The 230,686-nt window shown below is 60.1% G+C and carries 214 protein-coding genes and 2 tRNA genes (2 of these 216 cut by a window edge); 71 read left to right on the top strand and 145 right to left on the bottom strand.

Annotated features, from left to right (window positions below; genetic code table 11):
- The 9 genes from P0111_02680 to P0111_02640 form a co-directional block, all read right to left on the bottom strand.
- Positions 1-629: the 5' portion of a PilW family protein gene (locus tag P0111_02680; GenBank protein MDF0642912.1), read on the bottom strand. 496 nt of this gene lie to the left of the window's left edge; the window shows 629 of its 1,125 coding nt (coding positions 1-629); it begins with the start codon at positions 627-629; its stop codon lies beyond the left edge, outside the window.
- A 19-nt stretch (positions 630-648) separates the two neighbouring features.
- The gene (locus tag P0111_02675; GenBank protein ID MDF0642911.1) at positions 649-1,152 is read right to left on the bottom strand and encodes a prepilin-type N-terminal cleavage/methylation domain-containing protein; all 504 of its coding nucleotides are present in this window, start codon (positions 1,150-1,152) and stop codon (positions 649-651) included.
- Positions 1,153-1,169: 17 nt separating this feature from the next.
- Positions 1,170-1,637 carry a prepilin-type N-terminal cleavage/methylation domain-containing protein gene (locus tag P0111_02670; protein MDF0642910.1) on the bottom strand — a complete coding sequence of 156 codons (468 nt, stop codon included), beginning with the start codon at positions 1,635-1,637 and terminating at the stop codon, positions 1,170-1,172.
- Positions 1,638-3,248: 1,611 nt separating this feature from the next.
- On the bottom strand, positions 3,249-4,994 hold the full coding sequence (locus P0111_02665; GenBank protein MDF0642909.1) for a GspE/PulE family protein: 1,746 nt from the start codon (positions 4,992-4,994) through the stop codon (positions 3,249-3,251).
- 112 nt (positions 4,995-5,106) lie between these two features.
- Entirely contained in the window at positions 5,107-6,579 is a 1,473-nt protein-coding gene (locus P0111_02660; protein ID MDF0642908.1) for a hypothetical protein, read from the bottom strand.
- A gap of 37 nt (positions 6,580-6,616) precedes the next feature.
- Positions 6,617-7,348 carry a hypothetical protein gene (locus P0111_02655; protein MDF0642907.1) on the bottom strand — a complete coding sequence of 244 codons (732 nt, stop codon included), beginning with the start codon at positions 7,346-7,348 and terminating at the stop codon, positions 6,617-6,619.
- Between the two features lie 28 nt (positions 7,349-7,376).
- A complete protein-coding gene (locus P0111_02650; GenBank protein MDF0642906.1) occupies positions 7,377-7,865 on the bottom strand; it encodes a hypothetical protein in 489 nt (162 codons plus the stop codon).
- Complete coding sequence (locus tag P0111_02645) at positions 7,862-8,257, bottom strand: GspH/FimT family protein (protein ID MDF0642905.1); 396 nt, start codon at positions 8,255-8,257, stop codon at positions 7,862-7,864. Before P0111_02645 ends, P0111_02650 begins: the two co-directional genes overlap by 4 nt.
- 280 nt (positions 8,258-8,537) lie before the next feature.
- Positions 8,538-9,314, bottom strand: coding sequence for an A24 family peptidase (locus tag P0111_02640; protein MDF0642904.1), 777 nt, complete (start codon positions 9,312-9,314; stop codon positions 8,538-8,540).
- 184 nt (positions 9,315-9,498) lie between these two features.
- On the opposite strand from P0111_02640, the gene P0111_02635 reads away from it, so the two are divergent.
- Positions 9,499-9,774 carry a LuxR C-terminal-related transcriptional regulator gene (locus P0111_02635; protein ID MDF0642903.1) on the top strand — a complete coding sequence of 92 codons (276 nt, stop codon included), beginning with the start codon at positions 9,499-9,501 and terminating at the stop codon, positions 9,772-9,774.
- On the opposite strand, the gene rlmB is transcribed toward P0111_02635, so the two are convergent.
- From rlmB to alaC, 13 genes are all read right to left on the bottom strand, one after another.
- Complete coding sequence (gene rlmB / locus P0111_02630) at positions 9,761-10,546, bottom strand: 23S rRNA (guanosine(2251)-2'-O)-methyltransferase RlmB (GenBank protein ID MDF0642902.1); 786 nt, start codon at positions 10,544-10,546, stop codon at positions 9,761-9,763. The genes P0111_02635 and rlmB overlap by 14 nt on opposite strands.
- Positions 10,521-11,939 carry a cysteine--tRNA ligase gene (cysS, locus tag P0111_02625; GenBank protein MDF0642901.1) on the bottom strand — a complete coding sequence of 473 codons (1,419 nt, stop codon included), beginning with the start codon at positions 11,937-11,939 and terminating at the stop codon, positions 10,521-10,523. Before cysS ends, rlmB begins: the two co-directional genes overlap by 26 nt.
- 6 nt (positions 11,940-11,945) lie before the next feature.
- The gene (locus tag P0111_02620; GenBank protein MDF0642900.1) at positions 11,946-12,584 is read right to left on the bottom strand and encodes a DedA family protein; all 639 of its coding nucleotides are present in this window, start codon (positions 12,582-12,584) and stop codon (positions 11,946-11,948) included.
- A 5-nt stretch (positions 12,585-12,589) separates the two neighbouring features.
- Positions 12,590-13,390, bottom strand: a complete 801-nt coding sequence (gene surE / locus P0111_02615) for a 5'/3'-nucleotidase SurE (protein MDF0642899.1) — start codon at positions 13,388-13,390, stop codon at positions 12,590-12,592.
- A 142-nt stretch (positions 13,391-13,532) separates the two neighbouring features.
- Positions 13,533-13,609: transfer RNA gene (locus P0111_02610), tRNA-Pro, on the bottom strand.
- 84 nt (positions 13,610-13,693) lie between these two features.
- Positions 13,694-14,038 carry a MerR family transcriptional regulator gene (locus P0111_02605; protein MDF0642898.1) on the bottom strand — a complete coding sequence of 115 codons (345 nt, stop codon included), beginning with the start codon at positions 14,036-14,038 and terminating at the stop codon, positions 13,694-13,696.
- 41 nt (positions 14,039-14,079) lie between these two features.
- Positions 14,080-14,355, bottom strand: coding sequence for an integration host factor subunit alpha (locus tag P0111_02600; GenBank protein MDF0642897.1), 276 nt, complete (start codon positions 14,353-14,355; stop codon positions 14,080-14,082).
- Positions 14,356-14,459: 104 nt separating this feature from the next.
- Entirely contained in the window at positions 14,460-16,127 is a 1,668-nt protein-coding gene (gene cimA, locus P0111_02595; GenBank protein ID MDF0642896.1) for a citramalate synthase, read from the bottom strand.
- 59 nt (positions 16,128-16,186) lie between these two features.
- Positions 16,187-17,428: an aspartate kinase gene (locus P0111_02590; GenBank protein MDF0642895.1), complete on the bottom strand. Its 1,242-nt coding sequence runs from the start codon at positions 17,426-17,428 to the stop codon at positions 16,187-16,189.
- A gap of 5 nt (positions 17,429-17,433) precedes the next feature.
- Positions 17,434-18,675, bottom strand: coding sequence for a hypothetical protein (locus P0111_02585; GenBank protein MDF0642894.1), 1,242 nt, complete (start codon positions 18,673-18,675; stop codon positions 17,434-17,436).
- 147 nt (positions 18,676-18,822) lie between these two features.
- Positions 18,823-19,881, bottom strand: coding sequence for a threonine synthase (gene thrC, locus P0111_02580; GenBank protein ID MDF0642893.1), 1,059 nt, complete (start codon positions 19,879-19,881; stop codon positions 18,823-18,825).
- A 4-nt stretch (positions 19,882-19,885) separates the two neighbouring features.
- A complete protein-coding gene (locus P0111_02575; protein ID MDF0642892.1) occupies positions 19,886-21,199 on the bottom strand; it encodes a homoserine dehydrogenase in 1,314 nt (437 codons plus the stop codon).
- The gene (gene alaC / locus P0111_02570; GenBank protein MDF0642891.1) at positions 21,196-22,392 is read right to left on the bottom strand and encodes an alanine transaminase; all 1,197 of its coding nucleotides are present in this window, start codon (positions 22,390-22,392) and stop codon (positions 21,196-21,198) included. Before alaC ends, P0111_02575 begins: the two co-directional genes overlap by 4 nt.
- A gap of 285 nt (positions 22,393-22,677) precedes the next feature.
- Between alaC and P0111_02565 the strand changes: the two genes are divergently transcribed.
- The 5 genes from P0111_02565 to mutS all read left to right on the top strand — a co-directional run bounded on the left by P0111_02565 (position 22,678) and on the right by mutS (position 28,588).
- A complete protein-coding gene (locus P0111_02565) occupies positions 22,678-23,391 on the top strand; it encodes a pyridoxine 5'-phosphate synthase (protein MDF0642890.1) in 714 nt (237 codons plus the stop codon).
- Positions 23,392-23,457: 66 nt separating this feature from the next.
- Positions 23,458-25,008, top strand: coding sequence for an NAD(P)H-hydrate dehydratase (locus P0111_02560; protein ID MDF0642889.1), 1,551 nt, complete (start codon positions 23,458-23,460; stop codon positions 25,006-25,008).
- 10 nt (positions 25,009-25,018) lie between these two features.
- Positions 25,019-25,573: a tRNA (adenosine(37)-N6)-threonylcarbamoyltransferase complex ATPase subunit type 1 TsaE gene (gene tsaE / locus P0111_02555; protein ID MDF0642888.1), complete on the top strand. Its 555-nt coding sequence runs from the start codon at positions 25,019-25,021 to the stop codon at positions 25,571-25,573.
- Entirely contained in the window at positions 25,570-25,917 is a 348-nt protein-coding gene (locus P0111_02550; GenBank protein MDF0642887.1) for a LapA family protein, read from the top strand. The genes tsaE and P0111_02550 overlap by 4 nt, the downstream gene beginning before the upstream one ends.
- Positions 25,910-28,588 carry a DNA mismatch repair protein MutS gene (mutS, locus tag P0111_02545; GenBank protein MDF0642886.1) on the top strand — a complete coding sequence of 893 codons (2,679 nt, stop codon included), beginning with the start codon at positions 25,910-25,912 and terminating at the stop codon, positions 28,586-28,588. The genes P0111_02550 and mutS overlap by 8 nt, the downstream gene beginning before the upstream one ends.
- Before the next feature lie 36 nt (positions 28,589-28,624).
- On the opposite strand, the gene P0111_02540 is transcribed toward mutS, so the two are convergent.
- From P0111_02540 to P0111_02470, 15 genes are all read right to left on the bottom strand, one after another.
- Positions 28,625-29,299 (bottom strand): hypothetical protein, encoded by a 675-nt coding sequence (locus P0111_02540; protein ID MDF0642885.1) that lies wholly within the window; start codon positions 29,297-29,299, stop codon positions 28,625-28,627.
- A gap of 47 nt (positions 29,300-29,346) precedes the next feature.
- On the bottom strand, positions 29,347-29,865 hold the full coding sequence (locus tag P0111_02535) for a hypothetical protein (protein ID MDF0642884.1): 519 nt from the start codon (positions 29,863-29,865) through the stop codon (positions 29,347-29,349).
- Positions 29,866-30,210: 345 nt separating this feature from the next.
- Positions 30,211-31,470, bottom strand: coding sequence for a pitrilysin family protein (locus tag P0111_02530; protein ID MDF0642883.1), 1,260 nt, complete (start codon positions 31,468-31,470; stop codon positions 30,211-30,213).
- Between the two features lie 5 nt (positions 31,471-31,475).
- Positions 31,476-33,596, bottom strand: coding sequence for a polyribonucleotide nucleotidyltransferase (pnp, locus tag P0111_02525; GenBank protein MDF0642882.1), 2,121 nt, complete (start codon positions 33,594-33,596; stop codon positions 31,476-31,478).
- A gap of 194 nt (positions 33,597-33,790) precedes the next feature.
- Positions 33,791-34,060 (bottom strand): 30S ribosomal protein S15, encoded by a 270-nt coding sequence (gene rpsO / locus P0111_02520; protein ID MDF0642881.1) that lies wholly within the window; start codon positions 34,058-34,060, stop codon positions 33,791-33,793.
- 32 nt (positions 34,061-34,092) lie between these two features.
- Positions 34,093-35,031, bottom strand: a complete 939-nt coding sequence (truB, locus tag P0111_02515) for a tRNA pseudouridine(55) synthase TruB (protein ID MDF0642880.1) — start codon at positions 35,029-35,031, stop codon at positions 34,093-34,095.
- Positions 35,032-35,043: 12 nt separating this feature from the next.
- On the bottom strand, positions 35,044-35,442 hold the full coding sequence (gene rbfA, locus P0111_02510; GenBank protein ID MDF0642879.1) for a 30S ribosome-binding factor RbfA: 399 nt from the start codon (positions 35,440-35,442) through the stop codon (positions 35,044-35,046).
- Between the two features lie 16 nt (positions 35,443-35,458).
- Positions 35,459-35,740 (bottom strand): DUF503 domain-containing protein, encoded by a 282-nt coding sequence (locus P0111_02505; GenBank protein ID MDF0642878.1) that lies wholly within the window; start codon positions 35,738-35,740, stop codon positions 35,459-35,461.
- 22 nt (positions 35,741-35,762) lie between these two features.
- Positions 35,763-38,273 carry a translation initiation factor IF-2 gene (gene infB, locus P0111_02500; protein ID MDF0642877.1) on the bottom strand — a complete coding sequence of 837 codons (2,511 nt, stop codon included), beginning with the start codon at positions 38,271-38,273 and terminating at the stop codon, positions 35,763-35,765.
- A gap of 44 nt (positions 38,274-38,317) precedes the next feature.
- Positions 38,318-39,469 (bottom strand): transcription termination factor NusA, encoded by a 1,152-nt coding sequence (gene nusA / locus P0111_02495; protein MDF0642876.1) that lies wholly within the window; start codon positions 39,467-39,469, stop codon positions 38,318-38,320.
- A 31-nt stretch (positions 39,470-39,500) separates the two neighbouring features.
- The gene (locus P0111_02490) at positions 39,501-39,977 is read right to left on the bottom strand and encodes a ribosome maturation factor RimP (protein ID MDF0642875.1); all 477 of its coding nucleotides are present in this window, start codon (positions 39,975-39,977) and stop codon (positions 39,501-39,503) included.
- A 121-nt stretch (positions 39,978-40,098) separates the two neighbouring features.
- A complete protein-coding gene (dat, locus tag P0111_02485; protein ID MDF0642874.1) occupies positions 40,099-40,938 on the bottom strand; it encodes a D-amino-acid transaminase in 840 nt (279 codons plus the stop codon).
- Positions 40,939-40,940: 2 nt separating this feature from the next.
- Positions 40,941-41,291 carry a protease inhibitor I42 family protein gene (locus tag P0111_02480; GenBank protein ID MDF0642873.1) on the bottom strand — a complete coding sequence of 117 codons (351 nt, stop codon included), beginning with the start codon at positions 41,289-41,291 and terminating at the stop codon, positions 40,941-40,943.
- A 52-nt stretch (positions 41,292-41,343) separates the two neighbouring features.
- Positions 41,344-41,661 carry a Rieske 2Fe-2S domain-containing protein gene (locus P0111_02475; protein ID MDF0642872.1) on the bottom strand — a complete coding sequence of 106 codons (318 nt, stop codon included), beginning with the start codon at positions 41,659-41,661 and terminating at the stop codon, positions 41,344-41,346.
- Positions 41,662-41,739: 78 nt separating this feature from the next.
- Positions 41,740-42,234, bottom strand: a complete 495-nt coding sequence (locus P0111_02470) for a DUF192 domain-containing protein (GenBank protein ID MDF0642871.1) — start codon at positions 42,232-42,234, stop codon at positions 41,740-41,742.
- A 225-nt stretch (positions 42,235-42,459) separates the two neighbouring features.
- Between P0111_02470 and P0111_02465 the strand changes: the two genes are divergently transcribed.
- Together P0111_02465 and P0111_02460 are read left to right on the top strand one after the other, a co-directional pair.
- Positions 42,460-42,807 (top strand): 4Fe-4S dicluster domain-containing protein, encoded by a 348-nt coding sequence (locus P0111_02465; protein ID MDF0642870.1) that lies wholly within the window; start codon positions 42,460-42,462, stop codon positions 42,805-42,807.
- Positions 42,808-43,007: 200 nt separating this feature from the next.
- Positions 43,008-43,340, top strand: coding sequence for a hypothetical protein (locus P0111_02460; protein ID MDF0642869.1), 333 nt, complete (start codon positions 43,008-43,010; stop codon positions 43,338-43,340).
- 87 nt (positions 43,341-43,427) lie between these two features.
- Here P0111_02460 and P0111_02455 read toward each other — a convergent pair whose 3' ends face one another.
- Both P0111_02455 and P0111_02450 read right to left on the bottom strand, forming a co-directional pair.
- Complete coding sequence (locus P0111_02455; GenBank protein ID MDF0642868.1) at positions 43,428-43,907, bottom strand: hypothetical protein; 480 nt, start codon at positions 43,905-43,907, stop codon at positions 43,428-43,430.
- 272 nt (positions 43,908-44,179) lie between these two features.
- On the bottom strand, positions 44,180-45,733 hold the full coding sequence (locus P0111_02450) for a fused MFS/spermidine synthase (protein MDF0642867.1): 1,554 nt from the start codon (positions 45,731-45,733) through the stop codon (positions 44,180-44,182).
- A 370-nt stretch (positions 45,734-46,103) separates the two neighbouring features.
- On the opposite strand from P0111_02450, the gene P0111_02445 reads away from it, so the two are divergent.
- Positions 46,104-47,438 (top strand): UDP-glucose/GDP-mannose dehydrogenase family protein, encoded by a 1,335-nt coding sequence (locus tag P0111_02445; protein MDF0642866.1) that lies wholly within the window; start codon positions 46,104-46,106, stop codon positions 47,436-47,438.
- Here P0111_02445 and P0111_02440 read toward each other — a convergent pair.
- The 7 genes from P0111_02440 to P0111_02410 all read right to left on the bottom strand — a co-directional run bounded on the left by P0111_02440 (position 47,435) and on the right by P0111_02410 (position 54,872).
- Positions 47,435-48,142 carry a HEAT repeat domain-containing protein gene (locus P0111_02440; GenBank protein ID MDF0642865.1) on the bottom strand — a complete coding sequence of 236 codons (708 nt, stop codon included), beginning with the start codon at positions 48,140-48,142 and terminating at the stop codon, positions 47,435-47,437. The two genes, P0111_02445 and P0111_02440, sit on opposite strands and share 4 nt — an antisense overlap.
- Positions 48,143-48,222: 80 nt before the next feature.
- Positions 48,223-48,987 (bottom strand): HEAT repeat domain-containing protein, encoded by a 765-nt coding sequence (locus P0111_02435; GenBank protein ID MDF0642864.1) that lies wholly within the window; start codon positions 48,985-48,987, stop codon positions 48,223-48,225.
- Positions 48,980-50,077 (bottom strand): HEAT repeat domain-containing protein, encoded by a 1,098-nt coding sequence (locus P0111_02430; GenBank protein MDF0642863.1) that lies wholly within the window; start codon positions 50,075-50,077, stop codon positions 48,980-48,982. Before P0111_02430 ends, P0111_02435 begins: the two co-directional genes overlap by 8 nt.
- A gap of 70 nt (positions 50,078-50,147) precedes the next feature.
- Positions 50,148-51,230 carry a HEAT repeat domain-containing protein gene (locus P0111_02425; GenBank protein ID MDF0642862.1) on the bottom strand — a complete coding sequence of 361 codons (1,083 nt, stop codon included), beginning with the start codon at positions 51,228-51,230 and terminating at the stop codon, positions 50,148-50,150.
- A gap of 767 nt (positions 51,231-51,997) precedes the next feature.
- Positions 51,998-53,365, bottom strand: a complete 1,368-nt coding sequence (locus P0111_02420) for a HEAT repeat domain-containing protein (GenBank protein MDF0642861.1) — start codon at positions 53,363-53,365, stop codon at positions 51,998-52,000.
- 39 nt (positions 53,366-53,404) lie between these two features.
- Positions 53,405-53,854, bottom strand: a complete 450-nt coding sequence (locus P0111_02415) for a hypothetical protein (protein ID MDF0642860.1) — start codon at positions 53,852-53,854, stop codon at positions 53,405-53,407.
- Between the two features lie 4 nt (positions 53,855-53,858).
- The gene (locus P0111_02410) at positions 53,859-54,872 is read right to left on the bottom strand and encodes an alkaline phosphatase family protein (protein MDF0642859.1); all 1,014 of its coding nucleotides are present in this window, start codon (positions 54,870-54,872) and stop codon (positions 53,859-53,861) included.
- A gap of 340 nt (positions 54,873-55,212) precedes the next feature.
- Between P0111_02410 and P0111_02405 the strand changes: the two genes are divergently transcribed.
- From P0111_02405 to P0111_02395, 3 genes are all read left to right on the top strand, one after another.
- Positions 55,213-55,842, top strand: coding sequence for a hypothetical protein (locus P0111_02405; protein ID MDF0642858.1), 630 nt, complete (start codon positions 55,213-55,215; stop codon positions 55,840-55,842).
- 56 nt (positions 55,843-55,898) lie between these two features.
- A complete protein-coding gene (locus P0111_02400; GenBank protein ID MDF0642857.1) occupies positions 55,899-57,170 on the top strand; it encodes a hypothetical protein in 1,272 nt (423 codons plus the stop codon).
- A gap of 351 nt (positions 57,171-57,521) precedes the next feature.
- Positions 57,522-57,935: a hypothetical protein gene (locus tag P0111_02395; protein MDF0642856.1), complete on the top strand. Its 414-nt coding sequence runs from the start codon at positions 57,522-57,524 to the stop codon at positions 57,933-57,935.
- A 145-nt stretch (positions 57,936-58,080) separates the two neighbouring features.
- Here P0111_02395 and P0111_02390 read toward each other — a convergent pair whose 3' ends face one another.
- The 3 genes from P0111_02390 to P0111_02380 form a co-directional block, all read right to left on the bottom strand.
- Positions 58,081-58,338: a hypothetical protein gene (locus tag P0111_02390; protein ID MDF0642855.1), complete on the bottom strand. Its 258-nt coding sequence runs from the start codon at positions 58,336-58,338 to the stop codon at positions 58,081-58,083.
- Positions 58,339-58,641: 303 nt separating this feature from the next.
- Positions 58,642-61,299: a DNA polymerase I gene (gene polA / locus P0111_02385; protein MDF0642854.1), complete on the bottom strand. Its 2,658-nt coding sequence runs from the start codon at positions 61,297-61,299 to the stop codon at positions 58,642-58,644.
- Positions 61,300-61,383: 84 nt separating this feature from the next.
- The gene (locus P0111_02380; GenBank protein MDF0642853.1) at positions 61,384-61,815 is read right to left on the bottom strand and encodes a PGPGW domain-containing protein; all 432 of its coding nucleotides are present in this window, start codon (positions 61,813-61,815) and stop codon (positions 61,384-61,386) included.
- A gap of 97 nt (positions 61,816-61,912) precedes the next feature.
- Here P0111_02380 and P0111_02375 point away from each other — a divergent pair, with 97 nt between their 5' ends.
- On the top strand, positions 61,913-62,269 hold the full coding sequence (locus P0111_02375) for a hypothetical protein (protein ID MDF0642852.1): 357 nt from the start codon (positions 61,913-61,915) through the stop codon (positions 62,267-62,269).
- Positions 62,270-62,279: 10 nt separating this feature from the next.
- A complete protein-coding gene (locus P0111_02370) occupies positions 62,280-62,693 on the top strand; it encodes a hypothetical protein (protein MDF0642851.1) in 414 nt (137 codons plus the stop codon).
- A gap of 78 nt (positions 62,694-62,771) precedes the next feature.
- Here P0111_02370 and P0111_02365 read toward each other — a convergent pair whose 3' ends face one another.
- From P0111_02365 to P0111_02345, 5 genes are all read right to left on the bottom strand, one after another.
- On the bottom strand, positions 62,772-63,359 hold the full coding sequence (locus P0111_02365; GenBank protein ID MDF0642850.1) for an endonuclease III: 588 nt from the start codon (positions 63,357-63,359) through the stop codon (positions 62,772-62,774).
- 128 nt (positions 63,360-63,487) lie between these two features.
- Positions 63,488-63,682 carry a 30S ribosomal protein S21 gene (gene rpsU, locus P0111_02360; GenBank protein ID MDF0642849.1) on the bottom strand — a complete coding sequence of 65 codons (195 nt, stop codon included), beginning with the start codon at positions 63,680-63,682 and terminating at the stop codon, positions 63,488-63,490.
- Positions 63,592-65,265 (bottom strand): glutamate formimidoyltransferase, encoded by a 1,674-nt coding sequence (gene ftcD, locus P0111_02355; GenBank protein MDF0642848.1) that lies wholly within the window; start codon positions 65,263-65,265, stop codon positions 63,592-63,594. The genes rpsU and ftcD overlap by 91 nt, the downstream gene beginning before the upstream one ends.
- Before the next feature lie 78 nt (positions 65,266-65,343).
- Positions 65,344-65,592, bottom strand: a complete 249-nt coding sequence (locus P0111_02350; protein ID MDF0642847.1) for a sulfurtransferase TusA family protein — start codon at positions 65,590-65,592, stop codon at positions 65,344-65,346.
- A gap of 62 nt (positions 65,593-65,654) precedes the next feature.
- On the bottom strand, positions 65,655-66,185 hold the full coding sequence (locus P0111_02345) for a DsrE/DsrF/DrsH-like family protein (protein ID MDF0642846.1): 531 nt from the start codon (positions 66,183-66,185) through the stop codon (positions 65,655-65,657).
- Between the two features lie 331 nt (positions 66,186-66,516).
- Here P0111_02345 and P0111_02340 point away from each other — a divergent pair, with 331 nt between their 5' ends.
- Together P0111_02340 and P0111_02335 are read left to right on the top strand one after the other, a co-directional pair.
- Positions 66,517-66,903: a hypothetical protein gene (locus P0111_02340; GenBank protein MDF0642845.1), complete on the top strand. Its 387-nt coding sequence runs from the start codon at positions 66,517-66,519 to the stop codon at positions 66,901-66,903.
- A 2-nt stretch (positions 66,904-66,905) separates the two neighbouring features.
- The gene (locus P0111_02335; GenBank protein ID MDF0642844.1) at positions 66,906-67,568 is read left to right on the top strand and encodes a hypothetical protein; all 663 of its coding nucleotides are present in this window, start codon (positions 66,906-66,908) and stop codon (positions 67,566-67,568) included.
- Positions 67,569-67,572: 4 nt separating this feature from the next.
- Here P0111_02335 and P0111_02330 read toward each other — a convergent pair whose 3' ends face one another.
- Positions 67,573-69,579, bottom strand: coding sequence for a cation:proton antiporter (locus P0111_02330; protein MDF0642843.1), 2,007 nt, complete (start codon positions 69,577-69,579; stop codon positions 67,573-67,575).
- Positions 69,580-69,680: 101 nt separating this feature from the next.
- Here P0111_02330 and P0111_02325 point away from each other — a divergent pair, with 101 nt between their 5' ends.
- Both P0111_02325 and P0111_02320 read left to right on the top strand, forming a co-directional pair.
- Positions 69,681-70,460, top strand: a complete 780-nt coding sequence (locus tag P0111_02325) for an HAD family phosphatase (GenBank protein MDF0642842.1) — start codon at positions 69,681-69,683, stop codon at positions 70,458-70,460.
- A gap of 111 nt (positions 70,461-70,571) precedes the next feature.
- Positions 70,572-71,153, top strand: a complete 582-nt coding sequence (locus tag P0111_02320) for a hypothetical protein (protein MDF0642841.1) — start codon at positions 70,572-70,574, stop codon at positions 71,151-71,153.
- Between the two features lie 239 nt (positions 71,154-71,392).
- Here the strand turns inward: P0111_02320 and P0111_02315 are convergent, their stop codons facing one another.
- The 3 genes from P0111_02315 to P0111_02305 form a co-directional block, all read right to left on the bottom strand.
- Positions 71,393-72,415 (bottom strand): NAD-dependent epimerase, encoded by a 1,023-nt coding sequence (locus P0111_02315; protein ID MDF0642840.1) that lies wholly within the window; start codon positions 72,413-72,415, stop codon positions 71,393-71,395.
- Positions 72,416-72,445: 30 nt separating this feature from the next.
- On the bottom strand, positions 72,446-74,077 hold the full coding sequence (locus P0111_02310) for an MBL fold metallo-hydrolase (protein ID MDF0642839.1): 1,632 nt from the start codon (positions 74,075-74,077) through the stop codon (positions 72,446-72,448).
- Positions 74,078-74,333: 256 nt separating this feature from the next.
- Complete coding sequence (locus P0111_02305) at positions 74,334-74,912, bottom strand: VOC family protein (protein ID MDF0642838.1); 579 nt, start codon at positions 74,910-74,912, stop codon at positions 74,334-74,336.
- Between P0111_02305 and P0111_02300 the strand changes: the two genes are divergently transcribed.
- Together P0111_02300 and P0111_02295 are read left to right on the top strand one after the other, a co-directional pair.
- Positions 74,911-75,729, top strand: coding sequence for an SUMF1/EgtB/PvdO family nonheme iron enzyme (locus P0111_02300; GenBank protein MDF0642837.1), 819 nt, complete (start codon positions 74,911-74,913; stop codon positions 75,727-75,729). The two genes, P0111_02305 and P0111_02300, sit on opposite strands and share 2 nt — an antisense overlap.
- 45 nt (positions 75,730-75,774) lie before the next feature.
- Positions 75,775-77,046, top strand: coding sequence for a uroporphyrinogen-III synthase (locus P0111_02295; GenBank protein ID MDF0642836.1), 1,272 nt, complete (start codon positions 75,775-75,777; stop codon positions 77,044-77,046).
- Positions 77,047-77,112: 66 nt separating this feature from the next.
- Here P0111_02295 and P0111_02290 read toward each other — a convergent pair whose 3' ends face one another.
- From P0111_02290 to P0111_02245, 10 genes are all read right to left on the bottom strand, one after another.
- Positions 77,113-81,957 carry a multicopper oxidase domain-containing protein gene (locus tag P0111_02290; protein MDF0642835.1) on the bottom strand — a complete coding sequence of 1,615 codons (4,845 nt, stop codon included), beginning with the start codon at positions 81,955-81,957 and terminating at the stop codon, positions 77,113-77,115.
- A 416-nt stretch (positions 81,958-82,373) separates the two neighbouring features.
- Positions 82,374-83,900: a sigma 54-interacting transcriptional regulator gene (locus tag P0111_02285; protein ID MDF0642834.1), complete on the bottom strand. Its 1,527-nt coding sequence runs from the start codon at positions 83,898-83,900 to the stop codon at positions 82,374-82,376.
- A gap of 228 nt (positions 83,901-84,128) precedes the next feature.
- A complete protein-coding gene (locus P0111_02280; GenBank protein MDF0642833.1) occupies positions 84,129-84,773 on the bottom strand; it encodes a CHASE3 domain-containing protein in 645 nt (214 codons plus the stop codon).
- A gap of 149 nt (positions 84,774-84,922) precedes the next feature.
- Positions 84,923-86,212: a nitrate oxidoreductase subunit beta gene (locus tag P0111_02275; GenBank protein MDF0642832.1), complete on the bottom strand. Its 1,290-nt coding sequence runs from the start codon at positions 86,210-86,212 to the stop codon at positions 84,923-84,925.
- A 199-nt stretch (positions 86,213-86,411) separates the two neighbouring features.
- The gene (locus tag P0111_02270) at positions 86,412-89,849 is read right to left on the bottom strand and encodes a molybdopterin-dependent oxidoreductase (GenBank protein MDF0642831.1); all 3,438 of its coding nucleotides are present in this window, start codon (positions 89,847-89,849) and stop codon (positions 86,412-86,414) included.
- Positions 89,850-90,653: 804 nt separating this feature from the next.
- On the bottom strand, positions 90,654-91,592 hold the full coding sequence (locus tag P0111_02265; GenBank protein ID MDF0642830.1) for an SUMF1/EgtB/PvdO family nonheme iron enzyme: 939 nt from the start codon (positions 91,590-91,592) through the stop codon (positions 90,654-90,656).
- A 41-nt stretch (positions 91,593-91,633) separates the two neighbouring features.
- Positions 91,634-92,215, bottom strand: a complete 582-nt coding sequence (locus tag P0111_02260) for a hypothetical protein (GenBank protein ID MDF0642829.1) — start codon at positions 92,213-92,215, stop codon at positions 91,634-91,636.
- Between the two features lie 59 nt (positions 92,216-92,274).
- A complete protein-coding gene (locus P0111_02255) occupies positions 92,275-93,276 on the bottom strand; it encodes a zinc-dependent alcohol dehydrogenase family protein (protein MDF0642828.1) in 1,002 nt (333 codons plus the stop codon).
- A gap of 48 nt (positions 93,277-93,324) precedes the next feature.
- On the bottom strand, positions 93,325-93,939 hold the full coding sequence (locus P0111_02250) for a YceI family protein (protein MDF0642827.1): 615 nt from the start codon (positions 93,937-93,939) through the stop codon (positions 93,325-93,327).
- Between the two features lie 32 nt (positions 93,940-93,971).
- Entirely contained in the window at positions 93,972-94,970 is a 999-nt protein-coding gene (locus P0111_02245; GenBank protein ID MDF0642826.1) for an energy transducer TonB, read from the bottom strand.
- A 92-nt stretch (positions 94,971-95,062) separates the two neighbouring features.
- Here P0111_02245 and tdh point away from each other — a divergent pair, with 92 nt between their 5' ends.
- Entirely contained in the window at positions 95,063-96,097 is a 1,035-nt protein-coding gene (tdh, locus tag P0111_02240; protein ID MDF0642825.1) for an L-threonine 3-dehydrogenase, read from the top strand.
- A gap of 62 nt (positions 96,098-96,159) precedes the next feature.
- Positions 96,160-97,350 carry a glycine C-acetyltransferase gene (locus P0111_02235; protein MDF0642824.1) on the top strand — a complete coding sequence of 397 codons (1,191 nt, stop codon included), beginning with the start codon at positions 96,160-96,162 and terminating at the stop codon, positions 97,348-97,350.
- 24 nt (positions 97,351-97,374) lie between these two features.
- On the opposite strand, the gene P0111_02230 is transcribed toward P0111_02235, so the two are convergent.
- From P0111_02230 to P0111_02180, 11 genes are all read right to left on the bottom strand, one after another.
- Positions 97,375-98,343: a VacJ family lipoprotein gene (locus P0111_02230; GenBank protein ID MDF0642823.1), complete on the bottom strand. Its 969-nt coding sequence runs from the start codon at positions 98,341-98,343 to the stop codon at positions 97,375-97,377.
- Between the two features lie 142 nt (positions 98,344-98,485).
- Positions 98,486-99,250, bottom strand: a complete 765-nt coding sequence (locus P0111_02225; GenBank protein ID MDF0642822.1) for an alpha/beta hydrolase — start codon at positions 99,248-99,250, stop codon at positions 98,486-98,488.
- Between the two features lie 38 nt (positions 99,251-99,288).
- Positions 99,289-99,930: an outer membrane beta-barrel protein gene (locus P0111_02220; protein MDF0642821.1), complete on the bottom strand. Its 642-nt coding sequence runs from the start codon at positions 99,928-99,930 to the stop codon at positions 99,289-99,291.
- 115 nt (positions 99,931-100,045) lie between these two features.
- Positions 100,046-100,375: a TRL-like family protein gene (locus P0111_02215; protein ID MDF0642820.1), complete on the bottom strand. Its 330-nt coding sequence runs from the start codon at positions 100,373-100,375 to the stop codon at positions 100,046-100,048.
- 159 nt (positions 100,376-100,534) lie between these two features.
- Positions 100,535-102,445 carry a DUF4105 domain-containing protein gene (locus tag P0111_02210; GenBank protein ID MDF0642819.1) on the bottom strand — a complete coding sequence of 637 codons (1,911 nt, stop codon included), beginning with the start codon at positions 102,443-102,445 and terminating at the stop codon, positions 100,535-100,537.
- A 61-nt stretch (positions 102,446-102,506) separates the two neighbouring features.
- The gene (locus P0111_02205; protein ID MDF0642818.1) at positions 102,507-103,025 is read right to left on the bottom strand and encodes a DUF3015 family protein; all 519 of its coding nucleotides are present in this window, start codon (positions 103,023-103,025) and stop codon (positions 102,507-102,509) included.
- Positions 103,022-103,630, bottom strand: coding sequence for a metallophosphoesterase family protein (locus tag P0111_02200; GenBank protein ID MDF0642817.1), 609 nt, complete (start codon positions 103,628-103,630; stop codon positions 103,022-103,024). The genes P0111_02205 and P0111_02200 overlap by 4 nt, the downstream gene beginning before the upstream one ends.
- Before the next feature lie 9 nt (positions 103,631-103,639).
- Positions 103,640-104,761, bottom strand: coding sequence for a M48 family metallopeptidase (locus P0111_02195; protein MDF0642816.1), 1,122 nt, complete (start codon positions 104,759-104,761; stop codon positions 103,640-103,642).
- Positions 104,762-104,800: 39 nt separating this feature from the next.
- Positions 104,801-105,484: a TIGR00266 family protein gene (locus P0111_02190; GenBank protein ID MDF0642815.1), complete on the bottom strand. Its 684-nt coding sequence runs from the start codon at positions 105,482-105,484 to the stop codon at positions 104,801-104,803.
- A gap of 81 nt (positions 105,485-105,565) precedes the next feature.
- Entirely contained in the window at positions 105,566-107,047 is a 1,482-nt protein-coding gene (locus P0111_02185; protein MDF0642814.1) for an amidohydrolase family protein, read from the bottom strand.
- 145 nt (positions 107,048-107,192) lie between these two features.
- The gene (locus tag P0111_02180; protein ID MDF0642813.1) at positions 107,193-111,104 is read right to left on the bottom strand and encodes a hypothetical protein; all 3,912 of its coding nucleotides are present in this window, start codon (positions 111,102-111,104) and stop codon (positions 107,193-107,195) included.
- Positions 111,105-111,526: 422 nt separating this feature from the next.
- On the opposite strand from P0111_02180, the gene P0111_02175 reads away from it, so the two are divergent.
- The 3 genes from P0111_02175 to P0111_02165 all read left to right on the top strand — a co-directional run bounded on the left by P0111_02175 (position 111,527) and on the right by P0111_02165 (position 116,467).
- Positions 111,527-113,125 carry a secretin N-terminal domain-containing protein gene (locus P0111_02175; protein ID MDF0642812.1) on the top strand — a complete coding sequence of 533 codons (1,599 nt, stop codon included), beginning with the start codon at positions 111,527-111,529 and terminating at the stop codon, positions 113,123-113,125.
- A gap of 23 nt (positions 113,126-113,148) precedes the next feature.
- Positions 113,149-114,231, top strand: coding sequence for a S1/P1 nuclease (locus tag P0111_02170; protein ID MDF0642811.1), 1,083 nt, complete (start codon positions 113,149-113,151; stop codon positions 114,229-114,231).
- Between the two features lie 691 nt (positions 114,232-114,922).
- Positions 114,923-116,467: a hypothetical protein gene (locus tag P0111_02165; protein ID MDF0642810.1), complete on the top strand. Its 1,545-nt coding sequence runs from the start codon at positions 114,923-114,925 to the stop codon at positions 116,465-116,467.
- A 113-nt stretch (positions 116,468-116,580) separates the two neighbouring features.
- Here the strand turns inward: P0111_02165 and P0111_02160 are convergent, their stop codons facing one another.
- From P0111_02160 to pyrF, 3 genes are all read right to left on the bottom strand, one after another.
- Positions 116,581-116,796, bottom strand: coding sequence for a hypothetical protein (locus tag P0111_02160; protein MDF0642809.1), 216 nt, complete (start codon positions 116,794-116,796; stop codon positions 116,581-116,583).
- A 210-nt stretch (positions 116,797-117,006) separates the two neighbouring features.
- A tRNA-His gene (locus P0111_02155) sits at positions 117,007-117,083 on the bottom strand.
- An 81-nt stretch (positions 117,084-117,164) separates the two neighbouring features.
- Positions 117,165-117,878, bottom strand: coding sequence for an orotidine-5'-phosphate decarboxylase (gene pyrF / locus P0111_02150; protein MDF0642808.1), 714 nt, complete (start codon positions 117,876-117,878; stop codon positions 117,165-117,167).
- 87 nt (positions 117,879-117,965) lie between these two features.
- On the opposite strand from pyrF, the gene rpsT reads away from it, so the two are divergent.
- Positions 117,966-118,244 (top strand): 30S ribosomal protein S20, encoded by a 279-nt coding sequence (gene rpsT / locus P0111_02145; protein MDF0642807.1) that lies wholly within the window; start codon positions 117,966-117,968, stop codon positions 118,242-118,244.
- Here rpsT and holA read toward each other — a convergent pair.
- From holA to P0111_02120, 5 genes are all read right to left on the bottom strand, one after another.
- A complete protein-coding gene (gene holA, locus P0111_02140) occupies positions 118,216-119,334 on the bottom strand; it encodes a DNA polymerase III subunit delta (protein MDF0642806.1) in 1,119 nt (372 codons plus the stop codon). The two genes, rpsT and holA, sit on opposite strands and share 29 nt — an antisense overlap.
- Before the next feature lie 12 nt (positions 119,335-119,346).
- Positions 119,347-120,012, bottom strand: coding sequence for an LptE family protein (locus P0111_02135; GenBank protein ID MDF0642805.1), 666 nt, complete (start codon positions 120,010-120,012; stop codon positions 119,347-119,349).
- Positions 120,009-122,447, bottom strand: a complete 2,439-nt coding sequence (gene leuS, locus P0111_02130) for a leucine--tRNA ligase (GenBank protein MDF0642804.1) — start codon at positions 122,445-122,447, stop codon at positions 120,009-120,011. The genes P0111_02135 and leuS overlap by 4 nt, the downstream gene beginning before the upstream one ends.
- A 125-nt stretch (positions 122,448-122,572) precedes the next feature.
- On the bottom strand, positions 122,573-122,839 hold the full coding sequence (locus P0111_02125) for an outer membrane beta-barrel protein (GenBank protein ID MDF0642803.1): 267 nt from the start codon (positions 122,837-122,839) through the stop codon (positions 122,573-122,575).
- Positions 122,840-123,295, bottom strand: a complete 456-nt coding sequence (locus tag P0111_02120) for a hypothetical protein (GenBank protein MDF0642802.1) — start codon at positions 123,293-123,295, stop codon at positions 122,840-122,842.
- 443 nt (positions 123,296-123,738) lie between these two features.
- On the opposite strand from P0111_02120, the gene P0111_02115 reads away from it, so the two are divergent.
- On the top strand, positions 123,739-124,428 hold the full coding sequence (locus tag P0111_02115) for a class I SAM-dependent methyltransferase (GenBank protein MDF0642801.1): 690 nt from the start codon (positions 123,739-123,741) through the stop codon (positions 124,426-124,428).
- Here P0111_02115 and P0111_02110 read toward each other — a convergent pair.
- Positions 124,366-125,070 (bottom strand): haloacid dehalogenase-like hydrolase, encoded by a 705-nt coding sequence (locus tag P0111_02110; GenBank protein MDF0642800.1) that lies wholly within the window; start codon positions 125,068-125,070, stop codon positions 124,366-124,368. The two genes, P0111_02115 and P0111_02110, sit on opposite strands and share 63 nt — an antisense overlap.
- A gap of 97 nt (positions 125,071-125,167) precedes the next feature.
- On the opposite strand from P0111_02110, the gene der reads away from it, so the two are divergent.
- The 7 genes from der to aat all read left to right on the top strand — a co-directional run bounded on the left by der (position 125,168) and on the right by aat (position 131,971).
- Entirely contained in the window at positions 125,168-126,520 is a 1,353-nt protein-coding gene (der, locus tag P0111_02105) for a ribosome biogenesis GTPase Der (protein MDF0642799.1), read from the top strand.
- 282 nt (positions 126,521-126,802) lie between these two features.
- Entirely contained in the window at positions 126,803-127,126 is a 324-nt protein-coding gene (locus P0111_02100; GenBank protein MDF0642798.1) for a hypothetical protein, read from the top strand.
- Positions 127,127-127,250: 124 nt separating this feature from the next.
- Positions 127,251-128,096 (top strand): hypothetical protein, encoded by an 846-nt coding sequence (locus tag P0111_02095; protein ID MDF0642797.1) that lies wholly within the window; start codon positions 127,251-127,253, stop codon positions 128,094-128,096.
- Positions 128,097-128,108: 12 nt separating this feature from the next.
- On the top strand, positions 128,109-128,741 hold the full coding sequence (locus P0111_02090) for a sigma-70 family RNA polymerase sigma factor (protein MDF0642796.1): 633 nt from the start codon (positions 128,109-128,111) through the stop codon (positions 128,739-128,741).
- A gap of 312 nt (positions 128,742-129,053) precedes the next feature.
- Complete coding sequence (locus tag P0111_02085; protein MDF0642795.1) at positions 129,054-129,434, top strand: c-type cytochrome; 381 nt, start codon at positions 129,054-129,056, stop codon at positions 129,432-129,434.
- 88 nt (positions 129,435-129,522) lie between these two features.
- On the top strand, positions 129,523-131,229 hold the full coding sequence (locus P0111_02080) for a hypothetical protein (protein MDF0642794.1): 1,707 nt from the start codon (positions 129,523-129,525) through the stop codon (positions 131,227-131,229).
- A 43-nt stretch (positions 131,230-131,272) separates the two neighbouring features.
- A complete protein-coding gene (gene aat / locus P0111_02075; protein ID MDF0642793.1) occupies positions 131,273-131,971 on the top strand; it encodes a leucyl/phenylalanyl-tRNA--protein transferase in 699 nt (232 codons plus the stop codon).
- Between the two features lie 293 nt (positions 131,972-132,264).
- Here aat and P0111_02070 read toward each other — a convergent pair whose 3' ends face one another.
- Positions 132,265-133,629 (bottom strand): M20/M25/M40 family metallo-hydrolase, encoded by a 1,365-nt coding sequence (locus P0111_02070; GenBank protein MDF0642792.1) that lies wholly within the window; start codon positions 133,627-133,629, stop codon positions 132,265-132,267.
- Positions 133,630-133,734: 105 nt separating this feature from the next.
- On the opposite strand from P0111_02070, the gene P0111_02065 reads away from it, so the two are divergent.
- Positions 133,735-134,199, top strand: coding sequence for a hypothetical protein (locus P0111_02065; protein ID MDF0642791.1), 465 nt, complete (start codon positions 133,735-133,737; stop codon positions 134,197-134,199).
- 3 nt (positions 134,200-134,202) lie between these two features.
- On the top strand, positions 134,203-134,994 hold the full coding sequence (locus tag P0111_02060) for a hypothetical protein (GenBank protein MDF0642790.1): 792 nt from the start codon (positions 134,203-134,205) through the stop codon (positions 134,992-134,994).
- On the opposite strand, the gene P0111_02055 is transcribed toward P0111_02060, so the two are convergent.
- Entirely contained in the window at positions 134,927-136,195 is a 1,269-nt protein-coding gene (locus P0111_02055; GenBank protein ID MDF0642789.1) for an outer membrane beta-barrel protein, read from the bottom strand. The two genes, P0111_02060 and P0111_02055, sit on opposite strands and share 68 nt — an antisense overlap.
- Before the next feature lie 159 nt (positions 136,196-136,354).
- Between P0111_02055 and P0111_02050 the strand changes: the two genes are divergently transcribed.
- Positions 136,355-137,566, top strand: coding sequence for an outer membrane beta-barrel protein (locus P0111_02050; protein ID MDF0642788.1), 1,212 nt, complete (start codon positions 136,355-136,357; stop codon positions 137,564-137,566).
- A gap of 4 nt (positions 137,567-137,570) precedes the next feature.
- Here the strand turns inward: P0111_02050 and P0111_02045 are convergent, their stop codons facing one another.
- The 15 genes from P0111_02045 to pyk form a co-directional block, all read right to left on the bottom strand.
- Positions 137,571-138,266: a response regulator gene (locus P0111_02045; protein MDF0642787.1), complete on the bottom strand. Its 696-nt coding sequence runs from the start codon at positions 138,264-138,266 to the stop codon at positions 137,571-137,573.
- A 41-nt stretch (positions 138,267-138,307) separates the two neighbouring features.
- Positions 138,308-141,010: a sensor histidine kinase KdpD gene (locus P0111_02040; protein MDF0642786.1), complete on the bottom strand. Its 2,703-nt coding sequence runs from the start codon at positions 141,008-141,010 to the stop codon at positions 138,308-138,310.
- A gap of 158 nt (positions 141,011-141,168) precedes the next feature.
- Complete coding sequence (gene kdpC, locus P0111_02035; GenBank protein ID MDF0642785.1) at positions 141,169-141,741, bottom strand: potassium-transporting ATPase subunit KdpC; 573 nt, start codon at positions 141,739-141,741, stop codon at positions 141,169-141,171.
- Between the two features lie 7 nt (positions 141,742-141,748).
- The gene (gene kdpB, locus P0111_02030) at positions 141,749-143,866 is read right to left on the bottom strand and encodes a potassium-transporting ATPase subunit KdpB (GenBank protein MDF0642784.1); all 2,118 of its coding nucleotides are present in this window, start codon (positions 143,864-143,866) and stop codon (positions 141,749-141,751) included.
- An 11-nt stretch (positions 143,867-143,877) separates the two neighbouring features.
- A complete protein-coding gene (gene kdpA, locus P0111_02025; protein MDF0642783.1) occupies positions 143,878-145,683 on the bottom strand; it encodes a potassium-transporting ATPase subunit KdpA in 1,806 nt (601 codons plus the stop codon).
- Positions 145,683-145,772, bottom strand: a complete 90-nt coding sequence (gene kdpF / locus P0111_02020; GenBank protein MDF0642782.1) for a K(+)-transporting ATPase subunit F — start codon at positions 145,770-145,772, stop codon at positions 145,683-145,685. The genes kdpA and kdpF overlap by 1 nt, the downstream gene beginning before the upstream one ends.
- A gap of 253 nt (positions 145,773-146,025) precedes the next feature.
- Entirely contained in the window at positions 146,026-146,505 is a 480-nt protein-coding gene (locus tag P0111_02015) for a DUF1566 domain-containing protein (protein MDF0642781.1), read from the bottom strand.
- Positions 146,506-147,089: 584 nt separating this feature from the next.
- Positions 147,090-147,923 carry a site-2 protease family protein gene (locus P0111_02010; protein ID MDF0642780.1) on the bottom strand — a complete coding sequence of 278 codons (834 nt, stop codon included), beginning with the start codon at positions 147,921-147,923 and terminating at the stop codon, positions 147,090-147,092.
- 152 nt (positions 147,924-148,075) lie between these two features.
- A complete protein-coding gene (locus P0111_02005) occupies positions 148,076-148,918 on the bottom strand; it encodes an MBL fold metallo-hydrolase (protein MDF0642779.1) in 843 nt (280 codons plus the stop codon).
- Positions 148,919-148,959: 41 nt separating this feature from the next.
- Positions 148,960-149,253, bottom strand: a complete 294-nt coding sequence (locus P0111_02000; GenBank protein MDF0642778.1) for a GYD domain-containing protein — start codon at positions 149,251-149,253, stop codon at positions 148,960-148,962.
- A gap of 19 nt (positions 149,254-149,272) precedes the next feature.
- Complete coding sequence (locus P0111_01995; GenBank protein MDF0642777.1) at positions 149,273-150,745, bottom strand: pitrilysin family protein; 1,473 nt, start codon at positions 150,743-150,745, stop codon at positions 149,273-149,275.
- Positions 150,742-152,364 carry a pitrilysin family protein gene (locus tag P0111_01990; GenBank protein ID MDF0642776.1) on the bottom strand — a complete coding sequence of 541 codons (1,623 nt, stop codon included), beginning with the start codon at positions 152,362-152,364 and terminating at the stop codon, positions 150,742-150,744. The genes P0111_01995 and P0111_01990 overlap by 4 nt, the downstream gene beginning before the upstream one ends.
- The gene (locus P0111_01985; protein MDF0642775.1) at positions 152,361-153,008 is read right to left on the bottom strand and encodes an HAD-IA family hydrolase; all 648 of its coding nucleotides are present in this window, start codon (positions 153,006-153,008) and stop codon (positions 152,361-152,363) included. Before P0111_01985 ends, P0111_01990 begins: the two co-directional genes overlap by 4 nt.
- A complete protein-coding gene (locus tag P0111_01980; protein ID MDF0642774.1) occupies positions 153,008-153,565 on the bottom strand; it encodes a hypothetical protein in 558 nt (185 codons plus the stop codon). The genes P0111_01985 and P0111_01980 overlap by 1 nt, the downstream gene beginning before the upstream one ends.
- The gene (gene pyk, locus P0111_01975; protein MDF0642773.1) at positions 153,562-155,046 is read right to left on the bottom strand and encodes a pyruvate kinase; all 1,485 of its coding nucleotides are present in this window, start codon (positions 155,044-155,046) and stop codon (positions 153,562-153,564) included. The genes P0111_01980 and pyk overlap by 4 nt, the downstream gene beginning before the upstream one ends.
- Positions 155,047-155,232: 186 nt before the next feature.
- Here pyk and P0111_01970 point away from each other — a divergent pair, with 186 nt between their 5' ends.
- From P0111_01970 to P0111_01960, 3 genes are all read left to right on the top strand, one after another.
- Positions 155,233-157,551, top strand: a complete 2,319-nt coding sequence (locus P0111_01970) for a 6-phosphofructokinase (protein ID MDF0642772.1) — start codon at positions 155,233-155,235, stop codon at positions 157,549-157,551.
- A gap of 77 nt (positions 157,552-157,628) precedes the next feature.
- On the top strand, positions 157,629-158,084 hold the full coding sequence (locus tag P0111_01965; protein MDF0642771.1) for a ribonuclease domain-containing protein: 456 nt from the start codon (positions 157,629-157,631) through the stop codon (positions 158,082-158,084).
- A gap of 5 nt (positions 158,085-158,089) precedes the next feature.
- The gene (locus tag P0111_01960; GenBank protein MDF0642770.1) at positions 158,090-158,635 is read left to right on the top strand and encodes a barstar family protein; all 546 of its coding nucleotides are present in this window, start codon (positions 158,090-158,092) and stop codon (positions 158,633-158,635) included.
- A gap of 115 nt (positions 158,636-158,750) precedes the next feature.
- Here the strand turns inward: P0111_01960 and P0111_01955 are convergent, their stop codons facing one another.
- The gene (locus tag P0111_01955; protein ID MDF0642769.1) at positions 158,751-158,966 is read right to left on the bottom strand and encodes a hypothetical protein; all 216 of its coding nucleotides are present in this window, start codon (positions 158,964-158,966) and stop codon (positions 158,751-158,753) included.
- A gap of 258 nt (positions 158,967-159,224) precedes the next feature.
- Between P0111_01955 and hemL the strand changes: the two genes are divergently transcribed.
- A complete protein-coding gene (hemL, locus tag P0111_01950; protein MDF0642768.1) occupies positions 159,225-160,508 on the top strand; it encodes a glutamate-1-semialdehyde 2,1-aminomutase in 1,284 nt (427 codons plus the stop codon).
- Positions 160,509-160,714: 206 nt separating this feature from the next.
- Here hemL and P0111_01945 read toward each other — a convergent pair whose 3' ends face one another.
- Positions 160,715-160,945, bottom strand: coding sequence for a hypothetical protein (locus P0111_01945; GenBank protein ID MDF0642767.1), 231 nt, complete (start codon positions 160,943-160,945; stop codon positions 160,715-160,717).
- Between the two features lie 1,018 nt (positions 160,946-161,963).
- Here P0111_01945 and P0111_01940 point away from each other — a divergent pair.
- Positions 161,964-162,794, top strand: coding sequence for an amidohydrolase family protein (locus P0111_01940; GenBank protein MDF0642766.1), 831 nt, complete (start codon positions 161,964-161,966; stop codon positions 162,792-162,794).
- A gap of 146 nt (positions 162,795-162,940) precedes the next feature.
- Here the strand turns inward: P0111_01940 and P0111_01935 are convergent, their stop codons facing one another.
- Entirely contained in the window at positions 162,941-163,342 is a 402-nt protein-coding gene (locus P0111_01935; GenBank protein ID MDF0642765.1) for a thioesterase family protein, read from the bottom strand.
- A 21-nt stretch (positions 163,343-163,363) separates the two neighbouring features.
- Positions 163,364-164,623, bottom strand: coding sequence for a TIGR02710 family CRISPR-associated CARF protein (locus P0111_01930; protein MDF0642764.1), 1,260 nt, complete (start codon positions 164,621-164,623; stop codon positions 163,364-163,366).
- A 151-nt stretch (positions 164,624-164,774) separates the two neighbouring features.
- Between P0111_01930 and P0111_01925 the strand changes: the two genes are divergently transcribed.
- The 10 genes from P0111_01925 to P0111_01880 all read left to right on the top strand — a co-directional run bounded on the left by P0111_01925 (position 164,775) and on the right by P0111_01880 (position 176,082).
- A complete protein-coding gene (locus P0111_01925; protein ID MDF0642763.1) occupies positions 164,775-165,212 on the top strand; it encodes an NfeD family protein in 438 nt (145 codons plus the stop codon).
- 42 nt (positions 165,213-165,254) lie between these two features.
- The gene (locus P0111_01920; GenBank protein MDF0642762.1) at positions 165,255-166,193 is read left to right on the top strand and encodes a paraslipin; all 939 of its coding nucleotides are present in this window, start codon (positions 165,255-165,257) and stop codon (positions 166,191-166,193) included.
- Between the two features lie 214 nt (positions 166,194-166,407).
- A complete protein-coding gene (locus P0111_01915) occupies positions 166,408-166,986 on the top strand; it encodes a D-sedoheptulose 7-phosphate isomerase (protein ID MDF0642761.1) in 579 nt (192 codons plus the stop codon).
- Positions 166,970-167,962: a hypothetical protein gene (locus P0111_01910; GenBank protein MDF0642760.1), complete on the top strand. Its 993-nt coding sequence runs from the start codon at positions 166,970-166,972 to the stop codon at positions 167,960-167,962. The genes P0111_01915 and P0111_01910 overlap by 17 nt, the downstream gene beginning before the upstream one ends.
- A 6-nt stretch (positions 167,963-167,968) precedes the next feature.
- Entirely contained in the window at positions 167,969-168,604 is a 636-nt protein-coding gene (locus P0111_01905) for a SprT-like domain-containing protein (GenBank protein ID MDF0642759.1), read from the top strand.
- 17 nt (positions 168,605-168,621) lie between these two features.
- Entirely contained in the window at positions 168,622-169,779 is a 1,158-nt protein-coding gene (dinB, locus tag P0111_01900; GenBank protein MDF0642758.1) for a DNA polymerase IV, read from the top strand.
- A 33-nt stretch (positions 169,780-169,812) separates the two neighbouring features.
- Entirely contained in the window at positions 169,813-170,304 is a 492-nt protein-coding gene (rfaE2, locus tag P0111_01895; GenBank protein MDF0642757.1) for a D-glycero-beta-D-manno-heptose 1-phosphate adenylyltransferase, read from the top strand.
- Positions 170,305-170,501: 197 nt separating this feature from the next.
- A complete protein-coding gene (gene mfd / locus P0111_01890) occupies positions 170,502-173,960 on the top strand; it encodes a transcription-repair coupling factor (protein MDF0642756.1) in 3,459 nt (1,152 codons plus the stop codon).
- A gap of 33 nt (positions 173,961-173,993) precedes the next feature.
- Positions 173,994-174,896 carry a peptidylprolyl isomerase gene (locus tag P0111_01885; GenBank protein ID MDF0642755.1) on the top strand — a complete coding sequence of 301 codons (903 nt, stop codon included), beginning with the start codon at positions 173,994-173,996 and terminating at the stop codon, positions 174,894-174,896.
- 166 nt (positions 174,897-175,062) lie between these two features.
- Positions 175,063-176,082, top strand: coding sequence for a peptidyl-prolyl cis-trans isomerase (locus P0111_01880; GenBank protein ID MDF0642754.1), 1,020 nt, complete (start codon positions 175,063-175,065; stop codon positions 176,080-176,082).
- Here the strand turns inward: P0111_01880 and yihA are convergent.
- Positions 176,006-176,626, bottom strand: coding sequence for a ribosome biogenesis GTP-binding protein YihA/YsxC (gene yihA / locus P0111_01875; protein ID MDF0642753.1), 621 nt, complete (start codon positions 176,624-176,626; stop codon positions 176,006-176,008). The genes P0111_01880 and yihA overlap by 77 nt on opposite strands.
- 39 nt (positions 176,627-176,665) lie before the next feature.
- Here yihA and mtgA point away from each other — a divergent pair, with 39 nt between their 5' ends.
- A complete protein-coding gene (gene mtgA / locus P0111_01870; protein MDF0642752.1) occupies positions 176,666-177,370 on the top strand; it encodes a monofunctional biosynthetic peptidoglycan transglycosylase in 705 nt (234 codons plus the stop codon).
- A 120-nt stretch (positions 177,371-177,490) separates the two neighbouring features.
- On the opposite strand, the gene P0111_01865 is transcribed toward mtgA, so the two are convergent.
- The 6 genes from P0111_01865 to murJ all read right to left on the bottom strand — a co-directional run bounded on the left by P0111_01865 (position 177,491) and on the right by murJ (position 182,141).
- Positions 177,491-177,928: a VOC family protein gene (locus P0111_01865; protein MDF0642751.1), complete on the bottom strand. Its 438-nt coding sequence runs from the start codon at positions 177,926-177,928 to the stop codon at positions 177,491-177,493.
- Positions 177,925-178,809, bottom strand: coding sequence for an isoaspartyl peptidase/L-asparaginase family protein (locus P0111_01860; GenBank protein MDF0642750.1), 885 nt, complete (start codon positions 178,807-178,809; stop codon positions 177,925-177,927). The genes P0111_01865 and P0111_01860 overlap by 4 nt, the downstream gene beginning before the upstream one ends.
- Positions 178,806-179,372: a hypothetical protein gene (locus tag P0111_01855; protein ID MDF0642749.1), complete on the bottom strand. Its 567-nt coding sequence runs from the start codon at positions 179,370-179,372 to the stop codon at positions 178,806-178,808. The genes P0111_01860 and P0111_01855 overlap by 4 nt, the downstream gene beginning before the upstream one ends.
- A gap of 113 nt (positions 179,373-179,485) precedes the next feature.
- On the bottom strand, positions 179,486-179,926 hold the full coding sequence (gene dtd / locus P0111_01850) for a D-aminoacyl-tRNA deacylase (protein MDF0642748.1): 441 nt from the start codon (positions 179,924-179,926) through the stop codon (positions 179,486-179,488).
- Positions 179,923-180,516, bottom strand: coding sequence for a methylated-DNA--[protein]-cysteine S-methyltransferase (locus P0111_01845; protein ID MDF0642747.1), 594 nt, complete (start codon positions 180,514-180,516; stop codon positions 179,923-179,925). The genes dtd and P0111_01845 overlap by 4 nt, the downstream gene beginning before the upstream one ends.
- Positions 180,517-180,524: 8 nt before the next feature.
- Positions 180,525-182,141, bottom strand: coding sequence for a murein biosynthesis integral membrane protein MurJ (gene murJ, locus P0111_01840; GenBank protein MDF0642746.1), 1,617 nt, complete (start codon positions 182,139-182,141; stop codon positions 180,525-180,527).
- 572 nt (positions 182,142-182,713) lie between these two features.
- Here murJ and P0111_01835 point away from each other — a divergent pair.
- The 3 genes from P0111_01835 (at position 182,714) to P0111_01825 (ending at position 185,337) form a co-directional block, all read left to right on the top strand.
- Positions 182,714-183,220 (top strand): ORF6N domain-containing protein, encoded by a 507-nt coding sequence (locus P0111_01835; GenBank protein ID MDF0642745.1) that lies wholly within the window; start codon positions 182,714-182,716, stop codon positions 183,218-183,220.
- Positions 183,221-183,543: 323 nt separating this feature from the next.
- Positions 183,544-184,905, top strand: a complete 1,362-nt coding sequence (locus P0111_01830; GenBank protein ID MDF0642744.1) for a site-specific DNA-methyltransferase — start codon at positions 183,544-183,546, stop codon at positions 184,903-184,905.
- A gap of 27 nt (positions 184,906-184,932) precedes the next feature.
- Entirely contained in the window at positions 184,933-185,337 is a 405-nt protein-coding gene (locus tag P0111_01825; GenBank protein MDF0642743.1) for a hypothetical protein, read from the top strand.
- A 15-nt stretch (positions 185,338-185,352) separates the two neighbouring features.
- Here P0111_01825 and P0111_01820 read toward each other — a convergent pair whose 3' ends face one another.
- Genes P0111_01820 through P0111_01810 form a run of 3 tightly spaced genes read right to left on the bottom strand, consistent with a single transcriptional unit; the run spans position 185,353 to position 187,522 of the window.
- The gene (locus P0111_01820; protein ID MDF0642742.1) at positions 185,353-186,015 is read right to left on the bottom strand and encodes a hypothetical protein; all 663 of its coding nucleotides are present in this window, start codon (positions 186,013-186,015) and stop codon (positions 185,353-185,355) included.
- On the bottom strand, positions 186,002-186,895 hold the full coding sequence (locus P0111_01815) for a TPM domain-containing protein (protein ID MDF0642741.1): 894 nt from the start codon (positions 186,893-186,895) through the stop codon (positions 186,002-186,004). Before P0111_01815 ends, P0111_01820 begins: the two co-directional genes overlap by 14 nt.
- A 33-nt stretch (positions 186,896-186,928) precedes the next feature.
- Complete coding sequence (locus tag P0111_01810; protein ID MDF0642740.1) at positions 186,929-187,522, bottom strand: LemA family protein; 594 nt, start codon at positions 187,520-187,522, stop codon at positions 186,929-186,931.
- Positions 187,523-187,606: 84 nt separating this feature from the next.
- On the opposite strand from P0111_01810, the gene P0111_01805 reads away from it, so the two are divergent.
- Positions 187,607-187,912 carry a hypothetical protein gene (locus tag P0111_01805; GenBank protein MDF0642739.1) on the top strand — a complete coding sequence of 102 codons (306 nt, stop codon included), beginning with the start codon at positions 187,607-187,609 and terminating at the stop codon, positions 187,910-187,912.
- A gap of 40 nt (positions 187,913-187,952) precedes the next feature.
- Here the strand turns inward: P0111_01805 and P0111_01800 are convergent, their stop codons facing one another.
- The 6 genes from P0111_01800 to P0111_01775 all read right to left on the bottom strand — a co-directional run bounded on the left by P0111_01800 (position 187,953) and on the right by P0111_01775 (position 194,816).
- Entirely contained in the window at positions 187,953-188,336 is a 384-nt protein-coding gene (locus P0111_01800; GenBank protein MDF0642738.1) for a PilZ domain-containing protein, read from the bottom strand.
- Positions 188,337-188,601: 265 nt separating this feature from the next.
- Positions 188,602-189,393, bottom strand: coding sequence for a succinate dehydrogenase/fumarate reductase iron-sulfur subunit (locus tag P0111_01795; GenBank protein MDF0642737.1), 792 nt, complete (start codon positions 189,391-189,393; stop codon positions 188,602-188,604).
- A 28-nt stretch (positions 189,394-189,421) separates the two neighbouring features.
- The gene (locus tag P0111_01790; protein MDF0642736.1) at positions 189,422-191,335 is read right to left on the bottom strand and encodes a fumarate reductase/succinate dehydrogenase flavoprotein subunit; all 1,914 of its coding nucleotides are present in this window, start codon (positions 191,333-191,335) and stop codon (positions 189,422-189,424) included.
- Positions 191,335-192,012, bottom strand: coding sequence for a succinate dehydrogenase cytochrome b subunit (locus P0111_01785; protein MDF0642735.1), 678 nt, complete (start codon positions 192,010-192,012; stop codon positions 191,335-191,337). Before P0111_01785 ends, P0111_01790 begins: the two co-directional genes overlap by 1 nt.
- Before the next feature lie 10 nt (positions 192,013-192,022).
- Entirely contained in the window at positions 192,023-193,474 is a 1,452-nt protein-coding gene (locus tag P0111_01780; GenBank protein MDF0642734.1) for a DUF4832 domain-containing protein, read from the bottom strand.
- A 67-nt stretch (positions 193,475-193,541) separates the two neighbouring features.
- The gene (locus P0111_01775; GenBank protein ID MDF0642733.1) at positions 193,542-194,816 is read right to left on the bottom strand and encodes an NAD(P)/FAD-dependent oxidoreductase; all 1,275 of its coding nucleotides are present in this window, start codon (positions 194,814-194,816) and stop codon (positions 193,542-193,544) included.
- Between the two features lie 291 nt (positions 194,817-195,107).
- On the opposite strand from P0111_01775, the gene P0111_01770 reads away from it, so the two are divergent.
- From P0111_01770 to P0111_01750, 5 genes are all read left to right on the top strand, one after another.
- On the top strand, positions 195,108-195,278 hold the full coding sequence (locus tag P0111_01770; protein ID MDF0642732.1) for a hypothetical protein: 171 nt from the start codon (positions 195,108-195,110) through the stop codon (positions 195,276-195,278).
- 327 nt (positions 195,279-195,605) lie between these two features.
- Positions 195,606-197,027, top strand: a complete 1,422-nt coding sequence (locus P0111_01765) for a sigma-54 dependent transcriptional regulator (GenBank protein MDF0642731.1) — start codon at positions 195,606-195,608, stop codon at positions 197,025-197,027.
- Positions 197,028-197,496: 469 nt separating this feature from the next.
- Positions 197,497-200,943 (top strand): molybdopterin-dependent oxidoreductase, encoded by a 3,447-nt coding sequence (locus tag P0111_01760; protein MDF0642730.1) that lies wholly within the window; start codon positions 197,497-197,499, stop codon positions 200,941-200,943.
- An 83-nt stretch (positions 200,944-201,026) separates the two neighbouring features.
- Complete coding sequence (locus P0111_01755; GenBank protein MDF0642729.1) at positions 201,027-202,316, top strand: nitrate oxidoreductase subunit beta; 1,290 nt, start codon at positions 201,027-201,029, stop codon at positions 202,314-202,316.
- Between the two features lie 145 nt (positions 202,317-202,461).
- Complete coding sequence (locus P0111_01750) at positions 202,462-203,106, top strand: CHASE3 domain-containing protein (GenBank protein ID MDF0642728.1); 645 nt, start codon at positions 202,462-202,464, stop codon at positions 203,104-203,106.
- A gap of 60 nt (positions 203,107-203,166) precedes the next feature.
- On the opposite strand, the gene xth is transcribed toward P0111_01750, so the two are convergent.
- The 6 genes from xth to P0111_01720 form a co-directional block, all read right to left on the bottom strand.
- Positions 203,167-203,943, bottom strand: coding sequence for an exodeoxyribonuclease III (gene xth / locus P0111_01745; protein MDF0642727.1), 777 nt, complete (start codon positions 203,941-203,943; stop codon positions 203,167-203,169).
- 68 nt (positions 203,944-204,011) lie between these two features.
- Complete coding sequence (locus tag P0111_01740; protein ID MDF0642726.1) at positions 204,012-204,857, bottom strand: mechanosensitive ion channel; 846 nt, start codon at positions 204,855-204,857, stop codon at positions 204,012-204,014.
- A 110-nt stretch (positions 204,858-204,967) separates the two neighbouring features.
- Positions 204,968-205,393, bottom strand: coding sequence for a hypothetical protein (locus tag P0111_01735; GenBank protein MDF0642725.1), 426 nt, complete (start codon positions 205,391-205,393; stop codon positions 204,968-204,970).
- The gene (locus P0111_01730) at positions 205,390-205,584 is read right to left on the bottom strand and encodes a hypothetical protein (protein MDF0642724.1); all 195 of its coding nucleotides are present in this window, start codon (positions 205,582-205,584) and stop codon (positions 205,390-205,392) included. The genes P0111_01735 and P0111_01730 overlap by 4 nt, the downstream gene beginning before the upstream one ends.
- Before the next feature lie 78 nt (positions 205,585-205,662).
- Positions 205,663-206,340, bottom strand: a complete 678-nt coding sequence (locus P0111_01725; GenBank protein ID MDF0642723.1) for a tetratricopeptide repeat protein — start codon at positions 206,338-206,340, stop codon at positions 205,663-205,665.
- Positions 206,337-207,722 (bottom strand): FAD-dependent oxidoreductase, encoded by a 1,386-nt coding sequence (locus P0111_01720; GenBank protein MDF0642722.1) that lies wholly within the window; start codon positions 207,720-207,722, stop codon positions 206,337-206,339. Before P0111_01720 ends, P0111_01725 begins: the two co-directional genes overlap by 4 nt.
- A 49-nt stretch (positions 207,723-207,771) precedes the next feature.
- Between P0111_01720 and P0111_01715 the strand changes: the two genes are divergently transcribed.
- Positions 207,772-207,984 carry a DUF1653 domain-containing protein gene (locus tag P0111_01715; protein MDF0642721.1) on the top strand — a complete coding sequence of 71 codons (213 nt, stop codon included), beginning with the start codon at positions 207,772-207,774 and terminating at the stop codon, positions 207,982-207,984.
- 190 nt (positions 207,985-208,174) lie between these two features.
- Here P0111_01715 and P0111_01710 read toward each other — a convergent pair whose 3' ends face one another.
- Positions 208,175-208,654 carry an MEKHLA domain-containing protein gene (locus P0111_01710; GenBank protein MDF0642720.1) on the bottom strand — a complete coding sequence of 160 codons (480 nt, stop codon included), beginning with the start codon at positions 208,652-208,654 and terminating at the stop codon, positions 208,175-208,177.
- 131 nt (positions 208,655-208,785) lie between these two features.
- Here P0111_01710 and leuC point away from each other — a divergent pair, with 131 nt between their 5' ends.
- From leuC to P0111_01695, 3 genes are read left to right on the top strand one after another with little or no spacing between them, the layout of a single operon-like run.
- The gene (leuC, locus tag P0111_01705; protein ID MDF0642719.1) at positions 208,786-210,189 is read left to right on the top strand and encodes a 3-isopropylmalate dehydratase large subunit; all 1,404 of its coding nucleotides are present in this window, start codon (positions 208,786-208,788) and stop codon (positions 210,187-210,189) included.
- A gap of 10 nt (positions 210,190-210,199) precedes the next feature.
- The gene (leuD, locus tag P0111_01700; GenBank protein MDF0642718.1) at positions 210,200-210,823 is read left to right on the top strand and encodes a 3-isopropylmalate dehydratase small subunit; all 624 of its coding nucleotides are present in this window, start codon (positions 210,200-210,202) and stop codon (positions 210,821-210,823) included.
- Positions 210,824-210,838: 15 nt separating this feature from the next.
- Positions 210,839-211,198, top strand: coding sequence for a hypothetical protein (locus P0111_01695; GenBank protein ID MDF0642717.1), 360 nt, complete (start codon positions 210,839-210,841; stop codon positions 211,196-211,198).
- A 6-nt stretch (positions 211,199-211,204) separates the two neighbouring features.
- Here P0111_01695 and corA read toward each other — a convergent pair whose 3' ends face one another.
- The gene (corA, locus tag P0111_01690; protein MDF0642716.1) at positions 211,205-212,260 is read right to left on the bottom strand and encodes a magnesium/cobalt transporter CorA; all 1,056 of its coding nucleotides are present in this window, start codon (positions 212,258-212,260) and stop codon (positions 211,205-211,207) included.
- 308 nt (positions 212,261-212,568) lie between these two features.
- On the opposite strand from corA, the gene P0111_01685 reads away from it, so the two are divergent.
- Together P0111_01685 and P0111_01680 are read left to right on the top strand one after the other, a co-directional pair.
- Complete coding sequence (locus P0111_01685) at positions 212,569-213,366, top strand: 3'(2'),5'-bisphosphate nucleotidase CysQ (protein MDF0642715.1); 798 nt, start codon at positions 212,569-212,571, stop codon at positions 213,364-213,366.
- Positions 213,367-213,731: 365 nt separating this feature from the next.
- Positions 213,732-215,495 (top strand): GspE/PulE family protein, encoded by a 1,764-nt coding sequence (locus tag P0111_01680; protein MDF0642714.1) that lies wholly within the window; start codon positions 213,732-213,734, stop codon positions 215,493-215,495.
- Positions 215,496-215,525: 30 nt separating this feature from the next.
- On the opposite strand, the gene P0111_01675 is transcribed toward P0111_01680, so the two are convergent.
- Genes P0111_01675 through P0111_01665 form a run of 3 tightly spaced genes read right to left on the bottom strand, consistent with a single transcriptional unit; the run spans position 215,526 to position 217,564 of the window.
- Positions 215,526-215,846, bottom strand: a complete 321-nt coding sequence (locus P0111_01675) for a PilZ domain-containing protein (protein ID MDF0642713.1) — start codon at positions 215,844-215,846, stop codon at positions 215,526-215,528.
- Between the two features lie 45 nt (positions 215,847-215,891).
- Positions 215,892-216,350, bottom strand: a complete 459-nt coding sequence (locus tag P0111_01670) for a hypothetical protein (GenBank protein MDF0642712.1) — start codon at positions 216,348-216,350, stop codon at positions 215,892-215,894.
- A gap of 53 nt (positions 216,351-216,403) precedes the next feature.
- On the bottom strand, positions 216,404-217,564 hold the full coding sequence (locus tag P0111_01665) for a pyridoxal phosphate-dependent aminotransferase (GenBank protein MDF0642711.1): 1,161 nt from the start codon (positions 217,562-217,564) through the stop codon (positions 216,404-216,406).
- 262 nt (positions 217,565-217,826) lie between these two features.
- Here P0111_01665 and P0111_01660 point away from each other — a divergent pair, with 262 nt between their 5' ends.
- The gene (locus tag P0111_01660; protein ID MDF0642710.1) at positions 217,827-218,153 is read left to right on the top strand and encodes a PilZ domain-containing protein; all 327 of its coding nucleotides are present in this window, start codon (positions 217,827-217,829) and stop codon (positions 218,151-218,153) included.
- A gap of 46 nt (positions 218,154-218,199) precedes the next feature.
- Here P0111_01660 and msrA read toward each other — a convergent pair whose 3' ends face one another.
- The 7 genes from msrA to P0111_01625 form a co-directional block, all read right to left on the bottom strand.
- Positions 218,200-218,820 carry a peptide-methionine (S)-S-oxide reductase MsrA gene (gene msrA, locus P0111_01655; protein ID MDF0642709.1) on the bottom strand — a complete coding sequence of 207 codons (621 nt, stop codon included), beginning with the start codon at positions 218,818-218,820 and terminating at the stop codon, positions 218,200-218,202.
- A gap of 81 nt (positions 218,821-218,901) precedes the next feature.
- On the bottom strand, positions 218,902-219,435 hold the full coding sequence (locus P0111_01650) for a hypothetical protein (GenBank protein ID MDF0642708.1): 534 nt from the start codon (positions 219,433-219,435) through the stop codon (positions 218,902-218,904).
- Positions 219,436-219,528: 93 nt separating this feature from the next.
- A complete protein-coding gene (locus P0111_01645) occupies positions 219,529-221,139 on the bottom strand; it encodes a tetratricopeptide repeat protein (protein MDF0642707.1) in 1,611 nt (536 codons plus the stop codon).
- Between the two features lie 75 nt (positions 221,140-221,214).
- On the bottom strand, positions 221,215-222,555 hold the full coding sequence (locus P0111_01640) for a TldD/PmbA family protein (GenBank protein MDF0642706.1): 1,341 nt from the start codon (positions 222,553-222,555) through the stop codon (positions 221,215-221,217).
- An 8-nt stretch (positions 222,556-222,563) separates the two neighbouring features.
- A complete protein-coding gene (locus tag P0111_01635) occupies positions 222,564-224,018 on the bottom strand; it encodes a TldD/PmbA family protein (GenBank protein MDF0642705.1) in 1,455 nt (484 codons plus the stop codon).
- 66 nt (positions 224,019-224,084) lie between these two features.
- Positions 224,085-225,623 carry a hopanoid C-3 methylase HpnR gene (gene hpnR, locus P0111_01630; protein ID MDF0642704.1) on the bottom strand — a complete coding sequence of 513 codons (1,539 nt, stop codon included), beginning with the start codon at positions 225,621-225,623 and terminating at the stop codon, positions 224,085-224,087.
- Between the two features lie 72 nt (positions 225,624-225,695).
- Positions 225,696-226,742: a glycerophosphodiester phosphodiesterase family protein gene (locus P0111_01625; protein ID MDF0642703.1), complete on the bottom strand. Its 1,047-nt coding sequence runs from the start codon at positions 226,740-226,742 to the stop codon at positions 225,696-225,698.
- Positions 226,743-227,268: 526 nt separating this feature from the next.
- On the opposite strand from P0111_01625, the gene P0111_01620 reads away from it, so the two are divergent.
- Positions 227,269-228,840 (top strand): SulP family inorganic anion transporter, encoded by a 1,572-nt coding sequence (locus P0111_01620; protein MDF0642702.1) that lies wholly within the window; start codon positions 227,269-227,271, stop codon positions 228,838-228,840.
- Between the two features lies 1 nt (position 228,841).
- Positions 228,842-229,090: a hypothetical protein gene (locus tag P0111_01615; protein ID MDF0642701.1), complete on the top strand. Its 249-nt coding sequence runs from the start codon at positions 228,842-228,844 to the stop codon at positions 229,088-229,090.
- On the opposite strand, the gene P0111_01610 is transcribed toward P0111_01615, so the two are convergent.
- Both P0111_01610 and P0111_01605 read right to left on the bottom strand, forming a co-directional pair.
- Positions 229,077-229,883 (bottom strand): DUF1295 domain-containing protein, encoded by an 807-nt coding sequence (locus tag P0111_01610; protein MDF0642700.1) that lies wholly within the window; start codon positions 229,881-229,883, stop codon positions 229,077-229,079. The genes P0111_01615 and P0111_01610 overlap by 14 nt on opposite strands.
- A gap of 53 nt (positions 229,884-229,936) precedes the next feature.
- Positions 229,937-230,686 carry the 3' portion of an SDR family oxidoreductase gene (locus P0111_01605; GenBank protein MDF0642699.1) on the bottom strand. The gene runs 123 nt beyond the window's last position, so the window shows 750 of its 873 coding nt (coding positions 124-873); its start codon lies off the right edge, out of view; it ends in the stop codon at positions 229,937-229,939.

The following is a 230,686-nucleotide window of genomic DNA, read 5'->3' as shown; positions in this document are numbered from 1 at the left end:
TGCAACAGATAGACTTGGGTTCCCACAGGAAATGTAACAGGCAGATTGAACCCATTGCTAAAGTTCACCGCGGATCCACTACTGGACGACACCTGTGCCGTCAGAACACCTCCGACAGTGACATAGGCATTCGAACCGTTCACCATGCCTTCGGCCTGCATCTCCGAAACGGCGACTGCATTAAGAGTAATGGCGGAGAAGGAACTCGCCGGTGCAACCGGCACAACCTGGGAAATGATCCATCCTGGATTGGTTCGAGGAACAACGAGGGAAAGAGTATCCGGGCCATCGTCATTCGGGAGGGCCGAGGGGGTCGAAACCTTATCAACAGGTCTGATCGCTGAACTTGTTGCCCCGGGAGCACAGTTTCCCGCAGTACCTCCGACAGGCGCATTGGGAGACAACGGCATTCGGAAACCAGCCAGCTTGACGTCGCGGGCGATCAGTTCCATAGCCAATCGGGCATTCTGCTGGGTACCTGCCGCTTGTTCATTTGCTTTAGTGGACTTATCGGTCGTTGTCAGCACCGTGAAACCTGCTGTCACAATTATGCCTGTCACGGCAAGTGCGATCATCAACTCCACCAACGTGATGCCATGTTGCGAGTGTCTTCGGTGTCGAGTACTCATGGCGACGATGTCCTTACCTTCACTCCGGGGCGATCACTGTCACCAGGGTGATGCTCTTTGGCATAAGAGAAGCGCTTCCAATGTTTGAGTTAGCCGTCCAGTCGAGCCTCACGGTGACGGTGCTGCGCGTGAGCCCCAGCGGATCCAATGTAGGAGGAGCCGGATTCAAGACCACTGTGCCTGTAATGTTGTTGAGACCTGAATTGAGCAGCAAGGTCCTCCACTGGACGCAATCGCCGTTAGCCATAACGTTCACAATTACCGTTGGACATGTCGTGACCGCGGAACTAACATTTACGTTGTGATAGGCAGTAACATTACGTCGGTTGAATTGAATTCGCTCGACTATATCGGCGGCAAGATTGCTTACCCGCGTCATCTCATTTCCGTTAATGTTTCTCTTCAGCGACATGGCTTGCATTCCGGATAGAGCAAGCAATCCGACGGCTAGTATCAAGGCCGCCACCATGCTCTCGATCAGTGTAAATCCACACTCGCTTTCGCTTACGATTCCCTTGGCCATGCGTGACTCCGATTCAGCTATGAACATGAAGTCTTTGCACACCAACTCACCTTCCCGGAGGGCAATACCAAGAGTGTGTAAATAAGTCCCCGCTCATTCTGTATCTGGATCGTTTGAGACGCTGCCGTTGTGCTCAATCCCATGGAAGAGAAGTTCACCGTAGCCGGTCCACCAGGAAGGGTCGTTACGCGGGGCATCAACGTGCGCGTGGGGAAAATCTGTTGGCCACCTGAAACACCGCTCACCTCGATCAGTGCTCCCGACGCTTGAATCGTAACGCTTGCCTGTCTATTCCTATTCATCGCCACTAACTTCGCCAGATTCAGGTCCCCCGTGATTTCACTCATGGCCTGGTTCAATTGGTAACGCGCTAGCCATTCGTTGATGGCAGGAACAGCGATGATTGAGGCAATACCGATGATCGCCACCACAATCATCAATTCGACCATCGTAAATCCGTTTTCTCTACCATTCTTATTGCTCATATCCGCTCACTACTTGTGCAAGTTCATCGAAAGGTCCCCACGAGGGTGAGCAAGCATTATGCCATTCGTCACGCGCAGCCAAACCCATTCAAGCATTGGATTAATCGGTCTTCTTCACTCTACGCTGCCTCAGAATCTCGGACGAGAGCAGACAAATTTCGTCATGGAAGTTCTGATTTTGCGCGCGATTTGAAATGTCGCAAGTTGCCACGGGACGCGTCACACCCCAGAGATGCTATCGTGCAATGGAGCCGCGCAAAGCTTCAAGAACTTCAGAAGCCCTAAGGTATGTATGTATGATTGACTCCTAGTTTGCCTCGAGGGGAGATGAGAAGCGGGTGGATGTCGTCGCCGCGACTGTCTGAACTGTAGGGATCACACACGTACTTCCAATGAACCGATGTGTATTCCCGCTCCATGAATGGCGATCAGGAATAGCTTCGACACCGACGAATCTGGGTTCAGCTCGATGCCGAAACCAAGGATGTGGACTTGGTCTGTCGGCGTTACGGCATCGGCAGTCCCACCTTACGGCTGTGGTTGGAAGAAATTGTATCGAACTGGGACGCAGAACTAGTCAGCCTGAACCGGACCCCGCATCCTTCACGCGCCGCCTCCTCGATCAGAAACGCATCGGCCTGATTTTAGTCATACAAGATGAGCGCTAGCCTGGGGCAAAAGGCATCCAAGCTGAATTACTACGCCATCATGAGCTTCGCCTGTCCACTGCCACAATCTGGAAGGTTCTTCATCCGCACGAGCAAGCCCCCCTGGCCCTCAGCCGACCACCGGAGAACCCACGATGCTATAGCCGTCCAGTGCCTGGAGACCGCGTTTAAGTCGATACGATGAAAGTCAGCGCCGACCGCTTCCAGTATGCTGCCACCGACGACTGCACACGCCTTCAGGTGCTCGGCCTGCATCCCTGGCGTACCGCCAACCATGCGGTTCGCTTCCTGGAGCGTCGCATGAGCGAACAGTCTCTGTTTCCGATCCAGCGAGTCAAGACAGATCGCGATGGGGACTTTTCGGCATGGTCTTCCAGGAGGCCTTGCAACGCTCTTGCTTCAAGTTCAGACCTAGCCGCTCACGAACTCTCCACCTCAAAGGGTAAGGTCGAGCGTTCTCAGCAATCCGATTGGGCCGAATTGTATTCCGCGATGGACGTAAGGATCCGTCGCTGCCTGACCTTCTCGCGGATTGGCAGTTCTTATGTTACTGGCATCATCCTCACAGCGCATCAGGCAGGAAGACTCCGATGGACCCTTGCTGTGAACTTTTGGAATCCACTCCCTTACAAGAAGAGGTGGAAGGTCAGTACCAGCTCAAACAGGAACGCGCCAGAGTCCCTCGATTTGCAACCGATCAGCAGCTAGCGGAATTGCAAGGATGTCGGTGAGCTTCACACCTGAAGCACGGTCTACTTACCTTGTCACAGAGTCGCAATCTGGCATCCTGCTGACAATCTCCACTCCTACTTGCAACTCGAACCCACTGGTTCAAATCCACGCCAGACTATGAGCGTTGGCCATAGACCTTCCATTTTGAGTCACACCATTGTCGACACCTATCAAGATAATTGGCTACAGAGAAGAGGGGAGGTGTGTGAATCTATTTCATTGCGACGGCCCGCACCTGAGCATAGACAGTCAAGCCTCGAAGAACTTTGGTGATGCCATTCTGAAGCAACGTTTCCATGCCTCCCTGCGTTGCCACGCCGAGCATCTCGCTCGCCGGCGCTTTCGACTGAATAAGCTTCTTTAGTTGATCAGACACGACCAGGAACTCATGGATCGCCACTCGTCCTCTAAATCCCGTCCGATTGCATGCTTGGCAGCCGCGACCGCGGTGTAGGGTCGCACGATTCTGGTCATCCCCATTAAGCTCAGCCAAGAATCGGCCTCCATAACCCTGCATCAGCTCGTCCCACTCTTGACGAGACGGTCGATATGCTTCCTTGCATTCGCCGCAAATCTTCTTACAGAGTCGTTGCGCGAGAATACCAAGGATGGAGTCCGCGAAGTTAAAGGAATCGCAGCCGAGATCAAGAAGTCTGATGACGGTCTCCACCGCGCTATTGGTATGCAGAGTGCTCAATACCAGGTGCCCGGTCAAAGAAGCCTCGATCGCGATATCGGCAGTCTCCTTGTCGCGCATTTCTCCGATCATGATTACATCCGGGTCGGCCCGCAGGAATGCGCGCATGGCCGTCGAGAACGTCAGGCCAATCTTCTGATGGACTTGGACTTGCCTGAGCCCATCTTGCGTAATTTCAATCGGGTCTTCCGCGGTCCAGATTTTCCGTTCATCGGTATTGATATGCCTAAGCAGGGCGTGCAGTGTGGTTGTCTTTCCCGATCCTGTAGGTCCTACGCACAGTAGAAGACCGTGAGGCTTTTCGGAGAGACCTTTGATCGCCTCCAGCGTCGCGCCAGAAAACTCCATCGCATTCAGGGACATCGGCTCTTTCGCCGTCAGCAGGCGGAGAACAACATCCTCCTCACCTCCTGCGGTAGGAAGCGTCGCGACGCGCAGCTCGATATTCCGGCTTGTGGACAGCTTAAATGCAATCTTTCCGTCCTGCGGCTTGCGTCGTTCAGCGATATCCAGATTGGCCATGATCTTCAGTCTCGATACGATGGCGCGACGATACGCCGCCGGAATCTTCATGTGTGTAAAGCACGACCCATCGACTCGATAGCGAACAGCGGTATCCTTTCGATCCGCGTAGGGTTCAATATGGAGGTCCGATGCGCTCAATCGATCCGCCTCCAGGATCATGTGATTCGCCAGCCGCACTATCGCCGAATCATTTTCGTCAACAGTGCTGGTGGGATTCTCGAGCGGTTGAACGACAGGAATGTCATGGACGAGTTCGCTCAGAATCTCTCCGAGCAGCGTGTTCTTTGCCGGTCTGGCGACGGCAGCCAAGAACTGCTCGACATCTCGCTTCAGCCCAACGCTGTAACGAATCGAGGCGCCCGAGAATGCTCTTCTGACATCCCAGTTCTTTTCAGGATCGTTGGGATCGGTGGTGAGGACGTCTATGAGGGTGCCATGTCGTGCAATCGGCAACCATAAATTTCTCTTGAGGTAGTCGATATTAAGCGTCTTGAATAGCTCGGCGTCGATGATCGTTCGCTCGTCATAGGGCAAGTAGGGACATTGGTAAAACTCGCTGAGCGCGGTCCCCACCGCCTCCTTCGGCACTTGATACGTATCAAGCAGAATTCCTTCTAGGTCTTCGCCTCCCTTAGCCTCCTCTATCGCGGCTTCTACATCTATCGGAGCAACGCACCCTCGAAGCACCAAAGCATCCAGCACATTCTGCTCGAGCACGTACCGAGGTCGAGACACAAGTCTCGTTACTGGTTGGCGAGTGAGTTCCGAATGACCTTCGCCGTCTTCCATTCATCGCCCTGATGCCCCAGACCAGGTTCGATCGTCAAGACTTCGCTCTCGGCTGAATTCACAAGACTCGCCAGCTCCGAGGAGCCTTGTATACGACGGGCAAACCACGAAAGAGTCCCTGCGCCAAGTCGGCGTCATACCAGATCTCGAGACTTGCTCCTCGGTTTGTACTCACGACGGTCCCTCCGGCCTTTGCTGCACCGAACAGTTTTACTGGTTGCTCGACGGTAATTGACCCACCTACCCAGAGGAGGCCACGCAAATGGATCCCTGAGAGTTGAACCGGTATTCTCGTTCCCAGAGCCCTTGTTCCGTTCTGGGCCGGGGTCAGAACAGGAAATGATCGGCCTGGACCTTGCGACCTTAGGACCACGTGACCGTGCACAATCAGCACGGACTCAAGATAGTCTGCATCTAACACCAGTGTCCCCATATTATTTGGACTTGGCGGCTCGCCATCGATAGTATCGATGAATACTAGGCCACGATTATCGCCGACTGTCTGAGAGGCAAGCAATTCGGAAGAGGAGAAACCCCGCTCCCCTTCTGATGCATCCTGATGATGAAGCAACCCTTCTCCATCGAGTCGATAGTAGACTCCGTAGCGTAGCGCCGTCTGTTTCATTGACTCATAGTCCCACTGGTCTAATCGGACGCCTGGCAGTGGGGACTGTTGAAGGTGGACGCTCTGCGGCGGAACCGGATTCACACTCTGGCCAGGAGGCGGGACAATCACTGTTAACTCACCACCGATCCAGTATTCAACCCAACGATCGACCGCTTGCTTGAGTAAATCATAGGGTTGCCCCGTCACCGGAGCGTCGCCAGTCTTCACCGCGATGTCCTCTAGTCTTCTCACGACCAGGTTACCTTCGACACGTTGATCTCCCCAATGAACCCGTACTGGGGATTCCCCGTCTGCCTGAGCGGTCCCGAGCCCTCCTCCAACCTGTATCGCCGCCCGTATGGGAGGAATAGACAGAGCACCAAGCTGAATCTGAACCGTTCTTGTCAAGGGCCTTGCCCCAATGGTTGAAGCCGTTATCTCCATCGTAGCCAGCAATCCGGGGCGAAGGGGACCATATAATTTGAATCGTGTGAGACGCCCGATGCCCCGTAGGGCTTCCACGAATCCGCTTGGCGGCCCGTTCAGGATGGTATTGTCTGCAGCGTTGGCCGCATCGAACAGGATATCCGGATGCTCCGCCGTTCCAACAAATTGCGAACGGAGTGCGGCATCGAAGAAGGAAGGACCGGTCGTGGGATCCCCCTGTCGTCTGGCCAACAATTCTCGCACAGTCGCCGGCGTGGTGCTCGGATCATGAAACCAGTTCATAGCCAAGTCCGTCGCTGAGTCAGCGAGCTGTTCTGCGATTGTTTCCTCCTTCATGGCCGAGATTCCTGGTCTGTCTTGACCGGCCAGATACAGCGATGACATCCCAAGCATGGAGAGAATCAGCATGAGCATGAGCGTGACCAAGAGCACATGGCCATCTTCTCGCTCCGACTTCATTATCATTTGATGGCACATGACCACCTCCTCAGTCCGACACAGCACGAGGCACGAGTCATGATTTCAGACCGATTTCCCGAATAACTCTAGCCACATGCCCACGCAGAGTTACTTCAACGACGACTCGCTTGAGATGCCTGGGTTGGCTCACCGTCCGTCCATCTTCGCCCCAATATGAGAACTTGGCTGCTTGAACGTCTCCGACCAGGACGCTGGCTCCTCCATCGACCATCCGTAACAACCTCTTGTTGCCCTGGTCGTCCTGCTTGATGTAGAAACGAATACGGTTGCGGACCGACACGGAGGCTCCCGTCGGAATCGGGGTTGCTACCGGCTGCGTGAGTGTCAGCAATGTCCGCTGTCCATCCCGTGCAAGCGTCATCACTTCGTTCTGATTATTCCAACTGATGACGATGGTCTTTCGTTCCGGCCATCCCCTGCCGTCATCGACACGCATCGAGGTTTGACCCGAGGCTACAGGCCCGCTAACGGTGGTGACCAAACCGTTGACATTCGCCCAGAACTCGAACTCCTCCTGTCCCATGACCGAGACGGATTCGGCCTCAGCCTGGTGAATCTCTTGCTCCAGCACCTCAAGACCGAGGCGCAGGTCTTGCTGCCGTGCGAGGGAAGACTGTTGGAGAGAGAACTGCCGATGAAAGAAGGACAAGGTCTGCCAGGCGGCTGACAAGATGATAAGCCCGGCCGCAGTGGCGATCAACAACTCCAGGAGAGTCGTCCCGAACTCACTCTGTTCAGAACGAAGGACGCGGATGCGCGAATACATCGGCAACATATTTGACCCATGGGAATGCTTACTCGCCAACATACACAGGATTCGCTCTCACTGCGACCAGCTTCACTTCTCGCTGCCCTTGGTCGGTTTCATATGAGGCTCGGCTCTCGATGACCACATACCCTGCCCCAGACAGGTGTCCTGTTCGACTCGGTGTCACCGTCCATGTGAGGGACACACCATCCCTTTGAGCAGTCGCTGAGTAGACTCCATCTCCTCCGACCAAGTCCCCAGCTTGCCCATCATCGTGCATAAGGCTCTCCGGAATGCCGTCGTAATTGAGATCGTCTATGAGGAGCCGTTCCCATCGAACGGATCGCTTCGCTTCAATACGCGACTGAGCCATTGCCAATGCCCGGCTGGATAACGTTCCCAACGTAATAATTCTCTCGGCTATGTGGAAGGCTCCTATGGTTCCCATGAGCACCAACGGCAAGATTGCCGTCGCGACCAAGACCTCCGCGAAGCTGGCTCCGGCACAATCGGTCATGATCGGACGCTTCGTCATGATAGGGAGACGCGTCCGGTGATGCTCACGGTCAATGTGATTTTTCTCCCCACGCTGTCGACTATGGCAATGGTCGATGCCGTAGCCGAGCGCCCGCTCGGGTAAAATAGTACGTTCGGTCCGGCGCTCGGCACCTCGAGTACGACTCCCTTGTCGGCATAGTGATATTCATTGAGCACATCTCCGGAATCCGCGCGCACGAATGTGAGAGAGCAGCGCGGTTGGTCGAACTGAACGAGTAATCGTTCGCGTCTGGCCATTGCCAGTTGCCTGGTCAGACGAAGCTCTGATGCGATCTCAGCGGCAACGGATCGTGCTTGTGCTCTTGCAATCGCCGCCTTGTAGCTCGGTCCCGCCAGTGCCGCCATTACGGCCAGGATTACCAAGACCATCAACACTTCAGGCAGACTTCCGCCATGTTCCTGTAAATTCGGTCTCAAGACGGATAGAGATAACATGGCAGCGTCGGTCCGATGAGAAATCGTAATTTCCAAGACTCATGCCGTCCTCGGGCAGACTGGTCGCTGCGACTTTGTCCACAGGAAGTGGCCAGAAAGCGCTGTGACTTGTTGACGCACAGGGTCGTTCTTGAGGATCGGAGAACTGAAGATGCCTGCAATCTGATCGGATACAACGGACTTCCGGTTCAGATACAGAACGAGCGGGGAGGACTTAGGACGGACTCAGCAGACGTTGATACCACTCAAGAATGGGTTGAGCAAAAAACATCGATACGAGGGCCCCAAAGGCAAGAAACGGTCCGAACGGAATATACTCATCGCGCCTGATCACGTGAAGGCCGATTAAGGAGACACCGATCAGGGACCCCATCAAGGAACCGACCATGATCGTCAATAGAGCCGGCTTCCATCCGAGAAAGGCCCCTATCATGGCCAATAACTTAATATCCCCCCCACCCATGCCTTCCTTGCCAAAGAGGTATGGACTGATCCACGCCAGTGCCCAAAGGATGCCTCCACCGATAAGAATTCCCAAAAGGGCATTTACCCACCCCACTGGCAGAACGGTAACGGCTCCGAAGAACCCCACGAAGAGACCCGGTAATGTGATGGTATCCGGAATGATCTGGTGTGAGAGGTCGGTGCCGACCACCACGAGCAAGGCGGAGAACAACACACCGTAGAGAACGGCCGGCCATCCAGGACCGAAAAACCACAGAATACCTACATACCCCACCGCGTTGGCAGCTTCCACAGCCGGATACCGCAAAGGAATCTTCACGCGGCAGGCTCGGCACCGTCCTCTCAACCAGAGATAACTGAACACAGGAATATTGTCGTAGAATTGAATCGGATTCCCGCAGGCTGGACAATGCGACCCGGGCCAAACTACGGATTCACCACGAGGCAGCCGAAAAATACACACGTTTAGAAAGCTCCCCACGAGGCAGCCCAGCACGGCCACCACGATATAAAGATGGATATTCATGGGCCAACCTCTAGCTGCCACGGACTGATGTACGTATTTGCACTAGGGCCATAGAGCTTCGATTTACACGGACCAAACCGACCTCCTATAATTTCACTCTGGGTACTAGGGTTTGTTCTCCGGTGTTTTCACCTGCAGTAAAATTACAACGGAATTTACTTTCATTCAAAGGAGAACGGCAAACATGACACGCGTGATCAAGGCGAAGCCTAGATCGCCCCTCGTCGACTTGACTCCACCGCCACGGAAAAAGCGCCCGGAATCCTTGACCAGTCGGGAACAAGAAATCCTTGAGTTGATCTGGGCCGGATTCAAGAACAAGGAAATCGGTCAGCGGCTCAAGATCAGCGTCAAGACCGTCGAGGCGCATCGTGCCAATATGATGAAAAAACTCCGCGTTTCCAATACGGCACAATTGCTGAAAACCTCAATCCAAGGCGGAATGATCAGGCTTCGGTAGAACCACACACTCGGTTTCGGCTTCGCTGCCGCACTGCTTCGAATAGCACAACCGAGACTGCGGCAGAGACATTCAACGATTCAATCTTCCCCATCATCGGGATACGCAACAGCTCGTCGCACTCCTTCCGTACACCCGGTCGAATACCCTCGCCTTCGCCGCCAACGACTATCGCAAACGGACCAGTCAAATCGGTTTGCGTGTAGAGCTTTGTCGCTGAGGGTTCCACCCCATACACCCAAATTCCCGCTTCTTTTAGACCTTCCATGAGCCTGGTGAGATTCGTGACGCGTGAAACCAGCATATGATCAATCGCCCCTGCGGAAACTTTTGCAACGACGGACGTCAGGCCTACCGCCCGCCGTTCCGGTATGCATACACCGTGAACACCCGCTGCCTCAGCGGTGCGCAGCACCGCACCTAGGTTGTGAGGATCTTCGACTCCGTCAAGGAGGAGAAGGAACGGAGGTTCTTTGCGCAAGCGAGCTGATTCTAGAATCTCACCAAGGCTGCTGTAGGATTTGGCTGCGACGAACGCAATGACCCCTTGATGCTTTCCGCCGGGGACGAGTCGATCGAACGCGGCAGACGGCCCAAGCTGTACGGGAACGCGGTGCTCTTTGGCCCGCTGGACCAAGTCGCCGAACTGGCGATCCAGTCTCAGAACCAGAAGACGCTGTATGGGTCGGGTACCAGCTCGGAGAGCCTCTCGAACCGCATGCAATCCGTAGAGGATCTCTGATGGCTCATCGCTTCCATCGGCTAGTGCCATCTGGTTTGTCCTCGATGGTGATGCCCTGAGCTGCAAGCTCGCGCCTAATGGCATCGGCGAGCTGAAAGTCTTTCTTTTTCTTGGCTTCGATCCGTTCCGCAATCTTCGCTTCAACGTCTGCATTGGTCGATCCGACCTTTTCGGGCTGATTGAATTGCCACTGGTTCGGTTCCAACTGAAACAGCCCTAGCACTTTCCCCAGCGTGCGAAACGTTTCCCGTGCCTCTCTTTTCTTGCCGCCCGGTAAGCCTTTCAATAGTTGTCTATTCGTTTCACCCCGCAGTTCCTGCAGTGCGGCCAAGGCCTGCGGAGTATTGAGATCGTCCTCCATCGCCCTTTCGAACCCCACTTGGTAAAAACCAATTGCAAAATCCAACTCCTCATCCTGTCCTGGCTCAGTCAACCGCAGGAACAGATCATAAAATCCATCCAACGCTCTCTTGGATTCCATCAGCGCCTGATCGGAAAAATCGAGCGGTCTACGATAGTGAGTTGAGAGCAGGAAGTATCGAATAGTCTCTCCCGTCACCTCCTCGGACCATTGCGACTTTTCAAAAATCTCTCTGATCGTAAAGAAGTTGCCCGAGGACTTCGACATCTTCTCGTGATTGATCTGGACGAACCCGTTGTGAATCCAATACCGTGCGAACTCTTTTCCTGTCGCACCGCTGGATTGAGCAATTTCGTTCTCGTGGTGCGGGAAAATGAGGTCCATGCCGCCGCCGTGAATATCGAACGTCTCCCCCAAATACTTGATTGACATGGCCGAACATTCAATGTGCCAGCCTGGTCGCCCCATACCCCAAGGACTCGGCCACGATGGTTCGCCGGGTTTGCTGCTCTTCCACAATGCAAAATCCATCGGATGACGCTTGCGCTCATCTACTTCCACACGTGCGCCAGCCTGGAGATCTTCGAGCTTGCGTTTGGACAATCGTCCGTACGCAGGGTCCCTATTCACCTGGAAATACACGTCGCCGCCAACGTGGTAGGCCAGATCATTCTTGATCAGCCTTTCCGCCATCGCAACGATATCGGCGATGTGCTCTGTAGCCCGCGGCTCTTTCGTTGCTCGCGCAACCCCCACTTTGCCCATGTCCTGATAGTAGGCCTCGATGAATTGTGTGGTGATGGCCTCGTACGGCACACTTCGCTCACGGGCGCGGTTGATGATCTTGTCGTCGACATCGGTGAAGTTCTTGACGAACTCAACCTGATATCCGATATGCTCCAGATACCGCCGAAGGACATCGAAGACGAGCGCGCTACGCGCATGACCGATGTGACAATAGTCGTAGACCGTAACCCCACAGACGTACATCCGAACCCTGTTGGGCTCCAAGGACTTGAAGGATTCTTGCTTCCCGGTGAGGGTGTTGAACAATGTCAGCATGTCGCACTATGAAGGACGGTCGTATTCACGCCGAGGCCAGTGTGACCAGAGAAAGTAACCGCCGGCCAGCACCAACAGGAGGCCGATGACCATATCGAACTGGTGAAAATAGTCATGCAGTTGATCCCACTGCTCCCCCATTTTGACACCGATGTAGGCCAAGAGATAGCACCAGGGCAACGCACCGAGGAACGTGAACAGGACGAAGCGGGGAAAATTCATCGCGGCGATCCCCGCCGGTAACGAAATGAAGGTTCGGACGACCGGCAGCATGCGGCTGAACAACACGGCCGCATCACCGTATTTCTGAAACCAGCGATCGGCAAGATCAAGGTCTTTATGCGAAACCAACATATACGGGCCATATCGCTCGACAAACGGCCGTCCGCCCCACACCCCGGCGTAATAGGCAACGATCGACCCGACGACGTTACCGATGGCGCCGGCCAAGGTGACGCCGATCAAGCTGAACTGGCCGGTGGTGACGAGATACCCAGAAAACGGCATGATAATTTCGCTGGGCAACGGAATGCAGGCGCTCTCAATCGCCATAGTCAGAACAATGCCGCTGTACCCGAGAGAGCTGATCGTATTCATCACGAAGCGACCTAACAATGTGACGATCGCCTCGATCAGCCCTCCCATGTACCTTACCCTCTCCTTTTCCTAATCGCACGCCGAGCCTGTGTCCAGCGATCGCTGCGTCTGAGCAGTGGTTCCCAGGCTCGGAAGCGGTCCATTGCGTCGTAGTGTGTGCTGTCGAGATGAATGGGCGTCAGCGACACCGCTCCCTCCGCGATCGCCTCATGATCCGAATCCTTGTTTCTACTCCACGACACCCGGGTACCTGCGATCCAGTAGTACGTTCGACCATGTGGATCGACTTTCTCTATGATCGGATTATCGAACCGTCGCCGACTGAGGCACGTCACGCGGACGTGAACTGTGCGTGCGAGGGGACGATCCGGAATGTTGACATTGAGGAGCGTTTCCTCCGGCAAGCCCTGCTCAAGGACCAAGCGCGCGATACGTATGGCATGATGGGCGCCCACCGAAAAGCGGAAGGTCTCGCGACCCTCTTGCGACACCGCGATCGAGGGTATGCCGAGAATAGTCCCTTCGACAGCAGCGGACACGGTACCCGAGTACAACACATCGTCACCAAGGTTCACGCCCTTGTTGATCCCCGAAACCAGGAGCTGTGGGGGCGCCGGAAGGATGTTCTGTAATGCGAGGTTGACGCAATCGACCGGCGTTCCATTGACGGTGAACATACGCTTTGCCTGCCGATGGACTCTCAGGGGCTTATGCAGTGTCACGGCGTGGGCGACCGCCGTCCGTTCGCGATCCGGCGCCACGACCCACACCTCGCCCAGCTTTCCCAGGGCCTCGGCGAGCACGGTTAGTCCTGCCGATGAAATTCCGTCGTCGTTTGTCACCAAAATGCGCATGTGGATACCGGGCACAAAAAAAGCTGCTCGTCGGCAGCTCAGTCGTTCAGAGAGGTCCGCATGTCCGGAGCAATCTGCTGGCACCTCCGGGGGGGCACACGTATCGTCGACACTCAGCAGTTCACTATGAATGTTGGCTATTTGGTCGGGGCGAGCCGATTTGAACGGCCGACCACTCGCACCCCAAGCGAGTACGCTACCGGGCTGCGCCACGCCCCGACAGAAGCCAACGTTGTCGCATTCTCTCCTCTGAGGACCTCCGATTGCAACTAGAACAGTCGGGTTCTCGAAGGAAGGGTCTGCTCATTGAGATTCCAGGAGTTTCAAAATGGCTTGGAGACTGCCCCGCAACTTCTGCGCCAATTCCTTTGGCTTCAGCCGCTGGGCGGAAACCCGGCCTCGTCTAGCCCAATACCGTTTCACTCCCTCAAGCGTGTGGCCTTCTTCATAGAGCATCCGCTTAATCTCCAGAACGATCTCAATATCACGCCTGACGTACAATCGCTGGTTTCCACGACTTTTTTTGGGCTTCAGAAAGGGAAACTGCGACTCCCAAAACCGCAGGACATATGCGGGCAGCTTCGTAACCTGGCTGACTTCCCCTATTTTATAGAAGACTTTGCTTCCCAGCCGGGGCTCATTCCCCATGACCGATCCTCGTGCCAGGATTTGCGACGTGAGTAACGGGGTTATGAATTGACGTACTTTTTGAATACCTGACTGGGACGGAAGGTCACGACACGACGGGGCGTAATCCCAATTTCTTCGCCTGTTCGAGGATTTCGACCTTTTCGTGCACCTTTGCTCCTGACAACAAAATTTCCGAAACCAGCAATCTTGACCGATTCTCCCTTTTGCAACACAGCCTTGAGCATGTTCAGCACGAGCTCTACAATGTCCGCCGCCTCATTCTTCGAAATTCCAACCTGCTTGTAGATTTCGTTCGCAATATCTGCCTTTCTCATGCTTCCCCCTACGCAACTCCTCGGGCTGCTCGACCATCTCCTTCGAGACAAAAGCTAGTTTCACCATAAGTTACGTGAGGTTATGTGAGCTGTCAAGGACAAATTCAGGAGGACGACTGGTCGGACGACCGGTCTCTGGCGAGCAATTTATACTCAATGCTATCGGCCAAGGCCTGCCAACTTGCCTCCATGATGTTCTCAGAGACCCCGACCGTTCCCCACTTATCCTTATGATCTCCTGATTCAATGAGGACACGCACCTTGGATTCCGTACCACGATTGGCGGAAAGGACCCTCACCTTATAGTCGAGTAACTTCACTTCACGGAGCTCCGGATAAAAGCGTTCCAATGACGTCCGCAGAGCATGATCCAGTGCGTTCACAGGTCCGGAGCCTGTTCCTCGGGCATGTGCGACGGTTTTACCCACCTTGACCGTGACCGTGGCTTCAGAGCTGGAGGTCCCGTCATCTTGCTTTCTCTCGACCACCACGCGAAATCCCAGCAGCTGAAACGAAGGAGAATGGGCCCCCATGACCTTTCGCATGAGCAACTCGAACGAACCTTCCGCCCCTTCAAACTGATAGCCCTGATTCTCCCGTTCTTTGAGCGTTTCAACGAGCTCCCCGACCTTGGAATGATCCTTCGCAATCTTCAGCCCGTACGACTCAATTTTTTCCAGGATGCCGCTCCGGCCGGCATAGTCGGAAACAAGCATGCGTTGTCGATTGCCGACCCTCGCGGGGTCGATATGCTCATAGGTTGCTGGGTTCTTGAGCACAGCATGGATGTGGACGCCGCCTTTATGGGCAAACGCCGCATCTCCCACATAGGGCTGATGCTTGTTGGGCATGAGGTTGGCGATTTCTGTGACAAAGCCCGACACGTCCTTCAGCCGGCTGAGTCGATCTCCTAGTGCCGGTCGCTTCATCTTCAACTGTAGATTCGGAACAATGGAGGTGAGGTTGGCGTTGCCGCAGCGTTCTCCGATCCCGTTGATCGTCCCCTGCACCTGCCTGACCCCAGCTTCGATCGCAATAAGGGAATTGGCGACCGCCATTTCACAGTCGTTGTGGGCATGGATTCCAAGAGGAATCGAGCATTCGGCTTGGACGGCACGACAGATTTCGCGGATTTCCCACGGCATTGATCCGCCGTTCGTATCGCACAGAATGATGCGCGCCGCACCGGCGGCCACAGCTGCACGGATCGTTTTCAGCGCGTATTCGGGGTCGGCCTTGTACCCGTCGAAAAAATGCTCCGCGTCATAAAAGACTCGGCGCCCTTTGGACTGCAAGTACTCGATCGAATCCTCAATAATCTCGATGTTCTTGCTCAGTGCGATGCCGAGGGCGTCGGTGACCTGGAAAGTCCAACTTTTCCCGAACAGAGTAATCGTCTGGGTGTCGGCAGAAAGCAGCGCTTGGATCGTCGGGTCTTTGTCCACTGGATTGCTGGCTTTGCGCGTGGAGCCAAACGCGATCACGCTCGCATGCTGCAGCGGAATGGTCTTGATGATACGAAAAAACTCGATATCCTTGGGATTGGCGCCAGGCCAACCGCCCTCGATGAAATGAACTCCCAGGTCGTCCAGCTTCTGCGCGATGCGAACCTTATCCTCAACGGAAAAACTGACGTCCTCGGCCTGCGCACCATCACGCAGCGTGGTGTCATAAATTTCAATCGTGGGAGCCTTAGGCAGAGCCGCTAGCGAGACATCGGAGCGATCGCTGGTCCGACGTTGAGGTTTGCGTGTTGAAGGACGTTTCGGCATGACGAGAGGGTACCAGGCGCGGGGCAATCCTGTCGAGACTCAAATCATGGCTGGCGAGGCTATTTCGACGTTCGGTCGTCGTTCCGAGGCTGGTCAAGGCCGAACGCCGAGTGCAGTGACCGCATGGCAAGTTCAAGATATTTTTCATCGATGACGCAGGAGATCTTGATTTCTGAGGTGCTGATCATGATGATGTTGACACCTTCCTGCGACAGGACCTCGAACATCTTGGCGGCCACCCCCGAGTGGGAACGCATCCCCACCCCTACCAGCGAAACTTTGGCAATCGCCTCCGTAACAGAGACGGTCTTGGCTCCGATGTTCTTGGCCACCTCCTGAATGAGCGGGACGGCCTTTTTCACATCCACTCGGGGAATCGTAAAAGAGATGTCGGTCAAGGCCGCCTGACTCATGTTCTGAATGATCACATCGACAAGGATATTCGCCTCGGCCACCGGCCCGAAGAGACCGGCTGCGATGCCCGGCTTGTCCGGCACCCCGACGATCGTGATCTTGGCCTGATTCCGGTCGCCCGTGACTCCGGAAACCGCGACGGCCTCCATGTCTCTGTCTTCGCGTGTCACAAGCGTCCCCTTTCCTTCCTTGAAACTCGAATTGACCTCCAGCGGCACGTTGAACTTCGCTGCAAATTCCACGGAGCGGCTCTGCAGCACCTTCGCCCCGAGACTGGCCATTTCCAACATTTCTTCATACGAGATCTTGTCGATGCGTCGAGCCGACGGCACGATATTAGGATCAGTGGTGTAGACGCCGTCGACGTCCGTAAAGATCACGCATCGATCGGCCTTGAGCGCCCCAGCCAATGCGACCGCCGTTAGATCGGAACCCCCGCGTCCCAATGTCGTAACGTCCGACTGCTGGTTGATCCCCTGGAAGCCGGCCACGACGGGGATGATACCCCTCGCCAAGGATTCACGGATGCGCTCGGCCGTCACCTTCGTGATACGGGCTCTGGTATGAGCACTGTCCGTCAAGATGCCGACCTGACGACCGGTGAATGATCGCGCATCGAGATTGCGGCCACGTAACGCCATCGCCAGAAGGGCGATGGTGACGCGCTCGCCGGTCGAAAGCAGCATGTCGAGTTCCCGTTCATCCGGCAGGGGAGTCATTTCGTGTGCGAGGCGCAACAAGCGATCCGTCTCGCCGCTCATGGCCGATAACACCACGACGACCTGATGCCCGTCCTTACACGCCCGCTCGACGTTGTCCGCAACGCGATGGATCCGCTCGACCGTACCGACAGAGGTTCCGCCGTATTTCTGAACAATCAAGGACATCGGCATCAGGAGGGCTTGGCGAACAGTCGCACGACGAATTTCGTGGCATCCCGAGGCGCGAGGGTCGCCGCTTGTGCATCCGCCTCGGTGAAACGCCGTGTGGTGCTTGCAGCCGGCTGTACTGAGCTATCCCGATACGCATAAAACCATTGCCCGTCGGCCGGTCTCTCCTGATGCACACTGCCGGGGTCACAGAGGACCATAAGGCGGTATGGGCCCAATCGTGCCATCCCTTGGAGAAGCGGCTGAACCAACTCCCGATCAATATCCTCAATCCCGGTCACTTTGGCTTTGACATCGGTGCTATAGACGACGGTATCGGGCAATTCGACATGCACATAGGCGAAATCCTTCTCTCTGAGTTCCTCCAGCGCAACAGCAGCTCTCCCGGCCAAATCCGTTCCGAACAACCGCTCAGGATCGACCGCCTCAAGTCCCGCGAGCAGGCCAAGTCCTCGATGGACATCGCTCGAGGACACCACCACTCCGGAAACGTGAAACCGCTCAGTCAGGCTCGGCCACGCAACGGCTCGCCCTTCGCCCCACAGCCAGAGGCAATTGGCCGGTGGGAGGCCTGCTCCTCGACGTTCGTCGTTCACCGGATGATCTCGCAAAATGGTCAAGGAGGCGTCCATGAGTTTCCGAAGCATGTCCGCTCCGTCTCCTGCGGGGAGTGCATCGCTGATGGGCTTCCCCACCAGAGACTGCGGATCGGTGCACATCGCCCTGGGCTTTCCGTTCACCCATACCATCAGGTGTCGATGTCCCGATCCCGGGTAAAACTGAATGATCTCAGACCCCAGCTGCTCATTGACAGCATCGATCAACTCCCGCGCTTCCATGCCCGTAATCAGGCCGGCTGTCGCGTCCTCCATGATCACGTGGGGGCCAAGTTTCTTGACCTCGGGTGCCCCGCTCTTGACGGCGGACTGCGGCTCAGTCCTGAGCGTAACCATGGTACATCGATAGACCACGTCATGTTCGCCGACAGCGACACCGAGGCTTGCCGCCTCCAGCGGACCGGGGCCTTGGTAGTACTTCCGCGGCTCGTAGCCGAGGATGCAGGTACCGGTCAACCCGCTGCCGTGTCGGGTATTTTCCGATGGAACCGTCAGGACCCCGAGTTCTCCGCTTTGCGCGAGGCGATCGAGGTGAGAAATTGAAGCGGCCTGAAGAGGGGTCTTGCCGCCCAGTTCAGTGCGGGGTTGGTCCGCTACCCCATCGACATGCAGAATCACATATTTCATTGAAACCACATCCACATCGCAAATGATGTGTCATTCCCCTTCGACACAAGACCCGTCTGCGCAGAGGCCCAGAACGGCATCTTGGTTCGCCGTGATGAAGCGGCCTTATGCGCCCCTGAGGGTCGGCACATCCGATAGCATGGCCGTCTAGACTTTGAGGAGCCGAACCACATCGTCCTTGGTGGCTTGGACGGTTTTCGGCTGAACCGACACACTAATGGCGGTATCGGCATCCTTCAAGCCGTGGCCGGTTAAGGTACACACGACGGTGTCTCCCTCGCGAAGCGCACCCTGCCGGCTCAGCTTAATTACCCCAGCAACGGAGGCCGCCGAAGCCGGCTCACAGAACACGCCCTCCGTTCCAGCCACCATGGTATAGGCCTGGAGGATCTCTTCGTCCAGAACCGAATCAATGGCTCCCGAGGAGTCCTTGATCACCTCCAAAGCGGCTTGCCAACTCGCGGGATTACCGATTCGGATGGCCGTCGCCACCGTCTGCGGGTTTTCAACGACACGGCCGAGTACCATCGGAGCCGCTCCCGCAGCCTGAAAGCCCATCATGCGCGGCGAGCGGGTCGTCTGGTTGGCTGCGCGGTATTCTTGATATCCCTTCCAATACGCGGTGATATTTCCCGCATTTCCAACCGGCAACACATGCAGAGTCGGGGCGTCACCCAATTGATCGCACACCTCCATGGCAGCCGTCTTCTGGCCTTCGATCCGATAGGGATTGAGCGAGTTGACGAGCTCGATGTGATGCAGCACCGACACCTCCTTGACGATCGAGAGCGCCTGATCGAAATTCCCGTCGATCTGAATCACCGTGGCCTGATGCATCATGGCTTGCGACAATTTGCCCATTGCGATCTTCCCCGCAGGGATCAGAACATAGACCGCCAGGCCTGCACGTGCGCCGTAAGCCGCCGCCGACGCGGAAGTGTTCCCGGTCGACGCACAGATGACCGCCTGCGCGCCGTTCTCCAGCGCTTTGGAAATCGCCATGGTCATGCCGCGATCCTTGAAGGATCCGGTCGGATTGGCCCCCTCGACTTTCAGGTAGAGATCGACGCCGGGCGCAATTGTTTTGGCGAGCTTGCCCGCTCGGATGAGAGGCGTGTTTCCTTCTCCTAAGGACACGACCGGCGTGTGTTCGCTCACGGGCAGGAACTTGCGGTATTCTTCGATCAACCCGCGCCAGGGATTCATGGCATCACTCGTCCTTACCCTCCACTCGAACCAAGGTGGTCGGCTCGGACATGAAGTCCATGCGGTTGATCTCTTGCAGCGCCATCTGAACGGCTCGCTCCTGCGCCGCGTGCGTCTTGATCACGATCGGCACCGTTTGTCCTGCTCGCCGTCCCTTTTGCAACATCGAAGAAATGCTGATTCCATAGCGGCCGAGTTCACCGGCTATTTGCGCCAACACACCAGGACGATCGAGCACCATGAATCGCAAATAGTACAACGAGCTGATCTCCTCCATCGGTCGCATGCGCAAGGGACGCCGCTGGTCCTGCTGGAATGAGGCGGGTGGGACACGGCCGGCGCCGCCCTTCAGCAGATGACGGGCGCTGGCAATGATATCGCTCACCACGGCGCTGCCCGCCGCCATGTCGCCGGCCCCTCGACCGACAAGGACTACGTCTCCCACCGCATCGCCGACCAACTGAATCGCGTTGTAGACACCTTCGATCTTGGCCAACGGGGAATCAGCCGGAAGCATCGTGGGGTGCACCCTCGCTTCCACCTCGCCGTCGACCAGCTTGGCGATACCCAACAATTTGATCGTGAATCCGAACTCCCGGGCATAGGCAATATCATGCTGCGTGATATGCGTGATGCCCTCCGTATAGAGATCCTTGAAGTTAATCGGCGAACCGAAGGCCAAGTTTGCCAGGATCGCCAACTTGTGCGCCGAGTCCGTCCCCGCCACGTCGAACGTCGGATTGGCTTCTGCATACCCCGCCCGCTGCGCTTCAGCCAGATTCTCTCCAAATCCCTGCCCTTCATTCGTCATGCGGGACAAAATGTAGTTGGAGGTCCCGTTGATGATGCCGTAAATCGATTGAATCGCATTGGCAGCCAGTCCTTCCGTCAAGACACGGATGACAGGAATCCCGCCGCCGACACTGGCTTCGAACCCGAGATCGACTCCCTTGCGGGCCGCCGCCGCAAACAATTCTTCGCCGTGAAGCGCGAGCAACGCCTTATTGGCCGTGACGACATGCTTTCCGGCATCGATCGCGTCGAGGAGGATTCGCTTGGCGAGGTCACAGCCACCGATCAGTTCGACGACAATGTCGACTTGGGGATCGGCCAAGACCTGCTTGGCATCGTTCACGAGGACACCCGACGCCAAATCGATCCCACGGCTGCGAGTGACGTCGAGATCGGCGATCCGGGCGAGCTCAAGCGGAGCCCCCACCCGTCGCCGGATGATCGCTGCATTGTCCAATAGAATTCTGGCGACCCCGGACCCGACGGTACCGAACCCGACAATCCCCACACCCACGCGCGATCTCATTCTTCCGTTCCCTCAAGCTTCAAGGCCTTGCGAATGCCCCTGACCGCCTGTCTCGTTCGATGTTCGTTCTCGACCAGGGCGAACCGGACGTATTCGTCACCGCCCTCGCCGAAGCCGATTCCGGGCGACACGGCGACTTTCGCCTCTCGTAAAAGCAGTTTGGAAAACTCCAGCGATCCCATATGGCGATATGGCAGCGGAATCCTGGCCCAGACGAACATCGTCGCCCGGGGCTTGGCGACGTTCCATCCAATGCGATTCAAGCCGCTCACCAGGACATCGCGCCGTTTCTGATAGCGCGACACGGTGTCCTTCACGCAATCCTGAGGCCCGTTCAGCGCTATGACGCTGGCGATTTGAAGCGGTTGGAAGATGCCGTAGTCCAGGTAGCTCTTGATCTTGGCCAATGCACCGACCACTTCACGGTTACCGACACAAAACCCCACCCGCCATCCCGGCATGTTGTAGGCCTTGGACAGCGTATAGAACTCGACTCCGACGTCCTTGGCGCCTTGCACCTGAAGAAAGCTTGGAGCCTTGTACCCGTCGAATACCAGGTCGGCATAGGCGAGATCGTGAATGACGATGACGTTGTGCTCCTTGGCAAAGGCCACGATTTTCTTGAAGAACTCCAGATCGGCGACGGCCGTGGTGGGATTGTGAGGAAAATTGATGACGAGAATCCTCGGCCGAGGAAATGTCTGCCGATAGACCCGTTGAAGATCGTCGAAAAAGTCGCTGTCGGGCCGCAATTCAATCCCGCGGACTTCTCCACCCGCGATGATGAAGCTGTACATATGGATCGGATAGGTCGGCGTCGGGGTCAACACCACATCGCCGGGGCCAATCATGGCGAGAGACAAATGCGCCAACCCTTCTTTCGAGCCGATCGTGACGATCGCTTCCGTTTCTGGATCCAAGTCGACGTCGTAGTTGCGGCGATACCAGGCGGCGATGGCATGGCGCAGCTTCGTGATGCCGCGGGAGGCGGAGTAGCGATGATTCCTCCCTTTCCGCGCTGCTTCGATCATCTTTTCGACGATGTGCGGAGGTGTCGGCTGGTCCGGGTTGCCCATCCCGAAATCGATGATATCTTCCCCGCGGTGGCGAGCGTCCAGTTTCAGGCTCTGCACCTGGGCAAACACATACGGAGGAAGCCGTTTCAACCGGTAGAAGTGATCAGCCAATCCCATAACGCGAGATGTTGTCGTATTCGATGAGTGGATGCAGGCTCGGGATGGATACACCCCCGTTAGCCGACAAGCGCGTATTCTAATTGCGGCGGGCCTGCAGAGTCAAATTGTCGCGTGTTTCTGTGGGGTTCGGCAGGACGACGTGAGGAACGCCGCGGGGGTCACTGGCGTGCTCCCCATTTCTTGCCCCGTTCCGAGGATTTCTGCTACAACAGCCGACGGCTCTCCTACCCATTGTCCGACTTCGGCTCTTTTCGTCGATCTGGCTTCAAGATGGAGGTGGCAGTGCCTAGATTGGGTGTCAACATTGATCACATCGCGACTCTCCGTCAAGCTCGCGGCGGGCCGGACCCCGACCCGATCGCCGCCGCGGTGTTGGTGGAACTGGCAGGGGCAGACGGAATTGTCGTCCATCTTCGAGAGGATCGACGTCACATTCAGGATCGTGACGTTCGGCTGCTTCGTGACATGATCCACACGAAGCTAGATCTTGAAATCGCCGCCGATGAAGACATGGCGAAGCTCGCGCTAGGGATCAGGCCGGACATGGTCACGCTCGTTCCCGAGCGACGGCAGGAATTGACGACCGAGGGCGGTCTTGATGCCGTCGGCCACAAGGACCGTCTCCATCAGATCGTGGACCTTCTGCACAACAGCGCCATTTCCGTCAGCCTGTTCATCGAACCGGATCTCTCGCAAGTCAAGGCAGCCCATAAACTCTCGGTGGATTTCGTCGAGCTTCATACAGGGCGCTATGCCAATGCCCAACGGGCCAAGGAGGCCGATGCCGCAGTAGAAGCCATCACCCAGTCGGCAAAACTGGCCTATAAGCTTGGCCTCGGTGTCAATGCCGGCCACGGTTTGAATTACCAGAACGTGAAACGCCTGACGCATGTTCCGGAAATCGTGGAGTACAACATCGGCCACGGTATCATGGCCCGGGCGATATTGGTCGGCCTCGATCGCGCCGTGAGGGAGATGAAGGCGCTCGTCAGTTGAGGTACCGGGCTGCAGGAGGGGCTCATTCTCGCAGCGCTGTAGAATCGTGATCAGGCGAGGTCTTCTATGAAGGTTGTCACCGCCGCCCAGATGCAGGCGCTGGACCGTCGGACGATCGTCGAAGGCCGTGTTCCCGGTATCGTGTTAATGGAACGTGCCGGCCAAGAGGTGGTCAAGCATCTGGAGGCACAATTCGGGTCTCCGCGCGCCAGAACGATCACTGTCATCTGTGGAAAGGGAAACAACGGAGGGGACGGACTGGTCGTCGCCCGGCTGCTGCATCGTTGTGGCGCCAAAGTCCGTGTGTTCTTGCTGACGCCGGTTTCAGCGCTCACCCGTGATGCCGCCGTCATGTACCGACGGTTCATTCGAACGGCCGGCAGGTCCTCGATCCTTCCTTTTCGTGTCGAGGATCGAACCAGGACACTCTTGGCTGCGAGCGATCTGGTGGTCGACGCCATCTTGGGCACCGGTTTATGCACTGACGTGATAGGGACCTACCGAGACGCGATCAATCTGTTGAACCAATGCGGGCGACCCACGGTGGCCGTCGATATTCCCTCGGGAATCCATGCGGACAGCGGTTCAGCGCTGGGAGCAGCCGTGGACGCCTCCCTGACGGTCACCTTCGGTCTTCCCAAACTAGGTTTGTACGTCGGCCAGGGGATCGATCACGCCGGAATCGTCCAGGTGGCGGATATCGGGATCCCTCCGTCCTTCGCCGCGGACGTAGACAGTCACGTAACCCTGCTCGACAAGAAAATCGTCCGGCACAGCCTTCCTCGTCGGCGGACCTCCGCGCACAAGGGCACCTTTGGTCATGTCGGCATCATTGCCGGTTCCGTGGGCAAGACCGGAGCTGCAGCGCTTGCCGCGCAGGCGGCGCTTCGGACGGGGGCGGGTTTGGTGACGGTTGCCGCACCAACCAGCGTGAACGATGTGCTGGAGGCCAAGCTCCTTGAGGCGATGACCGTGCCGTTTCCGGAAACCGAAGCGAGGACGCTCAGTCGTGACAGTCTCGACCCGCTCATCCGGTTCATTCGATCGAAGACCGCGGTAGCCGTCGGTCCGGGCCTATCGACTCATAACGAGACCGTCGAGTTGGTTCGGTCTCTCGTGAAACACCTGGACCGCCCCTCCGTCATGGACGCGGACGCACTCACTGCCCTGGCGGGGCAGAGCTATCTCTTGGCAGGATGCAGAGTCACGCCGATCCTTACTCCTCATCCAGGGGAAATGGCTCGGCTTGAATCAGGTGCGACCGCTCAGTCGGTGAATGCGGACCGGATCGGCACAGCCAGCCGATTCGCCCGCCAGGCAGGCGTGATTCTGGTATTGAAAGGCGCCCGCTCGGTGATCGCTCGACCGGACGGAGTGGTCGCCATCTGCCCCACCGGAAATCCCGGGATGGCAACGGCGGGGACAGGCGATGCCCTGACCGGCATGACGGTCGGCCTCCTGGCGCAAGGGCTTCCGCCGTGGGAAGCCGCCTGCGCGGCCGTATATATCCATGGGATGGCCGGTGATCTGGCCTCCAACCGACTTGGAGAGGCCGGCATGCTTGCTCGAGATGTGATTGAGCAGATTCCTTATGCCCTCCAAGTCATCTGTCACTAAACGTAAGTCCGTGGCGTCGCGGCCCATCCGGCAACGCCACGCCATAGCGCGATCGAAGCCGACGTGGCAGCTGACTTCTCGGTCGGCGAGCGGAACGGACCGGCTCGGTCAGGCTTTGGGTCACACGTTGCGCGGTGGAGAATTTCTGGCCCTCATCGGAACGTTAGGAGCGGGGAAAACGACCTTGGTACGGGGAATCGCCAAGGGTTTGAACGCCTGTCCGATGTCCGTGAGCAGCCCCACGTTCATTCTTGCTCATGAGTATCGCGGGAGGCTCGTCTTAGTGCACATGGATCTGTACCGGATCCGGTCGCCTCATGAACCGGAATCGATGGGACTGACGGAATATCTGTCAGGAACCACCGTTGCCGCCGTCGAATGGGCCGACAAGTCGCCCGGCTGGTGGCCGGACGACCGTCTTGAAATTGAGTTGCGCCACCTGACCATTGGGAGTAGAAGAATTCGATTGGCGGCCCAAGGACCGGTTTCAACCGGACTGCTGGCGCGGGCAAAGACGAAATTCCCCCAACTCGCGGCGGCGCGCAGGAAGGTATCGCCAGCATGATTCGGCTCATTCTCGTAGGAACCCTTCTTCTCTTGTGTCTGGCTTTCTTCCTGCAGAATCAGGAACAGGAAGTCACGCTTCGGTATTTCTTCGGACTCTTTTCCGCCTCCACACCCATTTACAAACCGATTCTGGCCGGATTTGCCGTCGGCCTGCTGGTCTCAGGAATCCTCTTGTTCCCACCGTGGGTCCGAGGCCGGATCGAACTTCGCCGGAAGACCAAAGCGTTGCAGGAGGCAGAGGTAGACCTCGAACGGCTGCGGAACTCCTTGGAGAAGTTGACGGCGAAAACGTCATCCATGGCGGCGGGAGACTCTTCGCTCCGAGCGCAAACCGATGAGTGACGCCGATGTCACGCCGCTCATGCGGCAATACCATGAGCTTAAGCGCGGCTATCCCGAGGCAATCCTCTTTTTTCGCGTCGGCGACTTCTATGAAATGTTCGGTGACGATGCCAGGGAAGCATCCGTTCTGCTGAGCATTGCGCTCACCTCGCGCGACAAGAGCAGTACAGACCCGATCCCGCTCTGTGGAGTGCCTCACCACGCAGCACAAACCTACATTGCCAAACTCTTGAAGGCCGGTCGCACGGTCGCCCTGTGCGAACAAGTCGAGGACCCGCGATTAGCTAAAGGACTCGTACGGCGCGAAGTCGTGCGCCTGTACACTCCCGGAACCCTCGTCGATACGGAATTTCTTCCGGCAGGCGAATCAAGCTTTCTGACGGCCGTTTTCTGCTCACCGCAGAGCGGAGCGAAGCGTGCGCCGTCGGTCGGCCTGGCCAACCTCGATGTGTCAACCGGTGAGTTTTGGGTGACGGAATTTCAGGGCGGTCGCCAAACCGTCGAATCCAGGTTGCTCGATGAACTGGCCAGAATTGAGCCGAAGGAATTGCTGTACTCCGAGTCAGATCAGTCCGTCGCGCCCCTATTGATTCGTTTCAACGAAGCACGATTGTGCGCCCAACCCGCTGCCGCCTTTTCCGAGCAGGAGGCGACGGCGCTCTTGAAGGCCCACTTCGGCGTGGAGTCGCTTGACGGATTCGGCTGCGTCGGTCTGACGGTCGGTCTCGCGGCCGCCGGCGCCGTGTGGCGATATTTTCGGGAGACCCAGCCGACGGCTTCCCTCGCACATATCCGGCGCTTGCAACGGCGGTGGCACGAAGAGTCCATGCATTTGGACGGAACCACGATTCGCAATCTTGAACTCGTTCGCCCGCTGACCGGAGGGGACGGGCGGACGGGCCCCCGCCACGCGACTTTGCTGTCGACGCTGGACCGGACCTCCACCTCCATGGGCAGTCGGCTGCTCAGAGAATGGCTGGTTCGTCCCCTTCTCAATCGCCGAACGATCCAATCCCGTCTGGACGCCGTTGGTGAGTTGAAGCGGTGCCTCTCTCAACGGGTTGCGCTCAGATCTATCCTACGGACGGTCCAGGACCTGGCCCGGTTGAGCAGCCGCATCACGCTGGGCCTGGCCGGCCCGCAAGAATGCCTTGCGCTGAAACACTCGCTCCGCACCCTGCCCGAGCTGCGATCCACCCTGGATGCCTTCACGGCGACCCTACTCGTCGATATCCGAAACAACTGGGACGATTGTCGAGACGTTCATGAGGTGATTGAGCGCGCGATCGCTCCCGACGCACCGATGTCCGTTCGAGACGGCCAGGTGATCCGTGAAGGTTTTCATCCTCAAGTTGATGCGCTTCGGAAACGGAGACACGAGGGAAAAGACTGGATCACCGCGTTGGAAAGCCAGGAGCGCACGCGAACCGGCATCGACTCACTGAAGGTCCGGTTCAACCAGGTGTTCGGCTATTACATTGAGGTAACCAAAGCCAACCTCTCGAAGGTGCCGCCGGATTACGTCCGAAAGCAGACCCTGGCCAACGTCGAACGTTACATGACCGCCGGACTGAAAGACTTGGAAGAACAAGTCACGGGGGCAGAATCCCAGCTGCATGCGTTGGAGGAAGAGCTGTTTGCGGAAGTGCGGGAACAAATCGCCAAGGAACTCCCGCGTTTACAATCGATGGCCCAGGCCCTGTCTCGTCTCGACGTGCTCGCGGGATTGGCGGAAACTGCCGCCTTGCACCGGTATGTCCAGCCGACCATTGATGACGCCGACGAAATCAGGATTGTCGAGGGTCGCCATCCCGTAGTCGAGCAGTTGAGCACGGACCTGCCGTTCGTTCCGAACGACACCCTTCTCGACGGCGAATCGAATCGGGTCATTCTTCTCACCGGCCCCAACATGGCGGGGAAGAGCACTTACTTGCGCCAGGTCGCCCTCATTGTCCTGCTCGCGCAGATCGGCAGCTTCGTACCCGCCGCCGAAGCCCATATTGGACTTGTCGACCGAATTTTTACCCGTGTCGGCGCTTCCGACAACCTCGCCGCCGGCCAGAGTACTTTCATGGTCGAGATGATCGAGAGCGCGCAGATTCTGAACTCTGCCACGAGCAAAAGCTTGATTTTGCTCGACGAGATCGGTCGAGGGACCAGCACCTATGACGGACTGAGCATCGCCTGGGCCATCACGGAATACGTCCACGACCGCCGCTCTCTGGGCGCGCGGACTCTCTTTGCGACGCACTATCATGAGATGACGCAGATGGAGAGCCTGCGCGACGGCATCCGCAACTATCGCGTCGTGGTTCAAGAACGCAACGGGGATGTCTTGTTTCTTCGGAAGATTCAGCCGGGGGGTGCAGATAAGAGCTACGGCATTCACGTCGCAAAGCTGGCTGGTCTTCCCTCGTCCGTCATCGATCGAGCACAGGAAGTCCTGTCACAATTAGAAGCACCCGCTTCCCAGGCAGACGCTGTTCGACTCGCCGAACGACCAGTCAACATGGGTACATCCGACCCTCGACCCCATCCCCTCATCGAAGAGGTCAGACAAATCGATCTCTTCTCCCTCACCCCGCTCGATGCTTTGAATCGGTTGGCAGACCTCCAGAAACGCGCAACTGATTCGCACTCATCAACAAAGCAAAAGGGCGGTAGCTCCTGAGGAGCTACCGCCCTTTACTTCGACCGAAACGATCGCTCAGTGGCCTCCGCCACCAGGCAGGTTATACTTCGCCGTCCAGGGAATCAAACCTCCGAGAGGCTTCTTGTCCGGAGTCAGTACATCGTACTGAAGAGGCAACGTGGCCCCATCCGGCGTCTTCGGCGAGGTATTCAATCCTTGCTTGGCCGCATAACAGGACGCGTCCGTTTCGTTCTTTCCCACACAATCCTTCAAACGAAGCGCCGAAATGCTGACCGGCTTCCCCGGTGCACCGGCGGTTTCCGGGAGTTTCTTGACCGAGGAAATCACGCGATGGTTCTGCTCGGTTTCGGTGACCGTAAATTCGATCAGATCGGTCGTGCTGCCAGGCGGGACTTCCTTGGCGGCAGCAGGACCCGCATGAGGCCTGCCCATCTTCTTGAGTTCTTCCCAGGCACCCTTGTCCGCATAGAACTTGAGATTCTTGCCCGGATGAATCTTCTGCCAGAACAAACCACTCTCCGCATTGCCTCCGAACACAGCCACATTGATCCAGACCGCTTCATCATAGGGATCGAGAATAATCACTCGACCCTGAAGCGTGGTTGGCTTGCTCATGTCCCCCCACTCGAACCGCTCCTGGAACGACTCAATGGCCAGGGCGGCGGAGGCCATTGAGACCACCAATGCAACTGCAGCCATGACGGCCCAGCCTTTCGCATGAAACTTCATAATCGCGTCCTCCTTAGCAAACGTAAAAGAATGATAGCTATTGAGGTCTATTCCTTAATGACTTTGAAGCCAGTGATCGTGCGGCCGTCAAGGCTCACTTCCATGGCCACCAGTTCCTGCGAAGCCTTGATGATCTGATCCATCAGCGCCTTGTCTTTCACTGCTAGGCGGACAGTCGTTGCCGCATGGTACCAGCCGGCGTAGGGGTTGTTTCTCTCGGCTCCTCCGACGAAGCCCCAGGCGCAACAGACGAACAAGGGATCGGGCGGCTTGACGTCAAGGTCTGTGGACGAACGACCGGCGGGGGTGCCGGAAGCCGGTTCGCCGGTATTCCAATATTGAATGCCGAACAGCAACTCTCCATCGGGATTATCAGCCCACTGAGACCAAACCCGACCCTTGAGAGTCTTGGTCGCTTCACCAGACTTCATGGGTTTCCCTCCGACAATATTGTCGGCAGGGCCAGTCGGCCCGCCAGGAGCATCAGCGGCGGCAGCGAATTCAGCCGTCAGCAAGCCGAGCACAGAGCACACTGCAACTGCGGCTAGAAGTACGACCCTTTTCATACCCAATCCCTCCTTCATAAAAAGTACAACTACAAGACTGATGAACGCTCGAGTTTAGAGTACGATAAAATGGAGCCGAAATTGAGAACCACGCGTTCACGAGAGCAGGATCGAGAGCCACCTCCTTTGCTTTCCCTCGTGGTGCATTTGCTTCAATTCTGAATGACGTGTTAAGCGGGGCTCATGGTACTGAAAACATACTATGGAGTCAAGGAAATGTTATCCGCTGTGGACAACGCAGGGGATCTGCAAGAAGTCTCATTGAAAACAAATACTTATGTAGACACATCGTCGGTGTTCGACCAGTCATTTTCCAGGAACGAAGCGCGATCTATTAGAGAGTTCTCATCTGTATGCCTGAAGGGCGCGCGGCGAAATGGGGCCCAGGCCCGTGATCGACAACCGATCAAATCCAAACAGCTCCCGACCGACTCGATGGACATGTTCTGGTTTGATCCGATCAATTTGGCGCAGGATTTCTTCAAGCGAGATGCGTGCACCGTGGATCAATTCATCCTTCGCCAATTTACTCATGCGGCTGTGGGAACTCTCCAGGCTGAGCATCAGACTGCCCTTCATCTGATTCTTTGCTCGTTGGAGTTCGTGCTTTTCGACACCTTTGTTTCGCAGACGTCTGATCTCACGACAAATCACATCGACAACACGAGTCGCCTCTTTGGCCTTGGTGCCGGCGTAGACCGTGATCATACCGCCATCGGAATAGCCGGAGAGAAATGAATAGATCGAATAAGCCAGCCCTCGGTTCTCCCGCACTTCTTGAAAGAGCCTGGAACTCACACTACCTCCCAAAATGCTGTTGAGAGCATATGCGGCATACCGATCCTGATGTCCGGCCGCCACACCGTTCAACCCCAGGCAGAGATGAACCTGTTCGAGCGCCTTCTGTCTGACCAGTATGCCACCCTTGACCTCCGGCGGCCGCCGAGCCGGATACTCCGACTCCGAGATGCCACCTGTGCGCGCACGGCGGAAATAGCGCGAAACGAGTCTCTCCAGCGAACGCTGCTCGAAATTCCCGGCGATCGCGATAACGATCTGAGCAGGATCATAGCGGGCTCCGATATACGCCATGATGTGCTCGCGCTTGAGTTGTCTGATGGTTTCTTCCCGACCCAGAATCGACTGCCCTAGCGGGTGATGCCCGAGAATCTGCATCATGTGGAGTTCTTGAACATAGTCCTCGGGATCATCCTGGACCATGCGGATCTCCTCGAGCACGACCTGTTTTTCTTTCTCAACCTCTTTGGCGTCGAACTGCGAGCGGTAAAACAAGTCGGAGAGGAGCTGGAGCGCACGCTCCAGCTGTTGATCCAGAACCTTCACGTAGAAGGTAGTCGTCTCGCGGGTCGTGAATGCGTTCATCTCGCCGCCCAGACCGTCAATCTCACGGGAGATCTCGGCGGCGGAACGTGAACGCGTCCCCTTGAAGAACATGTGCTCGATGAAGTGGGAATACCCGGCTTGCGACGGCTGTTCGTCACGGGACCCGGTGTTGACCCAGATCCCGACTGTGACCGATTTGAGCGTCGAGATCCGCTCGGTCACCACCCGCATGCCGTTGTCGAGGACGAGCTTGCGGTACAACGTGCTTACCCGGCAGATTGATCCTTCGCTCCCGCTCCGGTCGGAGCCGGCATCGTTTCTTTGCGACTCAGACGGATCTTCCCTTGGCGATCGACTTCCAATACCTTGACGAGGATTTGATCGCCTTCGGCTACTTCGTCCGCCACGGATTTCACCCGATGATGCGCGAGCTGTGAAATATGGACCAAGCCGTCCGTCCCGGGAAGGACCTCGACGAACGCTCCGAAGTCCATGATCTTTCGAACGGTCCCCAAGTAGGTTTTGCCGACCTCCACCTCTTCGACGATCCGACCGATCAGTTCCTTTGCCTTCTCCAATGATGCCTCGTCGACGGACGCAATTGTGACCACGCCGGTATCCTCAATATTGATCTTGACTCCGCAATCGGCTTGGATGCCGCGGATGGTCTTCCCGCCCGGGCCGATGACTTCCCGAATCTTGTCCTGCTTCACTTTCATCGTGAAGATGCGCGGGGCAAACGCGGACATGTTCTGTCGCGGGGCTCCGATCGCCTTGAGCATGCAGTTCAGGATGTGCAACCGTCCCGTCTTGGCCTGCTCCAATGCCTGGTGCATCAAGGAGGGTGTAATACCGCCGATCTTGATGTCCATCTGAAGCGCGGTCACGCCGTGCCTGGTACCGCACACCTTGAAATCCATATCGCCCAGGTGATCTTCCAGCCCGAGAATGTCGGACAGTATCATCACACGGTCGTCTTCCTTGATGAGTCCCATGGCGATACCGGCCACCGGCTCCTTGATCGGCACCCCGGCGTCCATCATGCCGAGCGTGCCGCCGCAGACGGTCGCCATAGAGGAGGATCCGTTCGATTCAAGAATGTCGGAGACAATACGTAAGGTATAGGGGAACACGTCTTTGCCGGGGATGACCGGCTTGAGAGCCCTTTCAGCGAGAGCTCCATGGCCGACTTCCCGCCGGCCTGGCGATCGCAACGGCCTCGCCTCCCCGACGCTGAATGGCGGGAAATTGTAATGGAGCATGAACGTCCTGGTATATTCGCCCTCGAGCGCGTCAATGCGCTGTTCATCGTCCGTGGTGCCCAGCGTGATGACGGCGAGGCTTTGGGTCTCGCCTCTGGTAAACAGCGCCGACCCATGGGTACGGGGCAGTACTCCCACTTCACATGTGATCGGGCGGATATCGCCGGGGCCGCGGCCATCGGCTCGTGACCCCTTCTCGAGAATCATGTTCCGCACTTCCGTGTATTCCAATCCATGGAATATGATCTTCACGTGTCGTTCGCGATTGGGGTCATCCGGGTTTTTCAGTTTCTCGATCGCGTCCTTTAGAATCAGATCCAACCGTTCCTGCCGCGCCGTCTTGTTCGGGATCATGATCGCGTCGCGAATTCCCTGCGCGACCAACGCCTTGACCTGTCCCGCGAGACCCGGATCGATCGTCTCCGTCACCACGGGACGCTTCGACTTGTCGCCCGACAGCACCCGAAGCTCGTTGATCTTCGCCACGATCTTCTTGATCTCGGCATGGGCCAGTTCGATCGCCGCCAACATCGTCGTTTCCGGCAATTCGTTGGCGCCGGCTTCGACCATCATCACGGCCTCGGCCGTGCCCGCGACGACCAGATGCAATTCGCTTTGCTCGAGCGTTTCCAGATCGGGATTGACCACGAACTGCCCGTTGACACGGCCGATTTTGACGCCGGCGACCGGCCCGAGGAAAGGGATGTTCGACACGGTCAATGCAGCGGAAGCCGCTGTGATGCCGATGACGTCGGATGAGCCGGTCTTATCCGCCGACAACACCGAGGCGATCACCTGGGTCTCAAAATAATACCCCTCTGGAAACAGCGGACGCAGCGGCCGATCGATCAATCGGCTCGTCAGAACTTCCTTCTCCGACGGCCGCCCCTCACGCTTGAAATAGCCCCCGGGGATCTTCCCGGCTGCATAGGCCTTTTCCTGATAGTCGACGGTGAGGGGGAGAAAATCCACCCCCGGCTTGGCGTTCTGCGACGCAACCGCCGTGGCCAAAACCACGGTGTCTCCGTACGACGCCCAGATCGAGCCATCAGCCTGCTTGGCGACCCGTCCGGTTTCGAGCCGCAACGTCCTGCCGGCAATGTCGAGTTCGACTGCATGTACCATCTATGGTCTCCTTATGGTTGTGCCCCACAGATGCCCACAGAGATGGACTCGGAATCGACGCGGAAAGTTCGAAGGCACATGATCCTGGAAAGTAGCGTTCCTACTCGCCGTTGAGCATGCATTTCCGAACACCGTCCGAGCGGAGCCCATGTCAGTGTTCACCTGTGCGACTGGTCTGAGGCTGGTGCGCGCGACTATTTTCTGATGCCCAGCCGGTCGATGACGGCCCGATACCGAGCCTCGTCCACGTCCCTGAGATAGTCCAGGAGCCGGCGACGGCGCCCGACGAGTTGAAGCAGGCCGCGCCGAGAATGATGGTCCTTCTTGTGCAGCTTGAAATGCTCCGTCAGATAACCGATCCGGTTTGTCAGCACAGCGATCTGCACCTCCGGCGAACCCGAATCCCCGTCATGCTGGCGATACTGCCTGATCAACTCGGTCTTGGCTTCCTTCAACAATGCCATGGATGAATCTCCTCTCTCTCCTTACGTCTTGCTTAGTTTTGGTCAATCAACAGTTTTTCGACGGCCAGCACCGTCTCACCCCGCACGAGATACTTCCCGATCGCTAGGAGCCGCCCCCCCACGTCATGGATACGAACCGGTCTGCTCAACGCCGCAACCTCGTGCCGACAATCCGGCAAATCCCGAATGTGCCTCAACAGAACCGGCGCCCCGTGCCGCACACGTTCAGCCGCCGGGCCGTCCACCACCACAGCCTGAAACTCTCTGAGCGCCTGATCAAGGGAAACGACGGTCTCTCCCAGATCGCCGAGCGCATAACGAGAAGCCACCTCGTCAACCGTCGAAGCCTGATCTAACGTGAGCGGTCCGACACGCCGGCGCTCCAGCGACAGCAGATGCCCGCCGGTTTCCAACGCCGCTCCGATATCCGCGCACAATGTCCTCACGTAGGTGCCCTTGGAACACACGACGCGAAGGGTCACATTCTGTCCGTCGATTTCGAGAACGTCGAGCGAGTGAATCGTGACGGTTCTCGCCTGCCTCGCAACCGTCCTTCCTGCACGGGCCGACTTGTACAACGGGACTCCTGCGACCTTGACGGCGGAATACATCGGAGGCACCTGTTGGATGGCGCCCCGAAACTGGACCACGACCTCTTCAATGGCGGTTGGCGTCACGTGATCCGTGCGCCCTCGAGTCACGAGGGTACCGGTCGCATCCTCTGTGTCGGTGGTTTCACCGAGGCGAAGCACCGCGCGATACTCTTTGTCCCACTCGACAAGATACTCGGCGATACGCGTTCCTCGACCGATCAGGACAGGCAACACCCCCGTCGCGGCGGGGTCCAGCGTCCCCGCATGCCCAACCTTGGCTCCCCCGAGAACGTGTCGGATCTTGGCCACCACGTCATGCGACGTCCAGCCGGCTTCCTTGTTGACGGTCAGGACACCGTCCAGGGTACTCTGCGCCACATTCGTCATCATCTAGGAATTGGTCGTGGTCGATGAATCGTGTTCCTGTGGATCTCGTCCGTGCAATTCGTCAAGCAATCGCAAGACGCGGTCGCCTCTGGGCCCGCTCACATCCTTCACAAAAATGATCTCCGGAAGATATCGAAGCGTCAGCCGGCGCCCCAATTCACCACGCACAAAGCCGGCCACGCTTGCCAGGCCGGTAAAAACCTCTCTGGTTTCTTCGTCGGACCCCAGCGCCGTCACGAAAACACGGGCGATGCGCAGGTCGCTTGTGAGTTCCACATCCGTCACGGTCACCGACTTCACACGCGGATCCTTGATCTTCCGCATTAGAATATCGGCCACCTCCATGCGGATCTGGTCGGCCACGCGGTCTGCCCGGCTGTATTCGCTCTTCGGCCTCGTCATCGTCTTTTACCCGTCTCTACAACAACTCCACCTTGGACTGAATGAGCTCCACCGCCGGATCGTTCTGGATCAAATTCAACGCCTGATCCAAGACCTGATTGGCGTGTCGTCCCTCGTTCGTCACACACGCCAAACCCAAGACGGTCTTCTGCCAGAGATCCTGTCCGTCGACCTCCGCCACGGATAGATTGAACTGCCCGTGCAGGCGATCCTTCAGGCGTAGAAGCACCCGACGCTTATCTTTCAAGGACCGGGAATCTGAAATGAACAGCTCAACCGTGCAAATCCCGACGATCATATCCGCGGCGGCGGCTTGCGGCTCAGAGTTTGACCGCGATCTTATCGATCGCGTAGGCCTCGATAATATCTCCGGCCTTGATATCGTTGAAATTCTCGACTCCGATACCGCACTCGTACCCCTGCTGCACTTCACGCACATCGTCCTTGAACCGGCGGAGCGATCCCAACTTTCCCTGATAAACCACCACATTGTCACGGATGACACGGACGCCGGCGCTGGCCCGCGTGATCGTGCCATCCACCACGTACGACCCGCCGATCGTTCCGGCTTTGGAAACTGTGAAGACCTGACGCACTTCGGCGCGCCCCAGGATGCGCTCCTTGAGTGTCGGCTCCAGCAGACCTTCCATCGCGGCCTTGATGTCGGCCAAGGCCTCGTAAATGATGGTATAGAGTCGGATGTCGACGCCTTCCTTTTCGGCCAACACGGACGCTTTGGTCTCCGGCCTAATGTTGAACCCGATGATGATGGCATTCGAAGCCGCGGCCAACAGGACGTCGGATTCGGTGATGCCGCCGACGCCGTTATGAATGACGCGCAGCTTCACGAGCTCGGTGGGGAGTTTTTCAATGGCCGCAGCCAGCGCTTCGGACGACCCTTGGACGTCCGCTTTGATAACCAAGGCCAATTCCTTGACCGATCCTTCCTGAATCTTGGCGAAGAGATCGTTGAGCGATACCTTCCCCGAGCCCGCCAATTCGGCGGCCCGCTGCTTGCGCGCACGATCCTCGGCGATCTCGCGCGCCACCCGTTCATCCTTAACGGCTTGAAAGACATCACCGGCGGAGGGAACCCCGGGCAACCCGATTACTTCGACAGGGATGGATGGACCTGCCTCCTCCACCTTGACGCCGGTATGGCTGATTAACGCCCGCACCTTGCCGCTGAAGGAGCCCACAACGAAAACATCGCCGACGTGCAACGTGCCGTTCTGTATCAGAACGGTGGCGACCGGCCCACGACCCCGCTCAAGCTTGGCCTCGACTACGGCGCCCTTCGCCAACACGTGCGGATCCGCCTTCAGTTCCAAGATCTCGGCCTGGAGCAGGATCATTTCCAACAGCTGATCGAGACCCGTCTTCTGCTTGGCAGACACTTCCACCATGATAGTGTCTCCGCCCCAGGCCTCGGAAATGAGGCCGTGCTCGGACAACGCGTTTCGTACACGATCCGGATTGGCGGTCGGCTTGTCGATCTTATTCATCGCGACAATGAGCGGGACACCCGCGGCCTTGGCATGGTGGATGGCCTCGATGGTTTGCGGCATAACCCCATCGTCGGCCGCCACCACGAGGATGACGATGTCGGTCACTTTGGCGCCACGCGCGCGCATGGCGGTAAACGCTTCGTGTCCGGGAGTGTCCAGAAAGGTCACCAGCCTCCCGCGCACGGTCACCGTGTAGGCCCCGATGTGCTGAGTGATCCCGCCGGCTTCACCCTCCGCCACCTTGGTTTCGCGAATCGCGTCAAGCAACGAGGTCTTCCCGTGATCCACATGACCCATGATGGTCACCACCGGCGGCCTCGGCTCCGGACGTCCCTCACCCTCGGTTGAAACGAGATCTTCCAGCAATTCTTCTCCCGCCTTTTCGACCGAAATATCCACCCTGATGCCGCTTTCCTCGGCGATCATGAGCGCGACGTCGGTATTCATGGGCTGATTGAAGGTCAGCATTTGCCCCATGTCCATGAGCTTGCGCACAATGTCCGCCGGTCGTTGTCCGATCAACTCGGCAAAGTCCTTGACCGTGGTCCCTGGCGAGAGTTTCACGCTCTTCTTGCGCGGCTTCGTAATCTCTCCAGGTGCGCTGTGGTGAACGTGACGAGCCCGATCCTCACGCCGCTGAACGGGAATGGCGCGAAGATCCTGCCACCGCGCGGCATCCTCCCGCACCCGCACGTCGTCTTCTTCTCTCGGGCGTCCCGGCTTCCTGGCCTTCTTCAACTTATCCTTGAGGCCTTCAGCCTGGAGTTCCTCCAACGCTTTCTTCTTGCCTGTGACCGCGTCGCCAACCGGGACCAGGGGCTTGGCCTGAACCGTCTGTCCCTGGAGAGACGCCGGGACCTGCGGGGCTGCTCCGCTCACAGGCTGCGGCTCGGGGAGGGATACAGGAGAACCTTCAAGATGGGAAGGCGTGGCGGGCGGCGGGAGCGTCGACTCCGATACCGTCCCGGAGGAAGGAACGGCGATGACCGGCACGAACGCTTCCTCGGCCGGCGCATCGTCAGTCTTTTTTCGCTTGATGAGAATGCGGCGCTTATCCGGCTTGGCCGCTTCCTCTACAGGCGCTCCGCCGGCCCTCCCGCTCACCGACTGATGATCGGTGTCGCGGTGGCGGTCGCCTCGGCCTCCCTCTGCTTCCTTCGTGGAGAACTTATGTTTGGGCCCCAGTTTCTCCAACGCCTTGTGGACGGCCTCGTCCTCCAACGCGCTGCTGTGCGAGGCCACCGCAATCCCCATTCGCTTGAGTTCAGGAATCAGGTCCCGATTCTCCATCCCAAGCTGTTTCGCCAATTCGTAGACGCGCATATCGATCTTACGCCCAGCTCATTCCCGGTCTCGGTACTACAGCCTTATTCTCCGGCCTCGGCCTGGGCTTTCTCCTGTTGTCGAGCCTCTTCCTGTTGCCGCTGCGCTTCAGCCTCCTCCGCCAGCGCCGCCTTGATTTCTCGATCCCGCTCCGCCTTTTCCTTCTCATACTCCGTGGCGCTGATGATGTCGATTTTCCAGCCGGTCAGCCGGGCGGCCAGACGGACGTTCTGTCCGTTCTTACCGATCGCCAGGGACAACTGGGAATCGGCCACGACGACCAGGGCGGATTTCTTCTCCTCATCCACACCGACCTTTTCGATGGTGGCCGGATTCAGCGCTTCGGCGATGAACACCCGCGGATCCATCGTCCAGGTGATGATGTCGATTTTCTCGCCCCGCAGTTCTCTGACCACGGCCTGGACCCGCGAGCCCTTGATGCCGACGCACGCGCCGACCGGATCAACCGCCTTCTCCCGTGACGTCACGGCGATCTTGGTCCGATCGCCCGGCTCGCGCACCACCGCCTTGATCTCCACGATCTTTTCCATGACCTCGGGTACTTCCAATTCGAACAGCTTCGAGACGAACTGCGGGTGGCTGCGGGTGAGGATGACCTGAACGTCTTTCGGGGTCCGCCGAACTTCCAGCAACATAGCTTTGACCCGATCACCCCGACGATAAGTTTCTCGGGGGATTTGCTCTTGGATCGGGAGCACCGCCTCGGTCTTGCCGAGATCGACCAGATAGTTGCGGCGCTCCATTCCGAGGATGATGCCGTTGACCAGATCGCCCTGTCTGGTCGAGTACTCCTTTTGGACTGCTTCCCATTCCGCCTCGCGGACCTTCTGGAATATGACCTGCTTCGCAGTCTGGGCAGCAATGCGTCCCAGTTCGTCCATTTCGATCAACGAACCGATCTCGTCCCCCACCTCCGCTTCGCTGTCGTACTGCCTCGCTTCCTTGAGCGAAATCTCGGCCTTGGGATTCGTCACTGCATCGACGATGATCTTCTTGGAGACGACTGAGATCTCGCCGGTTTTGGCATCGATCTCGACTTGAATATTCTCGGCCTGCCCGAATCGCTTTTTTGCTGCAGTCTGCAGTGCCGCTTCGATGGCGCCGATCACTTTCGTTTTGTCGATGCCCTTTTGACGCCCGATCTCGTCGATCACCGAAATGAGTTCTCGATTCATCGCTCGCTCTCCCCGCTGTATCCGCCAACGCTTACCACGTGACTACCAGTTTGGCCTCCACAATCGATTCGAGGTCAAGGTTCAGAATTCTCTCGGGAGGTGGATCGGCAACCGCGATCGTCACCACCTGCTCGGTCACATCGGTCAGTCGTCCGACGATGCGCCACTGTCCGGCACAAGGTTCCTTGAGCTTGAGACTGATCCCCTTCCCGATAGCCCGCCGATAGTCCTGGATCCGTTTGAATGGTCTGTCCAGGCCCGGAGAGGACACTTCGAGCGTATAGGCGTGGGGAAACGGATCCGCGACGTCCAGCGCCGGCCCGAGCACGACGTGAGCCCGCTCGCAATCGCTCAGGGTCACGCCCCCAGGCTTATCGATGAACACCCTGATCACCGACCGCGACCCCTGCCCCACACAGAGGACATCCACGAGTTCAAGCCCTAACGTCCAGAGGATGGGAGAGATCGCTTCTGTGATGCGTTCGACGACGGGTCGGGACTCTTTCACCAACTCCTTCAGCCCCGTTTCTCTCGCTGGTTTATCTACCAGATCAAACAAAAAAGTGGGCCTGAGCCCACTTTACGCGGCAGCACCTTACCATGTCACCCTGGCCAAAGCAAGGGGACGGTCAGGCGGTTTGCTCTGAAAACCACCCGGCGATTCGACCGGTCACAGGGCCCGGCCGGCCGGAGCCGATCGCCTGGCCGTCAATTTCGACGACTCCCAGAACCTCGACCGTGGTACCGGTCAGGAAGACCTCCTCCGCAGCGAACAGGTCCGCCTGAGCGGGATAGCGTTCATGGACGGAAATGCCACGGGCGCGAGCGAGTCGCAGCACCACTTCTCTGGTCACCCCCGAAAGGATTCGCGGTCCTTCCGGCGCCGTGACCAGCGATCCGTCGCGAACGAGAACAACATTGCTGACGGCCCCTTCCGTCACAAGGCCGTCTTTGAGCAGAATCGTTTCGAACATCCCTGCCTGCTTGGCCTGCTGGCGCGCGAGCACGTTGGCCAGGAGATTGAGGCTCTTGATATCACAGCGCCCCCAACGCAGATCGTCCATCGTCATCGCGGCCACGCCGCGACTCTTCACAGACTCGGCGAGCGGCTGCAACTCACGGACCGTCATCACGACGGTGGGAACGAGGTCGGCGGTGTAGCCGTGATCGCGCGGAGCCGCGCCTCGAGTAATCTGCAGATAAATCTTGCTGTCCCGATAGGCGGCCCGCTCGATTCCCTCCAGAATGAGTTGCGACCATCTGGCATGGGGATACGGCTGTTGCAGCTGAATCGCCTGGGCGCTCCGATCAAGGCGCGAGAGATGCGCCTCCGCTTCGAACGGCCGGCCGCGATAGGTGCGGATGACTTCATACACTCCGTCGCCGAACTGAAATCCTCGATCCTCGATCGGTACCACGGCGTCGGCAAGGGGGAGGAATCGTCCGTTCAGAAAGGCCACCTCCGGCACGGTCAGAAATCCCGCCGTGGCTCGGCACCGGCTATCATGACGGAAAACACCCGCCGGTCTTCCGCGGTGAATTTCCATCCCATGCGCTTTTCGAAGACGATTTGCACGTTGCCGGGCTTGATCGGTTGAAACTCGAACGTTCTTGTCCCGTTGTCCACTGCGTTGTTTCCGGCGATGCGGAGATAGTCATCCCCGAGCAACGCGAGCGCCGCGGCGTCGTAAGTGGGTACCCACTGCTCTCCACGCGTTCGATCTTCCCATAAATGAATGGTGATCGGCCGGCCGACGACGGCCAGAATCGCCTTGACACCCGCGTTCGCTTGGCCGCTCCCCTCATCTTGACTCGTCGTCATGCGCGATACTGCCCTCTCACATCCGTGAACGGAGACGGTTCTTCGGTCAGAGTCACGTCTTGCGACGGGGGCCGACGAAAATCTCTCCCTCCAGCACCCGGACTTCGTAGCTGCCGACGCAATAGCCGCCCCCGTCGGTTCCCTGCCCGTTTCGAATGTCGAAGGCCAGGTCATGCCAAGGACAGGATACGACAAATCCTTTCACGCGCCCTTCGTTCAACGGCCCACCTTCGTGCGGACAAATGTTATAGATGGCGAAGTACTGCCCTTCGACATTGAACAGGGCGATTGCACGATTGTTGATGTTCACGACCTTGGATCGCCCCGGCGGAATATCCTCGACGGAGCCGACCGGCTGAAATCCTTCCATGGTCACGGCCTCATCTCCCCGGCTGTGAAGCAGTCGCCCCGATCGGTCAGAGCAACGCCGCCCGCACATTTCCTAACATTACATGCGGAGTGTGTACTTCAACTCATCCCCAACCGCGACACCCTTCTCCTTGATGAAACCGGCTTCTGCTTGGATCAAATAGCGGACCGCCACAGGCGGAGGGCCGTACCAAGGGCAGGGATCCTTCCGACAGGGTTCGACCTTTTCCAGCAGTTGGACGACCTGATGCCGTTCATCGATCCAGATCAAATCGACGGAGAATCGGTACTCCTTTGTGGTCACCCGATGCGCTCCCGCTTGCTCAAAGATATAGATCATTCCTCCATTCGGGGGCAATGCCTCTTGGAAGGCCAAGCCGAAGAGCAGCTTTTCGGGTGTATCCGCCACCTCGGCCTCCAACTCTGTTCCGGTTGGAAAGGTCACGATGATCGTCTTCGTGTCCTCACGCTGCATCAGAAAGGTCGAGAGACTCATGAGCAGAATCGCCAACAGCGCGAGCGTGATGATCCGCGTTTTCCATTGTGCTCGGTCGATCGGCTGAGGTGCGGGCATGGTAACGCTGAGTGCCGTTGTCCTTTTGTCCTTTTCGAGGTAACTGGGCCCAAAGGCCCATCATATTACCGTATCTAGGCCTTCTAACCGACTCCGTTCTGTTGACTTGGAAAAGAGCGACAGAATAGAATGCGCCACAGCTGTCGTGCCACTATGTCGTGGTGTGGCGGGCTTGTCAATTGTGTTTGTTTGCTGTTTCACCGAGGCGAGAAGGAGGCGAGGGTCATGGCACTGTTGATTACTGATGAATGTATTTCCTGTGGAGCTTGCCTACCTGAGTGTCCGAACGAGGCAATCTTCGAAACCCGTAGCGATGCGGAAACGAAGGGAAACCATGTAGGAGACGGCCAGGGAGTCGGCGACAATATTTACGTGATCACCCACGACCGGTGCACCGAATGTGTCGGACATTTCGATGAACCCCAATGCGCCGCGGTCTGCCCAGTCGACAATTGCTGTATCTCCGATCCAGCCTATCCGGAAGGAACGGATGTGTTGCTCGAAAAGGCGAAGACGCTGAATCCGGACAAGACGATCGACCCGGCGAAGGTCTGGAGCGGAGTGCGCAACTAGTCATCTTTTGCTACCGATCACTGAATCCTGGGCCCCGTGGCTTACCGAGTCGCGGGGCCTTTCAATGCCTCTCCTAAACGACAACCCACCACAATTCGTGGACTTCCCTCGTGCCACGCAGTAAAATCCTGAGGAGAGAGGTTCACGTGCCCCTCCTGAGGAGGAGGCTTCATTCCCGCCCTATCCCATGGAGGTAAATCATGGGACGTCAATTGCTTGTGCTGATCGCGCTGCTCGGACTTCTCGCTCTGCCATCCCATTCCCAGGCGAGCACCGGTGATGTCGGAGTGATCATCGAGAAATTCGTCGCCCGTCAATTCCCCGAGGCGACAACTCACTATTGGGTCATTAACGAGACTCAGTGGGACGGAGATGAAATGATCGTGGACGTCCATACGATTGTGACGGAACGGCGCAGCATGGAGCCCCACTTGGATCATTTCCTGCTCCTGATCGTGGCGGGAGAACTCAAAGGCGTACAGAACATCCCCATTGAACCCGGCGCGGAATGTAAGGCTGAAGAAGAGGCTTGAACCGCGGAAGAGCAGCGTTGAAACACAACGTCCCCGCCGCTTTCCAGCGGCGGGGACGTTGTCATTTTACCGACGGTATGACGTGGACTACTTGATCATGACGAGCTTGCCACCGACGTGAGCCGGATGAAGGTGGCACCGATAGCCGAGGGTATTCCCCATCGTGGCATAAAACAGATCGCTGGTGGGGATGCCAATGTATTTCGTCTCCCCAGGCTTCAGGACGAGCTTGGCATTCACCGCGGTCGGCGCAGCCTGCGTCGTCGTATCGGTCAATTGGAACCCGTGCTCCGTGGTATCGTTGTTCGTGACCTTGAGCAGGACCGGACGTCCCGGCCGCACTTTGAAGTCGATCACGGTCGTCGGGGGATACCAGGTCTTCATGTTTCCGATTGCGACTGAATAGAGTTCTGCGTCCACGTCCAATTCTTTGAACGGCTGACCGACCACGGAACCGGTTTCCCAGTCACCGACTTCGACTCCGCCCGCCTGGTGCGCCAACGCCGCCGACGCCCCAGCAATAACCATCACGAGGCCGAAGAAGACCCCGAACATCGTCTTGCCCATGACCTACCTCCTTAAAAATAAGAAGAGATGTGATTAGGTTGGTAAATAACTACCGCTCGGATCAGGTAGCCTTGACCGGTCCGACGACCACTCAACTGCGTACTTTGATTGAATCTTATCGTCATATCGCTCTCAAGGAGGGCTCCTTATATCATAGGGGGGAAAAGGGAAGCAAGAACGTTAATCAAGTAGTCTGACGAGACCACGACCAGGGAGACCGAGTGGTGTATCAACAGGGCAACCGCCCTAGATTCAAGGTTTTAATTGGTTGTTCACTCAACGCGACTCTCTTGGACGTTCGAACCGATCAGGAGGTCATACGGCGCATAATCGTCCGTGAGGATTACTCCCGGCCCCCAGGGCTCGGAGCGACGGGTGCTCAGGAGAGCGACTGATTCCGTAGGGAGGCGTTGGTGCTCAACCATGGCTGCGACTTTGGCCGCCAAATTCTCCGCGGTCTGACTCTCGATAGGCAGACCGGCGAAAAAAATGAGATTCTCAGCCTTCTTCAGTGACGGCCATGGACCTTTGACCGCATAGGTCTGGATCGTTGGAAATGACTCTCTCATGGTCTGTACCACCGCGCTGGCTCTGAGAACATCCCCTCCCTCTCCTGAGGAGGCCAGATTCACTGCCAGTACCCCGTTGGGTTTCAGATGCGCGCGTAGCGCCGCGAAAAATTCCTTGGTGGTCAAGTGGAAGGGAATCATATGGCGGGCGAACGCATCCACCCAGATCAGATCGTAAACCTCCTTCGTGCCGTTCAGAAACACCCGAGCATCGCGGGCATAGACATGGTGCTGAGGCGGCGCCTGATACGCGAAAAACTCCTCGGCCATCCGCACCACGACGGGGTCGAACTCCACCACGTCCAGTTCCAATCCGGGCCATCGATGAGCCAGCCACTTGGCGATGGACCCGCCGCCATGGCCGAAAATCAAGCTTCGCTTCGGCTCGGGCACCCAGGCCAAGGAGGCCACCATCAACTGGCTATAGGGAAGAAATAGCGTGATCGGTTCGGCCTTCCACATGACGGCGTGAAACGTTCGATCCAGTATCAGGTAGCGAAACAAATCGTCATCCCGAATACGAACCTGTTGGTAGGGGCTGTCCTCCTGGTAGACCGGAGCCTTGAGCATCTCGACAGGATTGATCGCGCCGACTCCAAGTCCGACCATGGCCAACGCCAACGTCCCGACGGTGAGCGATCCCGTCGCCGTGCCCGTGAGCAACCACCAGAACCCGAGCCCGACTTGAATGGCGCCCAACCACCCGACAAGCGCATGACTCCCGATCCAGGACAGGAAAAAAAATGCGGTACCCCAGGTTCCCGCCAAACTTCCTACGGTCGACAATGCGATCATCCGGCCCGTGTGACGACCAAGATAGGTGAGATCGGACACTGCCAGTCGCAACATCGCCGGCAGCACCCCGCTCAGTCCGAATGCAGGAGGCGCAAGCAGGAGCCCGGCCGCAGCACAGGGTCCCCAGCGAGGATCCTCGATCGCTGCCGCCACTTTGAACAACACCGGCTGACTCAGCCAGGCAATCAGAAAAGTCCATGCGCCGGAAAACAACAGCAGGCAGGCCAGTACTCTCGCGCCGCGGTATCGGTCGGACATCCAGCCGCCGAAAGCATAGCCACTGCTCATGGCGGCGAGTATGACTCCGATCAGCGCTCCCCAGACAAAGAGCGAATTGCCGAACACCGGCGCCAGCAAACGGCTGCCGAGTATTTCCAGCGCCATGACGACGGCGCCGGTGATGAAGGCGGTAAGCAGCAGGAACCAGCGAGGGATATGAGAGGAGTTATGCGACGACTTCATGCCGAACATTCAACGGACGAGAGAAGAATGGCATCGGGCTTCTTGGCCTTGCGAATCGAGGGCGCTCATACTACGCAGAGCCGCCCAAAGCTGTCAATGAATCGCCTGCCTGTCGCCGGACGGCTGACTTTCCGTTCGTGGGTCTGGTTGCCATCAGCCGCACTGAAGTTTGTCCTTCCCGCGGTAGCGGGAATCCGGTCAAGGCCTTCTCCTCAGCATTGAGTCTGGATCGAGCAGCGGATGCCCGCCTTCCGGGGCATGACGCAACAGGAACCCACTCACTACCAACTTTCCGGCATACGTTGCCCGCTCGCAGGAAGAAAGTTATACTCCATTTCGTCTCGGAATCACCGCTGATGGAGGAGAGGACATGCAGATCAGTGTCATCGGAACGGGATACGTCGGGCTGGTCACGGGAGCCTGTTTTGCTGAATTCGGCGTCAATGTCCTATGCATGGACACGGACGCAAAACGGATCGCTCGGCTGGAGAAGGGCGACGTGCCGTTCTATGAGCCAGGCATCACCGAACTCGTCGCCAAGGGAATCGGTCAGAGCCGATTAAGTTTTACGAACGATCTGACACGAGCTGTTGATCATGGGCAGGTTATCTTCATCGCCGTAGGCACCCCCCCGAAACAGGACGGATCGGCCGATCTCTCTTATGTCGAGGAGGTCGGCCGAGGCATCGCTCGAACCATGACGTCTTACAAGGTCATCGTGACGAAATCGACCGTCCCCGTCGGCACGGGAGAGTTGCTCAAGAAGGTGATCAGCGCGAACCAGCCCAAAAAGGTCTTGTTCGATGTGGCCTCGAACCCGGAATTTCTCCGGGAAGGATCAGCCATCGAGGATTTCATGCGTCCCAACCGGGTCGTCATCGGCGCCGAGAGCGAGCAAGCGGCGAGCGTGATGAAGGATCTGTATCGGCCCCTCTATCTTATTGAGACGCCCTTCGTGGTCACCGATGTTCCGACCGCGGAAATGATCAAATACGCGTCGAACGCCTTCTTGGCGACAAAAATCTCGTTCATCAATGAAATCGCCACCCTGTGTGAGCGGGTCGGAGCTGATGTCCAGATGGTGTCGAAAGGAATGGGCTTGGATCACCGCATCGGGTCCAAGTTTCTGCACGCCGGCCCGGGATTCGGGGGATCCTGTTTTCCCAAAGACCTGGCCGCGTTGGTGCAGATGGGAGACCGAGCCGGCTATCCGATGCAGATTGCCAGTGCAGCCGCCACGGTCAACTCGCAGCAACGGGAACGCATGATCGAAAAAATCGCGGCTGCGCTCGGTATGACCAAGGGTTCGACGATCGCCATGCTTGGGCTTTCCTTCAAGCCGAACACCAACGACCTGCGCGAGGCGCCGGCGCTGGCCATCGCCCAGGCACTGATGCAATCGGGAGCCAGCCTGCGCGGCTACGACCCGGCCGCGCTCGAAGAAGCGGCGCACACGCTGCCGGGCCTGATTCCCTGCAAGGATCCTTATGACGCAGCGACCGGAGCGGATGCGCTGATTTTGATGACTGAATGGAATGAGTTCAGGAATCTCGACTTCGTGAAGCTGAAGACCATCATGCGGAAACCGGTGCTCATCGATCTCCGCAATGTCTATGAGTCGAGCCGGGTCACGAGCTTTGGATTCCACCACATTTCGGTGGGACGAGCACCCAAGGAGCCCGCCGGCCAGGCGAATAACGGCTAGGTGAGGCGGGGCACCTCGGCCTTCTCCTCTTCCTTCGCTTTCGGCTTGTATCCCATTCGATCCAACACCTTCAAGATGCGCGTTTTCAATCGATCGTCAGCCTCCACCAGAGCGGTGGCCAGCGGCTCGACCGCCGGTTTGCCGATTTTGCGGATGATCTCGGTCACGGACTGGCGCAGTTCATCTTCCTCGGAGACAAGCAGCGGCACAAGCGAAGAGACTGCCGCCCCTCCGAGCTTGATCAGCGAATCATAGGCACGCTGCCGGACATCCCCGACCTCGTCCGTCAATGCGTCCACCAGAGGCCTGACCGCCCGTGCCTCCTTCAGCTCTCCCAACACCTCCGCCGCATACTTTCTGTTGAGCCAGTGACTGTCCTTCAAATCGAGCAGCATGGCGTCAGCGCGGGCCGCGGTGGGATCTTTCGGGCGGATGCGAAAGCCCTTCGCGACACGCCGGCCGCCTTCTTCGATGACGCGGATCGTGGCGCCGTCTCCGACCTTCAGCTGCTTGAGTTCTTCCAGCGCCTCCTCGTCGACGTCCAGAAGCACGGTCTTGCCGTCATAGGCCAAGAGCTCCACTTCGACCTGTTTGGCCTCGGGATTGACCGCGACGACCCGTTCCGTGACGAGATTGAACCCGTCCTTCTTGGCCCCACCCTTGGGACCGATCTGAATCAATTTCACCGGAGCTTCATCCGCCATGATGTATATCCTTTGCTCGGGAGTGGAGGTTCACAGATTGTCCTGCGTATCTGCACCGTCGAGGGTGACCCGGTACGGGGCTAGGAGACCGATTTCCACCCCAGGCTTGCCAGTACCCCTTCCACGGTTTCTTGCACCATCGTATTTTCGTCTTCGAGCAGAGGAAGCAACGGGTCGATCGCCTGTTTCGCCCCCAGACGCGCAAGCGATTCGGCCGCATTCCTCCGCACCAACCAGTCCTCGTCCTTTAACGATTCGATCAGGGGGCCGACTCCGCGCTGATCACCGATTTTTCCCAGTGCCTCGGCCGCATGACGCCGTACCATCCAATTGTTGCCCAGCAACCCCTCGATGAGCGCGTCGACCGCCCTCGAATCCCCGATCTTCTTCAAGACACGCGCGACATCTTCCCGCAACGTGCTGTCCGTGAGCGCGTCCACCAAGCCCGGAACCGCGCGGGAATCGCCGATGCGCTCAAGCGCCCACACCGCAGCCGTCCGGACGGCGCCGTCTTTGTCCTTGAGCGCCTTCACCAAGGGTTCGACCCCGCGGGGATCTTTCAGCTTGCCCAGTCCCGAGGCCGCCTGCTCTCGAATCGCCCATTCGTCGTCTTCAACCGCATCGATCAGCCGCCCGACGGCGGCTGGCCCGATCCGAACCACCGCGGTCGTGGCGGCCTCCCGAATCAACACGTCCTCGTCGGCCATGAGTCCGATCAACGGACCGATCGCTTCCTCTCCCACCTGGCTCAAGCTCGCGATCGCATGGTCCCTCAGCGCTTCGTTGTCGTCCCGCAGCGCGCTGATCAATTGTTCGATCCGATCCGGCTGGTTCCCTTCAGTCATGGCTCTGTCCTTCCTGGCCTTCGGCAGGTGCGGCGGTCAGCGCTTCCAGCTTGTCGGAGATCAACCCGGCATTGTACGCCACCAGGCCGTCACGATCCGTCCGCAGTCGATCGAAGAGATCCTTGTGAGGCCGCAAGACTTCGACGTCTTTGATTTTCGCGAGCGCCTCCATCGCATAGACGCGCAGAGGCCTGATCGGAATGGCTTCCAGATACAGGGTTGTGGGACGCGCGTCACCGATGAGCCCGAGTGCCTTGATGGCCAGCTCCTTCACTCCCGTATCTTTGTCGTGCTGGAGTCGCCGCATCAGAGGCTCGACCGCCCGCACGTCCGCGATCTTTCCGAGCAAATCCGCCGCGGCTTCGCGTACCAGCCAATCCTCATCTTCGAGGTATTCGATCAGGATCTCCACCGCCGGGCGGCCGATCCCGAGCAGGTCCACCACCGTCGCCATCCGAGCCTCTTCCCGCTCACTGGCGCCCTCGACGTTCCGCAATACATTGAACGTCTCGTCGATCCGCTCCCGGATGGCGCCAAGCTTTCTCAGCGTGCCGGCCGCAATGTCGCGGACTGCAGGCTGGCCCATTGCATCGATGAACGCATCGACGGATCGAGGATCCAGCAAGTGATCCAGCATCAACGCGGCGGTCACCTGTGCTTCGGGATCGGAATGTTTCATCATCTGGCATAGGGGCACGACGGCGGTCGGAATCGCTCCAACCAGATGGGTGACGAGGCGCTTGGTTTCTCCTCCCTCGGTTTTTGGAAGTAGCGCAACCAACGCGGTCGCGGTCTCCGTATCGAGCACGCCGGCCATCTGTTCCAGCGCCGTGGCGCCCGACTTTCGCACGGCTTCCTCTCCGTCCTCCAGCAAGCCGACCAATGCCACACCGGCATGCGGGTCCTTGATCCGGGCCAACATCGCCGCTGCCTCCTGTTTCAACGCGGGAGGTCCAGAATGTAAGGCTTCGACGAGGGCCTGTACCGCCTTCGGACCTCCCGCCAAGCAGGCCGCCGTCGCCCGCATGCGCCGCCAATCTTCCTCGTGGATCAGTTCGGCGACGAGCGTTTCAATACTTTCCTTCGACATATCAAACCACGACCCTCGGCGGCCCGGTGCGTCGCTTCTCCGGGCATCCCTGCACGGACTTGACCATGTCCTACACGCGACCCGGCCTCCAGCCGACCTTCGTCAAGGTTTCGTTCACGTGAAAGCGGAGATTGTCATCCGTCTCCTGCGACAGGAACGTCAGCAGCGGAGCGATGACCTTGGCCCCGAAGCATGCCAATGAGCCGGCGGCCTCTGCTCTCGTCATCGTATGGCGCAAGGCCTTGATCAGCGAGGGAATGGCGGCATCGTTCCCCAGAGCGCCGAGCGCCCGCGCCGCAGCCCCCATCGTCACCATTTCCTCGTTCCAGTTGTCTCCGCAGCCGGCGATGACGCGTGAGTCTGCTGGCTGATCGGCGCCTTCCAACACTTTGATCAACACCGGCACCGCGCGCGGATCTCGGATCTGACCCAGAGCTTCCACGGCCAGCAGGCGCAGCCCCGATTCTTTCATGACCATCATCAGGAATTCGACCGCGCGGCCGTCCCCGATCTGACCCAGGGCCCGTACGATATCTTCCCGAACCGCCGCATCGCGATCATTGAACAGCGCCGACAACAACGGCTCGACCGCCGCCGGCGACTTCATCTTCCCCAGCGCTTCCACCGCATGGAGGCGGACCAACCAATCGGTGTCTCCCAGTGCCGCGAGCAGCGAAGGGATGGCCGCATCCCCGATGACGACCAGCGCCGCCGTCGTTTCTTCGCGAACCGCCTTTACCTTGTCCTGCAGCAGCGGGATCAACGGATCGATGGCCTCCGGATTCTTCATGCGGCCCACGGCCTTGGCCGCGTGCATCCGGACGATCCAATCCTTGTTACCGAGTGCGGCCAGCAGCGGGGCCAGGACCCGCTCATCGGCGATGCAAGCCAGCACGGCAGACGCGGCTTCCTGTACCGCCAGATGGGGATCCGAAAGACAGAGCCCGAGAGCCGGCACTGAAGGCGCCCCGATGGCGGTCAACGCCCCGATCGCCGCCTCGCGCACCGCGCGATCCGAGTCCCGCAACATCGACACCAACGGCACCACGGCGCGCGGATCTCGCAGCGTTCCCAGCATCGCGGCGGCTTCCTCGCGAATAGCCCAATCCCCGTCTTTGAGCGCCGCGATCTGCTCGGCAACCGCATCGGCCATTGTTGTTCCTCTTGCGAATCAGTGAGCCTAACACAGGCATTTTCGCAGGGTCAACGGAACCGCGCAGGAGGTAGTGGGTCGGTTTCCTCTTGCGTCATGCTCGCGAAGGCGGGCATCCAGTCCTCGATCACGACTAACTGCTGAAGAGAAGGTCTTGACTGGATTCCCGCTTCCGCGAGAATGACAGACTTCAGTGCGTCTGGATGGCAACCTGACCCACTGCCGGACCGGACGGTTCGAACAATCTCTGAAGCACGGCGGCCATCGGGGGCTACCTCCGGAGCGCGGGTCGTGCCGGCAACAATATTGAGATCATCGACACGCTGAGTAAAGTGTCGGTTTGGACGATCTGGTCTCCGAGGGGAACCACGACCAGGCTCCGGATCTGACGGATGTCGCTCCGGACAACCAATACGTCTTCTAGGTCTTTGTGGGACTGCGAGGCCCCAGTCCGTTGACCGGGAACGACAAGACCGCCGACAACGCCGAGGGAACGATCCCCGGCGTTACGGTGATCCACGTCGATGCGAGAGGAACGGTCGGTCCCTACGAGGGGACAAGCTACCATCACGAACATGAAGGACGGAAAGAAGACGCCCGACACAGACGGCATCGCCGTGAGGCAGCAGCATCAGGCTCGTATAGTCGGAGGTCCGAAGACGCCCACCCGGCGTGATTGCAGAGGGGACGAAAGCCTGCGACGTCCGTGCAATCTCGCGGCGTGAGCGTCGTTATGTCTGCGCCGAAGGAGTGGCGGGGAGCAGCGTTCAGCTGCTGCCTTTGGCAAAATCTCCCGACGGTCCGAACCTGCCGCCGACCCCAAGCGGGAGATCGACCCGCGCATTGTCCACGTTGCTGGAATCGACCGCCGAATCTTCCTGAGGCAAGGTCCACCCGAGCTTCTCCAGCGTCTCCATCACCAGTTGCCGCAACGCATCTTTGGCGCTGAGACGGACCGACGCATAAGACAGGACTCGTTCGCCCTCCGACGCGACCTCGGACGCCTTCGGGTCGTATAGGAAGGCGATCAAGGGTTCGATGGCGGTGTCGCCGATCGCGGCCAGTGCCGCGCTGGCCTTCTCGCGCAACACACCGTCCTTCAGCAACATGATCAAATCGGGGATGACCCGGGGATCGCGAAACTGTCCCAATGCCGTGGCGGCCGCTTCTTTAATGAACGCGTCCTCGCTGACGATGCACCCGGGAGTCGGCGTGCCGTCCTGTCGGATCCCCTTTCCTTTCAGCGCATCGAGCACAGGAGGGAGGGCTCGTGGGTCGCCGATCATGCCGAGCGACGCGATCGCATGCCGTTTGACCGCTCCATCCTTCATCGCCTCGATCAGCGCATCGATCGCGCGAGGATCGCCGATCATGCCGAGCGCGATAGTCGCATCCTCGCGCACGGCGCGGTCCGCATCCTTGAGGGCAGCGATGAGGGCCTCGACGACCTTGGGCTCCCTCACCCAGGTCCTGCCGATTTGGTAGTCGGTCGTCATACCGCCCAAGGCGCGCGCCGCGTGACAGCGGACGACAAAATCCTTATCGGCAAAACATGCGATGAGCGGATCCACGGACGGCGGCCCGATATAGACGAGCGCGGTTCCCGCTGTCTCTCGGACGATCTTGGACGTGTCGCGGAACAGCTTGATCAGGGCGGGGACGGCTTTCGGATCGCCGATCTTTCCCAGAGCCTCCGCTCCGGCACTCTTCACGGCTCCGTCGCGGTCACGGCAGGCGACCATCAAGGCGTCGACGGCTCTGGGATCCCGAATTTCACCGCACGTCTTGGCTGCATGCTCTCGGACACGCCACCGCTCGTCCTTCAACCCCGTAAGCATCCGATCCAGCACGGCGGCTCCCATGCGGGCGGCCGATTCCACGGCTTGGTTGCGCACTTCCATGATGGGATCGTCGAACAGAGTCACCAGCGCCTCGACGGCCTTTTGACCGCCGAGCTTCGCGATCCCGCAAGCGGCGTGGGCGCGAACGGACCAGTATTCGTCACTACAGGCGCCGATCAGCGCCTCCAAGCCCTTGGGATCGGCCAACTCCGCCAAGGCCTTCGCCGCTTCCTCGCGCGTGGCGTCGTCCACGTCTTCGAGCGCATCCAAGAGCAATTCTAATGTCTGAGCCATGACGATTCCTCTATCCCACGGGTGCGGAAAGGTGCTTCGTTAGTACTTGTAATCGGGCTCTCCCCCGTGCGGATACGTCCGTTTACAGCGTACAAGCAATGTTTGCGTACCACGCCCACCCACGCACTGGTCCAGGGATGCCGCGAACTCGATCTTCCCTTCCAGATTGACCGAGAACGGAAAATCAAACGTAAAACTCACGAACTTATACTTCCCCGGCTTCAGCGCCAGCGTCCGCTTGTCCGTCGTCTTGTACGCGTCCATCGATTCCGGATCCGAATTGTAGATCGACGGCGTAACGCCGGGGACCTGCCACCAGGACGGAGGATCCAACACGGTCGCGTCGATTGTGATCGGATGCTCGGTCGTGTACGCCGCCGGCGGTCCGGCCTCTCCCACGGCACACCATAGCACCACACCTCCCGTCAGGCTCGAGAGCCATCCTATGCCGAGACCACGCTTCGCGCTGATAGTCGCGGGGCACGTCATCGTGTTACTGAGGTACGCTCGAATTCGGCTCGGCCGGGATGAAGGCATATTGGAAAATTTCTTCTACCGAGCGGCTCTCCCATTCCGTATGGGTTTGCAACCCGAGGCTGCGCATCACCGTCGCCCCCGTATCGATGATCGACACGGGCTGATGAATGGCGTGCCCCTGCTTGATGCCAACTCCGGAGGCGATCCAGGGAACGACCGGGGTCACGCCGTCTGCTTCTTTCTGACTCGCGTCCCTGCCTTCCTCGCTCAACGACGTAACGAATATGGTCGTACGTTTCAAGAGCCCCTGCTCCTTGTACAGGTCGAGAACGGAGGCCATCGCTTTGTCCACCGTCCGCAGCGCTTCGCGATATTCCTTCGATTCCCAACCGCGGGCCGCGCCGACCCGACCGGCTTCCGGAAGATGCACGACCAAGAAATGCGGCAGCGACAGGATCGCATGACCGTACCCGTGGCCGCTGGTCGCCTTCTTAAAATACTGCTTGATATAGGACACCAGTCGATCCGGGTTACACTCCGGCTTCAGCGGTCCACACATCTGATAGTCGGTATACGGCTCCGGCCTGGCGAGCTGATAGAGGGCCTCGTCCATGAAAAAGATCGCGCTGTCGCGGCCGCCGCTCAGGTCGAGATAGTCGAAGACGCTGGGAGCCCGCGGGTAACCGCGACTGAACTCAAACACATTCCATGTAATGCCGTGTTTTTCGACGGGCATGCCGGTGATCAACGACGCCATGGTCGGCAGGCGCAGCGCCGGCTTGACCGAGGTCGCAGACCACGTCACCGAGCCTTCCTTAACCAGGCGGTTCAGGGTCGGCATCGTGCCGCCTGTGAGCGAATGGTGACTGAACCCTTCCAGCACGAACAGGATCACGTGTTCGGTGAGTGGGGCGGGTGGAGGCGTTCCCGGCACCAGGGATGCTCCTGAGGGCTTCGAGGTTGCGGAAGCCGTTTCAAGAACGAACAACGCTAGCGCGACACCGATCAAGAGGATTCGCGGGTAGGACATGATGCGAGTTTCGCCTCCTGAGACTCAAAAAATGAAAATCGTACCTTAGCATGCGAAATTTCAGGAAGGCAAGCCGCCGAGTCGGGCGCCGGGATTCCGGCGGCACGGCTTTCCTAACGGGCGTGCGGATGTTATGCTCAACACGTTCGGTGCCTCCTGACGCTTCCTCTCCCATGATCCGCAAGTCCGCATGATCGGGGTGACGCTATGACCGCTCGCCCAACGCGCTGGCCTCCTCGATTCTCCCTCTGCATGTTCTCCGTTCTCGCCGCCCCCATCATCATGCCCCCTCCGGCGCCGGGCGAAATCCGACTGGTCGTGTCACAAGGGGAACTTCGGATTGGAGACCGGGACACGAGGGACGCATTGGAATGGCTCGGTATTCGAACCGTCGCTCCGGCAGCTCGAAGCGGCGGCAACGGGAGGTAAGGCGGCGATGGGAAACAGGCCGGTATGCCTGGTCGGAATCTTCAGCCTCGTGGCCTGGGCCGTCCTATGGCCGGTAGAAGCTGCTGCGCTCGACCAGGACGAGGTCCGATCCCAAGCCGAACAATCGCTCAGTCGCCTCCCGCCGCCGACCGTCCCGGCCCCGCCACGCGGCAACCAGAAATCCACGTACCCTCCGGACCAGTACCTGATCGGCACCGGTCAAGGCGACATGGCCAAGGGACCGAGCGTGTGCCGGCGAGTATCGGAACTGTCGGCGCGGACTGAAATCGCCAAACAGATCCGCATCTTGGTAAAGGAACACATGGTGGACCGCTTGCGAGAACGGAGCGGCCATGAGGCCGATCAAGACATCGAGCTCACTCGCGAGGAAATCGCAGAGGAATACCTTCAAGGCGTGATGATCGTGGACCGGCAGATCGACGAAGCCTCCCACACCTGCACCGCCACCGCTGTCATGTCGAAAAAATATCTGCGGCCCCCTCCGACGCATTCTGAGTCCTCGCCGACCTTCTCCCGCTGAGAGGCGTGACCTTCGCACGTTGCACTTCGGTCTCCTCTTGGGGTAGATAGCTGCCCATGCCCATCGAGAACAATTTTCAGCACGACGAACTGTCGCGCAAGAGCCCCGGAACCAGACTGGCGACCGTCGACTTGACGACCGCGCCGGCACCGGAGACTCCGGCCTGGACGGAGACGATGGCCGAACAGGGTGCATACCTTGCCCAGGCAGGGGTGAGGGCCATTCTGTTCGTGCACGGCTCGATCCACGGAACGGACCTTTTTGGCATGCAGCGACTAGATCAGGTCGGCGGTCTCAAGCGAGGCTATTCGCGCGGCGTCTCCGGGCTCGATGCCTTGCTTGCCGCTATGCGCCCGGAAAGCAACGGTATCCCGCCTCTTCCTAATGGCCTCATTCTCCCACTCCGCGACGATGCTCCGACCCGGCACGTACTCGACCACCAGGTCAAAGACGCCGGAAATTTCACAGAAGCCGACGTCAATCTCTACGCCAAGGCCGTCAACCGGTCGGTCGCAGACTCCATCTCGTGCCACCGTCAACTGTGGGCCTCGGAACACCATCATCTAGGCCGCGCCATTGCCGCGGTCCGCCTGCTCGACTCGTTGCGAACACTCGCGATGCAACAGCGTCTGACCACTGGACACCGCGTGCTGATCCAGGCGCACGGACAGGCCGGATTGGTCCTCGCGCTGACATCGAATCTCCTTTGTCCGAGTCCCGTCACGGGACGGCCCGCATTGCTCGGGATTCTCTCCGGCTATGCCGCACAGGCCGGGCTAGCGGATGTTGCGGCCGCGATCACCCGAATAGGGCCGCACCTCGAATCAGGCTCCTTCTTGAACGGCGCGACGGTGGACGTCGTGACGTTCGGAACCCCGGTCCGGTACGGCTGGGACCCGTCAGGTCTAGGAGCCCTCCTGCACGTGGTGAATCACCGCAATCTGCGGACCGATGGCAAAGGCTGGCTTTCAAAAATGGAACTGCCCCAGATCACCATGGAAATGCCGATTGCATGGGGAGGCGATTATGTGCAAGCGCTCGCCGTCGCGGGCAGCGATGCGTTGCCGTCGACGGAATTGGCGACCGGCGCCAACAAGGCGATTTGGGAGTTGGTTGAGCCCTACGACGGGTTCGAGCGGTGGCTTGAATGTGCACGCCGGGCGGTGCGCTTTCCTGCCGAAGGGCGATGTCTGCTGGTTGATTACAAGGATTCCTCGGGCTCGACCAATCCGCGGGATCATTACTATGGCCACGCGGCCTATACGCATCGCGATGCGATGCTCTTCAACACCGCGCAGATTGTGAAGCTCCTGTACGGTTCGCCCTAGCTGCGTCAGCCGAACGACATTCTAGACATACCTTTGTCTCTCCCAGGATCGTCGCATCGTCCTTCCGACTTGAAACCCCCTGAACATTTTCGGGCTGTAAGTGTCGTTTTTCGAAGGTCTCGCCGGCCCGATCGCAACGCGTGACGACAGCCCCTCTGCAACCCGTTGAATTTATTTTTAACCTTACGGGACGCTACTGATCGTCCCGGGCCCGAAGTTTGCTCCTCTCGCGTCCGGCTTTTTTGCAGGCCGGAAGGGAGGGGGCATGACGGGATAGCCAGCGATCAACGGGCTCGAAGGACGTTCCGTTCACGTTTTTCTTTATCATTCATCATCTATGGAGGACAGGGAATGCGTGGTGTGAATACTGTTTCACGGTTCATCGGCTCAGCAATCACGTTGACGCTCTTGCTCGCATTCACCAACCCGGCGGCACAAGCTGCGCCGGCTCGAGCCGCAAAGGATGGGGGCGAACGCACCAAAGCAGTGGCTTTGGCGGCGCGCTATCTGCAAGGACCCGGGTTTGCCGACCCAATGCTGGCCGCCGAAACCGTACCGGATGCGTCATTGAGCGTCGAAGTGGATCACAAGGGTTGGGCCCGGATGGATCGGGAACAAAAGATGGACTTTCTCGATCGAATCAACGGTGGTGCGCTCCGCGCCAACGGCGGCGTCTCGATCGACATTCATGTCTCGATGAACGGCAGCAAAGTCGCGACATCGATGTTCTCTTCAGGTCAACAAGTCATGCGGTTGGTCGACTGACACAGTCCTCTGGCGGCCTGCGTGGAGTGGGGCCCGAGCCCCCCTCCGCGTGCCGGCCACCGGTCTGAGCACATTTCACGGATTAGAAGACGAGGAATTGCAGTCACGGCCCGACTTGTCGGCGAGCGTCGAGCGCGGCGCCCGGCTATTTCTTAAAGATCAGCTTCGGGGACGTGAGGTTCCCGGCGCTCACTGCGACCAACTCCCATCCTCCATTCCCGAACTCGTTCAAGGCTTGCTGCATGGAATCCGTGTCGTGCAACACCTCGACGATGCGATATTGGAATCGCTTTGTCTCCTGCGCCCTCACCGAAAACGGCTGCCACAGCACCTGCATTGTCAATGTGGCAAACAGGCTAGCTGCGACCGAAATCGCGACGATAGAAAGTCGATCCCGATTCATAGATCCTCCTATTTGTCGTTGGTTTCAGACAAGCACCATCCACCAGGCTTTCGCGTTCCGCTCACGCCCTCCCTCTGCCTCTTCGGGTACGGCAACCCCGATCTGCGTTGCGGCTTGCGTTGAGGATCGGACACCACTGGGGCCGAACAGACGCGACCAGCCACCAGGCTGGCGATGCCGATATTCGAAGCTCCATGCCAGCGCAGCTTGGAATGACGCAAGTATCGGCATCCGGCGGAGGAGCGCCTTAGCGTGGTCGAGCTGAAAGGCGGAGCGGAGTAGACAGGCTTGCTGTATTCCGCTTCACGGATGGGCCGCTCGCCAATTCCTGCCCGCCCCTAGATCAACTTTCAGCGGCACCGACAGGCCGAGTGCCCTCCCGACCCCTTCCATCTCGCTCTTGACCAGGCGCTTGGCTTCATCCACTGCTTGTTCCGGAACCTCAAAGATCAATTCATCGTGGACCTGAAGAATCATCTTGGTATGCGGCAGCTCCTTATGAACTCTCCGGTGCACGTTGATCATGGCGACCTTGATCAGGTCGGCGGCGGATCCTTGAATCGGGCTGTTCACGGCCATACGTTCGCCGAAGCTGCGCTGGATTGGATCACTGCTCTGAAGCTCAGGAATGGGCCGGCGGCGGCCGAGGATCGTCGTCGTGTAGCCCTTTTCCTTGCCCTCCGCGATGTTCCGGTCCATGAGCGCCCGCACCGCCGCGAACTTCTCAAAAAACGTTTCGATGTATTTCTTCGCCTCGGCCTGCGATACACCGATATTCTGCGACAGCCCGAAGGGGCTGATGCCGTAGACGATGCCGAAGACCACAGTCTTGGCGACACGCCGCATGTCGCGTGTGATCTGACCGGCCGGTAGATTGAAGATCTCCATGGCGGTCGCCATGTGGATATCTTCCCCCTTGGTGAATACGCTGATCAAGCGGGGATCCTGTGACAGGTGCGCGAGAATGCGCGGCTCGATCTGGCTGTAGTCGGCGCAGAGCAGTTCATGGCCCTTCGGTGCGATGAAGGCTTCGCGGATGCGAAGACCATAGTCGCCCTTGACCGGAATGTTTTGGAGGTTCGGATCCGTAGAGGACAGCCGGCCAGTTGCGGCGACCGTCTGGTTGAGCGAGGTGTGCAGCCGCTTGGTCTCCGGATTGACCAATTCGGGCAAGGCATCAACATACGTGGACTTCAGCTTGCTGAGGCTCCGATAGTTCAAGATCTGCTGGGGTAATTCGTGTTGTATCGCCAGTTGCGAGAGAGTATCTTCGTCCGTCGAGTAGCCTGTCTTGGTCTTGCGGATCGGTTTCAACCCGAGCTGTTCGAACAAGACGGTCGCCAATTGCTTGGGAGAGTTGATGTTGAACGCGCCGCCGGCCAGTCCGGCGATGGTCTCCATCATCCGGTCGAGTTCCCGTTCCAATTCCTTGCTCAACTCGTGCAGACCTTCGACGTCCAACAAGAATCCGTTCCGTTCGATTTCCACCAGCACCGGGACAAGCGGCATTTCAACGTCCTGAAACAGTTTGAAACTTCCCTGTTCCGACAGACGTTCGGTCAGGACAGGACCGAGACCCGCCAACGCCGACGCGGCTTCCGCCGTCTCTTCACGCGATCCCGTTTCGGCATCGAACAGACTCCGCGGGACCGCTTTCTGTTCCTTCCCCTGTCCGAGGCGATGATTCAACACTTCCAAGGCCACGGTTTCAAGTTGATGGTCGCGGCGGTTCGGGTTGAGAAGGTAATCCGCAACCATCGCGTCGAAATACGGCCCGGCAAGGGGTACTCCAATCCGGTGAAAGGCCAGCAGCGTCGCCTTCAGATCATGGACGATCTTGGTTCTCGCGCCGTCATGCAGCAGGGCTGTAATGGGTCTCATGTAGGCATGGACCTCGAGCGGAATGAACGCGGTCATCCCTCCTGCGGAAAGCGCCATCCCCTGCATCGAAGCGTTCACTCCTGTTCCGCGCGATAGGAGACAACGCACCCCGAGAGGGCTTTCCTTCGGCAGGTCCCTGACAAATTGTTCGGCAGCCTGCTCGTCCTCGATGACCTGAGTCTCCGCCGCCCTCGCGGCAACCGGTTCGGACGGCGACGGCAACGATTTCAACAGCGTCGTGAATTCCAGCTCGCGAAAGAGATCAGCGAGCCGGTCCGTCTGCGGCTCCTGCAACCGATAGGTGGTCGGATCAAATCGTACTGGGGAATCAATCTGGATGGTCGCAAGCCGACGGCTGAGGCGCGCATTCTCTGCCTGCTCGATAAGCATCGTCCTGGTCCGCGGCGGCGTCACTTCTTCAACCCGTCGCAGCAGATCCTCGATCGTCCCGAACTGCGCGATCAGTTTGATCGCCGTTTTCTCGCCGATTCCCTTCACGCCGGGAATGTTGTCCGTACTGTCTCCCATCAGTCCCATCACTTCGACGACGCGAGACGGCTCGACACCGAACCGCTCGAGGCACTCCGCTTCGCCGGACCATTTGTTCTTGACCGGGTCGAAGATGCGGGTGTGCGGAGTCAACAATTGAAACATGTCTTTGTCGCCCGTCACGATCACCACGTCGTAGCCGGCATGTTCGGCTTGGCGCGCCAGCGTCCCGATCAGGTCGTCGGCTTCATAGCCGGCCTCCCGGACGACGGGGATCGAGAACGCCTCGACAAGGCGGTGGATGTAGGGCACCTGGGTCTGCATTCCTTCCGGCATCGGCGGTCGCTGGGCCTTGTATGCCTTGAATTCCGCATGCCGAATCGTCGGACCCCTTTCATCGAATGCCACAGCGAGTCCGTCCGGTTTGTGCTCGCGGATGATCTTCGTCAGCGTCGTCGTGAAACCGTAGATCGCGTTCGTCTGGAAGCCTTTCGAATTGTTCAACGGAGGCAGGGCAAAGAACGCGCGATAGACGTAGGCGCTGCCGTCGATCAGATAGAGCACTCGGCGTCGTTGGTCCGTAGAAATCATGGCCGGCCAGGCTCCGCGTTCACTCCCGTGGCAGTTTCCCCTCCCGCCCCTGCCGGGCAGCTGCGGCAGCTGGGAGGGCTCACATTACGAGTCCGGAGCGAGCACAAGCGGAGGTTTCTCGAATTTCCGGCGCATCGCATTGATGGCCCCCAGAATGGTCGGTTGACCGATCAATTTGGCTTCCACCCTGCGCTTACCCGGAAAATCGAGCATGGAGATACCGATCAACATCGTGAGGATGCCCTGCCCCGGCAGGAACAACATCAAAAACCCCACGAAAACGAACACGGCACCCAGGACGTTCTTGACGAGATGGCCCGCCATGCGAAGCACGGGATGATGATTTTCCATCCAGGGTCGAGGCACCCGGACATCGAAATAGTCCGCCGGAAGGCGCACCAGGATGAACGGAATGGCGATGAGTGTACCGACAAAAAACACCAGCGAGAGGACCGTCAACGCGATCAATGTGTCCGTCGAGACGACCTGCCCCACCGTCGAAAGGAGCCAATCCATGGGGTCGGCATCCTAACACGCGACCTACGGGCACTCAAGCCGATGAGCCGCGCGGGCCCGTGTTTACTGCATGCGACACGGACGCTATAATTCCTGCATGCCGATCATCGCACTCGTGCAGAGCCAGCATTGGTCACGCCCGGCGGTGTTGCTATGTTTTCTGACCGCTTTCCTCGTTCCAACATATGCCTGCGCCGGGCCTGATGAACTCCAGATCGAGATCACGAAGAAGGGGCTCGGCAAGGAAGTCGTCATCACCCAGGGGACGCGCGAGTGGTACATGCTCGTGGAGGTGACGCCGGAAAATACGGTGGTCGTCAGGCAGGAAAAGGAGCAGGACCGTTATCTGGTGGATGAAAGCGAGACGCACGACCGGCCGCTCGCTCCGATCGAAGTGGAGGGCGCGATCACGGACTACATCAACAGTGTGAAAGCTCGCGCGCAGAAGAAATAGTCGTGCTGCGATGAAGCCCAAGTTCGTCCTCTTCGCCCATAGCGCCACGTACGACAAGCTGCATCAGGTCGCCACCCTCGGCCTGACCGCCGCGGCAATGGGAAAGGACGTCATCGTCATCCTGTTGTTCTGGACCATCAAGAAGCTGGCCGAAGGCCAGATCGACCGGCTGGATTTCCCTCCCGAATATGGCGCATCCGCCGGAGAGGTGGCTCGTCTCCTGGAAGCAAAGCAAGTCCCAAAAGTCTCTCAAATGTTTCAAGAAGCCAAGCTTGTGGGACAGTTCCGCCTGATCGCCTGCAGCGCCGGATTGGAATACATGGCCGTCGACGGAGCAGCGGTGGCGAAGCACGTCGACGAGGTCATGGGGCTTCCGGCACTCATCTCCCTCACGGCCGACGCGGAAACGAAGCTCTTCATCTGAACGCGTCGCTCGGATCACGCCGTTCGTATCTCGTAAAGTAACGGGTTCTTCCGTCGCTTCACGAGAGGGGCTTCAGGCTCAGCGACTTCTCGTCACTCCGGCCTGATCGCAACAGTCGATTAACTTGCAGCGGCTGCAGAAGGGCGACACCGGCTGGCAGAGGTTCTGCCCATAGGGAACCAGCAAATCGTTGAACGTCATCCAGTAGGGCTTCGGCAGCTTTCTTCGCAGTACCTGCTCGGTCTCATCGGGCATGCGCGTCTTCACATAGCCCCACCGATTGGTAATGCGGTGAACGTGAATGTCCACACAGATCCCAGGCTTTCGGTACCCCACCGTCACCACGAGATTGGCGGTCTTGCGGCCTACGCCAGACAGGGTCAGTAGCTCGTCGATGGAATCGGGAACGATTCCGCCGTAGACGTCGATGAGACGGCGACAGATGAGACGGATGGATTTGGCTTTCGTCCGATAGAACCCCACCGGGTAGATGGCTTTCTGAATCTCCGCCAGCGGCAGGGACAACATGGACGCAGGGGTATGGGCGAGGGTGAACAAGCGCCCACTGGCTTCGCTTGTGGTCTTATCCTTGGTGCGCAGGCTCAGGAGGCAGGAGATTAAAATGCGGAAAGGGTCACGATCCGATTCGCGCGCCACTACCCCCACGACCGGCTCCTGCCATCGGCGCACCTCACGCCTGACAATGGCCATTGCCGCATGGATTTGGTCCTGACGCATCCGAAACGGGGAGGAGCGGGACGGCAGGCCCGATCAAGACATGATAGGGAGAATGTCTATTCCGGCTTCCGCTTCGACAGCCACTTTTGCCGGCGCCGTTGCGCCTCGCGCTGCTTGGCTTTCTTCCGGACGCTCGGCTTCTCATAGTAACGCCGCCGCTTCAGTTCCCGGAAAAGCCCCTCGCCCGCGAGCTTTTTCTTGGCGACCTTGAGGGCCTTTTCAACGTTGTTATTGAAGACCTTGATTTCCATTCGCGTCGCTTCTGTGCTTTCTCAGGCCGTGCCTGTGCTGATTTTTCCCTAGTGACAGACCGATCAGACGGAGGAGTGTAGCATAGCCTCCGCAGTTCCTCAAGACGGATTGCAACCCGACGGATCCGGCTGTGGACCGATCGTAGAAGTTTATGATTTTGTTGATATCGTACGTTATCTCGAACAATACAGAGACCGGCTTCTCCGGCAGCCAGACATAACAGACCACCGACCGTCGCATCGGCCTGCACCCTCGCCTTGACGTATTTCCGGCCGATGTGAAGCCGCCTCCCCGCTAGTCCCGCCAGCTCGGCAATTTGCAAGGGGACCTCAGTCGCACGGTGCAGAGCGGCAGCCAGTCTGGCGGAACGTCGCGGATCGGATGCCGGGAGTCTCGAAGCCTGAAGGTACTTCCCGTAGGCGACCCCGTCGGCCTGCGCCAATCTCCCCAGCCGCTTGGCGAGGGAGTGGAGACGCGCCGCATCGCCGCGCCGACGGCTCAGTCTCGCCCCCATAATTCCCAGCGAGACGGCACAGGCCGCGACCAGAGCCGATACCGAGGCCCCGGCCGGACTGGGCGTGGCCGCCGCAATCGCGTCCAATAGTTGCGCGACGGAGAGGCGTCGAAGGTCCGTACCCGGCTGATGGTTCGTAGCCGCGGCCGAACTCGAGGATGCCCCGAAGGCCGACTCGACTTTCCTCTCTAGAATAAGCGAACGATCAAACGCTTCAAGACGGAGTGCATCGGCGGCGGTATCGACGAGCGCCTTCTCAGGGACCAGCCCCACGATTTCGCTGTCGGCCACGGGCACCGCATGCAGGGAAGCCAGGGCCTGCACGGCTTCGAATGCCACATGGATCGGCGTCACACGATAGTCGGTCAGATTCATGGCCACCTGCACCATGCGACGGCTGGGGAGGTCGACCCCAATCGCCTTGACGTGCGCCATGCCACCGTTCGACTGGCGGACCGTCCGGGCGATGGACCGGGCGACTTCAAGGTTCGACGATTGCAGATTGACGTTGAAGGCGATCAACGGAGGCCTGGCACCGATGGCGATCGCTCCCGCGGTCCGGTGGGGCGCGGCCGGCCCGAAGTCCGGGCGCCAGCCAGGATCGGATCGCATCCGACTCGCGAGCCCCTTCACGCCTCCCCGGCGTATCGATTCGAGCGGCGCGCGGTCCGGACTGGCAGCCGCCTGCTCATAGAGAAATACGGGGATCCCCAATTGTCGACCCACCAGCTCTCCGAGCCGCCGGGCCAGCTGCACGCAGTCCTGCGCCGAAACGCCCCTGGCCGGAACAAAGGGCACGACGTCCGTGGCACCGATCCGCGGATGCACGCCATCATGCTTGCGCAGGTCGATCAGATCGGTCGCCACCTGGATGACACGAAACGCCGCGTCGGCCGCCGCATCCGGTTCGCCCACAAACGTGAGGACCGACCGGTGGTGGTCCGGATCCATCGTCCAGTCCAACAGCGCCACACCCGGCACCGATTGCACCGCCCGGATCAAGGCGCGGACGGTCGTTCTGTTCCGTCCCTCGCTGAAGTTCGGCACACAGGTCACAAGGTGGTCCACAGCCCGCTCCTCTTCCAATAAAAAAAGCCGGAGGAATGACGAACATGCCTCCGGCTTCATGCGCCCGTGAGGGAGGTACTACTTAGTCTTCTTCACAAAGGCTTTGTAGACGCGCCCGGACTGAGCCTGCTCCTCTTCGAGGCCCAGCATCTGGTGACCGGTCGTGTCGCACCAAGCCGGCATATCCTTCTTGATACCCTCGTCGTCGGACAGGACCTCAAGGATTTGCCCCAAAGCCAATTCCTTGATCTTCTTCGAGGTCATGATGATCGGCATGGGACAAAAGTACCCCAGTGTGTCGAGCGTCACATCAGCAATCATCATCATTGTGCTCCCGCCGCGACGGCATGAAACATTCCCGGCTCCGGCACGTCCATCTCGATACAGGTCTAAATGAAGAGATTGACACTGCCCTGCTTCGCCTCGGCTAGATACGTGGTTACACCCGCGAACTGGTCGACGCCGTCGATCAGGGTTTCCTTCGTGATCCCCATGAGTCCCATCGTGGTCGTGCAGGCGATGAATCGGACGCCAAGATCCATCGCCGTGGCGATCAGTTCAGGCACCCCCGGCATTCGGTGTTGTTTCATCACCTTGTGCATCATTCTGGTGCCAAGCCCGCCGAAATGAAAGCGGGACAGCGGAAGGGTCTCGGCGCCTCCCTGGTTCAATAACCCGAACATGCGCCGGAGCCAATCTCTTGCGGAACTTGTCGCCCCCTTCCGGCGGATCGCGTTCAACCCCCAGAAGGTGAAGAACATCGTGACCTGCATGCCCATCGCCGCGGCTCCGGTCGCGATGATGAAGGCAGCCATCGCACGATCAAGGTCGCCGCTAAGCAGCACGATCGTCACCCGGTCGGGTTTGGAGACTTGCAGATCCGATAAGGCGACCGCGGGATCCAGTTGTGTGGCAGTCATGGAGTCCCCCTTCTCGGCACACGCGCAAAATGCCTAGGTTTCTGTGGGATTTTGACTATAGTCTCCGCAACTTTTTCTTGTCAAGAAACGGCCGCCCCCACGAAAACAGACACCGTTCCACTTGAGAGGACCCGCTTCCCTTCCAGCTTCCCTTCCAGGTCGCTAAGCGGCTACGGCGGCGCGGAATCGGGTCCTGCCGGATGTGATATGAGCGCGATGCGCTCGGAGCGGAGAGCCGTTCGAGCGTCGCTTGACCTTCGAAACCTCGCTCGTTATAGTCCTATTCAGCTCAAACAGAGCCTCGACCGCTGGACTCCTGCGAGGCGATTGCGTGGAGTGCGCCTACCGCGGATGGCAAATCGATCCGAAGGGTCGAGGCCGGACGATCCCCTCCCAGGTCCAAGATTCTCCCGTCCACCCGGACAAGATCGGGGTCGCAACCTACCCCTGCAGGGAACGGGACGGATATGTATGGGTGTTCATTTCCGATCCGTCGCGACCGGAGCAACCCATTCTCGAAGTCCCGCCCCTGCCGCTGCCGGCTTCCCCTTTCCGAATGATCCACATCTCCACCGTGCTCGACTGCACGATCGACGACGGGAACACTCCGGCCAAGTGGTACTATAGACTCAAAGCGGCCCATCTCGACTCGGTGCAAACTGGACGGCCGTTCGACCATCCGCTGAAGGACCGCGTAACGCTTCGCTGGAGGAGTTGAGCATGTCGAGCGGCTCCCGACGCGTGAGGCCATTCATCCTGGCATTGCTGCTCGTTCTCATCCCGTTCGCCAGCGCCCATGCATTCGACAATCCCCGTCTGGCTTCGGTACCGGCCTTGGCCGTTCTGAGCGACGGGCGGACGGGAGTCGTCCATTACATCGCCATTCAGATCTCTTCCGATCCCGGAGCAGACGGACCGGTGATTCAGTTCAGCGAGATCAATTTGGGGGGAGGTTCGCTAGTGGGTGACGACTGGAAAGCGGGCGTCAGGCAGGCCGTGCTGACCGCCCTACGACATCTCGGGACGGACGGGCGTGACTGGGTGGTCACCATCAAGAATCGATCCCACAACGCCATGACCGACGGCATGAGCGCGAGCGGTGCGATCGCGGTTGGTATCATGGCGGCCTGGCGAGGCGAGACCATACGGCCCGGTGTGGCGCTGACCGGACAAATCGCGCCGAACGGCGACATCCTTGCCGTCGGCAGCGTCCCCCAGAAAGTTGAAGCGGCGGCACGAGAACAGTTCAAAACGGTGCTCGTGCCACGAGGACAATCCAACACGGCGGAATGGGACTTCAGCAGCCGGTCTCCACGGGTGACCATCCTCGAGGTGGGCACGTTGGATGACGCCTATCAAGCGATGGCCGGCCTGCCACGCTAAGCCGTTACTCGCGCGACGGCTCAACCAGAAGACTCATCGCCCGCCTGATCTGTTCACGCGCCCCCAGCAGCACCACGATATCGCCTCCCTTGAGCTTGGTCTTCAGAGGCGGATTGGACTCGGTGACGCCGGCACGGGTCCACGCGATGACGGAGGCTCCCGTGCGGGGACGGATCGCCAGATCGTCCAATGTTTTTCCCACAGAGGGCGCGTCCTCCTCGATCCGGCACGTCTCAACCTCTGCATCGGTGAGGGTCCCGCCTCTCAGATGATGGGCCAGCTCGGGTAGTTCGCTGCGGCGCAACAGCGCATAGCCCTCCCGTCGGATCTGTTCGGCCTTCCGCGTCACGAACTCCTGCGGCATGTCGTAGGTGCGTAAGACAAGCGCGAAGATCTCGATGGACGTTTCGAATTCTTCAGGCACGACGTCGTCGGCTCCCAGCTGATGCAGCTCCTCGAGCTCGCGCAGGTATCGCGTGCGTACGACCACGTGCAGTTTCGAATTGAGTCCCTTGGCCACTTGAACGGTCCGACGGGTGACGAACGGATCCGAGATGGCGACGACCAGCACTTTGGCATCCTCGATCTTCACGTGACGCAGCACGTTCGCGTTCGTGGCGTCTCCGTAGTACACCGGCACGCCGTGCTGCGCCTCCCGTCTGACCGTATCGCCGTCGAGATCCAAAGCGACGTACGGAATTTCCGTTTCGCTCAAGACACGCGCAAGATTCCGCCCGTTGAGCCCGTATCCGACGATAATGACATGATCCTTGATTCGGATGTGCTTCCCTTCCGCTTGCAACGCATGCGCGGTGGTGCGGGTGGGAAACCAATGCCGCAGGCGTTGCATCGCTTCGACGCGCCGCGCCATCGCCGGCGACCACTCCATCAAGAACGGCGTGATGATCATGGAGAGAACCGAGACCGCCAAGAACACCTGATAGGGATCTCCCCGCAACAGACCGCTCTCCTGCCCCTGTTGGGCCAGAAGAAAGCTGAACTCGCCCACTTGCGCCAGCGCCACACCGACCATCAGCGCCGAACGGAGCGGAACCTTCACCGCAAGGGCGGCAACCGCTCCGGCGACAAATTTCACCAGGAGGATGGCCCCCAGCAGTCCGGTGACCAGAAAGGGATGCTCGATCAGCACGCGCCAGTTCATGAGAATGCCGATCGAGACGAAGAACAGACTGTTGAAACTGTCGCGGAATGGAAGCACCTCCGCCATCGCCTGGTGACTGTACTCGGACTCCGAAATGACCAGGCCGGCAATGAAGGCGCCGAGGGCCAGGGAAAGGCCGCCCAGAGACGTTAGCCAAGCGATGCCCAGACAGAGCACGATGATCGTCAGGAGAAACAGCTCCCGACTCCGGCTTCGGACGATATGTTCCAGCAGCTTCGGAACGGCATACCAGGCCGCGGCCACAACGAGCCCGACCACCAGCGCAGACTTGCCCAACGTCGCGAGAGTCGAGAGGCCGGCTCCCTCGGCTGGACGGGCGAGAATGGGCGTCAGCAGCATCATCGGAACGACGGCAAGATCCTGAAAGATCAGGATGCCGATCGTGGCGCGGCCGTGGATCGAATCGCTGTCGCCGCGGTTCGCCAGCGTCTTCAAGACGATGGCCGTGCTGCTGAGTGAAAGCATGAATCCCCAGAACATTCCCTCCTGCCACCCAAGCCCGGTCGGCAGGACGGCCAGACAGGCCACGAACAGGACACCGCCGACCTGAATGGGCGCCGCAACCAGAAGCAGCCGTCGAAGGGACGCGAGTTGCACCAGTGAAAACTCAATCCCGATCGTGAAGAGGAGCAGCACGACGCCGATCTCGGCCAAGATCTGGACCGTTCCCACATCGGAAATGAGGTTCAACCCGTGCGGTCCGATCAGCGCCCCTGCGACGAGAAATCCGGCGATCGAGGGGAGCCTGAACTGGTGAAAGACGAAGACGACGGCGATCGACACCGAGAAAATGACGAGCAAATTGCCGAGTACACCATAGTCCGTCATAGCGATCCCCGCCCCGAGAGTGAAGCGGAGAATACCGCAGCATGGCCCAATGGACAAGGCAAAGCTTGCTCGGCCTGCAACCCATTTTGTAGAGTGTGCGGATGATACCGGACCTGCTTCAGGCGATCGGCGCGATCATTTTCGACTTCAACGGGGTGCTGGCCGATGACGAGACGCCTCATGTCCTGTGCTTTCAGCAGGCCCTGTCCGAGTTCAGCCTACCGCTGACGGTGGAGGACTACTACGGCAGGTACCTCGGTATGGATGAGCGGACCTGCGCCGCATGGCTGCTGAGAGAGCGAGGCGAGGGCCACAACGACGGCCTGCTCGACCGCGTCATTGCCAGGAAGGCCGAACTCTTCGCGCTCCGAACCGCCGACGACAAGCCGCCGTTGTTCGCCGGCGCGGCCGCATTCGTGAAGGCCGCCCGTGCCACATACCGGCTGGCCATCGCGTCGGGAGGCCGGCGCCATCAGATCGACCGAGCCCTCCAAGGAACCCCGATCGAGCGAGACTTCGACGTCATCGTCGCAGCCGAGGATTGCTCGATCGGAAAGCCCGATCCCGCCATTTATCGCATGACGCTCGCGTGCCTCAACAATGGTGGACATCCACCTTTGTCCGCCTCGAACTGTCTGGTGATCGAGGATTCACTTGCCGGTATCCGAGCCGCCCGACAAGCCGGCATGAAGGTCCTCGCAGTGGCGACGACCTATCCCGCCGAAAAGCTGTGCGAAGCCGATGGGGTATTGCCCGGCCTCTTAGGTCTCACGCCGGAAGCGGCGGTCGGCATGCTGACCGGAATCGGCCGGGACAGCCGCCTCGCACATCCGGCACCCATCACCGTACCCGCCACAGCGACCCCCTCGAAAGGTGAATAGACGCTGCGCGAGCCGGTGGCATAGCTTGTCGGCACCGATGGTGGATCGTTCGAAGTGGACGATTTGCACGTGTCAACGCTGATTGTCTTACGAATTCAGGGGAGGTGCTTTATGCGGCCACGCGATGTGTACCGGGTCGTGGCGACCATGGCGATGATGTGGGCGGTGACGCCGGCGATGTCGAATGCCTTGGAGCAGACGGACGTCGATCTCGGCACCATGTGGAGTTGTCCGCTCCCGGACGGCACCGTCCTCTATACCAATAAGGTCAGCAAGAACCGAGTCGGCTGCACGCCGATGGAATTGAAGCCTCTGTCGGTCGTGCCATCTCTGGAGTCGATGCCGACCTACCGCGCTCCGGTCGCCGCAGCCCCGCAATACGACGTGCCTCCGGTGGATCGGGCCGTCGGTCCGTCGGGATCGCCGGCGACGCCTGATTGGGCCAAGGACTGGCACGCCAGCGTGGCCTCATCCGGAACGGTGCATGCAGAGGTCTGCTCCATGTACAGCGAATGGCTTCACCTGAACCAGAAGACGCGAGGCGGGATGTTCTTCGGATCAGACCCGTCCTATGGAGGAGATCTCTCCGCACAGAATCAGCGGGGCCCCAGTTATTCCTTCTATGACAACACCCGCTGGCTGGCATTGAGCCGGATGTTCGGCACGGGATTCGTTCCGGTCGGCTGTCTCTAAGGCCTGAGTGCTGCCCGCCCCATCCGGGCAGCACGTTCCCTTTTCCACTGTCGGCGTGCTAGCCCTGCCATAAGATCTTGGAATGTTGTCGAGGAAGGTGCCGGATACGACGGCATTGCGACGCTGCGGCGCTGTTTTGGAGTCGCGCCCGGCCGATAGCGAGCGGCACAGAAACATTCAATGTGCGACGCACTATGGCCCGGTCGAGCCGGCGTGCCGTTCGTCAGACGAGATGCGCCCTAGACTTTATAGAACCCGCGATACCATTCAACAAAGCGCGGAATACCCACTTCGATCGGCGTCGCAGGCTTGAATCCGACGTCTCTCGCGAGGTCGTCGATGTCCGCATAGGTCGCCGGCACATCCCCCGACTGCAACGGCAGCAGCCGCTTCTCCGCTTTCTTGCCGACGGCCTGTTCCAACACCTCGATGAACCGCAGCAGCGCCACCGGCTGATGATTGCCGATGTTGTAGACCCGGGCGGGGGCTGAACTGGTTCCGGGATCCGGAGAGTCACCCGTCCACTGGGGATTCGGCTCCGCCGGCCGATCCAGCGTGCGTACGACCCCTTCGACGATGTCGTCGATATAGGTGAAATCACGACTCATCTTTCCATGGTTGAAGACGTCGATCGGCTCCCCTTCCAGGATGGCCTTCGTGAAAATGAAGAGCGCCATGTCGGGCCGCCCCCAAGGACCATAGACGGTGAAAAATCGGAGCCCGGTACAGGGAATGCGGTACAGATGCGCGTAAGAATGAGCCATCAACTCGTTGGCCTTTTTGCTGGCCGCATAGAGGGAGACCGGATGGTCTACATTGTCGTGTATGGAAAAGGGCATCTGGGTGTTGCCCCCGTAGACGGAGCTCGACGAGGCATAGACCAGGTGTTCGATCCTGCTACGCCGGCACCCTTCGAGCACGTTCATGAAGCCTTCGATGTTGCTGTCGGTATACGCATGGGGGTTGACCAGGGAATACCGGACGCCGGCCTGCGCCGCCAGATGAACGACCCGCTTGATCGGATGTTCGGCGAACAGCTCCTTCATGCCCAGCCGATTGGCCAGGTCGAGCTTCACGAACTGGTACCGGTCCAACGAGGCCAACTGGGCTAAACGCGCTTGCTTGAGTCGAACGTCATAGTAGTCGTTGATGTTGTCGAGGCCGATCACGGAATCGCCTCGCGCGATCAACCGCTTGACGACGTGGAAGCCGATAAAACCGCCGGCTCCCGTGACGAGAATCACTCTATTGGAATCACCCATCCGCCATCCTCTCCCTCGGCATGCCTGCCGCTACGACCGCCGCCCCGTCTGCATGAAGACCGGTTCTCCGAACGCCGCCGTGTATAAGGTCATCGGCTCAAGCCTTCCACCCGCCGACCGGACGTCGATCGTCCCCTCCTGGGTCAGCCGATACCGGTCGAATGCCTGGGCATAATGATACCCGCAACCTAGAGGAGCGAGAAAGGCTTTCAGATTTTCCGGAGGCTCCCAATGCGCCGTGAGCAGCGCCGTTCTCGCGGGATTTCTCCGACTGAACATAAAGGACAAGTGATCGGGGTACCAATCGGCACCTCCGGTGGCGTACGAGACAAGCGCTTTTGCGCGGGCCGCCGCGCAGATCTCGGCCAGGTATGCGTTGGTGAGGTAGCCGTTCTCGCCGATGTCGAGCCACTTGCCCGGATGGGACAGGGCCGCATGCGCGGCATGACTCCGGAGTTCCAGCAATTGCTGCTGCGAGGCGAACACGAGGGGGATCGGCCCGTACTTGTCGACCAGCCGGGCGAGAATATTCTCCTTCAGGGCGGAACGTCCGTCGTTGGTCGGACCGCTGTCGGCATGCACTAGAACATTGTAGCCTCGGTCGCTGATCAGATAACAGTTTCGCGGCATCTCCAGGTCACAGGGATCTTCCCCGTAGAACGGAACCGAGACGACGGCTCCTCCTTCGAAAGACCAGGCCTCGCCGTGAGCCAGCTCAATCACGTGAGCGAATCCCAACTCCCGGAGCAGCGACAGATAGTCGTAGAACAATTGCTTGCGGTTGCGCCGGCTCGGCACGATGATGGGCGTCTCCTTGGGAAGATGCAGGAGTGTGCGCGGGTCCACATGGTCGTCATGATCGTGGGTCAGGAACACGGCGGCCGGCTTGGGCAACAGCGGACCCCAGGGAGACGGCACGGACGATTCGGCGTACCAGGGCAGCAGCCAGGGGTCGAAGAGCAGCGCCTGCTCCTGTTGCCGATACAGCAAGGCGGCATGGCCGAGATGGACTGTGTCCTGATCCTGCACGGCTTCGAACCACTGCTGCCGGACCGCGACCTGGGGCGAGCTGACGAGACACTCATATTGATGGAAGGCCTCCATCAGTCGAATGAGCACGACCTGCGACTCCCGCGACGACGTGGAGACGACCGTCTTGATTTCTTCCACCTGTCGCGTGCCGTTCAGCATGCCGAGGACTTTCCCGATCACGGGACCGAGCGGGCGCTGCTCGAAGGCGATCGGGATCGCCTGCCGCCTCACCGAATGAAAAATCCGCAGTCCTCCGTTCGTCACCGTAGACGACTTCGTCGGATCAGTCGGAAACTCCCAGTGAAAGCTGCCGTCGGGCTTGCGCCCGCAGGCGATATGTCGTTGCAGATATGGCCGTGCGGCGACGAGTTCCGAATAGGCGTCTTCCAATCGTCGGCGGCGGTCCGGATCATCCAGGGGCGCCCGCTTGGAGAAGACATCGCTGATAGCGGTGTCGATGGAACTGGCGAGCAGGCTGTGCGCTTCATGAAGGCTCGCGATGACGTCGGAGCCCGCACCGCCGATGAAGGGAAAGGGACCGGGCGGCTCGCCGCTTTCCAACTGGACCCAGACCCACGGCACGAGACTCAGATAATGCTGCCTCGGATAGTAATCCCAGATGCGGCTCATAGCGTCGAGTGCCGAGTGCTGAGTGCTGAGACGAGGAGACTCGCTGTCATGTCAAACCTGTTCCGCGCGGCGGCGTTGGACGGCTGATATTAGACCGCCGAGAATAGGAGAAACTTCCTGTGCAAGGCTCATCAGACTGTGCAACCTGCAGCGTCAACATACCGGGTGTCACGAGCGACGTACGAATGCGAGGGGTGATAAGATCCTCGAACGTGCTTGCTGTGCATCCTCCCGGCACAATCGCCTTTCTCGGCACTCATGTCTCAGCACTGAACCGCAGCCTGCTGATGGTCGGTTCGTACAGCGCTTGAATGACGTTGCCGTCGGGATCGGAGAAGTAAAACGAGTAGCTGCCGTCTCGATGCTGCTTCGGTTTCTTGGTGATCGCTCCTCCCAGTGAGGCGAGCTTCGGCTCAATCGCGGCATACATGCGATCGACCGCTTGGGGGCTCTCGACGATCACGCCCAGATGATCCAACAGCTGCCCGGTCGCCGCAGAATAGGCCTGCAGTTCGCCCGGGCTGATTTGATGCAACGCCAGATTGTCCGTCCCGGAGCTGAAATACACATTGTCGGCATCCGGTTCCCATACCACCGCCATTCCCAACAGCTGCTCATAAAAGGCCCGGGAGCGTGTCAAGTTGGTGACGCGGAGCGCCACATGCCGCAAGCCACGATGAGCGGGAACATCCATACCGGTCTCTCCGCCCGTTATAGTAGGTAACGCCCGCTCCGTCGTCAATTCGATTTTCCGGCGCGGCTGATCCGGCTGCGAACCGTCGGACGGCTGTGTTACGATGCCGTGTACCAGCCATCCCAACAAGGAGAATTGCATGATGTGGTGTTCGCTCTCGTCGCTGATCGTCGCCGTCGTCTTGTGCCTACCTCCTGCAGCTTGCGCGGTCGACGCGGTATCGTCCGGGGGCGACGAGGCTCCGATGGTGGAGGTGCCGGCCGGACCGTTCCCGATGGGCGTGCCACCCGGAGATCGGGACGGAGGTCGGGATGAATACCCCCGCCACGAAGTCTACCTGGATTCCTACGAGATCGACCTCTACGAAGTGACCAATGCTCGGTATCAGGCATTTGTCAAAGCCACGGGCCACCGCGTGCCCCAAAACCCAAAGAATCCGACTAGGAATCTCTGGCAAGGCGAGACGGTTTCCGAGATGCTTGCCAACCGGCCGGTCGTAAACGTGGATTGGGCCGATGCGGACGCCTACTGTCACTGGGCGGGCAAACGACTGCCGACGGAAGCCGAATGGGAAAAGGCCGCCAAGGGCAATACCGACCACCGCTTCCCGTGGGGGAACGTCGAACCCACCAACAAGCATCTGAACTTCAATCAAAAATGGATCGGAGAAAAGACCCTCATGCCGGTCGGGAGTTATGAGGCGGGAAAGAGCCCCTACGGTGCCTACGACATGGCGGGAAACGTCTGGGAGTGGGTGCACGACTGGTACGATCCGCGGTATTACGAAAAAAGCCCCAGTAAGAATCCCAGAGGGCCCGACGACGGAACCAAGCGGGTGCTTCGCGGGTCCGGATGGCAGAATGAAACCCCCACGGTCCGCATTTTCACCCGCGTGGAGAGCGATCCAACCGTCCGGAACGAATCGACCGGCTTTCGTTGCGCGCGGGATGCGAAATAATGGTTTGCGCTGAGGATCCCTCTTCCGTCATGGTACAAGAAGGTCATGACTCGATCCGATCAGGCCGAGCTGCTCAGGACCAAGAGCCGGCAATTGGCCGTGGGCGTGCTCAAGCTATTCGGCACACTTCCGAGAACCCCTGAAACTCTGGCGCTCGAACCCTCGGTCGTCAAGGCAGCCGCCTTGTTGGCCGCGAGTTGCCGTTCTCTTGCCCGGTCAGCCTCGAAGACAGAGGACCCGGCCAGACGGCGCGATGCGGCGAACGACGCCGACCACTGCCTGTTCTGGCTGGACTTGCTCGGGGCGACCGTGACGGAGCACGAGCCGGCCATCCACCCTCTCCTCGAAGAACTGGCGGACGTCGTGGCACTGCTCTCTATCGACGGTGATCCCGACGAGCCTCGCTCCGTCGAAGCTCCTCTTGTGAGCCAGGCGCCGGTCTCCGAAGCGGTCAAGCCTCAGCCGGCAGACGGCGAGACGACCGGACGAACGCTGCGCATGCTGTCGTTCGAGAGCCGCATGGCTAAGGAGATGGGCCGGCTGATCGAGCACGCCGGCGGCACGCCGCTGGTGACCCCGGCCCTTCGCGAAATTCCCATTCCGCTCCAGGATAACGGCGCCGTCCTTCGGTTCGGCGTGAAACTCATGCTCCGCCAGATCGATATTCTGATCCTGCTCACCGGCGTCGGCACCAGAGCGCTGCTCGAAACCCTACAAATCCGCTACCCGCTCGCGCAACTCATTGACGCCCTGAAGCACACCATGATCGTGACACGAGGGCCGAAACCGCTGGCCGCGCTGAAACATATCGGCGTGGAATCGAATCTGACCGTGCCGGAACCGAATACCTGGCAGGACGTTGTCGCGACGCTCGACTATTACAGGCCTGTGCAGGGGTTGCGGATCGCCGTGCAGGAATACGGCATGTCCAATCCAGACCTGATCAACGATCTCAAAACCAGGGGAGCGGACGTCTTCGCCGTGCCGGTTTACCGATGGGCTATGCCGGTCGACACGGCGCCGCTTGCAGGAGCGATCGAGGAAATCGTACAGGGCGCGATCGACGTGCTGTTGGTGACGAACGCGGCTCAGATTGATCACGTCATGCAGTTGGTCGAGCGCACGGGCCGAACCGAGACCTTTCGAGCTGCCTGCCAGCGGCTGGTGGTGGCTTCCATCGGGCCCACCGCCAGCGAGCGCCTCAGGCACTACGACATCCCGGTCGACGTCGAACCCTCCCATCCGAAGATGGGCATCCTGGTCAAGGAAGCCGCGACAGTGGCGCCGGCCCTGCTCAAGAGAAAACGAGGCGCATAGATAATCAGGCGGGGGGGGAAACCCGGGCCACGGGTTTCCCCCCGTCGATCGCGCCGGCAGATCCGATCAGCGCATCACGGAAGACACAGGACCGATCCGAGGCGGAGTCTCGGAGTCGGCCTGCTTGACCCCCGGACGAATGCTCGATAGGCCTTTGATGCGCTGGTCGCCTGCAGGGAGCACGCGCAGATAGCCCCATTGCCCGGACTGCGAATAGGGCAGCCGCTGGTTGCTCCAGACATAGTCGCCCGGCATTCGGAATGGGCCTCCGGCGCTAGGGAGGAAGGCATCCAGGGTCTCAGACCCTGAGAACTCCACCACGCTGATCATGTCGGCTCCGCGCATGAAGGGCTCGATCGGCCATTCATGACGTTCGACGCTGAACATGCCGTTCTGCTCGTTGCTGGCCCCAAACACGTGGATCCGCACCGGATCTCCGGCATGGGCCTCGATGATCGGGGTCGCAGGATCCTCAGGCTTGTCCACCACGCAGGGCTGGAACACCTTCCCCAGGCTGCACCCGGTGTCCTGGCGGAACCTATAGGGTTCCGCACGGTAGTTGACGGCGGTCAAACCCGCCGTGTTCTGCACGTAGGGCATGAAGCTCGTCCCGATGATATTGTCCTCGTCCTGGAAGAACAGCGCCACATCGCGGTAGTTGACGCGGTGCTCATACCCCTGAATGGTCCGGTCTACGATGACATCGGCCACCCAGCTGTTCTTGGTCGAGATATCTGCACCGGTCTTGGGATCCCGATACTGGGCGCCCTTCGGACCGATCACCACCGCTCCATAGAGTCCGCTCCGAGGATTGAGCATCACATTGCCCCAGTCCCATACCAGCGATGCGGTCTCTCCCAGGAATGGGTCCGCATAGTACGTGTAGGTGCGGCTCTCTCCCGGCGAAACCGTCTGATCGCCGGGATTGTTCCCGACGTTCGCCCCGAGCGAATCTTTGGGGTCGAATGCCAAACCGATGGCGGAGAACGAGGCTCGACCCTCCTTCATCCGGTTGGTCAGTTTGATTTTGAGACAGTCTCCGACATTGGCCCGCAACGTCAGTGGCATCGGCTGCAGCCCGCTGCCAACCCTGGCGACTTCCTCCTCCAACGCGTAGATCTTCGCGTTGGGGTTCACCATTTGGATCGTCCGTTCGAAGTCCACTTCGATCACATCAGGAGCCTTCAGATTCAGCTTCATCGAGGGATAATCCAACGCCGCCACGTTGAAGCTTTTCACCGGAGCGTCCGGCGGACAGACCGGAAGCGGCTGCGGGATGTTGTTCCTGCGGCTGTAGCCGGCCGGCAGCTTCTGCAGGTCCGGCGCTTCTTTATCCAGCACCCGCATGATGCTCCACGCACCTTCCGAGAGCTTGGAGGTGCGGCCGTTGAAGTGGATGTAGTCCCCAGGCTGAAGCCGCGGGCCTCCGGCTTGCGGAACCACGAGATCGTAGCGTTCGGCGATTCCGATATGAATCGAGTTCTTCCGGTTGGCGTCGCCCGCATAGCGTTCGGTCAGATACGTATGGCCGGACAGCGTCCAGACCATCGTTTCGTTCGCCATGGTCTGAAGCAGGCGGAACACCACCGTGTCGCCCAGATACGCGCGCACCATCGGCGTGTAGGGATCGCCGTGAACGGCGCTGCTGAACAGCTTGGACGCATCCGGATTCGACAGCAAGCGGCTGGAGATAGGTTCGGCCTTGAAATTCAAGCCGCCTCCTGTCGTATGAGTCCCGCCGTTGAGGAAGGGCATCGGCGTCATCGGAATATTCTCCGGCATCGGGAACGATACGGTTTTCCCGGCCTCGAGGGCCACCTCGATCGGCTGCCCAGGGGGATTCCCCGCCGTGACGATGTTCACCGTGTGCGGCACGGTGTCATTGAGCTGCACCAGCAACTCGCGGAAGCTGCCGTTGACTCCGTAGCCCACCGGTTCGGCGGTCCGGATGTCGGCCAACGGTCCGCTCCTAATCGGCTTGCCCGTCTTCGGATCGTGATACGTTGAACCGACCGGTTCGATGATGATCGTCCCGAACCCACCGTGCGGCCAGGTCACCCGACCCAACGCGTGATCGTGCCAGAAGACGGTGCCCACGTCGGAGTCCACCCAGAATCGCTGGCGGACGAACTCGACCGTCACGATATCGTTCACCGGATGGTCATTCCTCAAGGGTCGATACAACGTGATCTGGTTTCCCTTGATGGACTTCACGCGTCCGATTTCGTTGCCTCCGACATTGTCCGCACCGATCAGAAGCTCCACGTTCGGATGGTACTGAGCGGCATTCTTGACCGTGATCACCCGCTCGCCCTTCTTGGCGGCCTTGGTGAACGTCGTATTCATCGGCAACGGCAGCCCTTTGTTGACCTTTTTCTGTAACATCGTGAACGGACGCACCGACTGCTCGTACGAAAACCCGGTGATCACACCGTCTGACGATTGGTTGTCGAATTGCAGAAAATGCCAGTGCGTGTTGATCTTCGACGAATGGAAGTTGATATGGTCGTCGTCTTCCCACTCGCTGGTGAGCATCCAATCGATACAATCGTAGATATTCGCCCGCACGACGAGCGGATACTTGATCGCGCTTTTCCGAACCTGAGCCTCTTCCTCGTGCAACACATAAATCAGGCCGTCCTTGTCCTCGATCGCCGGCGTATCGCCCTGCTTGTCGGCGAGCGTCATCGGCGTCTGAATGAAATGCACGTTATACTTCTTGGAGCCTGCGTTCTCCGGACACATGCTCCAGCGCCCGTTCTCTCCCGGCTTTGCCGGATAGGAGCTGGGCGCTCCGTCTTCCTCCAAATGGATCATGTCGAGCCACGGAGACGGATTGTGGTTCTGGGAGAAGGGCACGCGTCGGCCGAAGTGCGGCTTCAGATGCGGCCAGGCGATCTTGCCGGTGGCGCTCTCGAACAGGATCGGCAGTCGCTTGCCGGGTGCCGTCGATTGATATCGCGGATTCTCCACCGTATTCTCCCGCTCAGTCATCGCACGGTCCCCCTGCCACGCCCAATCCAACACGCTGGCGTCGTACGAGTTGGTCTGGCCTCGTTCGTCGTCTTTGTGGCCCGGCTGCCCCTGCGGCGGCAGCTGCATGGCGACCCAATCCTTTACCTGGACCACGGCAGGCAAAGCCTTCCAATCCGTCTTCCCATCCTTGACGATGGTGAACGTCTTGCCGAACCAGTCCACTGTGCGACCGATGAGCTGATCCGATGTCACACCGGCTTGAATACGACCCGTCCGGTCTGGGAGTTCGCGAAGAGCCGGCATCGTATCATTGTGGACCTCCCCTTGCTGCAACGTGTTGTAGACCCGCCAATACCCCCACATGCCGGCGATGTAGTGGTGCGCGACGTGGCAATGGAACAGGAAGTCGCCGGCCAATTGCTGACAGAGGCCCGAGCCGCATTCCGTCTCCAGGTCCATCGTCTCGGACGGACCGATGACCTCGACGTCGACCCGGTCGGACTTGGTCCTGATCACCGGGTACTTGACCGGCCCGTTCTTGGCCGTATGCCACAAGGGCATTTCATCGATCGCGCGCGGGCTGCGCGGCCACCGGATCGACCCGCCATGAGGATGGTGGGAGTGAAAGACCTCCGATCCCCCGTGCACTAAGCGAAACTTGGCCGGATCTCCCAGATAGCTGCGCGGGACGGTGGTCGCCGGATCACCGAACGTATAGGCGCTGTAGGCCATGGATTCGTCTTCGAACCCGAAGTACTCGTGCTGCGTCTGCATGTTGTCGATGCCGAAGGGCTCGCTACGATAGTTGAGGGCGCGAGCCACCGGCCGGTAGACGTCGGTCAACGGATCGCGCTGTGGGAGAAAATCGCCCTTCTTGTTCAGCGGCCTGAAGGCCTCGTCGCCGACTTCGTGATACATCAGCACAAATTCACGAAAATCCGGACCGGTGCCGTTCTTGATGATCGCCTGCCATCCGCTGGCCATCGGCGTCGGATCGCCGCTGCCGATCGGATCCAGGTACTCGGATCCCTTCGGTTCGACGACGAAGGCCCCGAACAGGCCCATCACCGTCAACTCGCGATCATTGCTGTAGGAATGGAACTGGCGCCCGCCCTCCTGTTGCGTCGGCGGGATATACCATTCGAACTCCGCGGCCTTGCCTTGAGCCACCACACTGTCCGGGTTCGTCGTCGTCGCCGGCTGACCGGTCGACGCGACCACCATGCTGGATCCATGGATATTGAGACTGACTTCCTCCCCACCCTCGAGTTGATTGCGCAGCGTCATCTTGACGCAGTCTCCTTGATTGCCCCGGATCACCAGCGGCTGAATCCACTGACTCTGCAATCCGTTTTTGACGGCCCCGGGATCGTAGCCGTCCTTTTCGCGGGCCGCGCGATTCGCGGCTTCCTCTTCGCGCACATGCTCGATGTTCTCGGTCAACACGTACATGTAGCCTGGGTAATAGTCGAGCCACATGTTGAGCGAAATCTCGACGTTGATCGCCGAAACGTCGTACTTCCGGACCGGCGCGGCCGCTGGGCAGCGCCCGCCTCCCGTCTGCACGGGCTCGGCGCCTGAGTCGGATATCAGCAGCACGTCCTGGTTACCGGCGCCGTATTGGTGCATCATATTCACGTTGTTGAAATACCCGCTCGCCCGTTGCGCCTCGGCGTCGCGTTCCATCTGCTCCATGATGCGATGATGCTGGCGTTCGACCATCGCCGTGCGGTCCGGACGACCCTCCATCGTGTCCTCGACGATCGTCTGGCCTTTCAATCGTTCAGCCCACGCGGCCGTCGTCGGTGCACCCTCATTCTCATGATGGGTATCATGAGTGGTGGATTGAGCCTCCGCGTCGTTGCCCGCCAGAATCAGAGTCACCGCGCACAGAATTCCTGCCCACGAACGATACTGCGTACCACGCCTCTGCATGATAGTTTCCCCTCTCAAGAGTTTGGATCACACGTCTGGCCGAAACGGCCACAATTTTGCTCTACCGGTGGATGCCCTCGGCCAGGTCACGCCGCGATCCCGCGGCGCCGTCGGAGCCTCGAAACTGGTCTACGGAAGCGCGTACAGGTGGATGCCGTATTCGAGGTTCTTCGGATTACTGTCCCTCTCTGATGACGGCTCCGCCGTCCGAGCAGAGAACATGGCAATATCGTCGGCCTGCACAACGAATCGCAGGGAGCAACAGGCATGCCGAAGATGCGGCGGCGGGAGATCGACGAATTCCTCCGAGTATTCAAAGGAAGCAGGGCGCCCGCTTTCGCGAGAGCCGGAATGGACGGGGAGACGATCGCGAAATGTCACGGAGATCCGCGAGCAGTCGCGGATTGCTGGACCGCTTAGACCAAGGGAAGATTGACGGGTCGGCTGAGTCCGAGTTTCTTCATGCGGCTTCGGAGGGTGCTGGGATTCATCCCGAGCTGCGCCGCCGCTCCGTACGTCCCATAGATCCGCCAATGCACGGACTCCAGCACGCGCAGGATGTGACGTCGCTCGACGTCGACGAGGTTGGATGTCGATTCAGCCTCGCCGCCTCCCGTGGCCAGGGCCTGGGGTTCAATGGTGACGACGGGCGTGCGCGCCAAGATGACGGCCCGTTCGATCACATTCTGCAGCTCGCGCACATTGCCGGGCCAGGAATAGCCCGTGAGGCGCGACATCGACTCCGCGCTCAACTCCAACATCGGGCGTTTCAATTTTGCCCGATAGGCCTCAAGAAAATGTCGCGCGAGAAGCGGGATGTCTTCTCGCCGCTCCCGCAGCGGCGGTAAGGTGATGGGAAACACGTGCAGCCGATAGTACAAGTCCTGGCGAAACCGTCCTTCGTTGACGGCGGTGACCAGATCCGAATTCGTCGCGGCGACGATGCGGACGTCGACTGGAACAGGGTGCGTGCCGCCGACACGGTCCACCAACCCGTCCTCAAGGACGCGGAGCAGCTTGGCCTGGGCTTCGAGCGGCATCTCGCCGATTTCGTCCAAAAAGAGCGTGCCGCCGTTGGCCAGCTCAAAGCGACCCGCGCGCCGTTGGTCTGCGCCGGTAAACGCGCCTCGCTCGTGGCCGAACAGCTCGCTTTCGACCAAGCCCATCGGAAGCGCCGCGCAATTCACGCGAACGAACGGTTTGTCCCGGCGGACACTCAGCTCATGGATGGCCCGCGCCATGAGTTCCTTTCCCGTGCCGGTCTCCCCGGTGACCAGCACCGTGGTGCCGGTCGATCCTACGGCCTCCGCCTGCATCAGGGCGGTTCGGAACGGCGCGCTCAACCCCACCATCGCGCCGAAGTTGTGCGTGAGCTTCAGCTCCTCGACCAGGTATTCGTTTTCGCGGGCCAGCTGATGCCGCAGCCGATCGATCTGTTCGTACGCCTGGACATGGTCGATCGCGTATGCGATCTGAGTGGCCACGTGCTGAAGGAATTCCAGATCTGTGGGGTCAGGATCCCCGCATTCCACGCTGCCGATGTTCAACGTTCCGATACAGGCGTTGCCCACCATGAGCGGCGAGTTGATCATGCGGCCCAATCCCTCGCGCAGGTAGTAGTCGTCCTCAAGAAACAGCCGTTGACGCCGGAGGTCCGGGCGGACGTGGCTGGTCCGATTCTCGTGTACCCACCCCACGGCGCTACCGACCTTGGGAATGACCGCGTCACGCGGCAACTCCCGATGCGGCAATGTCGTTTCCACGGCGTAGAACCTGAACGAATCGCTGTCAGGATTGTACAGGGTGACGCCGGCCCGCTCCCACGGCAGAACCTTTCTGATCTGCTCGGTGATGGCGCGCCAGAGGCTGTCCGTGTCGCGCTGGGAATTCAGCACATTGGTGACGGCGAGCAATGCGCGATAGCTTTCATCGTGATTCCGCATCCGCGTCTCTCCGCGACTAGAAAGGCTCCCTTCGGAGCCTCGTTGAACAGGATACGTGAGCCCTTCGCCCGAGCGCAAGGCGGGAGCGCGTACGGTGTCGAATCGTGCGATCCGGCGCTTGACTTCCCGGACGTTGACCTTTGCTCGATTGCCGATTCTCTCACCGGAGTCGCAATCGAACCCCACGGCGATCGGCCCGCGACAGACCGGACCACGACTCGTCCCGCTTCACGTCTCCACTCGGCGGGGAACGGCAAAGACGACCGACAGCAGTTTCATGATGAGCAGGCCGACGACCACGGCGCCGGCCTGAGCCGCCACGAGCTGCCACATGACCTGCCTCCATGGTCCGGATTGAGATAGGTCCGCCTCGCCGAACTCCCGCTCGATCTTGGCATCCAAATCGTCGAACACGTGGGTAATCGTCTGGGCCAGCGCCACGCCCTCCCCGCTGCGAACATAGCTGAGGACTTCTTCCTGCTGACCCGATCCGATCATGAACGTCAGCCGGCGTTTCGTCTCGACCAATTCTTCCAAACGCCGCTTGAGCACCTGGACGCCCCCCTGAAGCGGCGGAGTCTTCTCCGTCAGCTCGGTCAACCGCTCCAACGCGCGCGAAATTTCCGCTTCGGCCGCCACCACCGGCACGAGGAACACGCTCTGCCGCATCAGCGCGTATCCGCGAAACCCGCTGTCGATATCGGTCGCCAGCCGCCGAAGCTGCAGAACTTGCACCGTGATCGCATTGCGGAGTTCCTGCGTGTCGGAAGCCTCGTGCCACTGCTTGAGCATATAGGCTTGCTCCGCTGCAAAAAACAGCAGAAGGAGGAGGCCCGTGCCAAGGTACGCCCAGACTGTGCTCCGTCGTTGCACCGCGCCCTTCCTTCCGATCCCAAGCTCCGCACCGTACGAGGTCATCCGGGGCGGGGCTGATAGACGAAGGGCAGAGTCTTGCGATGCAGACTCTGCCCTTCCGTGCTCGACCGCCCGCGGACCGGAGTCCGCGGGCTTGCCGGGCCGGCCTACAGCCAGTTCACCCGTTCGGCGGGTCTGACATAGATCGGCTCTTCGACCTGAATGCGCGCCACTTCCTTGCCCGACTTGTTGAAGCCCAGCACGGTATCGTTGTACATCTCGAACCGCTTGCCGTGAATCTGGGTCTCAAACACCTTCGGGCCCGGAATGACGTCATACCGGAAGACGATCTGCTGGCTGGCTCTCCAGAGCTGGAGGACCGCCAACAACTCCCGGCTCGGCACCAGATACTTCTCAATGGCATTGTCCACGCCCGGGCCGAACATCTGCCGGGCATAGCCCCGCGGGCTGTGCCGCGGCGGAATGTAGTAGCCATTGGGCTCCGTGCCCCACTGCGGATACAAGGGCAGCGCCACCTGCTCCACCCGAATGGTGTAGTACAGGGGGTGCCACCGATCCTCCGCCCACAGGCCGTCCTCGCCGATGCGCACCAGGCTCTGCATGCGGATCTTCCCCACGCAGGCCGCCATACAGCGCGTTTCCATCGGCTCGCCGCCCGTCAGCGGGTCCTTCCCCTCGATCCGGGGATAGCACGCAATGCACTTCTCCGACACCCGGGTCGTCCCCCGGTACATCGGCTTCTTGAACGGACACTGCTCCACGCACTTCTTGTACCCCCGGCACCGGTTCTGGTCGATCAACACGATGCCGTCCTCCGGCCGCTTATAGATCGCCTTGCGCGGGCAGGCGGCCAAACAGCCGGGGTAGGTGCAGTGATTGCAAATCCGCTGCAGGTAGAAGAAGAACGTCTCGTGCTCCGGCAGCGAACTGCCGGACAGCCGCCACGGCTCATCGCGCGAGAACCCCGACCGATCAATGCCCTCCACCAACGAGCGCATCGAGGTCGCCGTGTCCTCGTAGATGTTCACGAAGCGCCATTCCTGGTCCGTCGGAATGTACCCAATCGCCGCCTGGCCCACCTTGGCCCCCGCGTCAAAAATGGTCATCCCTTCGAACACCCCGTAGGGCGCATGGTGCTTGCGGCCCACCCGCACGTTCCACACCTGCCCCCCCGGGTTCACTTGCTCGATCAACTGCGTGATCTTCACGTCGTAGAACTGCGGATACCCCCCGTACGGCTTGGTCTCCACGTTGTTCCACCACATGTATTCCTGGCCCTTCGAAAACAGCCAGGTCGACTTGTCCGCCATCGAACACGTCTGACACGCCAAACACCGGTTGATATTGAACACAAAGGCAAACTGCCACTTCGGATGCCGCTCCTCATACGGATACAGCATCTTCCGTCCCAGTTGCCAGTTATAGACTTCTGGCATTGTGAATCCTCCTTGGGGGACTGGTTACAGGTTTGCTTTTGAACCTGTTGCCTCTCCCCATTCTCGTTCGTTCATTTCGGCTTACACGCCGACAGGCAGGCGAGCATGTCACTACGTCGATCCTTCTTAGCATGCTCACTTCATTGGGTACGGGGACGGGCTCCGTTTCGCGGACGAAACGGAGCCCGTCCCGTCAGCCTTACACCTTGATCTTGATGTGCTCACCTTTGAGCCACTTGATCATGAACTCGTTCTCCTGTCCCGGGGTGAAGCCGGTGCGAACCGGTTCCCACGGGCCCCGCGCGCCGATGCCGCCGTCTTCCGCCTTGGTGATGCGGATCAGACATTCCTTCGGCGTCGTATTGACCGCGTGGTGGTCGATCGCATAGCCCCACTTGAACTTCCAGGCAATCGCATGTTTGCCCGGGAGGGAGTCGGTCTGGTGCATCGGCATCAGCCACGACCGGGTAAAGGACTGTTGGGCCCCATACCGGAAGTTGGACTGATAGCCGGTGTCCACCGCGATGGCCCGACCGTCCGGCCGAGTCTCGTGGCCCTTCACCGACTTCGCCGTCGACACGTACGGGGCGTGCTTCGCCATCGTCACGTGGTACGGATAGGCCGGGTTGTACTTCGCCCGGATCATCAAGCGCGCGACCTTGTAGAACGGATCCGAGGGTTTCCAGCCGCGATAGGGCCGGTCCACCGGGTTGCCGTCCACATAGACGTAGTCGCCGTCGTTGATGCCGCGGTCTTTGGCCGCCTGCGGGTTGATGTGCAACTGGTGCTCGCCGACGCCCGGCGTCCGCTTGTCCATGCGGTACGGATCGCCGAAATTCGACTCGTAAATCTGCACCCAGTCGTTCACCGACCACTGGCTGTGCACCCGGTGCCGGGTCTTCGGGGTCACGCAGTAGAACTGGTAGCCCTTCTCCCACAACGGGTTGGCATGTTGCTTGATTTCCGACCAGGGCAGCTTGATGTTGCGCACCGTCTTGTCGTCATGGTGCTGCGCCGTGATCGGAATGCCGTAGTCGTCCGGTCGGACGTACGGGTTGGTTGTGAAGATCGAGTTCGGCAGATACGGGGTCGCCTCCGGGCCTTCCCGGTGCACGATGAAGTTTTCCCCGTACTCGATCGCCTCCGGCTCCACACGATAGGTCTCCAACCGTCCGGATCGCGTCCACTGCGGCTTGCTCTCGTTGACCTCTTCCCAGAGCGGATGGCGGGGATAGGTCCGCACCATGACCATCCAGCCCTTCTCCGACTTCAGCATCACGTCGGCGCTGTAGCCGTACAACGTGCTTGAGGCGTCGAGCACGCGCTGCGCGTAGACATCGACGCGGTTCTGATACACGAAGTGGAAGACATCCTTCATGCGCGTCTCACCGGTCATGTCCGACATCTTGGCCGCCACCCCGGCGAACGTATCCAGGTCATTGCGGGTGTCGTACAGCGGCCGGATGCCGCCCTTCCAGAGCTGAATCCACGGATTCGACACCGTCGCCGTCATTTCCGGATAGGTGAATTCCATCCAGGAGTTGCAGGCAAAGGCGATGTCGGCGTGGTTGACGTCCGAGGTCATCTCGATGTCCTGGGTCACGATCATCTCGATGTTCGGATCCACGTTGCGCACCATGTCATAGTGGTGTTTGGAATTGTTGAGAATGTTGACGTTGACGACCCACCGGACCTTGCTCGGGCTCGGCATGTGGGTCTTGCCCGTGAACACCTTGCGTCCGTACTTCGGCGTGTTGACGATCAGGGCGGTGTCGCCATGGTTCCAGTAGCCCGGCTCTTCGCCGTAGTAGTAGGACTTGTATTTGATTTCCTTCCCGTGCGCGTTCGGATCCAGATTCGAGTGCCACGGGTCTTCCGCCAAATGGACCCCGGATCCCGCTCCGGACCAAGGCGTGGCATTCCAAATCCCCACCTTGTAATTACCGGACCACGTGTGGCATCCGCTGCCGAATTTCCCGATGTTGCCGGTCAGAATGAGCACGAGCGCCGCCGCCCGTCCCATCGATGTCATGTGGAAATAGTGGCAGACGCCTTCGCCGTTGTGGATCGCGGCGGGCTTGATCGTGCCCGAGTCCCGTGCCCAGCGAACGATCAGGTCCTTGGGCGACCGGTTGATCTGATGCACGGTGTCGAGATCGTAGTCTTGGAAGTGCACCATGTAGAGTTGGTAAATCGGCGCGACGTCGACTTCGCGGCCATTAACCAGCTTCACGCGATACGTCCCTGTGAGCGCCGCGTCGATACCTGCCTCGTTGAAATGCCATCCCACCTGTTCGCGGTGGAGCGGCACCGCCTGCTTCTTGTTGAGATCCCAGACCATCATGCCGCCCAGCCGCTGGATGTACTCGGGCTTCAGACCCTGAATACGCCCCGAATACGACTTGCTGAAATCGGGGAGCGCATAGTCGGCGATGACGTCGCGCGGATCCAAGTACTGCAAGGTATCGGTCCGCACCAACAGCGGCATATCCGTGTACTGTTTCAGAAAATCGATGTCCTGCAGATTCTCCTCGACGATGATCCGGCTGGCGCCGAGGAACAAGGCGCCGTCCGTCTCGGGACGAACCGGAATCCAGTAGTCGGCCCGCTGGGCCGTCGGATTGTACTCCGGTGTGATGACCACAAGACGCGCGCCGCGCTCGATGGATTCGAGCTTCCAGTGCGCTTCCGGCATCTTGTTCTCGACGAAGTTCTTGCCCCAACTGGTGTTCAGCTTGGAGAAGCGCATGTCTGAGAGGTCGGTATCGCAGTTCTGGGTGCCGTTCCACCACGGTTGGGAGGGATCCTGGTCGCCGTGCCACGTATAGTTGTTCCAGTAGCGGCCGCCCTGCGCCTGCTCCGGGCTGACTTTTCTGATCCAGGCATCGAGCAACGCCAGAACGCTGTTGTTGAACCGGGTATTGCCGTGCTTGCCCAGCAAGCCGAGAATCGGCATGCCGGCGCGATGTTTGAAGCAGCGGGTACCAGCCCCTTTCATCATTTCGATCATTTCCGGCGCGTACCCCTGCTCGCGCAGGCGTCTGGCCCCGGCTTCGCCGCTGTACCGAGTCCCGATCAGAATCAGACCCTTGGCCGCGTAGGTGAAGGCCGTATCCCAGGAGACCCGGATCATGTCGTCGAGAAAACGACTGTCGAACTTGTACTTCCGTTTCGTCTCCGGCGTCAGTTCCGGTGAGCCGTCGTCCATCCACTGCTTCCAGCCCTTCCGCATCAAGGGCCCCTTCAACCGATAGGGGCCGTACACGCGACGATGGAACGTGAATCCCTTCAAGCACATGCGTGGATTGTGCGCAAAGGTGCCGCGGTTGCCGTAGAGATCTTCGTAGGTTTGATGGTCGTAGTTCTGCTCCACCCGCATGACCACGCCGTTCCGGACGAACGCCCGAATTCGACAGGCATGGGTATCGTTGGGAGAGCAGACCCAGGTAAACGAGGAATCGTAGCGGTATTGATCGTGATACACCCGCTCCCAGGAGCGGTCCGGATAGTCGCCCAGCGGATTCCCGACTTCGATGACCGGCTGCAACGCCGTCAACGCCAGGACCTTGTCCGCCACCGCGACCGCGGCGACGGTGCCCGCCGAGATCTTCAGAAACTGTCGACGTGAGAAAAACATGAGGACGTCCTCCTTGCTCAAGAAAATAAGAAGCCCGATGATATGCGTCCCTGCATGTCGAGATACTTCTCGAACTCCACCTCCTTTCTCTCCACCGATTGCGGACAGATCAAGCCTGTTGTCGGTGAAGCCGTCGATCCAGACTTGGCAACTCTCATACCACCGTCTGTGCGCGAGATTTCATTTCAAACCTGATGACAACCCTCGGTGAAAGCTGTGGATGCGCGCGATGTGCGGCAGCGCACCGGCCAGATACACAGCGACATTGCGTGATTCTCGTCACGACAACCGCGAGACTTCGCGGTCGTGTGTTATTGAGTCAGAGAGAAGAATCGGGATGCCCCGTCAGAAGGCCGAATGTCTTCCGGGGTGAGCCTGACCTCCCGCGCCAGTCAGCGTCAGGGAACATGACGCGGGAGCGAGTTGACGAGGATCGTCCCGACCATCATTGAGAAGATCCGTGCCGGCGAAATCACCTGCGACGGACCGTTGAAGTGTGAGGCGAGCGGCTAGTGTTGCGTCCCAGAAGTTCGTTCGTGGCGAGCCTGTCGAACCATGAACGAGACTCTTTGAAAGTGGGCGCCCTTCGACCGGCTCAGGGTGAACGGATTATTACAGGAACTTACGGGACACCACACTAGGCGGAGGGATCAGATAGGGATATGACTAACTCAGGGAGGTCTGCTTACGACTCTCAGAGGATGACCCCAATGCGCGCGGGCCGATGCTCGCGAAGTAGGCTTCGTGAAAATGGCCCGAGGGCCGTCCGTTCGTACCGAACGCCTGTGCCCGGAAGGGCCGCCGTCAGCGGAGGCCGGTCTGCTGGGGCTTGGCGTCGGACGGCTCCTGTGTCTCCTTGACATCGCGCGCGCAACGGAATCCGAGCCAATTCATCGCGGTCTTGGGCTCCGTGCCGTTGCGCTGCGACACCCTCACGCTGGGCGTGCTGTCAATCCAGCCGCCGCCTCGAAAGCCCCGTTGCGTCCCAGTGTCCGGCCCTTTGGGATTCCGGTCCGGAGCCGTCTTGTAGTAATCCTTGTCGTACCAATCGGCAACCCATTCGGCGACGTTTCCGACCATCTGGAAGGCTCCGTAAGGGCTGGTCGCGTTGTCGTACTTGTCGACCGAGATGATCGGCGGGTAGAGAATCAGCCGCTCGGGCCGGTCTCGGACCGGACCCGAAAGCCCGGTCCTGCCGAAATTGGCGCGAGAGAGCCCGGCCATCTCGTTGCCCCAAGGGTAAATCCTTCCGTCGTCCCCTCGGGCGGCCTTCTCCCACTCGGCCTCGGTCGGGAGCCGCTTGCCGGCCCAGCGGCAATACGCGTCGGCGTCGAACCAGGTCACGTGCATGACCGGATGGTTCGCCATGGTCTCCTGAAAGTTGCCTCCATCGTACTGCCAGTCGATCAAGGGATCTCGATTCATGACCAGCACGAACTTGAGGAATTGGACGGTGGTGACTTCGAATTTGTCGATGTCATACGCGTCAAGATAGACCTGCCGCTGAGGAAATTCGGGTTGATAGGCGTTCCGGTCGACTTTTTTGTTGCTCCCCATCAGAAACGGACCGGCTGGTATCCTGATCATCTCGTCATGAGCCGGCAACTTGATTCGTTCGGCGGCCAGCGCTTTCCCCTCCCGCGTCCATTCCCGCTTCACATCGGCCACGTCCAAGGCGAGCGAGACCCCCACGAACGCTCCCCAGATCGCGATTGCAGCACAGGACACGATTCCGGCCCTCACGATACGACCTCCATGTGTTCCGCCCCCACCGCGCGGTGCCCTCACGGGACTTGGCTCGGGAGCTCCTTCTGGAATTCTTCGAGCGGGTGAAAATTGAGCGGTAAATTGAATAGATAGTCCGAGACCGACCGCAGCTTGACGTGCTGGTACTCGACGATCCAGCTGCCGTCCTTCTTCGCCAGCTTCATGGGAAAGTGGATGTCCGTCGCGACCCACTGATAGTAGTTTTCGATTCGCTCTCCATGCTTGGTGGTCACTTCGTACAAGACCGTCGGATGGCCCTCACGGATTTCCGTGCCGATCTCCTGCCGGGAGATTTCTCCATCCAGTTTTTCCGTCACGCGCAGGTCCTGGTCCGGATCGTACGGCACCTCCTTGAAGTGCTTCATCCTGGACAACAGGAGCCAGACGACCTGCTTGTCTTTCCTAACGATGCTCACGTTGACCGGACCCATCGAATGATGTTCGATGCGCCACATCTGGTCGCGATAATAAATGAAGGATTTGTGGGTTCGGCCGTCGATTTTGGTCAGTTGATCGGCCGTGAACTCCAATGCCGCGGCGGGGTGCCCTGCCCCCGCCCAGATCCCTAGCGCCAAGCCGACTACCATTACTCGCCGCATCGCCTCATCCTAGCACAGCGCGTGACCGTTCAGCCTGTGCGGTCACCGAGTCGGTCGATTCATCGAACGGTCAAGACCCCTGCCCCCGCAATGGTCCCTGCCTTGAGCGCCTGCAGCGCGTGATTCGCCTCTTCCAAGCGGAATTGCCGGCTGCGCGGCCGGATCGGGATCGCGGCCGCCTCCCGCAGCAGTTCCATGGCATCCTGCCTCGTATTGGCCGTGACGCTTCTGATCACCCGTTCGCCGAAGAGGTCCCGGTCGTAGTCGAGTGGCGGAAACGGCGACATGTGAATCCCCGCCAGCGCCACTGTGCCGCCGCGCTCGAGCGCCCGCAACGCCGGCGGCACCAATTCACCGGCCGGAGCGAAGATGATCGAGCCGTGCAAGGCGACGGGTGGAGGCTCCGCCGCACCACCAACCCATCGGGCGCCCAGTTCACGGGCCAAGCGTCGGTGTTCCGGCTTCAATGAACACACGTAGACCTCACAACCCCAATGGAGGGCGATCTGAATGGCGATATGGGCGGATGCGCCGAATCCGTACAGCCCCAGGCGCTGCCCCGGTTGAATCCCGCTCAACCGCAGGGCACGGTAGCCGATAATTCCGGCGCACAAGAGGGGTGCCGCCTCCTCGTCGCTGAATGTCTCCGGAATCGGATAGCCGAAGGAGGACGGGACCACGGCATATTCGGCGTACCCACCCGGCACCTGATACCCCGTGAATCGGGCGCCGAGGCAGAGATTTTCACGTCCGCTTCGGCAGAAGTCGCAGGATCCGCAGATCCCCTGAAGCCAGGCGATGCCGACCCGCTCGCCGACCCGCCGTCCGTTGACGGTGGAACCCATCCGCTCCACGACGCCGACCGCCTGATGCCCCGGGATCAGCGGCAAGGCCGGGTCCGTCAGTTCTCCCTCGATGACGTGCAAATCGGTGCGACAGATCCCACAGCACCGGATCCGCACCAGGAGATCCTCGGGACCGGGTTCCGGCATGGGGACATCAAGACAGACGAGCGGACTACTCTCCACAGCCGCGGTCCTGTTCAGGATCATCGCTTTCATCGTCGTCGTCTTGGAAGGGGGTTCGGAGAGGTCAGACGCGAGACCGCCTCAGAGCTTCTCTTTAATGCACTCGATATCGAGCTTGATGAGGACCTCGTCTCCCACGACCAGACCGCCGCTGTCGAGGGTTTTGTTCCACACCATGCCGAAATCCTTTCGATTGACCTTTCCTTCACCGGTAAAGCCTGCGCGCTGGTTACCCCAGGGATCTTTGGTCGCCCCGTTGAAATTTCCGGTCAGTGTGATCTCCTTCGTCACGCCCCGCACGGTCAGATCTCCGACCGCCGTATACCCATCGCCCGCCTTCTTGGCGCTTTTCATCCGGTAGGTGACGAGGGGAAACTTCTCGACATCGAAGAAATCGGGGTTCCGCAAATGCGCATCGCGCTTTTCATGATTGGTATTCACGGAAGCGGCCTTGATCGTCGCTTCGATGGTCTTGATCGTACCGGCCTCTGCGTCCATCTCGATGAATCCCGTATAGTCCATGAATCGTCCGGTCGTCTTTGAAATCACCATGTGCGACACACGAAATTCGATCGTCGAATGCTCGGGATCCACGTTCCATCGTGCCGTCTCGGCATGGACGGACAACGGGACGCTGAGGAACAGCACCGTCATGAGAGCCGCGGAGCCGCGCGTCATCTTCTTCCCACTCACCATCGATTGATCCTTTCTGTAGATATGAGGACGGATTACTTCTTGACCCCTCCGCCTGGAGCGTCGGGGCGGCCGGCGGATGGATTCGTCACCGACTGGACCTCACGCTGTTTCGGCTTGGCTCCCGTCCGCATTCGAACGTGGACATCCACCGCCTCATCGCCTAATTCATCGGGAAAGGGCGGGAACGGCTGCGCATTGACGATGGCATAAATCCCCGCCTCGTCGATTTCACGGGCGCCGGAGCCCTTCTCGATCTCGATCAGCTGGGCACGGCCGTTCGGAAACAGTTGGAAATGCACCCTGACCGTTTCGCCGCTTGGCCCGCGCCTCATCTCACGAACCTGCCGGGCCCAACTGCGGCTCACCAGGTGGCTCACATGTTGCCAATAGGCCCGTCCTTGGCCGGGATCCGCAAGAGGCATCAGATCTTCTTCGGCCAAGGCTTCTCCGGTCACGCGAATCGCATCAGGCTGCACTTCGTCAGCGATCAGATCGACGACCAGCGGCTCCTCCGGCTTGATCGGCGGCGGATCGACGCTGTCCGGCGGCGCTTCCTGATGGTTCAGGGTTACATAGACGACCCGCCGCATGAATCGCTCGAATCTGTCTTGCCGAAAGCGCGCAAAGCTGACCTGAATCCGCGCGGCTTTGGGGCGAACCGACGTCCGGCTCATCGGCATCGGCTCCAGCGTGACGGTCGTCTTGAGGGTCATTGAGTCCCCCTCCGGATCGAGCGTCGCGGTTTGGGATTCAAAGAGGACCGACTCGCAGATGGCCACCACGGGGACGGAACTCTGGACGACTCCCCCGAGAGTGATGTCGAGAGTCAGCGGCTTGCCGGATTGCAGGTCGCCTCCTGAGCCGGACTGGCTGAGATCAAAACGGGTCCAGCGTTTGGCCGGACTGGCAGGGGCAGGTGACGGAGAGGTCGCAGCTGGAGCGGCTGAGTCGGCGGGCGTCGCGGTCGCGGGCAGCCCGCTTGCACACAATGCGGTCACGAGGACCAGGCCCCTGCGAAGCAACGCGGCCATGATCGCATCCTACCCATGGCGCAGAGTCGGGCGCAACCCGTTTTTTCCGGATCGGTTAGGCATCCTTGTTCGATTCGGAGTAAGATAGTCGCATGCGGGCCCTCCTCAAGCGTGAAGCGAAACCGGGCCTCGAGTTGACGACTTGTCCAGATCCCACCCCCGGGCCAACCGACGCCGTCGTCCGTGTGCGGGCGACCTCGCTGTGCGGGACCGACGCTCACATTTACAACTGGGATCCCTGGGCGCACAGCCGAATTCATCCTCCGCGCATCATCGGCCATGAAATGTGCGGTGAGGTCGTGGCGATCGGAGCCGACGTCACGCTGGTGGACGTCGGCGACTATGTGGCGGCCGAATCGCACCTGACCTGTGGCCGCTGCTTTCAGTGCCGGACGGGACAGGCGCACGTCTGCCGGAACTATCGGATTCTCGGCGTGGACCGGGACGGGTCGTTTGCGGAGTACGTGGTTCTCCCCGAGAACGTCCTGTGGAAAACCGCCTCCACCGTGCCCCCGGAGCTCGCGTCGGTTCAGGAACCCCTCGGCAATGCCGTCGATGCCGCCCTGGCCGAAGACCTCACGGGTCACACGGTGCTCATCACCGGATGCGGACCGACAGGATTGTTCGCGGCGGCTGTCGCGCGCACGGCAGGGGCGGCCACCATCATTGCATCGGACGTCAGTGAGTATCGTCTGGCTCTGGCCAAACAGGTCGGTGTCGATCATGTGCTGAATGCCGGGACCGAGGCCCCGAACAAGCTGGCCGCGAGCATCCAGGACATCACCGCCGGTGAAGGAGTCGATGCGTCGCTTGAAATGTCGGGAGATCCGAGCGCCCTGCATCTGGCATTCGGAGCGGTCAAGAACGGGGGACGCGTCACCCTCTTCGGGATCCCCACCGGGCCGATCACCTGCGATCTGGCGAACGAAATCATTTTCAAAGGGATCCGCGTGCACGGCATCACAGGCCGGCGTCTCTTCAGTACGTGGTATCGGCTCGCCGGACTGTTCAAGGCCGGTCTCAACATCAAGCCGGTCATCACCCATACGTTCCCCATGAGCGGATTCGCGCAGGGGTTCGAATTGATGCGTTCCGGCCGGTGCGGCAAGGTGGTGTTGCTGCTGTAGCAACCGCACAATTCCTTTCAGGCCGGCCTCGTCTCCGGCCGAGTCAGGTCCGTCGTCCCGTCATGGCCTATTCCTCTTTCAAAGATGTTCTCGACCGTGCGCTCGCGGAGATCCGTTCGCGCGGCACACACAAGTCCGAACGACTGCTCCTGAGTCCTCAAGGACCCGAGATTCTCGTCGCCCAGGGTCGGGTGCTGAACCTGTGTGCCAACAACTATCTCGGTCTCGCCAACCACCCGCAGATCATCGCAGCGGCGGCGGACGGACTTCAAACGCATGGATACGGATTGGCATCCGTCCGGTTCATCTGTGGAACCCAGGACCTCCACAAGCGGCTCGAGCGCGCCGTCAGCGCGTTTCTCGGCACCGACGACACCATCCTCTACGGATCCTGCTTCGACGCGAACGGAGGACTGTTCGAGGCGCTCCTGGATGAGCGCGACGCCGTCATCAGCGACGCCTTGAACCACGCGAGCCTCATCGACGGCATCAGGCTCTGCAAGGCCACACGGCTGCGGTACGCCCATTCCGACATGGAGGAACTCGAGTCACGGCTCGTGCAGGCTCAAGGCTGCCGCATGCGACTGATCGCCACCGACGGAGTGTTCTCCATGGATGGAGACTTGGCCAAGCTCGATCGCATCGTCGATCTCGCCGAGCGATATGATGCGGCCGTGGTCGTCGACGACAGTCACGCGACCGGCGTCGTGGGTCGCCAAGGAAAGGGAACGCCCGATCATTTCGGAGTGGCGGATCGCATTGAGATCGTGACGGGCACCCTGGGGAAGGCGCTCGGAGGCGCGGCGGGCGGATTCACGTCGGGCAAGGCCGAGATCGTGGAGCTGCTTCGTCAGCGATCGCGGCCATATCTGTTTTCCAATACATTGCCGCCGGCCGTCACGGCCGGCGCCCTGCGCGCGCTTGAACTCGTCGTGGCCGGCGACGACTTGCGCGCCGCGTTGCGCCATCACGCCGCGTTCTTTCGCGCCAGGATCGGCTCGCTGGGATTCCGGCTGATACCGGGCGACCATCCGATCATTCCGGTCATGGTCGGCGATGCCGCACTGGCCACAGCCCTCGCCGAGGGGTTGTTGGCGCAAGGAGTCTACGTGGTCGGCTTCAGCTATCCGGTCGTGCCGGAAGGCCAGGCCCGCATTCGCGTGCAAATGTCGGCCGCCCACACGACCGGGCAGTTGGAAACCGCCGTTCAAGCGTTTGCCAAGGTCGGACGGCAGTTGCAGGTGATTCCATAATCTGACCCGCCAGAAGCAGACCCTCTATTCCCTGATCTGCCTGGCGCGCTGCTGCAGGTAGGCATTCCGCACCGCGGTATAGAGATCGAACGTCGCTTCCTCCACTCCTTGAAACTTCTGAAGATTCCGGGAACGGTCGTTGACGATCTCCCCCACGCGCGCGCCGATTTGCACGACCGTGCTGGTATTGCGGTTGGCATGGGAGATGACGGAAGGCACACCGTCCACCTCGATGATCGGCGCGAACATCCAGTTGATGGGATTGAGGAAGATATCCCCGACATAGCCTATGAGATCTCTCACGGTATAGGGAGCCAGGAAGGGAATGATGAGGTACGGACCCGGTTTGACTCCGTAGAACCCGAGGGTCTGCCCCAGGTCTTCCTCCGGCGTCACGAGATTGACGTCCTGTGCCAGATCAAAAAAACCCCCGATACCGACCGTACTGTTCAGGATGAAGCGACCGACTTCGATGCTCGCGCCCTTCACCTTCCCTTGAAAGATGTTGTTGAGAAAACGGGGAACGAAGCGAAGATTGTAGAAGATATTGCCGACACCGATCTGAACCAGATCGGGAACAATAAAGTCGTACCCCTGGGCTACCGGTTTCAGCACATACTTGTCCATTTGACGGTTGAATTCAAAAATCTTGGTGTTGAGCGGCTCCCAGGGGTCGTACTCCTCTCCCGCGGCCTCGTCCGGCTTCGCAAACGGATCAAAGATCTCTTCAGCGGCTTCAGCGGGCTCTGGGTCACGGGGCGGTGGCGGCGAGGACGCGTCGGCGGCGAGGACGCGTCGCGAGCCGTCGGAGGCGGAGCCGTCTGCACCGCTCGACATGAGATCCGGCGACGTTGCGAGGCTCGCGGCATTCCAGACGCCGCCGTCACCGGTCAGCGGGCGAGTCGCAGTGCCTTCCAGTTCTGCACAGCCTGAAGCGACGATCAGCACGAGCCCGAGGACACAAGACGCACGCCCAGTGAGCACGAAATTCACCGGCCTCCTCGATGATCTGTTCGAGTGATTCGACCGGGCCCGTGAAGGGGGTCCGGACCATCGGCGGTTCGCACTCTATCAAAAGTCTCGCTGCTCGCCAATTACTTCTTGTATCCTGCCCCGGCGATCGAACATCGAACCGTCAAGCACGGACCGCGGCCAAGGCGAATTCGGTGAAACGGTTGAAATATACGCTCCCGCCGATCACGTAGGTATCGTTATGGCCGGCGCCGGCAATGACGTAGAGCGATTTTGGCGGCAGCGAGCCATCGAAGACTTGCCGGCCCAAGACCAGCGGAATGATGTCGTCCTGATCGCCGTGGATGATTAGCTTCGGCAACGACAAGGCGGGTAACCGGTCGATCAGGCGAAATTCAGCCCCCAGGAGCCAGTGAAGCGGAAGACCGCCGTAATGAGACTTGGCGACCGCCTCGATCGAGGGAAACGATGATTCCAGCACCAGGCCGGCGGCCGGTTTCTGAGCGGCGAGGTCGCCCGCCACCGCGGCGCCGAGTGACCGGCCGAACACAATCAGCCGCTCGGGGCGGATCATCCTCGTTCTGACCAGGTAGTCATAGGCGCCGACCGCGTCCAGATACAACCCCGCCTCGGACGGACGGCCTTGGCTGCGGCCATAGCCCCGATAGTCGAACAGAAAGACCGAGAACGACGACTTGAACAGCCGAACCAGATTGTCGAGGCGGTTGATCACGTTTCCGGCGTTGCCGTGGCACCAGAGGATCACCGGACGGTCCGCGGCCGCTTCTACGTACCACCCGAAGAGCTTGGTCCCGTCTGCCGAAGAAAACCAAACATCTTCCAACGGCAAACCGCTTCGCAGCGTCCAATCCTGGTCGTCCCATGCATCGGGGTGAAACACGAAGAATCGATCAAGCATGCCGCTCATCGGACTCCTATACCGTCAAGGCACCGCCTGATCCACGACTAGAAGCGCAGGCCGATTCCGGCCGCCGCATACTGGGAGCGATAGTCCAGAGCCAGCGCCTGCCAGTGATAGTTGGCCGACAAGTATTTGTATTCCCCGAAGATGAAGATCCGCTTCGTCACATTGCTCTGCAGTCCCCCGAAGACCTGATAGCCGAATGCCGCCGAACTCTCGAAATCCTGATCTGAACGGCCGGGAATATTGGCACTGCTGAGCACACCCTGCGAGAGCCCTCCGCCGACCCCGACGTAGGGAATGACGGGCAGCCCGGGATATCGAAGGATGAGATTCGCCATGGAGTTGAACACCCACAGATTGGTACGCCCCACCGTCCCCGCCCCCGGCCCGGTCGTGAGCGGAACAGAGAGGTTGCTGCTGTTGCCCATGGACTCAAGTTCAATGCCGAGAAATCCCTTTCCAATGACCGGGAACACCGCCACCTTCAGACCTGCCCCCGCTCCATTTCCCACACTGGTGCCGGGAGCAGGACCGGAAAGCACAAATGCATCGCGATTGTAGGGCCAGCTCCCCATGGCATAGAGGCTCAGGTAGACGTCCGTACGTGTTTCCGATTCCGCCCGTACGGTGAATGGAACGCCCAAAAGAGTCAGGAGGCCGAACGCCCAGATGGACAGTGCCATAACAGACGTCGGAGGTAGGGGCGGCCGCGAGACGGCCATCTCGGCAGCTCAGAAAAAGGAAGGGGCCCTTAGGAGAACTCTCCCAAAGGCCCCGACTCCGAATCAATCGGTCAAATCAGCTACCCTTCACGATCGTGCAGTAGTCGGCCACGATTCCGAGGATGTTCTTGGCCGTGTGGTCGACGTGCGAGACTGTGGTGATTCCTCCGGCTGCCTTGGCGGCCGTCAAGCTGGCATCACCGGTCGCGACCCATCCGAGAATGGTCTGGGCGCAGGCCTTTCCTTCCTTCGTGGCTGCCGTGGCCGTGGTCGCCATGAAGCCGTACTTGACTTCGGTGAAGATGATGCCGGTCACCGGCGACGCAACCGGCATGCAACCGGCCAAGCTCAGACCGAATGCCGTGACGAACGCGGCGGACAAGAGTACATATGCCTTCTTCTTCATGGGTCCTCCTTTGAAAAGGAAAAGTTGAGTAATGTGTGACGCCCCGAGGAAACCTCGTCGTGGAAATCACCGAAGGCGAGTATATTCGGTGTTGTCTCCGGTGTCAATTTTTCGAGACTCGGGGTGGCCCGCATCCCGACCTCCCTGCGGTCATGCCACTCAGAAAAATCCCTGAACCGAGAAGACCACGTCGTTATCCTGATCGCGATGGCGATATTCCAGGCGTAACGCCGCATTCTGAGACAGCGTGACCCGTTGCCCGACGAACCACCGCACGTCATCGGATTTGTCGCCCAGCGGGTATTTGAAATAGCTTCCTGAAGCCAGTATCTTCCAACGCTCGGTCAGATCCGCCAGAAACCCCGCCGTTCCACCTCCTCCAGCCCGATACCGATCCTCATATGCCACACTGTAGTCGGCTTCGACTTCCGCAAACGCAAAAAACACTTCCCGGCGGAGCCACTTGGACTCCAGGGCCCCTCCGACGCCTCCGCCGAGCACCCCGTTGCTGCAGAGTTGACACCCGTTGAACTTGATCGTGTTCATCCCAAGGTCGAACTTCCACGAAGGCGAATGAAAGACCGAATCGATCGGCGACAGCGAGACAATGTTCGCGAGCGTGACGCGCTCGATCCTTGCCTGATCGGCCCGGTTGTAATAACGGGCGGTGACCGACGCCAGCTCGATTTGCGCATCCGGAGTGTAACCCGGCTCCGGATCGAGCAAATCATGGTACCCCGCTCGCACGGCCAATTCCTCGAATGTGTCATTGTTGCGCCACCCGCCTCCGAGGGAGGCTCGAGAGGTCTTGTGGCCCAGCTCAGGCTGAGTGGCGAAGGGCGTGACGGGGAACTCCGGCGACGGAATGCGTAATCGGCTCCTGGCAGCCAAGACCTCCCGGTTTCGTTCTTTCACTTCGGGAAGAGGTTTGTCCGTCGTATCCATGCGATAGCGGAGATAGTCGGACGCGAGGTCGAGGAGGAACGCCTGTTGAGCGGCCGGGAGGCGTGCGAAGGCGGGATCGGTCACGGCGCTCGGATCGCCCGCGATGTGTTGCGCCAAGGCACGCTGGTCGGGCGAAAGCGACTCGCGTTTTCGCCTCACCACGTTGCTCCGCGAGGGCCGATACGTCACGCTGGTGACCCGACCGGGATCGACGGCAATCAACCGCACGGTATCGGCCGGAACCGTCCAAAGATAGAAGGAATCGGTCAGATGTAAGGACGGGTCAGCATACTCCATGAGCCACAAGAGCTGGTAGGAACAGTTTTCCTTCAAGAAGAAGTAATCGAAATAGGCATTGCCCATTTCCCACGCGTGCTCGAGCAGTCGACGGACCTGCCGCTCCGAGAAATTGAGGCGATATTCCCATATGTCGCGATTCTCGATATCCCGATACTCCCGTACCTTCAGATAGTAGGGCGGCGTCATGTAGTAGCCCTTGAACCCTCCGAACAGACCTTTGATGGGATACATCCATCCGGCGTCTCGTGGCACCTCGGCTGCATAGTTGATGGTATAGGCCAGAATTCTGGTTTGATCCGTCTGACCCCTCTGATCCACACGGAGAAAGGTGTGACCGAAAGACGAGGCGGGATTGTTGACGAACGAGGAGGCGAAAATGAGGGTGATGGATTGAGGGTTGAGTTCCGCGAGCCATTCTTCGAAACGGGTGCAGGTTTCAGGCGGCAGGCGCGCGGCGTCGAAGGCCAGCTTCTCCTTCAACCACTGATACCGGGCGATGAACGCACACTGCGCCGGCTGTTTCGACCGCCCCACGGCGTCCGCCGAGAAGAAACGGCGCAAGGTCGCCTCCAACTCGGCCTGCGGATCGGTTTTCCCGCCATCGGAAAGGAAGAATCCCGGGTCATCCTGCTCGCTGGTGAATCCACCGAAGAGCCTCGGTCTGTAGTGCAGAAGGAGATGCCATTCACGTTCCTCGAAGAGTTTCGCCGAGCGCGCCTGTGCGATAAGCTCGTCGATGTACGATAGATCTGATCGTTCCGTCGCAGCGATCGACCATGGCGAAAATGCGAGGAGAAGAGAGAGGGTCAGAGTGCAGCGAGACACTCGCGATGACAGGCGGGGCGGCCGCCCGGTAGCGGGCGGCCCGCAGCACCGAGCGATGTCGTTACTCGGACGCGACGGTGGTCGATGCCGGATACGATACGACGACGTCATTCAGAGCTTTTACCATGGCCACGGGAGAGGCTTCACCAGCATTCACAAGTGAGACATAACGTTCCTGTGTCATGGCGAAGAATTCGGGCTGCTTGCCCTCGGACACGCCCATCAAAGTCGCCATGGACGCGAGATGCTCGCCTCCTCCACGGGCCATGTCGTCCATCACATTCGCGTAGTTGATTTCGAGGAAGAGCCCGGCTTTCTGACTGTCCCAAATCGTTCCGTCATTGCTGCAGCCTGACGTACCGGAGGTGATCGCGAACGTATAGCTCCCGGTGACATTGGTGGACGCCATGAACAACTGGGGCGCGATCTGCTTCTTGCCCTTCCAATCCTCCCACAGCTGCCTTCCTAAACCGCATCCCGGACCGGTGTCGGGATTGGTAACGGCGGAATGCGCCATGGATGTCGGCCAGAAACTGGTGCTCACGAGAAGTGCGATCATACCGTTGAACAGATGGTTCACCGCTTGCCTCCTTTTGCTTTTATGCGACCAGCTCGGGCGGAATGTCCAACCGCGCAGTTGGACGACGGTCGAGTTCGATCGGACGATGCGCTCTGTCCGTCGGCGGGGCACAACCGCTCCGCCCGATCGGGCAACGGGATATGCACGGCCTGTCGATCATCGTCTTGGATCAAGAGCAGGCCGAGAGAGCGCGGCAAACTGAATCGTCTCGGCCCCGCCGACCCTGGATTGAACAACAAGAGGCGGCCGATCCACTCGATGCGCGGCTTGTGCGAGTGTCCAAAGATACAAATATCCGGCTGCGTGCGATCCAAGAAAAGCTGTGCGTCCCGCCGTATCTTTCCGCCCTCATAGACGATGTGCCGCACGGCGATCCGGTATCCGGCAAGCTCGATCACCGTTTCCGCCGGAAACCGTCCGGCCTGTCCGCTGTCCACGTTGCCCGATACCGCGATTATCGGCGCAATCCGCTGCAGCTGCTCGATCACGGCAACATCCCCGATATCGCCCGCATGAATGATGCGATCGACTCCCAGGAAATGTCTTCCAAGAGCCGGATCGAAAAGGCCATGGGTGTCGGCCACGACGCCCAATCGAACATCCATGCTGGCTCCTTATCGAGGGCTCTGCAGTGAGCCCTGCACGTGTTTCCAATCGAACGTAAAGGATTCGCCGGACAGCTTCGGCAAAGCTTTCGCCTCCTCCTTCAATCGCTCGACGCGTGCCGCGCTGATCGGATGCGTCGACAGTATGGCGATGGGCTCATGCTCTTGTTCAGCCATGCGCTCGAAGAACCGCACAAGACCGTTGGAATCGATCCTAGCCCGGTTGAGCAGTCGCAGGCCTGCCACATCCGCTTCGGTCTCCTGGGCACGGCCGAATTTGAGCGTGAGCAGCTCCCCGCCGATCTGTTTCGTCAGGCCGATCAGACCCTGCTGGTCGCCCAGAACGATCGACAACACGGTCATCAACCCGACCTGCTTCACGATCCGCTCCAATCCGTGGCGCTGAAGGACATGACTGAGTTCATGGCTTAGGACACCGGCAACCTCCTCCCCGGTCTCCGCTTTCTGAAGGAGGCCCGTGAACACCACCACGTAGCCGCCCGGCAACGCGAACGCGTTGACCACATCACTTCTGACGACAGTCACCTCGAAGCGGTACGGATCATCGGGGATCTGATCCGTCAAGCGACGGGTCATTTCCTGAACCGCGTCAACGGCCGGTCCCTCCTTGACCACAGTGTGGCGCGCGAGGAAATCGCGATAGGCCGCCTCACCGAGTTGCCGCTCCCACTCCACGGGGATACGATCGACCGCCACGTTCACCGCGAGATCGGAGCCGAACCAAAGGACCGATCCAAGGGACAGGACCAGCGCGATCGCGGCAACCCAGGAGATCCGCCGCGTTCGTCGGTTCTGCCGGACCATGGAAGCCGCCGCTTCCAGTTCTCCGGTCACGATGTTCGGCGCCGTCTCCCGGAACGCTCGAATCAGCGCATGGTCCTTTAGATAAAGCGTTCGCCTCCCTTGTTCCTCGCTCCATCTCACAACGAGTTGATCATGGTCCAGCCCGCCGGCTGACACGGACAGGTTGCTAAAGGGAACGACGTCCCCGTCCGGTCGTAGCGGCTGACCGTCAAATCGAAGCGTGATGCCGGAGGGAACGATTTCCACATGGCAGGGCAACCCGGTAGCGGGAAAATCGGCGCCGAAACAAAGAGCATTGGCATCCATAGGGATACGGAGGGATAGAGGGATTCCATTACCCCTTCGTCATTCAGAGACCGGGATAAACTGTCTGATCCAATGGCCGAACCCTCCCGGGTTTCGGCTTTGGATATAGACGACACCGGGGCCCTGGAATCGGCAGACGAACCCTTCTCCCGACGTGAAACTCGCGACCCACCCGGCGGCCGCCCGCTCGACATGGTAGGAAGTCGTCGCAGACCACGCGACCAGGTGGCTGTTGTCGACGATGTACTCCTGATCGGGCTTGAGATCGATTCGGTGAATCGCTCCGAAGCTGTTCAGAATCAGCGTCCCCTTGCCGCTGAGCTTAAGGATAAAGAACCCCTCGCCGCCAAGCAGGCCACGGCTGAGACTTTGCGTCTGACTGTCGATCTTCACCGTTTCTGCACCTGCGAGAAATCCGTCTTTCTGCACAAGATATTCATTGAGGCCGTCGAGCTCCATTACCACGATTTCACCCGGCACCGTGGGCGCCAGCAGGACTTCGCCCGGTCCTCGACTGGCCCGCAGCGTCTGGAAGAAGAACTTTTCGCCCGTCAGAAACTTGCGCGAGAGCGCCCCCAGGAATCCTCCCTCCATCTTGCTTTCGACGTCGATCGTGGGAGAGGAGGCCACCATTGCCCCGGATTCGGCCTTAACGGTTTCGCCAGTCGACAATTCAATACGGACCATCGGAAATGCCCCAGGATACAGAATCTCGCTTTTCATCTGTGCGCCTCTCTGTGCTCCCTGCACCGTTTGACGGGGCGACCGACCGGTAAGGACGTCGCCACGACCTCGCTCGTTCCGCTATCCCGCAACCCAGCCGTACAGCCTGTGGCTGGGCTCGGGGCCTTCCTCAAGGTAACTCATCCTCATCCGTCCCAGATAATCGCGAGGGACGTCGCGCCGGGTCGCCGTCACGTCGACGTCGAACACCCGCGCCGCATTCAATCCGAAGATCTTAGCTTTCACATCGCGGGTCAGAGGCTGATACCGATGCCGTTCGACGAATTCGTCGGGGATCTGAAATCGCCGGAACGCTTCGATCTGCCACTGAGGCGATCCGTACCAGATCGAATCCGTTCCCCACAGAACATGCTCGACTCCAAATGCCTCGATGATTTGTCCGATAAGATGCGCACACATCCCCGGCTGGGCCGTCACCAGCTGTGCGAAGGTCGATCCGAGTTCCATGTATATATTGGTCAACCCCGGCTCGCGTTTCTTCATTCTGCAAAATTCCGTCGTCCACAGAATCTCGCCCGATTGGGCGAAGACGTCGTCGATCCCCTCCACCGTCTTGAAACCAGAGTGGTAAACCAAGAAGGTGATGTCGGGAAAATCTTTGGCCGCTCTGATGAGATCCTTCGGATGGTTGTACTCCGGCACGGGACCGAGAGGCAGGCCTTTATGGACGCAGACCCGCTTGACACTCAGCTTCCGCGCCTGCTCGAGCATCGGATACGACACCGTCTCATCGTCCATCCACCACCCCCGGTCGAACCCCTTCGGACAGGATCCCGTGTAACACTTCCAGGCCTCGACGCCCAACGTTTCGGCCTGCATGGCCATGAAATCGAGGTCGGCCGAGCCCAATTGTGGAGTGGCCAGTCCATGGGCAAGCATCCGGCGCGATCCGGCCAGCCTGTTGATTTCGTCGCGGATATGCGCCATTTCCTTCGGAGGAACGACCGCGGCTTGGGGGTAGGGACCAGGAGGCGTGCTGATCAACCCGATCGATGTCTCACTGTCCAGAAATACTTCCTTCACAAAGTTCTGCCACGACAGGTCATCCATCGTTCCTCGATCTCCGGCCAAGGCGGGATTGACGCCGGCTTCCCGGATTCGCCGCCTCAGGGCGATCAATGCCTGTTTGGACACCGCGCCTTTCCGTCTGCGCTCCGCGTCCGTCGGATCGTAATCCGCGCTCACATAGTGAGTCTGCACGTCGAAGATGAAGTATGGATCGCCCTGCTGCTCAGCAAAGGCGGACGGCTCAAACAACTCCACCTCCCCGATTTCGAAGAAACGACCGAAGATTCCGTTCATTGTCAGCAAGGCGGCGGCGAGGCCGCCCGTGCTTCGGAGGAACTCCCGCCTCGATATGCCGAGGCGCCCGGCCGCCCGGTCGGCCAGATGCGCGGCCCGATATTCGACGCGACCTTGTTGGAGAGTCTGAGGAACGGGGATGAATTCCCCATTGGAAACGTTGCGGGTCGGGATCGGTGTGACGGACAGCGATCCCCTGCTGAACGGGCCGGATCCGCCGGTGCGCTGAGGCGGCATCATGTTCCTCATAAGCCGGGTGATTCTCAGATTCTGTGGAATACCGAGCGGGGTGTCAAGCAGACCGGAGCCGGTAGGGCGTAGTACGAGAGATTCCCGCAGATCTGAGCGATCGGCTCGGGAGTGGACCAAAGGTGGATAGGGGGTGTTACTTGGAAGCGCGCTTGGACTCGATCGCGCCGGATTGGAGAGATGCAATCGCGACAACCACGTCCTGTCCGGGATCCCCGCCTTGATCCCGTCCGTCTCGGCCGACGCTATAGAGCAGGCGCTTCTCCTGGTTGATCAACATGGGGAATCCGGTGAACGGGTCATAGTAGGCTTGCCCAGCCTTGGCAAGACGCGTAAGTACATCTCCTTCCTGGGGTCCACGACGAACCCAGATTTGCAAGCTGGCCAGTCGCAATTGCGCATCGGCTTCGACCATTCGTCCCACATACGGGTCCCAGGCGGGTAAGGGGTCCATGCCGATGACGTGCTCGAGGGGATTGGCCCAGTAGTCGATGACGCTCATGGCGGAGGTCCTGACAAACTGCGACCGTTTCGGAAGATTGACGTACCGCCCCTCTGCGACGGCCTTGTTGGCTGCTTCGTAGTATTCAGCGTAAGCGTTTGCGCGCCGTTGCACAGGCAATGGCATGGCGGCCGCCATCGACACGTAGAACGACTGTGCTTCTGTCCGGTATTTCTTCAGGTCGGTCGCGACGTTTCGTGTGGCCCAGGCAAACTGGCTCTGCATCGGCCATCGTACGGACAGTTCCAGTTGATCAAGCGGGCGCACGATCTTGGACAGGCGATTGATCACCGTCGCATCCGCATCGGAACGGGTCAAGACCGACGAAGCCAACCTCACATCATCTTGCACCGCGGCAACGGCCAGCATTTTCATCATGAGTGTCTTGGATTGCCCGAGCACTGCTCGCCACGACTCCATGTCTTTCTCCAGTCTCGTCACCCCTGAAACCAGATCCTGATTGAAGCCCTCCATGAGATACAATCGGTGGGTCAGGAGCAGATGTGCGCAATTCGGACTGAGCATCTGTCCGAATCCCCAATCATCAAAGGGCATTCCCAAGTACTGCTGATATCTGGAGAGCGATGTCGTTTCTTTGGCCAGAAGGGATCGGAGCGTGTCCGACCCCGCTTTCGCTTGCGCGATAGGCTCGGCGTGCTTGAACCAGCCGTCTACGATGCCGGACGCCGAACCCGTACCGGATGCCGGAGTCTTGATCTCGTGCTCCGACATACACCCTTGAGGTTGGGAGATGTCTTGCTCATCAGGCTTACGTTCATATCCAACCTTTAACGGATCGCCGCCTGATGGAGCGTCGAATCCCAGCAGCAGAAGGTAGCCATTACTCTTCGGATCGGTAATCGTCCGCTGCGGACCCGAGGTGAGAGCCTGATAACCCGGTGTCGGGATTTCTTCCATCGCGATCCACGAGACTGCAAGTAGTCCCACGCCGAGCGCGAGCACGACCAGGCTGAGAAACGCCAGACTGACACACAACAAAGCGAATGCCCTGGTCGTTGAAAAGCAGGAGCCGAGGAGGGACGTGACGGCAAAACGCAACCGCGCCAAGCGGGCAGACCATCGGAGGGCAGACCTCGGTGGTGGCGTACGTTCCGTCGTCTGAATGGCCCGACCTTGACCGCTCCCTCCAAAGAGCGCGTCGACGGCGGCCGCAACCGATGAGCGATTCGGCCCTTCGAACGATCCCAACGATTCGGACCGGAGAAGCGGCGTCGGAGGTGCCGGCGCCTCGGCTTGTTCAAGCACGATCGCATCACTCGCTTGTACCCATTCCGGCCTCGTATCCCGAGGTGCCGGGGCGGGTTCTTCCACGGCAGGTCCCGGAAGCACGGTTGCGACTGTTTCTTCCGCTCCACTCGTTCCCCACCCCTGCGACAACTGGGAGACCGATTCGATCGGTACGTCCGCGCTTGCCCCGGGTCTCGGAGGTTCGTGCATATCGACCGATTGAGCTTCCCCTTTCTTCATTTCGATGGTCGGACGGTAATGTTGCACCGCGACCTCCCCGGTGCTCCATCGAGCGTCTGTTTCGCTCGAGGAAGTCGCGGTCTCTGTCGCGACACCTGCGCCGGCAACGTCCGGCAAGGTGTCCTTCACGAGTGGTTCCGGGACAGGAACCGGCTCCGTGAGAGCGGCGGGAACGGTTTCCGTGTCCGTGGCAAGCCGGAACTCGGGAGAAGGCATCTGCAGAACGGCATCGTATTGGGATGGTTCCAGCGGAACGCTGCCCGCTGCCTGGTTTTCCACGGTCAGGCCCATCGGATCGCCAATCGCAGGGGAGGAGGCGACGAAGTCCGTGCCCGGCAATTCCAGAATCCGAGGCATCTCGACCGGACTAGGCTCCTGAAGTTCTGAACTCGATTGGAGGCTCGTAGCCTGAGCCGCGAGGGGCTCCGGAACCTCGCTTTGACATCGGGGATCACTCGACGACGGCGTGAAGGGCGTGGACGGTGCGATTGAGAATTTGAGCGCCAGCGAGGGCACAGGGGGTTCGACTTCTTGAACAGCGGCCGGTGGCGTTGACGGGGGCTCAGAACTCTCGACCAGCCTGTCCACCGACGCAAGCGGGATGTCCGACTGAGCCACCACCGTCGATTCTGGTGCTTTTGGCATGTCCGGAGTACCGGTGGCCGTCGTGCCGACTGCAATCTTCCAGGCGGAGTCGAAGATCGCGTTCCAGGAAAAGGACACGGATGACGCAGGAGGCGCAGAGGACTGGGATTCACCTGTGGATTCGGCTAGTTGAATGATCGGCTCGGCTCCGATCACGTCTCGTTGATGGGTAGAGACAGGATACTCACTGCATGCGGCAGGAGAGAGCGAAATGGATGAAGACTCCATGGATAGGGCTGGAGACGAGGTCGGCTCGGACTCGGGAATCACCGACTGGTCGGAGGACAACTCCGACACGACCGGTGGCGCCGCGACGACTGGAGTCTCCGGTTCGACAATCAAAAGACCCGGATCTGCCACATGTTCCCAAGGCATCCGAGACGGCAACGTCGCCGACTCGGTCAGGGGCTCCTCGGCCGAATTGCCCGAATGTGCGGAATCGGAAACGGACTCCGATATCAAGAGACTCGGCCGAACGGATGCGAGGGTCGGCTCATTGTGCGTGGAGACCCAGTCCGGTAGCTCTTCAGGCAACCGGTCCAACGGGGTTTGTGATTCCACCACGACAGCATCGCCTCCGGACTTCAAGTCGGAATCGGAAGAAGCGTCCGCGGACAGAGTCGGAACCGCGGGAGGCGCTGGTTCTTCCTTGGTGATAGATACATCCATCGCACCTATGGGAGGCACGGAGGCTGGGGCTGCCGGATGATCCTCCTCGTCCAAATGTTCCCAGGGCATGACCTCCATCACGGGATTCGCCCAGTTCAAGGACGTCGCAGCATCAACGCGCGAAGGGTCCTCTCCGTCGCGCGGCGGCTCGCTTTCACGAGGCGGCCGTCGAAATTCGCCCGTCTGGATATCAAACGAAGAGGCGAACTGAAACGCGACGGGACTGGCGGGGGCCAGCTCTCTGATTCTTCCATAGAGCTGAGAGGGTTTCTGAGGGTGGTCGGGATCGGGATCTTCCAACAAAATTTCGACGGCTTTCCCCAGTTCGGCAACGGCCGCCATCGCGTCCCCTTTTTCCTCGTACACATGAGCCAGGAGTTCGAGAAAGGGTATGCACCGAGGGCCCGCCGCGAGATACTCGCGCAGAAGAGATTCGGCCAGCCAGTAATCCTGCCTCCCGATCGCCTCGTTCGCCAATGATTCAAACGCTTCCCTCGCCGTCACGAGGCTGCCCAATCGAAGGTGCAGCGTGGCAAAGAGCCGGCGAGCCTCCATGTTTTGGGGATCGAGCGCCAGGAGTTCCTTGAGCGAGGCGGACGACCGGCCGTACTTGCCGGCGTTCATGTGGGTGATGGCTGCTTCGAGGAGAGCGCTCTTCTTGCTGTACCCTACGACGCCCTGCTTAGCCCCTTTGGCGGCAGGTTTCTTGTCGGGTTTGTGGGATACGCGTTTGTCGGTCCGCACGTTTCAACCTTAGCAGATGATGACTTGCACGCGGTGGTTCAGTTGCTTGCTCGAGCCTCTGCTCGATCGCGTGATTCGAATACGCTCGTGCGGAGTGTGGAACCGGACTGGCTTGTGCAATCCTGATGCCATTGTGGTGCAGATGTCCGCAAGGTTCAGCCTTTAATTCCAGCCGGTTAGCCCGTTCCTGTTCTCTCGGTTTCTAATTTTGCTTCCAAAAATGCACATCTCAGTCGAGAATGATCGGAGAGCATCAGGGTAAGGGCGGAGTCCACATCCCCTTGCAAGGCTTCTCTCAGAAACAGGTCCCGGAGAGGACACAGGTCCCTGAAGGTTGTGTCACGAGAACGCTTGTGGTAGCGTCGGATTATTTATCGTTCCATGAATGCCCATGATGGGATCGGGTCGATTGCGAGAGACCGATGCGATTTCACGCTTTTTCAGAGTTCATGGTTTTGCGAGGAGCCATCGCGCTCGCCTTGCTACTGGCGTGCGAGACCTCCCTGCCGCCTACCACTAACGGAGAAACCGCGCCGCCCTCCCCCGGTCGAGTCAGTCTCGACTTCAATGAAGTGGAATTGCCCGTCTTCGTGCGGTTTATCAGCGAACTGACGGGAAAGAACTTCGTTCTCGACGATAACGTCAAGAAGGCCGGAGGAAAGATCACCGTCTTTTCCCCAACCAAGGTCAACCAGGAGCAGGCCTACAACCTCTTTGTTTCGGCGTTGGAAGTGAGTCGGTTGGCGGTCGTTCCGAAAGGCTCCGTCTATCAGATCGTCCCGATGGGTGAATTGCCGCCGGAACGAGGGGTCTTCGTATACAAGTTGAAGCATGCGAACGCGACGGATCTTGCCGCCGTGTTGACCAATCTGGTGGCCCGTTCTCAGACGGTAGCCCAGATCACACCGGGCACCAGACCCCCCATCAGGCCTCTGACGGAGTTTGAGGCACCGGTGCAAGTCTTCGCGGACAAGGCGACCAACGCCATCATCATTAGTTCGACCAAGGCCGCCTATAGCAAATTGCAGTCTGTCATCCGCGATCTGGATACGCGCCGCAAGCAAGTCTTCGTCGAGGCGGTGATTCTCGAGGTCCAGGTGGACCGGCTTAGGCAAATCGGAACGGACCCTGTCCAGTTGATCGGCGTCGGGAAAAGCGGAAACGTTCAGGGTATCGTTGGAGTCAACACCGCCCCGGAGAACCTCTCCACAATTGCGCAAACGATCCTCGGCTTGGGCGCTGACGCATCGACCGGAGGTGCCTTGTCCGTTCTGAACACCGTCAATATTCGGGCGTTCCTGCAGATGCTCATGAACCTCACCGACACGAACATTCTTTCCACACCGCAGGTGCTGGCCGCGGATAATCAAAAGGCCAAGATTGTGGTCGGGGAAAATCGACCTTTTCCGACAGGACAGGCGCAAGGCATCACGGGGGGCACACTGGTCACCATCGAGCGCAAAGACGTCGGCGTCACGCTAGAGCTGACACCGCAGGTGCTGGAAGACAACATGATCCGCCTGGAGATCAAGCAGGAGATCACGGCCATCGCGGAGAACGTCGCCCAGACGATCGGAAGCGGCAACTCGAGCGTGCCCGTCGGGCCCACCACCACCAAACGCTCGATGGAGACGACGACGGTGGCGAAGGATCAACAGACCCTAGTGGTCGGAGGACTGGTGCGAGACAACATCGTGATCAGCGAACGCAAGATTCCGATGCTCGGCGATATTCCCTATCTAGGGTGGCTGTTCAAGTTTCAGAGTCGCGCTACCGAGAAACTCAATCTCCTGGTCTTTCTGACGCCGACACTCGTCAGGGACGACGTCGATGTGGTCGATCTGAATGCGCGGAAAGCGACCGAGCTCGGCACGTTCCAACGCGAAAACCGGATCGAAGAATCCACCAGGTTGAAACAGGAAGTCCTGGAGAAACTCGAGCGCCAAGGCATACCCACCCGGCCGCTCCCTCCCTCCTCCAGCTCTCACGAAGGCGCCCCATCGTCGGTAAGACCGGATTGAGCGGGAGCTTGAAGGAAGAAGCGATGAAGCTCTTTCTCTTCTGGATCGTAGCGATGCTCGTCTGGCCCCACGACACCCCAGCATGGGAAAGTCTCGGTCATGAAGCGATCGCCGATGCCGCACAAGCGCACCTCTCGCCTGAGGCGACGAAGGCCGTCGCGCAGATCCTCGGCCATGGCAGGACGCTGCCCCCACATGCCTTGGCAAAAGCCTCGACCTGGCCGGATCAGATCCGGAATCTCCAACGACACGGGTTCGCTGCATCCAAACTGGCCGAGCACGAGTTGAAAGAAGCTCAAGCGTTCAATACAGCGTTTCCTGACAATGCCCAGTGGCATTTCGTGAATCTGCCGCTGGGGAGTGCGCACTATCCCGACAGCGCGGATCTCGACGATCTCCTCACACCCTTTACGAATAATCATGATATCGTGCAGATGCTCAATGTATGCATAGAGACGCTTGAAACCGTCGGCAACCTGACCCCCTGGACAAAAGCCCAGGCACTTCGGTGGCTCATTCATCTCGTAGGGGACGTTCATCAGCCTCTGCATGTCACGACCGGCTACTATCGGACCATGCATCAGGATCTACCGAACCCGGTCCTGATTGAAAATCCTCACGACGCCAGGCAAGTCGGTGTGCTCAGCGATCGTGGCGGGAACGATTTGCTGTTCAGTGACTCAGCGAGGGACAACCTGCATGCGTTGTGGGATAGCTGTCTCGTCAAAGCCCTGGCCGGGATTAGGATCTGTGGAAGGACGTCCGTCCCGGAGGATATCGCGCGGCTCGCCCACCTCCTTGCCAAACGCATGACGTCCGCGTCCACAGCCGGCTATCATTCATCGGGTGAGCATGTCAGCTGGGGAGCACACTGGGCAACGGATTCACTCAAGACCGCACGCGCGACGAAGGCCTATGACTTTGTCCGACGAAATGGGATTGTGCGCGATAGTCATCGTGCGGACGCGTCGATTCGTATGACGATTGACGCTCCTCCCACGAAGGCCGAATACAGCGCCACTCATAAGCCCGTAGTCGCGGCACAATTGACGAAGGCAGCCGTTCGATTAGCCGACCTCTTGAATCACCTGGCCTGGAAACCATAGAAACCAACCATACCAACCTCTATACGGCAGAACCAGCAGCCACGGTCCACGGCCCGAGCTCATCGGGTGAGCTCGAATCTTCGGTGGTTATGCGGAGAAGGTTTGAGATGGATGACGGGTTTCGAAATCCATCGGACCCATCGACAGATCAACATGATCAAGCATTTCCAAGTGCAGATTGCGCCAGAATCGAGCAAGTCGCGCCGAAACCTGCAACCGGATGCAACCAAGCTCGCGACCAGACTGAGAGACCGGCTCAAGATAACTCGGATGAGACCGAAAAAGAATCATGAGCGCGGCTCGCGCTCTCCCCGCCCGCCAGATGAGCGTCGCACACAGCATGGACTGCCCGTCGAGAGATTCAGCAATCGCTGCCCTGAAGCCAAAGATCACTCTGAAAGAGCCGCAAACTAGGCACGGTTCAAAGGGAAAAGCATGAATGAAGAAGCAACCATTTCGACCAGTGTGAGATAAACCGATAACCGAGCAAGAGTGCGACGCTATCGCACCCTCGCCAAAGAATCACCTATGTGCTGAGCCCTGACGTGCTACCGATCATTCATCATCCTAAGCATCGGAACCGACAACCCCATCTCGCTGCAGTATCTCAATGTGTGGGATGGCAGTACGGCGATCATTGGTAGGGTACAGCACCGTGAGTATCATCATGAGTCTCGCTGATTTTGGCAAAATGCGAGTGTACTCTGCGGCTTACGCATTTCTCCTCATTGTCCAACTCTGTCCGATCTGGTTTACGACCTATCCGCCATTACACGACTACCCGAATCATCTCGCCAGAACCCAGATTCTCCATCAGTATGGGGAGAACGAATCCTATCGAGCCGTCTATGAGTTGGACTGGCGTCCCCTCCCGAATCTCGCGATGGACCTCATCGTTCCTCCGCTGCTGAACGTGTTCAGCATTGAAACCGCAAGTAAAGTGTTCCTCTCCCTCATGGTTGTGTTGTTCAATGTGGGCATACACGTCCTTGGCGCAACTGTACACGCGCGTCCCCATTGGAGCGCGCTGGCGGCGAGTTTCTTCACGTACAACTATGCGTTCGCCTATGGGTTCGTAAACTACATATTCGGGCTCGGGATGTTCCTGGTTACTCTCGCGCTGTGGTTGCGGATGCGCCCAGATTGGACTGTCGGCCGTCTGTTGCTTGTGAGCTTATTTGCCTTGCTCTCTTATTTTTCACATCTCTCCTCATTCGTCTTCCTGGCTGTTGGCATTGCCTGTGTGACGGTCCTTGATCTGACGAAAACTCGACGCTTCCTCCTTTCACAGTTCCTAGGACTTGTGCCGCTCGTGCCTCCGCTCGTCATGTATCTCATTTATAACCTAGGGCTCCAACATCGCGGGCAGATGGAATGGGGACCGCCGCCGCTGATCATGAAGAAATTGGCCGGCTTCATCATCTACCCCTTTCTGATCCATGACCCTTGGACCGACCTCGTGCTGAGCGCTGTCTTCTGCGGAGTCATCCTGGTACTGCTGGTAAGTCGAGTAGGCCGATTCGTCAACAAGGAGCTGCTCCTGGCCGCCTCCGTGTTCGTGTTCCTCTATTTGATATTCCCCACGAGCGCCGCCCTCACAAGCTACGTCGATCGCCGATTTATCATTCCCGCTGTCATCATGTTTGTTTTGGCGATACATGTCGATGCCTCCAAGACAATAGGCCGATACATGATTATCGCCTTGTTGACGTTATCGGCCGGACGGGCGGCCACGGTATGGAAGGTTTGGACTGGCGCCAGTGCTGCCATTGAATCCCAGGTGCATGCGCTTGATCTGCTTCCCGATGGAGCCAAGCTGTATTCCATGCTGATGTATGAACCTGGGTGGAACTCGTGGTTCCGTACAGCCCAGTTCTATTTTGTGCCCCACTATGCCACGATCTACCGGCACGCGTTCGTGCCAACCATCTATGCACAGAATGGGGTCCACTCTCTACGATTGCGCCGCTCCTTTCAAACCAATGACATTCAACCTCATCGAGGACCTCGGCTTGACGAGGAAAACTGGGACAACGACTATGCCTGGATTGCGCGAGGAGCCCCGCTCGAGCGAGTCAAATGGTCCGCGCTTTTTTCGAAATACGATTACGTGTGGGGTTATGGACTGTCGGAGGACTTCACTCGGCACCTACTGTCCCGAGGCCAGTTAGTCGCACGAACTGGCGAGGCCATATTGGTCTGCGTCAAAGCGAGTTGCTCGGATCAATCGGATTAAGCTGAGAACCGGTACGTGGGTCGATGGGGCTAAGTTCCTTCCTTTTCGATCTTCCTATTAGTCATTCCCCGTCAAGGCCTCATGAGCCGCCTCAAACTTGAGGGACAAGGGGTCTAGTTGCGACTCCCGACGATTATCTGAGACAGGGCCGGCAGCGCCCTGCAATCCTCTGCATAGTCCAATTCAGACTCCAACCAGCGGCCTACCAGGGTTTCCCGTTCTTCGTTGGTCATGCGTTCCCCATGCCTCTTGAGGGTGACAAACAAGCGCTTAGTCTGAGCCTCGAACTGAGCTGCCCGAACCAAGACCTCTTCCTTGTCGGCGGTCATCAAACTCCTCCAGACTTCTAACCCACCCTTGGAGTACTGCCGAACCTTTGCAGGACCATGAACACGCCGGTAGTAGATTTTGCGGGTGGGATGACGAAAAACCGTAGACATAGAACCTCCAAACACCGTAGCTCAGGTGAATAAGAGCTACGGTTCCCTGGAGGCTCTATCGCTGAATCACCGCTCTGGTAGCGGAGTTTCGAGATTTGGTGGGGTGGATGACGGGTTTCGAACCCGCGACCTCCGGATCCACAATCCGGCGCTCTAACCAACTGAGCTACATCCACCGTACGGGTCGGCACAGGCAAGAACGTCGACGGCGGCACGGGATCTTAGCAAAGACGGACAAAATCCCGCAACCGAGCCCTTTAGCTCCGCCGATCAAATGCGGCTTGCATCTCAGCCAAGATCGCGCTGGCCGCGCCGGCCGGATCCGCTGCGGCTCTGATCGGCCGACCGACCACCAGGTAGTCGGCCCCGGCATCAATAGCCTGGGACGGAGTGGTAGCGCGGGCATGGTCGTCGGTGTCTTTGCCCGCCGGACGGACGCCCGGCGTCACGATCAGAAAACGTGGCCCCACCTTTGGACGGAGCACGCCCGGTTCCTCTCCCGATGCGACGACTCCGTCGCAACCCATTTCGGAAGCCAGCAGCGCCCGGGCCGTCACCAGGTCCTGAAGCGAATGTTGAATCCCCATCTCTCTCAGATCATGACTGTCGAAATTGGTCAGCACCGTGACGGCCAGGAGTTTTAGACTCGAATCGCCCCGGCCTTTCACCGCGGCGGCCAGTGCCTTGCGGTTGGCGTGAATGGTCAAGAACTCGACCCCCATGGTGGCCACTCGTTCAGTCGCCCGACGGACCGTCTCTTCAATATCGAGGAACTTGAGATCGAGGAAGACCCGTTTGCCGCGCTCAATCAGCCGTTGCACCATGCTCGGGCCGGCCGCCGTATACAGCTCCAATCCGACTTTGACGAAGGTGATTTGGTGTTGAACCTGGTCCATGAGTCGCTCGGCTTCGGCCGCCGACGGTACGTCAAGCGCCAGGATCAGTCTGTCATGTGCATGGATTTTCGGCACAGCTCTCTCCTCTGCGATCAAGGCACGCCCTTGACGATGCCGCGAGTCCTATGGTACAAACGCCCTCTTTTAAAAGGAGTACACGTCATGCCCGTGATCCACAAGTCAACCATTCGCCGAGCCCGGCAAGCCGAAAAACGGCGGGCGCGGAACCACGCCGCTCTCAGCGTCGTGAAAGGACTCGTGAAGAAAGTCCAGACCGCCGTGGCCGAGAACAAGGCTGAAGACGCCAAAACCTCGTTGCGGGCAGCCGAGGCGGCCCTCAGCAAGGCGGTGACCAAAGGTATCTTGAAAGCGAATACCGCCTCCCGACGGATTTCACGCCTCACGATCCGCGTCAACGCCTTGGGTGCGATCCGCGCGTAACCGTTCGCACGTTCGGAAGCGGATTGGTCCGGCTTCTCTGTCCAGGTACGACTGGTTCTCGCCCCGAATCGGTCGGCTCCAGGTCCTGTTGCTCCCGGTCACAGAGCTCAAACATCAGCTGATCCAGGATCCGCTCCGGTCGACCTGCACTCCCACCTTTGAGCGCGTTGTCTGCTTGCTGGAATCGCCGAAACGCCTCCGTGAGATGCGGCTCGGAAAACCGGTCGAGAAGCCTGCGGACGGCCGACGGATCCATCCGGAACATCCTCGCCACCTCTACCTGGCGCCCTTTCTGCCGCATGAGATCTTTGGCTTTCCAGAGGCGCCGATACTGCCAGACCAACGCACCAAGAATCTTGAGCGGAGCCTCCCCAGACTCCAAGTTCCTCGCCATGATCGCCAACGCGCGCCCCAGATCTGCGGCACCGATTGCCGCGGTGAGATCAAACACCGATGCGCCCGGCTCTGTTCCCCGCATGACGGCCACATCCGCCGCGGTCACCGAACGGTTCGACGGGACATATGAAGCCAGCTTCTCCAATTCCCGGCGGGAGGCGTAAAGAGATCCCGCGCAGGACTCCTTGAGAAGCTCTGCCGCCCCATCGTCCAGCTTGACCCCGAGCCGCGCCGCTTCGGTCTTGAGCCATGGCATGCACTGTGACTCCTTGAGGGGCGAACAATCCACGACGACGGCGCTCTTCAGCAATGTCTGCGTGAATTTCAGCCGGCGGTCTAGCTTGGGCGCCGCAAAGACGAGGGTCGTGGAATCGTTCGGGCGTTCCAAATACGGAAGCAGGACTTCGGCCTCCCTGACCGGAAGCTTATCGGCGCCTTTCACGACGACGAAACGACGGGACGCGAACACTGCCGATTCGGACGCGCAGGCGACGATCTCCACCCCTTCCGTTTCGTCTCCATGAAACAGATCGCTGTTGAACGCGTCGCCTTGCGCTCCGACGACCGCCGCCTTCAGGCACGCGAGAGCCTCGTCCCTCAGCAAGTCGTCCTCTCCGACCACCGCGTAGATCGAAGCAGGCTCCGACTGCTGAAGATGCGACGGAAATTGTGTCGGCGAAAGCGATGGCGGCATGGCGGTGTACCCTTACGGCGCTTTCGATTCAAGTTTGGAATTCGGCTTTGCCAGGTGTCCCGATTCGAGCTGAAGCAAGAAGCGCGACGCCAAATCCTCGGCCACAAACTTGCCCGCCTGTTCGAGGGACCGGTTTTGAAGCACGCGATTAAACTGGAGGTCCGTGGTGATAAAGAATTCCGAAGCGCCCTTGGCGACTTGCATCCAGACGACGCGCTTTGTTCTCGTTTCTTCAACCTTGACGGCAAGTACGACCTCTGTTCGGCTTTCAAACGTGGTCGTCTGGTCGAAGCTCAGCGTCGGAACGACGACCGAGAGGATTTGTCCGGAGAGCACGAGGTCCGCGGCCTCCGAATCCGAAACGACCTGGGCCCCGCTCCCTGACGCAAACTCTTGCCTGAGGTAATTGGTAAACCGCGACTCCAAATTCGGCTCGAAGCTCTTGTTCTCCAAGGTCCGGATGACCATACGAGGCGGCGGGGTCGAGGATGCGGCCGCCGACGAACCGCCGATCGTGGGACCAGGCCCCTCCACCCGGAACTGGTATCCGCACGCAGCCGGCAGGACGGCCATCGATAGGGCCAGTCCGGTGCGCAGCACCAACGCTTCGGCGACGGAGAGGCGCACCGGATTGCGCCGTAAGGTGTCGGAGGGCGCTTGTGTGGAGATGGGGTTCATGAGACGACGAAATTGATCAACTTCTTCTCGACATACACGACCTTTTTCAGTTCCTTCCCGTTCAGCCATTCGGCCGCTCGGGCTTTGGCCAACCCTTCGACTTCATCGCGCGTGGAGCCGAGGGACACCTCGATCTTGCCGCGAAGCTTCCCGTTGATCTGAATCGGAATCGTCAGCCTGTCACTGACGATAACCGCAGGATCGAAGGTCGGCCATGCCTGTTGCGAGACGCTCGGCGGATGCCCGAGCAGCGCCCAGAGCTCTTCGGCCAGATGAGGGGCGAACGGAGAGAGCAATAAGATGAAGGGCTCGATCAGGGCGCGAGGCCGTCGATCGGCCTTCGTCATCTCATTGGTGAAGACCATCATCTGCGAGATCGCCGTATTGAATCGAAGCGCCTCGATATCCTCCGTAACCTTCTTGATCGTCTGATGCAACAGCCGCTGGTGATCGCTCCCGGGGAGCTCGTCGGTAATCGTCTCGGACACCCGCCCCCCCTCGCTGATCATGAGTCGCCAGACTCGTTCGAGAAAGCGTGTCACGCCTTCCACACCTCTGGTGCTCCAGGGCTTCATGGCTTCCAGCGGCCCCATGAACATCTCGTAGAGACGCACCGCATCGGCACCGAACTGGTCCATCATTTCATCCGGATTGACGACGTTGCCGCGAGATTTGGACATCTTCTGATTGTCTTCTCCGAGGACGATGCCCTGATGGACCAGTTTCTTGAACGGTTCCAGCGTGGCGACGACCCCGATGTCGTACAGGACCTTGTGCCAGAAGCGGGCATACAGGAGGTGGAGAACGGCATGCTCGCTGCCGCCGACATAAAGGTCGACGGGCATCCAATACCGTTCTTTGGCCGGATCCACGAGATGTTTCTCGTTGTCCGGATCGATGAACCGCAGGTAATACCAGCAGGAACCGGCCCACTGCGGCATGGTGTTGGTTTCACGCCTGGCCGGCTTGCCGCTTATCGGATCGGTTATTTCGAGCCAACTCTCCAAATTGGCCAGTGGACTCTCCCCGGTTCCCGACGGTTTAAAATTGCTCGTTTCAGGAAGTCGCAGGGGCAGTTGTTCTTCGGGAATCGGTTGCGGCGTTCCGTCTATCCATATGATCGGGAACGGTTCACCCCAGTAGCGCTGGCGAGCGAAGAGCCAGTCCCGCAGCTTGTAGTTCACCGCCTTCCGGCCTTGACCGCGTGATTCCAGCCATGCGGTGATCTTCGGGATGGCCTCGACCGGCGACAGTCCGTCGATCGAGAACGAACCGTCCGGCGCCGTCGAGTTGACGACCCGCCCGACCTCGGTATCGACATAGGCTGCTCGCTCCACGTCTCCACCCGCAATCACTTCGCGAATCGGGAGTGCATAAGTCTTGGCAAATCCCCAGTCGCGCGCGTCATGCCCCGGCACAGCCATGATGGCTCCCGTTCCGTAACTCATCAGGACATAGTCCGCAATCCAGATCGGCAGCGCTTCTCCGTTGACCGGATTGACGGCGTGACTTCCCGTGAACACACCGGTCTTGTCTTTCTGCAGATCCTGGCGTTGCAGATCGCTTTTCTTGGCCGCGGCCTCCCGATAGAGAGTGACCTCGTTCCGCTGTTCCGCAGTCGTCACCGCGCCGACCAGGGGATGTTCCGGCGACAGAACCAGGTAGGTGGCTCCGAACAGCGTATCAGGTCTGGTGGTGAACACGCGAAGAACGCCGTTCACCCTGGCCAGGCTGAATTCCACTTCCGCGCCGATCGAACGGCCGATCCAGTTCTTCTGCATTTCAAGCGTGCTGGCCGGCCATTCCACCAACCGAAGATCGTCGAGTAATCGATCGGCATAGGCGGTGATCTTCAGAACCCATTGACGCATGGGTCGCCGCACGACCTCGAATCCTCCGACCTCGCTCTTTCCGTCGACGATTTCCTCGTTCGCCAGGACCGTACCGAGGGCGGGACACCAATTGACCGGGACTTCCGCCACGTAAGCAAGTCCGCGCTTGAACAGTTGCAGGAAGATCCACTGTGTCCAACGGTAGTAGTCCGGGTCGGTTGTGCTGAGTTCGCGTTCCCAATCGTACGAAAGCCCGATCCGTTTCATCTGCCGCTTGAACGTCGCGATGTTCTCCGACGTCGTAATGGCGGGATGGATGTTCGTCTTGACGGCATATTGCTCTGCCGGCAAGCCGAACGCGTCCCATCCCATCGGATGCAGCACATTGAATCCCCGCATCCGCTTATAGCGCGAGACGATGTCGGTCGCGGTGTAACCTTCGAGATGACCGACGTGGAGACCTGATCCCGAGGGATAGGGGAACATATCCAAACAGTAGTATTTCGGCCTGGTCGGGTCGTCCGTGGCAAGGAATGGTCGATGCCTCTCCCAATAGGCCTGCCACTTAGCCTCAATCGCGTGATGATCGAACGTCTGGCTCATTAGGAGTTTGGGTAAAACGGCTGCTGGAGACCACAATCAAAGAGGAGGACTCTAACATAGACCAGCCGGAGCAACAAGAATCTTGGGAGCGCACGAGAACCGGACCGAGGGGCCCGGCGCGCCGTTTAGAAGTGATAGCCGACGCCGAAGATGACTTGATTCAACGTAGCCGCCGAATTGATGCCGTACTGATTGATGTCGGCCTGACCGGACAGATTGATCTTGGCATAATTGAACTTCCACTCCCCGAACAGAGCCCAATGCTCCGTCATGCGATAGCGCAGGCCCACCTGAGTGTTCAAGCCGAATCTCGTGTTGGATTGCGAGTAGTTGGTTCCGCTGCTTGTGAGCCGTTCCTGGCGTAGAAAGAAGACACCGGGCCCCGCCTCGATCTACGGTTCGAACGATCCGGCGCGATAGCGCACGAGCAGATTCGGCGAAACCACGATGACCCGGTTCGTCGCTCCCGGCTCCTGCACCGTGAAGCCGCCGCCACGGGGCACAGATAGCATGAGATCTTGTGCCGGACGCTGCGGAGTGGTCATGAAACTCTCGATCTCCACTCCCAGCCATGGCACGGAATTGAAATAGCGACCCAGCTTCATGCCGTACATGAGTGAATTGTTCAGGTTCACACCGGAGATTGGCGTGCCAGCCGGCAGTCCGACGTTCTGAGGATCTGTCACCGTACCCTGGGACGTATCCGATGCCACCGTGTATCCCACCATTCCCGCCACTAAGGTTTCGGTTGCCGCGTCATTCGTATAGATGACCGTGCTGCACCAGAGCAGGCCGATCAGCCAACCAGAAACCAGGGCGCCGCTGGACCGATATCGCAGGTGTGTCACGGGTCGAACCATCCTTCGCTTCGGGTGAGTTGCTCACCGACTCGTAACGACAGACTAGCAGGCTATTGACAAAGTCCGCCAGCGGCGTAATCGCGTCGCTCAGAGGCTCAACGTACGGCCCGGGAACACGCCTGTTCCGACAGGCGGTGGGCGGGCGGGTGAGAATGGTATACGCTTCGCCTTCAAGACACTGGGCGCTCACCAACTCGCGCCCGTCCGCAGACGTAACGCTCATTATGCTTCGCGTCGCGGACCTCGCTGCGGCCTTGCTGGACGGCCTTTCTGAACAGCCTGCGGGGCACGGTGGTGGCACCCGTAATCTCAGACACGACGCCATTTCCGAGGTCATCACATGGTTTGTCAACACACTGCTAGCCTCTCACCAAAGAAACGGGCTATTCTTCAAATCTTCAAACGGAGTGGAACTCCCTACGGAGGAAGGAATGGGCCTGTATTCGGCGTATGTCTTTCCACGCCTCATGGACTGGCTGATGCAGGGGAAGGAGTTTCAGCGCCTCCGAAGCGCGCTCTTGACCGTCGTCCGGGGGGACGTGCTGGAGATCGGGTTTGGTTCAGGCCTGAATCTGACTCACTATCCTCCAGGGATTCGACACCTGACGGCGGCAGACCCGGCTCGCTTTCTGCCTCTCGTCGTGGCTCGACGAAGGGCTGTAGTCTCCTTCCCCGTCGAGATCCATCAGCTGGCCGCGGAGGCATTGCCGTTTGACGATCATCGGTTCGACTGGGTGGTCAGCACTTGGACGCTGTGCAGTATCGCGGATCCGCTCAGGGCTCTGGCGGAGGTTCGGCGGGTGCTCACACCCGAGGGACGTTTCATTTTTCTGGAACATGGTCGATGCCAGGACGACCGCATCGCGGCCTGGCAAGATCGGCTCAACCCGATCCAGAACGTCCTTGGATGCGGCTGTCACCTGAACCGCCGGATCGACCGGCTCATCGAGCAAGCCAGCTTCCGGCTCATCCGATTGGACCGATTTCACATGACCGGAGCGCCGAGACTCGTCGGAGCGATGTACCAAGGTTGGGCCGAGCCGAGCCCGGCGAATCGGTCAGCCGAAGGAGGGCGCGGTTCCGTTGAGGAGAGACGAAAGATCCTCGACCGACCGAAATGAGGCTGAAAATGCCGGCGGCGATTTTGTGCTGGACTTCGCGCTATGGAGGAGATGGAGAATGCCGAACTGCCTGGCCGCCGCCAAACAGCGCTCGTCATCGTCGATGAAGAGGGCCCTGCTCGGATCAAACTTCACCAACGCCCTGCAGGCCGGCCAGTATTGTGGACGCATCTTCAAGTAGCCCACCTCGAACGCGTCGACGATGCGGTTCACCTGGCGCTCCAGGCCGGTCTTGGCCGTCTTGATCGCGACGCCCGCCGGATGGGCGTTCGTGAGAACGGTTACCCGTTTTCCTCTCTGTCCCATTGCGGACAGAAACGCCGTCGCCCCGGGCAGAAACCCGATCATGTGGTCCAGTTCTCGATGCATGGCCACCACGTCGATGCCGACGCGAGATGTCCAGTAATGAAGATCGGTCCAGGCCAGCTCTTCTTCGACCGAGCGATACATCGCCATCAACCGCTCCCGTGATTCGTCGAGCGACAGCTTCTCGCGTATGGCGTACCGGCGGGGTAATTCTGTTTCGAAAAAGAAATTGTCGAAGTGCCGGTCCAGCAGGGTGCCGTCCATGTCGACCAGGACGTCGTCGATCCGGTCCCAATCGAAGAAGGGGTGAGGCCTGGGTGCCGAGGGCTGAGACATTGACGGAAAGTATAGCGAACCGGATACGAGAAGACGAGCGGTTGTCTTTATGAAAAATCTTATGCTACGGTCCCAACTCGCAGTCGGCTCCAACCCTATGTCTGCACACTCGGCACTCAGCACCCTGCCCTCAGCACTTCCGCTCGTCGCCATCATCGGGCGGCCGAATGTCGGCAAGTCGACGCTGTTCAACCGCATCCTCGGGAGCCGAACCGCCATCGTCGACGATGTCCCCGGTGTGACCCGGGACCGAAACTATGCGGATACCAACTACCGGAACCGTCCTTTTCGGCTGATCGACACCGGCGGGCTCGAGCCGGCCGCTTCGGATGGGATGCTGGCCCTCATCAGACGACAATCCGAGTTGGCCATCGCCGAAGCCGACGTGCTGATCCTTCTGATGGACGGACGAGCCGGCTTGACCCCGCAGGACCAGGAAGTCGTCCGGCTCCTGCGCGGCACCACCAAGCCGTTGTTCGTGGCCATCAACAAGATCGACACACCGAAGACCGAAGTCCTCGTCGCGGATTTCTATCAGCTCGGGATCGAGTCGTTGTATCCGATCTCAGCCGAACACGGAATCGGCGTGGCCGATCTGCTGGACGCTCTGTATCCATTGCTGTCCGACCAGCAGGAGACCGAGGAACAGAACCCGGTGCCGCGCGTGGCGGTCGTCGGGCGGCCGAATGTCGGGAAATCCACGCTCGTCAACGCAGTATTGGGAGAGGAACGGGTCGTGGTGAGCGACGTTCCCGGAACGACTCGGGATGCCGTCGATTCACTGGCGACGTACGAGGGACGACGATACCTGTTCACGGATACTGCGGGCATCCGCCGTCGCGGGAAGGTGGATCGTGGGATCGAGGGATACAGCGTGGCCCGTTCGTTGCGGGCCATCGGCCGATCCGATGTCGCGGTCCTGTTGCTCGACGGCGAGGAGGGCATTACCGAACAGGACACCAAAATCGCAGGCCTCATCATCAGGCAGGGCCGCGCGTGCCTGCTATTGGTGAACAAGTGGGATTTGCGAGAAGGGGATGTGGAGGCCCGGCAACGGTTCGAGCGGGATCTCGAGCGGCGATTTCCTTTCCTCACCTGGGCGCCCGTGCTCTTCGGCGCCGCCGTCAAACCCGATTCGTTGCGACGTCTCTTCCCCGCTATCGACGGCGTCTATGCCTCGTTCACCCGGCGAATACCGACCGGCGAACTCAATCAACTGCTTCAGACCATTCTCGCCACCCATCCGCTGCCGACCCGCAAAGGGAAGCCGACGAAGATCACGAAATCGGCCTTCATGACGCAGGTCGCGACGAGACCTCCTGTTTTCGCCCTGTTTGTCGGGCATCCGGAAAACATCACGCCGGCATACCTGCGCTACCTGGAACACCGGCTCCGGGAAGCGTACGGCTTCTCAGGCACCCCCATTCGGCTTCTCGTCAGGAAAAAATAGCGGACAGTTCCGTCCACCGAACGACTGAGTTTGTGCGCAACGCCGATTCGGCATCGCATCCCTTTCGCATTGGCCGGGATTCCTGGTGACCTGACCGGTGCGCAGGCGGGTTTGACTCTTGCAGATCCCCGATGCCGTTCTTCAATCGGGGCCGCCGCCATGCCAGAGACCGTACCGCAGTCCTCACGATCCGCCTTCGGTCAAGCCAGCCATCCTGTCCACCGTTCCGCATCGACTCCTATACCTCCGCTGCCCGACCACTTCGATTCGTACGATTGCGGCGTGATTCTGCTGTCCGCCCCGACCCGCATCCTGCACATGAACGGACAAGCCCGCGTGCTGATGGCTATGTTCGGCGGGGCGCACGGCCTGTGGCCGAATCTGGCGCCTGAGTCCATGCCTACGATCCTCGTCGAATTCTGCCGCGAGATCGTGGTCGAATTGAATCGCCGCGCACAAGGAGGCGAGTGGGAACAGTTCGAAACGCACCGCGTCTGCCACATGACCACCCCGCCGCTCTTGCTCAGGGGATTCGGTATTCCCGTCTCGGCTGATCGCGAACCTCGCATGATCCTCCTGTTGCAGCCCTACGCCCCCCTCGGCTGAAGCCTGCGCGCCGACTGCGCGGCGGGTCTTTCATCTTGACTCCTCTGGATCAGCATGGTTTATTCCACAAGACTGTGGTTGATGCGAGTCCGGCCGACCGCTCGACGAATCACCCAAGAAATTTATGATCCTTCCTTCGATACGGGCCGCTCGTTTTCGGTGCGGTACCCTCGCGCTGTCGGTGACGCTGGGTTGGGCGGTCTTCGGCCCGGGCGTCCCCGCCTCCTCTCAGAGCACGGATCAGTCTTCTCCTGGTTCCCCGGACATAACGGAACCGGCCTCTCAGGATTCCGACGAGATCGCAGACCCGTCCATCAGGTTACGCGGCTCGGTCTGGCGGACGAAAGCGGGGATCGTGTTCCTCAGGACACCCATCGGCACGCTGACCTTGAGTTCGAAAACCACCTTAAAGGATTTGAGAGCCTCCCATGAGGTTCGCTTCTGGGTACACGAACACCACGCGGTCGTGGACATCCTGAAGAAAAGCGACGGCTCGAGAATTCACCGCTACCTGGCCGGCCCCATGACCCCGGGCTCGGACGCGCCGAACACGCTGCGATGGTGGACGCCGGACGGCGACGAAACGACTCACGTCGGGACACAGCAAACGCGCCTGGCGGCCTTTCATGAGGGAGATCCGTTGACGGTTGAGGTCGATGATTCCCATACCATCATCGGCGTCCATGACCTGCAATACGACCTCCAGATCAGTCAGACTCCGCCCACCGGCTCCGATGCGCGGGTCCTGTTGTCCGGAACCATTCTAAAACTCAAATCCAACTTTGTCTTCCTCCGCACGCCGGTCGGCGTCGTGATGGTCAACTCCAAGATCGGCGTTCCTCACGCCAAGGTCGGCCAGTCGCTGACCCTCAGAATCGATAGTCAGCGGGTCACAGTCGACCTTGAATCCGGCGCGCCGCCTTTGCGGGACTCTCACGCGCCCCCTTCGTCCACGGCTCCGAACCGGTGAGCGCCAGCTTTCATGCGTCGCACGCCATCTTCCAAATCATCCCGCACCTCACGGCAGCCGGATGATTTTGATAAACTGTACCGAGACCATGTGGATTTGGTGTATCGATACGCTCATCGACTCTGCGGCGAAATGGAGTCGGCCAAGGATCTCGTCCAAGAAACCTTTCTCAACGCCTACAGAGGCTTCAGTGGATTTCGCGGCGACGCACGGATCTCGACCTGGCTCTATACGATCGCATCGCGCGCCTGTATGCGCATGCGACGCAAGCGCAGAGGGCAACCGGAGCGCGAGCTGTCGCTCGACGAGTTCATTCCGACCTCCGAGGGCGAGTTTCATCTGCAGATTCCGGTCGACGGACTGACCCCCGAAGAAGCGCTCGAGAACAAGGAGTTGCGGGAAGCGTTGGATCAGGCCATTCAAAAGTTGCCGAGCAAGTACCGCGTGACCTTGGTACTGCGCGACATGGAAGGGCTGAGCGCGAAAGAGGTCGCCAGCATCATCGGTGCGAACGAACGGGCGGTCAAATCACGCCTGCACCGAGCGAGGCTGTTCGTTAGACGCGAATTGAGCGCGCGAGGGCTCACCGAATCGGCACGAGACTCAGACGCGGGATCACGCGAATCTGGAGGGTTCTCGGCATGAACAAATCCAAAACCAGGTCGCGCGGACCTGACCGGTCGACGCATCGTTCGTCTCACCACCCCGGTCGCTGCCTGCACATCCTCCGCCAGCTGTCGGCCTACATCGACGACGAGCTCCCCTCCCAGATCTGTCGAGAGCTGCGACGGCACCTCGGAACGTGCCCGAATTGCGAAGTGTTCGTCGCATCGCTGCGAGAAACCGTGAGGCTATGCTGTCATCGACCGACACCGCATCTCTCGTCCTCCGAACGAGCGGCGCTGCGTCGGGAGATTCTCCGGGCATTTCGCACAGGATCACGAGGATAGCGGATAGATGATACCGGTATGGGCAATCGTGTGGGCTTTCATTGGCCTGTTCTCGTGGTTGGAGGCCCGGTCCGCGACGCCGGAAGAGTTGGAGCAGGGGCGCGCGATTTATGAGCGCCATTGCGCCGATTGCCACGGAACGGAAGGCCGCGGCGACGGCAAACTCGCGCCCTCCCTCTCGCCGAGACCGGGCAACTTCGTCTCGGCCCTGACATCCGCGAAGACGGATCAGGACCTCCTGAAAATCATCGCCAACGGGCGGACGCGGACCGCCATGGAGGGCTGGAACAACCGCTTGTCTGAGGAAGAACAACGCGCCGCACTCGCGTACATCCGCTCGCTGGTCCGATTTTCACGCTCTTCGGCGACGCCGCCCCGGACCCCCTAGCCGACGTTCTGACCTCTTTCGGATCAAGAAATCCACATGGTACAGTATGCCCTTTATCACATGGTGCAACCGTAGGAGTCTTCACCACATGATTCGCTGGCACACGATCGCACGGAGTTGCGTCGCATTTTTCGGTTCGCTGGTTCTCTCGTGGATCTTCCTGGATGGACCCTCCGCGTCCTTCGCCGCCGCAAAGGCCACGAAGAAGTCGAGAGGCGATGCGACTTCTACCGCGGCAGCGGTCCAGTTTGCCGAGGCGGTGTCTCGCGGTGCGATCACCGACGCGGTCAAGCTCGACTTTACCTGCCAGTTTCACCAGGTGACGGCCAAGGGCGGTGCCGTGAAGTCCTATCCGATTCCGGCCGATCCCTCTTACGAGGCTTGCTGGAACCAGCTCAAGACCGCGCATGAACCGGCGCTCACGCGCTGGGACGTCGGTATGGACATCCTGTGGCCGAGCAACGGCGGGCTGGTATTTTTCCGCGAGGAATTCAGCCATTATCCGGCGTCCGCCTTCGTCATGGACACGATCGGTCTCTCGCCCCCCGGAAGCGGGTTACATGTGAAGGCCGTTTCGACCAAGGCCATGCCGAACGCTTCGTTCAGGCTTCGTGAAAACGCCGCGCTCGTCTCGGTACCGGCGAGTCTGGTGACGGTCGAGATCCGCTACCAGGATCCGATCACCTCGCCCGTGACCAAGGCGCCCGGCAGTTACAAGTGGACAAATACGGTGAAGCCGGCCAGACGTGCTCTGAAGAGCATCCATCTTCAATGGGTCGTGTTGTCGGGACTGAAGAAGCACGGCTTTCCTGGGGATGTCGCCGTCGTCAACCTCCTGGTGAAGGACGGCACTCCGGTCGACGGTATCGCTCAGGAAATCGTCCCCTTCGTGACGGTACGGAGCGGGCCGGTCCCGGGATCGCTCCAGTGGTGGGGCCCCGAGGACATGCCGGGATTGCTGGTGGCCTCGGCCGCCCGGGCAGCGTCATTTCCGAACTTGCGCGACCGAGTCGCGCTCCTGAACCGGGTGCTCATCATCGATCCCAACCAGCCCGATGCCCTCACCGTTCTGACCAGAGACCTCTACAGCGTCATCCTGCGCCAGGCGGTCGCGGAGCACAATCTGACCGTGAAAGATCCGGCGCTCGCCATGGTGGTCAACGAGCATTACTGGAACATCTACGCCCAGTCGACGCGCATGGACCTCTCATTGGGTATGGAGATGGGCGGATTCGACAAACCGACGACGGCCGACTATCTCTATCGACTTTTGCCGGCCCTCAAGACTTTGGCGCAGGTACGACCCGAGCAGCTCGACAATCGCTTTCGCTGGGGCGCGGCCCTCCGATGGAACAACGACCAGGATCTTTCCATTCAGGTGCTCGAGAAACTCGTCAAGGACGTTCCCACCGAGCGGAAGTCCGGCAAAGCCGAGGCGCTGCTGCAACTGGCTTGGGCGCGCGTGAACAAGGTGGCCTGGAATCGGAACCTGGACGACCCGGATGTGCGATCCGCCTATCTGGACGCGGACCAGGCGCTGGGCCTTGCCGAACTGCCGCTCGACAAGTTTATCGCCGAGTACACCAAAGCCTACAGCCTCCTGTTCAGCCCGACCAGAGACAACCGCGAGATGCTCGCGCTGCTCACGGAAGCGAAGAAATGGTTTGTCGAGGTGCCGGGCCAGAATCGGGAGATCTGGAATTTCTTCATCGGCGCGGAATCGCTCAAGTCCGTCCTCGATGCCGATCCGATCTTTCAACCGCTGCTGGCATCGGCAGAGCCAAAGCATGGGTGACGTACCATAGCCTTTTTGTCGATCATGGCGTAACTTCTCGGCCATGTTCCGGCTGAGTTCGGATCCACACGATCTGCAGTTTCCTTCTGTAGATTCGGCTTCGCCTGAGGGTCTGTTGGCCGTCGGAGGCGATCTGCGAGCGGAACGGTTGCTCGAAGCCTACCGCCACGGCATATTCCCCTGGTACAACGACGATCAGCCTATCTTATGGTGGTCCCCGGACCCCCGAGCGGTGGTCTTTCCAGATAAGCTTCACGTGCCCCGTAGCTTGGAACGCACGATTCGGCGCGGCGAGTTTCGCGTGACGCTTGATACCTGCTTCAGGGATGTCATGACTCAATGCGCCGGCCCTCGGCCGCAATATCCGGAGGGAGGCACCTGGATCACTCCGACGATGGTCGAGGCCTATTCGACGCTTCACGAGTTAGGCTACGCCCATTCAATCGAAACGTGGAAGGATGAGAAATTAGTCGGCGGACTTTACGGCGTGGCGCTCGGGGGAGCTTTTTTCGCCGAGTCAATGTTTACGAAGGTGGATGACGCATCGAAAGTGGCCCTGGTGCTGCTGATTCAGCAACTCCGCGCCTGGGGATTCCATATCATCGACTGTCAACAATCCTCTCCCCACGTCACGCGCTTCGGCGCGGAGAACATTCCCCGCCGCGAATTCACCACCCACTTGGCTTCAGCGCTCACAATCCCCAACCGCCTGGGGCGTTGGGAGTTTGACGCAATTGATTAATTCGAGGTTCCTGAGGAAAAGAAAGAAGGCGCGCATTCAATGCGGCTGCAAGAGCAATTGAAGTGTTCTGCTTGGTCGTTTAGGCGATCGCGTACCCTCGTGCGATATCGAGTTTCACCTCGGACCAAAGACTGCAACGGCGGTTTAGTTGCTCGGCATTATCGCGTCACTTAGCTGGTATTTTCTGGGCGGATGGCGCCGATCAGAGCGCCCGTTCGCCGCAGCGTAAGGGACCTGCTGGGGGATGGGTGGAGCAAGGACGGACGGGCCGGTCGGTGACAGGACCCGCACTACTACTTTCCCATTCGGGCCAGATCCGAAAAATAATGCGCGAACGCCTTCATCCCCCCCGAAGCCTGGCCCCAATCGAAGTACTCGTTGGGAGCGTGGTATCCATGTTCGGGCAGGCTGAGGCCTAAAAACAGAATCGGCACCTTCCAGATCTTCTGCATCGTCACGACGGCGCCGATCGAGCCGCCCTCACGAATGAAGGCCGGCTCTTTGCCGAATCCCGCCTTCGCCGCGCGCCTTACGCAGTCCACATAGGGGCCGTCGAAGCTGCCCTTGAAGGGATGCAGCATCCCTTCCGGCTCCACGCGGACGTTCGGATTGAGCTTCCGCACGTGCGCCTTCAGCAACGCGAAGATCTTTTCCGGAGTCTGATTCGGCACGAGCCTCATGCTGACTTTCAGCTCGCCGTGGCCGGGCACGATGGTTTTCACGCCGGGGCCGTGATAGCCACCCGTCAAGCCGTGAATCTCGAACGTCGGTGCGGCCCAGATCCGGCGGGTCACTTCCGCGGGAATCTCCGTCCGCAGCGAGTGGAATCCGTAGGCCGTTTTGAACCGCCTCACCTCGAACCCGGATCTCAAGAAACTTGCGATCTCCGCCTTGGTCGGAGCGATGACGTCCTTGTAGAATCCGGGAATCCTGACCTCTCCCGTCTTGGCATTCACGCAGGCCAGCGCCACGTCCATCAATTCGGCCAGAGGGTTTCTGGCCGCGCCTCCCGTTACACCGGAATGCGCGTCCTTTGAACCGGTGCGAAGAGTCAGTCTGGCTCCGATCAAGCCGCGCAATCCATAGGGCACGGCCGGCCGCCCCTTCGCAATCCAGATTGTGTCGGACACGATCACCGAATCGGGACGCGGAACCGCGTCGCGGTCCTTCAGTCCCGCGGCGAAATGGGGGCTTCCGATTTCTTCCTCCAGCTCCCAGAGGAACCGGATGTTGATCGGTACGCCCTGCTCTACCGCCAATCGGGCTCCAAAGAGGGCGGAGAGTGCCGGTCCTTTGTCGTCCGTGGCACCGCGACCTCGATAGATGCCGCTCTCGTTCGCGAAGGCGAACGGGTCTCTCGTCCACTCCGCCTCTTGCGCCGGCTGGACGTCCATGTGGTTGTAGATCGTCACGGTGGGATGATGTGAGCCGGTCATCCAGCCGCCAGATACGATCGGATAGCCGCCGGTTTCCACAATCCGAGCATCTGCATCCAATCCCCTCAGCACGTCGACGGCCATGGTCGCCATGCGTCGGATGTCGCCCGCGCGCGCCGGATCCATGCTGATCGACGGGATCTCGACCATCTGCCCGAGCAGGTCTTCAAACCGCGTGCGGCAATCCGGCACATATTTCTCGAGAGCGGCATTCAGGCTCATGATCAGGTCCTCCACAAGATCGTCGCGGATTATAGCGGCTGTCCGGCTCGGACGAAAGAGAACGTCCGCGGCTCCGGCGTTCGGGGCATGCTAGAATGACGCGCTATGACACGCATCTCTCAGGCCTTCGTGTTGCTGTTCCTTGCGGCATGCCTCTGCTTCTCTTTCCGGTTCCCCGCGACGGCCGAGGCGGATCCCCTCAGCGTGCGCGAGATTTTGGAACAACCGCGCGTCTTTCATCTCAAGCAAGTGGTGCTGCAGGGGACGGTCAGGAACGTGCAACCGCTTGATCCGTACAAACTCCCGGCCGGCACGACTTGCTATGGAGCCTACCTGTTCCACTTGGAGGACGACACGGCATCCATCGGCGTCGCGGTGTTCGGCCAGTGCGGCATGCCGATCGTGAAGGATCCGGACGTGGAGGACGGAGCACGGATCGAGCTTCGCGCGACGATCCAGGCTCCGAGCCACGGCGGATACTATCTCAGCTTCCAGGGCCTTCAGGTGGCGGCGGAACGTGAAGGCGTGGTGCAGGCCGTCGCCGACCAGATCACTCCCTTGAGCGAGTAACCGATGCTACGCCGACCCATCCTGTCCTACGTTCTCCTCGGCTTCCTTTGCTTCTTGGCGGCCTGCAGCAGCAGCCGAGGCCTCCCGGTCGAACCATTGCAAGAGATTCTTCGTGAAGAGGCCGGTCAATTCGAAACTCCATCAGGCACGTCGCCGGCGCCGTCGTCTTACCTCCGGACCGATCCTCCGACCCTGGGGCTATACCTTAAACGCGCGGGGATCCTTCCGCACGATTTCCAATGGACGGATCGGAATCGCGACCACGTATTGGCCTGGGCAAAGGTCTTGGTAGCACGCGGCGATCTGCAGGGCGCTCAGTACATCCCCCGTTCGTCGTTGAAAGGATTTCAGTTGTCCCGGCTCCGTGATTCGGCCGCACGGTACGGAGCCGATCTGTTGCTGGTGCTCGATGGGGCCGGGGCGGTTGATCGTTACAACAACTACAAGGCGTCGTGGCTGTATTGGACCATCCTGGGGGCCTACTTTGCCGATGGAACTCACAGTGACGCGCTGTGTCTGGTGCGCGGCTCTCTGTGGGACGTCAAGAGCGGCTCCTTCCTGTTCGAAGCGGAAGCGCAGGGCCGGGCCCATACGGTCGGGCCCGCCGCGTTATTGGACGATGAAGAGGCGGTCGAGCAAGCGAAAGCGAGAGCGCTGGAGGATTTGGAGCGCAAGATGACGGAAGGACTCAAGCGCATCCGGAAGTCCCCACAGGCCGACCGGCCCGTCATCGAGAATCAAAGCTCCAGAGCGCTGAAAAGAACAGGAGATTCTGAGATGGAGTCAGTCCGATGACACCGGGAGCGACCTGCCCCCCTGTGTAGAATCCTCCTTGTGGTCCTGTGGAATTGTCGAACCGGTATTCGAGACGAAAGATCGTGGTCGTCCAGGCGTATTCCCATTTGTACTCCAAGGTGGTCGTGACGGCCTTGATGAACTGTTTCGCGCCCGTTAATGTCCCGTTCGGGTCATAGTACAGCTCAGGTCGCACTGCGACCGCCCAGAGCCGCGCCAATTGCCAACGGGTCCAGATCGCGCCTCCCGTCCACAACTCCTGTTCTCCCCCCGCCTCCGGGATCGCGCGTTCGGTACCGATGTCGTAGGCCATCGCGATCGTGACATCGCCGCGTTTCCACTCCAGAATGCTGTCCGAGAAGAAGCGCCAATATTTGAGCTGAGTATTCGACTGATCCGGTCCGTAGTAGAGGTTTTGGGTGAAGGTCAGCTCCGGCGAAGCCGCCCAACTGACCTGTGTACCATAACCGGGAAGGTTGTTGGGGTCTGAGAGGAAGTTGTATCGGTTGATGATGTAGAACACGGTCTTGACCGTTTCGCTGAACCGGTACTGCGCGGACGCTCCGAACATGAAATAGGGCGCATAATCCGATATATACGCTCTCGTATAATTGAAGTTGTTCTTGGCATAGAACGATTCGTAGCCGATGAAGCTGTTGAACAACCCTGCCGTGAGCGTGAGACCTGTTCCGATCGGTGCGAGATAGGACACATTGGCACGGGAAAAGTGACTGAAGGTATCAGCCGACTCATAAGGGTCCCCGAACCGGTTGCTGGCATTAGGGACCTCTCCGTCCACATCGCGCCCGGTTTGAAGGGCAAACTCCATCCCCCAACGGGACGATTCATTGGCGTCCTTCCTGACATAAGCCAGCGCCATGTTGAGATTCGGATCGTTGACCCGCTGTGTCGTGACCTTGCTGCGCCACTGATGATTCTCGGGGAAGTTGAAGTCGACTGCGTAGCTCAGATCAAGATAGAGGCCATAGCGCCAGAGCGATCTCGGCTTTTCATCACTTCGAGCGGCGTCAGATTCTGTTTGCCTGACCGGAACAGCCGAACCCTGCTCCTGGTCTGCCGGCAAAGCTCCAGCCGGCCAGGCTGAAACGAACATCATGGCGGAAAGTGTGCCAAATCTCAGGAGATCGACGATCACTCCCGCCCGCACGATTGCAGTGGTTCCCTTGACGATCGAACTCATCCGTTACAAACGGATAGCTCTCTCCGGACTTGATGCGTTCCTCACGCGTTGACTTCATCTTTTTACCTCATTTTGACGGAGAATGCGCTATCGTGTTCGGTGGACTCGGCAGCAGGCGTCGTTGACACGAGCCGTACACGAAGAGGAGGAGCCGTTCGAGTGAACTGGAACCCATTGCGGAGGGGCGGTCTGGCCGTCTGGTTGATCGCCGCCATCATTCCAGTTCCGGCGTCGGCGGAAGAACAGACGTCTCGACCGTTCGCCGACGGCTCCTCCGTCTCGGGAGTTCCGGCAGAATCACCCGTTGAGTCGGCACACTTCGATAAGCTCCTCTGGCACTACGGAGGATTCATCGATCTCGGCTATTCGCTCGACTTCAATTTCCCAGCGAATCATGTGTTCCGTGATCGCAGCACGACACCGAAGGTCAACGAGCTGAATTTGAACATGGTAGGGGGTTACGTGCGTAAAGATGCGACTGAATCGTCTCGATGGGGGACGGAGTTGCTGGTGCAGGCCGGTGAGGACTCGAAGGCCTTCGGATTCGCGGTCGGACTACCCGAGGTGCCGGATTCCGATGTCTGGCGCCACTTCGGACGGGCAAATGTGTCCTATCTGGCTCCCGTCGGGAATGGGCTCACGGTTCAAGCGGGATTGTTCAACAGCTTTATCGGATACGAATCGCTGTATGCCAAAGACAACAGCAACTACACGCGCGCATGGATCGCCGACTATTCGCCCTACCTGATGTTTGGAGTCAATGCCGTCTACTCGTTCAACGACCGGTGGACCGGAGCCTTCTTCATCATCAATGACTACTTCCACCTGGAAAATTCGAACAGCGTCCCGAGCTACGGAGGGCAGGTGCAGTACAAGCCGGCTCCGACTTGGACCTTCAAAGAAACGGTCTATTACGGACCCGATCAGTCCGACACGGCGATAGAATTTTGGCGTTTCTTCTCGGACAGCATCATCGAATGGAAAAGAGACCGCGTCACTCTGGCCATCGACTATCAGGTCGGGACACAGAGAAATGCGTCCGTGGCCGGCAACCCTCGGGATTTCTACACGGGAGCCGCCCTGGAAACACAATGGCGCATCATCGGCCCCTGGGCGGTGTCGGTCAGGCCTGAGCTCTATTGGGACCGAAACGGGCTGATGACAGGATCCGAGCAATTCATCAAGGCCATCACGACCACGGGCGAGTACCGGATTCCCTACCAACGGACCAATACGATCTGCCGGCTGGAATACCGGTACGACGACTCCACCGGACCAGGCGGGGGATTCTTCAAGGGTACGAACAACGTGCTCACACCGGGGCAGCAGATGCTGATTTTTTCGATCGTCGGGACCCTCGACTCGCCGTAATGCCTCAGTCCGTCTTGAGTCGATACCCCACCCCCAACTCCGTGACCAGGTACCGTGGTTGCGCGGGATTGGTCTCGACCTTGTTCCGAAGTTGTCGCATGTAGACTCGCAGGTAATGAGATTCATCGACGTGCAACGGACCCCACACCTCCTTCAGCAATTGGCGATGGGTCAGGACCTTCCCGGCATGGCGGACGAGCGCCGTGAGCAGCTTGTATTCGATCGGAGTGAGATGGATTTCCTTGCCCGACACGAACACCTGTCGCCGTCCGAGATCAACACGCAATCCCTCGACCGAAAACACCGACTCGCCGGCGTCGGCGACACGAGCGACATGCCTCAAGGCGGTGCGCATCCGAGCCAGAAGCTCGTGAACCCCGAACGGCTTGGTCACGTAATCATCGGCACCCTGATCGAGCGCTCCGACTTTCATCTGCTCCTGCTCCCGGGCGGACAGCACGATGATCGGCGTGGCCGTCCATTCCCGCACCTGGCGAATCACCTCGGTTCCGTCAAGATCGGGCAGACCGAGATCGAGTAAGATCAGATCCGGGTTTCGCGCCCTGGCTTCAGTGAGGCCGTCCTGTCCCGTCGTCGCTTCTATCAATCGAAAGCCGTGTGCGGGCAATGTGGTGCGGAGAAATCGCCGGATCTCCGGTTCATCTTCTATGACAAGCACTGCGACTTCCTGTCCGGACATCACGGGGATTGCCTCTCGGTGACTATAGTGTTCGGAATCGATCAGACCGTCCTGACCTCGGCCTGTTCCGATTCCATGGACGGTTGCTGCTCCGGCAGGGGAATCGCGAAGCGGAAAATCGCCCCTCCTCCCCGGCGGTTCTCGGCCCAAATGCGTCCGCCGTGCGCCTCCACGACCCCGCGACATATCGTCAGTCCCAATCCGACACCTCCTCCGCGCGCCATCTTGCCTCGATAGAACTTGTCGAAGATGCGAGTCTCTTCCCCCTCCGGGAGACCAGGGCCTCGATCGGCGACCTCGACCACGATCTCACGATCGCCTGCCGATGCGGACAGATCAATCGTGCTCCCTGAGGGCGCATATTTCGCCGCATTCTCAAGCAGATTGATGAGGGCCTGTTCAAGCAGGACGCCGTCGACCAGCATGAGCGGCAGGTCGGGGGGAAACGCGGTGTGGACGGTGTGGGCGCGCAATCGCCCCTCCACCCGCGCAAGAGCCGCCCCGACGATTTCGTCCACCGGATGCCATTCCTTGCTCAGCTGCACCGCTCCGGCCTCGATACGCATCATGTCGAGCAGGTTCTTGAGCAGGCGGTCCAGGCGGTCGGCCTCCCGGCAGATCGATCGGGCGAGATCGAGACGAGCCGAAGAGTCCAGCTGCCCGTGCTCCTCGACCAGGCCGCTGGCGGCGCCGGTGATGGTGGCGAGCGGGGTCCGCAGATCATGCGACACCGAACTGAGAATCGCGTTCCGCATCCGCTCGGTCTCCGCCTGTACCTGCGCGTTGTGCGCCTCTTCGGAGAGGCGGGTGCGCTCGATCGCCAATGCAATCTGACTGACAAGCGATTCGAGCAAGTGCAACGCGTCGGAGTCAAGCAAGGGACCGGGAGCCTTCGGCCGTACGGCCACCACTCCGATCGGTCCCGTCGACGCCACCAAGGGTAGATAGAGTCCGTTGGCCCCGGGCAGCGTATCGGTTCCGAGGCCGGCAGGCTCGTTGTGGTCGAACACCCACTGAGCCACGCCGGATTCTTTGGGGTCGAACTCGAAATACAGGTGTTCACCCAGTTGAAGCCGGACCCGCTTGTCTGAGTCGGCCAGGAAGATCGCCACCTGACTGTCGAACACCTCACGCAGGTGTTGCACTGCGAGCCGCGTCAACACTCCCGTCCCTCGGTGGGTCGCGAGATCCCGACTCATCGCGTAGAGTACGCTCGTCCGCTGTTCCCTGGCCCTCGCCAACTCGGCTTGCTGTCGAATCCGGATGGCGAGATTGCTGATGACCAGCGCGACAACCAGCATCACGCCGAAGGTCAACAGGTATTGAATGTCCGAAACCGCGAAGGAGAAGTACGGCGGAACGAAAAAGACGTCGAACGCCCCGACGCTCAGAAAGGAAGCGAGCACCGACGGGCCGCGGCCGCAGCGGATCGCCACGACGACCACGGCGATGAGATACATCATGATGAGATTGGCGGATCCGAAATACGGAAACATCGCCCAGGCGATCGCGGTCGCGCCCAGCACTCCTAAGGATGCGTATCCGTATCCCGACAGATCGCTGGTTCGCTGAAAACTCCGCCGGGCCAGAGGCTGACCTTCCCCGGCTTCCCCCGTGATCACATAGATATCGATGTCCCCGCTCTGATGGACGAGGTCCGATACGACGGAGCCGAAGACCCACTCCTTCCACGACGACCGTACCGGCTTGCCTACGATGATCTTGGTGACGTTGCGGCGACGCGCGTAACTCAACAGTTCCTGCGCCACATTCTCGCCGGTCAAGGTCGCCGTTTCGGCGCCGAGCTGCTCCGCCAGTCGCATGGTCTGCGACAGACGTTCTCGTTCTCGCTGCGGCAAGCGAAGATGTCGGGGAATCTGAACGTACACGGCGATCCATTTGGCGTGCAGTCCGGCGGCCATCTGACGCGCGGATCTGATCAGTCGCGGGCCGCGGGGTTTCATGTTGACGCACACCATAATGGTTTCCGCCGCCGGCCAGGTTCGGATCACCGCGTGGTCGCGGCGATAGACTTCCATCTGCTGGTCGACGCGCTCGGCGGTGCGCCGCAAGGCAAGTTCCCTGAGTGCGATCAGGTTCCCTTTCGTGAAGAAATTCTGAATGGCATGCTGGATCTGTTCAGGAACATACACCTTGCCGTCCCTGAGTCGTTGCAACAGATCATCGGGAGGCAAATCGATGAGCTCTACGTCATCGGCCCGCTCCAACACGGAGTCCGGCACCGTCTCGCGCACGCGCACCCCGGTGATCTGCGCCACCACGTCGTTCAAGCTCTCGAGGTGCTGCACGTTCACCGTCGTGTAGACGGTGATGCCGGCCTTCAGGAGCTCCTGAACATCCCGCCATCGTTTCTCATGACGGAGTCCTGGGGCATTGGTGTGAGCCAGCTCATCGAGTAGGATCACGGTGGGACGTCGCGCCAGGGCTCCATCGAGATCGAACTCATGAAGTACGGTGCCGCGGTAATCGACCGCGCGGCGAGGCAAGACTTCAAGGCCGTTCACCAGCGCGTCGGTATCTGGACGCCCGTGCGTTTCCACGAGGCCGATGACCACGTCCGTGCCATCGCGCCGTTGCTCCTGGGCCGCTTCCAACATGGCATAGGTTTTCCCCACACCGGGATTGGCTCCGAAGAAGACTTTCAGTTTGCCTTCCGACCGTCTGGCTTCCTCGGCGCGAACCCGTTCAAGGAGTGCGTCGGGATTCGGTCGTTCCTGGCTCATGAGAGGAGCCTCCCGTCGCGAGACGTGGCGTGGAGCGGAAAGTCCGCTTGAATTCTAGGGGAGGGCGAACAGGCCGTCAATGAGACGTCGTACATCCGGTGCGGCCCGACGCCGGGAATCGCGCCGACCGGTATGATCAGCTGCTCACACACTCGAGATCAACGGATCTGATCAAGCGCCATATTCAACCTCAACAGGTTGACCCGCCGCTCTCCCAGCAATCCAAACTGGCGCTCTTCCCGATGCCGGATCACCAGGGCCTTCACCGACTGCTCTTCTATCCCTCGGACACGCGCGACCCGCTTCACTTGGTAGAGTGCTGCGGCCGGGCTGATGTGGGGATCGAGCCCGCTTCCGGACGCCGTGACCAAGTCGACTGGAATGGGCGCGTCGTTGCCGGGATCGGAGGCTCGGAGGGCGGCGATTCTCGCTTTCACCGCTTCGATCAGGACCGGATTGGTCGGACTCAGATTCGATCCGCTCGACGCCGCGGCATTGTAGGGAGCCGGCGAGGTCGCCGATGGACGGCTCCAAAAATATTCCGGTTTGTCGAAGTGCTGTCCGATCAACTCAGACCCGATGACTCGACCGTCACGAGCGATCAGGCTGCCATCGGCTTGGTGCGGATAGAACAGTTGCGCCAGACCGGTCACCGTCAGAGGGTAGACCAAGCCGGTCAGCACCGTCAGAATCAGCAACATCGTCAACGCCGGCCTGATGTGATCGTTCATAACGTCCTTACACGAGATGGAGCATGGTTAAGATCATGTCGATGAACTTGATTCCGACAAAGGGCACGACCACGCCGCCCAATCCGTAAATGCCCAAATGACGTCGGAGCAGCGGCCCGGCTCCGATCGACCGATAGGTGATGCCTTTCAAAGCCAACGGAATCAACGCGACGATGATCAAGGCGTTGAAGATGACCGCCGACAACACCGCGCTTTGGGGAGTGGCCAATCCCATCACGTTGAGCGCGTTGAGGGCTGGATAGGTCGTCGCAAAGGCGGCCGGAATAATCGCAAAGTACTTTGCCACGTCGTTCGCGATACTGAACGTCGTCAAGGCTCCGCGGGTCATGAGCAACTGCTTGCCGATTTCGACGATTTCGATGAGTTTCGTCGGGTTGGAATCCAGATCAACCAGGTTGCCCGCTTCCTTCGCAGCTTGGGTCCCGGTGTTCATCGCCACAGCCACGTCGGCCTGCGCCAATGCCGGCGCATCGTTGGTGCCGTCTCCCGTCATGGCGACGAGACGCCCTTCAGCTTGAAGGTCACGGATGAGCCTCAACTTGGCTTCGGGTGTGGCCTGCGCCAGGAAATCGTCGACCCCTGCCTCCGCCGCCACCGCGGCAGCCGTTTGAGGATTGTCGCCGGTGATCATGACGGTTTTGATGCCCATCCGTCGCAGCTCGCCGAACCGCTCCCTGATCCCGCCCTTGACGATATCTTGAAGTGCGATGACTCCGAGGACCTTGCCGCTCTCCGCTACCGTCAGGGGCGTCCCGCCCCGCTTGGCGATGGTTTCCACTTGAGCGCGCACGAATGGAGAGAATCGTCCTCCACGCGCCGCCACGTAGGATTCCATCGCCTCGGCCGATCCTTTACGGATTTCGCGACCCTGGAGATCCACTCCGCTCATGCGTGCCTGCGCGGTAAACGGAATAAAGGTGGCGCCCAGCTCATGAATGTCTCGCGCCCGCAGTCCGTACTTCTCTTTGGCCAGCACGACGATGCTGCGGCCCTCCGGCGTTTCGTCCGCCAAAGAGGCCAATTGACACGCATCGGCCAATGCCTGCTCGCTCACCCCTTCAGCCGGAACGAAGGCGGTCGCCTGACGATTGCCCAACGTGATGGTGCCGGTCTTGTCGAGCAGCAGCACATCGACATCGCCCGCCGCCTCCACGGCTTTTCCGGACATGGCGACGACGTTGGCCTGCACCATCCGATCCATCCCGGCAATCCCGATAGCCGAGAGGAGTGCCCCGATGGTCGTGGGAATCAAACAGACCAAGAGCGCCACGAGCACCGTGACCGTCACCGGAGATCCTTGTCCCGCTGCCGTCACGCTATAAAGAGAGAAGGGAAGGAGGGTGACCGTCGCCAGTAAAAACACGATCGTCAGCGCCGCGAGAAGGATATTGAGGGCGAGTTCATTGGGCGTTTTCTGACGTGCAGCCCCCTCGACCATGGCGATCATCCGGTCGAGAAAGCTTTCACCCGGATTGGTCGTGACCTGAACGATGAGCCAATCGGACAGGACCTTCGTCCCTCCGGTCACCGCGCATCGGTCACCGCCGCTTTCTCTGATCACGGGAGCGCTCTCGCCGGTAATGGCGCTCTCATCTACCGACGCCACACCGTCGATGACGTCACCGTCCAACGGAACATAATCTCCCGCCTCTACGAGCACCACATCGTCTTTCTTGAGAAGATTTGCCTGAACCGCGCTGAACGTATCGCACCGCTGGAATTTATGGCGCCATCCTGCATGGTGTTCGCGACCGGATTCGATGCTTCCGAGTTTTTTGGCTGTCAATTCCAGGCGGGAACGTCGGAGGGAGTCGGCTTGCGCTTTGCCCCTGCCTTCCGCCATGGCCTCGGCGAAATTCGCTAAGAACACGGTAATCCAGAGCCAGACTGTGATCGAGAAAATGAACCAAGTCGGCGCTTCTCCGGCGCCCCCGAGTGCCTGCACAAACAGGACGGTCGCGACGAGACAGCCGACCCAGACGACGAACATCACGGGATTCTTGATCTGATGACGAGGATAAAGTTTGAAGACGGCATCGAGCATCGCGTGACGCACGACCGGTGCATCGAACAGGGATCGCGGTGTATCGGACGTAGCCATCATGTGACTCCTCGTTACCGCCCTTGCATCAACAGGTGTTCGACCACGGGCCCCAGCGCCAGGGCCGGCAGAAATGTCAACGCCCCGACCATGATGACCACGCCGATAAGAAGGACGACAAACAAGGCGGTGTGGGTCGGCAACGTTCCGGGTCCGGCCGGTACCGGTCTTTTCCTGGCCAGGGCGCCTGCCAGCGCCAGAGTCGGAATGGCCAGCCAAAACCGGGAGATCAACATCGCAAAACTTCCCACGAGATTATAGAACGGTGTATTGACGTTCAGGCCGGCGAACGCACTGCCATTGTTGTTGGCCTGGGACGTAAAGGCGTACAACATCTCACTGAATCCATGGGCTCCGGGATTCAACACGGACGACGTGCCGGCGCTCGTGCTGACCGCGAGTGCCGTACAGCCAAGCACGATCAGCGGCATGATCAGAATGAGCAATGACGCCAGTTTCATTTCATAGGGTTCGATTTTCTTTCCAAGATATTCCGGTGTCCGCCCCACCATCAATCCGGCAACGAACACGGCGACGATGGCGAACACGATCATGCCGTACAGCCCTGACCCCGCCCCGCCGAAGACCACTTCACCGAATTGCATGAGGAACAGCGGGACCAATCCGCCCAGCGGAGTATAGGAATCATGCATCGAGTTCACCGACCCGTTGGACGCCGCGGTGGTCGCCGCAGACCAGAGGACCGAACCGGTGATACCGAAACGCAGTTCCTTGCCTTCCATGTTGCCCCCGGCCTGATCCTCGGATGCCTGCTGATCCATGCCGGCGCTCGTCAGCCAGGGATTCCCTCTCTGTTCAGCCCACAGCCCGACCGGGATGAAACAGAAAAGAAGGATCGCCATCGCGGCGAGGATGGCCCAGCCTTGGCGCGTATCTCCAATCATGACGCCGAAGGTGTGGCACAGCGAAGCGGGGATCAGGACGATCGCCAAGACCTCGAGAAAATTGGACCATGGCGTCGGATTCTCGAACGGATGCGCGCTATTCACGCTGAAAAATCCTCCGCCGTTGGTGCCGAGTTGTTTGATGGCGATCTGTGACGCCGCGGGTCCTACTGCAAGCACCTGTTCGCTGACCGTGACGGATTCTACTTTTGGTTTCCCCTGTTCATCGAGCACAGGCCGACCATTCGAATCCGTGACAGGCTTGTCGTAGCCGGCCGGCTGCACCAGCGTCGCCGTCCGAGAGGCATCGAATGTCTGCACGACGCCTTGAGACACCAAGAGAAGGGAGAGGAGCAGCGAGAGGGGAAGAAGAATGTACAGCGTGCTCCGGACCATATCGACCCAAAAATTCCCGATCGTCGTCGAACTGCGGCGCGACAAGCCACGAATCAAGGCGACGAGAATAGCCATGCCCGTCGCCGCCGACACGAAGTTTTGAACCGTCAGGCCCAACATCTGCGTCAGGTAACTCAATGTCGTTTCGCCTCCATAGGCCTGCCAATTCGTGTTCGTTGCGAAGCTCGCGGCGGTGTTGAACGCCAGATCCGGTGAGACGGCCCCGAGGCCGGCTGGGTTCAACGGCAGGAGATGCTGCAGCCGCTGCAGTCCGTACAGGAACAGGAGACCTGCGGCATTGAAGAACAACATGGCGATGCCGTAGGTTTTCCAATCCATTTCGTCGGTGGAACGAATCCCGCAGAGCCGATACATGGCCCGTTCAACAGGACCGAGCAACCGGTCCAATCCGCACGGCTTACCTTCATACACTCGCGCCATGAACCAGCCCAACGGCTTGGCCAATCCCAACAACACGACGAAATAGAGGGCAATTTGGGCAATCCCGTTGATCGTCATCAGAACTTCTCCGGCTTGAGCAATGCCACCAGGAGATAGATCAGGAGGCTCACGGAAAGCGCGGCGCCGAACCAGTACATCACGTTCATAGGCGTCTCCCCTACAGTCGATCCAGCGCCGTGACGAGCCAGACCGACAGGACGAAAAACCCGATCGTCAAACTGAGTATGAGCACATCCATCCGTCACCTCGTCTCATCCCACGCTCAAACGCTACCAAACACCGTATAAAAACGGTGTCAAAAATCCAGTGGGAGCGTGGGGGAAGAGTCAAAGGTGCCGAAGCCGGGCGATCAGCTTTCGGTCTGGGGGTGGGAAGGTCGGAAGAGCGAGGAACGGCGCGTCATTGATTCGGCTCGTCGAGGACGCACCACATGCGGCGGGTGCCGGACTTCTGGTCGGTCACCGGTTCGCCGCTGAAGAAACTGACTTGCCAGGCGACGATCTCGTCCTTGGGATCCGGCGTCGCCGTCCAGTAGATCTCTGATTTGATGTTCGAGAAGGGATGACCGGGCGGCAGCGCCGGATCATGCTGCGACGGGTCGATCAGGGTTTTCAGTTCGTCGACGGATGGGGCACGCCACGTCTTGCGACCCCCGACCTCCTTCGTCCTGCAGCGTTCGATCGATCGGCTCCAAACGTCATGTTCACGATCCGGTTCCTGCTCCCAGATCAAACCGGTCCCGCCATCCCGCACGCCAGCCCCGTCCATGACCAGGGTGAATCGAGGGCCGCCTGGCGGATCAGCCGCGATGGAGGCCGTCGCAAGACAGCAACAGGTTCCCGCTATCGCCAGAGCGGCACATCGTCGTCTCTTGGGCATCGAGTCCTCCCGGTCGTGTATGGAGGGCTCTATCGTAAAAGAGTCGCGACCGAGGAGCAAGTGAGACCGTCACAGGGAAAGGCATCGATGACGATGCCGCAGAAGCACCGCACCCCGGACGCAGGCGACGAGCAGCGCAACCACCCCCGGCGGTGCGTCATCCGGGCCGGATGATCATCGTACTCAAGCCACCCGAGCCTGTTTGATTGACAGGTCGAACAGGGACCGATGGCGCCGTCGGCGATTCCACCTCCCCGCCGGTCCCCGGCCCGGTGTCGCCCTAGCGGTGTGTTGACAACCTGTACGACCGTGCCTGAAGGAGAACGACATCTCAGATCACAGACGGAACCGGAATGCCCCGCAGGCTGTTCAGAAAGGCCGCAGCAAGGTCCGCGACGCGAAGCATAATGAGCGTTACGTCTGCGGACGGGCGCGAGTTGGTGAGCGCCCAGTGTCTTGAAGGCGAAGCGTATACCATTCTCACCCGCCCGCCCACCGCCTGTCGGAACAGGCGTGTTCCCGGGCCGTACGTTGAGCCTCTGAGCGACGCGATTACGCCGCTGGCGGACTTTGTCAACAGCCTGTTAGTGAAAGGAGAACGGGATCGGCGCGAAGGTGACGACAAATACCACAAGGGCCAGCCATCCCACGATCATTCTGGCGGTACCGAGCGGCATGTTCGGGTTCCGGACCGGAGGATGTCCGAGACCCCAAAGACCCGCCATGAAGGCCCAGACGAACCAACCAGGCCATCCGACGAATCCGAGAACGATCAACATCGGCACGATGGCGAATGCCATCGTGCGCTGACGCGAGCCCCACAGCGCATAGGCGACGTGACCGCCATCGAGTTGTCCGATGGGAATGAGATTCAAGGACGTCACGAAGAGACCGAACCACGCGGCGAAGGCCACGGGATGCAGGACCACATCGGCCTGCGGCGGGAGCGCCCCGATCACGATCCAGGAGAGAAACTGGAGCAGGAGCGGCTCTCCCAGTTGCAATCCGAACGTCGCGGTCCGGTCCACCACCGTGGACAAGTGTAGCCCGATGATCAACGCGATGACCGCGACGATGAAGCCCGCCAAGGGGCCCGCGACCCCGATGTCGAAGAGAGCCCGACGATTGAGGATCGGCCCCCGCATGCGGATGATGGCGCCGAACGTCCCGATGAAATGAGGCGGGCCCGGAATAAAGAGAGGCAGCGAGGCGGGCACCCGATGAATTTGTGACAGTACATAATGGCCGAGTTCGTGGGTGACGAGGATGAACAACAGCGTTCCCGCAAACGGCAGGCCCTTCCAGAGCCTGTCCGGATGCGCGAGGAGAAAATCGACCGGCCCCCTCACCGTACCGCCGTAGGCTTGATACGCGCCGGCCCACAAGGTCGTGAAGATCGTAAGACAGAACAGTCCCACGGGCAGGATCCACTTCGAAAACGCGGATGGTTCCTCTACATCGTCGAGGTCCGCCTCGGCGGGCGGCGCTGACGTACCCGCTCTCTGTCGCGCCTCTTCCTCGTCTACAGGCTGAGAACGATTTGTCTCGACAGGCTCCATAGCACAACTCTTCAGCCGAAGGAGACGAACGGGTTGTGCTCTCGTTCCTCCGCCACCGTCGTCGCCGGACCGTGTCCGGGCAGCAAGCGAATCTCGGCCGAGAGCGTGAGGAGACGGCGGCGGACCGAATCGAGGTGTGTCTCGTAGAGGGCGCCGGGATTCGAACGCCCGATCGAGCCGGCGAAGAGCGTATCACCCACGAAGCAGAGGGGCTGCTCTGGGTCTTCCACCCGGTAGCAGATTCCGCCCGGTGTGTGACCGGGTGTCGTCAGACACCGGACCGTCCTATCCCCGACCCTGATGGTCATACCATCTGGAGGCGACGTGAGGAGTCCGGTCTGCGGCTGCCAATCCAGCAGGGTGATGTCGGCCGTCCCAAGGAACACCGGCACCTCTCGATGAGCCAGCAACCGGTCGATCCCCCGGGCATGGTCGGAGTGCCCGTGGGTCAGGCAGATGCCGACCAGGCGCAGGCGCCGATTGATGAGTGCGGCGATCATGGCCGGCGCATTGTAGCCCGTATCGATCACCAGGGCCTCTCCACCGTCATGGAGCAGGTAGCCTTGCACGCCATAGCCGCCGACTGATCCGTAGATGGTCTCCACCCAGGGTGGCGTATGCCGTTCGGCCGGCTGCCAGTTCTCGATCACCATCCCGATCAACGGATCGGGCCTGAGCCCCAGAGCCTCGGCCAATGCTCGAACCGTCTGGCGATCGGGCGGCCGATTCCCCCGCTCAAGTCCGGCAATTTCTGCGTCGCTCACCCCCGACGCGCGCGCGACCGCTCGGATCGAGAGCCCAAGCCCCCCGCGTGCCTTCTTCAGGATGTCGCACAGGTCGTCTTCCAGCGGCATGGCATGCCTGATTCATCGTGCCGTCGGCCGATGTCCGCCTGCTAGGGGAGCGCGGCAAGGATGCGGCGGTAGTCCTCCTCGGGAAACGCTTTCAGCGTCGTCGAGCGCACGTTCCCCGACGAGCCGAGTTTGAGCGCAAAGGCGGCCTGCTTGTCGTTGTTCGGCATGTCGAGGATGAGGACCAGATCATACCCTCCGAGCGTCATGTAGAAGGACTTGACCTCGCCCCCCAACTCCTTTGCGAGCTTTTTCACGGCGTCCAAACGCTTCGGCGAATCTTTGACGTTTCGGATGCCCTGATCCGTCCAGTTGAGCAGCATGACATAGGTCACCATAGCGCCCTCCCCGGCAGCCCTAGCTTTCTGGCTCAAGCCTGATTTCCTTGACCTCCCCGAATCCAGACAACATCTTCGGCAATGCGCCACCCGGCCCGACGGCCACAATCGTCAACCGGTCGGGATGCAGGTGTTTCTGCGCCGCGGCAAGCAGCTCCTCCCGCTTGAGCGCGACGACGCGGGCGCGCAGTTGCTGTAAGAAGTCCTTCGGCAGCCCGTCATACTCAAGTTCGATCAACCGATTGACGACGGCGGCGGAATTCGGAAACGAAAAGACGAAGGAGTTCACATACGCTTCCTTGGCCTCCGCCAGTTCCTCCTCCGACACCACATCGGTGCGAATGCGCTCGAGGTTGGCCACAAACCGGGTGATCACTTCCTGTGTGGACGGCAGCTTCGTTTCAGCCCGCATCAGCCAGACGCCCTGATCGTGCACCCCCGCCGTGAGGCGGCTCCCGACCGAGTAGGCCAATCCCCGTTTGGTCCGGACATCGTTGAAGAGGCGGCTCCGGAACGAACTGCCTCCGAGAATGTCGTTGGCCAACGCGAGGGCCGGATAGTCTGGATCGGTCTCCTTGATGGACAAATGGCCGACCCGAAGATGCGTCTGGCTCGTTTCCTTGCCGACGAACCGGATCACCGGCGCCGAGGCCGCCGACCCCCTGGCATCGGGGATCTTCAGATCCGGCACCTCCCCCTTCTTCCAGTCCCCGAAGGCCTCCCGCAGCATCGCCAGCATCTCGTCCTTCCGAAAGTCGCCGGTCACCCCCAGGATCATGCCGTTCGGATACACGGTCTTCCCGTGGAAGGCCACCAGGTCCGCGCGCGTGATCCGCCGGATGGACTCGACCGTGCTCTCCCTGGCGCTCGGATGGTCGGAACCGTACAGCTGCTTCAGAAACTCGCGGCTGACGATGGAACCGGGATTGTCCTGTCGCCGCCGGATGCTCTCGATCGCCTGAAGCTTGGCGAGCTCCAGCCGAGCCGGCTCGAAGGAGGGGGAGCGGAGCAGTCCGGCGAAGATGTCGAGGCCGCGCTTGAAATCCTTGCTCAGGACGTCGAGCGAGGCGGAACCGGACAACCGCCCGATCGCGATGCCGACGTCGGCGGCGAACTGCTCGAGTTCCTGATCCACCTGCTCGGCCGAGCGTGTGCCGCCGCCGCCGGTGCGCATGGCCGTACCGGTGATCGCGGCCAGACCGACTTTCTCCGCCGGATCAAGCCAGGCTCCCGTGCGCAGGGTCGCGGACAGGGTGATCAAGGGCAGTTCGTGGTCCTCAAGAAGATAGACCACCATCCCGTTCTCGAGCACCACCCGGTCTGGTTCGGGCGGAGTGAATTCGACCGGATCGAACTTCATCGCCCTCGGATCGGCGGTCGTCGCGTCGTCGCCCGCGGCGACCATCAACGGAAACAGCAACGCGAAGGCGGCCATCCCTGAGGCCAAGCCGGTTCGCGGACTAGTCGATCGTACAAGGTTCACGACATTCATCGAGTCACCTCACCGGCCGGCGCCGCGGCCGCCTGTTTCACTGCGACCTTCTTGACCAACGTCGCCACGGTTCGATTTGATTTGGTGAAGTATTCCGAGGCCACGCGTTGAATGTCCGCCGGCGTGACCGCCGCAATTTTGTCTCGCGCATTGAGCATGTACCGCCAATCCCCGGCCACGGTCTGATAGAGGGCGAGCTGAGAGGCGAGCCCGCTGTTGGAACGCAGCGCCCGGACCAGATCCGCATCCAAATTATTGAGCACCTTCTCCAATTCCTTCGCGGTGACCGGCTCGCTCTTGAGCCGCTCCAACTCGGCCAGTATCGCGGCTTCGACCTCCGCCGTCGTATGAGGCGCCAGCGGCGTCGCCTGCAGCACGAACAGATTGGGGGCGCGCACGCCCGGATAGTTGGCGTCCGAGTTGACCGAGGAGGCGAGCCTGCCGCCCAGCACCAGTTTGGTATACAAACGCGACGTCAATCCATCCGTCAGGATCTCGTCGATCACGTCGAACACGTAATCGTCCGGATGTCCGAGGCCCGGCTTGTGGAAGCCGATGGCCAAGGAAGGCTCCGCGTCGAACTCGACTTCCACCCGGCGCTCCCCGCGCTGCGGGGGTTCGACCGTCACGATCTGCGGCGGGGGCGGCGCGGGCGGAATCTTCCCGAACGTCTTCTCGATCAAGGCGATCACGTCCTTCGGGTTGATGTCGCCCACGATGCCGATCGTGGCGCGGCCCGGGCCGTAATACGTCTTGAAAAACGCCTCCGTGGTAGCGGGCGTCAAGGACAGAATGTCGGATTCCCACCCGATCGTCGGGACCCCATAGGGATGGGCGCGGAAGGCGGCCGAGGTAAAGGTTTCGAAGAGCAGGCCGCTCGGGCTGTCGTCGTTGCGCAGTCGCCGCTCTTCCATGACCACGCCCCGCTCCTTATAAAATTCCCTGAGCACCGGGTTGGCCATACGGTCGGCCTCGATCGCCGCCCACAGCGGCAACCGGTTGGAGGGCAGGTTGATCATGTACCGGGTCAAATCCTTCCCGGTCGCCGCGTTCAGTCCCACCCCGCCATGACGCTGGTACAGCAGCGCCATCTCGTTGCCGGACACATACAGGGCGGCTTGTTCTTGCAGGTCTTTTACCCGCTGCTGCAGGGCGGCGATGGCGGCTTGCTCGTCCGGGTCTGCGGGCCGTTCCTGAGATCGCCGAGCCGCATCGCGCTGTCGCTGTTCGAGCTCCGTACCGGCGCGCGACAGCTCGTCGAGGAGCGGCTTCTCTTTCGCGTAGTCCTTGGTCCCGATCGTTCTTGTTCCCTTGAAGGCCATGTGCTCGTACAAGTGCGCAAGCCCGGTCTGTCCGGCCTGTTCGTTGACGCCGCCGACCGCGAAGGTCATGTTGATCGAGACGATGGGCGTTTGATGCCGCTCGACCATCAGCACCGTCAAGCCGTTGGCCAGTTTGTGCTCGATCACCCGCTCTGCCAAGCCCGGCGCGGCGGCATAAAGCAGATTGAGGTTCAGGTTCAGACTCAGGAGCAGCCCGCCGCCGAAGATCACCATCCCGAGAATTTTTGCGTTTGTACTCGCCCTGAACCTTAACCTCAATCTCAGCCTGTTGTTCATTCGAATATCTCCATCAGTTGTTCCGGTCGTTCAATGAACCAGTCTGGGCGGCAGGCGGTCATGCGCTCCCGGTTGCCCATGCCGTAGCCGACCGCGCAGACGCGGATTCCGGCGTTATGGCCGCCGTTGATGTCGTTGGTGCTGTCCCCCACCAACACAGTCCGGTCCGGCGCGGCCTGCAGGCGTTCCATGACGTGCAGCAACATGCCCGGTTCCGGTTTGAGGCCGAACCCGTTGTCGCCGCCGACGACGAACTGAAAATGCTGCGCGCCGAGGCCCTGCAGGATCACGTTGGTGAATTCGATGGACTTGTTGGTGGCCACCGCCTTGCTGGTGCGCCCAAAATGCTGCAACGCCCGCTCGATGCCCGGGTAAAAACGCGTGCGGTCGAGGCAATGCGCCAGGTAATGCCCTCGAAAGACCCGCAGCGCCTCGTCGAAACGGTCCGGATTGTTCTCTCCCACCGCCTGCCTCAGCAACTTCTTCACGCCATCTCCGACGAAACCGAAAATCTCCTCGAGACGGCGCTCCGGCAGCCCGAGCTCCGCCAGCGTCAAATTCACGGAGGCAGCGATGTCCCATTTCGATTCGATCAGCGTGCCGTCCAAATCGAATATCAGCAAGTCGACCGGCGTTTTTCCCATTACTTCACCTTCCGCAATTCATCTTCCAACCCGGCGAGTCGGTCCCGCTTGTCCGGTTCGCTTTCCTTTACCCAAGCCTCGCGCACGTAATTAAGCATCCGCTTCTGGCCGACATGCGGGGGCAGCACCGGCTCGATGATTCTCCAGCGATTCTTGACCGATTTGACTCGGACGCGGATTTCCTCCGTTCCTGCCTCGGGAACGAATCCCGCGGTTTCAAGATAGACGGATCCGATGATGTGGAACACCACCGGCACCACCACTTCCAGGCGATCGATGATGTCCCACTGGGTGTAGTGCTCCGCCACGCTGAAGCCGCGGATGACCACGATGCGCCCCCAGGTCGGCTCGTCCCGCCAGTCGGTAAACGGCGCAACCGCTTCGAACGACAGAGAGTCCAGGCGCGCGCCCTTTTGATCGAGCAGGAAATACTTTTTCACGATCTCGGCCGGCGAATGCTGAAGGGCGCCGGTTTGTCCGGCCGCCGTGCCGCTCAACAACAACAGCCCCAGCAGACTCAGGAGGGCCGGCACCGACCGACAAGGCCGACGCCTCATGGGACCTCGTGCAACTTCATGAGATTCGTGCCTCCCGGCTGTCCGATCTGCGTCCCGGACAGGATGACGATCCGTTCGCCCGGTTTCACGAACCCCTCCGCCTTCAAGCGACGTTCCGCTTCGTGAACCCGCTCGTCCGTTTGCGCAATCTGGTGCATGCAATGCGGGATCACGCCCCAATAGAGCGCCATCCGCTGACGAACGAGCTCGAACGGGGTGAAGGCGACGATCGGAGCCGCAGGCCGCTGCTTGGAGATCAACCGCGCCGTCGCGCCCAACTCGCTGAAGGCCACGATCGCGCTGGCCGTGATGGCCCAGGCGGCCGTGGATGCCGCGGTGCAGATCGCCTCCGAACAGGACCGCGCGTCGCCGTCGGCGTCACGCCGGCGCAGGGCTGAGGGCTCAATCCCTTCCTCCGCGGCTCGGATGATCCGATCCATGACCCGAACCGTTTCGACCGGGTAGCGTCCGATGGCGGTTTCCGCCGACAGCATCACGGCATCGGTGCCGTCGAACACCGCGTTGGCGACATCGGAGGCTTCGGCTCTGGTCGGACTGGCACGCTGGGTCATGGATTCCAACATCTGGGTCGCCGTAATGACCAGCCGTCGACGGCGGTTGGCCTCGGCAATAATACGCTTCTGTAGGACCGGCACGGCTTCGGCCCCCATCTCGACACCCAGGTCGCCGCGCGCGATCATGACGCCGTCCGCGGCGTCCAGAATGGCGGGCAAGGCGTTCACAGCCTCGACGCGTTCGATCTTGGCGATGATCGGCACGTCCCGCCCGCAGCCGGCGACCAACTGCTTCGCGGCCTCGATGTCCTCCGGTCCGCGGACAAACGACAGTGCAATATAATCCACACCCGCCGCGACTCCGAACCGGATGTCCTCGCGATCCTTCTCCGTCAGCGTGGGGGCACTGACGTTCGTCCCGGGCAGATTGATGCCTTTGTGCGAGAGGATGCGCCCGCCGGTGACGACCAAGCACTCGACGACGCCGCCGGCAATTCGAGTGACCGTCAGCTCGATCAGGCCGTCGTCGATGAGAATGCGGCCCCCCGGCCTGACGTCGCGAGCCAAGTGCTGGTAGGTCACGGGAACGTCGATCTGACCCCCGGACCTCGCCCCGGACGCGGCATCCATCTGAGCGTCCTGAGCGCCCGATTGGGCCAGTTGACCGCCCGACCTGGCCAGCGCCGTCCGCAGTCGCACTGATTGCCCTGCTGCGACCTCCAAACCCTGTTCGCTCATCTCGTCCACCCTGATGCGCGGTCCTTGAACGTCCTGAATGATGGCGACCGCGACCCGACGGCCGGCGGCGGCTTCGCGAACAGCCTGGATGGCGCGGCCGTGCGAGGCATGCGTGCCGTGGGAGAAATTCAGTCTCGCGGCATCCATCCCCTGCTCGATGAGGCGACCCAGCGCGGCCACGGACTCAGTGGCCGGACCGATCGTGCAGACGATCTTGGCTTTTCTCATACGACGCTCTTCGTGCTTGACAAGACAGGAACCGCCACCCAATATCTTTACTGGGCCAGCGCCGCAGGCATCCGGAAGGCAGCTGGACGGAGAAATGTTCCTCTCGCGTGATGACGGGCCATTCTAACAAACGAGAATTCCAGCCGCAAAGATTCTTCCAGCCTGGCGCATGTACCTGGAGGCCCCATGGAGCAGCCAACCCGACGACTTGATTTCGTAACGATCGACGGGCTGTTGACATACGGAGAGCTCCTGGCGCGGCGGCAAGCGCACGAGGATCTGCTGCTCCCTACCCCACCTCCGCCGGCGACCGATCGACGCCGGTCGGCCGAGGCCGCCGTCGAAGCGGTCCGTTCGTTCGTTCACCGAGCCAAAATAGGATTCGAAGACGCCGCCGCCTACCGGGAGGCCAGACGGGCGCTTCTCGCAGGCCCTTGCGCGGGCGATCCGCTGGTGTTCTTCGCCGCCTGGAACACCTGTCTGGCATTGGGCGAGCTCCAGCCGCTGTTGCACGCGCCGATCCGAACGGTGTCCAAACCGATGCATCGCCGCCCCGTGGCCATCGTGCCCCGGGTCGATCTCACCCCCCAATTGGCCGAGGGCCGGATCGTCCTAGACCTGGGCGACGATCGATTCTGGCTGTTGCCCCGTGACCTTGCAGACCGGACCCTCTTGTTCACGATGCGCCATGGCGTTTCCCGCATCGAGAGCAAAACCCATCGGGTCGGGTGCCGCCTGATGAACCGACTTGACCCGGAACGGGGATTTTCCCGCGCGGACTCGGTCGGGGCCGCGTTGGCCCGCATGGTCGGCGTGGTGGCTCAGCAACTCGATTTTCTTCACCTGTCCAACTATCTCAACCCGCACACCTTTCTGCACTTCATCAGCCGCAGCCCCAACACCAAACAACTCTTCCACCGCGTCGTCGCTGCCCTCGTGCCGGACTCGGGATCAAGACCGGAGCCGGCGCTGGAGCCGGCGCTGGAGTCATCGGATTTCGGGTGGGTCACCGGGATGGAGAAAACGTTGGAGGCCGAGGAAGCGGCCAGAGCATTCGGCGTCGACGTGAAGAGCGCGAAGTCTCTGCTCAAGGATCCCCTCTATTGCTACCCGGGCGGCAACTCGTTCTTCGACCTGTACGTAGACGTGATCGACGGTCTCCATGGCGTCGGAGCCGCACACCCGGGCAAGGTCGCCTGCCTGTATACGCACAGCTCGACGCTCCGCGCGCTGATGATCTATTTGGATGCTCGGCCGTTCCACGAAGCCTTTACGGAGTTCAGCGACTATAAAGAGAGCCAGGACAACGTCGTGCTCCTGACCTTTGAACACGGACGGCTCTCTGGCTACTCTACGGCGGTCGGCCTCTCCGAGCGGGAGCGGATCGCGCGGGAGGCCTGGCAGACGGTCGAGCGGGAACGCAGAGATCACGTCACCCTCAAGCCTCGGCAGGTGAAGCGGCTCATCGCTCTCGTTTCGGGAGGAGACTTCGCCGGCGCCGGCGCCGCGCTCAAGGAATTGCGCGTGACCGGCAACCGGTTCGGGCTGGAGGTGCGTTTTGTCCGTCACGGGTTTCTCGGTCTCGCGAACAATTGGATCGAAGCCGTCACCGAACACGACACGCGGGGGATGAGCAGCCTGGCCAGCAGTCCCATCGGCAGCAGCCGGTTCGAAGATTTCAAGGACGAGCGGGTCCAACAGGCGGCGATGCGACACCTCGCCCCCTACGCCAACGACAGCGTCGTCGTCGTGCTGGGAGGCGACGGCAGCCTGCGAGGCGCGCGGGCCATTTACGAAAACTTCGGCGTGCAGGTTATCGGACTTCCGGGCACCATCGACAACAACATCGACGGCACCACCTCGCTCGGATTTCATTCAGCCGTGGCGCTCGCCAACCAGTCCATCGAGTCGCTCAAGGCCACGAGTTCGGCCATGGGCAGCATTTTCTTCGTCGAAGTGATGGGCGCCGGATCAGGACATTTGGCTCTGGCATGCGCCTATCAGGCGCGGGCGGAGGGTCTGTTGGTCAACGAGCACCCGGATCCGGACGCCTACATCGACGAGATCATCCTGGGAACGCTGAAGCGCACGCTGGGCGTCCCCAATAAGAGTCATCTGTTCGTGGTGGCGGAGCGCACGCCTCACCGCCATCACCGGGAAGGAGGCGTGCACGGTCTGGTCGACCACATCGCCGACACGATCGCGCAATGGCCGCAGCGACAGATAAAAGCCGGTCAATATCCGCTGACGCTTGCCACCAAGGCCACCATTCTCGGCCACACGCTCAGAGGCGCGCCGCCCACGCCTGAAGACAAGACCATCGCCCAACACCTGGCCTACGAAACCGTCAGACGGGTGGTGGAGGCGCCCGACACGATCGTGGGCTGTATGGTCGCCTATCGCGATCAGGCGACCCTCGACACCATTCCGCTCCACGCCGTATCACCCAAACCGTTCAATTGGGCGCTCTTTGCCCGGATGCACGGCAGCGAAACGACGGAGTGACCCTACCCGCTTCCGCGCTTCGTTGACCTCGATTCGGAGTGCATGATAGCGTCGGGTCTCTGTCGGGACGTCGGACGATGATGCGTCCACTCACACGAACCATCTGGTCGGGGTTGATCGGGCTCGCGCTGCTGCTCAGCGCGACGCTCGGGATGACCGGCCCCGTCGATCCGCAGACCCACCCGCCTGGGCTGACTTCCTCCGAGCTTCAGCCACCCCCAAGCAACGGTCCGACCTCGGAGACGGACGAGGCGACCTCGGCCCTCAGTCAGAAGACCGAGATCCCTCAAAAGGCGAAAGACCTCCTCCAGACGATTCGGGACCGTCAGGGCGTCCCGCCGCCCGGCTACGTGGGAGGACGTGCATTTCAGAACCGCGAACGTCGGCTCCCGCTCGGTCTATACCGAGAGTACGATGTCAACCCCAAGCGACAAGGCCGGCCGCGCGACGCGGAGCGGATCGTGATCGAAGAGAAGACCGGCCGGGCTTACTACACGGCCGACCATTATCGAACGTTCGTTCCTTTCAGGTAAGGCCCATGTCGCACCAGACGCCCCTCTCCTCCGTCATCCAGTCGCTGAAGGCACCCTGGGTCATGCTGCTCGTGCTCAACCCGGGAGATCACGTCGAGAGAATCTTCCATATCCCGGACGGGTTCAGTCTGCAGGTGCTCCGCGGAGCCAAGTGCCGCACGGGCGCCGGGTTGTTCCAGGAATTCGCCCGCACGTTGAAGTTTCCCGACTATTTCGGACACAACTGGGATGCCTTGGAGGAGTGCCTCGCGGATCTGGAATGGTTGCCCGCCAAAGGCTACGTGCTGGCCGTCACGGAAGCGGAGCAGGTGCTCACGCAGGAGGAAGAAGACTACAGCACGTTTCTCGAGGTGTTGAGCGACGCGGGTGAGGCCTGGGCGACAGGCCAGGCCGGCTCCGGATCTCGGCGGCCCTTTCATGTGATCCTGACCGTGTCCGAACCGCAGCGGCTCAAACGAGCGCACTGGGCGATCCCTGAGGTCGAGTTGGGTGCGGATGTACGGCGACGCCTGCCGAAGACAGTTCGAAAGCGTCCTTCCGCCGGAACATGAATCCGGTACCGCCGCCGGCAGTACACGCGGCACCGGACGCTCTGCGTAAGGTCGGATCGATGAAGGGATAGCTGGGGCAAAAGAGTACGCTTGATGGGGCAGCGGTTCCGGTCATTCACCGCCGCTTCCACCGGAAGAGTCCACGAGACAGCGGCCCGTCGGCTGCCGCGTCTCCGTCACGGGCACGGGACGCCCGCCATCTGGCCTGGACTTCATCGCGGTGTATCACGCAAATACCGTGTGTTTCCCGCACATCGTCGAAGGGAGGCTTCTCCCCCACCACATCGTTGTTCTTTCCCTCGTACCGGCACCAGGAACACACGACCTTCATATGCAGCGCCTTCCTCAGATCCTGTCTGTGGATAACGCAAGATCCAGACCGACGCCCAGTGTGCCCGACGAGTGCGGTATTTCCTAAGTAAATCGCAACCCGCGTGTGGAGACCATCGAGACACGACTGAATCAAAAATGAATCGCCTGTGGATCGAAGTCGCCAATTCTTTGGCATCCCCGACCACATTCGAGCGGGATCGAGGTCGTCAGCTTCCTTGACCGGTTCTCGCCGACCATGATAGGTTGCGCCCCCGCCATGAAAACGACGCGCTCAGCCAAACTCTTCGAACGGGCCCAGCAGTTGATCCCAGGCGGCGTCAACAGCCCAGTACGGGCCTTTCGCTCGGTCGGAGGCCAACCCCGTTTCATCAGTCGAGCGAAGGGGTCACGTCTCTATGACGTCGACGGTAACGCCTACATCGACTACGTATTGTCCTGGGGTCCGATGATCCTCGGGCACGCGGCGCCTTCGGTGGTCACAGCCCTCAGGAAGGCGGCCGGACGCGGGACGAGTTTCGGCGCACCAACCGAGTTGGAGGTCACGCTGGCCGCGATGATTCGGGAGGCGTTCCCCTCCATGGAAAAGATCCGGTTGGTGAGTTCAGGCACCGAGGCGGTGATGAGCGCGATTCGGGTCGCGCGCGGATTCACCAAGCGCGACACGATCCTGAAATTCGAGGGTTGCTACCACGGCCACAGCGACTATCTGCTCGCGAAAGCAGGGTCCGGCCTCGCCACGTTGGGCATCCCGGATTCACCCGGCGTCCCGGAAGACTTTGCCAAGCACACCGTCACCGCCCCTTATAACGACATCGGCGCGGTTCGCCGTCTGGTCGAGGAACATCGCGGCCGCCTCGCCTGCATCATTCTGGAGCCGATCGCCGGTAACATGGGCGTGGTGCCTCCCGCTCCGGACTTCCTGGCTGATCTGCGGAAACTGACGCTCGAGCACGACATGCTGCTGATTTTCGACGAAGTGATCACGGGATTTCGGGTCGCCTACGGCGGCGCACAGAACCTCTATGGAGTGACGCCCGACTTGACGGTGCTGGGAAAGATCATCGGCGGAGGGCTGCCGGTGGGCGCCTACGGAGGAAGGCGGGACATCATGGATCTTATCGCGCCTTCTGGGCCGGTCTATCAAGCCGGGACATTGTCGGGAAATCCGCTGGCCGTGACGGCTGGGATCGTCACGCTCACGAAACTCAAGGGCCGGGGCGTCTATACGGGGCTTGAAGCCCGAGCTGAGGCGGTCGCGACGGGAATGGGCGCTGCGGCCAAAAAGGCGGGCATTCCGCTCACGCAGACGCGGGCGGGCTCCATGCTGACTGCGTTCTTCACCCCAGGCCCGGTGACCGATTGGACGACGGTCAAGCGATCTGATACGCAGCGATACGGTCGGTTCTTCCACAAGATGCTCGAACAGGGCATTTATCTTGCGCCATCCCAATTCGAAGCCGCGTTTCTTTCCACCGCTCACACGTCAGCCGACATCGAGAAGACTGTCCGTGCGGCACAGTCAGCCTTCAAGAGCTTATAGCTGACAGCTTATGGCAGAAGCCGGAAGCCTTCGGCTGTATCTTCATTCATATCCGATCGCATCGCTTCTGATACAGCGTTGCAGAATGTTCAAAGGGGCTGTCAGCAAGGCCGCAGTGAGCGAAAGGCTGAGTCGTACTCTTTGCCGTACGTCGAAGCCTTGAGCGAAACGAGAACGAAGCTGGCAGACGCTTTCAACATTCTGCTCTACTCGTCGTCCTCGTCATCCGCATCCATGGCTTCCTGACGCTTCTGCTCTTCCATGGCGTTGTGCAACAACATGCGGATAAACATCGAATACAATGAACCTTTTTCCAGAGTCCCGCCCGGAGGGATCGCAATCTTGCCCTCCTTGATCATCTTATCCATCCATACCTTCTGATCCGGTGCGATCAGAATGGGAATCTCGACGAGTCCGACCCGGCCGAACATTTCCATGACGTGCCTCCGCGATGCGAGATCAAGAGCTTATGGCTGATGGCGTATGGCAGAAACCAAAAATGCCGCAACCAAATTTTTACGAATCCGAAGTTCGTACCATAAAGCTATACGCGACATGCTCTTGAAACTGTTGTGCGCTATTCCAGCATGCGGTTTTCTCGATTGTCAACCGTAACGCTGTGGCATGGACTGTGCGTACCCGCCGGCATCATGACGTACGATCGAATCACGTTCGGCGCGCTTATTGCCATGGGATTGATCCTCGCCGTTCCTCACCAGGGACCGGCACAACCATCGACCGCGCCGCCTTCATCCCTCTCCACCACCGCACTGACTGCGGAGCCGACGGAATCGGACCTTCGCCCGTCTTGCGACCTCTGCAGAAAGCCGGAACGACGATCGGGGAGCGATCTGCGGCCGCACCGACTCAAGCGAGACAAGGGGCCACATCCTCGAAAGCAATCGAGCCGCAGACACTCGTCGCCGGAGCAGGCTATGAAATCGACCTTGCCGCGCCGGACGTTCACTCCGAATGACGGGGTGAGGGAAGAACCGGAAACGAGCAGTGTGTTGTGCTCAAGCCGAAAATAGTTCCTCAGTCGAGGGCCGTCGCAGCGAGTCCTCGCGCGGCGACAGCCCCACCGTGCCCCTCCGCCTATCCTCTCGTGGAGAACTCCTTCCGCTGCGCGCTTCGGGTAGAGACCGCGTCTTGACGCGGTCGGGGCGGCAGGTAAGTGGGTAAGATGGGCGCCCGATTGCCGCACCACCCGCTGCGGCGCACACCCAGGTCGATGATTTTAAGAATTGGGGTTGACAAACCCTCTGATGACCATGCCAATAATTCACTGCCTAACAGCAGGCTGGAGCAGACCGCCTGCGGTTGGAATACGACTGGCTCTTGTTCTTGTCCGTCGGTCCTTCCGAAAGGAGCGGCTGACCGAGGACGATAAGGCCGTTGCGGCGCCGGTCCTGGCCGACTAAATTCGGAGAAAGTGAAGACTGCAGGATCCACCCAATGAGCCGTTTTTTTCTAACTTTTCCGCTTGTCCTGCTGCTTTGTACCGATGCGTCCGCACTGGCGACTGAGCTTCCGCTCTTTGACGCCCACATCCACTACAATCACGACGTCTGGGGATCGATTCCGCCGAGAGAAGCGATCGCGCGATTGCGCAAGGCCGGAGTCAGGCGCGCGCTCGTTTCAAGTTCCAGCGACGAGGGCACGCAGAAATTGCTGGCGGAAGCGCGCGACCTGATCGTTCCGGAGCTAAGACCGTACCGTCGGAACGGCGAGACCGGCAGCTGGTTTTTCGATGAGTCGGTGGTTGAGTATCTCCGGAAGCGCCTGAGCCTGCACTCCTACGTTGCAATCGGGGAGTTTCACGTGAGCGGCGAGAATGCCGAGCTACCGGTTGTCCGAGCCATCGTGCAACTCGCGAAGGACCACCGCCTGATGTTGCACGCGCATTCCGATGCCGACGCCGTGGAACGTCTGTTCCGGCAGGATTCCGGCGCTCGGATTCTGTGGGCCCACGGTGGTTATGAGAAGGTTTCGAGGATACGGGAGATGCTGCACCGCCACAGGAACTTGTGGGTCGAACTCTCGTCCCGCGACGATCTCGTCCTGAACGGCCGGCTTTCGACAGACTGGCGGACCATCCTGCTGGAGTTTTCTGATCGCTTCATGGTCGGCACCGACACCCACAGCCCCGAGCGCTGGAATCACGTCCGTTCGAATGCGGAATCGGCGCGGGCCTGGCTGGCCGAGTTGCCTACGGAGGTCGCCGAGCGCATTGCCTTCAAGAACGGCGAAGCTTGGCTCACGGCCGGATTCTCCGATCGGCGCTGACGCGGATAGGTGTCTCCTGTCTTGATGAGCGTCCCGCGATTACTTTTTTTTCTTGTCGGATGGATTTTCTGAGAACAGCAGCCAGCCGAGCACGATGAAGCCGATCACCACACCTCCAATGGCCAGCCAGGTCCCGATTTTATCCATCAGCCGTTCCCTTTCGTACCGGACTGTAGCGCGGCGACGAGCGTCTTGTCGAGGCGTTTCACCTTGCCGTTCAGATCAACGGTGACGAGTTTGGCTGAACCCTCCACCACAATACGATGACTGGTCCGCTCACGGATCACGTGGGTGAATGTGAGCGAGGCGTTTCCGATCGCGGCTAGTTTGGTCGTGATCGTCAACGTCTCACCGTAGCGGGCCGGCGAGCGATAATCGAGTTCGGCGTGCACGGCGAGGAACTTCGTGCCTTCAGTCACCAACCCTGCTACCGACACTCCTCGTTCCTCAAGAAATTGCGTCCGCGCCCGTTCGAAATACTTGAGATAATTCGCGTAGTAGACGACGCCCCCGCAATCGGTGTCCTCATAGTAGATGCGGATGTCCATACGTATCTTGTGAGATATGCGTCACGGGAGATGTAGCTTTGGAAATTGAGGGAGCGATGACTCGGCCACACCCGCTAACTTGATCACAGCCTCGTACAGCTGCTGCACCCGCTCGGCCTTCACCGCTTCGAATCCGTGGCCGAGCACCGCATGGTTCGCTGCATCAAGCAGCGGCTTCATGGCCGGCCACTCTTTGAGGAACGCCTGTCCGGATTGATCGCCCAGTCCGGCGAGTGCGCGGAATTGTGCCTGCAGCGGCAGCTTGTACTTCCCGTCGATGTCCTCCAGGTAACAGGTCCGGCAGATGTGGCGAAGCGCCTCCGGCAACTGCTCCGGCTGAAGGTCCCAGGTTCTGATCCTGTACTGTTTGAAGAGTTGTCGCTGCGCGAAAGCTTCGAGGGCCCTCAGGAGCGACTGCATCGCCGCCTCAGGGTCCTGCGCCACGCGGAGCCTGCGACCTGCATGAGCCAGCAAGTCCAGAGCAAGGGCCTCTTTCACCTCAGCCGGGTCGAGCACGAGCTTCTCGAGAAACCCCGAATTGGCTTTGATCGCCGGCAGGCATGCCTTCACTTCGGCCGGGCCGCCGAACAGGGTCGCCATCTCCAGCGCCTTGATCGAGGCTTTCAGCTTCTCCCAGGCCTGACGATGCTGAAACCGCTCCCACAAATCATAGCCGTCGGCCAGGTCGACGAGCGCGCGATACAACGGTTTCAGCCCCCCGCTCACCCGATGCTCGATTTGACGAAAGATCACGGCAGCCGCAGTCATGGCGCCGCGATTGAACAGGGCACATCCTTCTCGCCTCATGCCCCTGGCAGCCTCGTCCCAGGGATTGGCCTGGACCCATTGCCGCTCGATCCCGTCGAGCGTGACCGTCTCCCCGTCCCGTCCCTCGTGCGCGCCGATGATGGAGACCACCCGGGACGCATGCGGCATGGCCGCCAGCGTCAAGCCCGCCGCCATCGCGGTCGTGGCGCCCGACAGGTCCACCACGAGCGTCCCCGGTTCGACCCCCCAGGTTTCGAGCAGTGTCGGCAGCGATCGGGCGATCGTTACGTAACAGGCCGGGAAACTCTCGACATCGGGCACGACGATCCAGTCCCAGCGTCGCGGGATCTGGGACAACCTGGGCTGCAGATCATGTTCGACCAACGGTTTCGCCGATTCGGGAAGGACGAAGCAGGCGGCGTCAGGTCGCAAACGGTTGAGAGAATAGACCGCGCTCGCAACCTCCTTCGTCAGGGCCACGACCAATGCTTGAACCGGCTGTTCTTGTGCCATCGCGCGCGGACTATAGCATCGGTCCGGACGGTGATCAATTGACACGAGCAGCGCCCCACTTCCGCTTGACGACATCCCGCAACACGCTTAGACTTCGCGGCGACGCGCAGCATCCTCTCTCCGCATCGCGTCCCCCTCGGAAGGCTTCCCGATGGTCTGGTGGTACTGGATGGTGTTGGGTTTGGCGCTGCTCGGAGCCGAAATGGCGACGCCGGGCGGATTCTACATTCTCTTTTTCGGCCTGGCCGCCTTGATCGTCGGCACCGCGGCCGGAACCGGGATCGTCCAGACCGACTGGATCCAATGGCTGCTGTTTTCCCTCGTGGCCGTGGGGTCTCTCTTGGGCTTCCGGGGCCCGCTCCTGGCGAAGTTGAGTCCTCACGGACCGCGCGGCGAGCCGGACATCGATTCGATGGTCGGAGAAACCGCCATTCCGCTCGAGCCGCTGGCGACCGGGGAGACAGGAAAAGCGGAACTGCGGGGGACGACATGGACGGCCAAGAACGTGGGCTCCGAGCCGCTCCGCAAAGGCCAGCGGGGCAAAGTGACCCGCGTCGAAGGATTGACGATCTGGATCACCAACGAATAGCCGCTCCACTTATTAATTATTACCTTGGGGTGAGGAGGTCGCATGGCATCGGGAACTCTCGTCGTGCTCATTCTGGCGTTGCTCGTCCTCTACGTGATCGCCAAGACGGCGGTGGTCGTGCCCCAGCAGAGCGCCTACGTGGTGGAGCGGCTGGGCAAGTATTCCGCCACTCTGAACGCCGGGTTTCACATCCTGCTCCCGTTCATCGACACCATCCGATACAGGCATTCGTTGAAGGAAGTCGCCATCGACATTCCCGAGCAGGTCTGCATCACCCGCGACAACGTGCAAGTCTCCGTGGACGGCGTGCTCTATCTCAAAGTGTTGAACCCGGAGCGGGCGTCCTACGGGATCAGCGATTATCACTTTGCGCTCTCGCAGCTCGCTCAGACGACGCTCCGCAGTGAAATCGGAAAGATCGAACTCGATCGTACGTTCGAAGAGCGGACGAATATCAACACCCAGGTCGTCAATGAACTGGACAAGGCCTCCGAGCCCTGGGGGGTGAAAGTGTTGCGCTACGAGATCAAGAACATCACGCCGCCCAAGGACGTGCTCAACGCGATGGAAAAGCAGATGCGCGCCGAGCGCGAGAAGCGCGCCCTGATTCTGACCTCCGAGGGCGAGCGCGACGCCGCCATCAACCAGGCCGAAGGGGGAAAGCAGCAAGTCATCAAGGCGTCGGAGGCGAGGAAGCAGCAGCAGATCAACGAAGCGGAAGGCGCGGCGGCTGCAATCCTCGCCATCGCGCAGGCGACCGCGGAGGGGCTGCACAAGGTCGCCGACACCATTCGCATTCCCGGAGGCCAGGAAGCGGTGCAACTGCGGGTCGCCGAACAGTACATAGCCAAGTTCGGCGAGTTGGCGAAAGCGGGCACGACGCTCGTGCTCCCAGCCAGCGTGTCCGACGTCGGCTCCATGATCGCCCTGGCGATGAGCGCCGTCCGCCAGACCCCGGGGCCGCCGCACGCCAAGTCGTAACGCCGGCGGTAGTGGGTCAGCTTCCTTGTGTCATGCTCGCGAAAGCGGGCATCCACTCCTCGATCAAGACGAACAGCTGGGGGAAAGTCCTCGACTGGATTCCCGCTTCCGCGGGAATGACTAACTTCAGTGCGTCTGGATGGCAAACTGACCCGCTACCCTGCCGCCGCGCGCGTTTGACAGGACGGTTGCCCGACCCCTAGAATCGCGCGCGATGAAAGATGTGGTACTCAACGCGTTCGCGGAAAGCGCGGCCGTCAAACAACAATTCGTGCGCGAGCAGGCCGACCGAATCGTGCGCGTGGCGGAACTGACGGCGTCCGCCCTCGCAAAGGGACATAAGGTATTGCTCTTCGGCAACGGAGGCAGCGCCACCGACGCGGCCCATATCGCCGCCGAATTCGTGGGCCGCTACCGGCGAGAGCGCGCCCCGCTGCCGGCGATCGCCTTGGCGACCGACATCGCCGCCATCACTTGCATCGCCAACGACTACGGATACGACGAGCTGTTCGCGCGCCAGATTCGCGCCCACGGCAGGCCGGGCGACATCGCGATTGCGATCAGCACCAGCGGCAACTCTCCCAATGTCCTGAAGGGTGCGGAGGCCGCCAAGGCGTGCGGGCTCACCACCATCGCCTGGACCGGCGGAAACGGCGGCAAGCTGGCCGGCGTCGTGGAATTTCCCTTCGTAGTCCCGTCAACCGTCACCGCCCGCATCCAGGAATGCCATATCACGATGGGCCACGTGATATGTGAATTGATCGAGGACCATCTCCTTGGCAAAGTCTCCTGACCGGAAGGTCCCGCTTCGCGCGGCTCGCGCGTTGATCCCGCCGATCAATGTATCGGACTTGAAGACGTATCCCCTGAAAAAGCGCCACAGCAAGGTGCGCGTGTCCGATTTCGCCAAACCGTGGCGTCGAGGAGACAGCTTCGCCCGATTCTACCGGTCCTTGCCGGACATCCTCGGCGTGAAGACACTTCGAGCCGTGGCTGCCTCGGTCGCCGCGGCCCATCGTAGGCGCAGGCCCGTGATCGTGGGTATCGGCGCCCACGTCGTCAAGGTTGGACTGACGCCCATCTTCGTGGACCTCATGAACCGCGGCATCGTGTCGGCCGTGGCCATGAACGGGGCCGGCATCATTCACGACTTCGAGCTGGCGCTCATGGGCCACACGTCGGAGGAGGTGGACGCCGAGATCGACCAAGGCCGTTTCGGCATGGCCGAAGAAACCGGCCGCATGCTCAACGAGGCGATCGTTCAGGGCGCGCAAGAGCGGCGCGGACTCGGCGAGGCCGTGGGACGGTATATCGATCGCTCCCGCGGCGTGTTTCAAAACCACGAGACGAGCATCCTGGCGGCCGGCGTGAGACTCGGTATCCCGGTGACCGTGCACGTCGCGGTCGGGACCGACATCATTCACATGCATCCATCGGCCGACGGCGCGGCGATCGGCGCCACGTCCCTGTTCGATTTTCGACGGCTGACGGCCGTGGTTTCGGGGATGGAAGGCGGGGTCTATCTCAACATGGGCTCGGCCGTGGTCCTACCGGAAGTCTTCCTCAAGACCGTGTCGCTCGCGCGGAACCTCGGCCATGCCCTAACGCAGATCACTACCGTCAACATGGACTTCCTGTCGCACTACCGTCCCTTGACCAACGTCGTGCGCCGACCCACGCAGAAGGGCGGCCGAGGCTATGCGCTCATCGGTCATCATGAAATCATGGTGCCGCTGCTCGCGGCGGCCATTTACGAAGAACTGGGGTAATTCATCATGGCTTCTTCCCCCACGCCTCCTCTGACGCGGGACGAGCTTGCCGCGATCTGGTTCGACCTCAATGTGCGATATTTCGACGGGGCCCTGCCTCCCATCGATTTGGTCTGGAGCCGGCGGCTCACCTCCTCGATCGGCATGTTCGTGAGCCGCGGCGGACCCAGATCGTCGTGGAGCGAGACGGCGGCCTCCAAGCAGCCACGCAGGGAAATCCGGCTGTCCCTGCCGCTCCTCACGCCGCTGCTGGCCCGATCGCCGCACGGCTTCAACGAGCTGCTGAGCACGGTAGCCCATGAGATGATCCATCAATGGCAATACGACATCCTCAAGCGACGCCCCAGTCATGGCCCCGACTTCCTGCGGAAGATGACCGAGTTGAACCGCGACGGCTCTCTCGCCATCACCCTGTACCATTCGCTGCAACAGGAGGTTCTCGCCTTGGCGCGCTTCGCCTGGCGCTGCCGGCAATGCGGTCGCATCTATCGCCGCCAACGGCGGACGATACAACCGCGCCGCCACCATTGCGGCAGTTGCCGGGGCGCGCTGCAGGAGCTGGGCACCGTACGCCGGGTCCGGGCCGCCAGCGGCGCGGCTCCCGCGTCCACGAAACGCGCGCAGCTCTCCTTGCCTTTCTAGCGGTAGCGGAGTCTCCCATGCGATGGCCGCGGCAGATTTTCTTCGGCGACGTGGACGCCATGTTCGCCTCCGCCGCGATCCTCAAGGACCCTGAGCTATCCGGCAAGCCGGTGGCTGTCGGCGGACCGGCCCCCAGAGGCATCATCGCCGCCGCCAGTTATGCGGCACGGGCATTCGGCGTCCGTTCCGCCATGCCGACAGTCACGGCGATCCGTCTCTGTCCCCATCTCGTTGTGGTGCCTCCCGATCGTCCGCTCTACCGTGAGCTCCACGACCGAATGCAGCGCGTCACCGAGCGCCTCTTTCCCACGGTGGAGTGGAGCAGCATCGACGAATTCTACGTCGACACGACGGACCTTCAACGCCTGCACCCCGATCCTGCGGCATTGGGCCGGCAGATCAAGCAGGTCATCTTCGATGACACCGGCCTCTGCTGCACGGTCGGAGCGGCCACCGGCAAGGTGACGGCCAAGATCGCGGCGGACTCGGCCAAACCCGACGGCCTTTTCATCGTCCTTCCGGGGTCCGAAGCGGGGTTTTTGGCAGATCGGCCGCTCCGAGCGCTGCCGGGCGTCGGTCCCAAGACCGAGGAGCGGCTGCAGGTCATCGGACTGCGCAGGATCGCCGATCTGCTGGATCCGCGATGGCACGCCTCGCTTCGCTCGCTGTTCGGCTCACGGTTCCATTGGGTGCAGGAACTCGCACAGGGCATCGATCACGAGCCGGTCATGCCGGACCGGGAGTCGAAGAGCCTGAGCCATGAGACGACGTTCGAGCAGGACACCGGGGACCGGGCCTATATCGAGCGCGTGCTGCGCGGTTTCCTGACCACCCTCGCGCGAGAACTGCGGCAGGAGGCCTTGGCGGCAGCCTCCGTGACCGTCAAGCTCAAGGACGCGCGGTTCGCCGTGACGACGAAGCACCGCCGGTTCCCCCGCCCGCTCAACTACGATCCCGACATGTGGCTCACCATCAGAGGCGCGCTGAACGAACTGATGAAACCCGGAGGCGTCTATCGTTTGGCCGGGCTGGCCGTGACCTCGCTGATTCCTGCGCCATCGGGCCTCTTCGACGGCCGCCGCAGTAGGGCCATCGAAGCGATGGATGCCATCATTGCCCGGCATGGAGCGGGCGTGATGGGACTGGGCGGGGTCACCCGATCCGACGATGAATAACCAAGCCGGTTCCATCCGGGAGACGGAGCCGGTATGATGGACTCCATGTCGCCCACGAAAGTGCTGACCGCACGCGAACTGGTTCCCATCCTGCAGCGCGCCCGCGCCGAGAACAAGCGTATCGTCTTCACGAACGGCTGCTTCGACCTCATGCACATCGGCCACACCCGCTATCTGGCGTCGGCCAAGCAGCTCGGGGACCTGTTGGTCGTCGGCGTCAACAGCGACGAGTCCGTGCGCGCGTTGAAGAAAGCACCCGGGCGTCCGGTGGTCCGGGACGCGCAACGGGCCGAAGTCCTGGCCGCCCTGGAGTCGGTCGACTATGTGGTCATCTTCAGCGAACCGGACCCGCTGAATCTGATCACGGCGGTGCAACCAGACATCCTGGTCAAAGGCGGTGACTGGGCGCTCGATCGCATCATCGGCCGCGACGTTGTGGAGCGACACGGCGGAGTGGTGAAAACCATTCCGCTGGTTCCCGGCGCCTCGACAACCTCACTCATTGAGCGGATCCGCTCCAGTTAACTAAACGGTCTGGACCACGAAACCGCCGAGCTGCATGATCTGCGAACGCCAAGCCGACTCATCATCGCGAGAGGACCGACCCATCAAATCTCGCCGATCTTGCCGGGTTCGCTCCGGTTCCACTCCGGCCCCCTACAGACCCAGGAACATGACCCCGCCGTTTCAGCAGCGGTCCTGACGATCGAGGAATCAGAACCTTGTCGAATCCGTCCATATCCTCAGCCGCTCAATGGATCACCCCGGTCGCGACGGCCTTAGCCGGTCTCCAGGGCCGCGCCTGCTTGACCGGTCTACACGGCTCGGCATCGGGGTTCGCCTTGACGGAGCTGTTGCAGTCCGGAGCCGGCTCGCTTTCCGGCAAGCCGTGGTTGATCGTCGCCGGCACCGATGAGGCCGCCGAGCGTCTCTACGACGATCTCCTGTTTTTTCACCGGCTGACCGGTCGTGCGACCGACTCGCTCACGCTCTTTCCCCGATGGGAAACCTTGCCCTATGAAGCGACCGCACCCCACGTCGGGTTGGTCGCTCGCCGTATGAACGCGCTTCACCGGATCCACGGCGCATCAGCCGCGCGGGTCGTGACCTCGGTCGCCGCATTGATTCAGCGTCTGATGCCGGTGGAGACCTTCGTCCACTCGCTGCTCCGGCTCGACGTCGGCGGGTCCATCGAACGCGACGCTCTGACGGGGGGATTGTTGCGGCTGGGCTACCGGCGGGTGTCCGTGGTGGAAATTCCCGGTGAATTCAGCATTCGCGGCGGCATCATCGACATCTTCTCCACCGCCTACGGCGATCCGTTGCGCGCGGAGTTCCTCGGCGAGACCATCGACTCGCTGCGCCTCTTCGATCCGTCCACCCAGAAATCGACCCGGAAGCTGGATCGTGCCGTCGTCCTGCCGGCGCGTGAATATGTGCGGCTTGATGCGGCAGCCGAGGCCCTCGCTCCGATTCAGGCCGATGCGGAGTGGCGTGCGCCGGATCTCTATCCCCGCATGGATACGCTCTCCGATTATTTTTCCGCATCGCCGCTGTTGGTCCTGGATCAGCCCGCCGTCCTGGCGCGTTCCGCCGCCGACCTCTGGGAGCGGATCGACGACGGATACCTGCGCAACAGCGAACGCGAAACCTCGTCCCCCTATCCCTCGCCGGAACGATTGTTCCTGACTTGGCAGGACGTGATCGCAGCCATGACGGACTGGTCCCAACTCGCGTTGGAACCGCTGGCGGCGGGCGATCCGTCGTGGGATCCGGTTCAGGCGTTTCCGGCACAACTCCCGGCCAGCGCCGGGCTCGGCGTGCGGGGCACCTCGTTCACCCAAACCCTGACCATCTTGGATCGCCTTCGCGAGGCTTGCCGGGTGGCGCTCGTCGCGAGGAGTCGCGGCCAAGTGGAACGTCTCCTAGCTCTGCTGCGCGAGCACGATGTCCCAGCCGTCGAATGGACCGCCGCACAGTGGAGAGGGGCCGGCCAGGCCAAAGCGCCGTTCTACGTCCTGCAAGGAGACCTCTCGGCCGGACTCCTCTCCCCGGAACTGCGACTGACCGTCTTGACGGAAGAGGAACTATTCGCCAAGGGAACGCGCCATAAGCCGCAGGCCAAGAGCAAAGCCGCAACCTTCCTTTCGTCGCTCGAAGATCTCAACGTGGGCGACTATGTCGTGCACGTCCAGCACGGTATCGCCAAGTACCATGGGCTCAAACGTCTGACGGTCACGGAGTTCGACAGTGATTATCTGATCCTGGAGTTTTTCGGCGGAGACAAGCTCTACGTGCCGCTCGACCGGCTCAATCAGGTGCAGCGCTACAGCGGCGCCGATGGACACGTGCCCCGGCTGGACCGCTTGGGCGGTGCGGCCTGGGCCAAGACCACGGCGCGCGTCAAGAAGGACATCGAGGAAATGGCTCAAGACCTGATCGACCTGTATGCCAATCGGGAGCTCGCCACGCGCCATGCCTACGGATCGGACAGCACGCTGTACCATGAATTCCAGGCGGCGTTCGAATTTGAAGAGACGCCCGATCAGCTCAAGGCGATCGAAGACATCACCCGCGATATGGAATCGAGCAGGCCGATGGATCGGCTGGTCTGCGGCGATGTCGGCTACGGCAAGACCGAGGTGGCCATGCGGGCGGCGTTCAAGGCCGTGGAGGACAATCGTCAGGTGGCCGTGTTGGTGCCGACGACGCTCTTGGCGCATCAGCACTATGACAATTTCGCGGAGCGATTCGCCCCCTTCCCGACCAAGGTGGCATTGCTGTCACGATTCCAGTCTCCCAAGGAATCCAAGACCATCTTGAAAGACGTGGCGGCGGGCATCGTCGACGTGGTCATCGGCACCCATCGCCTCTTGCAGAGGGATGTGACGTTCAGGAACCTCGGCTTGGTCATCATCGACGAAGAGCAATGGTTCGGCGTCAAACACAAGGAACGGCTCAAAACGCTGCGCACACAGGTGGACGTCCTGACGCTCACCGCCACGCCGATTCCTCGGACCCTGCAAATGGCCATGGCCAGCGTGCGCGACCTGTCGATCATCGACACGCCGCCGGCCGGCCGGCTGTCGATCCGCACGCAAGTCGTCCGCGGCAGCGACAAGCTGATCCGTGAAGCCATCCTCCGCGAGTTGGGACGCGGCGGGCAGGTCTATTTCGTCCACAATCGCGTCGAGACCATGGAGCGAACCGGAGCCTGGCTGCAACAGATCGTCCCGGAAGCGCGCATCGTCATGGCCCACGGTCAGATGGATGCCAAGCCGCTGGAAGCCGTGATGCTGAAGTTCTTCCACCGGGAGGCGGACGTACTGATCGCCTCAGCGATCATTCAATCGGGATTGGACGTGCCGAACGCCAATACCATCATCGTCAATCGGGCCGATACGTTCGGCCTGGCGCAACTCTATCAGCTGCGCGGACGAGTCGGGCGCGGCGGGGATCAGGCCTATGCCTATTTTTTGATTCCCGATGAAGGCACCTTGACCGGCGACGCCCAGAAGCGGTTGATCGCCATTCAGCAGTTCACAGAGCTGGGATCCGGTTTTCGCATCGCCGCGGCCGATCTCGAGATCAGAGGCGCTGGAAACCTGCTCGGCAAGCAACAGTCCGGCCATATCGCCGCCATCGGTCTCGACCTCTATATGCAGATGGTCGAGCAGGCGGTGCAGCGGCTCAAAGGCCTCGTCGTGGAAGAGGAGCCCGATCCCACGCTTCGCTTGAATGTGTCCGCCTACATTCCCGAAGAGTATATCGTGGATCCACACCAGCGCTTGTCGTTCTACAAGCGGCTCTCCTCCTGCCAGCAGGTGGGCGAGTTGGCCTTGCTTCATGGAGAGCTCCAGGATCGCTATGGACTTCCCGCTGATCCCGTCGAGCGGCTGTTCGAAGTCATGCAGATCCGCCTCCACGCCAAGCTGCTGCGCCTCGACTCGATCGAACTGAAGGCCCAGTCGGTCGTGGTGGTCTGGGGGGCGAAGAGCCGGATCAGCCCGCCGGCCGTCCGGCAGCTGATGGATCGGTACATGAACCGCGTCCGTTTTCTCTCGCCGACGTCCTTCGAACTCCAAATGTCGCACCAGGACTGGCCTTCCATCTTTCGAGAACTCGCCGCAATGTTGCAAAGCCTGGAAGTCTGTGATACCACCACTTCAACGAAGGTATGATTCTCAACGACGCAGCGAGGGGTTCATCCACGCATGGTTTCCCGATCCAATCGTTCCGCCGGTCCGTTCGTATCCCCGTTTGACCACCGATTGCGCCTGGCGTGCGGCGGCCTGTTGTTGCTGCTGGCGAGTTGCACTCCGCCGCCCTCTGAGGAGCGGATCGTGGCCTTCGTCAATGGAAGACCGATCTCGCAGATGGAGTTCGAAGCCGAATGGAGCGAACTCCCGGAGGCGACCCGCGCGCGATATGAGAAAGAAGGAGGCAAGTCGCGCCTACTCAGCGAAGTGATTACTCGGGAACTCTTGCTGCAAGAGGCACGCAGGCAGGGCCTGGATCAAAATGATCAGATCAGGGACCGGGCCCGCCGGTACAAGGAACGGTTGATGCTGGACGAGCTGCTGAAAGACCGCATCAAGACCAAGATCGAACTCACCAAGGAAGAATTGGACGCCTACTATGACAAGCACGCGCGCCAACTCCTGACCCCATTGAAAATGCGGGTGGCCGTGATGCTGCTCCCGAACTATCCCGCCGCGAAGGATCTCGAGAAGCAAGTGAATTTAGGCGGCGATTTCGGCAAGTTCGCTCAACGCTACTCAATCGACGCCAAGACCAAAGCCAACGGCGGGGACCTGGGGCCCTATCGCAAGGATCTGGTTTCGCCGGAAGTCGACGAAGTCATTCATCAGCTGAAACCGGGCATGACGAGCGCTCCGATCAAGACCGAAGCCGGCTATTATCTCGTCAGGATTACGGCGCTCGACCCCGAGATCATCCAGGCGGATTTGGCGACCAGGGAACGCCTCCGGCAAGAACTGTTGAACGAAAAACGCCAGAAGCGTTTTGACGATGTCATCGCCGACATTCGCGCCAAGGCGGTCGTCAAGATCGCCGATGTCTCCCGATTCGGCGCCGGCGATTTGGCCAACCGCTGACGTACGCCGATATCCTTCGCCGTCTCCGCGCCATTAGGAGGGCTTCCCGGTCTATCGGACCGCCCTTCCTCATTCAGGTCCGTCTCCTGTAGAATCGATGGATTATGGGTCGGGATCACCCGCCTCGTCGGCCGTATAAAACCAGACCATTGTCCTTTCCTACGTGATGACCCGTCCGACATCGTTGATCATCTGGCTCGTCGCAGGCGCCGCATGCGGCGCGCTGGCCTTGCTGCCTCATCGGCCTCCCGCGGAGGCGGCCCATGTCGAAGACCGCATCGTCGCCATCGTCAATTCCGACCTCATCATGCTGTCGGATATGAACCGCGAGCTCAAGCCGGAGAAAGAGCGTATCCAGAAGCAGTTCCGGGGAGCGGAGCTGATCCGGCAACTCTCGATCGCTGAATCCATGACGCTGACTGCCATGATCGAACGTCGCCTGCAACTGCAGGAGGCCAAAGCCCGTTCGGTCGAAGTCACCGACCAGGAAGTGAAACAGGCGGTCCATCAGCTCAAGCAGCAAGGCGAGAAACTGGACGATAAGGACCCCGCCAATATGAAGGCGGTTCGGGAGCAGTTGACGCTCCTCAAGGTGGTGGATCGGGAGGTCCGCAGCGGCGTGATGGTCGCGGATCCCGAAATGAGACGCTATTACAACGAACATCGCGACCGCTTTTCGCTCCCGGAAGAATATACGCTCAGCCAGATTCTCATCCGGCCCCGCTCATCCGGAGACCTGTCGGATGCGACCGAGAAGGCACAAGCCGTGGTGAATCTGCTGAAGCAAGGCGAGTCCTTTGAAGATCTCGCGCTCCGCTATTCGGACGGAGCCAACGCCTCCCGCGGCGGCCGGTTGGGTCTTGTGCGCCAGGGAGAGTTGCTGCCGGCGATCGAGCGAGGCGTCTCGAAGTTGGTGCCGGGCGGGATTTCCGAGGTGATTCAGTCTCCCGAGGGATTGCACATCGTCCGATTGGACGACAAGAAGCCCAAGCAGTTTCGCCCGTATGATGAAGTGCGGTTGGAAATTCAGTCCCTCGTGTATCAACAGAAGGGCGAGGACATGTTCCAGAGCTGGCTGGCGGACCTGAAAAACAAAGCCTATATCGAGATCAAATTCGAGTCTGCTCCCTCAGCACCGCCCAGAGGCGATCCCTCCCCTCGCCCGTTGTCGACGAATACGCGATGACCGGCGTGCGGTCATCGAGACCGAGTTCCGTCTCCAACCGCCGCAGACCGGCGACCCGCTCGCTCGGCTTGAGCTTATCCACCTTCGTTGCCACAACGATCGGACGATGGCCGGTGGACAGGAGCCATTCGATCGTCTGCCGATCCTGAGCGGCAGGAACTCGGCTCTCCACGAGGAGCACGACGATCCGCAACTCCTCCCGGCCGTTCAGGTACGCTTCAATCAACGGACCCCATTGTGCTCGGAGCGACTTCGAGACCTTGGCGTACCCATATCCCGGCAGGTCGACCACCAGAAATCGGGAGAGCTGCGCGTCGCCGGTGACTATGGAAAATACGTTGACGGCCCTGGTCTTGCCGGGCGTTCGGCTGACCCTCGCCAAGCTTTTCCGTTGAAGGAGGGAGTTGATCAGCGAGGACTTTCCGACGTTCGAGCGTCCGACGAAGGCGATCTCCGGCAGACCACCGCTCGGAAACTGTTCGGGTTGGACGCAACTTCTGATAAACTCGGCCGTTAGAATCTTCATCTTGTCCACCATCGTCATAGGCAGCCTCCGGTGCGGAAGTCAACACCACGTCGACGGATGCCGCTGATCGCGGGTCTGCTCCTGTGCGGCGCGATCGGCTTGGCGGCGTTCGGACTCTTTTTGCTGGCCGCCATGCCCGACGTGTCCGCCCTCCGCACGACGAATCCGACGCTCACCGCCCTGATTGAGGCTCGGCAAGCTCAGGCCAAGGAGGAGGGTCGTTCCGTCGGACGCCACTGGATCTGGGTACCCCTCTCTCGCATCTCGCCGTATCTCCGCCAAGCCGTCATCGCGGCGGAGGACGCGTCGTTCTTCTCGCACGAGGGATTCGATTGGGAAGGCCTGAAGGACGCCGCCCTGTACGATCTGGAGAAGGGCGAGCTGAAACGCGGGGGCAGTACGATCACCCAACAGCTGGCCAAGAACCTCTACCTCTCCTCCGAGCGTTCTCTCCTTCGGAAGGCTCACGAGGCATTGATCACGCGTTCCCTCGAACAACATCTCTCCAAAGACCGGATTCTCGAGCTGTATCTGAATGTGGCGGAATGGGGAAGGGGGGTCTACGGAGCCGAGGCCGCGGCCCGTCACCATTTCATGAAGACGGCGAGTGACCTGTCCGCCGACGAAGCGGCTTGGCTCGCCGCCATGCTGCCTGCGCCGCGTCGATACGATCCGCTCAGAAAGACCACAGTCCTGACCCGTCGTCATGAGCGCATCTTGCGGCGCATGACCAAGGTCTCGACTCGGCCGCTCACGCGATAGGGCCTCGACCAGCTGACACGCAGCTCTCAGCCGCCCCGCAGCCTCCACGGCACGATCAGCCGCATCGGTGAAGATCAGGTATGGCGCCGATGGAAACGCTAAGAAAAGGACTGCAGTGGGCTACCGAGGCTCGTGCGCATCCCCGACTTCCGGCACGTCCCGTTCGCCGAAGATGGCGGATTCATGCGTGTAGTACTTGAACTCCAGCAGATTGTCCGAGGGATCTTGGAGAAAATAGGTGTGGTGTTCGATCCTGGTTCCCGGAAATCGCACCCGGGGCTGCTGGTAGAACGAGAGTCCTCGGGACCTGGCTCGATCCGCAAATTCCTGCCACTGCGCCTTCGACAGAAAGACCAGGCCGAAATGCCGTGGATAGATACCCCGCTGCGGCTGTGGCGCATCCACCACATGAGCCACGAGCTGATGGCCGGCCAGCCCGAACGTCATGGCCCGCTCTGATTCGCGGCCCAGCGTACAGCCCAGCCCGTCGATATAGAACCGCTTCGCGGCCTGACGGTCGTGAACGGGAAAGGCCAGATGAAACAGGACTTGGTTCATGCCCATCGATCCTTCACAACCGGCCGGCTTGTGCCGCCCCACCACCCGGCGGCCATTCGAGGGGTGACATGGGCGATGGCCCACCGCCCGTCCGGCGCCACAATCAACATACCACCCGCTCCATGAATCCGCGAGACCAATTGGTCCAATATCCGGCGGGCGGCCGCCGTCGGACTTTCGCCCTCGGCCAGCCGCTCACAGACGGTCCCTGCCACGGCGAGACGGATGATGCCCTCGCCGATTCCCGTCATCGACACTCCACCGGACCGATTGTCGGCGTACACACCGCAACCGATTAACGGGGTATCACCTACCCGGCCAGGTAACATGCGCTCAATGCCGCCGGTCGAGGCTCCGGCTGACACCGTACCGGTTCGGTCCAACGCGACGGCCCCGACCGTCCCGTGTCGCTCGCCCGTCGCAAGTTCGCGGGCAAGCAGGCGACCATACGACAGCCGGGGATGCGCCCGCGTCCGGGGAAGCCGTTGCAGCTTGAAATGACGCGCGAACTTCGTGGCCGACGGACCGACCAACAATACATGATCCGTTTCCTCCATGACCAACCTGGCCGCGGTGACCGGGTGGACAATACCCTCGACGGACGCAACGGCGCCTGCCCGCAAGCTCTTTCCCTCCATGATGGATGCATCCATCCGGCGCACCCCGTCGAGCTGCCGATAGGCTCCCCGACCGGCGTTGAACGCACCGCTCTCCTCTAAGATGCCGATCGCACATTCCACGGCGACCATGGACGGTCCTCCCCGTTTGAGGATCTCATATCCCGATTTGAGGGCCAGCCTCAGACTGTCGGCTTGTTGAGGAGTCATCGGACGACGTCCCGCGCCGCCGTGGACGAGGAGAAGAGGACGAGGACGTGTCAATTGAGCAGCAGGTCCCGGGCGTGACAATAGGCGGGATCACGCAGTCGATCCAGATCGGAGCGCACGAACCCCAGTCCCGTCACGCAGAGCTCAAAGTTCTCGGAGAGCTTTCTGAACGGCGGCGGCTCGTCGGGACCTCGATCGCGAGCCATTTCTGCTACAATGCCATAGGAGCGCTTTCCCGCCTTAACGTAATCCACAAGGAAGTCCTGATGATAGATCAGACCAGCGGTTTTCAAGCGACGCAGGTACTCAGGAAAGAGTCCCGCCATGAACAGAGTGAAGTCCCCGATATGTTGATGGACGTCCCGTTCTCGCTCTAAGGACTGCGCCCCGTACAGCACCTCAGACTCATACAGGAGCTCGACCACGGTATCGAGGGGTTTGCCCTGCTGGTCGCGAACCTTGTACAGCTGATCCGTGCTTGCGAAATCGACCAGGAGGTTGGACAGGTAGGCGGTCACGTTCAGGTCGGGCCAGCCCAAGTGCTCCGTGAAGCTCTTCTCGGTCAACGCCCCGAAAAGCTGCCGAAGCGGATGTCGAGGAGGAACCTGTGTTCCCATCGCGCCCTCCCTGCTAAGGCCTTCTTGGCCTAGTATAACAGAGTGGGCCCCTATCGCACCCTGTTTGCTTCATGCGACGGGCGAAGTCATCCCGGGAAGGTGTCGTCACCCGGTCAACGAGTCTCCAACACGAAAGTCACAGGCCCGTCGTTGACCGAATCCACGGCCATATGGGCCGCGAACACCCCTGTCTCCACCGGTACCCCTCGCGCCCGCAGTTCGTCGATGACGTACTCATACAGACGCTTCGCTTCCGCGGGCGGCGCCGCCGCCTCGAAGCTCGGACGGCGGCCGTTTCTGGTGTTGCCCAACAGCGTGAATTGGGAGACGAGGAGTATCGAGCCTCCGGTATCCGTCAGGGATCGATTCATCTTCCCCTGATCGTCGGAAAATATCCGCAGCGTGCGTAGCTTCTCGGCCAGCGAGCGACCGTCGGCTTCCGTATCTCCATCTGCCACTCCCAGAAGGACCAACAGCCCATCGCGAATTCGTCCCTCGATCTGTCCGTTCACTTCCACCTGTGCTCGTACGACCCGTTGGACGACGGCTTTCATCGCGGCGCAGAGGAGAGGCTGGAGGCCGTGGGTGTGCTTCTATCCCCCCCGCCGCCAACCTTGTGCCTCGAACCTCCTGCCCGCGCAAGCTGTGACAACGACCCCTCGAGAGCCAGCAGCTTCCGTTTCGTCGGCAGCCCGCCTGAAAATCCCCCGATCGAACCGTCCTGCGCGACAATCCGATGGCACGGCACGACGATCGGCAAGGGATTGGAGCCGACGGCACCGCCGACCGCCCTGGCGTATTGCTTCCCACCGACTCGAGCCGCCAGGTTCTGATACGACGACAGCGTGCCGTACGGAACGGATTGCAGAGTCCGCCACACTCGTCGCTGGAACGCCGTTCCATCTGAAAGATCCAGCGGGAACGTAAAGGATGTCCGTTTGCCGGCCATATACTCGATCAACTGTTTCTTTGCAGCACGGAGTCGAGGAGACGAGGACTGCTCGCCTAGCTTGCTCGATCCCAAGGTCGATTGCACCGCGAGCTTCGACGGCTTCGACAACACGATCGAGGCGATCCCGGCCGGTGATTCCGCCAGCCCCATCCAGCCCCACCGAGACTTGAAGATCAATGTGCGGGTGTTCATAACTCCTCCTAACGTCCGAGAACGCGACCGAATTTTCTGCTGGCCATTCCCCAGACCATCGTCAACTCTTCCGACCCCAACAAGACATGCACCCCAAGATAGCCGCTCACGCTGAAACCGATCGCGACAAACAGCATGACCGACTTAGCTACCCATTCGTCCTGATGGCTCCAGACCTCCGCACTTGCTACCCAAAGACAAGCCAGTACCAACGGCAGGCAGGCGAGCAGCACGCGCAGCGATGACCGGCCGACCGCCCCCCACTCTACTCCACCTAATCGCCGGTTGAGAACCGCTACCAGAATGCCGCCGTTCACCATTGCGGCAAGCGCCGTCGCCAGCGCCAATCCGGAGACACCGAGCGGGGACATCAGCAGCAATGAGAACACGAGATTCCCCACCACGGCAATGGCGGCGGTGATGGCCGGGGTTTTCGTGTCCTGAAGCGAATAGAACGCCGCCACGATGATGCGGACCCCGGCAAAGGCCCAGAGGCCGACTGCATAGCAGAACACGGCAGTCGCCGTGGCCACCGTATCGGCATGCGTGAAAGACCCATGTTCGAAGAACAGATGCACGATCGGCTGCCGTAGCAAAATCAAACCGAGCATCGCCGGCAGAATGATGAAGAAGATCATCCGCAATCCGAAGGCCACGGTGCTGCGCAATTCCTCCAGCGCGCCCCTGGCTGCCTGTGCCGCCAGAGTCGGGAGGATCGCCGTCGCCAACGCTACCCCGAAGATGCCCAGCGGAAATTGGATCAACCGCATGCCATAAAACAAATACGTCGGTCCACCCGCGAAGAACGACGCCAGGATCGTGCTGACTGTGATGTTGATTTGGGTGACCGAGAGACCCAACAGCGAGGGGACCATCAGCCGCCCGATGCGCTTCACTCCTGGATGGCCCGGCTCGAATCGAAATCCAAACAGCATCCCGCGCAATTTGAGCCCGGGTAGCTGCATGGCGAATTGAGCCGCGCCGCCCGCCACGACGCCGATGGCCACGCCGAGGATCGGCTCCGGCAGGTACGGCGACAGAAAGAGGGCGCAGCCGATGATGAAAATATTGAAAAACACCGGCGAAAACGCCGGCGCGGCGAAGGCCCGCAGCGAGTTCAGAATGCCCATGGCCAGGGCCGCGAGACTGATGAACAGCAAATATGGAAACATGATTCTGGTCAGGAGCGTCGTCATCTCCAACTTCGACGGATCGTGGTGAAAACCGGGAGCCAAGAGCCAGACGATGCCGGACGCCAGGACGATGCCGAGAATCGTGATACCGGTGACGACGGTCAACAGGGTCGTAAACACCGCGCTCGCCAGTTCCCAGGCGTCGCGTTTGGATTTGAGAGTTTGGTACTCCGTGAAGACCGGGATGAAGGCCGACGACATCGAGCCTTCGGCGAAAAGTTCACGTAACAAGTTGGGCACCCGATAGGCGACGAAGAAGGCGTCGGCGGCCGGCGTCGCCCCGAACAGGCGGGCCAACACCATGTCGCGGATAAATCCGAGAATGCGGCTGGAAAAGGTCGCAACGCCGATCAGGCCTGCCGCCTTGACCACCGAATGGTTGTCGTCTTGGACTGTTGTTCGAACGGCGGACTCAGCGGTGGGCTCAGGCATGGAGGCCGATTCTAGCCGAACCCCGGTGGGCAGTCCATGAGCAGGGCTACTTCGTTAGCGCGTTTCTTTCTTGCTCTTGCTCTATCGTCTCCTTGCAGCATCTCGTCTTGTAGGCTACATTGCCGCCCCAAGCCCCACCTCCATCAGCAAATCTCAGCTCGTGTGGAAGTCTGGCGTGCAGATAGTTATGCTTTCCCAAAATATCACGCCATCGCCGAGATTTTGGATTGGGCGCACGTACCTGAGACAGGTCATTCACGGTTCCTCCGTCGGCCTCAACTTGGCTATTGCCATTCGAAAATGGAAGGCCTTGAATCCCGACCGCCTGCAATACCAGATGATCTTCATCGCTACGGACACGGTCACAGCGGACCAATTGAGAGAAACCAGGGCCTTCGTCGAAGGAGCAGAGACGCAAAGGCTATGAACTTCGTCATGGATTGTGACCACGTTGAGGTACCACATTGCGGCTTCACACTTGAAATCACAATCTGTGATTTCAAGGATCAATGGGACGTTTAAGGTCGCAAAATGCGACCTTAAAGAGAGGGGGAGAAACGAAGGTGAGCGGCATGGTTCCCGTTGAGCACGTTGAGAAGAAAATCTTTCTGCTTCGAGGACACAAGGTCATGCTGGACAGCGATCTTGCGGAACTGTATGGCGTTCAGACCAAGGAGCTGAACAGGGCCGTCAAACGGAACCTGGACCGATTTCCACAGGATTTCATGTTTCAACTGAGTCCTGACGAGATTGATGGTTTGAGGTTCCATTTTGGCACCTCAAAAGGCCGAGGCGGGCGACGGTATGTGCCCTATGTTTTCACGGAGCAAGGAGTGGCCATGCTGTCCAGCGTACTCAAGAGCAAACGAGCGGTGCAGGTCAATATCGAGATTATGAGGGCCTTCGTGCGGTTGCGGGAAATGGTCGCGTCCAACAAGGAGCTGGCAAGGCGCCTGAACGAACTGGAGAAAAAGTACGACCGGCAATTCAAAGTCGTCTTCGACGCCATCCGGGAACTCATGGCACCACCGAAGACTCCGATCAGACGCATTGGATTTCAGCGAGAGGCTGCCAAGTGAAGAGGACGGGGAAAAAGAAGGCGGCCAAACAGGTTTCAACCGTGAAGCCGGCTGCCACACCGGTTCAAAAGCCGGCCCCTGCGATGTACTGCCCCGACAAAGAAGACGGAAGTGAAAATCACCGCCGCCAAGGGACGCCCCATGCTGACCTGGGTAGGCAAACGGCCGCTGTCTCACGTCACCGCCTTTCCGGCCCAGCACGTGGAGACCTTCGATCCAGTTACCTCGCTTAGTAGTACGTGCCCCCCCCCGCTGACACCCGGAACGACTGGCCTACCATTTATCCCAAAGGCGGCCTCTTGTTTCATGGTGACAACAAAGAGGTGCTGGCCCATCTGCTCGCCAATGGCTTTCGTGGCAAGGTGAACCTGATCTACATCGACCCGCCGTTCGATTCAGGAGCCGATTATGTGCGGAAGGTGTCGCTCCGCGGCGCGAAGGGCACAGCCAAGCTCGACGGCGAGAGCTATACGTTGGGCGAGCAGATCCAGTACACCGACATCTGGGCGAACGACAATTATCTCCAGTTCATGTATGAGCGGCTGATGCTGCTCAAAGAATTGCTCGCAGAGGAAGGGAGTATTTGGCTTCATTGTGATGCGCATCGATCTCATTTTCTCCGCTGTTTGCTGGACGAGGTGTTTGGGTCCGACAATTTTCGCAACGAGGTCATTCGGGAAAAGCAGAGACGTGGTAAGCATCACGCTAACCTGGCAGTCGGCTCTATTCATGACACACTGTTGCACTTCTCAAAGGGTGAGAAGATTACATGGAATGAGGTTCGACGGGAGATACCCGAGCGAGTTCTTCTTGAACGATATCCGCTTGAAGACGAGATCGGTAGGTATGCTCTTGCGGATTGCACCAATTTCAAGGTTTCGAGGCCCAACCTGACCTATGAATTCTGCGGGTTCACCAGAACCTGGAAGTGGACCGAAGAAGAAATGCTTCGTAAGTACAAAGAAGGTGAGGTTGTCCAGATAGCTCCAGGAAATATCCCTCGCCGTAAGGTCCGCCCGAATCCAGAGGGCGACAAGCTTCAGAGCATCTGGTATGACGTGGCAGATACAGAAAAAGAAAGTGATTATCCAACGGAAAAGTCAGTGAGCCTCCTAGAGAGAATAATTGAAGTGGCGTCTGACTCTGGCGACCTCATCCTCGACTGCTTCATCGGCTCCGGTACGACAGGAGCAATCGCCCAAAAGCTCGGCCGCCGCTGGATCGGCTGCGATATCAACAAAGGCGCGATTCAGACTACGGCCAAGCGGCTGCAGACGATCACCCAGGAACAGATCGAGATGGACAAGCAACGCCCCCTTGCGCTTCCGCTAACGGGGACAGGCACCGGCTCCGCCGGAGCCAGTCCCCAAGACGCGGAGCCTGTCCCCGCGCAACTCGCCTTCACCGTCTGGCGCGTGAACGACTACGATTTGGCTATTCAGCACAATGAAGCGATCAATCTCGCTTGTGAGCATATCGGCATTCAGCGAACCCGTACGGATGCCTATTTCGACGGTACGCTCGGCAAGTCACTCGTCAAGATCGTGCCCTTCGGCCACCCGCTCACGCCGCTCGATCTGGAAGAACTGAAACGGGAGCTGGATGCCCGCCCGGATGAAGACCGGCCCACCACGCTGGTCTGCCTCGGCATGGAGCTGGCCGCGAAGGCCTGGATCGAAGACTGAAACCGCCTGCGCAAGGGCAAGGAGGCGGTGAATCGGATCGCCGTCATCGAACTGCGTACTGATCCCAAGTACGGCACGTTCATCAAGCACGAGGCGGCGCGCGCGAAGGTGACGGTTGCTCGCAAGAACGGGAAGCTCACCGTGCAGATCGAAGATTTCATTTCTCCGACGATCATAACCCGCTTGCAGCAGCAAGCGGGCCTGCTGTCACCTAAGATCGACGATTGGCGGGCGATGGTGGATTGCGTGATGATCGACCCGGTGTACGATGGGAAGGTCTTCAACGTGGCTTTGTCCGATGTACCGGAAAAGAAAACTGACCGCGTGGCAGACCGTTATGAACTCCCGGCACTGAACGGCAAGACGATCGTGGCTGTGAAAATCATCGACATGCTCGGTGAAGAAGTGCTTGTCACTCAGGATCTCGCCTGACAGATCGTCCGATATTCACGGCTCTTCGATCACCCGGTCGGAAATCTCGTTCGGATTGTCGCCCGGCTTGACTGGACAGACCCGCGCCAAGAGCGTTCCGCTTTGCTCGACGGCTGCGCAGAGTCCTCCCGCAATGTCGTCCTGCTTCAATCGCTCGACTGCCACTCGTACAGGCGCTATCCAGTCGTCAGGATGCACGCGCTGACCGAGATCTCGGTCAGGCAGCACATAGATCTGGCGTTCCAACAGCGAGAGCATGATGAGGACGCCGGTCCGGTCCCTCGTCTGGGAAACTCCATGCTGAGCAAAGGCCCGTTCGGCCTTCAACCGGACTTTCTGCTTCATCCGCTCCGCGGAGGTAACGGCCCGGATGACCGGGCCTAAGCGGCCGAGCCAGGCTCCGACCGCGTAAGCCGACAGGGTTGCGATGAGCAGCCAGGCTGCGTTCCCCGCGTGCCAACCCCAAGGCAGCCACGCCGGTTCGAGTGTCAGACCGCCGGCCAGCGCGACCAATGCCAGGATCAGGCCGGCTCGATGTTGCGCGTCACGATAGAGACCGGATCGTCCGACGACCATGGGGACGATCTCGGCCGCAGTCTGTCGTTCAGCCGTTTGGACCGCTTGGCTGATGCAAGTCCGATCCTGTTCGGTCAATCCGCCTGCCTTACCAATTGCCACTGGCCCCTCCGCCTCCGAAATCGCCCCCGCCGCCGCTGAACCCGCTGTCGGACGAGCCCCCGCTCCATCCATCGCCCCGGCTGCTGTACCAGGTCCAGTCGTCGTACGTCCTTCGGCTTCGACTTCCACGATTGGTCCAGAGCACCAGCCAGAGCAGAAGCGCTGTCATTCCGGCTGCAACGAATCCCAGGGTCATGCTCGCAGACTGCGCCACGAGATACGCCAGCAGGCTTCCGAAGAGGGCTCTGGTGCGGCGCAGTCCCTGGCTGAGCACGATACCGGCCAGAAACCCGACGACGACCCCGATGAAGACCAGTTGCAGAGCGTCTGACTCTGGACCTCGGCCCCTCTGAGCGACAGCCTGGTCCTTGGCTTCGTACGTCCCTTCGATGGTCTTGAGGATGGCTTCGATCCCCGCACGTACACCTCCCGGCATATCGCCGGCCCGGAATCGCGGTACGATCTCCTCGCGGATAATATGCGCGGAACGGAGATCGGTGAGCGTCCCTTCCAGACCGTAGCCGACTTCGATACGCAGCCGACGTTCCTTCACCGCAACCAGGAGCAACACGCCGTTGTCGGTGCCCCGCTGGCCCAGCTTCCAGGAAGTCGCGACGCGATGCGCATACTCCTCCAGCACCTCGCCCGCGAGCGTCGGTACGATGAGGACGGCGACCTGATTGCCGGTTGTATCTTCGTGAGCCTTGAGGGTCGCCGAGAGTGAGTCGGCTTCGTTTATGGATAGGACGCGCGCGAGATCGACGAGGCGGCCGGCGAGGGGAGGCACGTCGAGGGCCCATGTCGGAGAGGTTAAGACGAAGGCTACGCTTGAGACGACAAGGCACCGGCCGACAATCCCAAGAGATCTTCTTCGCTCCACCAGCTCAACCTCGACCTCAGCCTCAACCTGTCTTCAGAACTTGACCTCCGGCGGCTTGGCCGCGGCTTTCTCGTCGGCGACGGTGAAGTTCGGCTTCTCTTCCAAATGGAGGAGGAACTTGGCGGTCAGATTCGTCGGGAAGAAACGGACCATCTTGTTGAACTCCGCAACCCGGTCGATGTAGCGCTTGCGGGCGACGGCGATGCGATTCTCCGTGCCTTCCAACTGGCTCTGTAGATCTCGAAAATTCTGATCGGCTTTCAGATTAGGGTAGTTTTCGGCGATTGCGATTAATCTTCCCAGCGCCGACGTCAGGCCGGCCTGCGCTTGTTGAAATTTCTCGAAGGCGGCCGGGTCTTTCAACAGCTCCGCCGTGACGTGAATCCCCGTGGCTTGCGCCCGAGCCTTTACGACACCTTCAAGAGTATCCTTTTCATGGGCTGCGTACCCCTTCACGGTCGCCACCAGATTGGGAATCAAGTCGGCGCGGCGCTGGTACTGATTGACGACCTCGCTCCAGGCCGCCTTCGTATCCTCGTCCAGCCCTTGCAAGTCGTTATAGCCGCACCCGCCCAAACATGCGACCAGTATCATCCAACCGGCGATCCTCCGTACGGTGGTGCCCATGATCCTCCTCCTTCTGACGAGCCGCCCGCTCATGCTATCATGGCCTCCGTGTCTTGAATACAGAGCGCGCCTCGAGGAGCGGACATGTCACGTGACCACTCAACGCGTTCGCCCGGCGGATTCCAGGTGCGGCATCGATTGCTCGGCTTGTATCAAGGAAGCGCGATCGAACTGGCCTTCTGGCATCCATCCTCCGGGATGCCCGAGTATGGTCTCTATCGATTTGCCACCGAGTTGCAGGCGCAGTCCTTGATCGACTTTCTCGTCTCAGCCGCCTGTGCGGAGCCGCTTGTCAGGGAGGACTTGCAGATTGAACCGTTCGATCTGGCCGAGCACGAACGGCTCATTGCCGAATACCCGTTACCGTCCGCCTGGGAGCAGCCGCTTTGAATCGTGAAGCGTCCCTCGTGAAGAGGTCAGGCCGCTTGGCCTAACCGGCGTCCTGCAGCTTGGGAGGGAGGCGGTCGTGGTGTTCCATGGCGCGGGATTGTACGAACGCCAGTAAGCGTTTGTTCTCCTGGGCAGCCCGTAGAAACTTGAACGCAACGCCTCTCTGGCTGACCGAGCGGACCATGGCCGCCACTTCCAACGGCGGTTCGTCCTGGTCGGTCGTGATCTCCAGATAAAAGATATCGTCCACATGCACCTGCGTGTTGCTCTTGATGATGCACCCGCCGACCGAGAGGTCCATCACCGTGCCCTCTCCGCGCACTTTGCCTCCTGAAAACGACAGATAGAGGCGAACTGGAATTCGGAGATGCTGACGTCGCTCGACCTTCCGCGCGGGGAGAGCCAGGCCGATCCGTGAGGCCATGAATCGACAACTGCAATGCTGGCAATTGAAGGGGGACAACATCAACAGTGCCGCGACCCGCTCGCCGGCCGAAACCGGCCGCGCACGCAAGACGCGTTCTTGACGGCACTGCGGGCACTGGAGGGGACGGGCCATGGCGTCGTCGGATGTGGATCCACGTCCGGCTTGTTGATCGGGGACTGTCTTGAGACCATCGATAAGGCAACTCCCCGGTCCTGTCAACAAAACAGCGCTTTTCCTGGGAGACCGTCCGGCGAGACGGCGCCTAGCGAAACTCCGCGTGAGGGTCGGCCGGCGCACCGGTGAGGGGACCAGGTTCGGCGATCGTCGATCGGAGGAATTCGCGATTGAACGTGGCGATGAAATGCACACTGATCGATTTCGGACAGACGGCCTCGCACTCGTATTGGTTGCCGCAGGAACCGAATCCCTCCCGATCCATGGCCTTCATCATCGCATCGGCGCGCCTGACCCGTTCCGGTTCGCCCTGGGGCAGATGAGCCAAGTGGGATACCTTTGCCGCGACGAACAACATAGCTGATGCATTCCGACAGCCGGCCACGCAGGCGCCGCAACCGATGCAGGAGGCGGCATCCATCGCCGTTTCCGCCCGATCCTTGCCGATGAGAACGGTATTACCGTCGACTGCGCCTCCGGTGTTCGAAGAAATATAACCGCCCGCCTGCATGATGCGATCCAAAGCCCGACGATCCACGATCAGATCCCTGATCACGGGGAAAGCCTTGGCGCGCCAGGGTTCGATGGTGAGGACCGTCTCGTCGGCGAACCGGCGCATGTAGAGTTGGCAGGTGGCGACGCCCCGGTCGGGACCGTGAGGTATGCCGTTGATGACGAGAGAGCAGGCCCCACAGATGCCTTCGCGGCAATCCGATTCAAAGGCGATCGGCTCCTCGCCGTTCAGGATCAGCCGCTGATTGACCACGTCCAGCATTTCGAGGAACGACATCGCGGGACTGATATCAGCGGCCGGATACGTCATGAACGCACCCTTGTCGTCCGGACCCCGTTGCCGCCACACATTCAATGTAAAGTGCATGGTCTGCGCGTTCCTGCCTCGGGCTCCTCTATTGATAACTCCGCATGGCCGGTTGGACGAACTCAAAGCTCAGCGGCTCCTTGTGCAGGATCGGCGTCCCATTGGGCTGATATTCCCACGCGGCGACAAAGGCGAACCGTTCGTCGTCACGAATCGGCTCTCCGTCGGCGGTTTGGTGCTCCTCGCGGAAATGCGCGCCACAGGATTCCTCGCGGTGCAACGCGTCATGACACAGCAACTCCGCGAAGTCCAGGAAGTCCGCCACCCTGCCCGCATACTCCAATTGCTGATTGAACGTCTCGCCCGAACCGGGGACGGCCACCTGGCACCAGAAATCGTGCCGTAGCGGCGGGATGGTCTGCAGGGCGTGATGCAGCCCGGAGCGATGGCGTGCCATGCCGCACGCGTTCCACATGATGTGGCCGAGCGCGCGATGAAACGAGGCCGCCGTGCGCTTGCCGTTGCCCTCGAGCAGCTTCGTGGTACGGGCAACTACCCGATCCATCGCCGCGCGAGCGTCCGGATGGTCGGGTGCAATCGGCTCGTTCTTGGTCGTGGCCAGATAGTGTCCAATCGTATACGGCAGAATAAAGTAGCCGTCGGCCAACCCCTGCATCAATGAGCTGGCTCCCAATCGATTGGCTCCGTGATCGGCGAAGTTGGCCTCACCGACGACAAAGAGACCCGGAACGGTGCTCATGAGATTGTAATCCACCCACAGGCCCCCCATCGTGTAGTGCGGCGCGGGATAGATCCGCATCGGAGCTTTGTAGGCATCTTCTCCCGTGATGCGCTGATACATCTCGAACAGATTCCCGTAACGTTCCCGAACTAGTCCAAGGCCCTCCCGCTCGATCACCTCGGCAAAATCGAGATACACTCCATGACCGCCCGGCCCGACCCCGCATCCCTCGTCGCAGACGACCTTCACCGCGCGTGACGCTACGTCACGAGGCACGAGATTGCCGAACCGCGGGTAACGCCGCTCGAGAAAATAGTCCCGCTCGGACTCGGGAATGTCCTCCGGAGCACGCGCATCCCCCGCCCGTTTAGGCACCCAAATTCGGCCGTCGTTGCGAAGCGATTCGGACATCAGCGTCAGCTTGGCCTGGTGCTCCTCGCTCGGCGGAATGGCGGTCGGGTGGATCTGCGTAAAGCACGGATTGGCAAACGCGGCCCCTTGCCTCCAGGCCCGATAGGTCGCGGTGACGTTGCAGCCGGTGGCATTTGTCGAAAGATAGAAGATATTGCTGTAGCCTCCGGTCGCGAGGATGACAGCCTGTGCCACATGCACGCTGAGCCGGCCGGAGATGAGGTCGCGAACCACGATCCCTTGGGCGTGACCGTCGACGACGATCAGATCCAGCATTTCGGTTCGCGGGTGCATGACGACCTGGCCGCGTTCGATTTGCCAACAGAGCGCCGAATACGCACCCAGCAACAATTGCTGGCCCGTTTGCCCTCGACAGTAGAAGGTACGCGAGACCTGCACGCCCCCAAATGAGCGATTGGCCAACTGCCCTCCGTATTCGCGTGCGAAGGGGACGCCCAACGCCACGCATTGGTCGATGATCTGCGTGCTGACCTGCGCGAGCCGATACACGTTCGCTTCGCGGGAACGGAAGTCGCCGCCTTTGATGGTGTCGTAGAACAGGCGGGCGATGCTGTCACCGTCGTCCTGGTAATTCTTGGCCGCGTTGATGCCGCCCTGGGCGGCGATGCTGTGGGCGCGGCGCGGACTGTCGTGGAAGCAGAAACAGTCGACGTGGTAGCCGAGTTGGCCCAGTGTGGAGGCGGCGCTGGCACCCGCGAGCCCGGTTCCGACGACGATGACCTTGATGGCCTGCTTGTTGTTGGGACTGACCAGTTTTTCGGTAAACCGGTGCCGGTCCCATTTTGTTTCCAATGGGCCCGACGGCACCTTGGAGTCGAGACGGATCATCAACGCAGAACCCCCAGTGCGATCGCCAGGACGATCGCCGAATTGCCCAGCACTACGGTTCCGGCCACGAACGGACCGGCAACTCTGAAGACTCGATTGAGGATCGGATGCTCCAATCCCAATGTTTGCAGGCTGCTGGACACACCGTGACTCAGATGCACCGCCAGCACTCCCTGCGCGAGGAGATAGAGCAGCACGAACCACGGAATCTGAAAGGTGTGGATCATTCGGCCGTAGACGTCCCGGTGGCCCCTGGGATCGAGCCTATCCATGAACGAGGTGTCGACGACCCCGGCCGTGAAATGCAGCAGATGAAACACAATGAATACCAGTAGAAGGCTTCCGGTTAAGGCCATCGAGCGGGAGGAGATCGATGCCTGACGGTAGATCCGGCTTGCATAGGCTACGGGGCGAGCCCGACGGTTTCGTATCGCCAGTTGGATCGTCAATCCGATGTGCAACGCCGCGGCCGACAGCAATCCGATCCTGTAGGACCAGAGCAAGATGGGCATCTCCCGAAGAAAGGCCGCGTAGGTGTTGAGCGACTCCCGGCCTTCGAAAACCTGCAGATTGCCGAGCATATGGAACACGACAAATCCGGTGAGCGTCAGACCCGTCAGCGCCGCCACGACCTTACTGCCGAGCGAGGTGCAGAAGATGGTGAAGAACCGCGTCATCGTCGAGTCCTCACGGTGACGAGGCTCCCTGCCTCACCTCCTCGTTGCGGATCGTCAGCGTCGAGACCGGATACCAGCGGTCCGCGCGCTTCCCGGCAATCGCCAACTCCACGGCCGCCGTCTCTCCGTCCTCGCTCAAGATGGCCACGTCAAGATGATAACGCCCGGTCGGAAGGTCTTTCGCCAAAGTCTGCACGTCCTGGACCAGGATCGGTGAGCCGGGCAACCAGTTCATGAGACGGGCGCGGCTCAGCCATTGTGCCGCCACTTCGTCCTGCTCTGACCTCAAGCGATAGGCCAGCGGGCGGTCATGATACATCGGAGCCACTCCGACGTTGTCCCATCGTGATTCGACGGCCACGACGCCGCCTGGAATACTTTCGGCGGTATGCGTCAATTCGCGAAGCACGAGCCGATATCCGAGCCGCTTTTGAAACTCATCGATGCGCGGGCGCCAGGCCTCTGGAATCGGCGAGGACTTGGCGTTCAGTACCGTGACATGCCACTCCAATCCTTTCTGCAGAATCATGTCGAGATCGAAGCCTTTCTCGACCCAATCCTGCATGACGCCGCACACCTCGAATTGTACGGGGCCGCGCTTCCACGCCTCCGCGACGGCCGGATCCCGTAGTTTGCGGGCATAACCGTGCTCCATGTGGTTCCAATCGGGCCCGAAGTAGCCGTAATCTCCAAAACAGTCCCCGCGCCAACCTGCGCCTCGGGAGACGGCGTACTTGAGTTGACCGCCGGCCAGCATGACGAGAGGTCGGTCGGGAAAGTGGTCAAAATACCAGTCCGTGATCTTCAGCTGATTGGCCTCGGTCGGGAAATACTTCTTGCATTGCGCCTCTACTCCTTGACAGCAGGCCATATTCCATTCGCCCCAGCAACCGACTGAGCCAATGTCCACGTGATCGATATCGGGCGACCGCCCATAGCGAGCCCCGAAGGCGGCGAGCAGCCTCTCGTGATAGTCGAGAAAGACGGGATTGTTAAAATCCGGAAAAATTCCATCGCTCTCCTTGACGCTCTCGACGCCCTTATCCAGCAGCCATTGAGGCGATCCGCGTTCGAACTCTGTCATGATCCGAAACGCGAGGGTCTCCCCTTTGGCCTTAGCCTGCTCGATCACCTGATCGACGAACTCGAAGTTATAAACACCCTCGGCCGGCTCAAGGTCGGCCCAAGACCAACGGAAATAGGCCACGGTTGATCGAGGGTATTGACTCAACGAGGGAGGATGGTCAAAGCCGAAATGAAAATCGGCGAACCCCATGCCGGGATTGTAAAGAATGTCGTCGATCTCGGTCGGATGCACGGTAACCAACGACACGTGCGCGCTTTGAGTCTCCGCCCCGGATACAGGCTCACCCGCGGCAACGATACCGGTCGGGGTCGCTGGGGAAAGGACGAGACAACAGATCGTGAGGAGGGTCGGAAACGACTGCGACGTCTTCACCATCGCTCCGTTAAATTGGAGACTCACTTCCTTTTTCTCTCATTGTTGTAGTCGTTGCGTAAAATGTCAATCATGTCGGAGCAACCATTTGCCTGGCGATGGCACGGCCGGCCAGCGACCCGGTAGCCCAGGCCCATTGAAAATTAAACCCGCCGATCCGCCCGTCGCACTCGAGCATCTCACCGATCAGATAGAGCCCCGAAACCAGCTTGGATTCCATCGTGCGATAGTCGATCTCTTCCAACGGAATGCCGCCGGCCGTCACCTCGGCGTGGTTCCACCCGCGGTCTCGCACAATAGGCAGCCGAAATCTAATCAGCGCATCGACAAGCCGAAGCCGGTCTTGGCGGGAGCATCGGGACAACGGGTCCACTGGGTCGCACCCTACATACCGACTGATCTCCTCGACAAAACGTGCCGGCACGCGTTGAGACAGGGTCTTCACAATGCTCCTATGCGGCGACTGCACGGCCTGTTGCACGATCCATTGATCGACATCTTCCGGTGTCGAATCCGGCAGAAAATTGGCGAATACGTCCGCGCCTTTGCCCTGGTACCATGCCAGGGTCCAGAAGCGGCTCGCATCCAGCACGACCGGACCACTGACCCCGAAGTGGGTCCAGAGCAGACTCCCAGTCCGCTGATCGACCCTTTTCCGTTCAATGACCGTCGTTAAACGGACGATCTGAGAGAGACCAGTGAGGTGCCGATGAAACATGCCTTCTTCCAAGACCAGGGGAACCAGCGCCGGGCTCGTCGGCGAGATCCGATGTCCCAACCGTTCGGCCATGGCATAGCCCATTCCATCGCTGCCGGACTTCGGAAGTGAGCGTCCTCCCGTCGCCAACACCACCTTCTTGGCGACCAGGCTTCCATGCAGATGATGCACTGTGAATGCCTTTCCATCGTGCTGGCCAGGCACTTGATCTATTCGGCTCACGCGATGCCCGCATAGAATCTCCACGCCGTGAGCCTGACAGTCGCTGACTAGGGCGTTCAGGACCGTTCGAGCCTTGTTGGTGACGGGGAACAGCTTCCCTGTTTCTTCGCGTTTGAGCTCCACGCCCAGCGACGCGAACCATGCAACGGTGTCCGGAACCGGAAACCCCGCCAGAATATTCTTGATGATCCGCCGATTGCCAAAGAAGTCGGTCGGAGCAACCGAGTGATGAGTCACATTGCAGCGTCCGCCTCCCGATACGAGGATCTTGACCCCGACCGTTGCCGCTCCGTCGAGGAGCACGATGCGGTTGTCGTTCGCACGGGCTTGAGCCGCGAAGATGGCGGCCGTCAGGCCGGCCGCCCCGGCCCCGACGACGACGACGTCCGCCGTTTGGTTGCTCATGACCGCAGTCGCATGGGAAATGGAACGTGCTCTGGGGACGATCGGCGCATAACTATCAGTACAGTCCAGAAGGCGCAAGGGTAGAAAAGAATCGAGATGGTCGCCTGAAGGGAGGCGGGACATCCGATCGGATCTTGACCTGCCTGGCGAGGAGCAGAATTTCTCCTCTAAATCTACGATGATCGGATCCGCTGCTTCGCATTAGAGGGTTTTAACTAACCGTTAACACCCCGTTAATCTTTTGATGCTACTGTTGCCCTCGTACGCAAACCTGTTTCCGGGAGGTGGGCAATGACCTGTCAAAAATGTCACGGCTTGATGATCGAGGAGTGGCGGCCGGAGTATTCAACGGACGTCACCGTACACCGTTGCATCAATTGCGGTCTGGTACTTGATCCACTGATTACCCAGAATCGCTCGTTAAAAGGTCGCGGCAAGCAACCGATTCTCGATGCCGCGTAGGGTTCGTTCTGGTTCGGCCGGCTCGGACGACTTGCCGTGCCGGCTGAACAGGGCAGGCGTGGACGTCGCGCACACGACCGGATCGAAACCTCACAATGGTTCCGATCGGGACCAAAGGTTCTCGCTCGTCGAGGCCCGACGTCTACCTCTACCCTCATCTTCTCGCCCAGAAACCCCCTCTCTCTTACCATGATTCGGTCAAAGGCATGAACTGAGCACGCTGCTCATGGGTCGCGCGCCGACTTCCACTCGTTCCATGAGTGGTTGGAGGACGGCTCCTCTCCTGTGGTAGCCTAGCGGTGACGACGGCCAAAACTACGAGGAGCCATGAGCATCAAGCCGGCGACCGACAAGGTTTTCACCATCCTGCTGGTGGAGGACAATGGCGGGGACGTGGAAGTATTCCTGCGTACCGTCGAGGCGGAACTTCCCCGCGAGCAAGATGAGCAGGTCGACTTGGTGATTGCCGCACGCGCAGAGGGTGCGATGAAGATCCTCGAAGATAGGCGGGTTGACCTGGTGATCACGGAAGTCCGGTTGCCGGGAATGAGCGGCATCGAGCTGTTGCAGCGAATCCAGGCAAGAGACCGCAGGATTCCGGTCATCGTGATCAGTCGGGTGGCCGCAGTGGACACCGCCGTCGAAGCGATGCGGTGCGGAGCATTCGACTATGTCACGAAACCGTTCGAAAAGCTCGACCTGGCGGCCAGGATTCATCGAGCGATGCGAATTTCGGAGATCTTATTCCGCTACGAGCCGCCCCAAAAGGGAGAGCATCAGACGTTCAAAGAATTGATCGGCGTGAGCCCCGCCATCCGCAACGTGACGGCCATGATCGAAGCCGCAGCGCGCGTACAGTCCACCACGTTGATCATCGGAGAAACAGGCACGGGGAAGGAGTTGATCGCCAGAGCCATCCACGAACGGAGTGCCGAGCGTGACGGTCCATTTCAGGTCGTCGACTGCACGACCTTCTCGGAAGGAACGGTCGAAAGCGAACTCTTCGGCCACGTGCGCGGCGCCTTTACGGGCGCCGTGGGAGACAAACTCGGGTTGATCGAACGAGGCATTGGGGGCACGCTGTTCCTCGACGAAATCGGCGACCTGCCGCTTCCGTTACAGGCGAAGTTGCTCCGGGTCCTTGAGGAAGGAGAAATGCGGGCCGTGGGGAGCGTGCAGATGAAAAAAGTCAGCGCACGCTTCATTGCGGCGACGAACCAAGAACTCACCGAGAAGGTAAAACGGAATGAATTCCGCAAGGATCTCTTCTTCCGGCTCAATGTCATGGCCATCAGAGTGCCGCCCCTGCGCGACCGCACGCAGGATATTCCGCTCCTTGCCCGGCATTTTATCGCCCGATATGCGAAGGAATTCGACAAGTATGTGAATGAATTGCATCCTTCCGCCGTCACGGAACTCGTGGCCTATCCTTGGCCCGGAAACGTACGGGAACTCCGCAATGTCATGGAGAGAGCGGTGATGTTGGCCAAAGGGGATCGTATCAGCCAGGACGATGTCATCGGCCTGCTGCAGTTCACCGATCAAGCGAGAAGAGGCCAAGGGGACGACTACCTGTCTCTTCCCTACGCGAAAGCGAAAGAGAAGTTACTGGAGGACTTCAGCCGCCGCTACATCAAGTCCAAGCTGGACCACCACCAGGGCAATGTCACACATGCGGCTCAAGAGGCAGGACTCCCCCGCCCCTATTTCCACGAAATCATGCGGCGGTACTTTCGAGACGATAAGTAATTTCAGCTGTCACTGTTTCCTGACACTCAGCAGCACCTTTCCTTCTATCTTCAGCATTTTTCAAGCATTTCTGCTCATATTGCTATGCTGTCAGTCTTCGCTGACACATAAATACTTAAATAAATCAGTTACTTATGACATTCTCCGCTTCTCATCGTCAGGCTCTACTGACAAGACTTCTCTCTCGCTGGATTTTTCCCATCAGTCCGACTCCCACGTCACGGCAATAAGTTATTGATTTTACAGTGCGAACATCTCTCCTGTTTGTAACAGGCGCCTTCGTATTGATGCGAGCGAGCAGGCACAAGGCTTGTACAGGATACGTCTGAACTGAGCGACGAAGTGTCTTATTCGTGCGACTCGATTCTGGGAGAAGGGGGGTGAGAGGAAGGGTCGGTCGGCCTTTCAGAATTGACAGAGGTAACGACAGCGTTACGTAAGATTGTCTTTGAAGTAGGAGGTGTTCGCGATGCAGCAATCACTTGTCTCACGTCGGCAGTTCCTCAAAATTACAGCTGGAACGGTCGCGGCTGTGGCAGTAGCGGACAAGGTTCTGGCCTTGACGGCGCTGCAGCCAGTCATCGAAGTGGGTAACCCACTGGGTGACTATCCCGATCGATCCTGGGAGCGGGTCTATCACGACCAGTATCGATACGATTCGTCTTTCACGTGGTGTTGTTCTCCGAACGACACTCACGGATGCCGCGTTCGCGCCTTTGTTCGCAACGGCGTGGTGATGCGGGTCGAACAGAACTATGACCATCAGACCTACGAAGATCTCTACGGCAACCGCGGGACCTTCGCGCATAATCCCCGGATGTGCCTGAAAGGATTCACCTTTCATCGCCGCGTGTACGGCCCCTATCGCTTGAAGGGACCGTTGATGCGGAAGGGCTGGAAGGAATGGATGGATGCCGGTTCTCCGGAGCTCACTCCGGATGTGAAGCGGAAATATAAATTCGACGCGCGCTTCCTCGACGACATGATGCGCGTCTCCTGGGATACGGCGGCGACCTATGCGGCCAAAGGCTGCATCGTCATCGCGACCCGGTACAGCGGCGAAGCCGGAGCGCGACGCCTGCGCGAGCAGGGGTACGCGCCGGAAATGATCGAGATGATGAAGGGCGCCGGAGTTCGGTGCTTCAAGCATCGGGCCGGCATGCCTGTGCTCGGCATCATCGGCAAGATGATGAACACCCGCTTCAACGGCGGCGTGTTGCCGCTGCTGGATTCCTGGATCCGCAAAGTGGACGCGGACAGGGCCCAAGGTGGAAAGTATTATTCAAACTATACCTGGCACGGCGACCAGGATCCCTCGCACCCATGGTGGAACGGCACGCAGAACTGCGATATCGATCTCAGCGATATGCGGTTCAGCAAGCTGAATACCAGCTGGGGTAAGAACTTCGTCGAAAACAAGATGCCGGAAGCCCACTGGAAGCTCGAGTCCATCGAGCGAGGCGGCCGCATCGTGGTGATCACGCCCGAGTACAATCCGACGGCCTATCGGGCCGACTACTGGATTCCGGTTCGTCCGGAGACGGACTCGGCGCTGTTCTTGGGTGGTTGCAAAATCATCCTCGACGAGAATCTGCAGGACATCGACTATATCAAGCAGTTTACCGACCTTCCCATCCTGGTTCGGACGGACACGCTCCAGTATCTGGATCCGCGTGACGTCGTCGCGGATTTCAAGTTCCCGGATCACTCCAAGAGTTATTCGGGCCGGATTCAGGCGTTGAAGCCGGAGCAGATCGAGCGGTTGGGCGGATTCATGATGTATGATCTGGCGAAGAAACAGCCTGTGTATGTCAATCGTGAGCAGGTTGGTTTCCATTTCGTGCAGACCGGAATCGATCCGGCATTGACCGGCACTTTCCGCGTCAAGCTATTGAACGGCCGCGAAGTGGACGTATCGCCGATCTACCAGATGTACCTGGTCCATCTCCAGGACTACGATCTGGACACGGTCAATCAGATTACCCGGTCGCCCAAGGACTTGATCGTCCGCTGGGGTCGGGATTCAGGCACCGTGAAACCGGCGGCGATGCACAACGGCGAAGGCGTCTGTCACTACTTCCATATGACGGAAATGGGACGGGCGGCGGCGTTCGTCCTGACCTTGACCGGCAATATGGGGAAGTTCGGCACGGGATGTCATACCTGGTCCGGCAACTACAAGGCCGGTATCTGGAACGCCACTCCCTGGTCGGGCGCCGGCTTGGCGGTGCATACGGGTGAGGATCCGTTCAACCAGACCCTCGATCCGAATGCGCACGGCAAGGAAATCAAGACGAAGTCCTACTACTACGGCGAAGAGGTCGGGTATTGGAACCACGGGGACACCGCCCTGATCGTCAACACGCCGAAGTACGGACGCAAGGTGTTCACGGGCAAGACCCACATGCCGAGCCCGAGCAAGGTCCGGTGGGTGACCAACGTGAACATTCTGAACAACGCCAAGCACCACTATGACATGGTGCGCAACGTGGATCCGAACATCGAGATGATCGTGACCCAGGACATCGAGATGACCTCGGACGTCAACCACGCCGACATCGCCTTTGCCTGCAACTCCTGGATGGAATTCACCTATCCGGAAATGACGGCGACGGTGTCGAATCCGTGGGTGCAGATCTGGAAAGGCGGCATCCGGCCGCTGTACGACACCCGCAACGACGCCGATACTTTCGCGGCCGTGGCGGCAAGACTGACGGAAATGACGGGCGATGTCAGGATCCGTCAGGTGTTCCACTTCGTGTATCAGAACCGCGTGGACGTGTACGTCCAGCGCGCGCTCGACGCCAGCGCGACCTGTTACGGGTACAACGCTGACGTGATGCTGAAGTCGGAGAAGGGCTGGATGGTCATGGGACGCACCTATCCCCGCCATCCGCTCTGGGAAGAAACGAACGAGAGCAAGCCGCAGTGGACGCGATGCGGTCGTATTGAAACGTATCGCATCGAGCCGGAGGCGATCGAGTACGGGGAAAACTTCATCGTGCACCGGGAAGGCCCGGAGGCGACCCCGTATCTGCCGAACGCCATCTTCACGACCAACCCGTACGTCCGACCGGACGACTACGGCATTCCGATCACGGCGCAGCACCATGACGACAAGCATGTGCGCAACATCAAGCTGCCCTGGTCGGAAATCAAGCGGCATGCCAACCCGTTGTGGGAGAAGGGCTACCAGTTCTACTGCGTGACCCCGAAGACCCGGCACCGGGTGCACAGCCAGTGGTCGGTGAACGACTGGGTGCAGATTTACGAGTCGAATTTCGGCGATCCGTACCGCATGGACAAGCGGACGCCGGGCGTCGGCGAGCACCAGTTGCACATCAACCCGCAGGCGGCCAAAGACCGCGGCATCAACGACGGCGACTACGTCTATGTGGACGGCAACCCGGTGGACCGGCCCTATCGCGGCTGGAAACCCTCGGATCCGTTCTACAAGGTCGCGCGCTTGATGATCCGGGCGAAGTACAACCCGGCCTATCCGTACCACGTGACGATGGCGAAGCACGCCCCGTACGTGTCGACGGCGAAGTCGGTGAAGGGCCACGAGACTCGGCCGGACGGTCGGGCCATCGCGGTGGACACCGGCTATCAGTCCAACTTCCGGTATGGGGCCCAACAGTCCTTTACCCGGTCGTGGCTGATGCCGATGCACCAGACCGACTCCCTCCCGGGCAAACATGCGATTGCCTGGAAGTTCAAGTGGGGCTATGCGATCGACCACCACGCGGTCAATACGACGCCGAAGGAATGTCTGATCCGCATCACCAAGGCGGAAGACGGCGGCATCGGCGCGCGGGGCCCGTGGGAACCGGTTCGCACCGGCTTCACCCCGGGACAGGAGAACGAGTTCATGATCAAGTGGCTCAAAGGTGAGCACATCAAGATCAAGGTGTAAGGACAACGGACTTGCAGCTTGCGCTGCGATGACACCCATGAGACCACGTAACCAACTGATCATGACCAGAAGGAGGATTCACAATGCCAGAAGTCTATAACTGGCAACTGGGACGGAAGATGCTGTATCCGTATGAGGAGCGGCATCCGAAGTGGCAGTTTGCCTTTGTGTTCAATATCAACCGGTGTTTGGCGTGTCAGACGTGTTCGATGGCGGACAAGTCGACCTGGCTGTTTTCGAAGGGCCAGGAATACATGTGGTGGAACAACGTGGAGACCAAGCCGTACGGGGGGTATCCGCAGTTCTACGACGTGAAGATCACGCAGTTGATCGAGCAAGTGAACCCGGGGGGGCAGGTGTGGAACGTGCGGGTGGGCCGCAAGCACCATGCGCCCTACGGGGTGTTCGAAGGGATGACCATTTTTGACGCGGGGGCCAAGGTGGGCCAGGCGGCGATTGGGTACATTCCGACGGACCAGGAATGGCGCTTCGTGAACATCTACGAGGACACGGCGACCTCGATGCGCTCGTTGGTGGAGGGCATTGATCGGTCGGGGTTCTCGCGCGATGAGCCGTGGCGGCTGTCCGGCAGTTCGCTGCCGGAGCACGAGACGTTCTTCTTCTACCTGCAGCGGATTTGCAATCACTGCACCTACCCCGGCTGTTTGGCCGCCTGCCCGCGCAAGGCGATCTATAAGCGGCCGGAGGACGGCATCGTGTTGATCGACCAGAACCGGTGCCGGGGGTACAAGAAGTGCGTGGAGCAGTGTCCGTTCAAGAAGCCGATGTACCGGGGGACGACCCGGGTGTCGGAGAAGTGCATTGCGTGCTATCCCCGGATCGAGGGGAAGGACCCGCTGACGGGCGGCGAGCCGATGGAAACGCGCTGTATGGCGGCCTGCGTGGGGAAGATCCGCATGCAGAGCCTGGTGCGCATCGGCGAGGACGGCCTGTGGGCGGAGGATCGGTGGCACCCCCTGTACTACACCATTCGGGTGGAGCAGGTGGCGCTGCCCTTGTATCCGCAGTGGGGCACGGAGCCCAATGGCTACTACATTCCGCCGCGGCACAGCCCGCGGGGCTATGCCCGGCAGATGTTCGGCCCGGGCGTGGACAATGCCATTGAGAAGTATCTGGTGCCGAGCCGGGAGTTGTTGGCGGTCCTCCAGCTCTGGAGAGCCAGCCAGCAGATCGTCTTCCGGTATGACGTCATTCCGGGCCCGAAGGTGTTTGAGACCCAGATTCACGGCAAGCGGTTCGAGATGTACAACGATACCGTGCTGGGCTTCAACAAGTCGGGCAAGGAAGTGGCGCGCATTCAGGTCGAAGAGCCGATCTATGTCAGACCCGCCGAACGGGTGAACTGGCTGTAGGCCGGCCCGGCAAGCCCGCGGACTCCGGTCCGCGGGCGGTCGAGCACGGAAGGGCAGAGTCTGCATCGCAAGACTCTGCCCTTCGTCTATCAGCCCCCCACGCGCCGAGGCCTCGCCTCGGCATGACGGCCTCCACAAGGGACTCGTGGCACAAAAATCCAAACTGTGGGTCTACCTCGGTGCGGGAATTATCCTGATCGTGATTTTTTCCGTCGAGCAGATGTTGCTCCTCCGTCAGTGGCAGGACGGCCTGGTCTCGCAGCAGCAGCGCAGTGCGATCCGCGAAGAGGTGCTCATCCTGCGTCGTTGGACGGCGGATATCGACAACGGGTTTCGCGGGTACGTCTTAATGCGGCAACCATACTTCCTTGCGCCCATGGTCATGGCCGAGGAAGAAATCCCGATGGCGCTGGAGCGCTTGACACGACTGACCGGCAAGACCCCCGCGCTTCAGGGGAGCGTCCAGGTGCTCAAGCGACGGCTTGATGAGCTGATCACGACCAAACGGCGGCTTGCCACGAAGATTGCCAACGGGGAATCGGACGAAGTTCTGGCCTATGTCCGGACCGGAGAGGGATTGGCGCTGGCCAAAACCATCTCGGCGGTCTTCGATGATCTCGAAAGCAAGATTGCCAGGCAATTTCCGGAAGCCGACCTGGCTCCGCTCGAGCGACAGAAGAAAGCGCTGTGGCAGTTGGTGGCCGCCCAAGCCGGCGCCGTATTCGTCGGCGTGCTGGTGATGGAACTGTTGCTCGCCGCCTTCGCCGCCCCTCATCGTTCGGAAACGTAGTCCCCCTTTTGCCTCTCGGACGCGACGGAACCGGTCGGCGGGGAACATGTTCGCCCCCGGTCAGGGAATCGAGAACTCCGCCCAAAGAAAGGTATGGTCTGAGGGATCCTTGGCCCGACGAGGCTCGATATCGACGTCGGCGTTGATGCATTTTTCCGCCAGCGGCGCCGTCGCAAGAATGTGGTCGATGCGCCATCCTTTATTGTTTTCCAACGAACTCGGCGCCCGGTAATCCCAAAACGTATACTGTTGGCGGTCCGGATACAGCCGCACGAACACATCTTGGAATCCCCAGGCCAGAGCCGCCTGGTAAGCGTTCCTGGCATCCTCGTGATAGCAGACGTGCTTGAGATGCTTTTCGGGACTGTGGACGTCCATGGGTCTCGGCGCCACATTCATATCCCCACACCAAATAGCCGGCGTATCCGGGGAAAGATGCTTGTCAAAGTAGACTCGGAGTCGCCTGTACCACGCCAGCTTGTACGCGTATTTCGGCGAATCGATTTCAAACCCTTGCGGCACATAGGTATTGAGGATCGGAATCCCCTCAATCACCACATGCAGCAGCCGAGGCTCGTCCGGTTCTCCTCCGTCGTCCAACCCCGCCCGAACCGCGTCGGGTTTCTTTCGGCTCAGGATCGCGACGCCGTTGTAGGACTTCATTCCGCGAAACGTGATCTCATATCCGGAGGACGCCAGGGCAAGCAGGGGGAATTCGCTGTCTTGGACCTTCGTCTCCTGCAGGCAGAGTACATCGGGCTTCTGTTGCTCCAGCCAATCGAGCACGATCTGGAGACGTTTGCGCAGCGAATTGACGTTGAAGGTGGCGATCTTCACAGTGTCACATCCCGAAGGCAGCGCAATGCTACCAGATGCCTCTCCGAGGGGACAAGCGGAGCAGCTGCTTATGATAGGCGAGGTGGGAAAGACGGATCGGCAGCCAGAAATCGGCGGAGAATCGCCTGCTCGATTCTCGAACGGCCGCGGTCCGGAGCCGGAAACCGCAAGATCAAGTGGATACGTCCCGCTTCGACCAGCTGGATCGTGATGCGAGGCTCCGGAGAGGGAGCCTCGAGCAGGTTGGTCTGTTCCAGGAGCTTCATCTGGCGGCTCGCCTCGGCCATGAAGGGCGCGCATTCCGCCTTGGCTGCCTCGAGCAAGCGCTTTTCCCTCTCCTGCCAGTGCTCGTCCGGATGAAGAGGCACCGTCAGCGTATAGAGCCCGTACTCCTGGCCCGGATTTTCTTTGACCAGAGCGTTGGTGAAAAGGAGGCTATTGGGAAACACCGTCACACGACCGGTATAGAGATGGGACGCCTGGCCGGGACCGATCTCCAGGAGCTTGGTCGTAAAAATATCATGGTCCAATACCACCCCTCGATGTCCGGCGATCTGGATGCGGTCGCCGACTGAGTAGACCTTGCCGCCGACCCGCAGCGCCGACCCACTCCAGCAGAGCAAGAGTTCCTTGGTCGCCAGGACGAGTGCGGCGGCCAACGCGACGAGGGAGACGGCGAAGGCCTGGAGCTCGTGCGCCCAGATCACCACCAGGCCGATCAGAAACGCGAAGAGAATCGAGTTTCTGGTCGTCACAACCCAGCGCCGCTTCGCTTCCATCGACAACCCGGTGTTGTGCGAGATTCCTCGCACGACCAGGGCGCGAATGATCAGGAGCGACACCAGCAGAATCAGCGACTTGAGCCCATCCCAGCTCACCGAGCTATCGAAGCGGATCCATTCGAATTGGTTCACAACACTCCACGGTGGACGGCCGGTTCGAGGACGGCGTCGTCAGAATCCGCGTCGGAGTCACTCCGGGCGGGACCGGCTCAAGGGACTCTCGATATGGGGCAAGAAGAGATCTATTCGCTCTGCAGTAGGGCTTCGCGGGTACCCGGCACACATTCCTCTCGCTTCCATTGCTTGAGCACCTTCTGTTCATTGAACGTCAAGGTGTATCGATAGCAGTAGAGCACTTCCTTGGGACCCTCACCTGGTTTCCCCAGCAGCGACGTGGCCTGTTTAGTGGCGTTGGCCAACCCCGAAAAATGCAAAGGGCTCAGTTCTCGCTCGGCAAGGGGCACCCGATACGTCCAGATACTATCTCCACCGAGTGCGGGCGTTTTTGCGGTATGAGGCGGGCCCAGTTTCTCGGTTACCTCGTCCTGCGTGAGTCGATTCACACCCTTGTTGAAATACCCGTCGCGCCAGGGGCCGCCGCAGGCGGCCACAACCAGTGCGCTCACGAAGAGGAGAAGCACGCGACGAACGCGGTGAGGGCGCATCATGGTTTCGGCCGGTCGTGAAGCTCCTGCATCCGCTTGATCGAACAATACAGCGCATAACCCTGAGCCAACATGCCCGTGACCAAGAGGCCCAGCGCCGTCTGGAGCCATCGGGATCCCTGTTCATCCAGCCCGTAGATCCCCATGACGAACCCCAGCGCGATGGCTACGACGCCGACGAACCTAGCCGTCATGGCGTTCACTCGCCAATTCACGCGGACAGGAGGTGGGGAATCCATGCTCTGTACGCTACACTGGAAAGAGGCCCCGGTTCAACTCCGTGCAGCTCGGAGCTCGCGGGCCCGCACCTCCAGGGAGACGGCCTCCTCCCGCCGGCCTAATTTCCTCAAGACATTGGCCAGATCCTCCAAGGTCCGGGCGACCTCCGGGTGGAACGGGCCCAACGCTTTTTCGCGTATGCTCAATGCCCTGCGATATAAAGGCTCAGCCCGTTCAGGCTGGCCCTGAGAAACCCGCAGCTGGGCCAGATTCGCCACGCTGAGCGCGACATCCGGATGCTCCGCTCCCAGAAGCCGCTCTTTAATGAGCAGCGCTCGGGTCAGCAAAGGATCGGCCTCGGCATATTGCCCGTACATACGATGGAGCACTCCAAGATTGTTCAAGGTGGCCGCCACATCAGGGTGGTCCTCGCCGTGCACCTCCTGATAAATCTTGAGCGCCTGCAGATAGAGCGGCTCGGCCTCGACGTGTTTGCCCTGCCCGGCATAGACCTGGGCCAGCTGCGACAGACTGATGGCGACCCGACGATCGTGCAAGCCGAACTCTTCCGCCTTGCGCACCGCCACGAGGAAGAGACGCTCCGCCTCCGCATAATTTCCTTGCTGAACAGCCTGTTGCCCGGAGGCCATGGCAGCTTCCCACGTGGTCTGCTGGCACGCCGTTGGCCACCACATGAGGAACGAGACCAAGAGCATCAGTCTCATACTCATAGCAGCCCTATCCGCTCGGCAAGCGACTCGGCCGGATACGTGATGATTTCGGCCAGGGTCGGGTGGTAATGCGGCATACGGAGCAAGTCGGCAACAGTGCCGTGATAGTACATGACGGCAATGAGCTCGTGGATGAGCTCTCCGGCTTCCGGTCCGACGATCTGGGCCCCGAGCAGTGTCCCGCCGGCCGGGGACGCCACCAGCTTGACGAATCCGTGACGATCGCCGCGACACATGGCCTTCCCGTGATCGGCAAATGGATAGGAGGCTGCGAGATGCGGAATCCCTCCCGCGCGGCACGCCATTTCGCTCAATCCCACCGTCGCAACCTGTGGATCCGTGAAAATGACCTCCGTCACCAGGCGGCCATCGAACGATCGCAGCGGTCCCTCCGGTTGGAACGCATTGAAGCCGGCCAACTCCCCTTGCTGCACCGCGATGTGCACAATGTCATACAGGTTGGTCACGTCGCCGGCGGCAAAAATGTGCGGCTGGGACGTCCGCATGGTTTCATCCACCGCCACTCGACCGTCGATCACCGTGACCCCGGCCTTGTCCAGCCTCAACCCGTCGACGTGCGGTCGCCGTCCCAACGCTTGTAGAATGAGCGCTCCGTCGGCATGGGCCTCGCGGCCCTGGTGGCGGAAATGCACTCGTTTGCTCGACTCGGATCGCTCGACTCGTTGCAGGGTCGTGTCGGTGAACACCGCGACGCCGTCTTCCAGCAAGGCTTGCTCCAATGCCGCCCCAACATCCGCATCAAGATGCGAGAGCAGATGACCGCTCCGTTGAATGATCGTCACCGCGGTCCCGATCCGGGCAAAAAACTGGCCGAACTCCAAGGCGACTGGACCACCCCCCAAGACCACCATCGACGCGGGTCGGTCCCTCAGATCGAGCAAGGTATCGCTGGTCAGATATCCCGTTTCGCTCAATCCCGGCACCGGCACCTCGTTCGCCGCCGACCCGGTGGCGATGACGAAGGCCTTCGCGTTCACTTCCTGGGACCCGACCTGTATGCAGTGAGGAGAGAGAAAGGAGGCTGCGCCTTGGTGGAGCGTGAACCGCGGGTCTCTAAGCTGCTCAATGCGATAGTCGGCAAACTCCCGAACCAATCGATCCTTGCGGTCGACGATCTTTTCCAAATCAGCGGTCACCTCGACCGGTGAGAGACCAAATTCTTTGGCCCTCCGCATCAGTGAGGCGATCTCGGCCGTGCGCAGGATCGTCTTGGTCGGCATGCAGCCTCGCAGGATGCAGAGCCCTCCGAGCGGGCCCCGATCGACGATCGCCACCTGTGCGCCCAGCTCGGCCGCGGTCCTGGCCGCGGCATAGCCGGCAGACCCTCCGCCGAGGATCACGATGTCATGCGAGTTGGCCATGCTGCTCCATACTGGGATAACTCATCCGGTTGCCGTATAGTACTACAGGATGGTTGAGCCGGGACGCTATCGCCACTACAAGGGACACGAATACGAGGTCGTCGGGACGGCCCGTCATTCGGAGACCGAGGAGGAATTCGTGGTCTATCGGGCCCTGTACGGAGCGCGGGCCCTGTGGATCAGACCTCGGGCCATGTTTGAGCAGACGGTCGTGGTCGAAGGAAAGGAAGTGCCCCGTTTCCAGTTTCTAGCGGGATGCTGAAAAAGTCCGCCAGAGGCATTCTCACATCGCTCAGAGGCTCTACGTACAGATCTGAGTCCGCCTCGCCCCTTCACTCACTGCGACCTTGCTGGACGGCCTTTTTGAGCATCCTGCATAGCTGTCCGTTGTCGTCTGAGACCTTGATGTCCGTGACGACTTCAGGGGTCGAAAATGGTTTTCCCGCAGCCTGCTAGAGCATGGTCCATTGTGAGAAGCTGGCCGCTTGACCTACCCTGGCTCCCTGTACATCCATGATCGTCCACACACACGCATCCTCGACACGGAACCGGCGACCGGTCATGGAGATGCGCACTCCTCGATAGCCGCTGAAAAAGCCGCGCGATCGCGCGGCTTCCAACATCCGCTTCCGTTCGGCCTGATGAACCGGCTCGGCAGTCAGGCGGGACGGGGTCCTGACCAACTGCTCCCAGGTCGACTCCCACAAATCCAGGGCGCGACGATTGCCGTAGTTCAGAATCGGGTCCGCTTCAACTCCATGGGATACCACCACGAAAGGCGCATCGAACAGTATGCGTGCTTGGATCGCCGGCGACCCGGTCCGTTCGATGAGGTCCCGACCTATCCAATGCCGATAGCTGTCCAGCAGCCACCGACACCATTGCACCGTCGAAGGCCCCATCCAGTCTGCAGACTCCGCCGCTTCATTCATGCTCCACCAAGCAGGGCGGGATACCACGCCCATCCGGCCCGACACAAGCAGGAACGAAGCACCCTTGTCAATTCCTAGGTCGACCTCTGTATAATGGGCTCCCCTCGACTCAGTGTAACGGAGGAACGTGCATGTCCAACCGGACCCTATTTGACAAGATCTGGGACTCCCATGTCGTGCGGCAGGAGCCCGACGGCACAACCCTACTCTACATCGATCGCCAATTGGTCCATGAAGTGACCTCACCCCAAGCATTCGAGGGACTGAAGCTCGCCGGCCGTCGGCCTCGGCGACCCGGCGCCACGCTGGCGGTGCCGGACCACAATGTGCCGACGTCGGACCGTCGCCTGGGGATCGCCGATCCGATCAGCGCCAAGCAGATCCGGACGCTCGAGGACAACTGCCGCGAGTTCGGCATCACGCTGTTCGGCATGGATGACCCACGGCAAGGAATCGTCCACGTCATCGGCCCTGAACAGGGATTCACTTTACCAGGCACGACGATCGTGTGCGGCGATTCGCATACTTCGACCCACGGCGCGTTCGGCGCACTGGCCTTCGGCATCGGCACGAGCGAGGTCGAGCACGTCCTTGCGACGCAATGCCTCGTGCAGAAACGGCCCAAGACTATGGAAATCCGAGTCGACGGCCTGCTGTCTCCCCGCTGTTCGGCCAAAGACGTCATCCTGGCGATCATCGGGAAGATCGGGACGGCCGGCGGCACAGGCTATGTGGTGGAATACACCGGCTCGACGATCAACGGCCTCAGCATCGAAGGCCGGATGACGCTCTGCAACATGTCGATCGAGGGCGGTGCGCGGGCCGGCTTGGTCGCTCCCGACGACAAAACCTTCGCGTATCTCAAAGGACGGCCGCTCGCGCCGCAAGGAAACCTCTTTGAACAGGCGGTTGAGACCTGGCAGCGGCTCGGGACCGATCCCGGCGCCCGATACGATGCGACGGTCGCGTTGCAAGCCGAAACCATCCCGCCGCAAGTCAGTTGGGGAACGAGCCCCGGCATGGTGACCGGCGTGGACGGCCGCGTTCCGGATCCCCGGAGCCTGGCCGACGACAAAGCCCGGCAGGCGGTGGAGCGCGCGCTCGAGTACATGGGCTTGACGGCAAACATGCCGATCACCGAGATTACGATCGACAGGGTGTTCATCGGATCCTGCACCAATTCGCGCATCGAGGATCTTCGCCTCGCCGCAGGACTCGCTAAGGGGAAACGAGTCGCCAAGACCGTGCACGCCATGGTCGTTCCCGGCTCCGGATTGGTCAAGCAACAGGCCGAGGAAGAAGGGCTCGACAAAGTCTTTCTGGAGGCGGGATTCGAGTGGCGCGAAGCCGGCTGCAGCATGTGCCTGGCGATGAATGCCGACATCCTTCAACCGGGTGAACGTTGCGCCTCGACGAGCAACCGAAACTTTGAGGGGCGTCAGGGCGCGGGAGGCCGAACCCATCTGGTGTCACCCGCCATGGCGGTGGCCGCCGCGGTCGAAGGGCATTTTGTCGATATTCGACACTGGACATAGGCAGGGACTCATGCAAGCATTCACCCAGATGACCGGAATCGTGGCCCCGCTCGATCGTGTGAACGTCGACACCGATCAGATCATTCCGAAGCAATTTCTGAAGACCATCAAGCGGACCGGCCTCCGCGAGGGCCTTTTCTACGATTGGCGAAAACGGAAGGACGGATCGCCGGACCCTGGTTTCTTTCTCAATCAGCGCCGCTATCAGGATGCGACGATCCTGCTGACGCGCGATAATTTCGGTTGCGGGTCATCGCGGGAACATGCGCCCTGGGCTCTGCTGGACCAGGGTTTTCGTTGCGTGATCGCCTCCAGCTTCGCCGACATCTTCTACAACAACTGCTTTCAAAACGGCATTCTGCCGGTCGTCCTGACCTCCGACGAGGTCCAATCCATCATGAAGGACGCCTTGGCCACGGAAGGATACAGGCTCGCCGTAGATCTTGGTCGCCAAACCGTCACCCCCCCCACCGGAGCTTCCTATCGATTCGAGATCGATCCGTTCAGAAAAGATTGTCTGTATCGGGGTCTTGACGCCATCGGTCTCACACTGCAACACGCAGCGGCAATCTCCGCGTATGAAGCCAAGCGGAAGACCGAAGCACCCTGGCTTTTTCTCGATCTGCTGTCCTAGCCGAGGAGGTTTTCCGTGAGGTGGCTCTGGCGACCGGGATTGTGGTTTACCTTGCTGTTCTTTGTAGGCGCAGCCTATATGCTGGTTGCCCTGAACTACAGCTATTCGGACGGCAGTCGAGCCGGCTACATCCAAAAACTGTCGACCAAGGGCTGGGTCTGCAAGACCACGGAAGGCGAGCTGGCCATGACGACCGTGCCGGGCATCGCCCCTGTCCTCTGGGAATTCACCGTGTGGGATGAGGCGGTGGCGGCGCAATTGGCGCAGTTGATGGGAAAGCGCATCGTGTTGCACTACAAGGAATATCGCTATCTTCCCACCACCTGTTTCGGCGACACGCCGTACTTTGTGGATCGCGTCGAGGTCCAGGAATAGCGTCCGCTAGAGCCACCCTTTCTTCCTGAACAGCACGAGCATCGAAATCCCGACCGCGGCCATGACTCCCAAGACAAGCGGATAGCCCCATTGCGCCTGAAGCTCGGGCATGTGCTCGAAATTCATACCATAGATGCTCGCGATGAAGCTCAGCGGCATGAAAATCGTCGTGATCACGGTTAACATCCGCATGACGCTGTTCAGCCGGTAACTGACGCTGGACAGATAGATGTCGAGACTGGCCGAGACCATTTCGCGCAAGGTTTCGATCGTATCCACGATCTGCACCACGTGATCGTACACGTCGCGGAAGAACACCTTGGTCGGTTGCTGGAGGAAGGGGCAATCCGACCGCGACAGGTTATTCATCACGTCCCGCAACGGCCAGACGGCTCGGCGCAGAAGAAGCAATTGACGCTTGAGCGCGTGAATGTCACGGAGCGTCTCCGGTCGCGGATCGGCCACCACCATTTGCTGCAAGGACTCGATCTTTTCGCCGACCACCTCCAACACAGCAAAGTACTGGTCCACGATCGCGTCGATCAGCGCATGACAGAGAGAGTCCGCGCCGGCCTGTCGTAAGCGGCCTTTTCCACCGCGCAGCCTCTCGCGTACGGGCTGGAATACATCGGTTCCGTTTTCCTGAAACGACAGCACGAAGTTCCGCCCCAGGACCAGGCTGACCTGCTCGACCTGCACATCCTGGCGTTCCGTGAGCGTCAACATCTTCGTCACGAGAAAAAAGTATGTCTCGTAGTCGTCCAGCTTGGGACGCTGATCGGTGTTGGCAATATCTTCCAGCAAGAGCGCATGGAGACCGAACTGCCTGCCGAACGTTTCCAGCACGTCCATCCGATGTACCCCGCTGACGTTGATCCACACCACCGATTCGTCGGTCGGCGGCGCGAGAGTGGTCGCGTCTTCAACCTGTCGTTCTTCACAGTACCCGCCCGCATAGTGAAAGGCCGTGATAGTCACGGTCTCGGACTTCTTCTCGCCGATGTGAACGATGGTTCCCGGAGGAAGTCCGATTTTCTTCGAACGCTTCTGGACCAGTTTCATGGGTGACCTGACAAACCGTCGGATAAAGCCGCTCGCGCCTGTGCGGCAGAATCGCTGGGATAGCCCGCTGGTCCATCGCCCGCTCTCCATGCCGAGGTCGCGCGGCCTCCTCTCCGCCCGTCGCGACCGGGAGCTATGGATTAGAAACAATCGCTTGGAGACTCACGGCACATCCCGTGATTGCTTGTACGCAGGTTTTGGCGGTGGGTCAAGGGGCGCACCCTGCGAGTGCGAGGTCCGCGACATTCCCCTATGACGGCAGTTCGAGACCTGATAGGCTGAGATGCACGGTGTCGAGGATCTTGTGCATGGATCGAGAACTCCACCTTCTGGTCGAATCCGTCCGCGAAGCCGGTGCCCGAGCGCTCGAGTTGGCGCGCACCGGTTTTGACGTGCAGACCAAGAGCGATCGATCTCCGGTGACGACCGCCGATCTCGAAGTCAATCGGATCCTTCACGAGATGCAGCAGAAGCACTTCCCCGAGGACGGATGGCTGTCGGAGGAATCTCCCGACGACCCGGCGCGACTCGGTCGCGCCCGCGTCTGGATCGTCGATCCCATCGACGGAACCAGGGCCTTCATCAAGAAACTGCCGGAGTTCTGCATCTCCGCCGCGCTGGTCGAGAAAGGTAACCCCCTTGCGGCGGTCATTTTCAATCCATCGACCGACGAGCTCTTCACCGCCGTTCGAGGCCGCGGCCTCCAGGTCAACGGCAAGCCGGTCCCCAGGTCGACCAAGACGGATCCTCCGCTCGTGATGGTGAGTCCGGGAGAGTTTCGCGGAGGTCCTTGCACTGGATTGGGCGAACGCATCCGAACCAGTTCCTTCCATTCCATCGCCTATGCCCTGGCCCTCGTCGCGACCGACCGAGCCCAAGCCGCGGTCACGGCCGAGAAGGAAAACGAATGGGACCTCGCGGCCGGCGTGCTGCTGATCCAAGAGGCGGGCGGCATGGTCGAAGACGCCGACCGCAATCCCCTGACGTTCAATCAGCCCGTTCCTCGGTTCACCGGCTTGCTCGCTCTGGCAGGAACGATCGAGCCTGAACTTCGACCTCTCTTGCGCAGCCACGTCGCTCGCGCCGGCAAGCAGACACCCAACTGACGCGGCTCCAAGCGATCGCACGCCCAGGTACGGGCTTGCTGGGAGGCGCCATTGCCGGACGGTTGTGCCGCAACGGCCTCTCCATCGTGGCCTACAAGGGATTTCCGTCCCTTCGGTCGCCTTGCGGCCGATCTGCATCTTTGGTCTGAGTCCGCCGACGGAGTCCGAATCTTCCTAGGCGAGAGGTCTACGGGATTTCGATTACTCCGCGCTGTTCGAGGTCATCCACCCGTCCGCCGCGCGCAAGCTCCACTAAGGTCCGCCCGCCTCGCCTCGTCGGCTCTTCGCAAATTCCTTGTAGATCATCGGGAATCTTTTATACTGGGAATGGTCGAACTCAATAACAAAATCATAGCGATCGATACGTGCGTACCACTGTGCAAAAGACGGCCAGATCCCCCATCAACCCTGAGGCGTTCGACTCTCTGGTGAGCGACGGGTTCATTCGCCAGGCGGACTTGGTCAAGGCCTTTCAGGCTGCCCTGGCAGGCAGCGCCGAGTTGGAATCGCTCCTACTGGATAAGTATCGCGTTCCAAAGACCGAGCTCGGCAAAGCGCTCAGCACGTTTTTCGGCTGCCCGTACGTGTCGTTCGATGAGCGATCCGTCGCCGATCCGAGCCTGCTCAAGGACCTCAGCTACGACTACCTGAAGAAGTACCATTGGATCCCCTTCCGGCGCTATGAACAGGTCATCGATGTACTGATCGACAACCCCCACGACCTGGAAAAAGGCCACGACATTCGTCGCGCGTTCCCGGGCCTCACCATCCGGTTCTCGGTCAGTCTCCAGCGCGATATCGAGCGCTATCTCCAGCTGGCCAGCGGCGACGGGGATATGGGATCGATCAGCGATACCCTGGGAGAATTACGGTCAGAAGCCCGTTCGGAGCGGGGAGCCGATGAAGAGAGCGATTCCATCGACGAAAACAATTCCGCGATCGTCCGGCTCGCCAATCAGATCATCGTCGAGGCCTACCGTAAAGAAGCCTCCGACATTCACATCGAGCCCTATTCGGATCGCAAGGAGACGGTCGTCCGCTTTCGCGTCGACGGTACATGTTCCACCTACATGCGGGTGCCAGCCGCCTACCGACGGGCGTTGGTTTCACGCATGAAGATCATGGCCAGCCTCGACATCGCGGAGCGTCGGAAACCACAGGACGGCAAGATCCGCTTCAAGCTCGGCGACGATCGCCTGATTGAATTGCGGGTGGCGACGCTGCCCACGGCGGGCGGCAACGAGGACGTGGCCCTCCGCATTCTCAGCGCCAAAGAGCCGCTGCCGCTCGAAGCCATGGAATTTTCTCCCCGTGAACTGGCGAACCTGTTCGAACTGGCCGACAAGCCTCACGGACTCATTTTATGTGTCGGGCCGACCGGGTCCGGCAAGACCACCACCCTGCACGCCATACTCCGGCATCTCAATACGGATGAACGCAAGATCTGGACGGCCGAAGACCCGATCGAAATCACGCAGGAAGGGCTGCGGCAAGTCCAGGTCCACCCGCGCATCGGCTTCACGTTTGCATCGGCGATGCGGTCGTTCCTCCGGGCAGATCCGGACATCATCATGATCGGCGAGATGCGGGACAAGGAGACAGCCGAGGTTGCGATCGAGGCCTCGTTGACCGGGCATTTGGTGCTCAGCACGTTGCACACGAACAGCGCCGTCGAAACCGTGTCGCGGCTGCTGGACATGGGTTGCGATTCCTTTAATTTTGCCGACTCCATGCTGTGCGTGATCGCCAAACGCCTGTGCAAGCGGCTCTGCGCGACCTGCAAGCAGTCGTACCATCCGTCCCGGCAGGAATACGACGAACTCGTGGCTGCCTGCGGCGTGGAAGCCTGGGGACGATTGGGCATCCCGTATGACGAGGCGTTCCTGTTGAACAGGAACCAGGGATGCGAATCCTGCCATCACACGGGATTCAAGGGGAGAGTGCCGCTGCACGAAATGTTCTGCAACTCCGACGAGTTGAAGAACATGATTCAGGGTCGAGCCAGAACCTCGGACATGCAGCGCGCGGCCATGCAGGCGGGTATGACCACACTGATGCAGGATGGGATTCGAAAGGCTCTCGGCGGCCTGACGACGTTCAAGCAGGTCCGAGCCGTCGCGATGAAATGATTCGACCAGGCCGAGTGGCGGGAGGACCGGTCAGAACCCCGGCGACTGCTCCAGCATGTTCATGAAGTGTTTCAGCCGTTCCCGTTCCTCGGAACCGACTTTGATGTATTCCAATCCGAATTGATTCTTCGAAGACCAGCGAACTGCCGCGAGACTCACCTTGACCGGCGGCTCCCCTTCACGAAGGTGCATATCGAGACGCAGATACGTCGCCGTGTCCGGTGTTCGTCCGGCCGTGATCATGCAACCGTCGTGAGAGATATTCAGGATCGTCCCGCCGGCGTCAGCGGTGTCGTCGGTGAAACGAATAGGGAGTTGAACCGCGAAGCGCGGTGACTTCCTCTGTATCACTGGCATTTATCCTTTCACCACCGGAGGATTTGCAACAAGAACGGATCACCGAGGAACATCGCCGCGAGGGACCGACTCGTTTTTTCTGGTTACATGGAAGGTCCCTCCTTTCTGTGAGGGACTGTGGTCCTGGCCGATCCGCGTGTACCACCATCGTCCCTCCCCTTCCGAGAAATCGGACGAGAACTCCACTTGAAATCCGCCTTCCCGGTCATTTTCGCGCTGCGACCACAGGCCTTCCCAGATCCGTCCATTTAAGGCCATGGTGGTAAACCGTCCGTCCTTCCAGGCATAAGTGCCGTTCCCCTGCTCATCGAGCCGCAGCGTGACGACCGCGCCTTCCTCATACTCCCATTCGCCGGCCAAGACGCCGCGGTCCTCGAAGGAATCAGAAGGGGCGCTCGCGGGCTCGGGGACTTGTTCCTTGAGCACCGGTTTGGTGCATCCGAAACCTCCCCACAGCAGGAGGCACGCGAGCAGTGTTCGACCGATGGGCCATCGCATACGTATTGTTGGTTGTATCATCGCCTTGTGATCACGGCAAGTATGCATGACGATCATGCCAGCTCCGACAAGCGTCTGCAGGCTTCTTCAAGGTCGGTGTCCGTCTTGGCATAGCTGAACCGGATGAACCGACCGCCCATCGGGGCGGAGAAAAAGGCCTCGCCCGGCACTCCTGCTACGCCGACCTTCTCCAACACATGCAGGGCGCGCTCCTTTCCGTTTGTCCCCGGAAGCCGTGATGCGTCGGCCAACACGTAGTAGGCCCCCTGCGGTATGGAAGGCTGCAAGCCTGCCTGACTCAGCGCCCTGCAAAATCGATCCCGCTTGCTCTGATATTCCTTCGCGAGTTCAGCATAAAACGAAGGCGGCAGTTCACGGATCCCGGCCGCCACGCCGACTTGAAGCGGGGTTGGCGCACACACGTAGAGCAGATCGTTCATCGCGCCGATCGTTTTCGACCATTCAGGCGCCGCTACAGCATAGCCGATGCGCCAACCGGTGATGCTGAACGTCTTCGAATAGCCGCCGATCGTGATCGTTCTGTCGGCCATGCCCGGTAAAGATGCCATACTCACGTGCGCCTGTCCGTCGTACAGAAAGTATTCATAAATCTCATCGGTCAGGACGAGTAGGTCGTGTTCGCAGGCAAGGGCGGCGATGTCTTCGAGTTCGCGTCGGTCGAACACCTTGCCCGATGGATTTCCCGGTGAGTTCACGAGAATGGCCTTGGTGTGGGGCGTGATGGCCCGCTCGACGTCCTCGAGAGAAAGGCTCCATTCCGGCGGATGCATGGAGATGACCACAGGGACCGCCTCCACGGCGAGCAACGCGCTCAAGTGATACTGGTAATACGGCTCGAAGACGATGACTTCGTCCTTCGGGTTGAACAGGGCGAGGCACGCGCAATGAAACGCACCGGTCGCCCCCGCGCTGACCGTAACCTCAATCTCGGCATCAGACTGAACTCGGTTGTCCCTCGCCAACTTGTCGGCGATCGCCTGCCGCAGCTCGGCGAGCCCGTCGAAGCGGGAATATATGTTGTTCCCGCTCCGCATCGCCCGCTCCGCCGCCTGGATGACGACAGAAGGAACCGGGGTGTCACAGACACCCTGCGCCATATTCACTCCCCCAGCCTTTGCGCAGGCCTGGGTCATGGCCCGAATTTCAGAATGCCCGAGTCGGGCCAATCGCTCATTGATGACGGTCCGTCCCACCGGGATCCTCCTGGTGATGGTTTCGTCCCTTCTGGCAGAAGGCCACCGAAAAGGTCAAGGTTCCTCGACCGACCGGTGGCAGCTATCCGTTTTCGCTAGGCTGCAGGGGCGCCTGTGATACAGTGCGCTGAAAGAGGCCGTTTCGTCCTTCCTCGGAGGTACCACGCCTGGGGAAGGCTTTATGCGAACTCATTGGCTAGGCTCGATAGCAGCGGGTAGATGAACCGGAACCTCGTTCGGGCGAGAAAGGCGGCCGGCAGACATGAGCGGAAATGAAGGACAGGATCGGCGCGGACGACGCCTCAAAGTCAGTCATCGTCTGTTCTTCTTCGGGGAAGACGAGTTCGAGGGAGAGGCGACGATCCTGGACATCTCCACCGGAGGCTGCCAGGCCACATCCATGACGGAGGTGCAGTGCGGCATGGTATTCAAACTGTCGCTCTTTCTAGACGATCAGCCCTGGCCGCTCCGCATCGACGACAGCATCGTGCGCTGGGTCAAGGACCGGACATTCGGACTGGAGTTTCTGGGGATTCGACCGGCTCAGCGTGAACGGTTGCGGGCGATCCTGATGAAAGCCAAAGCCTAGCCCACCCCTCTCAGCCTATTGCCGGCGCTCCCTCGCCTCCCCTGATTCACGACGACGGACCCCACAAGGCTTCCAATCGCCGGACACGACCACACGTGGACTTGTAAAATTTGTACCGGATGGGATTCTTTCTGTAAAAATCCTGGTGGTACTCCTCCGCCGGATAGAACTCCGTTGCCTGCGCGATCTGAGTCACGATCGGCTCTTTGAATCGCTTCGACTGTTCGATCGCCCGCTTGGAATCCTCCGCCGCCCGTTTCTCTTCTTCGTTTCGATAGAAGATGGCCGCCCGGTACTGACTTCCGTGATCGCAAAACTGCGCATTCGCCGTGACAGGATCGATGTTCCTCCAAAACGCGTCCAGGAGCTGATTATACGAAACCTTTGCAGGATCATACTGGACTTCCACTGATTCAGCGTGGCCGGTCCGGCCGGACGACACGTCCTCGTAGCTCGGATCCTTCACCGTCCCCCCCATGAATCCGGAAATGACCGCCAGGACTCCGTCAACCTTCTCATAGGCCTCTTCCATGCACCAGAAGCACCCGCCGGCAAAGTAGGCTTTGGACGGAGGATGTGGATCAGCCGCCTGCCCGGACACCGGATATAAGAGCTCTGTTCCCGTGAAGATTATGCAGAAAGCGGCAACCCATCGTGATACGACCATGATAGGGTCCTCCTACAGATTCCGTCGGTTCACGCGAGCTGTTCTTACACGAACGTCACGGCCCTCATCCAGGAACAACCCTTAAAACCGCCCCCACGGTTGAGGTCCTCGCAAATCGTGACCATCCTGTCGTTCAAACCGTTTCAGGATTACATCAATGGCATCTTCGGGAGTCTGCGCACTGGAGATGAGCCGTCCCCCGAGCTTTTTAAAGAATTTTTCTTCGACGGGCGTGGCTCCAAGGAGCACAACCTCTTTGCCGGCTTTGAGGGCCAAGGCCACTTCGGACACGGTCCCTGATCCGCCGAGTCCACAGGCCACAATGACTTGACACGACAGCACGCAAATATTGTTTCGCGCACTGCCCATTTCAGTGATGATGGCCAGATCGACGTATTTGGAAACTCGATCCCGTGTCGACGGCAGCACCCCGACGGTCAAGCTCCTGGCCACCTTTTTCGCTCCTTGATTCGCCGCGTGCATCACTCCGACGTCACGACCACCCGTGAGGAGAACCCATTCACGACGTGCAATCAATTCGCCCAGGGCCCGAGCGTTCTCAATGTCTTTTCTCCTCGCTTTGGCCGGTCCCATGACACCAACAATGTACCGCACGCCAAGCCCCCTTCGCGCATACCAGCCCATCCCGCCCGGGCCGATTGTAGCCGGTTCCCCGATTCGTTCGCCAAAGAAATACCGAGGCGAGGCTCAAAATCGGGAGGCGGTCAAGGTCACGTCGGCATAACTCCATGCAGCCTGGAACCGACGTTCCACATCCACCGCCTCCTCGTCCTGCTGCTGCGCCCTCAAACTTTGTCCCAGTCCGAACAGGGCCCACCCGTTTTCCGGGAACCGTTTCAAATCCGCTCGGTAGACCTGCTCGGCTTCGCCGGGACGATGCGCCATCAGCAGAACGGCGCCGAGATACAGACGAGTCGACAAAGGCCAGAGCGGCGGCTCGGAATACTGCATGGCGTCCTCAAGCTTGACCGCCGCTTGGAGAGCACGGACCGCCTCGTCGTAACGTCCGTGACGGGTCGCAAGATCGCCCGCGAGCAGTCGTTCGGCGATCTTGAGCTGATCCCGTTCAATCTTTTCCTGCGGCAGGCGCGTCCGTCGAATCTGCTTCGTAAGCCCGGCCAAGGCATAGTGTTCCCCCGCTGCGCCGGGCAGCCTCCCGGTCGCAGCGAGCGCCAAACCGCGTCCGAGCCGCCAGACACCTTCCATGAGGCGGAACCCTCGAGGCGGAGGCGGCTCCTTGAGGAGATCCTCCCAGCGTCCGAACCGGATCCAAGCGAAGAGCTTGGAGGGCAAATATTGTTCTTTCGAGCGATCCTTGCGGACTTCCTCCTCGCTGATCGTGGCCGACAGCGAGCCGGAGATCTTGACCGCTTCCGCACTCCGGCCTTCCATCAACAGCGACGACCACAAGAAGTGAAGATTGTGGCTGTAATAACCATCGGCATAGTCACCGGCCAGGTGATGTGCGGCGAGATACGTCTCGTCGACATGCGCGGCTTGGGCGTTGTGCTCGGCCGATTCGTGATATTTTCCGACTCTCGCATAAATATGGGCGGGCATGTGGACGAGGTGGCCCGCGCCCGGCATGAGATCGGCCAATCGGTCGGCGCAGGCCAGCGCCCGCTCAGGCTGCGAGGAGGCTTCGACGGCATGAATGTAATAGTGGCAGGCGCCAGGATGGTCGGGATGCTGCGCCAGCACCGCCTCGAGCGTCGCGATGATCTCTTCCGTACCGGGCTTGGGCTTGCCGTCCGCGGTCCACAAATCCCACGGCCGGAGATTCATCAAGGCCTCGGCGAACAGGACACCCGCGTCGGGGTCGTCCTGATAGCGCCGCCAGACAAGCCTCATCGCATCGGCATAGGCCTTGGCGAACAAGCCCCGTCCGGCTCCTTTCGTGGCGCCGTACCGTTTGGTCAGGGCGTCGATATAGGCGCGCTCCCGTTCGCCGGCCTGGTCCATCCGACTCCGTGCTTGTCTGACAGCTTCGACCGCGCGCCGTTCGTGGTCCTTGGCCATGCCGGCATTAATATTGGGCCCCAGCGCCAGCGCGACGCCCCAATAGGGCATGGCCGCCCGTGGATCCTGTTTGGTCGCCTCTTCGAACGACCGGATCGCCTCCTCATGGTTGAACGCATAGACCAGCCGCAGCCCTTGATCGAAGTACCGCTGAGCCGATTCCGATGTGGTGGAGATCGGATGATGCAGTGTTCCGAGGTTCTCGAAAATCGGCGGAGCGGCCTGAACCTGTGCGCAGGTCAGCAGTAGAATGAGGGCGCCCAGCGTTGAACAGACCATCCGGCCGCGGCACTGCCGCGAATGCATGTTATCGGGCGACATGCAATGAGTTGCCCGGTGGAACGCTCATCCCGTTCAAAATCGTGTCACGCTCGAGAAGTTGAAATCCCGGATCAGCATCGCGGGGACGAGCGACTTGCTCGTCTCAGACGTGACGGCCTCGGCCGGCTCCGTGCAGGATTCCAGCTGCGTAAAGGCCCGAAGCGGACTCTCGTGAAACCGCAAGTTCTTGACCGGTGCGACGATTTGCCCGTCCTCCACGAGAAACGTTCCGTCCCTGGTCATCCCCGTCAGCGTCAGGTCCGAAGGATTCGCGACCCGAATATACCAGAAGTTGGTCACCAGGATGGCCCGGTCGGTCTGTTTGATGAGATCCTGAACTTTCGCCGCAGACGGTTTGGAATCCGACAGGAACGGAGCCTCCATCGTCGGAACGACTGCGATGCCATGGCGCAGAGCGGTGAACCGGTCGTATGACAGCTGTCTTAACGTCCCGTTCTCGACCCAGGTCGTCGCCTCGCTGGGCAGCCCTTCGGACGTGAATCCTACTCCAAGGAGATCGGCGTGATCGGGAAGATTGCGGAGCGTGAGCCGCTCGTTGAAGACCGGCCAGCCGAGCTTACCGCTAAACGGACTGGTCCCCTTGTCGTAGTCCTTGGCGTCCAAGGTCCAGAGCACCCACGACAACAATCCCGAAACGGCGGCAGGCTCAAGAATGACCGGATACCGGCCCGGCGGCAGTTCCCTGAGATCGCGACCCCGCTTGGCTTTCCCGATCGCCGTGAGTGTGCGCTCCTGAACCCTGAGATGATCCAGCGAACGGTGCGCCGCGGCGTTCCATCCCGTCGCCTCACCGGCCTGAACCGTGACGCCGAACCGCGCCTCAGTCCGTTCTTCGAAGGCGAATAGCCCGTTGCTGGCCGCAATGCCGACGGTGGAGAGGGACGAGGAGACGATGCCGGCTGCCAGGAGGTTTTCAATGCGGCATTGCCCGATCGCTTCATTGGCATATTCGAGCCGGCGCGCCGGCCCTGCGGCGCCGGTCTCCGACCGGGCGGTGGCACGACGCGGGAACGTGGTCTGCTCCGGGGGAGGCAGGTACTCCGGATCCTTCGGGGACAGTCTGGCGACCTGTTCGGCCCTGGCGACGAGGTTGTTGATCGCTCCGGCCGTGAAGTCGGTCGTGCTGGCCGTGCCTCGCCGGCCTTCAAGCGCGACCGTCACCGTCAAGGTTCCCCGTCTCGCATCCACGTTCTGGATGACCTGGCTGTTGGCGAACCTGGTCGTCCCGCCGTGGTGATCGTGAAGCGCCACGGTCGTCGCGTCCGCCGCCGACCGACGGAATACCAGATCGGCGAGAAAACGAAACTCCTCGCGACCGGTCATCCGGGGCCATGATCTAACCGTCACGTTCACGCGCGACTCTATCCCTTGATGACGTCGACCTGCCGGAACCGCGCAGGCGAGGCGGCGTGCGTCATCCAGCCGGACTGGCCCGGCTGGCCTTTGCCACAGGTAATGAAGCCGAATCGACGACGGTAGGTCCGGTCGGCGACGCCGTCGCATTGTCCCCAGAACTCCGGCGTGATCCCATGATAGATCACGTCGCGAAGCATGTGTGTGCGCTTGCCGTGCTCGATCAACCAAAAAGCATCGCCGCCGAATTGGAAGTTGTACCGCCGCTGGTCGATGCTGTACGACCCGTGTCCTTCGATGTAGATGCCCTTTTTGATGTCGCCGATCAGGTCGTCCAAGCCGGCCGTGCCGGGCTCGAGTCCGATGTTCGCAATCCGAACGATTGGTACGCTTCCCCACCCCTCGGCCCGATTGGAGCCGCGCGAGCGCGTCTCGCCGATTTTCGAAGCGGTTTCTCGATTTGTACAGTATCCGACGAACAGGCCATCCCGCACGATGTCCCATCTCTGACAGGCGACGCCGTCGTCGTCATAACCCGTCGCCGCTAAGGTCTCCGGCTCGGTATTGTCTGCGACCAGGGAGACGCAGGGCGAGCCGAAGCGGAAGCTCCCGCGCTTGTCGGGGGTGAGAAAGCTCGTACCGGCATAGTTCGCCTCGTAGCCCAAGGCGCGGTCCAGTTCGCTCGGATGCCCGCAGGACTCATGCATGGTCAACGAGAGGTGCTCGGCGTCCAGGACAAGATCGTAGCGCCCCGGCTCTACCGCCGGAGCGCGCACCTTCTCCGCCGCCTGAGCGGCGATGCGAGGGGCTTCCGCCAGCAGTCCGGCGTCTTCGATCAGCTCGTATCCGGTCCTCAGATGTGGCGTACTGAAACTGCGCGACGCAAACCTGCCGTCGTGCCGCGCGACGGCTGTAAACTCTCCCTGCACCGCCAGGAGATTGAAATCGAGTTGCGAGCCTTCGGTCGACAAGAACAGTTTCCGGTCCCGTCGAGCCCAGAGGGCGGCACGGCTTCGGACGACTTCGGCCTGGCGGTAAACGTACTCCATGATGTCGCACAACAGGGCGGTCTTGTGTTCGAGCGGGACGCCGAACGGATCGATGCGGAAGGGAGTCTCGACGCTGGCGCGATGCACCGGCTCTTCGACCAGGACCACCTTCTCCCGAGCCAGCGAGGAAGAGCCGCGGGCGATCTCCACCGCGAGCTCGGCCACGCGCGGGACTTCTTCCAGCGACAAGACGGAGCTCGCCGCGAAACCCCATCCGCCGTGATAGAGGACGCGGATGCCGAAGCCGGCATCCTCGATGTCCCGGATGGACGCAATCCGCCGATCCTCGCCCTCGAGGTGCTGGGTGAGGCTGTGCTGAACACGCACGTCGCCGTAGTCGGCCCCCGCGGCCCGGATACGGGCCAAGGCCAGTTCGGCAAGTTCAACCCAATTCGTCGTCATCGCCACGAACATGCCAGATCGTTCCGACGCCCAGTATACCAGGAGACGGGCCCGTTCGGCCGCGAGGAATGTGACGGATTAGATCCCGGTGCCGCTCCGTGTGGCTTCGACAAATTGCTCGGTCGATTCGTCGAGGGCGCGGCCCCTCCGACCTTTCGGCGGCAAGATATATAAGAGTTTCGAATTTCCCGGCGTGGACCCAGGCAGAGACATTTCGTAGGACACCGGACGCTGATGGTCGGCCATCTGCAGTCTGGGGTCGTACACGCTGTTGAACTTCCACAGCATCTTCACGAAATTCGTCTGTCCGCGCAACAGATGCCCGGCCGCGAGTTTCGCCGTGGATTTGAGCGCCGTCCACCCCAGATGCTTCTTGTTGAGCACCTGTTGGGTCTTAACCAGCTCCTCATAGAACTCCGGAAGCGGCAATTTGGTCGGCAGCACCGCATGCTGGATGTCGAAGAGGCGATAGTCGCGGGTCTTGAACTTGCGCGACTCGGTGTGCCAGCTCTCGGTGCCGGGATAAGGAGTATTGACGCTGATGTTCACGATCTCGGGGATCTCCAGACACCATTGCCGAATCACCTCGAATCGCCTCCGGTCCCAGTCGGGATCGGCGATCAGATTGATGGCGACGGTGATGCCGAGGGACCGGGCGAATTCCAACGCTTCGAAATTGCGTCCCAAGGAAATGCGTTTCCGATGCATCCGGAGGCCTTCCTCGTCGATCGCCTCCACACCCAGAAACATGTATTGCAGGCCCAGCGTCTTCCAAAACTTGAAGACATCCTTGTTGCGCAGTAACACGTCGCCGCGCGTTTCGAGATAATATTGCTTCTTGATGCCCCGCCGCGCGATGGCTTCGCCGATCTCGAATCCTTGCTTCGCCTGAATGAAGGCGACGTCGTCGACCAAAAAGATCCCCGGTTCCGCCACCATCGACAGGTCCTCCACGGCCTTCTCGGGACTGACCGTCCGGTAGCTGCGTCCGTAAAACGTCCAGGCGCTGCAGAAGGAACAATCCCAGGGACAGCCGCGCGCAAACTCGATCGAGGCGCAAGGATCCAGAACGCCGATAAAATACTTCCGCCGATGGCGGAGCAGATCCCGCGCCGGACGCAAATCATCCAGGCTGCCGACGAACTGCGGAGGCGGACCTTCGCCCTTGACCGTCACCGCCCCGGGCACAGTCACCACGGCATTCCGATCATGTTCTACAGCCTGCAACAACAGGGGAACCGAGACTTCACCCTCACCCTTGAGCACGCAATCGATCGAGCCCTCGGCATGCTGAAGGAGATCGTGGGCCACGAACGACGCGCTGTGTCCTCCGACGAACACAAATGTGTCCGGTGCCTGTCGCTTGGTCGCTTTGGCGAGATCCACGATCTCCGGCACGTTGGCCAAATAGTTGCACGAGAAGGCGACGGCATCCGGCTTCCAGGTTCGAATGAGCGCGGCGTAGTCTTTCCAGGTCTCCACCTGCAGGTCGATCAGCCGGACCTCGTGGCCCATCTGCCGAACGGCCTGGGCGACCAGCTCCAGCCCCAACGGCTCCAGGCGCAGGTAAATTTTGGTGTACATGAGCGGGCCGGGATGCACGGCGAGAAATTTCATAACGGAATCTTGACAGAGTCGAGGGAATCCGTTCAACCATGAAACGGCTCGATTTCACTACAAGGGTTTTTCCTAGTATCCAATTTTCTTCCAGAATGCTTCATGATCATCCGGCTCAGATCTTCGATAGATCGAGAGCGCCACGTCGGCTCGATCGGTGAAGAAGCCGTCCGCTCCGCTCAGCGTCACCATCCACATTTCCCACCGCTCGTTGATCGTCCAGGGATGGACGAATAATCCGGCCCGATGAGCCCGACCCGTGTGCCAGGGCCAGGTGGTGAGATATCGCCTGGGGGCGGCTGCAACCGACCACTTCGGGCTGAACGCCCACCTGACGCCCCACGTCCCGACGCCGGAGCCGACTTCCGACGCGGTCTTCATCAAGGCGTCGAGGCCCTCTCTGCCGGCCATGACTTCATCGAGCAGGAGCAGCCGCGGAACGTGGGGTGCCAGTGCCTTGAGTCGAGCCAGGCTGTTCGGCTCGAACGACTGAAAAATCACACGCCCGGACGGTGCTGCTCCGCCATCCTGGACCCACCCGTGTTTCCTCAGAACGCTCACCAGTTGCTCCTCGATGCCCGGGAACCGGCTGGCCGCCTTGGTCTCGATGTAGAGACCCGGGCGCCTGGACCCGGACTCGGCCACCGCGATCACCTCGTCCAGCCGGAGAATCCGAAGGCCCTTGAACGACTCACGCGCCCGATCGGGAAACGCCCGATTGAACCAAGTTCCCGCGTCGAGCTGCGCCAGTTCCTCAAAGGTGAACATGTCCACCGTGTGCTTCTCACGACCGGGAAAGACGTCCGCCACGTTGGTCGTACGGGACAAGTCGTCGTCGTGCACGACGACCAACATGCCGTCCCTGGTGCGTTGCAGATCGATCTCCAGGTAGTCCGCGCCGAGCTCACGGGCCATCAGGTAGGCGGGCAACGTGCTTTCCGGAGCCAGATAGGAAGCGCCGCGGTGGGCGATGACGGCGGGACGAGGAATGCTGAGGGCCCGGGCGACTCGTTTTCCCCTCGTCGTTCCACCGACAATCCCGCAGCCCAGCCACAGCCCCACGGCCAGCAGGACCGCGGCGGAAACCGCCGCGAGCGACACCTTTAAACCCGAGCCCATGGCCGACTAGGTAGTCCTCTCCCCTGCACCCTGTCAAGGATCCGCTTTCGCCGGGCGGCCGGCGGCATCTGTACGGGCTTGGCTTTCACGGAGGGAACCACTACTATGGGGCCCCACGATGCAGACCGCGAATCGGACCCTGCGGCAACACATTTCCCTGTTACTGGCTGGGACGTTCCGAACCACACGACACCTTGCCGAGGCGGCAAACATCGGCGAGCGACAGGTGGAAGAACATCTCGAGCATGTCGTCAGGTCTCTGGCGCGAGATCGTTCCCGCCGGTTTGTGCTCCGGCCTTCGGCTTGTCGAGACTGCGACTTCGTGTTCCGCGAGCGGACCCGCCTGACACGCCCAAGCCGCTGCCCCCGCTGTCGGAGTGAGGCGATTTCCGCGCCGGAGTACATGATCGAGTCGCGCGTCTGATCGGCAGCAGGCATCGACCTTTTTCTCAATGGTTCTGGCCGGATCAGCCGGACTCGCGTAGGGAAAGAACGCCGCGTCTCCTCGTTCCCGTGGTAGCAGCTCATGACGTCTCAGGCGCTTCGCCTTCAGTTCCGGTGGGAAACCTTCGGGCACGATCTGTTGGCCTCGATCGTGGTCTTTCTCGTCGCGTTGCCGCTGTGCATGGGCATTGCCGTCGCTTCAGGCGCCCCGCCGGCCACCGGCATCATCACCGGCATCGTGGGAGGTCTGGTCGCGGGTGCGCTGGCCGGTTGTCCTCTTCAAGTCAGCGGTCCGGCCGCCGGTCTTACCGTCATCGTCTACGAGATCATTCATGAGCAGGGGATGGAGCGACTGGCCCTGATCATCGTGCTGGCCGGCATCATTCAAATGAACTGGGCCTGGCTTCAACTGGGACAATGGTTCCGCGCGGTCTCCCCGGCCGTCGTCCACGGCATGCTGGCCGGGATCGGCGTGCTGATCTGCGCCAGCCAGTTCCACATCATGATCGACGACGTACCAAAAGGATCGGGGCTGGAGAATCTGGCGACTCTCCCTTCGGCCATCTGGAAAGGTTTGGTACAGGACGACAGTACGCCGATGAATCACCATCTCGCGGCGAGAATCGGCGTCTTGACCATCGCGGGAATCGTCATGTGGAATCTGTACGCCCCGAGGATGCTCAAGGCCTTGCCTTCCGTCCTGTTCGGCGTGTCGCTCGCCACCGTCACGACGGCGCTGCTGGGCCTCGACATCGCGCATATCAAGGTACGGGACAACCTCCTCACGATCATCAACCCTCCCACGCTCGATTCTATGCGCCACCTGTTGGATCCTTCGATTCTCGGGGAGGCCCTGACCCTGGCGCTGATCGCCAGCGTGGAAACGCTCTTGTCGGCGACCGCCATCGATCAGCTTCACCATGGTCCGCGTACCCGCTACAACAAAGAACTCTTTGCGCAAGGTACCGGCAACCTGTTGTGCGGGTTTTTGGGCGTCCTGCCCATGACCGGCGTCATCGTCCGCAGCGCCTCCAACGTCGAAGCCGGCGGGCGCTCCCGCGCATCCTCCATGATGCACGGCGGCTGGCTGCTCCTGTTCGTGTCGTTTCTTCCATTCATCCTGCGCTTGATTCCGACGGCCAGCCTGGGCGCCGTCCTCGTGTTCACCGGGTACAAGCTCATGAACCTCAAGGTGATTCAGGAACTCAGACGGCACGGCTCGAGCGAAGTCCTGATCTATGCCGCCACGCTCGGTACGATCGTCGTGACCAACTTGCTGACCGGCGTGCTCGTCGGGGTCGGCCTCGCCCTCGCCAAGCTGCTGTACACGACACAGAATCTCGACACCTCCCTTGAGCACGATCCGGCGACCGGCCGGCTGACGCTCAAACTGCAGGGGATCGCCACCTTCGTCAGCCTGCCCCGGCTGGCGACGGCGCTGGAGGACGTGCCGCCGGCCACGGACCTCGAGGTTCGGTTTTCATCGCTCCGTCACATCGATCACGCCTGCTTGCAACTCCTCGAGTCCTGGGCGAAACTTCACAACTCGGGAGGCGGCCGGGTGGACCTGGACTGGGGCAAGCTCAACGCGCTGTCGTATCACGCGAGAAAGGATGCGCGCACGGCCACCGGCGGGCGGAAATGGATTCACTGACGTGAGACCTGGAATCGGCGCCATAAACAGAGCAGCGGCAGTCGTGCTGGTCCTGATGTTCCTGACGTTCCTATTGACCGGCTGTACCGGCGACAAGCCGAAGGAACTACTGGAGACCGCGGAGTTTGAAGAACGGCAGATGAACCTGCCCCACGCGAAACAGTTGTACGAAGACCTCGTCAGACAGTACCCGACCACCCCTGAAGCGGACATCGCGCGTTCACGACTGGCCGCGCTCAATCGCGATTAGTCGGCCACGACCGAGGAAGCCAGGGCACGAAGGCGCTCGTCGTTTCCCGGTAGATCCGATACTCGTCACCTCGCCGTATCAAGGCCTGCCGCTCAGCCGGCGGGATCCCTGTCACTTTCCACAGCGCCCAGCCCATCCCCAACGGCGCAAGCCAGGTCAACGGCCAGCCGGGAGCGCCGATCCCCATGACGACGTAGGCCCACCAGTGGAGCCATTCAAAGAAATAGTTCGGATGCCGTGAGTAGCGCCAGAGTCCTTCTCGACACACACGGTCTTGGTTTGCGGGCTCCGAGCGGAACCGCGCGAGCCGGCGATCGGCCGCAGCCTCCCCTCCCACCGCGACGACCCAGATCACAATCCCGGCCAGCTCGACCAAACCGAAGGGCGGGCGCGGATTCTGGATGATGACGAGGAACGGCAAGGAAAACAGAGCGACTGCCGCAGCCTGAAGTTGGAAATAGCCGAACATCTTTAGGTGTTCTGCGCGCCCCCATTCGACCCGAAGGCGGCGATAGCGCGCGTCCTCGACTTTGCCGATGATTCGATCGAACAGCAGGTAGATCCCCAGGCGCCCTGCATAGACCGACACCATCACGAGCGCGACCGCCTTCCGCTCGACATCGCCCGACGCCTGAACGGCATACCAGCAGACTGCGGCGATCAGGCCGGCGCACCAACCGACGTCGGCGAGCGAGGCATTGCGATAGAGGAGCTGACACACCCAGAGACCGGCCATCACCGCGACCATCGCGGCATAGGCGTCCAGTATCAGCGTGATCGGATCGGGAGCCATTCATATCTCCGCCGAAGCGATCGCTCGGGGCGGCTCGTCGCCGGTTCGTCCGATCATGACGCGGGATAGTCCCATGGGTCTCCGTCCGACCCCCGCTGCCTCAGCCACTGTGCAAGGCCTGGTAGTTGAAACGACAAGAGCGTCTGGATCTTGTCGCAACGGAGCGACAGGTCCGCGGGCCTTGGCGCCCCGACATGATCGCGTCCTGAGCCTCGGATCAGACGCCCAGCCAGGACCGGATAGCGGGGAAGCAGCAGCTCGCCGATCTCCCAGCGTGACAAGCGCTCCGCACCGCCGAGATGGTAGAGACCGGGGCGCCCGGCGTGGAGCAGGTCCCACAAGGCCCGCGCAATGACGCCGGCCGGCAGCGGACAACGGAATTCGTCCGCGTAGAGCCTCAGATCCTTGCCGGCGCGGGCGGCCCGGCACATGTCTTCGACGAAGCTCCGATCCCCCGATACCGAGGTGCCGGCGGTCAGGACGATCCGGACGACCGAGTGCCTCGGATTGCGGAGCACGACCTGCTCAGCCTCGAGCTTGGTCCGGCCATAGACATTGATCGGGACCGGCTCATCCGATTCGTCGTACCAGCCCTTCCGGCCGTCGAACACTTCTCCGCTTGAGAGAAAGATGAAGGGAATGTCGCAAGCCAGCGCCGCCAGGTGCGCCGTGACCCGCACGTTCGCCAGCCGGGCCGCCGTCGGATCTTGCTCGCAGTCCTTGGTTCGGCTCAACGCGGCGCAGTGGATGACGGCACTCGGATTGAGCGTCCTCCACATCGCTTCCACAGCCGGAAACTCGGT

It is taken from the genome of Nitrospira sp., from assembly GCA_029194535.1.
Lineage (GTDB): Bacteria > Nitrospirota > Nitrospiria > Nitrospirales > Nitrospiraceae > Nitrospira_C.
This window is presented reverse-complemented; position numbering and strand designations above follow the sequence as displayed.

Excerpts from the sequence above, each read along its gene's own strand:
- P0111_02675 (MDF0642911.1), bottom strand. The coding sequence starts at position 1,152 with ATGGCCAAGGGAATCGTAAGCGAAAGCGAGTGTGGATTTACACTGATC.
- P0111_02670 (MDF0642910.1), bottom strand. The coding sequence starts at position 1,637 with ATGAGCAATAAGAATGGTAGAGAAAACGGATTTACGATGGTCGAATTG.
- P0111_02660 (MDF0642908.1), bottom strand. The coding sequence starts at position 6,579 with ATGTGCCATCAAATGATAATGAAGTCGGAGCGAGAAGATGGCCATGTG.
- P0111_02655 (MDF0642907.1), bottom strand. The coding sequence starts at position 7,348 with ATGTATTCGCGCATCCGCGTCCTTCGTTCTGAACAGAGTGAGTTCGGG.
- P0111_02650 (MDF0642906.1), bottom strand. The coding sequence starts at position 7,865 with ATGACGAAGCGTCCGATCATGACCGATTGTGCCGGAGCCAGCTTCGCG.
- P0111_02645 (MDF0642905.1), bottom strand. The coding sequence starts at position 8,257 with ATGGTCTTGGTAATCCTGGCCGTAATGGCGGCACTGGCGGGACCGAGC.
- P0111_02640 (MDF0642904.1), bottom strand. The coding sequence starts at position 9,314 with ATGAATATCCATCTTTATATCGTGGTGGCCGTGCTGGGCTGCCTCGTG.
- P0111_02635 (MDF0642903.1), top strand. The coding sequence starts at position 9,499 with ATGACACGCGTGATCAAGGCGAAGCCTAGATCGCCCCTCGTCGACTTG.
- rlmB (MDF0642902.1), bottom strand. The coding sequence starts at position 10,546 with ATGGCACTAGCCGATGGAAGCGATGAGCCATCAGAGATCCTCTACGGA.
- cysS (MDF0642901.1), bottom strand. The coding sequence starts at position 11,939 with ATGCTGACATTGTTCAACACCCTCACCGGGAAGCAAGAATCCTTCAAG.
- P0111_02620 (MDF0642900.1), bottom strand. The coding sequence starts at position 12,584 with ATGGGAGGGCTGATCGAGGCGATCGTCACATTGTTAGGTCGCTTCGTG.
- surE (MDF0642899.1), bottom strand. The coding sequence starts at position 13,390 with ATGCGCATTTTGGTGACAAACGACGACGGAATTTCATCGGCAGGACTA.
- P0111_02605 (MDF0642898.1), bottom strand. The coding sequence starts at position 14,038 with ATGGGGAATGAGCCCCGGCTGGGAAGCAAAGTCTTCTATAAAATAGGG.
- P0111_02600 (MDF0642897.1), bottom strand. The coding sequence starts at position 14,355 with ATGAGAAAGGCAGATATTGCGAACGAAATCTACAAGCAGGTTGGAATT.
- cimA (MDF0642896.1), bottom strand. The coding sequence starts at position 16,127 with ATGCCGAAACGTCCTTCAACACGCAAACCTCAACGTCGGACCAGCGAT.
- P0111_02590 (MDF0642895.1), bottom strand. The coding sequence starts at position 17,428 with ATGTCCTTGATTGTTCAGAAATACGGCGGAACCTCTGTCGGTACGGTC.
- P0111_02585 (MDF0642894.1), bottom strand. The coding sequence starts at position 18,675 with ATGAAATATGTGATTCTGCATGTCGATGGGGTAGCGGACCAACCCCGC.
- thrC (MDF0642893.1), bottom strand. The coding sequence starts at position 19,881 with ATGAATCCCTGGCGCGGGTTGATCGAAGAATACCGCAAGTTCCTGCCC.
- P0111_02575 (MDF0642892.1), bottom strand. The coding sequence starts at position 21,199 with ATGAGATCGCGCGTGGGTGTGGGGATTGTCGGGTTCGGTACCGTCGGG.
- alaC (MDF0642891.1), bottom strand. The coding sequence starts at position 22,392 with ATGGGATTGGCTGATCACTTCTACCGGTTGAAACGGCTTCCTCCGTAT.
- P0111_02560 (MDF0642889.1), top strand. The coding sequence starts at position 23,458 with ATGAAGGTTGTCACCGCCGCCCAGATGCAGGCGCTGGACCGTCGGACG.
- P0111_02550 (MDF0642887.1), top strand. The coding sequence starts at position 25,570 with ATGATTCGGCTCATTCTCGTAGGAACCCTTCTTCTCTTGTGTCTGGCT.
- mutS (MDF0642886.1), top strand. The coding sequence starts at position 25,910 with ATGAGTGACGCCGATGTCACGCCGCTCATGCGGCAATACCATGAGCTT.
- P0111_02540 (MDF0642885.1), bottom strand. The coding sequence starts at position 29,299 with ATGAAGTTTCATGCGAAAGGCTGGGCCGTCATGGCTGCAGTTGCATTG.
- P0111_02535 (MDF0642884.1), bottom strand. The coding sequence starts at position 29,865 with ATGAAAAGGGTCGTACTTCTAGCCGCAGTTGCAGTGTGCTCTGTGCTC.
- pnp (MDF0642882.1), bottom strand. The coding sequence starts at position 33,596 with ATGGTACATGCAGTCGAACTCGACATTGCCGGCAGGACGTTGCGGCTC.
- rpsO (MDF0642881.1), bottom strand. The coding sequence starts at position 34,060 with ATGGCATTGTTGAAGGAAGCCAAGACCGAGTTGATCAGGCAGTATCGC.
- rbfA (MDF0642879.1), bottom strand. The coding sequence starts at position 35,442 with ATGACGAGGCCGAAGAGCGAATACAGCCGGGCAGACCGCGTGGCCGAC.
- P0111_02505 (MDF0642878.1), bottom strand. The coding sequence starts at position 35,740 with ATGATCGTCGGGATTTGCACGGTTGAGCTGTTCATTTCAGATTCCCGG.
- infB (MDF0642877.1), bottom strand. The coding sequence starts at position 38,273 with ATGCGCGTCTACGAATTGGCGAAACAGCTTGGGATGGAGAATCGGGAC.
- nusA (MDF0642876.1), bottom strand. The coding sequence starts at position 39,469 with ATGAATCGAGAACTCATTTCGGTGATCGACGAGATCGGGCGTCAAAAG.
- P0111_02480 (MDF0642873.1), bottom strand. The coding sequence starts at position 41,291 with ATGACGACGAGTCAAGATGAGGGGAGCGGCCAAGCGAACGCGGGTGTC.
- P0111_02475 (MDF0642872.1), bottom strand. The coding sequence starts at position 41,661 with ATGGAAGGATTTCAGCCGGTCGGCTCCGTCGAGGATATTCCGCCGGGG.
- P0111_02470 (MDF0642871.1), bottom strand. The coding sequence starts at position 42,234 with ATGCCCGCACCTCAGCCGATCGACCGAGCACAATGGAAAACGCGGATC.
- P0111_02465 (MDF0642870.1), top strand. The coding sequence starts at position 42,460 with ATGGCACTGTTGATTACTGATGAATGTATTTCCTGTGGAGCTTGCCTA.
- P0111_02460 (MDF0642869.1), top strand. The coding sequence starts at position 43,008 with ATGGGACGTCAATTGCTTGTGCTGATCGCGCTGCTCGGACTTCTCGCT.
- P0111_02455 (MDF0642868.1), bottom strand. The coding sequence starts at position 43,907 with ATGGGCAAGACGATGTTCGGGGTCTTCTTCGGCCTCGTGATGGTTATT.
- P0111_02450 (MDF0642867.1), bottom strand. The coding sequence starts at position 45,733 with ATGAAGTCGTCGCATAACTCCTCTCATATCCCTCGCTGGTTCCTGCTG.
- P0111_02445 (MDF0642866.1), top strand. The coding sequence starts at position 46,104 with ATGCAGATCAGTGTCATCGGAACGGGATACGTCGGGCTGGTCACGGGA.
- P0111_02440 (MDF0642865.1), bottom strand. The coding sequence starts at position 48,142 with ATGGCGGATGAAGCTCCGGTGAAATTGATTCAGATCGGTCCCAAGGGT.
- P0111_02435 (MDF0642864.1), bottom strand. The coding sequence starts at position 48,987 with ATGACTGAAGGGAACCAGCCGGATCGGATCGAACAATTGATCAGCGCG.
- P0111_02430 (MDF0642863.1), bottom strand. The coding sequence starts at position 50,077 with ATGTCGAAGGAAAGTATTGAAACGCTCGTCGCCGAACTGATCCACGAG.
- P0111_02425 (MDF0642862.1), bottom strand. The coding sequence starts at position 51,230 with ATGGCCGATGCGGTTGCCGAGCAGATCGCGGCGCTCAAAGACGGGGAT.
- P0111_02420 (MDF0642861.1), bottom strand. The coding sequence starts at position 53,365 with ATGGCTCAGACATTAGAATTGCTCTTGGATGCGCTCGAAGACGTGGAC.
- P0111_02415 (MDF0642860.1), bottom strand. The coding sequence starts at position 53,854 with ATGACGTGCCCCGCGACTATCAGCGCGAAGCGTGGTCTCGGCATAGGA.
- P0111_02410 (MDF0642859.1), bottom strand. The coding sequence starts at position 54,872 with ATGTCCTACCCGCGAATCCTCTTGATCGGTGTCGCGCTAGCGTTGTTC.
- P0111_02400 (MDF0642857.1), top strand. The coding sequence starts at position 55,899 with ATGCCCATCGAGAACAATTTTCAGCACGACGAACTGTCGCGCAAGAGC.
- P0111_02395 (MDF0642856.1), top strand. The coding sequence starts at position 57,522 with ATGCGTGGTGTGAATACTGTTTCACGGTTCATCGGCTCAGCAATCACG.
- P0111_02390 (MDF0642855.1), bottom strand. The coding sequence starts at position 58,338 with ATGAATCGGGATCGACTTTCTATCGTCGCGATTTCGGTCGCAGCTAGC.
- polA (MDF0642854.1), bottom strand. The coding sequence starts at position 61,299 with ATGATTTCTACGGACCAACGACGCCGAGTGCTCTATCTGATCGACGGC.
- P0111_02380 (MDF0642853.1), bottom strand. The coding sequence starts at position 61,815 with ATGGATTGGCTCCTTTCGACGGTGGGGCAGGTCGTCTCGACGGACACA.
- P0111_02375 (MDF0642852.1), top strand. The coding sequence starts at position 61,913 with ATGCCGATCATCGCACTCGTGCAGAGCCAGCATTGGTCACGCCCGGCG.
- P0111_02370 (MDF0642851.1), top strand. The coding sequence starts at position 62,280 with ATGAAGCCCAAGTTCGTCCTCTTCGCCCATAGCGCCACGTACGACAAG.
- rpsU (MDF0642849.1), bottom strand. The coding sequence starts at position 63,682 with ATGGAAATCAAGGTCTTCAATAACAACGTTGAAAAGGCCCTCAAGGTC.
- P0111_02350 (MDF0642847.1), bottom strand. The coding sequence starts at position 65,592 with ATGATGATGATTGCTGATGTGACGCTCGACACACTGGGGTACTTTTGT.
- P0111_02345 (MDF0642846.1), bottom strand. The coding sequence starts at position 66,185 with ATGACTGCCACACAACTGGATCCCGCGGTCGCCTTATCGGATCTGCAA.
- P0111_02335 (MDF0642844.1), top strand. The coding sequence starts at position 66,906 with ATGTCGAGCGGCTCCCGACGCGTGAGGCCATTCATCCTGGCATTGCTG.
- P0111_02330 (MDF0642843.1), bottom strand. The coding sequence starts at position 69,579 with ATGACGGACTATGGTGTACTCGGCAATTTGCTCGTCATTTTCTCGGTG.
- P0111_02325 (MDF0642842.1), top strand. The coding sequence starts at position 69,681 with ATGATACCGGACCTGCTTCAGGCGATCGGCGCGATCATTTTCGACTTC.
- P0111_02320 (MDF0642841.1), top strand. The coding sequence starts at position 70,572 with ATGCGGCCACGCGATGTGTACCGGGTCGTGGCGACCATGGCGATGATG.
- P0111_02315 (MDF0642840.1), bottom strand. The coding sequence starts at position 72,415 with ATGGGTGATTCCAATAGAGTGATTCTCGTCACGGGAGCCGGCGGTTTT.
- P0111_02310 (MDF0642839.1), bottom strand. The coding sequence starts at position 74,077 with ATGAGCCGCATCTGGGATTACTATCCGAGGCAGCATTATCTGAGTCTC.
- P0111_02300 (MDF0642837.1), top strand. The coding sequence starts at position 74,911 with ATGATGTGGTGTTCGCTCTCGTCGCTGATCGTCGCCGTCGTCTTGTGC.
- P0111_02305 (MDF0642838.1), bottom strand. The coding sequence starts at position 74,912 with ATGCAATTCTCCTTGTTGGGATGGCTGGTACACGGCATCGTAACACAG.
- P0111_02295 (MDF0642836.1), top strand. The coding sequence starts at position 75,775 with ATGACTCGATCCGATCAGGCCGAGCTGCTCAGGACCAAGAGCCGGCAA.
- P0111_02290 (MDF0642835.1), bottom strand. The coding sequence starts at position 81,957 with ATGCAGAGGCGTGGTACGCAGTATCGTTCGTGGGCAGGAATTCTGTGC.
- P0111_02285 (MDF0642834.1), bottom strand. The coding sequence starts at position 83,900 with ATGCGGAATCACGATGAAAGCTATCGCGCATTGCTCGCCGTCACCAAT.
- P0111_02275 (MDF0642832.1), bottom strand. The coding sequence starts at position 86,212 with ATGCCAGAAGTCTATAACTGGCAACTGGGACGGAAGATGCTGTATCCG.
- P0111_02270 (MDF0642831.1), bottom strand. The coding sequence starts at position 89,849 with ATGTTTTTCTCACGTCGACAGTTTCTGAAGATCTCGGCGGGCACCGTC.
- P0111_02260 (MDF0642829.1), bottom strand. The coding sequence starts at position 92,215 with ATGCGGCGAGTAATGGTAGTCGGCTTGGCGCTAGGGATCTGGGCGGGG.
- P0111_02255 (MDF0642828.1), bottom strand. The coding sequence starts at position 93,276 with ATGAAAGCGATGATCCTGAACAGGACCGCGGCTGTGGAGAGTAGTCCG.
- P0111_02250 (MDF0642827.1), bottom strand. The coding sequence starts at position 93,939 with ATGGTGAGTGGGAAGAAGATGACGCGCGGCTCCGCGGCTCTCATGACG.
- P0111_02245 (MDF0642826.1), bottom strand. The coding sequence starts at position 94,970 with ATGGCCGCGTTGCTTCGCAGGGGCCTGGTCCTCGTGACCGCATTGTGT.
- tdh (MDF0642825.1), top strand. The coding sequence starts at position 95,063 with ATGCGGGCCCTCCTCAAGCGTGAAGCGAAACCGGGCCTCGAGTTGACG.
- P0111_02235 (MDF0642824.1), top strand. The coding sequence starts at position 96,160 with ATGGCCTATTCCTCTTTCAAAGATGTTCTCGACCGTGCGCTCGCGGAG.
- P0111_02225 (MDF0642822.1), bottom strand. The coding sequence starts at position 99,250 with ATGAGCGGCATGCTTGATCGATTCTTCGTGTTTCACCCCGATGCATGG.
- P0111_02220 (MDF0642821.1), bottom strand. The coding sequence starts at position 99,930 with ATGGCACTGTCCATCTGGGCGTTCGGCCTCCTGACTCTTTTGGGCGTT.
- P0111_02215 (MDF0642820.1), bottom strand. The coding sequence starts at position 100,375 with ATGAAGAAGAAGGCATATGTACTCTTGTCCGCCGCGTTCGTCACGGCA.
- P0111_02200 (MDF0642817.1), bottom strand. The coding sequence starts at position 103,630 with ATGGATGTTCGATTGGGCGTCGTGGCCGACACCCATGGCCTTTTCGAT.
- P0111_02195 (MDF0642816.1), bottom strand. The coding sequence starts at position 104,761 with ATGGATGCCAATGCTCTTTGTTTCGGCGCCGATTTTCCCGCTACCGGG.
- P0111_02190 (MDF0642815.1), bottom strand. The coding sequence starts at position 105,484 with ATGAAAAGCGAGATTCTGTATCCTGGGGCATTTCCGATGGTCCGTATT.
- P0111_02185 (MDF0642814.1), bottom strand. The coding sequence starts at position 107,047 with ATGATGCCGCCTCAGCGCACCGGCGGATCCGGCCCGTTCAGCAGGGGA.
- P0111_02175 (MDF0642812.1), top strand. The coding sequence starts at position 111,527 with ATGCGATTTCACGCTTTTTCAGAGTTCATGGTTTTGCGAGGAGCCATC.
- P0111_02170 (MDF0642811.1), top strand. The coding sequence starts at position 113,149 with ATGAAGCTCTTTCTCTTCTGGATCGTAGCGATGCTCGTCTGGCCCCAC.
- P0111_02165 (MDF0642810.1), top strand. The coding sequence starts at position 114,923 with ATGCGAGTGTACTCTGCGGCTTACGCATTTCTCCTCATTGTCCAACTC.
- P0111_02160 (MDF0642809.1), bottom strand. The coding sequence starts at position 116,796 with ATGACCGCCGACAAGGAAGAGGTCTTGGTTCGGGCAGCTCAGTTCGAG.
- rpsT (MDF0642807.1), top strand. The coding sequence starts at position 117,966 with ATGCCCGTGATCCACAAGTCAACCATTCGCCGAGCCCGGCAAGCCGAA.
- holA (MDF0642806.1), bottom strand. The coding sequence starts at position 119,334 with ATGCCGCCATCGCTTTCGCCGACACAATTTCCGTCGCATCTTCAGCAG.
- P0111_02135 (MDF0642805.1), bottom strand. The coding sequence starts at position 120,012 with ATGAACCCCATCTCCACACAAGCGCCCTCCGACACCTTACGGCGCAAT.
- leuS (MDF0642804.1), bottom strand. The coding sequence starts at position 122,447 with ATGAGCCAGACGTTCGATCATCACGCGATTGAGGCTAAGTGGCAGGCC.
- P0111_02115 (MDF0642801.1), top strand. The coding sequence starts at position 123,739 with ATGGGCCTGTATTCGGCGTATGTCTTTCCACGCCTCATGGACTGGCTG.
- P0111_02110 (MDF0642800.1), bottom strand. The coding sequence starts at position 125,070 with ATGTCTCAGCCCTCGGCACCCAGGCCTCACCCCTTCTTCGATTGGGAC.
- der (MDF0642799.1), top strand. The coding sequence starts at position 125,168 with ATGTCTGCACACTCGGCACTCAGCACCCTGCCCTCAGCACTTCCGCTC.
- P0111_02095 (MDF0642797.1), top strand. The coding sequence starts at position 127,251 with ATGATCCTTCCTTCGATACGGGCCGCTCGTTTTCGGTGCGGTACCCTC.
- P0111_02090 (MDF0642796.1), top strand. The coding sequence starts at position 128,109 with ATGCGTCGCACGCCATCTTCCAAATCATCCCGCACCTCACGGCAGCCG.
- P0111_02085 (MDF0642795.1), top strand. The coding sequence starts at position 129,054 with ATGATACCGGTATGGGCAATCGTGTGGGCTTTCATTGGCCTGTTCTCG.
- P0111_02080 (MDF0642794.1), top strand. The coding sequence starts at position 129,523 with ATGATTCGCTGGCACACGATCGCACGGAGTTGCGTCGCATTTTTCGGT.
- aat (MDF0642793.1), top strand. The coding sequence starts at position 131,273 with ATGTTCCGGCTGAGTTCGGATCCACACGATCTGCAGTTTCCTTCTGTA.
- P0111_02070 (MDF0642792.1), bottom strand. The coding sequence starts at position 133,629 with ATGAGCCTGAATGCCGCTCTCGAGAAATATGTGCCGGATTGCCGCACG.
- P0111_02065 (MDF0642791.1), top strand. The coding sequence starts at position 133,735 with ATGACACGCATCTCTCAGGCCTTCGTGTTGCTGTTCCTTGCGGCATGC.
- P0111_02060 (MDF0642790.1), top strand. The coding sequence starts at position 134,203 with ATGCTACGCCGACCCATCCTGTCCTACGTTCTCCTCGGCTTCCTTTGC.
- P0111_02055 (MDF0642789.1), bottom strand. The coding sequence starts at position 136,195 with ATGAGTTCGATCGTCAAGGGAACCACTGCAATCGTGCGGGCGGGAGTG.
- P0111_02045 (MDF0642787.1), bottom strand. The coding sequence starts at position 138,266 with ATGTCCGGACAGGAAGTCGCAGTGCTTGTCATAGAAGATGAACCGGAG.
- P0111_02040 (MDF0642786.1), bottom strand. The coding sequence starts at position 141,010 with ATGAGCCAGGAACGACCGAATCCCGACGCACTCCTTGAACGGGTTCGC.
- kdpC (MDF0642785.1), bottom strand. The coding sequence starts at position 141,741 with ATGAACGATCACATCAGGCCGGCGTTGACGATGTTGCTGATTCTGACG.
- kdpB (MDF0642784.1), bottom strand. The coding sequence starts at position 143,866 with ATGATGGCTACGTCCGATACACCGCGATCCCTGTTCGATGCACCGGTC.
- kdpA (MDF0642783.1), bottom strand. The coding sequence starts at position 145,683 with ATGACGATCAACGGGATTGCCCAAATTGCCCTCTATTTCGTCGTGTTG.
- kdpF (MDF0642782.1), bottom strand. The coding sequence starts at position 145,772 with ATGAACGTGATGTACTGGTTCGGCGCCGCGCTTTCCGTGAGCCTCCTG.
- P0111_02015 (MDF0642781.1), bottom strand. The coding sequence starts at position 146,505 with ATGCCCAAGAGACGACGATGTGCCGCTCTGGCGATAGCGGGAACCTGT.
- P0111_02005 (MDF0642779.1), bottom strand. The coding sequence starts at position 148,918 with ATGCCGCTGGAAGACGACCTGTGCGACATCCTGAAGAAGGCACGCGGG.
- P0111_02000 (MDF0642778.1), bottom strand. The coding sequence starts at position 149,253 with ATGGTGACCTATGTCATGCTGCTCAACTGGACGGATCAGGGCATCCGA.
- P0111_01995 (MDF0642777.1), bottom strand. The coding sequence starts at position 150,745 with ATGAATGTCGTGAACCTTGTACGATCGACTAGTCCGCGAACCGGCTTG.
- P0111_01990 (MDF0642776.1), bottom strand. The coding sequence starts at position 152,364 with ATGAACAACAGGCTGAGATTGAGGTTAAGGTTCAGGGCGAGTACAAAC.
- P0111_01985 (MDF0642775.1), bottom strand. The coding sequence starts at position 153,008 with ATGGGAAAAACGCCGGTCGACTTGCTGATATTCGATTTGGACGGCACG.
- P0111_01980 (MDF0642774.1), bottom strand. The coding sequence starts at position 153,565 with ATGAGGCGTCGGCCTTGTCGGTCGGTGCCGGCCCTCCTGAGTCTGCTG.
- pyk (MDF0642773.1), bottom strand. The coding sequence starts at position 155,046 with ATGAGAAAAGCCAAGATCGTCTGCACGATCGGTCCGGCCACTGAGTCC.
- P0111_01970 (MDF0642772.1), top strand. The coding sequence starts at position 155,233 with ATGGAGCAGCCAACCCGACGACTTGATTTCGTAACGATCGACGGGCTG.
- P0111_01965 (MDF0642771.1), top strand. The coding sequence starts at position 157,629 with ATGATGCGTCCACTCACACGAACCATCTGGTCGGGGTTGATCGGGCTC.
- P0111_01960 (MDF0642770.1), top strand. The coding sequence starts at position 158,090 with ATGTCGCACCAGACGCCCCTCTCCTCCGTCATCCAGTCGCTGAAGGCA.
- P0111_01955 (MDF0642769.1), bottom strand. The coding sequence starts at position 158,966 with ATGAAGGTCGTGTGTTCCTGGTGCCGGTACGAGGGAAAGAACAACGAT.
- hemL (MDF0642768.1), top strand. The coding sequence starts at position 159,225 with ATGAAAACGACGCGCTCAGCCAAACTCTTCGAACGGGCCCAGCAGTTG.
- P0111_01945 (MDF0642767.1), bottom strand. The coding sequence starts at position 160,945 with ATGGAAATGTTCGGCCGGGTCGGACTCGTCGAGATTCCCATTCTGATC.
- P0111_01940 (MDF0642766.1), top strand. The coding sequence starts at position 161,964 with ATGAGCCGTTTTTTTCTAACTTTTCCGCTTGTCCTGCTGCTTTGTACC.
- P0111_01935 (MDF0642765.1), bottom strand. The coding sequence starts at position 163,342 with ATGGACATCCGCATCTACTATGAGGACACCGATTGCGGGGGCGTCGTC.
- P0111_01930 (MDF0642764.1), bottom strand. The coding sequence starts at position 164,623 with ATGGCACAAGAACAGCCGGTTCAAGCATTGGTCGTGGCCCTGACGAAG.
- P0111_01925 (MDF0642763.1), top strand. The coding sequence starts at position 164,775 with ATGGTCTGGTGGTACTGGATGGTGTTGGGTTTGGCGCTGCTCGGAGCC.
- P0111_01920 (MDF0642762.1), top strand. The coding sequence starts at position 165,255 with ATGGCATCGGGAACTCTCGTCGTGCTCATTCTGGCGTTGCTCGTCCTC.
- P0111_01915 (MDF0642761.1), top strand. The coding sequence starts at position 166,408 with ATGAAAGATGTGGTACTCAACGCGTTCGCGGAAAGCGCGGCCGTCAAA.
- P0111_01905 (MDF0642759.1), top strand. The coding sequence starts at position 167,969 with ATGGCTTCTTCCCCCACGCCTCCTCTGACGCGGGACGAGCTTGCCGCG.
- dinB (MDF0642758.1), top strand. The coding sequence starts at position 168,622 with ATGCGATGGCCGCGGCAGATTTTCTTCGGCGACGTGGACGCCATGTTC.
- rfaE2 (MDF0642757.1), top strand. The coding sequence starts at position 169,813 with ATGATGGACTCCATGTCGCCCACGAAAGTGCTGACCGCACGCGAACTG.
- P0111_01885 (MDF0642755.1), top strand. The coding sequence starts at position 173,994 with ATGGTTTCCCGATCCAATCGTTCCGCCGGTCCGTTCGTATCCCCGTTT.
- P0111_01880 (MDF0642754.1), top strand. The coding sequence starts at position 175,063 with ATGACCCGTCCGACATCGTTGATCATCTGGCTCGTCGCAGGCGCCGCA.
- yihA (MDF0642753.1), bottom strand. The coding sequence starts at position 176,626 with ATGACGATGGTGGACAAGATGAAGATTCTAACGGCCGAGTTTATCAGA.
- mtgA (MDF0642752.1), top strand. The coding sequence starts at position 176,666 with ATGCCGCTGATCGCGGGTCTGCTCCTGTGCGGCGCGATCGGCTTGGCG.
- P0111_01865 (MDF0642751.1), bottom strand. The coding sequence starts at position 177,928 with ATGAACCAAGTCCTGTTTCATCTGGCCTTTCCCGTTCACGACCGTCAG.
- P0111_01855 (MDF0642749.1), bottom strand. The coding sequence starts at position 179,372 with ATGGGAACACAGGTTCCTCCTCGACATCCGCTTCGGCAGCTTTTCGGG.
- dtd (MDF0642748.1), bottom strand. The coding sequence starts at position 179,926 with ATGAAAGCCGTCGTCCAACGGGTCGTACGAGCACAGGTGGAAGTGAAC.
- P0111_01845 (MDF0642747.1), bottom strand. The coding sequence starts at position 180,516 with ATGAACACCCGCACATTGATCTTCAAGTCTCGGTGGGGCTGGATGGGG.
- murJ (MDF0642746.1), bottom strand. The coding sequence starts at position 182,141 with ATGCCTGAGCCCACCGCTGAGTCCGCCGTTCGAACAACAGTCCAAGAC.
- P0111_01835 (MDF0642745.1), top strand. The coding sequence starts at position 182,714 with ATGGTTCCCGTTGAGCACGTTGAGAAGAAAATCTTTCTGCTTCGAGGA.
- P0111_01810 (MDF0642740.1), bottom strand. The coding sequence starts at position 187,522 with ATGGGCACCACCGTACGGAGGATCGCCGGTTGGATGATACTGGTCGCA.
- P0111_01805 (MDF0642739.1), top strand. The coding sequence starts at position 187,607 with ATGTCACGTGACCACTCAACGCGTTCGCCCGGCGGATTCCAGGTGCGG.
- P0111_01800 (MDF0642738.1), bottom strand. The coding sequence starts at position 188,336 with ATGGCCTCACGGATCGGCCTGGCTCTCCCCGCGCGGAAGGTCGAGCGA.
- P0111_01795 (MDF0642737.1), bottom strand. The coding sequence starts at position 189,393 with ATGCACTTTACATTGAATGTGTGGCGGCAACGGGGTCCGGACGACAAG.
- P0111_01790 (MDF0642736.1), bottom strand. The coding sequence starts at position 191,335 with ATGATCCGTCTCGACTCCAAGGTGCCGTCGGGCCCATTGGAAACAAAA.
- P0111_01785 (MDF0642735.1), bottom strand. The coding sequence starts at position 192,012 with ATGACGCGGTTCTTCACCATCTTCTGCACCTCGCTCGGCAGTAAGGTC.
- P0111_01780 (MDF0642734.1), bottom strand. The coding sequence starts at position 193,474 with ATGGTGAAGACGTCGCAGTCGTTTCCGACCCTCCTCACGATCTGTTGT.
- P0111_01775 (MDF0642733.1), bottom strand. The coding sequence starts at position 194,816 with ATGAGCAACCAAACGGCGGACGTCGTCGTCGTCGGGGCCGGGGCGGCC.
- P0111_01770 (MDF0642732.1), top strand. The coding sequence starts at position 195,108 with ATGACCTGTCAAAAATGTCACGGCTTGATGATCGAGGAGTGGCGGCCG.
- P0111_01765 (MDF0642731.1), top strand. The coding sequence starts at position 195,606 with ATGAGCATCAAGCCGGCGACCGACAAGGTTTTCACCATCCTGCTGGTG.
- P0111_01760 (MDF0642730.1), top strand. The coding sequence starts at position 197,497 with ATGCAGCAATCACTTGTCTCACGTCGGCAGTTCCTCAAAATTACAGCT.
- P0111_01755 (MDF0642729.1), top strand. The coding sequence starts at position 201,027 with ATGCCAGAAGTCTATAACTGGCAACTGGGACGGAAGATGCTGTATCCG.
- P0111_01735 (MDF0642725.1), bottom strand. The coding sequence starts at position 205,393 with ATGATGCGCCCTCACCGCGTTCGTCGCGTGCTTCTCCTCTTCGTGAGC.
- P0111_01730 (MDF0642724.1), bottom strand. The coding sequence starts at position 205,584 with ATGACGGCTAGGTTCGTCGGCGTCGTAGCCATCGCGCTGGGGTTCGTC.
- P0111_01725 (MDF0642723.1), bottom strand. The coding sequence starts at position 206,340 with ATGAGTATGAGACTGATGCTCTTGGTCTCGTTCCTCATGTGGTGGCCA.
- P0111_01720 (MDF0642722.1), bottom strand. The coding sequence starts at position 207,722 with ATGGCCAACTCGCATGACATCGTGATCCTCGGCGGAGGGTCTGCCGGC.
- P0111_01715 (MDF0642721.1), top strand. The coding sequence starts at position 207,772 with ATGGTTGAGCCGGGACGCTATCGCCACTACAAGGGACACGAATACGAG.
- P0111_01710 (MDF0642720.1), bottom strand. The coding sequence starts at position 208,654 with ATGAATGAAGCGGCGGAGTCTGCAGACTGGATGGGGCCTTCGACGGTG.
- leuC (MDF0642719.1), top strand. The coding sequence starts at position 208,786 with ATGTCCAACCGGACCCTATTTGACAAGATCTGGGACTCCCATGTCGTG.
- leuD (MDF0642718.1), top strand. The coding sequence starts at position 210,200 with ATGCAAGCATTCACCCAGATGACCGGAATCGTGGCCCCGCTCGATCGT.
- corA (MDF0642716.1), bottom strand. The coding sequence starts at position 212,260 with ATGAAACTGGTCCAGAAGCGTTCGAAGAAAATCGGACTTCCTCCGGGA.
- P0111_01685 (MDF0642715.1), top strand. The coding sequence starts at position 212,569 with ATGGATCGAGAACTCCACCTTCTGGTCGAATCCGTCCGCGAAGCCGGT.
- P0111_01670 (MDF0642712.1), bottom strand. The coding sequence starts at position 216,350 with ATGCGATGGCCCATCGGTCGAACACTGCTCGCGTGCCTCCTGCTGTGG.
- P0111_01660 (MDF0642710.1), top strand. The coding sequence starts at position 217,827 with ATGAGCGGAAATGAAGGACAGGATCGGCGCGGACGACGCCTCAAAGTC.
- msrA (MDF0642709.1), bottom strand. The coding sequence starts at position 218,820 with ATGGTCGTATCACGATGGGTTGCCGCTTTCTGCATAATCTTCACGGGA.
- P0111_01645 (MDF0642707.1), bottom strand. The coding sequence starts at position 221,139 with ATGGTCTGTTCAACGCTGGGCGCCCTCATTCTACTGCTGACCTGCGCA.
- P0111_01635 (MDF0642705.1), bottom strand. The coding sequence starts at position 224,018 with ATGTTCGTGGCGATGACGACGAATTGGGTTGAACTTGCCGAACTGGCC.
- hpnR (MDF0642704.1), bottom strand. The coding sequence starts at position 225,623 with ATGAAATTTCTCGCCGTGCATCCCGGCCCGCTCATGTACACCAAAATT.
- P0111_01625 (MDF0642703.1), bottom strand. The coding sequence starts at position 226,742 with ATGGGCTCGGGTTTAAAGGTGTCGCTCGCGGCGGTTTCCGCCGCGGTC.
- P0111_01620 (MDF0642702.1), top strand. The coding sequence starts at position 227,269 with ATGACGTCTCAGGCGCTTCGCCTTCAGTTCCGGTGGGAAACCTTCGGG.
- P0111_01610 (MDF0642700.1), bottom strand. The coding sequence starts at position 229,883 with ATGGCTCCCGATCCGATCACGCTGATACTGGACGCCTATGCCGCGATG.